Origin of the sequence: Paenibacillus harenae (assembly GCF_030812415.1) — a bacterium.
Taxonomy (GTDB): domain Bacteria; phylum Bacillota; class Bacilli; order Paenibacillales; family Paenibacillaceae; genus Pristimantibacillus; species Pristimantibacillus harenae_A.
In genome coordinates this window covers 173014-390647 of sequence record NZ_JAUSST010000007.1, presented here as the reverse complement: position 1 = coordinate 390647, position 217634 = coordinate 173014, and the positions used below count along the sequence as shown (strand labels likewise).

Annotated in this window: 206 protein-coding genes, 12 tRNA genes, 1 rRNA gene, 8 pseudogenes and 1 riboswitch (1 of these 228 running past the window's edge); of the genes and pseudogenes, 168 read left to right on the top strand and 59 right to left on the bottom strand. The window is 48.6% G+C overall.

Features of this window, described 5'->3' with window-relative positions:
• From J2T14_RS25720 to ppc, 16 genes are all read left to right on the top strand, one after another.
• Window positions 1-132: ribosomal RNA gene (locus J2T14_RS25720) — 23S ribosomal RNA — on the top strand; the annotation flags it as partial.
• 118 nt (window positions 133-250) lie between these two features.
• Window positions 251-326: transfer RNA gene (locus J2T14_RS25715), tRNA-Asn, on the top strand.
• Window positions 327-331: 5 nt separating this feature from the next.
• A tRNA-Thr gene (locus tag J2T14_RS25710) sits at window positions 332-407 on the top strand.
• A 45-nt stretch (window positions 408-452) separates the two neighbouring features.
• Window positions 453-527 (top strand) — tRNA-Glu (locus J2T14_RS25705).
• 5 nt (window positions 528-532) lie between these two features.
• Window positions 533-608 (top strand) — tRNA-Val (locus J2T14_RS25700).
• Window positions 609-617: 9 nt separating this feature from the next.
• Window positions 618-692: transfer RNA gene (locus J2T14_RS25695), tRNA-Gln, on the top strand.
• A gap of 9 nt (window positions 693-701) precedes the next feature.
• Window positions 702-777: transfer RNA gene (locus J2T14_RS25690), tRNA-Lys, on the top strand.
• Window positions 778-799: 22 nt separating this feature from the next.
• Window positions 800-882: transfer RNA gene (locus tag J2T14_RS25685), tRNA-Leu, on the top strand.
• 97 nt (window positions 883-979) lie between these two features.
• Window positions 980-2602 (top strand): alkaline phosphatase family protein, encoded by a 1623-nt coding sequence (locus tag J2T14_RS25680; protein ID WP_307475490.1) that lies wholly within the window; start codon window positions 980-982, stop codon window positions 2600-2602.
• A gap of 85 nt (window positions 2603-2687) precedes the next feature.
• On the top strand, window positions 2688-5138 hold the full coding sequence (locus tag J2T14_RS25675; RefSeq protein ID WP_307475488.1) for a phosphodiester glycosidase family protein: 2451 nt from the start codon (window positions 2688-2690) through the stop codon (window positions 5136-5138).
• A 223-nt stretch (window positions 5139-5361) separates the two neighbouring features.
• Window positions 5362-6216, top strand: coding sequence for an ABC transporter ATP-binding protein (locus J2T14_RS25670; protein ID WP_307475486.1), 855 nt, complete (start codon window positions 5362-5364; stop codon window positions 6214-6216).
• 197 nt (window positions 6217-6413) lie between these two features.
• Window positions 6414-6488, top strand: a tRNA-Gly gene (locus J2T14_RS25665).
• Window positions 6489-6495: 7 nt separating this feature from the next.
• Window positions 6496-6572, top strand: a tRNA-Arg gene (locus tag J2T14_RS25660).
• A 30-nt stretch (window positions 6573-6602) separates the two neighbouring features.
• A tRNA-Pro gene (locus J2T14_RS25655) sits at window positions 6603-6679 on the top strand.
• 8 nt (window positions 6680-6687) lie between these two features.
• Window positions 6688-6761: transfer RNA gene (locus J2T14_RS25650), tRNA-Gly, on the top strand.
• A gap of 812 nt (window positions 6762-7573) precedes the next feature.
• Window positions 7574-10378, top strand: coding sequence for a phosphoenolpyruvate carboxylase (ppc, locus tag J2T14_RS25645; protein WP_307475484.1), 2805 nt, complete (start codon window positions 7574-7576; stop codon window positions 10376-10378).
• Between the two features lie 187 nt (window positions 10379-10565).
• On the opposite strand, the gene J2T14_RS25640 is transcribed toward ppc, so the two are convergent.
• Window positions 10566-11792 (bottom strand): peptidase, encoded by a 1227-nt coding sequence (locus J2T14_RS25640; RefSeq protein ID WP_307475482.1) that lies wholly within the window; start codon window positions 11790-11792, stop codon window positions 10566-10568.
• A 232-nt stretch (window positions 11793-12024) separates the two neighbouring features.
• Here J2T14_RS25640 and J2T14_RS25635 point away from each other — a divergent pair, with 232 nt between their 5' ends.
• The 10 genes from J2T14_RS25635 to J2T14_RS25595 all read left to right on the top strand — a co-directional run bounded on the left by J2T14_RS25635 (window position 12025) and on the right by J2T14_RS25595 (window position 23093).
• Window positions 12025-13164: a S1C family serine protease gene (locus J2T14_RS25635; RefSeq protein WP_307475480.1), complete on the top strand. Its 1140-nt coding sequence runs from the start codon at window positions 12025-12027 to the stop codon at window positions 13162-13164.
• 173 nt (window positions 13165-13337) lie between these two features.
• Window positions 13338-14261 (top strand): EamA family transporter, encoded by a 924-nt coding sequence (locus J2T14_RS25630; RefSeq protein WP_307475478.1) that lies wholly within the window; start codon window positions 13338-13340, stop codon window positions 14259-14261.
• Window positions 14262-14272: 11 nt separating this feature from the next.
• Window positions 14273-14830: an RNA polymerase sigma factor SigW gene (sigW, locus tag J2T14_RS25625; RefSeq protein ID WP_373458209.1), complete on the top strand. Its 558-nt coding sequence runs from the start codon at window positions 14273-14275 to the stop codon at window positions 14828-14830.
• Window positions 14831-15064: 234 nt separating this feature from the next.
• Window positions 15065-15703, top strand: coding sequence for an anti-sigma factor family protein (locus J2T14_RS25620; RefSeq protein WP_373458208.1), 639 nt, complete (start codon window positions 15065-15067; stop codon window positions 15701-15703).
• Between the two features lie 207 nt (window positions 15704-15910).
• Window positions 15911-16759 carry a diadenylate cyclase CdaA gene (cdaA, locus tag J2T14_RS25615; protein ID WP_307204908.1) on the top strand — a complete coding sequence of 283 codons (849 nt, stop codon included), beginning with the start codon at window positions 15911-15913 and terminating at the stop codon, window positions 16757-16759.
• Window positions 16752-18152: a CdaR family protein gene (locus J2T14_RS25610; protein WP_307475473.1), complete on the top strand. Its 1401-nt coding sequence runs from the start codon at window positions 16752-16754 to the stop codon at window positions 18150-18152. The genes cdaA and J2T14_RS25610 overlap by 8 nt, the downstream gene beginning before the upstream one ends.
• A 47-nt stretch (window positions 18153-18199) precedes the next feature.
• The gene (glmM, locus tag J2T14_RS25605) at window positions 18200-19540 is read left to right on the top strand and encodes a phosphoglucosamine mutase (protein WP_307204910.1); all 1341 of its coding nucleotides are present in this window, start codon (window positions 18200-18202) and stop codon (window positions 19538-19540) included.
• Window positions 19541-20175: 635 nt separating this feature from the next.
• On the top strand, window positions 20176-22008 hold the full coding sequence (gene glmS / locus J2T14_RS25600) for a glutamine--fructose-6-phosphate transaminase (isomerizing) (protein WP_307475471.1): 1833 nt from the start codon (window positions 20176-20178) through the stop codon (window positions 22006-22008).
• Window positions 22009-22322: 314 nt separating this feature from the next.
• Window positions 22323-22457, top strand: a complete 135-nt coding sequence (locus J2T14_RS31105; RefSeq protein ID WP_444939717.1) for a tubby C-terminal domain-like protein — start codon at window positions 22323-22325, stop codon at window positions 22455-22457.
• Window positions 22458-22682: 225 nt separating this feature from the next.
• Window positions 22683-23093, top strand: a complete 411-nt coding sequence (locus J2T14_RS25595) for a hypothetical protein (protein ID WP_307475469.1) — start codon at window positions 22683-22685, stop codon at window positions 23091-23093.
• Between the two features lie 125 nt (window positions 23094-23218).
• On the opposite strand, the gene J2T14_RS25590 is transcribed toward J2T14_RS25595, so the two are convergent.
• Together J2T14_RS25590 and J2T14_RS25585 are read right to left on the bottom strand one after the other, a co-directional pair.
• Window positions 23219-24823, bottom strand: coding sequence for a helix-turn-helix domain-containing protein (locus J2T14_RS25590; protein ID WP_307475467.1), 1605 nt, complete (start codon window positions 24821-24823; stop codon window positions 23219-23221).
• Entirely contained in the window at window positions 24816-26621 is a 1806-nt protein-coding gene (locus J2T14_RS25585; protein ID WP_307475465.1) for a sensor histidine kinase, read from the bottom strand. The genes J2T14_RS25590 and J2T14_RS25585 overlap by 8 nt, the downstream gene beginning before the upstream one ends.
• Before the next feature lie 281 nt (window positions 26622-26902).
• Here J2T14_RS25585 and J2T14_RS25580 point away from each other — a divergent pair, with 281 nt between their 5' ends.
• From J2T14_RS25580 to J2T14_RS25550, 7 genes are all read left to right on the top strand, one after another.
• Window positions 26903-27763, top strand: a complete 861-nt coding sequence (locus tag J2T14_RS25580) for a carbohydrate ABC transporter permease (RefSeq protein ID WP_307475463.1) — start codon at window positions 26903-26905, stop codon at window positions 27761-27763.
• A 13-nt stretch (window positions 27764-27776) separates the two neighbouring features.
• Entirely contained in the window at window positions 27777-28607 is an 831-nt protein-coding gene (locus J2T14_RS25575) for a carbohydrate ABC transporter permease (RefSeq protein ID WP_307475461.1), read from the top strand.
• 27 nt (window positions 28608-28634) lie between these two features.
• Window positions 28635-29987, top strand: coding sequence for an ABC transporter substrate-binding protein (locus tag J2T14_RS25570; protein WP_307475459.1), 1353 nt, complete (start codon window positions 28635-28637; stop codon window positions 29985-29987).
• A 68-nt stretch (window positions 29988-30055) separates the two neighbouring features.
• On the top strand, window positions 30056-31855 hold the full coding sequence (gene uidA, locus J2T14_RS25565) for a beta-glucuronidase (protein ID WP_307475457.1): 1800 nt from the start codon (window positions 30056-30058) through the stop codon (window positions 31853-31855).
• A 701-nt stretch (window positions 31856-32556) separates the two neighbouring features.
• Window positions 32557-33120, top strand: coding sequence for an NAD(P)H-dependent oxidoreductase (locus J2T14_RS25560; RefSeq protein WP_307475455.1), 564 nt, complete (start codon window positions 32557-32559; stop codon window positions 33118-33120).
• A 22-nt stretch (window positions 33121-33142) separates the two neighbouring features.
• Window positions 33143-33988: an oxidoreductase gene (locus J2T14_RS25555; RefSeq protein ID WP_307204919.1), complete on the top strand. Its 846-nt coding sequence runs from the start codon at window positions 33143-33145 to the stop codon at window positions 33986-33988.
• Window positions 33989-34446: 458 nt separating this feature from the next.
• On the top strand, window positions 34447-35364 hold the full coding sequence (locus J2T14_RS25550; RefSeq protein WP_307475452.1) for an AraC family transcriptional regulator: 918 nt from the start codon (window positions 34447-34449) through the stop codon (window positions 35362-35364).
• A 269-nt stretch (window positions 35365-35633) separates the two neighbouring features.
• Here J2T14_RS25550 and J2T14_RS25545 read toward each other — a convergent pair whose 3' ends face one another.
• Both J2T14_RS25545 and J2T14_RS25540 read right to left on the bottom strand, forming a co-directional pair.
• Window positions 35634-36329 carry a response regulator transcription factor gene (locus J2T14_RS25545; protein ID WP_307475450.1) on the bottom strand — a complete coding sequence of 232 codons (696 nt, stop codon included), beginning with the start codon at window positions 36327-36329 and terminating at the stop codon, window positions 35634-35636.
• Window positions 36330-36359: 30 nt separating this feature from the next.
• Entirely contained in the window at window positions 36360-37508 is a 1149-nt protein-coding gene (locus tag J2T14_RS25540; RefSeq protein ID WP_307204923.1) for a low temperature requirement protein A, read from the bottom strand.
• 612 nt (window positions 37509-38120) lie between these two features.
• On the opposite strand from J2T14_RS25540, the gene J2T14_RS25535 reads away from it, so the two are divergent.
• Window positions 38121-38972, top strand: coding sequence for an AraC family transcriptional regulator (locus J2T14_RS25535; protein WP_307475448.1), 852 nt, complete (start codon window positions 38121-38123; stop codon window positions 38970-38972).
• A 132-nt stretch (window positions 38973-39104) separates the two neighbouring features.
• On the opposite strand, the gene J2T14_RS25530 is transcribed toward J2T14_RS25535, so the two are convergent.
• From J2T14_RS25530 to J2T14_RS25515, 4 genes are all read right to left on the bottom strand, one after another.
• Complete coding sequence (locus tag J2T14_RS25530; RefSeq protein ID WP_307475445.1) at window positions 39105-39995, bottom strand: SDR family oxidoreductase; 891 nt, start codon at window positions 39993-39995, stop codon at window positions 39105-39107.
• Window positions 39996-40424: 429 nt separating this feature from the next.
• Window positions 40425-41525 (bottom strand): GerAB/ArcD/ProY family transporter, encoded by a 1101-nt coding sequence (locus tag J2T14_RS25525; protein WP_307475443.1) that lies wholly within the window; start codon window positions 41523-41525, stop codon window positions 40425-40427.
• Entirely contained in the window at window positions 41525-42583 is a 1059-nt protein-coding gene (locus tag J2T14_RS25520) for a Ger(x)C family spore germination protein (protein WP_307475441.1), read from the bottom strand. Before J2T14_RS25520 ends, J2T14_RS25525 begins: the two co-directional genes overlap by 1 nt.
• A gap of 25 nt (window positions 42584-42608) precedes the next feature.
• Complete coding sequence (locus J2T14_RS25515) at window positions 42609-44081, bottom strand: spore germination protein (protein WP_307475439.1); 1473 nt, start codon at window positions 44079-44081, stop codon at window positions 42609-42611.
• Between the two features lie 294 nt (window positions 44082-44375).
• Between J2T14_RS25515 and J2T14_RS25510 the strand changes: the two genes are divergently transcribed.
• Complete coding sequence (locus tag J2T14_RS25510; protein ID WP_307475437.1) at window positions 44376-44756, top strand: hypothetical protein; 381 nt, start codon at window positions 44376-44378, stop codon at window positions 44754-44756.
• Window positions 44757-44797: 41 nt separating this feature from the next.
• Here the strand turns inward: J2T14_RS25510 and J2T14_RS31005 are convergent, their stop codons facing one another.
• Window positions 44798-44971 (bottom strand): phosphodiester glycosidase family protein, encoded by a 174-nt coding sequence (locus J2T14_RS31005; protein ID WP_373458207.1) that lies wholly within the window; start codon window positions 44969-44971, stop codon window positions 44798-44800.
• A 432-nt stretch (window positions 44972-45403) separates the two neighbouring features.
• Between J2T14_RS31005 and J2T14_RS25505 the strand changes: the two genes are divergently transcribed.
• From J2T14_RS25505 to J2T14_RS31000, 9 genes are all read left to right on the top strand, one after another.
• Window positions 45404-46417 (top strand): response regulator transcription factor, encoded by a 1014-nt coding sequence (locus J2T14_RS25505; RefSeq protein ID WP_307475432.1) that lies wholly within the window; start codon window positions 45404-45406, stop codon window positions 46415-46417.
• Window positions 46414-48255: a cache domain-containing sensor histidine kinase gene (locus J2T14_RS25500; protein WP_307475430.1), complete on the top strand. Its 1842-nt coding sequence runs from the start codon at window positions 46414-46416 to the stop codon at window positions 48253-48255. The genes J2T14_RS25505 and J2T14_RS25500 overlap by 4 nt, the downstream gene beginning before the upstream one ends.
• Before the next feature lie 77 nt (window positions 48256-48332).
• Window positions 48333-49874, top strand: coding sequence for an extracellular solute-binding protein (locus J2T14_RS25495; RefSeq protein ID WP_307475428.1), 1542 nt, complete (start codon window positions 48333-48335; stop codon window positions 49872-49874).
• A 177-nt stretch (window positions 49875-50051) separates the two neighbouring features.
• Window positions 50052-50936: an ABC transporter permease gene (locus tag J2T14_RS25490; RefSeq protein ID WP_307475426.1), complete on the top strand. Its 885-nt coding sequence runs from the start codon at window positions 50052-50054 to the stop codon at window positions 50934-50936.
• Window positions 50936-51805, top strand: coding sequence for a carbohydrate ABC transporter permease (locus J2T14_RS25485; protein ID WP_307475423.1), 870 nt, complete (start codon window positions 50936-50938; stop codon window positions 51803-51805). Before J2T14_RS25490 ends, J2T14_RS25485 begins: the two co-directional genes overlap by 1 nt.
• Before the next feature lie 25 nt (window positions 51806-51830).
• The gene (locus J2T14_RS25480; RefSeq protein WP_307475421.1) at window positions 51831-53099 is read left to right on the top strand and encodes a family 43 glycosylhydrolase; all 1269 of its coding nucleotides are present in this window, start codon (window positions 51831-51833) and stop codon (window positions 53097-53099) included.
• Window positions 53100-53196: 97 nt separating this feature from the next.
• Entirely contained in the window at window positions 53197-55260 is a 2064-nt protein-coding gene (locus J2T14_RS25475; RefSeq protein WP_307475419.1) for a glycosyl hydrolase 115 family protein, read from the top strand.
• A 73-nt stretch (window positions 55261-55333) separates the two neighbouring features.
• On the top strand, window positions 55334-56023 hold the full coding sequence (locus J2T14_RS25470; protein WP_307475417.1) for a rhamnogalacturonan acetylesterase: 690 nt from the start codon (window positions 55334-55336) through the stop codon (window positions 56021-56023).
• A 265-nt stretch (window positions 56024-56288) separates the two neighbouring features.
• Window positions 56289-56549, top strand: coding sequence for a hypothetical protein (locus J2T14_RS31000; RefSeq protein WP_373458200.1), 261 nt, complete (start codon window positions 56289-56291; stop codon window positions 56547-56549).
• A 39-nt stretch (window positions 56550-56588) separates the two neighbouring features.
• On the opposite strand, the gene J2T14_RS25465 is transcribed toward J2T14_RS31000, so the two are convergent.
• Window positions 56589-57491, bottom strand: a complete 903-nt coding sequence (locus J2T14_RS25465; protein WP_307475415.1) for an SDR family oxidoreductase — start codon at window positions 57489-57491, stop codon at window positions 56589-56591.
• Window positions 57492-57628: 137 nt separating this feature from the next.
• Here J2T14_RS25465 and J2T14_RS25460 point away from each other — a divergent pair, with 137 nt between their 5' ends.
• A complete protein-coding gene (locus J2T14_RS25460; RefSeq protein ID WP_307475413.1) occupies window positions 57629-57958 on the top strand; it encodes a winged helix-turn-helix transcriptional regulator in 330 nt (109 codons plus the stop codon).
• A gap of 516 nt (window positions 57959-58474) precedes the next feature.
• On the opposite strand, the gene glgP is transcribed toward J2T14_RS25460, so the two are convergent.
• Window positions 58475-60667: an alpha-glucan family phosphorylase gene (gene glgP, locus J2T14_RS25455; protein WP_307475411.1), complete on the bottom strand. Its 2193-nt coding sequence runs from the start codon at window positions 60665-60667 to the stop codon at window positions 58475-58477.
• 318 nt (window positions 60668-60985) lie between these two features.
• Here glgP and J2T14_RS25450 point away from each other — a divergent pair, with 318 nt between their 5' ends.
• Window positions 60986-61150 carry a LamG-like jellyroll fold domain-containing protein gene (locus J2T14_RS25450; RefSeq protein WP_307475409.1) on the top strand — a complete coding sequence of 55 codons (165 nt, stop codon included), beginning with the start codon at window positions 60986-60988 and terminating at the stop codon, window positions 61148-61150.
• A gap of 121 nt (window positions 61151-61271) precedes the next feature.
• Here J2T14_RS25450 and J2T14_RS25445 read toward each other — a convergent pair whose 3' ends face one another.
• Window positions 61272-61838 carry a helix-turn-helix domain-containing protein gene (locus J2T14_RS25445; protein WP_307475407.1) on the bottom strand — a complete coding sequence of 189 codons (567 nt, stop codon included), beginning with the start codon at window positions 61836-61838 and terminating at the stop codon, window positions 61272-61274.
• Window positions 61839-62115: 277 nt separating this feature from the next.
• On the opposite strand from J2T14_RS25445, the gene J2T14_RS25440 reads away from it, so the two are divergent.
• The 3 genes from J2T14_RS25440 (at window position 62116) to J2T14_RS25430 (ending at window position 64356) form a co-directional block, all read left to right on the top strand.
• Window positions 62116-63111, top strand: coding sequence for a Gfo/Idh/MocA family protein (locus J2T14_RS25440; RefSeq protein WP_307475406.1), 996 nt, complete (start codon window positions 62116-62118; stop codon window positions 63109-63111).
• Window positions 63108-63884, top strand: a complete 777-nt coding sequence (locus J2T14_RS25435) for a sugar phosphate isomerase/epimerase family protein (RefSeq protein WP_307475404.1) — start codon at window positions 63108-63110, stop codon at window positions 63882-63884. Before J2T14_RS25440 ends, J2T14_RS25435 begins: the two co-directional genes overlap by 4 nt.
• 109 nt (window positions 63885-63993) lie before the next feature.
• Window positions 63994-64356, top strand: a complete 363-nt coding sequence (locus J2T14_RS25430) for a cupin domain-containing protein (protein ID WP_307204984.1) — start codon at window positions 63994-63996, stop codon at window positions 64354-64356.
• 153 nt (window positions 64357-64509) lie between these two features.
• On the opposite strand, the gene J2T14_RS25425 is transcribed toward J2T14_RS25430, so the two are convergent.
• From J2T14_RS25425 to J2T14_RS25400, 6 genes are all read right to left on the bottom strand, one after another.
• Window positions 64510-66045, bottom strand: coding sequence for an ABC transporter substrate-binding protein (locus J2T14_RS25425; RefSeq protein ID WP_307475402.1), 1536 nt, complete (start codon window positions 66043-66045; stop codon window positions 64510-64512).
• Between the two features lie 32 nt (window positions 66046-66077).
• Window positions 66078-66839 carry a response regulator transcription factor gene (locus J2T14_RS25420; RefSeq protein WP_307475400.1) on the bottom strand — a complete coding sequence of 254 codons (762 nt, stop codon included), beginning with the start codon at window positions 66837-66839 and terminating at the stop codon, window positions 66078-66080.
• Window positions 66814-68577: a sensor histidine kinase gene (locus J2T14_RS25415; RefSeq protein WP_307475398.1), complete on the bottom strand. Its 1764-nt coding sequence runs from the start codon at window positions 68575-68577 to the stop codon at window positions 66814-66816. The genes J2T14_RS25420 and J2T14_RS25415 overlap by 26 nt, the downstream gene beginning before the upstream one ends.
• 146 nt (window positions 68578-68723) lie before the next feature.
• The gene (locus J2T14_RS25410) at window positions 68724-70223 is read right to left on the bottom strand and encodes an ABC transporter substrate-binding protein (RefSeq protein ID WP_307204988.1); all 1500 of its coding nucleotides are present in this window, start codon (window positions 70221-70223) and stop codon (window positions 68724-68726) included.
• An 87-nt stretch (window positions 70224-70310) separates the two neighbouring features.
• Entirely contained in the window at window positions 70311-71240 is a 930-nt protein-coding gene (locus J2T14_RS25405; protein WP_307475396.1) for a carbohydrate ABC transporter permease, read from the bottom strand.
• Between the two features lie 12 nt (window positions 71241-71252).
• Window positions 71253-72209, bottom strand: coding sequence for an ABC transporter permease (locus J2T14_RS25400; protein ID WP_307475394.1), 957 nt, complete (start codon window positions 72207-72209; stop codon window positions 71253-71255).
• A 296-nt stretch (window positions 72210-72505) separates the two neighbouring features.
• Between J2T14_RS25400 and J2T14_RS25395 the strand changes: the two genes are divergently transcribed.
• On the top strand, window positions 72506-73246 hold the full coding sequence (locus J2T14_RS25395) for an S-layer homology domain-containing protein (protein WP_307475392.1): 741 nt from the start codon (window positions 72506-72508) through the stop codon (window positions 73244-73246).
• Between the two features lie 191 nt (window positions 73247-73437).
• Complete coding sequence (locus tag J2T14_RS25390; RefSeq protein WP_307475390.1) at window positions 73438-74238, top strand: sensor domain-containing protein; 801 nt, start codon at window positions 73438-73440, stop codon at window positions 74236-74238.
• A 290-nt stretch (window positions 74239-74528) separates the two neighbouring features.
• Here the strand turns inward: J2T14_RS25390 and J2T14_RS25385 are convergent, their stop codons facing one another.
• The gene (locus tag J2T14_RS25385; RefSeq protein ID WP_307475388.1) at window positions 74529-75257 is read right to left on the bottom strand and encodes an SDR family oxidoreductase; all 729 of its coding nucleotides are present in this window, start codon (window positions 75255-75257) and stop codon (window positions 74529-74531) included.
• A 175-nt stretch (window positions 75258-75432) separates the two neighbouring features.
• Here J2T14_RS25385 and J2T14_RS25380 point away from each other — a divergent pair, with 175 nt between their 5' ends.
• Window positions 75433-76353, top strand: coding sequence for an AraC family transcriptional regulator (locus J2T14_RS25380; protein ID WP_307475386.1), 921 nt, complete (start codon window positions 75433-75435; stop codon window positions 76351-76353).
• An 89-nt stretch (window positions 76354-76442) separates the two neighbouring features.
• On the opposite strand, the gene J2T14_RS25375 is transcribed toward J2T14_RS25380, so the two are convergent.
• The 3 genes from J2T14_RS25375 to J2T14_RS25365 all read right to left on the bottom strand — a co-directional run bounded on the left by J2T14_RS25375 (window position 76443) and on the right by J2T14_RS25365 (window position 77813).
• Window positions 76443-76961 (bottom strand): hypothetical protein, encoded by a 519-nt coding sequence (locus J2T14_RS25375; RefSeq protein ID WP_307475384.1) that lies wholly within the window; start codon window positions 76959-76961, stop codon window positions 76443-76445.
• Entirely contained in the window at window positions 76958-77431 is a 474-nt protein-coding gene (locus tag J2T14_RS25370; RefSeq protein WP_307475382.1) for a hypothetical protein, read from the bottom strand. Before J2T14_RS25370 ends, J2T14_RS25375 begins: the two co-directional genes overlap by 4 nt.
• A 199-nt stretch (window positions 77432-77630) precedes the next feature.
• On the bottom strand, window positions 77631-77813 hold the full coding sequence (locus J2T14_RS25365) for a hypothetical protein (protein ID WP_307475380.1): 183 nt from the start codon (window positions 77811-77813) through the stop codon (window positions 77631-77633).
• A 228-nt stretch (window positions 77814-78041) separates the two neighbouring features.
• Here J2T14_RS25365 and J2T14_RS25360 point away from each other — a divergent pair, with 228 nt between their 5' ends.
• The 4 genes and pseudogenes from J2T14_RS25360 to J2T14_RS25345 form a co-directional block, all read left to right on the top strand.
• The gene (locus J2T14_RS25360; RefSeq protein ID WP_307204996.1) at window positions 78042-78476 is read left to right on the top strand and encodes an SRPBCC family protein; all 435 of its coding nucleotides are present in this window, start codon (window positions 78042-78044) and stop codon (window positions 78474-78476) included.
• A gap of 178 nt (window positions 78477-78654) precedes the next feature.
• Window positions 78655-80037, top strand: coding sequence for a hypothetical protein (locus J2T14_RS25355; protein ID WP_307475377.1), 1383 nt, complete (start codon window positions 78655-78657; stop codon window positions 80035-80037).
• A 668-nt stretch (window positions 80038-80705) separates the two neighbouring features.
• Complete coding sequence (locus J2T14_RS25350; RefSeq protein WP_307475375.1) at window positions 80706-81878, top strand: epoxide hydrolase family protein; 1173 nt, start codon at window positions 80706-80708, stop codon at window positions 81876-81878.
• 147 nt (window positions 81879-82025) lie between these two features.
• A pseudogene (locus J2T14_RS25345) lies at window positions 82026-82397 on the top strand (DNA glycosylase AlkZ-like family protein); the annotation flags it as partial.
• Between the two features lie 7 nt (window positions 82398-82404).
• Here the strand turns inward: J2T14_RS25345 and J2T14_RS25340 are convergent.
• Entirely contained in the window at window positions 82405-82944 is a 540-nt protein-coding gene (locus tag J2T14_RS25340; protein WP_307475373.1) for a CBO0543 family protein, read from the bottom strand.
• Window positions 82945-83062: 118 nt separating this feature from the next.
• On the opposite strand from J2T14_RS25340, the gene J2T14_RS25335 reads away from it, so the two are divergent.
• From J2T14_RS25335 to J2T14_RS25300, 8 genes are all read left to right on the top strand, one after another.
• Window positions 83063-84436 carry a hypothetical protein gene (locus J2T14_RS25335; RefSeq protein WP_307205000.1) on the top strand — a complete coding sequence of 458 codons (1374 nt, stop codon included), beginning with the start codon at window positions 83063-83065 and terminating at the stop codon, window positions 84434-84436.
• 97 nt (window positions 84437-84533) lie between these two features.
• Entirely contained in the window at window positions 84534-84716 is a 183-nt protein-coding gene (locus tag J2T14_RS25330) for a DUF2524 domain-containing protein (protein WP_307475371.1), read from the top strand.
• A 229-nt stretch (window positions 84717-84945) separates the two neighbouring features.
• Window positions 84946-85722, top strand: a complete 777-nt coding sequence (locus tag J2T14_RS25325; protein ID WP_307475369.1) for a DUF817 domain-containing protein — start codon at window positions 84946-84948, stop codon at window positions 85720-85722.
• A 33-nt stretch (window positions 85723-85755) separates the two neighbouring features.
• On the top strand, window positions 85756-86685 hold the full coding sequence (locus J2T14_RS25320; protein WP_307475366.1) for an ABC transporter ATP-binding protein: 930 nt from the start codon (window positions 85756-85758) through the stop codon (window positions 86683-86685).
• A complete protein-coding gene (locus J2T14_RS25315) occupies window positions 86678-87622 on the top strand; it encodes an ABC transporter permease (protein ID WP_307475364.1) in 945 nt (314 codons plus the stop codon). The genes J2T14_RS25320 and J2T14_RS25315 overlap by 8 nt, the downstream gene beginning before the upstream one ends.
• Window positions 87623-88429: 807 nt before the next feature.
• The gene (locus J2T14_RS25310; RefSeq protein ID WP_373458206.1) at window positions 88430-89347 is read left to right on the top strand and encodes a carbohydrate ABC transporter permease; all 918 of its coding nucleotides are present in this window, start codon (window positions 88430-88432) and stop codon (window positions 89345-89347) included.
• Window positions 89344-90171, top strand: coding sequence for a carbohydrate ABC transporter permease (locus J2T14_RS25305; RefSeq protein ID WP_307475359.1), 828 nt, complete (start codon window positions 89344-89346; stop codon window positions 90169-90171). Before J2T14_RS25310 ends, J2T14_RS25305 begins: the two co-directional genes overlap by 4 nt.
• Window positions 90172-90246: 75 nt before the next feature.
• Window positions 90247-91656 (top strand): ABC transporter substrate-binding protein, encoded by a 1410-nt coding sequence (locus J2T14_RS25300; protein WP_307475357.1) that lies wholly within the window; start codon window positions 90247-90249, stop codon window positions 91654-91656.
• 149 nt (window positions 91657-91805) lie between these two features.
• Here the strand turns inward: J2T14_RS25300 and J2T14_RS25295 are convergent, their stop codons facing one another.
• On the bottom strand, window positions 91806-92579 hold the full coding sequence (locus J2T14_RS25295) for an alpha/beta fold hydrolase (RefSeq protein ID WP_307475354.1): 774 nt from the start codon (window positions 92577-92579) through the stop codon (window positions 91806-91808).
• Between the two features lie 759 nt (window positions 92580-93338).
• Here J2T14_RS25295 and J2T14_RS25290 point away from each other — a divergent pair.
• From J2T14_RS25290 to J2T14_RS25275, 4 genes are all read left to right on the top strand, one after another.
• Window positions 93339-94568 (top strand): cation:proton antiporter, encoded by a 1230-nt coding sequence (locus J2T14_RS25290; RefSeq protein ID WP_307475352.1) that lies wholly within the window; start codon window positions 93339-93341, stop codon window positions 94566-94568.
• A 170-nt stretch (window positions 94569-94738) separates the two neighbouring features.
• Complete coding sequence (locus J2T14_RS25285; protein ID WP_307475350.1) at window positions 94739-95068, top strand: hypothetical protein; 330 nt, start codon at window positions 94739-94741, stop codon at window positions 95066-95068.
• The gene (locus tag J2T14_RS25280; protein ID WP_307475348.1) at window positions 95065-95754 is read left to right on the top strand and encodes a hypothetical protein; all 690 of its coding nucleotides are present in this window, start codon (window positions 95065-95067) and stop codon (window positions 95752-95754) included. Before J2T14_RS25285 ends, J2T14_RS25280 begins: the two co-directional genes overlap by 4 nt.
• Window positions 95755-96051: 297 nt before the next feature.
• On the top strand, window positions 96052-96762 hold the full coding sequence (locus J2T14_RS25275) for a DUF421 domain-containing protein (RefSeq protein WP_307475346.1): 711 nt from the start codon (window positions 96052-96054) through the stop codon (window positions 96760-96762).
• Between the two features lies 1 nt (window position 96763).
• Here J2T14_RS25275 and J2T14_RS25270 read toward each other — a convergent pair whose 3' ends face one another.
• The gene (locus tag J2T14_RS25270) at window positions 96764-97606 is read right to left on the bottom strand and encodes a helix-turn-helix transcriptional regulator (RefSeq protein WP_307475344.1); all 843 of its coding nucleotides are present in this window, start codon (window positions 97604-97606) and stop codon (window positions 96764-96766) included.
• Window positions 97607-97842: 236 nt separating this feature from the next.
• Here J2T14_RS25270 and J2T14_RS25265 point away from each other — a divergent pair, with 236 nt between their 5' ends.
• The 4 genes and pseudogenes from J2T14_RS25265 (at window position 97843) to J2T14_RS25250 (ending at window position 100369) form a co-directional block, all read left to right on the top strand.
• Entirely contained in the window at window positions 97843-98277 is a 435-nt protein-coding gene (locus J2T14_RS25265; protein ID WP_307475342.1) for a hypothetical protein, read from the top strand.
• A pseudogene (locus tag J2T14_RS25260) lies at window positions 98180-99358 on the top strand (pectinesterase family protein). The gene J2T14_RS25265 and the pseudogene J2T14_RS25260 overlap by 98 nt, the downstream one beginning before the upstream one ends.
• A 201-nt stretch (window positions 99359-99559) precedes the next feature.
• Complete coding sequence (locus J2T14_RS25255) at window positions 99560-99955, top strand: VOC family protein (RefSeq protein ID WP_307475340.1); 396 nt, start codon at window positions 99560-99562, stop codon at window positions 99953-99955.
• 150 nt (window positions 99956-100105) lie between these two features.
• Window positions 100106-100369 (top strand): hypothetical protein, encoded by a 264-nt coding sequence (locus J2T14_RS25250; RefSeq protein ID WP_307475338.1) that lies wholly within the window; start codon window positions 100106-100108, stop codon window positions 100367-100369.
• A 119-nt stretch (window positions 100370-100488) separates the two neighbouring features.
• Here J2T14_RS25250 and J2T14_RS25245 read toward each other — a convergent pair whose 3' ends face one another.
• Window positions 100489-101376 (bottom strand): sigma-70 family RNA polymerase sigma factor, encoded by an 888-nt coding sequence (locus J2T14_RS25245; RefSeq protein WP_307475336.1) that lies wholly within the window; start codon window positions 101374-101376, stop codon window positions 100489-100491.
• Window positions 101377-101609: 233 nt separating this feature from the next.
• Between J2T14_RS25245 and J2T14_RS25240 the strand changes: the two genes are divergently transcribed.
• The 11 genes from J2T14_RS25240 (at window position 101610) to J2T14_RS25190 (ending at window position 109474) form a co-directional block, all read left to right on the top strand.
• A complete protein-coding gene (locus tag J2T14_RS25240) occupies window positions 101610-102044 on the top strand; it encodes a VOC family protein (RefSeq protein WP_307475334.1) in 435 nt (144 codons plus the stop codon).
• Between the two features lie 216 nt (window positions 102045-102260).
• On the top strand, window positions 102261-103085 hold the full coding sequence (locus tag J2T14_RS25235) for a MerR family transcriptional regulator (protein WP_307475332.1): 825 nt from the start codon (window positions 102261-102263) through the stop codon (window positions 103083-103085).
• A 129-nt stretch (window positions 103086-103214) separates the two neighbouring features.
• Window positions 103215-103979, top strand: coding sequence for an SDR family oxidoreductase (locus J2T14_RS25230; protein WP_307475330.1), 765 nt, complete (start codon window positions 103215-103217; stop codon window positions 103977-103979).
• Between the two features lie 299 nt (window positions 103980-104278).
• Window positions 104279-104608 carry a PadR family transcriptional regulator gene (locus J2T14_RS25225; RefSeq protein ID WP_307205023.1) on the top strand — a complete coding sequence of 110 codons (330 nt, stop codon included), beginning with the start codon at window positions 104279-104281 and terminating at the stop codon, window positions 104606-104608.
• Between the two features lie 14 nt (window positions 104609-104622).
• Complete coding sequence (locus J2T14_RS25220) at window positions 104623-105486, top strand: pentapeptide repeat-containing protein (protein WP_307475328.1); 864 nt, start codon at window positions 104623-104625, stop codon at window positions 105484-105486.
• 204 nt (window positions 105487-105690) lie between these two features.
• On the top strand, window positions 105691-105999 hold the full coding sequence (locus tag J2T14_RS25215; protein ID WP_307475505.1) for a PadR family transcriptional regulator: 309 nt from the start codon (window positions 105691-105693) through the stop codon (window positions 105997-105999).
• Window positions 105996-106343: a DUF1048 domain-containing protein gene (locus J2T14_RS25210; protein ID WP_307475326.1), complete on the top strand. Its 348-nt coding sequence runs from the start codon at window positions 105996-105998 to the stop codon at window positions 106341-106343. The genes J2T14_RS25215 and J2T14_RS25210 overlap by 4 nt, the downstream gene beginning before the upstream one ends.
• A gap of 9 nt (window positions 106344-106352) precedes the next feature.
• A complete protein-coding gene (locus J2T14_RS25205; protein WP_307475324.1) occupies window positions 106353-106703 on the top strand; it encodes a DUF1048 domain-containing protein in 351 nt (116 codons plus the stop codon).
• Window positions 106704-106718: 15 nt separating this feature from the next.
• The gene (locus tag J2T14_RS25200) at window positions 106719-107477 is read left to right on the top strand and encodes an ABC transporter ATP-binding protein (RefSeq protein ID WP_307475322.1); all 759 of its coding nucleotides are present in this window, start codon (window positions 106719-106721) and stop codon (window positions 107475-107477) included.
• Window positions 107478-108245, top strand: a complete 768-nt coding sequence (locus tag J2T14_RS25195; RefSeq protein WP_307475320.1) for an ABC transporter permease — start codon at window positions 107478-107480, stop codon at window positions 108243-108245. It abuts the gene before it with no gap.
• Between the two features lie 629 nt (window positions 108246-108874).
• On the top strand, window positions 108875-109474 hold the full coding sequence (locus tag J2T14_RS25190) for a DUF2087 domain-containing protein (RefSeq protein WP_307205365.1): 600 nt from the start codon (window positions 108875-108877) through the stop codon (window positions 109472-109474).
• 15 nt (window positions 109475-109489) lie between these two features.
• Here J2T14_RS25190 and J2T14_RS25185 read toward each other — a convergent pair whose 3' ends face one another.
• The 4 genes from J2T14_RS25185 to J2T14_RS30995 all read right to left on the bottom strand — a co-directional run bounded on the left by J2T14_RS25185 (window position 109490) and on the right by J2T14_RS30995 (window position 112001).
• Window positions 109490-109927, bottom strand: coding sequence for a DUF5946 family protein (locus J2T14_RS25185; protein ID WP_307475318.1), 438 nt, complete (start codon window positions 109925-109927; stop codon window positions 109490-109492).
• Between the two features lie 69 nt (window positions 109928-109996).
• Window positions 109997-110485 (bottom strand): DUF5946 family protein, encoded by a 489-nt coding sequence (locus tag J2T14_RS25180; RefSeq protein WP_307475316.1) that lies wholly within the window; start codon window positions 110483-110485, stop codon window positions 109997-109999.
• A gap of 60 nt (window positions 110486-110545) precedes the next feature.
• Window positions 110546-111610 (bottom strand): DUF2268 domain-containing putative Zn-dependent protease, encoded by a 1065-nt coding sequence (locus tag J2T14_RS25175; protein WP_307475314.1) that lies wholly within the window; start codon window positions 111608-111610, stop codon window positions 110546-110548.
• Between the two features lie 25 nt (window positions 111611-111635).
• Window positions 111636-112001, bottom strand: coding sequence for a MerR family transcriptional regulator (locus J2T14_RS30995; RefSeq protein ID WP_373458205.1), 366 nt, complete (start codon window positions 111999-112001; stop codon window positions 111636-111638).
• 666 nt (window positions 112002-112667) lie between these two features.
• On the opposite strand from J2T14_RS30995, the gene J2T14_RS25170 reads away from it, so the two are divergent.
• The 13 genes from J2T14_RS25170 (at window position 112668) to J2T14_RS25110 (ending at window position 130009) form a co-directional block, all read left to right on the top strand.
• Window positions 112668-114878: an AraC family transcriptional regulator gene (locus tag J2T14_RS25170; protein ID WP_307475311.1), complete on the top strand. Its 2211-nt coding sequence runs from the start codon at window positions 112668-112670 to the stop codon at window positions 114876-114878.
• A 116-nt stretch (window positions 114879-114994) separates the two neighbouring features.
• On the top strand, window positions 114995-116563 hold the full coding sequence (locus J2T14_RS25165) for an extracellular solute-binding protein (RefSeq protein WP_307475309.1): 1569 nt from the start codon (window positions 114995-114997) through the stop codon (window positions 116561-116563).
• A gap of 388 nt (window positions 116564-116951) precedes the next feature.
• Window positions 116952-119255 (top strand): helix-turn-helix domain-containing protein, encoded by a 2304-nt coding sequence (locus tag J2T14_RS25160; RefSeq protein WP_307475307.1) that lies wholly within the window; start codon window positions 116952-116954, stop codon window positions 119253-119255.
• Window positions 119256-119531: 276 nt separating this feature from the next.
• On the top strand, window positions 119532-120512 hold the full coding sequence (locus J2T14_RS25155; RefSeq protein ID WP_307475304.1) for an ABC transporter permease: 981 nt from the start codon (window positions 119532-119534) through the stop codon (window positions 120510-120512).
• 16 nt (window positions 120513-120528) lie between these two features.
• Window positions 120529-121410: a carbohydrate ABC transporter permease gene (locus J2T14_RS25150; RefSeq protein WP_307475301.1), complete on the top strand. Its 882-nt coding sequence runs from the start codon at window positions 120529-120531 to the stop codon at window positions 121408-121410.
• 55 nt (window positions 121411-121465) lie between these two features.
• On the top strand, window positions 121466-123094 hold the full coding sequence (locus J2T14_RS25145; RefSeq protein WP_307475299.1) for an ABC transporter substrate-binding protein: 1629 nt from the start codon (window positions 121466-121468) through the stop codon (window positions 123092-123094).
• A 712-nt stretch (window positions 123095-123806) separates the two neighbouring features.
• Window positions 123807-124022, top strand: a complete 216-nt coding sequence (locus J2T14_RS25140; protein ID WP_307475296.1) for a hypothetical protein — start codon at window positions 123807-123809, stop codon at window positions 124020-124022.
• 18 nt (window positions 124023-124040) lie between these two features.
• Window positions 124041-125480 carry a glycosyl hydrolase family 28 protein gene (locus J2T14_RS25135; RefSeq protein ID WP_307475294.1) on the top strand — a complete coding sequence of 480 codons (1440 nt, stop codon included), beginning with the start codon at window positions 124041-124043 and terminating at the stop codon, window positions 125478-125480.
• A gap of 129 nt (window positions 125481-125609) precedes the next feature.
• Window positions 125610-127214 carry a plastocyanin/azurin family copper-binding protein gene (locus J2T14_RS25130; RefSeq protein WP_307475292.1) on the top strand — a complete coding sequence of 535 codons (1605 nt, stop codon included), beginning with the start codon at window positions 125610-125612 and terminating at the stop codon, window positions 127212-127214.
• Between the two features lie 10 nt (window positions 127215-127224).
• Window positions 127225-127851 (top strand): cupredoxin domain-containing protein, encoded by a 627-nt coding sequence (locus J2T14_RS25125; protein ID WP_307475290.1) that lies wholly within the window; start codon window positions 127225-127227, stop codon window positions 127849-127851.
• A gap of 94 nt (window positions 127852-127945) precedes the next feature.
• Complete coding sequence (locus tag J2T14_RS25120; protein ID WP_307475288.1) at window positions 127946-128515, top strand: RNA polymerase sigma factor; 570 nt, start codon at window positions 127946-127948, stop codon at window positions 128513-128515.
• On the top strand, window positions 128516-129256 hold the full coding sequence (locus J2T14_RS25115; protein ID WP_307475286.1) for an anti-sigma factor: 741 nt from the start codon (window positions 128516-128518) through the stop codon (window positions 129254-129256).
• Between the two features lie 165 nt (window positions 129257-129421).
• Entirely contained in the window at window positions 129422-130009 is a 588-nt protein-coding gene (locus J2T14_RS25110) for an LOG family protein (protein WP_307475284.1), read from the top strand.
• Between the two features lie 250 nt (window positions 130010-130259).
• Here J2T14_RS25110 and J2T14_RS25105 read toward each other — a convergent pair whose 3' ends face one another.
• The gene (locus J2T14_RS25105; RefSeq protein WP_307475282.1) at window positions 130260-131201 is read right to left on the bottom strand and encodes an aldo/keto reductase; all 942 of its coding nucleotides are present in this window, start codon (window positions 131199-131201) and stop codon (window positions 130260-130262) included.
• 128 nt (window positions 131202-131329) lie between these two features.
• Window positions 131330-131707: a MerR family transcriptional regulator gene (locus tag J2T14_RS25100; protein WP_307475280.1), complete on the bottom strand. Its 378-nt coding sequence runs from the start codon at window positions 131705-131707 to the stop codon at window positions 131330-131332.
• 173 nt (window positions 131708-131880) lie between these two features.
• Here J2T14_RS25100 and J2T14_RS25095 point away from each other — a divergent pair, with 173 nt between their 5' ends.
• Window positions 131881-133479 (top strand): glycoside hydrolase family 28 protein, encoded by a 1599-nt coding sequence (locus J2T14_RS25095; protein WP_373458204.1) that lies wholly within the window; start codon window positions 131881-131883, stop codon window positions 133477-133479.
• An 85-nt stretch (window positions 133480-133564) separates the two neighbouring features.
• Here J2T14_RS25095 and J2T14_RS25090 read toward each other — a convergent pair whose 3' ends face one another.
• The 5 genes from J2T14_RS25090 to J2T14_RS25070 all read right to left on the bottom strand — a co-directional run bounded on the left by J2T14_RS25090 (window position 133565) and on the right by J2T14_RS25070 (window position 140155).
• On the bottom strand, window positions 133565-135076 hold the full coding sequence (locus J2T14_RS25090) for an ABC transporter substrate-binding protein (RefSeq protein WP_307475276.1): 1512 nt from the start codon (window positions 135074-135076) through the stop codon (window positions 133565-133567).
• A gap of 115 nt (window positions 135077-135191) precedes the next feature.
• The gene (locus tag J2T14_RS25085; RefSeq protein WP_307475274.1) at window positions 135192-136079 is read right to left on the bottom strand and encodes a carbohydrate ABC transporter permease; all 888 of its coding nucleotides are present in this window, start codon (window positions 136077-136079) and stop codon (window positions 135192-135194) included.
• Window positions 136080-136091: 12 nt separating this feature from the next.
• Window positions 136092-137048, bottom strand: coding sequence for an ABC transporter permease subunit (locus tag J2T14_RS25080; RefSeq protein WP_307475272.1), 957 nt, complete (start codon window positions 137046-137048; stop codon window positions 136092-136094).
• A 312-nt stretch (window positions 137049-137360) separates the two neighbouring features.
• Entirely contained in the window at window positions 137361-137615 is a 255-nt protein-coding gene (locus J2T14_RS25075; protein ID WP_307475270.1) for a hypothetical protein, read from the bottom strand.
• 287 nt (window positions 137616-137902) lie between these two features.
• The gene (locus J2T14_RS25070; RefSeq protein WP_307475268.1) at window positions 137903-140155 is read right to left on the bottom strand and encodes an AraC family transcriptional regulator; all 2253 of its coding nucleotides are present in this window, start codon (window positions 140153-140155) and stop codon (window positions 137903-137905) included.
• 196 nt (window positions 140156-140351) lie between these two features.
• Here J2T14_RS25070 and J2T14_RS25065 point away from each other — a divergent pair, with 196 nt between their 5' ends.
• The 8 genes from J2T14_RS25065 (at window position 140352) to J2T14_RS25030 (ending at window position 148522) form a co-directional block, all read left to right on the top strand.
• Complete coding sequence (locus J2T14_RS25065) at window positions 140352-141923, top strand: glycoside hydrolase family 43 protein (RefSeq protein WP_307475266.1); 1572 nt, start codon at window positions 140352-140354, stop codon at window positions 141921-141923.
• A gap of 46 nt (window positions 141924-141969) precedes the next feature.
• Window positions 141970-142866 carry a pectinesterase family protein gene (locus tag J2T14_RS25060; protein WP_307475264.1) on the top strand — a complete coding sequence of 299 codons (897 nt, stop codon included), beginning with the start codon at window positions 141970-141972 and terminating at the stop codon, window positions 142864-142866.
• A gap of 38 nt (window positions 142867-142904) precedes the next feature.
• Window positions 142905-143954, top strand: coding sequence for an alpha/beta hydrolase family protein (locus J2T14_RS25055; RefSeq protein WP_307475262.1), 1050 nt, complete (start codon window positions 142905-142907; stop codon window positions 143952-143954).
• Window positions 143951-145081, top strand: a complete 1131-nt coding sequence (locus J2T14_RS25050) for a glycoside hydrolase family 88/105 protein (protein ID WP_307475260.1) — start codon at window positions 143951-143953, stop codon at window positions 145079-145081. Before J2T14_RS25055 ends, J2T14_RS25050 begins: the two co-directional genes overlap by 4 nt.
• A gap of 348 nt (window positions 145082-145429) precedes the next feature.
• Complete coding sequence (locus J2T14_RS25045; RefSeq protein ID WP_307475258.1) at window positions 145430-145951, top strand: DinB family protein; 522 nt, start codon at window positions 145430-145432, stop codon at window positions 145949-145951.
• Between the two features lie 430 nt (window positions 145952-146381).
• Complete coding sequence (locus J2T14_RS25040; protein ID WP_307475256.1) at window positions 146382-147044, top strand: SDR family NAD(P)-dependent oxidoreductase; 663 nt, start codon at window positions 146382-146384, stop codon at window positions 147042-147044.
• A gap of 209 nt (window positions 147045-147253) precedes the next feature.
• Window positions 147254-147682 (top strand): MerR family transcriptional regulator, encoded by a 429-nt coding sequence (locus J2T14_RS25035; RefSeq protein ID WP_307475254.1) that lies wholly within the window; start codon window positions 147254-147256, stop codon window positions 147680-147682.
• 18 nt (window positions 147683-147700) lie between these two features.
• The gene (locus J2T14_RS25030) at window positions 147701-148522 is read left to right on the top strand and encodes an NmrA family NAD(P)-binding protein (protein WP_307475252.1); all 822 of its coding nucleotides are present in this window, start codon (window positions 147701-147703) and stop codon (window positions 148520-148522) included.
• Between the two features lie 232 nt (window positions 148523-148754).
• Here J2T14_RS25030 and J2T14_RS25025 read toward each other — a convergent pair whose 3' ends face one another.
• Window positions 148755-149114, bottom strand: a complete 360-nt coding sequence (locus tag J2T14_RS25025) for a VOC family protein (RefSeq protein ID WP_307475250.1) — start codon at window positions 149112-149114, stop codon at window positions 148755-148757.
• A 103-nt stretch (window positions 149115-149217) separates the two neighbouring features.
• Here J2T14_RS25025 and J2T14_RS25020 point away from each other — a divergent pair, with 103 nt between their 5' ends.
• The 9 genes and pseudogenes from J2T14_RS25020 (at window position 149218) to J2T14_RS24980 (ending at window position 155822) form a co-directional block, all read left to right on the top strand.
• Entirely contained in the window at window positions 149218-149934 is a 717-nt protein-coding gene (locus tag J2T14_RS25020; RefSeq protein ID WP_307475248.1) for a TetR/AcrR family transcriptional regulator C-terminal domain-containing protein, read from the top strand.
• A gap of 590 nt (window positions 149935-150524) precedes the next feature.
• Window positions 150525-150947, top strand: coding sequence for a DoxX family protein (locus J2T14_RS25015; protein WP_307475246.1), 423 nt, complete (start codon window positions 150525-150527; stop codon window positions 150945-150947).
• A pseudogene (locus J2T14_RS25010) lies at window positions 150948-151109 on the top strand (transcriptional regulator); the annotation flags it as partial. It lies immediately after the preceding gene.
• Window positions 151106-151528: an SRPBCC family protein gene (locus tag J2T14_RS25005; protein WP_307475244.1), complete on the top strand. Its 423-nt coding sequence runs from the start codon at window positions 151106-151108 to the stop codon at window positions 151526-151528. The pseudogene J2T14_RS25010 and the gene J2T14_RS25005, both read left to right, overlap by 4 nt.
• Window positions 151529-151584: 56 nt before the next feature.
• Window positions 151585-152049 (top strand): phage tail protein, encoded by a 465-nt coding sequence (locus tag J2T14_RS25000; RefSeq protein WP_307205072.1) that lies wholly within the window; start codon window positions 151585-151587, stop codon window positions 152047-152049.
• Window positions 152050-152538: 489 nt separating this feature from the next.
• Window positions 152539-153723 carry an epoxide hydrolase family protein gene (locus J2T14_RS24995; protein WP_307475242.1) on the top strand — a complete coding sequence of 395 codons (1185 nt, stop codon included), beginning with the start codon at window positions 152539-152541 and terminating at the stop codon, window positions 153721-153723.
• 151 nt (window positions 153724-153874) lie between these two features.
• Entirely contained in the window at window positions 153875-154522 is a 648-nt protein-coding gene (locus J2T14_RS24990) for a helix-turn-helix transcriptional regulator (protein ID WP_307475239.1), read from the top strand.
• Window positions 154519-154785 (top strand): helix-turn-helix transcriptional regulator, encoded by a 267-nt coding sequence (locus J2T14_RS24985; RefSeq protein ID WP_444939716.1) that lies wholly within the window; start codon window positions 154519-154521, stop codon window positions 154783-154785. The genes J2T14_RS24990 and J2T14_RS24985 overlap by 4 nt, the downstream gene beginning before the upstream one ends.
• 43 nt (window positions 154786-154828) lie before the next feature.
• Window positions 154829-154906, top strand: a riboswitch (ZMP/ZTP riboswitch).
• Window positions 154907-154961: 55 nt separating this feature from the next.
• The gene (locus J2T14_RS24980) at window positions 154962-155822 is read left to right on the top strand and encodes a bifunctional 5,10-methylenetetrahydrofolate dehydrogenase/5,10-methenyltetrahydrofolate cyclohydrolase (protein ID WP_307475234.1); all 861 of its coding nucleotides are present in this window, start codon (window positions 154962-154964) and stop codon (window positions 155820-155822) included.
• Window positions 155823-155949: 127 nt separating this feature from the next.
• Here the strand turns inward: J2T14_RS24980 and J2T14_RS24975 are convergent, their stop codons facing one another.
• The 3 genes from J2T14_RS24975 to J2T14_RS24965 all read right to left on the bottom strand — a co-directional run bounded on the left by J2T14_RS24975 (window position 155950) and on the right by J2T14_RS24965 (window position 160053).
• Window positions 155950-156663 (bottom strand): hypothetical protein, encoded by a 714-nt coding sequence (locus J2T14_RS24975; protein ID WP_307475231.1) that lies wholly within the window; start codon window positions 156661-156663, stop codon window positions 155950-155952.
• 365 nt (window positions 156664-157028) lie between these two features.
• Window positions 157029-159389 (bottom strand): MMPL family transporter, encoded by a 2361-nt coding sequence (locus tag J2T14_RS24970; RefSeq protein ID WP_307475229.1) that lies wholly within the window; start codon window positions 159387-159389, stop codon window positions 157029-157031.
• Between the two features lie 49 nt (window positions 159390-159438).
• Complete coding sequence (locus J2T14_RS24965; protein ID WP_307475227.1) at window positions 159439-160053, bottom strand: TetR/AcrR family transcriptional regulator; 615 nt, start codon at window positions 160051-160053, stop codon at window positions 159439-159441.
• Window positions 160054-160264: 211 nt separating this feature from the next.
• Between J2T14_RS24965 and J2T14_RS24960 the strand changes: the two genes are divergently transcribed.
• The 6 genes from J2T14_RS24960 to J2T14_RS24935 all read left to right on the top strand — a co-directional run bounded on the left by J2T14_RS24960 (window position 160265) and on the right by J2T14_RS24935 (window position 166389).
• A complete protein-coding gene (locus J2T14_RS24960) occupies window positions 160265-160699 on the top strand; it encodes a MarR family winged helix-turn-helix transcriptional regulator (protein WP_307475225.1) in 435 nt (144 codons plus the stop codon).
• Between the two features lie 97 nt (window positions 160700-160796).
• On the top strand, window positions 160797-162560 hold the full coding sequence (locus J2T14_RS24955) for an ABC transporter ATP-binding protein (protein WP_307205084.1): 1764 nt from the start codon (window positions 160797-160799) through the stop codon (window positions 162558-162560).
• 43 nt (window positions 162561-162603) lie between these two features.
• On the top strand, window positions 162604-164340 hold the full coding sequence (locus tag J2T14_RS24950) for an ABC transporter ATP-binding protein (RefSeq protein WP_307475503.1): 1737 nt from the start codon (window positions 162604-162606) through the stop codon (window positions 164338-164340).
• Between the two features lie 332 nt (window positions 164341-164672).
• Window positions 164673-165059, top strand: a complete 387-nt coding sequence (locus J2T14_RS24945) for a MerR family transcriptional regulator (RefSeq protein ID WP_307205085.1) — start codon at window positions 164673-164675, stop codon at window positions 165057-165059.
• Window positions 165060-165177: 118 nt separating this feature from the next.
• The gene (locus J2T14_RS24940; protein ID WP_307475223.1) at window positions 165178-166158 is read left to right on the top strand and encodes an aldo/keto reductase; all 981 of its coding nucleotides are present in this window, start codon (window positions 165178-165180) and stop codon (window positions 166156-166158) included.
• Window positions 166159-166230: 72 nt separating this feature from the next.
• Window positions 166231-166389, top strand: a complete 159-nt coding sequence (locus J2T14_RS24935) for a hypothetical protein (RefSeq protein WP_373458199.1) — start codon at window positions 166231-166233, stop codon at window positions 166387-166389.
• Between the two features lie 215 nt (window positions 166390-166604).
• Here the strand turns inward: J2T14_RS24935 and J2T14_RS24930 are convergent, their stop codons facing one another.
• On the bottom strand, window positions 166605-167300 hold the full coding sequence (locus tag J2T14_RS24930; RefSeq protein ID WP_307475220.1) for a MerR family DNA-binding transcriptional regulator: 696 nt from the start codon (window positions 167298-167300) through the stop codon (window positions 166605-166607).
• A 166-nt stretch (window positions 167301-167466) separates the two neighbouring features.
• Between J2T14_RS24930 and J2T14_RS24925 the strand changes: the two genes are divergently transcribed.
• The 8 genes from J2T14_RS24925 to J2T14_RS24890 all read left to right on the top strand — a co-directional run bounded on the left by J2T14_RS24925 (window position 167467) and on the right by J2T14_RS24890 (window position 172239).
• On the top strand, window positions 167467-168330 hold the full coding sequence (locus J2T14_RS24925; protein WP_307475218.1) for an RCC1 domain-containing protein: 864 nt from the start codon (window positions 167467-167469) through the stop codon (window positions 168328-168330).
• A gap of 70 nt (window positions 168331-168400) precedes the next feature.
• Entirely contained in the window at window positions 168401-168889 is a 489-nt protein-coding gene (locus tag J2T14_RS24920; protein ID WP_307475216.1) for an NUDIX hydrolase, read from the top strand.
• A gap of 175 nt (window positions 168890-169064) precedes the next feature.
• Window positions 169065-169217 carry a hypothetical protein gene (locus J2T14_RS24915; RefSeq protein WP_373458198.1) on the top strand — a complete coding sequence of 51 codons (153 nt, stop codon included), beginning with the start codon at window positions 169065-169067 and terminating at the stop codon, window positions 169215-169217.
• 197 nt (window positions 169218-169414) lie between these two features.
• A complete protein-coding gene (locus tag J2T14_RS24910; protein ID WP_307475214.1) occupies window positions 169415-169702 on the top strand; it encodes a hypothetical protein in 288 nt (95 codons plus the stop codon).
• 162 nt (window positions 169703-169864) lie between these two features.
• The gene (locus J2T14_RS24905) at window positions 169865-170338 is read left to right on the top strand and encodes an HIT family protein (RefSeq protein ID WP_307475212.1); all 474 of its coding nucleotides are present in this window, start codon (window positions 169865-169867) and stop codon (window positions 170336-170338) included.
• A 215-nt stretch (window positions 170339-170553) separates the two neighbouring features.
• Complete coding sequence (locus J2T14_RS24900; RefSeq protein WP_307475210.1) at window positions 170554-171078, top strand: GNAT family N-acetyltransferase; 525 nt, start codon at window positions 170554-170556, stop codon at window positions 171076-171078.
• Window positions 171079-171193: 115 nt separating this feature from the next.
• Window positions 171194-171610 carry a hypothetical protein gene (locus J2T14_RS24895; protein WP_307475207.1) on the top strand — a complete coding sequence of 139 codons (417 nt, stop codon included), beginning with the start codon at window positions 171194-171196 and terminating at the stop codon, window positions 171608-171610.
• Between the two features lie 188 nt (window positions 171611-171798).
• Entirely contained in the window at window positions 171799-172239 is a 441-nt protein-coding gene (locus tag J2T14_RS24890; protein WP_307475205.1) for a hypothetical protein, read from the top strand.
• Window positions 172240-172438: 199 nt separating this feature from the next.
• Here the strand turns inward: J2T14_RS24890 and J2T14_RS24885 are convergent, their stop codons facing one another.
• Complete coding sequence (locus tag J2T14_RS24885; protein WP_307475203.1) at window positions 172439-172924, bottom strand: hypothetical protein; 486 nt, start codon at window positions 172922-172924, stop codon at window positions 172439-172441.
• A gap of 98 nt (window positions 172925-173022) precedes the next feature.
• Between J2T14_RS24885 and J2T14_RS24880 the strand changes: the two genes are divergently transcribed.
• The 9 genes and pseudogenes from J2T14_RS24880 (at window position 173023) to tnpC (ending at window position 179675) form a co-directional block, all read left to right on the top strand.
• Window positions 173023-173355 (top strand): hypothetical protein, encoded by a 333-nt coding sequence (locus tag J2T14_RS24880; protein ID WP_307475201.1) that lies wholly within the window; start codon window positions 173023-173025, stop codon window positions 173353-173355.
• A gap of 202 nt (window positions 173356-173557) precedes the next feature.
• Window positions 173558-174136 carry a TetR/AcrR family transcriptional regulator gene (locus J2T14_RS24875; protein ID WP_307475198.1) on the top strand — a complete coding sequence of 193 codons (579 nt, stop codon included), beginning with the start codon at window positions 173558-173560 and terminating at the stop codon, window positions 174134-174136.
• A 119-nt stretch (window positions 174137-174255) separates the two neighbouring features.
• Entirely contained in the window at window positions 174256-175017 is a 762-nt protein-coding gene (locus J2T14_RS24870) for an SDR family NAD(P)-dependent oxidoreductase (RefSeq protein ID WP_307205099.1), read from the top strand.
• Between the two features lie 376 nt (window positions 175018-175393).
• Window positions 175394-175498: pseudogene (locus J2T14_RS24865) on the top strand (GNAT family N-acetyltransferase); the annotation flags it as partial.
• Window positions 175499-175520: 22 nt separating this feature from the next.
• A pseudogene (locus J2T14_RS24860) lies at window positions 175521-176135 on the top strand (FMN-binding negative transcriptional regulator).
• Between the two features lie 255 nt (window positions 176136-176390).
• A complete protein-coding gene (locus tag J2T14_RS24855) occupies window positions 176391-177101 on the top strand; it encodes a YHYH domain-containing protein (protein ID WP_307475196.1) in 711 nt (236 codons plus the stop codon).
• A 261-nt stretch (window positions 177102-177362) separates the two neighbouring features.
• Entirely contained in the window at window positions 177363-177704 is a 342-nt protein-coding gene (gene tnpA / locus J2T14_RS24850; RefSeq protein WP_307203392.1) for an IS66 family insertion sequence element accessory protein TnpA, read from the top strand.
• Window positions 177698-178051: an IS66 family insertion sequence element accessory protein TnpB gene (gene tnpB / locus J2T14_RS24845; protein WP_204822099.1), complete on the top strand. Its 354-nt coding sequence runs from the start codon at window positions 177698-177700 to the stop codon at window positions 178049-178051. The genes tnpA and tnpB overlap by 7 nt, the downstream gene beginning before the upstream one ends.
• Window positions 178052-178121: 70 nt before the next feature.
• A complete protein-coding gene (gene tnpC, locus J2T14_RS24840; protein ID WP_307475192.1) occupies window positions 178122-179675 on the top strand; it encodes an IS66 family transposase in 1554 nt (517 codons plus the stop codon).
• Between the two features lie 101 nt (window positions 179676-179776).
• Here tnpC and J2T14_RS24835 read toward each other — a convergent pair whose 3' ends face one another.
• A complete protein-coding gene (locus J2T14_RS24835) occupies window positions 179777-180112 on the bottom strand; it encodes a response regulator transcription factor (RefSeq protein WP_307475190.1) in 336 nt (111 codons plus the stop codon).
• Between the two features lie 373 nt (window positions 180113-180485).
• Between J2T14_RS24835 and J2T14_RS24830 the strand changes: the two genes are divergently transcribed.
• From J2T14_RS24830 to J2T14_RS24795, 8 genes are all read left to right on the top strand, one after another.
• A complete protein-coding gene (locus J2T14_RS24830) occupies window positions 180486-181124 on the top strand; it encodes an HAD family hydrolase (RefSeq protein WP_307475188.1) in 639 nt (212 codons plus the stop codon).
• A 776-nt stretch (window positions 181125-181900) separates the two neighbouring features.
• Window positions 181901-182857, top strand: a complete 957-nt coding sequence (locus tag J2T14_RS24825) for an ABC transporter permease (RefSeq protein WP_307203388.1) — start codon at window positions 181901-181903, stop codon at window positions 182855-182857.
• A gap of 36 nt (window positions 182858-182893) precedes the next feature.
• Entirely contained in the window at window positions 182894-183784 is an 891-nt protein-coding gene (locus J2T14_RS24820) for a carbohydrate ABC transporter permease (protein WP_307203387.1), read from the top strand.
• A 145-nt stretch (window positions 183785-183929) separates the two neighbouring features.
• Window positions 183930-185714, top strand: a complete 1785-nt coding sequence (locus tag J2T14_RS24815; protein WP_307203386.1) for an ABC transporter substrate-binding protein — start codon at window positions 183930-183932, stop codon at window positions 185712-185714.
• A gap of 175 nt (window positions 185715-185889) precedes the next feature.
• A complete protein-coding gene (locus J2T14_RS24810; RefSeq protein WP_307203385.1) occupies window positions 185890-187662 on the top strand; it encodes a histidine kinase in 1773 nt (590 codons plus the stop codon).
• Between the two features lie 7 nt (window positions 187663-187669).
• Window positions 187670-189232, top strand: a complete 1563-nt coding sequence (locus tag J2T14_RS24805; RefSeq protein WP_307203383.1) for a response regulator — start codon at window positions 187670-187672, stop codon at window positions 189230-189232.
• Window positions 189233-190288: 1056 nt separating this feature from the next.
• Window positions 190289-190627: a hypothetical protein gene (locus tag J2T14_RS24800; RefSeq protein WP_373458197.1), complete on the top strand. Its 339-nt coding sequence runs from the start codon at window positions 190289-190291 to the stop codon at window positions 190625-190627.
• 27 nt (window positions 190628-190654) lie between these two features.
• On the top strand, window positions 190655-192472 hold the full coding sequence (locus J2T14_RS24795) for a family 43 glycosylhydrolase (RefSeq protein WP_307203382.1): 1818 nt from the start codon (window positions 190655-190657) through the stop codon (window positions 192470-192472).
• A gap of 78 nt (window positions 192473-192550) precedes the next feature.
• Here J2T14_RS24795 and J2T14_RS24790 read toward each other — a convergent pair.
• Window positions 192551-193027, bottom strand: a pseudogene (locus tag J2T14_RS24790) (transposase); the annotation flags it as partial.
• An 11-nt stretch (window positions 193028-193038) separates the two neighbouring features.
• Here J2T14_RS24790 and J2T14_RS24785 point away from each other — a divergent pair.
• Window positions 193039-193395: pseudogene (locus tag J2T14_RS24785) on the top strand (DUF4158 domain-containing protein); the annotation flags it as partial.
• Window positions 193396-193602: 207 nt separating this feature from the next.
• Here the strand turns inward: J2T14_RS24785 and J2T14_RS24780 are convergent.
• Genes J2T14_RS24780 through J2T14_RS24775 form a run of 3 tightly spaced genes read right to left on the bottom strand, consistent with a single transcriptional unit; the run spans window position 193603 to window position 194272 of the window.
• A complete protein-coding gene (locus J2T14_RS24780; protein WP_307475185.1) occupies window positions 193603-193896 on the bottom strand; it encodes a response regulator in 294 nt (97 codons plus the stop codon).
• On the bottom strand, window positions 193883-194140 hold the full coding sequence (locus tag J2T14_RS30990) for a sensor histidine kinase (RefSeq protein ID WP_307203477.1): 258 nt from the start codon (window positions 194138-194140) through the stop codon (window positions 193883-193885). Before J2T14_RS30990 ends, J2T14_RS24780 begins: the two co-directional genes overlap by 14 nt.
• A 3-nt stretch (window positions 194141-194143) precedes the next feature.
• Window positions 194144-194272: a hypothetical protein gene (locus J2T14_RS24775; RefSeq protein WP_307203380.1), complete on the bottom strand. Its 129-nt coding sequence runs from the start codon at window positions 194270-194272 to the stop codon at window positions 194144-194146.
• Between the two features lie 184 nt (window positions 194273-194456).
• Here J2T14_RS24775 and J2T14_RS24770 point away from each other — a divergent pair, with 184 nt between their 5' ends.
• The 6 genes from J2T14_RS24770 to J2T14_RS30985 all read left to right on the top strand — a co-directional run bounded on the left by J2T14_RS24770 (window position 194457) and on the right by J2T14_RS30985 (window position 198369).
• Window positions 194457-195233, top strand: a complete 777-nt coding sequence (locus J2T14_RS24770) for a DeoR/GlpR family DNA-binding transcription regulator (RefSeq protein WP_307475183.1) — start codon at window positions 194457-194459, stop codon at window positions 195231-195233.
• Window positions 195226-196038 carry a Cof-type HAD-IIB family hydrolase gene (locus tag J2T14_RS24765; RefSeq protein ID WP_307475181.1) on the top strand — a complete coding sequence of 271 codons (813 nt, stop codon included), beginning with the start codon at window positions 195226-195228 and terminating at the stop codon, window positions 196036-196038. The genes J2T14_RS24770 and J2T14_RS24765 overlap by 8 nt, the downstream gene beginning before the upstream one ends.
• A 69-nt stretch (window positions 196039-196107) precedes the next feature.
• The gene (locus J2T14_RS24760) at window positions 196108-196761 is read left to right on the top strand and encodes a M48 family metallopeptidase (RefSeq protein ID WP_307475179.1); all 654 of its coding nucleotides are present in this window, start codon (window positions 196108-196110) and stop codon (window positions 196759-196761) included.
• Between the two features lie 130 nt (window positions 196762-196891).
• Window positions 196892-197704: an alpha/beta fold hydrolase gene (locus J2T14_RS24755; RefSeq protein WP_307475177.1), complete on the top strand. Its 813-nt coding sequence runs from the start codon at window positions 196892-196894 to the stop codon at window positions 197702-197704.
• 43 nt (window positions 197705-197747) lie between these two features.
• On the top strand, window positions 197748-198191 hold the full coding sequence (locus tag J2T14_RS24750; RefSeq protein WP_307475175.1) for a YciI family protein: 444 nt from the start codon (window positions 197748-197750) through the stop codon (window positions 198189-198191).
• Between the two features lie 43 nt (window positions 198192-198234).
• Complete coding sequence (locus J2T14_RS30985; RefSeq protein ID WP_373458203.1) at window positions 198235-198369, top strand: carbohydrate-binding family 9-like protein; 135 nt, start codon at window positions 198235-198237, stop codon at window positions 198367-198369.
• 185 nt (window positions 198370-198554) lie between these two features.
• Here the strand turns inward: J2T14_RS30985 and J2T14_RS24745 are convergent, their stop codons facing one another.
• Window positions 198555-198896 carry a hypothetical protein gene (locus J2T14_RS24745; RefSeq protein ID WP_307205113.1) on the bottom strand — a complete coding sequence of 114 codons (342 nt, stop codon included), beginning with the start codon at window positions 198894-198896 and terminating at the stop codon, window positions 198555-198557.
• Between the two features lie 71 nt (window positions 198897-198967).
• On the opposite strand from J2T14_RS24745, the gene J2T14_RS24740 reads away from it, so the two are divergent.
• Complete coding sequence (locus tag J2T14_RS24740; RefSeq protein WP_307475172.1) at window positions 198968-199114, top strand: hypothetical protein; 147 nt, start codon at window positions 198968-198970, stop codon at window positions 199112-199114.
• Entirely contained in the window at window positions 199090-199221 is a 132-nt protein-coding gene (locus tag J2T14_RS24735) for a hypothetical protein (protein WP_307475170.1), read from the top strand. Before J2T14_RS24740 ends, J2T14_RS24735 begins: the two co-directional genes overlap by 25 nt.
• Window positions 199222-199305: 84 nt before the next feature.
• Here J2T14_RS24735 and J2T14_RS24730 read toward each other — a convergent pair whose 3' ends face one another.
• Window positions 199306-200313: an ABC transporter substrate-binding protein gene (locus tag J2T14_RS24730; RefSeq protein WP_307475168.1), complete on the bottom strand. Its 1008-nt coding sequence runs from the start codon at window positions 200311-200313 to the stop codon at window positions 199306-199308.
• A 220-nt stretch (window positions 200314-200533) separates the two neighbouring features.
• Here J2T14_RS24730 and J2T14_RS24725 point away from each other — a divergent pair.
• A tRNA-Asp gene (locus tag J2T14_RS24725) sits at window positions 200534-200610 on the top strand.
• A gap of 75 nt (window positions 200611-200685) precedes the next feature.
• Entirely contained in the window at window positions 200686-201642 is a 957-nt protein-coding gene (gene gluQRS, locus J2T14_RS24720; protein ID WP_307475165.1) for a tRNA glutamyl-Q(34) synthetase GluQRS, read from the top strand.
• A gap of 92 nt (window positions 201643-201734) precedes the next feature.
• Here the strand turns inward: gluQRS and J2T14_RS24715 are convergent, their stop codons facing one another.
• Window positions 201735-202244 (bottom strand): hypothetical protein, encoded by a 510-nt coding sequence (locus J2T14_RS24715; RefSeq protein ID WP_307475163.1) that lies wholly within the window; start codon window positions 202242-202244, stop codon window positions 201735-201737.
• Complete coding sequence (locus J2T14_RS24710) at window positions 202241-202717, bottom strand: hypothetical protein (RefSeq protein ID WP_307475161.1); 477 nt, start codon at window positions 202715-202717, stop codon at window positions 202241-202243. The genes J2T14_RS24715 and J2T14_RS24710 overlap by 4 nt, the downstream gene beginning before the upstream one ends.
• A 185-nt stretch (window positions 202718-202902) precedes the next feature.
• On the opposite strand from J2T14_RS24710, the gene J2T14_RS24705 reads away from it, so the two are divergent.
• Window positions 202903-203124 carry a hypothetical protein gene (locus J2T14_RS24705; protein ID WP_307475159.1) on the top strand — a complete coding sequence of 74 codons (222 nt, stop codon included), beginning with the start codon at window positions 202903-202905 and terminating at the stop codon, window positions 203122-203124.
• Between the two features lie 86 nt (window positions 203125-203210).
• Here the strand turns inward: J2T14_RS24705 and J2T14_RS24700 are convergent, their stop codons facing one another.
• Window positions 203211-204290 (bottom strand): AI-2E family transporter, encoded by a 1080-nt coding sequence (locus tag J2T14_RS24700; protein ID WP_307475157.1) that lies wholly within the window; start codon window positions 204288-204290, stop codon window positions 203211-203213.
• Window positions 204291-204459: 169 nt separating this feature from the next.
• Here J2T14_RS24700 and J2T14_RS30980 point away from each other — a divergent pair.
• Window positions 204460-204564: pseudogene (locus tag J2T14_RS30980) on the top strand (S-layer homology domain-containing protein); the annotation flags it as partial.
• A gap of 15 nt (window positions 204565-204579) precedes the next feature.
• Window positions 204580-204984, top strand: coding sequence for an S-layer homology domain-containing protein (locus tag J2T14_RS24695; RefSeq protein WP_307475155.1), 405 nt, complete (start codon window positions 204580-204582; stop codon window positions 204982-204984).
• A gap of 254 nt (window positions 204985-205238) precedes the next feature.
• Here the strand turns inward: J2T14_RS24695 and J2T14_RS24690 are convergent, their stop codons facing one another.
• On the bottom strand, window positions 205239-206123 hold the full coding sequence (locus tag J2T14_RS24690) for a pentapeptide repeat-containing protein (protein WP_307475153.1): 885 nt from the start codon (window positions 206121-206123) through the stop codon (window positions 205239-205241).
• Window positions 206124-206477: 354 nt separating this feature from the next.
• Here J2T14_RS24690 and yqeK point away from each other — a divergent pair, with 354 nt between their 5' ends.
• Window positions 206478-207107: a bis(5'-nucleosyl)-tetraphosphatase (symmetrical) YqeK gene (gene yqeK / locus J2T14_RS24685; RefSeq protein WP_307475151.1), complete on the top strand. Its 630-nt coding sequence runs from the start codon at window positions 206478-206480 to the stop codon at window positions 207105-207107.
• Window positions 207088-207384, top strand: a complete 297-nt coding sequence (locus J2T14_RS24680; RefSeq protein ID WP_307475149.1) for a hypothetical protein — start codon at window positions 207088-207090, stop codon at window positions 207382-207384. The genes yqeK and J2T14_RS24680 overlap by 20 nt, the downstream gene beginning before the upstream one ends.
• 178 nt (window positions 207385-207562) lie before the next feature.
• Here the strand turns inward: J2T14_RS24680 and J2T14_RS24675 are convergent, their stop codons facing one another.
• On the bottom strand, window positions 207563-208000 hold the full coding sequence (locus J2T14_RS24675; protein ID WP_307205128.1) for a hypothetical protein: 438 nt from the start codon (window positions 207998-208000) through the stop codon (window positions 207563-207565).
• Window positions 208001-208051: 51 nt separating this feature from the next.
• Window positions 208052-209077 (bottom strand): matrixin family metalloprotease, encoded by a 1026-nt coding sequence (locus J2T14_RS24670; RefSeq protein WP_307475146.1) that lies wholly within the window; start codon window positions 209075-209077, stop codon window positions 208052-208054.
• A 176-nt stretch (window positions 209078-209253) separates the two neighbouring features.
• Here J2T14_RS24670 and J2T14_RS24665 point away from each other — a divergent pair, with 176 nt between their 5' ends.
• A complete protein-coding gene (locus J2T14_RS24665; protein WP_307475144.1) occupies window positions 209254-209781 on the top strand; it encodes a GNAT family N-acetyltransferase in 528 nt (175 codons plus the stop codon).
• Window positions 209782-209821: 40 nt separating this feature from the next.
• Here the strand turns inward: J2T14_RS24665 and J2T14_RS24660 are convergent, their stop codons facing one another.
• Window positions 209822-210253: an Lrp/AsnC family transcriptional regulator gene (locus J2T14_RS24660; protein WP_307475143.1), complete on the bottom strand. Its 432-nt coding sequence runs from the start codon at window positions 210251-210253 to the stop codon at window positions 209822-209824.
• Window positions 210254-210376: 123 nt separating this feature from the next.
• On the opposite strand from J2T14_RS24660, the gene J2T14_RS24655 reads away from it, so the two are divergent.
• Window positions 210377-211129, top strand: a complete 753-nt coding sequence (locus tag J2T14_RS24655; protein ID WP_307475141.1) for an MBL fold metallo-hydrolase — start codon at window positions 210377-210379, stop codon at window positions 211127-211129.
• A gap of 102 nt (window positions 211130-211231) precedes the next feature.
• Here the strand turns inward: J2T14_RS24655 and J2T14_RS24650 are convergent, their stop codons facing one another.
• Window positions 211232-212332 (bottom strand): GIY-YIG nuclease family protein, encoded by a 1101-nt coding sequence (locus tag J2T14_RS24650; RefSeq protein ID WP_373458196.1) that lies wholly within the window; start codon window positions 212330-212332, stop codon window positions 211232-211234.
• Between the two features lie 165 nt (window positions 212333-212497).
• On the opposite strand from J2T14_RS24650, the gene J2T14_RS24645 reads away from it, so the two are divergent.
• The 5 genes from J2T14_RS24645 to J2T14_RS24625 all read left to right on the top strand — a co-directional run.
• A complete protein-coding gene (locus J2T14_RS24645; protein WP_307205135.1) occupies window positions 212498-213301 on the top strand; it encodes an undecaprenyl-diphosphate phosphatase in 804 nt (267 codons plus the stop codon).
• 281 nt (window positions 213302-213582) lie between these two features.
• Window positions 213583-214110 carry a TetR/AcrR family transcriptional regulator gene (locus J2T14_RS24640; RefSeq protein WP_307475136.1) on the top strand — a complete coding sequence of 176 codons (528 nt, stop codon included), beginning with the start codon at window positions 213583-213585 and terminating at the stop codon, window positions 214108-214110.
• A gap of 185 nt (window positions 214111-214295) precedes the next feature.
• The gene (locus J2T14_RS24635) at window positions 214296-215768 is read left to right on the top strand and encodes a DHA2 family efflux MFS transporter permease subunit (RefSeq protein ID WP_307475134.1); all 1473 of its coding nucleotides are present in this window, start codon (window positions 214296-214298) and stop codon (window positions 215766-215768) included.
• A gap of 358 nt (window positions 215769-216126) precedes the next feature.
• On the top strand, window positions 216127-217002 hold the full coding sequence (locus J2T14_RS24630) for an NmrA family NAD(P)-binding protein (protein WP_307475131.1): 876 nt from the start codon (window positions 216127-216129) through the stop codon (window positions 217000-217002).
• A gap of 180 nt (window positions 217003-217182) precedes the next feature.
• A protein-coding gene (locus J2T14_RS24625; RefSeq protein WP_307475501.1) for a LacI family DNA-binding transcriptional regulator crosses the window boundary here: on the top strand, window positions 217183-217634 show its start. Its footprint extends 595 nt past the window's final position; 452 of the gene's 1047 nt are visible here — the first part of the coding sequence; it begins with the start codon at window positions 217183-217185; its stop codon lies off the right edge, out of view.

The following is a 217634-nucleotide window of genomic DNA, read 5'->3' as shown; positions in this document are numbered from 1 at the left end:
CGTGAAGCCCCCCTCAAGATGAGATTTCCCAGTATGTAAGACCCCTTGAAGACGACGAGGTTGATAGGTTCGGGGTGGAAGCACAGCAATGTGTGCAGCTGACGAATACTAATCGGTCGAGGGCTTATCCTAAAACGCTTATATGGTCCATACAACCTGTAAGCAACAGCTAAAGTTCGGCAAGGCAATCTTTCGTATCCAGTTTTCAAGGCGCAATGCCTTGAGATTCAACCGCACCTCTTTGTAATGTTCCCTGATAGCTCAGTTGGTAGAGCACTCGACTGTTAATCGAGTTGTCACAGGTTCGAGTCCTGTTCGGGGAGCCATTCATGCTCTCATAGCTCAGTAGGTAGAGTGCATCCATGGTAAGGATGAGGTCACCGGTTCGATCCCGGTTGAGAGCTCCAGATCACTTTACATAAGTGAATATAAGCTTCAATCAATCACAGCACGGCCCGTTGGTCAAGGGGTTAAGACACCTCCCTTTCACGGAGGTAACAGGGGTTCGAATCCCCTACGGGTCACCATTCATGGAGGATTAGCTCAGCTGGGAGAGCATCTGCCTTACAAGCAGAGGGTCGGCGGTTCGATCCCGTCATCCTCCACCATATCGCTGCTGGGGATTAGCCAAGCGGTAAGGCAACGGACTTTGACTCCGTCATTCTCAGGTTCGATCCCTGAATCCCCAGCCATTTTAGCACGAGCCATTAGCTCAGTTGGTAGAGCACCTGACTTTTAATCAGGGTGTCGAAGGTTCGAGTCCTTCATGGCTCACCATAGTTTTAACCGCATCACCCACGCGCGTATGGCGGAATTGGCAGACGCACCAGACTTAGGATCTGGCGGGCGACCGTGGGGGTTCAAGTCCCTCTACGCGCACCATATTATGAAGAAACCCTTGGAGATCAAGGGTTTTTTGCTGTTTATTTTTAGTTATTTAGGGGATTTTATAACTAAAACATACCGGAGGATAAATCGATTGCGAATATTGAAGATTAGAATTGGCATGATCGCGCTTTTACTTCTATCGCTTCTCGTTTGCAGTTGTTCGAAACCGAATCCTAAAGAGACGGATTTGCTGCATATTGCCTCTAAGGCTCGACAGCAAGAGAAATCCGGAAAGGCAGAGCACAAAAAAGTCATTTTGCTTGTAGCTGATTCTCTTTTGTACCAATCGATCGACCACGGCTTGAAGGAGAAATCGCTGCCGGCTATTAAGAGCTTGATTGATCATGGACAATATTATAAAAACGTAGTCAGCTCGTTCCCGACAATGTCGGTTACGATAGATACCACTTTGTTAACGGGGGCTTACCCGAATGAACATGGATTGCCCGGCCTCATCTGGTACTCGGAAGATGAGAATCGCATCGTCAATTATGGAACAGGACCAATGGAGATAATCAAGCAAGGCATTAAGGAGATTGCCGACGACACGCTAGTAAACTTGAACGGAAAGCATATTAAGCAAACGGCGAAAACCATTTATGAAGAAATCGATAAGGCGGATAAGATTACAACAGGATCTATTAACGGCTTAATCTACCGAGGCCCGACCGCGCATAAGCTGTCCATACCGCAGTGGATAAAGACGCCGATCTCGCTTCCCGATCCGATTAAGGTGAAAGGTCCTGATTTCTTATCGTTCGGCGTTTTCACCAATCCGCTCGCGGATAAAGTGAAGCTTCCCGTTCAAATTACGGATCGCTTAGGATTCACGAACGAATTTGCGCTTCAGACGACGGAGTATTTGATCCGTCATCAATTATTGCCCGATTTTTTGTACGTGTATTTGCCTGATTTGGATCAGAAGCTTCATCGCCGTGGACCGGACGATATGGATGGCGTGATTAAGCTGGATAATCAGTTGCAGAGGCTATTGCAAGCCTTCGGTTCAACAGAGAAAGCGATACAGGAAGTCGTCATTATGGTAATCGGCGATAGCGGAATGAGCGATATTTTGCCGAAAGACCAGGATCCGATCGTAGACCTTACCAAGCTGCTGAAGGATTATCGGATTCAGAAGCCTGGAGCTGACATTACCGGGGATACGGAGATTGTCTTAGCGGTCAACGAGACGATGGCTTACGTATATAAACTCCATACGCAGCAGACGCTCCCAAACATAGCAGGCAAATTAATGAATGATAAAAGGATCGATCTCATCGCTTGGAGGGAAGGCGATTGGATACGGGCTCGCCAAGGGGGGACGGGACGCTCTTTGTCGTATCGCGCCGGAGGACGATGGAAGGATGAATACGGTCAAAGTTGGACCTGGGAAGGCGATGCCTCCGTTATGGGGATGGGGGTCGATCAGAAACGAAGTCGCTTGAGTTACGGCCAGTTTCCGGATGGTTTGCAACGACTATCGGGCGCACTGCATTCGCACAAAGGGCAATTTTTCGTTGTAACGACGAAGGAAGGCTATGAGTTGACGGGAGGGAGCTCCCCGGAGCATACAGGAGGCGCCGGGCATGGCGCGATGAATGCGAATGTTTCGTTAGTGCCGCTAATTGTTGCGGGCACGAATCATAAACCGGATAAACTGCGGATGGTGGATATGAAAGACTACATTTTGGACTTAATCCGGGAGCGGCAGTAAACTCTATTGTTCATTTTTCTTATATGACTGACGATATAGTTCTGTATAACTAGGAACAATATTGGAACTAAGGGAGTATGAGGAAATGTCGAGAGAGAGAAGAACGATAAGGGGAGTCGCGATTGCGCTGTCTGTTGCGATAGGATGCACGTTCGGCGGGGGAAGCGTACCGTTATTATGTAAATCCGGGAAGCCAGAAGCGGCGATTGCGGCATCGGCAACGGCGGACGTTGCTAAGCCGGAGATTGAGTATTGGCGTAAGGCAGGCGACGGTACGCTGTATGGGCCTCAACTTATAGCAGCCGGCAAGCTGGTCACGGTAGCTTCAAACGGCTGGATCAACTACTTGGACGGCAGTGGAAGGTCGCTTAAACGGTTGAATGCCTATACGGATCTTTCGGCTCCAGCCGTTAATAAACAAGGGCAAATGTACGTTGCCGGGAAGAGTGCTAGGCTGTACCTTTATGACAGCGCGGGTGTCGGTGGACAGGCGGCTCTTTATTATTTCTCGGGCAAAACGGAAAATTTGCAGCCGTCGAAGACGGTGACTGACGGCGGGGGATTGCCGTATTTTGCTTATCAGAACGCCATCTTATCGCTTGATAAGGATGGAGCGAAGAAAGCTGCGCTGCTTCCGAAGGAGGTATCGGTGACTGCGATTGTGGAGGCTGGGAAGGGCGTTTATGCGATTGGCAGCAACGGTGTGCTGTATGCGGTGCAGGGGGAAGCGATTACGTGGGAGGCGGCGCTTCAGAAGCCGCTCATGGGAGCGAAGCTAGCCGCCGATCGTAGAGGCGGCGTCGTGCTTGTTGCGCCGCAGGCGGTAGCGGCCTATGAAGCGGACGGCACAGTCCGCTTCAGTCGCGAGCTCGCCGCCGCAGCGGCAGGGGGCTGGACCGAGCCGGTAATGGCTACCGGCCCGGACAGCGCAGAGACGGCAGTTGCCGCCGAGCTTAGCGGCAATGCCATCGTGGCCTTCCGCGCGGATACCGGCGCGGAAGCATGGCGCGTGAGCGCCACCGGGGCGGGCGGCTTCGCGCCCGCCGCGTTGACGCTGGCGCCTGCGGCTGCTGCGCCGGCGTCAGCGCCTGGAGCTAGCGCCGGCGTCATCCTCGCCGGCGCCCGCTCGGGCGCGGTGTATGCGATCGACGGCTCTGCCGGTCGAGTCGCATACACCTATAAGGGCAATGCCGCGCTGCCAGTCAGCGGCATTGCAGCGCTGGGTGGCGGACGGATCGCCTACGCGTCCGCCGATAAGCTAATCGTGGCGGGCCCCTATCGGTCCGTCGCGGTGACGTACGCGGCAGCGGCGATCTCGCTGCCGCTCCATGCGCGGCTCCTGCTCACGGACAAGCTGAAGCTGTCAGCTCCCGTCGCCGTCAGCTATGCCTCGGGCAATCCGGCCGTTGCCCGCATCGACGAGAAAGGCATGATTACGACTGTCTCCGTAGGCTCGACAAACATCTCTGTCGTCGTAACGACAGAGGGCTACAAAGGCGAGCTGAAGCTGCCGATCAAAGTAACAGCGGCCACTTTGGCACACAAAACCAAGCATGAGCTGAAGATAGTGAAGGTCGGCAATCAGTCGTATTCCGTCCAAACGGTGGCCATTCCGAAAGGGATGCCCGTGACCGTCGGGTTAGCCAGCCGCAAAGTCGGGGTCGTGCAGCAGTTAAGCGGCATCGCCAAATCCTATAACGCCGAAGCAGCGATTAACGCAACTTACTTCGAAGCTTATGGCGGCATTCCTGAGCCGTACGGCACCGTGATTACCGAAGGCAAGGTCGAGCATATCGGCAATACGGGCACGGCGATCGGCTTCACCTGGGACGGTACGGTTGTGATGGATACGCTGCGGGTTAAGATTTTAGGAGGAACGAACGGCTCCTATCAGTCCCCGAGCAACTGGTACGCCTACTTCGTGAATCGGACGCCCGTCGCTGGTTCGACTTCGGCTATTATGTTCACGCCCAAGCGTGGCGCTAAGATAGGCTTCGCCTTCGGAACAGCGGTTACGCTTCGCAAAGGCATCGTTACGAAAATAACCAAAAACACGAATGCCGACATCCCGTCAGACGGCTACGTACTCGTCTATACGGGAGCGGAGGAGAAGCTGGCTAACCGCTTTAAAGTCGGTACGAAAGTCGAGTATAAAATATCGATGACGAATATGGCCGGACAGGCGATCAGTTGGAGCAGAGTTCATACGGCAGTTGCTGCCGGACCGCGCCTTGTCACGAACGGGAAGCTGACAGTCAATCCGGCTCCGGAAGGGTTCAGCAGCCCGAGGATCTTAACCGATTCGGCAACCAGAAGCGCGATTCTCGTGAAAAAGGACGGATCGATTGTTCTCGCGACGGTTGGAGCTGCAACGATCAAGCAGTGGGGCCAGATTATGGTCGCGCTCGGCGCTCAGCAAGCGATGAACTTGGACGGCGGGGCTTCCTCAGGTCTATATGCCCAAGGCGAAATCATTACCGCTCCGGGACGACTTATAAGCAATGCGCTCGTATTCGGCAATAAGCTGAAATGGTAAGTTTACGGTAAGGGGAGGATGTGGCCGTCATAGAACGGTCACATCCTTTGCTTTGTATGAAGACAGAGTGAAGGTTTGATGAAAGAAAGACATTGACATTGTCAGTGATAACCATTATCATTATTTACGTAGTGATAATCGTTATCACATTTTACCTAATAACGCTAATTATTTATATTGAGATATAGCCTGAACCAGGCAGCGGAAGGAGCGTGCATGTCTAATGATTCGTCTTACGACTTCGAATCTCGACATTGCTTATGATGATCGTCTCATCGTTCAAGATTTAAACATTGCAATTCCTCAAGGGAAAATTACGGCGCTTGTTGGAGCGAACGGCTCCGGCAAATCGACGATCCTGAAGACGATGGCCCGCATTATGATTCCATCCAAAGGCAATGTACTTCTAGACGGCAAATCCATTCATAAGCAATCGACGAAGGATGTGGCGAAACAGCTTGCCATTCTCCCGCAAAATCCTACCGCACCCGACGGCCTAACGGTATCCGAGCTTGTCTCGTACGGCCGCTTTCCTTATCAGAAGGGCTTCGGCTCGATGACAAAGCAGGATCGGGAGATCGTGCAATGGGCGGTCGAAGCGACGGGCATGTCCGAATTCGCCGATCGACCGGTCGATCATCTATCCGGCGGTCAGCGCCAGCGTGCTTGGATCGCCATGGCTTTGGCTCAAGAGACCGATATTTTGTTCCTTGACGAGCCGACGACATTCCTCGATATGGCGCATCAGCTTGAAGTGCTTCATTTGCTGCAGAAGCTCAATGAATATAACAATCGTACGGTCGTAATGGTTGTCCATGATCTGAATCATGCGTCGCGGTATGCGCATCATATGATTGCGATCAAGACGGGCAAGGTTGTAGGCGAAGGTTCGCCGATTGAAGTCATAACGCCGGAGATTATGCGCGAAGTGTTCAATATCGAGGCAGATATCGTACCGGATCCGCGTTCAGGCGTACCGCTGTGCTTGCCGTTCGCGCTTGCCGCTCAGCCGACTGCGGATAAAGTGATGATGGGCCGTTCAGAGCCGGAAGTGGTTATGGCTGCTGCTGGCGCCTAGCTCTATAATTGAAGGCCGTGCTTCCTCAGTGGAACACGGCTTTATTTACTTTTTTTGAGGGTAGAGCATCGGATTTCAGCTGTTTCAAAAAAAGTTGAAGTTTTTCTTAAAAAACACTTGCAATCTGTTTCTCTGAGTGATATATTATTACTTGTCGCCGCGATGATAACTAACAGAAACGGCTGACGAAACAACGTGCGGAAGTGGCTCAGCGGTAGAGCATCGCCTTGCCAAGGCGAGGGTCGCGGGTTCGATTCCCGTCTTCCGCTCCATAAGATTGCGGCCTTAGCTCAGCTGGATAGAGCGTTTGACTACGAATCAAAAGGTCAGGAGTTCGAATCTCTTAGGCCGCGCCATCTTTACTCAATTGCAAGTTTCACTTAATTCGGGATGTAGCTCAGCTTGGTAGAGCACCTGGTTTGGGACCAGGGGGTCGCATGTTCAAATCGTGTCATCCCGACCATTTTGTTTGCGGGTGTAGTTCAATGGTAGAACTTTAGCCTTCCAAGCTAATAGCGTGGGTTCGATTCCCATCACCCGCTCCATAACGAAACGACAAGAACCTGATAGGGTTCTTTTTTGTTATGGAGACAAAGAGGGGAGAGAATTCCCACACGCTACAGGCGTGGGTTCGACCGACCGTTAAGGCTGAGCGAAGCAAGCCGTCAAGGTCGAGCGTCAACTTTTCGACAGGACAAAGCGAATAAACGCTTTTAGACGAAAAGTTGAGTATTCCCATCACCCGCTCCATAACGAAACGACAAGAACCTGATAGGGTTCTTTTTTTGTTATGGAGACAAAGAGGGGAGAGAATTCCCACACGCTACAGGCGTGGGTTCGACCGACCGTTAAGGCTGAGTGTCAACTTTTCGACAGGACAAAGCGAATAAACGCTTTTAGACGAAAAGTTGAGTATTCCCATCACACGCTCATCATTTCCGAATGTACGAAGCCTTGATCATCAAGGCTTATTTTGCTTTTATAGATCACCAGGATAGAGAACCATCTGATGTAACAAATTAAGGGAATGCGGTAGACGGGAGGAGTAAGCCTGCTGCTCCGTTTTTAATGCTATCCCTCGGAATTATTGCCCGGATTCCTTTTCATTAGCCCCTCGGTTCCGGATTCAAACACCGAACATTGCAAATAAACAGGCATGAACCTATTCGGATAGGGGCTTCAACCCTGTTCCGTTTTGTAGTATGATAAGAGAAGTTTATATTCGAGTCAAAAGAGCATTTCTTTTTGCGTGCGCAAAACGAACATTATGCTTATGAAGTTGGTTTTGCATTCGCAAAACTGGAATTACGCTTACGAAGAAAGTTTTGCATGCGCAAAAGTTTGAGGAGGAACAAGTATGTCGGATCAATCAGCATCTACATTGACGGGCAATCGGCCGCAATCGAACAATCTGCTGCGCCGGGATGTCCGTTTTCTAGGGAATATACTTGGCGAAGTGCTTGTGCACCAGGGCGGGCGAGAGCTGCTTGAGATCGTCGAGCAAATCCGCGAGACGAGCAAGGCGCTGCGCGCGGAATTCGTGCCGGAGTTATTCGAACAATTTAAAGGAACGATCTCGTCCCTGAGCCCGGAAATCCGGCATCAGGTTATTCGGGCGTTCGCGATTTACTTCCAGCTTGTCAACATTGCCGAGCAAAATCATCGTATTAGACGGAAACGCGACTACGAGGTATCGGCAGGCGAATCGGTACAACGCGGCTCGATCGAAAGCGCGGTTCAAGAGTTGAAGGAACGCGGCATCGCGATTGAAGACGTGCAAGACATTTTAAGCGGGATTTCGCTGGAACTTGTCATGACGGCACATCCGACGGAAGCTACGCGCCGTGCGGTGCTCGATATCCATAAGCGTATCTCTAATGACGTTATGGAGCTGGACAACCCTACGCTTACGTTCCGCGAGCGCGAGAAGCTGCATGAGAAGCTGACGAACGAAGTTCTTATTTTGTGGCAAACGGACGAGCTGCGCGATCGCAAACCTACCGTTATTGATGAAGTGCGCAACGGCCTGTACTATTTTGACGAAACGTTATTCGAGGTATTGCCTAGCGTCTATGAAGAGCTGGAGCGCTGCCTGGGCAAATATTATCCGGACGAGAAGTGGCATGTGCCTGACTATCTGCGCTTCGGCTCTTGGATCGGCGGCGACCGTGACGGTAACCCGTCCGTAACCGCGAAGGTAACATGGGAGACGTTGACGCTTCATCGTCAGCTTGCGATCCGCAAGTATGAAGAGAAGCTGAACGGCCTGATGGATGTACTCAGCTTCAGCACGAACCTTGTTCAAGTGTCCGATGAGCTGGTTGAATCGATCAGACTAGACCGCGAGCATGTCGAGCTGAAATGCGTTGACCTGTGGAGAAATACGAAAGAGCCTTACCGCATCAAGCTTGGCTTCATGCTGGAGAAGCTCGCGAATACGCGCGGCGAGTCGCTGAAGGGCTCGGCGATGCGCTACAACCATCCGAACGAGCTTCGCGAGGATCTGCTTGTTATCGACCGCAGCCTTCGTCATCACTTCGCCGATTATGTAGCTGACACGAATGTCGCTACGCTTGTTCGCCAAGTGGAGCTGTTCGGTTTCCACCTGATGGCGCTTGACGTGCGTCAGCATAGCCAAGAGCACGAGAACGCGATGAGCGAGATTTTGGCCAAAATGAATATCGTTTCCGATTACGCTTCGCTTTCCGAAGATGAGAAGTCGGACCTGCTGCATCGTTTGCTTAACGATCCGCGTCCGCTTACGTCCAGCCATCTGGACTACTCGGCTTCGACGCGCGAATGCTTGGACGTATACCATACGATCTATCGCGCACAGCAAGAATTCGGCGTAAACTGTATTTCCAGCTACCTGATCAGCATGACGGAAGCGGCAAGCGATATGCTTGAGGTTATGGTGTTCGCGAAGGAAGTCGGCTTGTTCCGCCAGGAATCGGACGGCACGGTTCGCTGCACGCTGCAATCCGTTCCATTGTTCGAGACGATTGACGACCTTCATGCAGCTCCTGGCATTATGAAGCAGCTGTTCGAGATGCCGATCTATCGTCAAGCGGTTGAAGCACGAGGCAACCTGCATGAAATTATGCTTGGTTACTCCGACAGCAACAAAGACGGCGGCGTTGTCACAGCGAACTGGGAGTTGCGCGTTGCGCTGAACGACATTACGGCTGCCGGCAAGGAATACGACGTGAAGCTGAAGTTCTTCCACGGACGCGGCGGCGCACTCGGTCGCGGCGGCATGCCGCTGAACCGTAGCATCCTTGCACAGCCTCCGCATACGGTGGGCGGCGGCATTAAGATTACCGAGCAAGGCGAGGTTCTCTCCTCCCGTTACTCGATGCAAGGCATCGCTTACCGCAGCTTGGAGCAAGCGACTTGGGCGCTCATCACAGCGGCGCGTCTGGCAAAATATCCGGAGCAAGCTCAGCAATCGGAACCGGAGTGGGATGACATTGCCCGTTCGATCTCCGAGACGGCGCTTACGAAGTACCAAGATCTGATCTTCCGCGATCCGGACTTCTTGACGTACTTCAAGGAATCGACGCCGCTGCCTGAGGTTGGCGAGCTGAACATCGGTTCTCGTCCGTCGAAGCGGAAGAACAGCGATCGTTTCGAAGACTTGCGTGCGATTCCTTGGGTATTCGCATGGACGCAAAGCCGTTACTTGCTGCCGGCATGGTATGCGGCGGGTACGGCGTTGAAGCAGTACGCAGGAGATGATAAAGACAAGCTTAAGACGCTTGGCACGATGTACGAGAAGTTCCCGTTCTTCCGTACGCTGATCGACAATTTGCAAATGGCGCTGGCAAAGGCCGATCTTGTGATCGCGAAGGAATATGCGGATATGATCTCGGACAAAACGATTCGCGACCGCATCTTCGTCCAAATCGAGCAAGAGTACAAGCTGACTTCGGAGATGATTCTTGCCATTACGGGTCAAACGGAAATTTTGGATAACGTGCCAGTCATTCAAGAATCGATCCGTCTGCGCAACCCGTACGTCGATCCGCTCAGCTACATGCAAGTGCAATTGCTGACGGAGCTTCGCGCATTGCGTGCCGACGATCAAGACGATCCCGAGCTGCTCCGCGAGGTACTCCTTACAATCAACGGAATTGCGGCAGGCCTTCGTAATACGGGCTAATGCTACAAATAAGAAGAGGCGTTACAGGAATCAAATCCTGTAACGCCTCTTTGTTTGTTGTATGTCTAGAGAACGTCTATGTTGGATATTTGCCTTAACTTCAGTTCTGCAGGAATCCAACATAGCTTCAACAAAACTTCGACGGGCGCTTCCCAATAATCAAATACCGCTCTCCGCTCCGTACCAATTACTCTGCGGTACCAACAGCGTTGTCATTATTCACGATAACGATCTCTGCGTTCGTCATGCCCGGGATGGAGTCCGTCAATTCGTTTGCATGGTAAGCGACGATTTTGCTTCCGGCAACAAATCCGCTATCGAAGCCCAGCGAATAGATCACTTGCGTAGCTTCGCCGATGTTCAAAATAATGTCGTTGCTCGTGGAATCATCCGAACCGACATTCACGTACACTTGATCTTTTCCTGCGCGATCGGATGCTTCGATTGTGCCTTCCACTTTATTGCTCTGAGCAGCCTTCACCACAAGCTTATCGGCATGTGTCTGGGCTGGATAGATCATTGTCATTACCTCGCCGTAATACGCCTCTACGCGCGCATCCTGCTTCAGCGCATCGGCTGTCAGGCTCTCGCCTTTCTCGTTCACGATCTCCGTCTGCTCATCAACCGTCAGGATGACGTAATTCACGCCGCCTTGCTCCATCGGATTGCCGATGACCGTTATTTGCTTATCTGCGATGTTCGTAATGATGCCATCCGTGCCCGGAGGAACTTGCTCCTCGATGTCGGTGTTCACCACGAGGTACTTGGTCGTCGATTGCGGCGGGATGCTCTTCGTGACTGCTGGTCCGTATATAGATCTAACCGTCATGCCCGTCTTGATCACGTCAGCTTTGATCGCTTGACCGTTCTGATCGAAGATTTGGACATTATCCGCAAAATGCAGCACAACCGTTTCCTCGGAAGACGAATAAATATTCGAACCCGTTACGACAATGCCGTTATCTTGCACTTCGCCGACCGTTCCCTCGATACCGGTGAAGCTGTTGTCTTGGACGACGAGCGTCAGCGCCGTTCCGCGTGCGGGAAGACTTTTCGTAATATTAGGGCCGTAGAACGCCTTAACGACCTTTTTCTCGTCGATGATTGTTTTCAGAGCTACGGTCTTGCCTCTGGCATCAATAATCTTCGTATCTTTCGTTATGTTCAGGATCATTTCGTTCTGGTCGGTAATCGCGAGTCCGCGACCTTTGACCGTTATGAATTTACCGGAGGCGTCGTTGACGAAGTCGGTGATCTGGCCCCAAACGGCAGGCACTGCTATGGCTTGCTTAACGATCTGCCCTTGTCCGGTATGGATGGGTGCCGGCGGGATGTCCTGCGCGCCAGCAGTCAGCGGTACGGCAGCAAGTGCCATAATGGATGCGGTCGCTAAAACTTTGTACATTTTGTTCATCTGTCGTTCCTCCTGTTGATACGTCATTGTTTGGTTACCTACTCATAGACGAGGCAAATGGTGGAATGTTGCAGGAGGTTAATCGCGGTCGCTCATCCTCGAATGATTTCGATGAAGTTTTTCTTATGTTCCTTTATAAGACAGTTAAGTTTGCTTTAAGGTACATCCTGCATGATAGAAACATAGCTAATCGAACTAGTAAATAATAAATAGTCTTAGGAGGATGATCGACATGAACGAGAAGGACAAATATACGGCTCATAACGGAACTTCGCATACGAATACGCAGGATACAATGGGCACGAAGACGAGCACGACTTACGTCTATGATTCCCAACTGCAGAAGAAGCCGTCGGAGCTTCAAGCTTCCTATGAGAAAGAACTCGGCATGCACATGGATCTCATGTCCGTAGGAGGCGGCCATCGCTCCAAGCGAAGCCACAACTCGACCCGGACGATGCTGGCGTCGTTCCTTATCGGCGCCATGGTCGTAGGCGGCTTCGCGTACGCAGCAGACCGCAACAACTTATTCAGCGGCGGCAGCGCGGCTGCAGGCTCCGGAACTGCCCAGGTTGCAAACGGCTCCGCACAGCAGGATGCGGGACTTACGACCGCGTCGCTTGGCTCGGACGCGACCGTCGCGCAAATCTACGAGGCGGCAAGTCCCGCCGTCGTTAAGATCGAGACATATACCGAGGCGAGCAGACAGAGCACGATGATGGACGATCCGTTGTTCCGTCAGTTTTTCGGCGGAGAAAGAGGCGGCGAGCAAGGGCGGGAGCAGGAAGAGCAGCAACCGTCCGACCAGTCCAGCAGCAGCGAGCTTGCGCTTAGCGGCTCCGGGACAGGCTTTTTCTTCGAATCGGATGGCTACATTCTGACCAACGAGCATGTCGTGTCCGGAGCTAAGGAAGTGAAGGTAACCGTCCAAGGCTATGACGAGCCGCTTACGGCACAAGTGGTGGGATCAAGCTATGAGCTTGACCTTGCGGTGCTGAAAGTGACAAGCCCGGACGGCAAGGCGTTCCCTTCGCTTGAGCTTGGCAACTCCGACGAGACGCGAATCGGCGACTCGGTCATCGCGATCGGCAACCCTTATGGTTTCGACCAGACGATGACGATGGGCGTGCTTAGCGCGAAGGAGCGTCCGATCACGATTGCGGACGACCAGGGCGAGCATGAATACGAGCATCTGCTGCAGACGGACGCATCGATCAATCCCGGCAACTCCGGCGGTCCGCTGCTCAACGAGGAGGGACAAGTCATCGGCATTAATACGGCGGTTAATGCAGAGGCCCAAGGCATTGGCTTCGCGATCCCCACGACGACGATTTCGAAAGTTCTGGAGCAATTGAAGACGAATACGCTGTAAACGGAGAGGGCATTCATATAGGGAGCAGTAGTCAGGAACGAAATCATCCTGGCTGCTGCTTGTTTATTTTAATAGAACAAACATGAATCCCCGACCTAGGTCGATTGCCGACCCGTTGCCTTAACGATATAATAATCAGAATGGTTGGCATGGCGGTGCAGGAGGAACGAAGCGTGAAGCAGTCGAAATCGTATTGGTTTTCGGTCATTATTGTACTATTCGGCGCGGCCTGCTACGGCGTCTTGTCGCCTATCGTCAAGCTTGCTTACGATGCGGGCTTCAGCTTCGAGCAAATTACGGTGCATCAGATCGGCATTAGCGTCGTATTGCTATGGTTGCTCGTGCTGCTTCGGCCGAAGCTATGGCGGAATCCTTTTCGCCGCGGTAAATGGATCATGCTGGCGATTGTCGGCATTTTCGGCTTATGTCTCACGACAGTCTTCTATAATATGGCTTTGCAGCGGCTGGAAGCATCTTTCTCAATTGTCTTGCTTTTTCAGTTCATGTGGATTACGATTTTGCTAGAATGTTTACGAATTCGAAGGTTTCCGAGAAAGCTGGAGCTTGCGGCGATTGCCGTAGCGATGGCCGGCACGCTTCTTGCGGCAGGTTTGTTCGAGGAAGCGGGTCTTGCGCGAATGGATTGGATCGGGGTAGGCTATGGCCTGGCCTCGGCTGTTACGTATAGCTTGTTCTTGTTCCTGACGGGACTTATCGACACGGATCATGATCCGGTTATGAAATCCGCGATGATGATGTCGTTCGGCTTCATTGCTATCGCTTTGCTGTATGGATCCGGGTCATGGGCCGGCGAGGCGGAATGGGAAATGCTCGGATGGGGAACGGCACTGGCGCTGCTTGGCAGCGTGCTGCCGGCGATCTGCTTCAATGCAGGCATTCCGAAGATCGGAAGCGGGCTCGCCTCGCTGCTTGGCGCGGTGGAACTGCCGGTCGCCGTCGTGAGCGCTTGGCTTTTCATTAACGAGAAGCTAAGTTCGGGCAACATAATAGGCATCATACTTATATTGATTGGAATCGCCGTTGCAGAGCATTCTGCAAGGCGAACGACCGTACGCACGGAACGTTTGGAGGAGTAAAGGTGAATGTAATGGAGGCACGCTTGGCGCGCCTGTCGCTGAAGGGCGATCAGGGAGCGTTCGCCGAGCTTGTGAGCCTGTACCAGGATAAGCTGTTTCATATGGCATACCGAATGCTGAACAATCGCCAGGAATCCGAGGACGTTGTTCAGGATACGTTTCTTCGCGTATACAAAAACTTGGACAGGTACGATGAAAATTTAAAATTTTCGACATGGATTTATAGAATTGCTACCAACTTATGTATTGACCGATTGCGGAAGCGCAAGCCGGTATATTCGCTCGACGCGGAATCTACCGAACATGAAGGGCTCGACGGCTACTCGATGATTCCAAGCGATGACCGTACGCCGGAGACGGAGCTGTTGTTGTCGGACACGCAGCGCATTATCCATCAGGCGATCGAGACGCTGCCGCCTAAGTACAAGACGGTGATGACGCTTCGGTACATGCAGGATTTGTCCTTGCAGGAAATTGGCGATATTATGGATATGCCGGTCACAACGATTAAGACAAGGGTTCACCGGGGACGGGAGTTTCTGCGCAAGAAGCTCGAGCATAAGCTGTAGGCAGTTGCCCATGCATCCAAAATGGGAGAAAAAAGCGGCGGAAAAAAGTGAAACATCCTGTCATTCATAACGTATCCTATAGCAAGCGTAAAACGGGCCATGCTGATGCAAGACGATCGTGGCTGCTTTTTCGTGGCATTATTAGCGGCAGAGAAGCGATATTTCTGCTGTTTTAGCGTTATTCGGAACAATAAGAACTACTGCGGAAGCAATGGAAAGAAAGGACTGGCTGCCATGAATTGCAACGTCGCCATCGTTTGGATGCATGACTATTTGGACGGCGAGCTGCCGCGTGAAGATATTACGGAGCTGAAGAAGCATTTGCTTTCATGTCCTGCTTGCCGCAACCGGTTTGAACTTTTGGAGAATACGGAATCAGCAGCATTCCGCTCTCTATCGGCGGCTTCGCCGCAATCCGGTTACGACATGCAAGCCTCGGAGCAATTAACGAACAAGATCATGCAGCAGCTGCCGATGAAGAAGGTGAAGACGCGGAACGGCTTCGTTCGGTTTATTTACCGCTACCCGGGCGTGACGGCTGCCGCCGTATTTCTGCTTGTTATGCTTGGAAGCTTCTTCACGTTATGGGAGGAAGATACAAAGCTGGTCGTTGCGGGCGAAGACCTTCAGTATGTTATTATAGAAGGGAACACCGTTATCGTCCCGGAAGGCGCTCATCTAACTGGCGATCTGACCGTGGAGAACGGGCGGGCCGAGGTGCTTGGCGAAGTCGACGGCAACGTAACCGTCATCGACGGTACGCTTAATCTCGCATCGACGGGGCATATTGCAGGGCAGAGCCGCACAATCGATCAGGCGCTTGATTGGTTCTGGTTCAAGGTAACGCAGACTTTTGGCGGTCTAGCCAATTAAAGCGTCATGCCTCCCTCGTGCAGGGAGGTATTTTTGCGTACGGCTTATGCGAACGGTAAAGTTTTATCAAAATAAAGGATTTCCAATCCCAATTATAGAAAATAATAAAGTTGAATTCCGATAATAATCGATAGAAAGCCGAATAGTAAGGCAAAGTATCGGATAAGGCCTGAGAAAACTTAGGTATCGGCTGTTGGGGGTTGGCATATGAGCTATTTCTCGGATTTAACTTGGCATGATTGGTTGAAGGACATCATCGATGTTGGCATAGTCAGCTTTATTATTTATAAAATGATTTTGCTCGTTCGCGGCACGCGTGCCGTTCAATTGCTTAAAGGGATCTTCGTCCTTGTCGGTACGTGGGCGATCAGCACCTGGTTCAATCTGTACACGCTCAAGTGGCTGATGAATCAGATGTTCACGTTCGGGGTCGTTTCGGTGCTTATTATATTTCAGCCGGAATTGCGGCGGGCGCTGGAGCAGCTTGGACGGGGCAAGCTGTTCTCGAGGACGTACTCGATGGAGCGGGACGCGGTGAGCGAACAGGTCGACGGCGTCATTAGAGCGGTTCAGCATATGGCCAGCCGCAAGATCGGGGCATTAATCGTATTCGAGCGGAGCACGGGCGTGAGCGAGCTGATCGAATCCGGCATTCAGATGGAATCGCGGATTACGTCGGAGCTCCTCATTAATATTTTCACGCCGAATACGCCGCTGCATGACGGTGCGGTCATTATTCGGGGCAATCAGATCATGGCTGCGGGCTGTTATTTGCCGCTGTCGGAAAATCCGTTCATTAGCAAGGAGCTTGGAACGCGCCATCGCGCGGCCATTGGGGTTAGCGAGGTAAGCGATGCGATCTCGGTCGTCGTCTCCGAGGAGACGGGGCAGGTGTCGCTGTCGCTGAACGGCATGATCGTCCGCGATATCAACGAAGAGTCGCTTATCTCGAAGCTGTTCGAGGAGCTGACGCCGAAGACAAGCCCGAAGAGCAAGGAGAAGTCGATTATGTCGATTTCGTCGTTCTTCAAGCGGAAAGGAGGAGGCCATGGATAAGTGGCTAAGTCACCCGACTGCGCTTAAAATTATTTCGTTAGTGCTTGCGCTGTTGTTATGGGCGGTCGTGCATATCGATCCCGATTCCTCGCCGCAGACGGTTACATCGTCAATCGATACGAAGACGATTGAAGCGGCGAAGATCAACGTTGAGGGACTCGATACGGAGAAGTTCGCCCTGACGGCGATGGAGCCGACCGTTGTGCGAATCGACGTGCAAGGCAAGCTGTCCGATCTGCTGACGGCTTCCTCGATCGACGATTATAAAGTGATCGTGGATGTTAGCGACGCGAAACCAGGCATTCAGGAATTGCCCCTCGTTGTAAAATTGCCTAAAGGTATTCAGCTCGTATCGATGTCGCCGCGAACGGTAACGGTGCAGATGGAGGAAATCGTAACGAAGACGTTCGATCTGCAGGTCGTTGCGGAGGGCAAGCCGGCGGAAGGTTTTGTCGCGGGAGAACCTGCGGCGGTTACATTCTCGACGGAGACAGGCGAAGCCGGCGTTCAAGTGACTTTGCCCAAGGACGATATGGAGCGCGTCGGAAGCGTCGTGGCGTCCGTTAACATTGAGGGTGCGGACAAGACGGTCACGGAGAAGAAAGCGAAAATCGTCGTCTACGATGCAGACGGCTTGGAAATGACGAATGCGATCGTTGATCCGACCAATATTATGGTCGAGGTCAAGATTACGCTGCCTTTCAAGAAGGTGCCGGTACAGCTTCGTTATACGGGTACTTTGCCGGACGGAGTCAGCATTGAATCGATTAAACCGGGGATTGAAGAGGTTACCGTCTACGGCGATCAGAAAACAGTCGATGGGTTAACGGTCTATGACGGTGTCGTAGTCGACTTGTCGAAGGTGAAGAGCTCCGGGACATTCAATGTGAAGACGCAGCTTATTGACGGCATTAAGTCCGTCGATCCGGAAGAGATCTCGATCAGCGTATTTGTTGATCCGACGGAGACGCGCACTTTTAGCGGTATGACCATAAATATAGAAGAGCTTGCTGAAGGGTTAAAGGCTGTCGTTCGAGCGCCGGAGTCCGGCAAGTACGACTTGACGGTAAGCGGAGCGGGATCCGTCCTCTCCAAGCTGGAAGCAAGTCAGATTACGATTGCAGCGAATGTCGCCGGTCTTGGACCAGGCGTTCATACAATACCGCTGGACATAGCGCTTCCAGCCTATGTGCAGACATCGGTTGGGGACGGCCGGTCGCTATCCGTTACGATCGAGATCGTGGATGAGGGGGCGGCTGGAGCGGGTACGGAAGAGGAACCGCCGTCGGTCGAGACGGGTACGACGCCAACCGATACGCCCGCCGCCACTCCTGATCCGGGAAGCGGTAACGGCAATGCAAGCGGTAACGCAACGAATAGTGGCAATCAATGAAGCAACGGGTCGTTCTTATAACATGTGAATAAAGGAGAAAAATGAAAATGGGGAAATATTTCGGAACTGACGGCGTACGCGGCGTTGCAAATAGAGAGCTTACGCCTGAGCTGGCATACAAGATCGGCCGCTGTGGCGGTTACGTACTTACAAGAAAGGCAGAGAGCCCGGTCGTCGTAATCGGTCTCGATACGCGTATCTCCGGCCCGATGCTGGAATCCGCGCTTATTGCAGGCTTGTTGTCGATTGGCGCTAACGTCGTACGCTTAGGCGTCGTATCGACACCTGCCGTCGCTTATATTACACGCGAGCTTAACGCTGACGCTGGCGTTATGATTTCCGCTTCGCATAATCCGGTCGAGGATAACGGCATTAAGTTTTTCGGCGGCGACGGCTTCAAGCTGTCGGATGACACGGAGCTTGAGATCGAAGCGCTTATCGATGCGGCAGTCGACGAGCTGCCGCGTCCTGAGGGCGGCGAGATAGGCGCTGTATCGATCTATGACGGAGCGAAGCAGCAATACTTGGATTATTTGAAAACGACGATCAAGGGCGATTTCATCGGCCTGAAGATCGTTCTGGACTGCGCGAACGGCGCAGCTTACGAGCTCGCTCCGACCGTATTCCGCGAGCTTGGCGCGGATATCATTACGGTAGGCGCCGAGCCGGACGGCCTTAACATTAATGCGGGCGTCGGTTCGACGCATCCGGAGTATCTGCGCGAGGAAGTGTTGAAGCATGGCGCACATCTGGGCCTCTCCTTCGACGGCGACGCCGATCGCTTGATCGCGATCGACGAGAAGGGGGAAGAAGTGGACGGCGACTTCATTCTATGCATCATCGGCGATGCGATGAAGCGTGCGGGCAAGCTGAACCATGACACGGTCGTAACGACGGTCATGGCCAATATCGGCTTCTTCAAAGGCTCGGAGAAGATTGGTCTGAAGACGGCTCAGACGGCTGTCGGCGACCGTTACGTCATGGAAGAGATGCGTCGCGGCGGCTATAACCTTGGCGGCGAGCAATCCGGCCATGTCATCTTCCTCGATTACATTACGACGGGAGACGGCATTCTGACGGCTCTGCAGCTAGTCGATACGCTGGCGGCATCGGGCAAGAAGCTGAGCGAGCTCAAAGAGCTGATGCGCAAGTTCCCGCAGGTGCTCGTTAACGTTCGTGTCGAAGACAAGAGCCGGTACCAAGGCAATGCAGCAATCGAGGAAGCGGTGAAGCAAGTAGAGAACGAGCTTGGCGACAACGGCCGCGTGCTTGTTCGTCCGTCTGGCACGGAGTCGCTGATCCGCGTCATGGCGGAAGGTCCGGACAAGGATCAAGTGGAAGCTTACGTTGCCCAGATCGCTGACGTCGTTAAAAGTGAGCTTGGTTAATGGTAAAACATGTTATTCTACTTGAAGGGCGGCCTAATGGGCTGCCTTATTGTAGAATCCGATAGATAGCTCGAAGGCTGAGAAGACGGACCGGCTGGGTAGGGAACCCGGCTGGTCCTTGTTTTTGGCAGGCTAGTGCCGCTAAAGGACATGCAAATGTCATATTTGGCAGCTGGTAAGCTGTCCATTTTCAGAAAACAGGTTGCAGAAAGCACCCAGATTGAATATGATAGAGTATGATTCAAGAAGGAAAGCGAGGGTAGAGGTTAAATAAGCAACATAAGCGCCAGAGCTTGCGTGATAAATGGAGTGCGGTTAGTAAACACTTTATTTATACGGGAAGCTGACGAGGTGAAGGTGTTCGGAACATTCGGCGGGGACCTTCCGGTAAAACAAGCCAACCGAAAGCCGCAAATCAAAGAGGCCGGGCGACCAGTCTTACAAAATTGCGGCAGGCTGATATTGATCCCGTATGTCCAAGATGCTGCCTGCGGGGCGAGCACGGGCAGAAGGGTTACATTTTATCGCAACGTTTGGGATTAATTTGTGACAACTTCATAGTGCTTGTGCCGCACATTGGCAAGGCCGGCATCCGGGCGAAGGCGGGAAATACACCTTACGGAGGCTTATTAAATATGTGTGGAATAGTTGGATATATTGGTAAAAGGGATTCGCAGGACATTTTGATCGAAGGCTTGAAGAAACTGGAGTACCGCGGTTACGATTCCGCAGGTATCGCTGTTTTCACCAAGAACGGACTGGAAATTACAAAATCCAAAGGACGTTTGGCTAATCTCGAAGATAAGCTGAAAGGCGATCCGCTGGAAGGCTCCGTCGGTATCGGCCATACACGCTGGGCAACGCATGGCAAGCCGTCGGACGTGAACTCGCATCCGCATACGGACAACTCGGCGAAGTTCTCTGTCGTGCATAACGGCATTATCGAAAATTATCTGGATTTGAAGGATGAGCTTGCTGCGAAAGGCCATGTATTCGTGTCGGAGACGGATACGGAGATCATCTCTCATCTGATTGCCGAAGAATACGACGGCAATATTGTCGAAGCGGTGCAACGTGCTGTGAAGCGCATGCGCGGAGCATACGCGCTTGGCGTCTTGACAGAGTATGAGCCAGAGCGCTTGGTAGCCGTACGTTTCGCAAGCCCGCTCGTTATCGGTATCGGCGAAGGCGAGAACTTCATCGGATCCGACATTCCGGCGATCCTCGAGCATACTCGCAACGTCTATATTTTGGACGACGGCGAAATGGCCGTATTGACACGTAATGGTGTCGAACTGATGACGACAGAAGGCGAAATTATTTCCAAGGAAATATTTCATGTCGATTGGGATCTAGTAACGGCGGAGAAAGCCGGTTACGATCACTTCATGCTCAAGGAAATTTACGAGCAGCCGAAGGCGTATCGCGACACGATGCTTGGCCGCATTGCCGATGACAACAAATCGGTATTCTTGAAAGAACTTACAATGACTTCCGAATATATCAAATCGATTCGCAAGGTGCATATCGTCGCTTGCGGTACGGCGTACCACGCAGGACTTGTCGGTAAATCGGTCATCGAGTCACTTGCCCGCATACCGGCAGAAAACGATGTCGCATCCGAGTATCGCTACCGTTCGCCAATTATCACGCCTGACACGCTTGTTATCGTTGTGAGCCAATCCGGCGAGACAGCGGATACGCTGGCAGCGCTGCGCGAAGCGAAACGCAATGGGGCTCGCGTCCTCGCGATCACGAACGTAGTCGGCAGCTCGGTTGCCCGTGAAGCGGACGATGTGATCGTCACTTGGGCAGGACCTGAAATCGCGGTTGCTTCGACCAAAGCTTACACATCGCAGCTGATCGCGTTCTACCTGTTCGGCTTGCATCTGGCTGGCGTGCTTGGCACGCAAGAGCAATCCGCAGTCGAAGAGCTGATCGCAGGTCTGCACCAGTTGCCTGAGCAAGTGGAGAGCATTCTGGAGCAATCCGTTGTGCTGAAGCAAGTGGCGGAATCGATCTCGCATCACAAGAGCCTATTCTTCATCGGCCGCGGCGTAGACTACGCTGTCGCGCAAGAAGGATCGCTCAAGCTGAAAGAAATCTCGTATATTCACTCCGAAGCTTACGCGGCAGGCGAGTTGAAGCACGGTACGCTCGCGCTGATCGAGGACGGCATTCCGGTTATCGCGCTCGTTACTCAAGAAGCGCTATACGAGAAAACGCTCAGCAACATCAAAGAAGTGAAAGCACGCGGAGCACACGTCCTCGGTATCGCTAACGCCGGCTTCGAAGCCGAAGCGGCAAAATCCGTCGACGAGCTGTTCACGATTCCGAAGACGCTGCCGCTTCTAACGCCAGCCCTTTCGGTCTTGCCGCTTCAATTGATTTCGTACTACGCTTCGCTGGCTTTGGGTCATGACGTTGATAAGCCGCGGAATTTGGCGAAGAGCGTGACGGTGGAGTAAGAGGAGATTAGTAAACAGAAAAAATGTTCAGTGACATTAAAGTTGGTGTCTTGACAATATAGTTGGTGCCTTTTCAATATAGTATGTGATTTAACATTATAGTTAAGTTCTGCTGATTCACTACAATAAAGTTTTGTTCTGAGCAGAAGCAGCTAAGTGTCTGGTGATAAAAAAGTGTTGGCCCATCAAGTTAGTCCCGATGATGTGATTCATGTCATCGGGACTCTTTTTTTATCTTAAAGGGGTGTTAGAATGGCTTCGGTTGGGGAAAGGATTAAACGGATTAGAAAGTTATATGAGTATAACCAAGTTGAATTTTCAAATATGATAGGGGTCTCACAAGAACGGAATGGCTCAAGGCAGAGTTGGAGATCGAAGCTGCTTCCCCAATCCAAGAACCGGAATTTTTCGTCGCTTTGTTCCACTGTATCTTCTATATTGGCGATTAAAATAGGACTCGGATGGCGATAGTGAAGCGGATTTTCGGCATTTGTTAACGTTAACGGGACACGTTATTTCCATCCAGCAACTAAGACGAGGCTGCCGGAAAGATCGGCAGCCTCATTAAGCGCTTTTGGGCAGGATTATTCAACCACCCTTCAATTGCAAGGTCGAGGTAACATTCTCACCAGTCAGAACGTCTAATAAGCAATTTGGGAAAAGAGGAATGTAAAATGAGACTTCGAATGATTATTGTCATCATTGCTTGTATTGCTGTTATAACAGGTTGCAACGAGAAAACAATATCAATAGTTCAAATCAAAGACTTGTTTGAAAAACAAGGTATTCCCCTAGAAGAGCCAACAGAATTAAATAAAGAGAGTGTATTTTTAATGACCTTGAATGGTGTCGCACCTGAGCCTTTTATAATCAATGACGATCAGTTAATCAGCATTTATATTTATTCTTCCGGTAGTGGTGCTAAGAAGGGAATAAGAGATTTTGAAGATAAGACGGCAGCTGCTGATGTGGCAGCACATGAAAAATATCAAGTTGGCAATGTGTTGATCATTTATGACAACGAAAGCTTTAAAGATGTTCGAGTTGAACAGGTGATTAAGGAAATCCAATCTCTTGTGTCCTAGTTTAACTCGATCCTCATCTGAAGATGTCGGATTTCGTCGATTTCGCCTATTTTCTTTAAATAATCATTGGTCAGCCATCTTTCTGCTATTGCCCCTAAGTAGGGGGAGTTCACGATTCAATGAGCTCACATCGATTTACGATACTCGTTCGGAGACATGCCGGAGGCGTTGCGGAACAGTTTAATAAAGTAGCTGGTATGCTCGTAGCCTAGCTGCTCTGCGATTTCTACGATGGTCATGTCGGACTGATTTAATAGCTCCTTTGCTTTCTCCATCTTCGTTCGCGTAACGAATTCGACGAAGGTTTCCCCAGTTTCCTGCTTGAAAATACGACTGAAGTGAGACGGATTCAGATTCAACCGATGGGCCATCTCGTCCATTGCGATTTTCTCTCCGATATGGGTTTGAATGTAACGTTGGGCTTCCGCGATCTCCCTCCGTACCGAATGGTCGCGGAGCGTCTGAATATCGGTCGCTTTCTCTTCGAGAAAGATCCGAAGCCATTCCAAGAGATGCTCCAGCGTTTCGATGGAGGCGATTTGTTGCTGCTGCAGCTCGCTGTTGAAGTTGGTCACGAAGTTTTGCATCACCGTATACTTGAGCTCGAGCTCCAAAGCCATTTTCAATACCCAGCTTTTGACGGATTCGACAGGATACACACGTACTTGAATGAACGTTCCCCATCGATTGACCGTGTTATGAATGAGCGCCTTCTCTCCTCCAAGCATGCTGTCCTTCAGCTCCTGAAAGGCTTTGGCATAATGCAGGAACAAATCTTCTTTCGTCGTTTGGAGCGGCCGCAGCTCCGCATAGACGAGCTCTCCTGCATAGAAACGGAACGTCTTTACATTCATCAAATCTTGTAATTGCTTCTTCAATTGCAGGAAATCCCGAGTCACATCCCCGCGATAGAACGAGATTCCGATACTAAGATGCTGGTGCACTAATTGTTGAACGCGCTTCATCTCGGCTCGGATGTCCTCATGAAGATTACGTTTCAACGTGGCCGGGAAAGGAAACAGAAGGAAGTATTGGCGTTCGTTCAGTACAAGCAAGATAACGCCGTCGAATTGAACTAATTCCTGCAAGGCGTTATCGATGACGAATTGCATATTAATTGCTCCGCCAAACCGGATTTCCAGCTCGAAGGAACGCTCCGGCAACACTGCAACAGGCAGGTATGGAATGCCAACACGGAGATGAATGCCCATTCTCTCGGCTTCGTCGTTCCATTCCGCTTCGTTCCATATCGGCTGCTCCAGCAGCTTGCGAATAAATCGGGTATGAATGGCGGATAGATTTTGCTGCACGACGTTCTGGAGCTGGAGACGGTTGTCCTCGGCTTGTTTCTCTTCGGCTAACAAGTAAGCAAGCTGCTGAAGAACGGTAACGACATGCTCCATGCGAAGACTTTCCTTCAGAATATAATCGTTTACGTTAAGCTTAACGGCTCTCTGGGCATATTGAAAATCCTCGTGACAGGATAAAATAACGGTTTTCAAACGAGGATTCGCACCGCGTGCCTTCTCGATGAGATCAAGACCGTCCATCACGGGCATGCCGATATCCGTAATGAGAATGTCCGGCTGTTGCTTCCGGCAGGCTTCCCATGCTTCGCCTCCATTGGAGCAGACCGCGGAAAGCTCAAGTCCAAGCTTGGTCCAAGGAATGATGTTGCTTAAATAATCAAGCACGGGGTAATGGTCGTCTGCAATAACGACTTTAAACATGATGTTCACCTACTTCTACAGGTTCGGCCGGCTCGGCAGCAGGCAATATTAATACGACCGTCGTCCCTTCGCCGTACACGCTATGAATGTTCAACTCGAAACGGTCACTGTATATTAGCTTCAATCTGCTGTACACGTTAAACAATCCGATCCCGGAGGCGGTTGTACGCTCACCTGCAATCATCTGCTCTATTAAGACCTGCTTCTGGACATTGAATCGATCCTTCAGTGTCTGAAGCGTCTCCGGTGTTATGCCCAGACCATTGTCTTCGATCGTGATGCGCAACATATGAGCATTCGTTACTACCTTAATCGTGATGATACCGCCGCTCTGCGTAAAACCATGTTTATAAGCATTCTCAATGATTGGCTGCAAGATAAACCTTGGTACGGTGATGGTTAAAGGGTCCGGATGAATGTCCAAGTGGCACTCGGTCGGGAACCTCATCGTAAATTTCATTAAATCAATATACTGCATCGTCGTTTCAATCTCGGCATAAAGCGTCACGAATTCATTCTGCCTTGACAAGCTTGCCCGCAGCAACGAGGCTAAGGAGCCGACAACATGGGCGGTGTCTTCATCATGCTTCAATAATAATTTCAAGCGTATAGAACTTAGGACATTGAACAAAAAGTGCGGATGTACTTGCGCCTGCAGCATCGCCATTTCCGCTTGCCTCTTCAATTCTTGTTCGATCTCTACCTGCTGGAGCATCTGCTCAATCCGATCTAACATCATGTCGAATGAGCGTCCTAGCCGCCCAATCTCGTCACGGCCGCGAATATTGGAGCGATATTGCAATTCCCCGGATTCCACCTTCTTGGCCGCCTGCCCCAGCAATCGAACCGGTTTCGTGAACCGCCTTAATAAATAGGTTAAAGCAAGTAAGAAAAAAACGCCAAACAGCGATTGCAGCAATAAAGCGGACTGATAGAAGGTATTTAATTTACCGGTAAGCTGCTCGTAAGGAGCCAGGCTTACGAGTCTCCAGCCCGCGTAACGAAGAGGAAGCGAGAGATGAATTTGATTCTCTCCTCGCAGGTGAATGATACTTGGCGATGAGCTTGTCTCCTCGTTCATAATCGTGCCGAATGGCTGACCAATTACGTCGGCATTTCGATTGGATAGAATGCAATTGTCGTCATTTAGCAGGTAAACATCCTCTTCCATACCGGCGAAGAGATCCCGAATGGAGTCTTCCGTTCGACTGACAATCAAATAGGCGAAGGGGGCTTTGTCAATTGTCTCCGTCAATGCCCGAGCCGTCAGATAGACATATCCTTGATCATGGTCTAGCGTCGGCAAGTAGTTTCGCAATCCACCCAAAAATAACGTTTCGTATGCCGTCAGTCGGGATATCTTGGCGAACCAGTCTTGCTGAATAAATTGCTGAGGCTCGAAATCGTAAAAGGAATAATCGGAATAAGCGCGGCCATCCTTTGTAAGCAACGTAAGCCGTAAGTCAGGCTTCTCTCCCGCAATCTGCTCTAACCGGGTCGTCAGCTGTCTAGCAGCAATCGGATGATCCCGGGCTTCTTCCAGCAAGGTTTTGATCTCGGGATCGAATTGGACGAAATTCGAGATAGACACAAGCTCTTCCATAATCGCGTTGGCTTGAGATTGTACGATGGCAAGGGATTGCGTTGCTTTCTCAAGCGTGTGCTCTCGAATAATTAACTTGGAGTAGTAGCTGCTAATATACAACATAGCTACCGTAGGCAACACCAGACAAGCAATCGATGTCAGGATCAGCTTCTGCCGCAAGGATAAATGTTTGGGATTCCATATAACACTCATGATTTGTGCCACCTCTCGCAGCCATTCTTCTTTATAAAGCAATACTACAGCATGCTGAAGAACCATTCATTCAACATTTTTTGCAATACGGGAAAAAATATCGCAAAACTTTTTTGATATAGAAAAAATCGTTGCATGTTTGCCTGGAACGAGGCACCTATAATGAGGAAGACACAGAGGACAGTGAGGTGGCAAATTTGGAGCAGACAACGAGAAGTGGATTGGATCAGGGGGCGAGAAAAGGGAAGGCTCTCCGAATCCGTAAGCAAGGGTTTTACGACATGATTAATGGGTACGTATTTATTTTGCCAATGTTGTTGTTGACTATGACGCTGGTCGTTATCCCGATTATTTTGTCAGCGGTGATTAGTTTTACCGAGTGGAACTTCATCGCTGGACTCGAAGGGCTGAACTTTATCGGTTTTGAGAATTATAAGGATTTGTTGCATGATGAAGGGTTCCATCGAGCGCTTCGGAACAACGTCATCATGATCGCGGTCGTCCCGGTATCCATGCTTCTGGCGCTGGTGCTCGCGGCTTTGATTAACAAAGCGACTTACTTTAAAGATTTCTTCAAAGTCATCTACTTTATGCCTTTTATTTCGAGTTTCGTGGCGATCGCTTTACTATGGAGAGTCTTGTTCCATCCCAACAGCGGACCGATTAACGGATTTTTGCGGGGAATCGGCATTGAGAATCCTCCGCTTTGGCTGGCGGACCCGCAATTCGCGCTGATTGCAGTCATGATTATTATGGTTTGGACTTCGCTTGGTTTTAACATGGTCATTTATTTAGCCGGCTTGCAAGGGATTCCCAAGGATATTTACGAGGCGGCCGACGTGGATGGCGCTTCTCCTGTGAGACAATTTTTCAGCATCACCTTGCCAATGCTTTCGCCGACAACTTTCTTTTTGCTCATTACAGGGGTGGTTGGCTCATTCAAGGTTTTTGATCTCATTATGGTGTTGACCGGCGGCGGTCCCGCCGGCTCTACATCCGTCATCGTTTATTACCTTTACGAAGCGGCATTCGTTAACCTGCAATCCGGTTATGCGTCGGCTATGGGGATCGTGCTGCTGCTCTTGATCTTGTTCGTGACGCTTATCCAATGGGTGGGTCAGAAGAAATGGGTAAATTACTAGGGGGAATACACATATGCAATCCGTCCGCGCGAGCCGCCTGTTCGTCACGGCTTTAATGGGAATCGCCGGGATATTATTTATCCTGCCATTCATATGGATGTTATCGGCCTCGTTCAAGCCTGAATTGGAGGTCATGACATACCCGATACAATGGATTCCAAAATCATGGAACATGCTAGAAAATTACACGCAAGTCTGGTCAGGTACCGTTCCATTCACTCTTTATTATTTGAATAGCATTAAAGTGACGTTGATGGCGACCGCATTGTCGTTAGTCATCTCTGCTATGGCCGCTTACGGATTTTCCAAGGTGAACTTCAAAGGCCGGGAAGCTATGTTTATCTTAGTGCTGGCTACTTATATGATTCCTCATCAGGCGATCCTTGTTCCGCAATTTATGATGTTTCGTTGGCTTGGTCTGTTCGATAGCCACCTGGGTCTTGTATTGCTTGCGGCATCGGGAGTACTTGGCACGTTCTTGCTGCGCCAGTTCTTCATGAGCGTCCATAATGAAATTATCGAATCTGCGCGGATCGACGGCGCGAATCATTGGATTATTTTCTTCCGGATAGGGCTGCCGTTAGTCAAGCCGGCGCTTGCGACTTATATGATCCTGCGTTTCATCTGGACATGGAACGATTATCAGAATCCTCTTATTTTCCTGCGCTCGGATGCCTTGTTCACGCTTCAATTGGGGATTCGGAAGTTTGCCGATTTTAACGGCGAATTTTATTCGCTTATGATGGCGGGAGCCGTTTCCGCAATCTTGCCGCTGTTGATCATCTTCATCGTAGGCCAGAAACAAGTTATTGAAGGTGTGGCCTCGGGAAGTGTCAAAGGATAGATAACTATTGTTCAAGGGGGAATTTCTATGTTGAAGAAGAAATGGAATCAGGCGCTTGTCGTTTCAGCTTTGGTAGCGCTAGCAACAACAGCATGCTCTGGGACAGGCGGCAATAGTCCTGCAGAGGAGACGGTAGGCAATGGATCTTCAGACGGGGCAGTCACGATTAAATTGCATACTTGGTATCCGAAGAAAGCCGATAATTGGGATCTCGTAATCCAGGAGTTCGAGAAGAAACATCCCGATATCAAAGTGGAGTTCCACTCCGCGGAAGACAACAACTCGAACGAATATTATAAAAAACTGGATTTGGCCGCGGCTTCTGGCGATGACTTGGATGTTCTTATGTTTAGTAACATGGCCTTTCTCAGTCAGCGCGCCGAGCTCGGTTTGTTAGAGCCAATCGATACGTATTTAGAGAAGGATGGCGTCTCTCTGGCGGACGAGTACTCCGCGGACACACGCATTGAAGATGTGACATATGGTTTGCCAGGCAAGCTTTCTACGCCGATGGTATTCATCAACGAGAATCGTCTCCAGGAAGCGGGACTGGAGCTTCCGAAGGAATGGACCTGGGACCAGTATATGGAGTATGCCAAGGCGATGACGACGACGGCAAACGGCAAAACGCAATACGGCACCTACTTCCACAGCTGGATTCAGTTCGGTTATTTCATTCAGAATATGGGGCAATCCTCCACCGGAGCGAATCTCACGACGGACGATGGCTTGAAAGCAAATATCGATACTCCTGCTATAAGGAAGTCGCTGGAGATTCGTCTGCAAGGAGAACAAGAAGGATCGGCGACGCCTTACTCGGAAATTGTGAGCCAAAAGTTGAATTACCGTCCACAATACTTTAACCAAGATACGAGCATGATTCCGATGGCATCGTTCTTGGTGCCGGAAGCAGGGGGAACGGAGCAAGTACCTGCAACATTCAAAACCGTGTTCGCTCCATTCCCGACGATGAACGAAGGGGATCCGATCTCTGCCAACGTCGGCGGCGATGTGTTTGGCATATACAGCAAATCCAAGCATAAAGAAGCAGCTTACACCTTTATCCGCTGGTTCACAACGGAAGGGATCGTCTTGCAAGGCAAGAACTTCCCTTCGTGGAAAAAAACCGATCTGAGTGAAGTTGTAGACAACATCATTGCAGGCACGAAAACGCCTGAAATGATCGATAAGGAGTCCTTGATGTACGTTCTCGAAAACACGAAGCAGACCACCGCTGCTGTCGCTGTTCCGTACCATGCGGAGTTAGAAAAGGTGTTCTTGGAGGAGTTCGATAATCTGATGTTATCCGGCGGCGACATTGATACGACGATTCGCAACACGCAAGAAAAGGTTCAAAAAATTATTGATTCCAAGCAGTAAAAGGTTTTGTACAGCGCGGGTGGGTATTCGCGCTGTACATCTATTATTCATGATGAGGAGTGATAAGGATGTTATACCCCATCAATACGTCTTCTCGCTGCGTTATCGATTTGTCCGGCATTTGGAATTTTAAAATCGATCCCGGGATCGGATTACAGGAAGGATGGCAGCTGCAGCCGCTAAGCGGCGCGATTGCGATGGCTGTTCCATCTTCATACAACGATGTCGGCGTGAACGCCGAAATTCGAAATCATGTAGGTTGGGTTTGGTACGAAAGGGAAATTATAATTCCGAAGGCGCTTACCTCGCAGCGAATCGTTCTTCGGTTCAGCTCGGCAACCCATGAAGCGAAGGTGTATGTCAACGGAACGTTGGCGGTGGAGCATACGGGCGGTTTTACACCGTTCGAAGTGGAACTGAACGGCCATCTGCTACCGCATAAAAATAGGCTGACAGTTGCCGTCAATAATATTTTGGATGAATCGACTCTGCCCGTGGGACATTTCGTGGAGCGCGAGATTGAAGGTTTGGGCAAAGTCGCTCGGAATAATCCCAATTTCGATTTCTTTAACTATGCGGGGCTTCATCGTCCAGTGAAGATCTACACGACGCCTTGGAGCTATACACAAGATGTACAGATTATATCGAGCGTCAAGGATGACGGCTCCGCGGAAGTGAGCTACAAGGTTGACATCGTCGGCGAGTCCGACGTGCGTGTCAACATCCTGGATGAAGCGGGAGCCGTCGTTGCCCAGAGAGAAGGGATGCAAGGGAGTTTCTTGCTGGCGGAGGCTAAGCTTTGGGAGCCTATGAATGCTTATTTGTATACTTTAAAGGTCGAGCTGGTTCAAGGCGGAGAGATCATCGACGAGTATGATCAACCCTTTGGCATCCGGACTGTGGAAGTGACTGGCGGCAAGTTCCTAATCAACGGCAAACCGTTCTACTTCAAAGGCTTCGGCAAACACGAAGATTCGCCGATTCATGGACGCGGCATCAACGAGGCGGCGAATGTTATGGATTTTCGATTGATGAAGTGGATTGGCGCCAATTCGTTCCGTACGTCCCATTATCCATACTCGGAAGAAATCATGAGACTGGCCGACAAGGAAGGATTCGTAGTTATCGACGAGGTGGCGGCCGTCGGTCTGCACTTGAATTTTATTCCAACTCTATCGGGTGGGAAGAGACGGGACACGTGGAAAGAGCTGAGAACCCATGAAGCGCACCGGGAAGCAATTCGCGAACTAATTGCACGAGACAAGAACCATGCATGCGTTGTCATGTGGTCTATCGCCAACGAGCCTGCAACTTCTGAGGAAGGAGCGCGCGAGTACTTCGAGCCGTTGCTCCGATATGCGAAGGAATGCGATCCGCAAGGACGCCCCGTCACCGTGGTAACGCTTCAAGAAGGGAGCCCGGAGCATTGTAAGGTATCGGATCTGGTTGACGTTCTCTGCTTGAATCGGTATTACGGCTGGTACGTCGAAGGCGGGGAATGGGAGATCGCGAAATCGAGACTCCGCCAGGAGTTCGAAGGGTGGCGGCAACGCTGTCCAGAGAAACCAATCATCATGACGGAATATGGCGCGGATACGATCGCAGGCTTCCACGATGTTGATCCCGTCATGTTTACCGAGGAATTTCAGTCCGAATTTTTACAGGCGAATCATGAGGTATTCGACGAGTGCAGCAACTTTGTCGGCGAACATGTATGGAACTTTGCCGATTTCAGCACCAGTCAAGGCATCTTTCGCGTTCAAGGGAACAAAAAAGGGATATTTACGCGTGACCGCAAGCCGAAATTAGCGGCGCATGAGCTGAGGAAACGGTGGGAAGTCATTCCGAACTATTATTATAAGAGCTAACTCGCTTACGACATTGATTCAATTCTGATTGGAAGGTGAATGTATTGGAACGTTAAGCCAGTAGTGACCGGAAAGTTCCATACCGACAATGGCTTCGGTTAGACAGTGTGCAGCTTGGAGCGACGTCATCGACACAGCTCATCAAACTGTGTCCGAAAGATTGATGACATTATGTAAAAAATGGAATAAGGAGCGCCTCGGTATGATGGGTTTGTCGACAACACATCAAGGAGGCGCTCTTACTATGAAGTTTAAGCAATCAGACGCAGGTCCGACCTCGAGCCGCGATCGCACGGGCTGGACGTTTATATTTATAACCTCTGAATTCTCAAACTTTAAATGTGAATATCAATGAATTTCGATCGATGGGGAGGACCGCAAGGTTCTGCTTCTTTTTATTGTACGGAGATTTATCAAAGAAAAAGCGCTTACAGTGGAGATCCGTATCATTTGCAAGCGTTGTCATATGTGGACCCCTAGAATGGACATTGGAATAACCACCCTGGTTTATCCAATGGAATTCTAGCGGGTGCATTTTTCTTTTCTAAAACGGACATGAGCTAAATGAACAAATATATCGGACCTTACAGAAAAGCGAAAAGCCCAAATATACGTTAAAGTCAATACATCATCCGGAATTCATAAACAATATGTACAAGGCAAATACTGAAGAAGTAACCAGAGAATAGGAGGGGGTAATCGTGAAGACGTTGGTACTAGTCGCTCATCCTAATATGGGCAAATCTCGAGTGAACAAGGCTTGGATTGAGGAAGTAAAGAAGTATCCGGATCAGATTACCGTGCATGATTTATATGCATCCTATCCAGATTGGCGGATTGATGTTCAAACAGAACAAGAACTTGCGGAAAAGCATGATCGGATCATTTTCCAGTTTCCGTTTTATTGGTATAGTTCACCTCCGCTTCTCAAGAAGTGGTTGGATGATGTCCTGACTTACGGTTGGGGCTATACATCGAAAGGTGGAAAGCTGCGAGGGAAGGAACTTGGGTTGGCAATTTCTATAGGTGGCTCGGAAATTGATTATCGGCCTGGAGGCGGTGATCTTTATACGATTCATGAGCTCCTTAGCCCTTTCCATGCTACGAGTAATTTAATCGAAACCGACTTCTTGAGGCCTTTCACGATCTTTGATACCGATGATAAAAGCGAGGAAGAATTAATATCGAACTCTCGGCAATATGCAGAATATCTGCTTACTGATGAGATTATGAGGTTCCAAGCAGATAACGTACTGCAAAAATAAAACAATGGAAGAAGGAAGCAATATGACAAATCAAAAAGTTTGGTTTATCACCGGGGCAGCAAGAGGCATTGGTTTTGAAATCCTGAAGGCTGTGTTGGAAACCGGGGATAATGTTGTTGCAACGGTCCGGAGTTCGGCGGAGTCTTTAGCTGATAAATTAGGAAATCCGCAGAATCTTCAAGTTGTTCTTCTGGATATTAACGATGAACAACAGGCGATAGCGACTGCGAATCAAGCCGTGCAGAAATTCGGCAAAATTGATGTCCTTGTCAATAATGCAGGGTTTGGGTTGTTGAGTGCCGTTGAAGAAGCCACTGCTGAAGAGGTGACGAAAAACTTCGAAACCAACGTTTTTGGCTTGTTGAATGTGACCCGGGCGGTCCTGCCCCATATGCGTCAAAGACGTTCTGGACATATCATCAATATCTCGTCAGTTGGCGGATTGAGCGGTTATATCGGATGGGGCGTGTATGGTGCAACGAAGTTCGCTGTTGAAGGATTGACGGAGTCACTTGCATTGGAATTGGCTCCGCTTGGGATTCATGCGACCGTGGTAGCCCCGGGCTTCTTCCGTACGGAATTTCTGGATGCTGCGTCGCTAACGCGGTCAGGTAACATCATTCCGGATTATGCGGAAACGGTAGGAGAAATGAGAAAATTTGCTACCCAAGCAAATAAGAAACAACCGGGCGATCCCGTCAAGTTGGCCAAGGCAATCGTACAGGTTGCAAACGCGGAGAAGCCGCCGGTACACTTGCCGCTTGGAAAGGATTCGCTGCAAAGATACCGGGAAAAGACGGCTAATTTTGAAAAAGATATACAGGCATGGCATGACGTTATTACAGGTACAGATCATGATGATGTCTAATTTCTAAATCGAATACATTCAATTGAACCGGGGGGCGCTCGCACTCCGGTTTTTCAATTCCGATCGTTATACGCCGGGCAACTTCACCTGTGGATGGCGCTTAAGTTTGTTACCTTCATTCTGCTTTTCGCCTGGAATCGATTCAATAGGTCTTTATTCATATGATCATCCTGGTCACATTTGTTATGACTGTTTGTATTTCTTTCAAATTGTCCGGTGTGCTTGCTGTAAGCAACCAAGGGTAATCGGGGTATGCCCGTGGGCCGCAGACGAGCTGGCTGCCAAGCGACTCTGATCATTGAGTGAAGAACTCACAAGAGTTAGATTTTCCATCTGAAAATTTTCTTAACGAGTGGAATTTTATAAATGCGGAGGCGGTAGGATCATACTACTCGTAAGTATGGTCCTTGTTACCATGGATCCGTTCCTAGCAGTTGAACAATAAGGAGGAAATACAGTTGTTTTTGCGAGCCGAAAAAGTAATAAAGATTCCTCACGGTCTAGCCAGAGAACCGCTTAATCAGGGGATCTTGAAGATGAAAGGACTTACAGTCGTAGAGTCTTGTACCTTTACAAAAGGTTTAAAGGGAACCATGTTTTTGGAGGATCATCTGCTTTTGTTTGTACTAGAGGGAACCTATACGGTAAGATTCGGCAGTCAGGAATATATCATACGGAAGAATGAAATGGTTCTGCTGCAGAAATCGATCATGGTTGAATATGAGAAATCGGGAGAAGAAGGATCTGACTATGTTTTGGACTATATGATGTTCTTTCTTAAAGAAGAGCTACTCACCGGATTTATCAAAATGGCATATCTCGAAAGTAACTATCCATCAGCGTTAGTACCGGTATCTGTCAAAGCGGTCAATGAACGATTAATTAATTATATCTATTCACTGAAACCGTATTTCAAGGAACCCGATAACATTAGGGATGGATTAATTAAAGTGAAATTGTTGGAATTATTGTTTGATGTTGCGGATGCTGACGAACAGTTTATATTCCAGTTTTTACAGCTTAAGCATTCAAAGAGGAAGAGCATAACGGAGGTGGTGGAGCAGAATTTAACCAACCCTGTCTCGCTAAATGATCTTGCTTACTTATCAGGCAGAAGTTTATCAGCTTTTAAACGAGATTTCCAAGCGATCTATAATACAACATCACCTGTACGCTGGATCCGTAATCGCCGGTTGGATATCGCGAAAGAAATGCTGCTTAGCACCTCTTTATCCGTTACGGATGTTTGTTTTTCGACAGGATTCGAGAGTGTGGCTCATTTTTCCAAGGTATTTAAAGAGAGGTTTGGTGTGGCTCCATCCACATGCAAGCAACCCCTGCAAAAGCCCAATCATGGGGCTCCCCTTAAATTCTGATTCAAATCTTTTGACGAAGACGGAACGGATGGCAATCACGGACTATCCGTTCTTCCCATATTTCAAACTTTCCCACCTCTCCCACTTAAGAGCCGAGTAAAGTGTTAGTCGGAGAATTTCGATTCGAGCACTCTTGCTTTCCAATTCGTATTTAATTGGAACGTCCCGGAAGAACGCGTTGGAATCCATGCAAGAAATATCATCATCGGACTTTAATGGCGGAGTTTTGCAAGGATTGGTGGGCAATTTTAAGTTGTAATTGACACAATTTAAGGTTTTGCAAATCGATAGCCTAGACCCCATACCGTTTGGATATATTTCGGCTTTTTGGGGTCTCTCTCGATCTTCTTCCGTAGATTCGCAATATGAACGTCGATGGAACGTTCATTAACATGGTAATCAATGCCTCGAATGATCGTAATTAATTCATCGCGTGTGAATACTCGATATGGATGGTGATAAAAAACCTTCAAGAGTTCGAATTCTGAAAATGTTGTCTGAACCATATCACCATTGACCGAGATAGACCGGCGAACCGGGTCCAATTGCAATTGCGGAAAATGTTCAGTTGCTGGAATTTCCGGACCGTTTTCCGTAGAAGGTGGTTGCATTGATTTGCGGATCGCTATCATGATTCTTGCTTTCAATTCCTGCATACCAAAGGGTCTCGATAAGAAATCGTCAGCCCCTGCAGTAAAAGCCTTGATTATTTCACTTGCTCTGGAATTGATAGAAACAACTATAATAGGTGTTTGCACTTGCTGTCGCAAAGTTTTACACAACGTAATCCCGTCCACATCCGGAAGCGAGAGGGCGAGCAATACAACATCCGGTGCAAAGGAATGAAATGACATGAGTCCGTCCTGAGCCATAAAAGCGGTTTGTACAGTAAAGTCTTCTTCGGCAAGATACATTCGAACCATATCGGCAAAGACGACATCATTTTCAATGATCAAAACCTTCATGAGTTGTCTGCCCTGCTCCAATCTGAGGATTTAATTAGAAAATTTTTTATACTTGTGTTGTTCGATTACAATCATTCCTGCTAACACTAAAATCTGAATTGTCATCATTAGTAAAGTTCCCATCCAACTGAAGGCGTTGAACAAAAGAATGAATAAAGATAGAGCGGCTGCTCCAAGTCTCGTTCCAACTGGTCCAATGTGAACCAATCTTCTGAATATGGCGCTCCCGACAAGGTATAAGGCAATGCCGCCATTTAAGTACCATGAAAAAGAGTGTACCGATTCGTCGTTAAGGTGTTTAATGGCTACTTCGATACCTGAAGCAGAGATGACAATGCCAGATATCATAATTAAATGAGTATGCCAATAAGCCAGCATAGCCAAACGAGCGCGTTTCTCAAGCGATGCCTGCAACATATAATCTTCAGCCAGTATCGTATCCATGTGAAAATAACTCCACCATAAAGTGATGACGATGGCCAAACTCAAAATTATAGACACAAATAAAGTGAATTTGATTATGAAATGGCTGGAACCTAACCCTATGGACAAAATGGTTTCTCCTAACGCAATGAGCACAATCAAGCTGTGCCTTTCAACAAAATGCCGAGTGTTAATAACAAAATTATCGCCTTGATTTTTAAACGAAGCGTTCAGAATAACCAAAACAGCTGCAACCATCAACCACCAGCTCCATGTATACCAGGTATTCAATATTCCGGAGGCAAGAACCAAAAGAGCTGCTGAAAAGTTAAAAGGAGCTAAGTGTGTAATTGCTTTGATCGATGTTACATGAGGTGAATGTTTGAATAGAAGAATATGAATGATCGTAACAAGTAGAAAAGCGATGCCGAACGGAGCGCCACCCGCCCTGAAAATAGATGGAATACTAATGGCCATAATAAGAAAGCCGGCCATACCGCAAAACATCAGCATCCTATAAATAAATCGGTCTGTTCCGATATTATTTGCCAGCCAAGCATATCCTCCATACATCCACCAAATTACGGTCAGAACCAATATAGCTTTAAACACATCCAATAAGGAGTGTGCATCGATCACTAAATGGGCTACCTGAGTAATGGTGAAAACAAATACCAAGTCAAAGAAAAGTTCAAGGTAGGATACTTTGGCTTCCATATCAGCTTTTTCAGAGTCTCCGCGCCGCAATTGATGCATAGTGAGTCACCACCAGTTATTATTTTTGTTTGTTCTTGTCGATTGATAAGCTTACTATACCGAAATTTTACGAGGTTCGCTTTTCTACAAAGTTCTAACTTATTGTTCATTTAGCCCATGCCTGAAAATTAATCTTGCAAAAGTGTGACTCCTAACTAAGAATCAGATACATCATATCCTTAAGAAATAAAATGCTGAAAAGAATTTATCGAACTCTCGAATTAATCTCCGGAATAAAATAGACGATCCTGATCATCGTTCTCAGGATCGTCTTATTTTATTTTTGGTGTTGTTGACGCTTGGGCAAGCCGAATTGCCGCCTTTGGACGATCGAATGAAAATTCGATTCCTGCGGCTCGGCGGTGACGGGTAAATCCATCGCTTTAGGTTATAATAAATGTAAAAGAATAAAACCCGGATCGCTGGTAACGAATTCAGGGATGCGTCAATAATTGTCCGTTATGGGGGCAGCTATTACCGATCTACGGGTATTGATATATCGGTAAAGTATCATGTTTTAGATTTGTTAGAACATTAAATGAAAATCTTAAATAGAAAGGAGGAATCATATTGCTCATAAGGTCCAGTAAGGTTGTAAAGGTGCCTCTAGAATTGACAACTGCTCCATATCATCAGAGTATTTTAGAAATGAACGGGTTATCTGTCATAGAATCGTGTACGCATACACAAAATAACGCGGGAAGCATGTTTCTTGAGGACCACTTGCTTTTGTTTGTACTTAAAGGTAAGTATACCGTTCGCTACGGGAACCAGTCATATACGGTAAAGAAGAATGAGATGGTTCTCTTGCAGAAGTCAATCACTGTCGAGTATGAGAAGTCGGGGGAGAAGGACGAGGAATATTTGCTCGACTATATGATGTTTTTTTTAAAGGAAGATTTAATTAACGAGTTTGTCAAGATGGCCGATCTTAAGCCCTCCTATCCTGCGGCTCTTGTTGCAGTATCGGTTAAATCAGTAAATGACCGTCTTATTAGTTATATTGAATCTCTAAAACCTTATTTTAAACAACCTGACGAAATAAGCAGTGGGCTTATCAAGATTAAACTGCTTGAATTGCTATTTGATGTGGCAGACACAAATGAAAATTTTTATTTTCAGCTATTGCAATTGAAACGGAAAGAAAGAAAAAGCATTACGGAGGTTATTGAAGAAAACATATTTAATCCCGTATCTTTAAATGATCTCGCCCATTTGTCTGGAAGAAGCTTATCAACCTTTAAGCGGGAGTTTAAAGAAATTTATAATACTTCTCCTTTATACTATATACGTAAGCGTAGGATGGATAAGGCAAAAGAGCTGCTGACTCATACTTCACTCTCTGTAACTGATGTCTGCTTTTCTACGGGATTTGAAAATGTATCTCACTTTTCAAAAGTGTTTAAGGAGAGATTTGGTATTTCTCCATCGCTGCTTAAAAAACCGCTAAGATTAACAGAATAGATAAGATTATACGGATGCATAGGCTTGAGTTCCCCCCTTGGCATAATTTTTGCGATGTAAAAGCGCGGATATTTGGAGGTTTCCAAACGCCAACATTTTAACATTAAAACGTTGGCGGGAACCCCGAAGCGGTTATTGACCGAAAACCGATCCCCCGTTCACATGGATCACCTGTCCCATCACATAAGTGGAATCGCCCGATGCTAGGTAGACGTACGCCGGTGCAATCTCCCAAGGCTGGGCGTCCCGTCTCATAGGATGATCAAAACCGGCCGACATATAAAGCTGCGGAGGCAGCGATGCCGGTTGTAGAGGCGTCCACGTTCTACCCGGAGCAACTGCATTTACACGGATTCCGCGGTCGATCAGCGACACGCTCAAGGAACGCGTAAACGTGTTAATCGCGCCTTTGGTCGTTGAATAGTCGATCATCCCTTTAAATCCGATATTTGCGGTTTCTGAAGAGGTGTTGATGATCGTACTTCCCGGTTTCAAGTAAGGGAGAGCCGCTTTGGTGAGATAGAACATCGCAAAAATATTCGTTCGAAAAGTCCGTTCCAGCTGTTCGCGCGTAATGTTTTCGATGCTCTCCTGATAAAACTGCACCGCCGCGTTGTTGACCAGGCAGTCGATTCGGCCGAAAGTGCGGTTCGTCATTTCCACCACATGCCCGCAAAATGATTCTTCTCCGATATCTCCGGCGAGCGTGAGGCACCTTCGACCCAACTGATTGATCCTTGCCGACGTCTCCTGAGCATCCCCGTGTTCATTGTAATATACGACGACGATGTCCGCTCCTTCTTTGGCGAACGCGTACGCCACAGCTCTTCCAATCCCGCTGTCTCCGCCCGTTATAATCGCTACTTTATCGCGCAGCTTTCCGCTTCCGGCATATGCGGGATTTTCGGAAACGGGTCTTGGAATCATGATGGATTCGATACCGGGCTGCTGGGGTTGATACTGCGGCGGATAGTAAACCGGAATCGTTTTACACTCGTTATAACTTCCGTAAATGGGCTTCATGATATCCCGTCCTTCTTGAAAGCTGAGATATCATAACTTATGCCCATTGTGGATTGGTGATGCCCATTTTGCTTGATCGGCTTAACAGGAGTGTTTTTGTTTTTTTATTTTTACCTCCATAAACAAACTTGCAAAATATGTTTCGATTAGGGGGACCCGATAGCGGTGGGCATCGGAATAGGGAAGACTTAATGCCGGGTACGAACGCCCCAGAAGAGAAGGCCCCTTGTTCAACATCGGTAAAATAATTGTCCGGGGTTCCGATTGAGTACACTAAGTTAGCAAAGAGTTGAAGTAATGGAAGCGGGAAAAATTCTCTTGAATAAGGGAAATTTCTAATGGTTAGAAGATATGAAATGCCTAAAAGAATTAGAGGCATTTCCAACTGCAGCCGTTTCGCTCAAGTCGTTACGAATCATTTCGGATGAATCACTGTGCAAGCCGCTTACCCTTCATTTTTTTTATCGCGAAATAAAGAACAAACAGCAGAGGGATATAAGCGATAACGAAATAAAATCCAATTTGCGAAGTGAAACGGCTTAAAGCATAGATTTTAGTCTGATCGTTAAATGGTTGAGCCGCGATAAAAAGGAACGCGAGTACGACAACCAAAAATAACTGTGGCTTTAACGCAAACAATCTTTTCGTTATTCTTGTGCAACACCATAATGGAATGCAAACGGTTGGGATGATGATCATGAGCCAAATAAAAATGAACAGATATTCGAATCTCTCAAGAAATGGCACTTCGATGATTTTCATCATCTCTAAGGTAGGCCAAAGAGTTCGACTCAGATGTCCTTGGCTGAAATAAAGGAGGGTAACGATTAATAGCGCCAGATATTTGATTGTGCTAAAAAGCAGGGCGAAATGCGCCCATTTTATGTTAGTTTGCGGGGACTTTAAAAATGGAAAATACAACAGCAATGATTCAAAACCGAGAAAGACAACACTCGAAGATTGCGAGGACTTCAATAAGTCTGAGAAAGAATGGTTGAATAGAGGGAAGAAATAACTTAACTGCCCGTATTGCAATGGAAAATATAACGAGAACATGAGCCCGGTGGATAATAGTACGCTAAAAAAACAAAAACCCGTCAGGACTCTGAAACCTCCGGTTATTAAGTAGTATAAAATGATAAGCAGCGCAAGCGATAATTCCCACGTCTTTAAAGAGGGGAAAATCCATACCCGAAGGATGTTGATGTAAGCCAGCAGGACCGTAAGCGCAATAATAAAGAAGTATCCGATCAACAATAGGGATACAGCGTTCCCAAATAACCTGCCGAAGCAAAAACGGTGAATATCGATGATATCCTTGGAGGGATTATTCAGGATCTTAACCATCATCCATAATACAATATGTAAGCATAAACCTGCGATAATGACGGCAATCCAAGAATCTTGTCCGGCGCTTTCAATAATCTGACGTTGAAAGCTGAGCATGCCGATTCCCGTTTGAGTGGAATGAATGAGAAAAAATACAAGAAAGCCGGACATTTTGAAATTTTCTTTAACTGCGCTGTGCATTATGTCCCCACCCCTGATTGAGAAAAGATAACTTCAGTATGGATGATAAAATTAAGCTTTGGATAGGTGTCTCTATAAAAATCCTCTTCGTTCCATTCTTTTAATTTTCCCCTGTACAATTCTCCAAACCCGGCAGGGTCGACGTTATGAATTTGGAATTTTTCGATTACGGCAACGATCTTCCGCTGAAACTCATCTTCGACTCGATTTTTCAGATCGCTCATTTCTTTATTGTCCATCAAGTTTACGGTTGCCGGATATTCTTTGATCTGAGCATGTAAAACAAAAGAAACAACAGCCTTTTCATTCGTGAGGGATATGTTCCTTTTTCCATTTAACAAATTCATTAAAATGCGTTCGTTTTTGCCCGTTGTCAACTCCAATTGCCCTGTCAGGTTTTTATCTTTCAGAAGCTTTAGAAAAAAAGCCTCTTGACGGTTGATCTGCAGCGTGAATTTTTCTCTTTTAAAGATACCTGCCCCATCCATATGCAATAGTCCGTCCGGGTCTATATTTACAATCGGCAAGAAGATATCTTGGCCTTCGCCAAAATATTGATTCAGCAATATGTGTAAATTTGTTGTCGGCGTATTTCCGTCCTTCATATTTTGTTCAATTAAATTCGAAAAATAATAAGGCGGTTGTTTCAAAGAATGCGTGAGTATCTTGTTCGAAGTTTGATTGGTTAGAACAACGGTAGTATTGCTTCCCATCACGGAATCGCGGAGAAGCGAATTGATAAGCTCCGATAGTCTATGCTTTGCAAAGTCTTTGCTTAATACCAATGTACGGGTCTGGCCAAGCGCGATCGGGAACTGGGATTGGGCCGTGAACGACGCAGTAATGCCTTGAACCGTGTCCGATTGTCCTGCCATTAATAAAAGCGGACTGCCCCCATGCGTAGTTTTGTACAACGGGTACGATGCAAAGCCCTTTATGGCTTGTCCTTCCATGTCATATCCTAAACTTTGCACAATCTTTATTTCATCAATGATTTGTAATTTGGCGCATCCCGATAGAACGAGAGCCAGCGATAAGCTTAGACCAATCATCTTCATCGTATCTTCTCCTGGGTATAAGATTCTATTCTTCGTTAAAGTTGTCCCCTTTATCCTTTCTCGGACGGACGTTGTACCGTTTCTGCGTGAGCGGACGCAGGTACCCCGGGCGTAAATAAGAGAATTCGACGGAAGAGCGAACGAAACTGTCTCGATAATCCTTGTAACGGAAAGGGAACATAGGGACGAGATAGGGATTGCCTAACGATTTTAGTCTCAAGAGGTGTCCCAGAATAAGCACAATCCCCATCATAATGCCAAGTCCCCCCCATAGAGCGGCAAGGCCGATTAACGGAAACCGTAAAAAACGAATGGTGTTCGACATTTTATAAATAGGAGTCGTAAATGAAGCAAGAGCGGATAGAGAAACGAAAATGAGCAGAATATTGCTTGTGAGGGCGGCAGCTACCGCCGCTTGCCCGATAACAATACCGCCGACGATACCCAGCGTTTGGCCCACCTTCGTGGGGAGCCTGGCTCCTGCTTCGCGCAAAAGCTCGATCGTTATTTCTAGAAACAAGGCTTCCACGACGGGCATAAAGGGTACGTCGACTCTTGAGTTGATAATGGAACCCATGAGTTCCCTAGGGATGACCGAATAGTGGAAACTAGTTACGGCTACATAGATAGGGGTTGCCATAATGGAAAAAAGAACACCGAAATACCGGATGAGGCGAAAGAAGGAACCAATAACCCACGGGAGATAATAATCTTCAGGAGAAATGAAAAAATCGAAGATCGTTGCAGGTCCGATTAATACATACGGAGAGCCGTTGCATACGATGACAAGCTGTCCGGAGATCAGAGCATATTTGATCCGGTCGACTCGTTCGGACGTCATAAATAAAGGGAAAGGCGAATTGGAGTTATCTGTAATGACTTGGTCGATAAAAGAACTATCGAAGATGACGTCGAAATCAAAATCAGAAAGTCTTTGTCTAACGGTGTTAACGTGTTGAGGGCTTGTTATCCCGTCAATGTAACCGATAGCGACTCTAGTTTTGGATAAGGAACCGACGGTGCTTTCTTCAAATTTGAGTTTATCCGACTTGATGATTCTGCGAATCAGTTTCAGATTGGTATCGATATCTTCGACAAACCCGACTCTCGGTCCGACAACGCTGTATTCGTTTTCGGTATCGTTATTTTTGCGAATGGCGCTGTTTAAATCACCGATATTGATTAATATTCCTTCGTTATAGTTTTCGTCCAACTGTATAAAGACGGATCCGTTCATTAAATGCTCCATTATTTCATCGGCTCCAGATGATACCCGTATATCCTCAATAGGGATTAGAGCGCGCAATTCCTGCAGATGATTAATACTGCTCTCCGGAGTTTTGAGAAAGGTCAATATTTCGTGATGCAATTGTTCTCTGCTAATGAGCGTATTGTAATAGGACAAATAAAAAGAGTTCCATTTCGTATGCACGCTGGTTTGCGCAAAATCGTCGGATCCGGATATTTCTTTTAATGAGTCGTGGAAAGTTCTTTGCATGTGTATACCACCTATCGGCTTATGAAAATAGTCATGAGCGTATCATTTACCAACTATAAATTTGTTATTCATAGATGTCGGGAATTAAAATGGTTCCGAAAATGGGTATTGGAGCGATTACTCCATGGAATAAGTGATTTTCTCTATCCTCTTATCGCTGACAGGCAGTTGCATGTTCTGTTGAATAATGATTATATTGTCTCATAAGTAGCAATTCCTTTCTGATAAGTTCTTACTTAATACGAAAGTCACCCCGAAATGATAAGACGAATAATCTTAAGGAGTTGAGCTCGAATGAAAAAGTTTCTTTTGCCTACGATCTTCGTCGTCGCCCTCATCTTTGCCGTAGGTTGCAGTAATGCAGATCGGAATGCAGCAACATACAAAGTAAATGGAGATATTGATGTAGTAGAAAAGACGGGGGGAACTGTGGAAGGCGTTAAGTCGGAATACATTGTTAAATTAACGGACATGCAGCAGGAATCTGAGTCGAACAAAAGTGTAGCTGTGAACGGGACGTTCTCGATAACAAAAAATACCTCGATCTACAAACAATCAGGTGATAAAAAGGAAAAGACAGATATTTCGGCAATCGAAATAGGGAAAAGTGCAGAAATTATTTGGCGTTTTGCAAACGATCATCTTACTGAGGCAGTTGAAATTAACATTAAATAATGAGAAAAAGCCAGCGCGGTTGCAGCTGGCTTTTCTCTATTTTAGGTGGTTGAGTTGAGTCGAACCATGTTCCACGCATAACGGTCAGGATCGGAACCCCGATCTTTGATCGTAGCATTATTCGCGTAGACTTGCATCCGCGCCGAACCGGAGCCATCTAAGTGGATTGCATTAATGCAGCCAAGGTCCTTGAAGAGCTGACGCAAATCATACAGCGTAGCATTCGCTTTCGAGATGGAATTTTCGTTTTACAGGATTCTTAACGAAATGTATAGTTTGATTGACGTAATGTAAGCAGCTGTCCTATGAACAGCTGTTTTTTTATTTTATATGGACTTTCGAAATTCAGGTTAAAAAAACTTCCCATCTTGTTGCGGTTATCTTTATTGGGTATATTAATTTTTACGGTTATGATTTCGATCATGGCTGCAAATGATTACAGTGCCATCATTGTCGTATAGAAATGACAGCGGTTACATCAAAGGCGTTATTTCGCAATTGAATCAGTCCATTTCCCCGAAAAGCAATGATGTGAAAAGAATTATGGAGTTCCGCGAAATAACTTGTCCTATTATAGCCGCCATCATCATTTCGGACGGAGGCTCCTTTTGTTTCGATTATTAGAAAAGGATGCGGGAGGTTTTAAAATGCTTAAGGTATTGGTGGCGGAAGACGAGCCTTGGATCAGAGCGGCCATTGTAGAGATGGTAGAGGGTCTCGGCCATGATATTAAAGTCGTGGGCGACGCAACGAACGGCATAGAAGCATGGCACATGATTCAGCAATTGTGGCCGACAGTATTGATAACGGATATTATGATGCCGGTGATGGACGGTCTGGAACTGGTGCGGAACATTTCGGAGAATAAAATCCCGATGGCGGTCATTATCATCAGCGGATATGAAAGTTTTCAATACGCGCAAAAAGCAATCAGTTACGGGGTAAGTAAATATCTGCTTAAGCCTGTGAAACGGGAAGAACTTCAGGACGTTCTGTTCGAAGTGATGGGGAAATTGACGGAAATCGAGAAAATGAACCATTATTTGATTAAAATCCAGACGTTTTTCGATACGATCAACGATATTGACCCGGCAGGGGGCATGAAACGCCTGTACCAAATTGTTGACAATATCCACACGATCAAACATGTAAACTACGGCGCTTATTTGAGCTTGCTCCGGATTGTGGAATCAAAGATCAGCTCCCTGTTGAACAGCATCGAAGCGGAACATTCCTTGATGACTCACTTCAGCGGGGCTTCGGATCCGGAAATTCGGCAGCATCTGGGCAAGTTGGCGGAATCCTGGTTTCTTCACCCAGAACGCAATAAAAAGGAATTCAAACAAATCATTAAATCGGCATGCGATTTCATTCATGAACATTACCAGGACGATCTTACACTGACGCAAATGGCGGAGTATACGGGTTTAAGCATCTCCCATTTCAGTTCTCTCTTTAAGAGGTATACCGGAGAGTCGCTCATTGCTTATATTAACCAGGTGCGGGTTGAGAAGGCGAAGGAATGGCTGCGGAACTCAAACGATAAAATCTACCTGATCGCGGAAAAGGTCGGATTTTCAAGCCAGCCGTATTTTATACGGGTGTTCAAAAATGTGACGGGGATGTCCCCGAATGAATATAGAAAGAGCATGGGGATATGAAAATGAATATGAAGCAGCGGTTTCAACGGTTGTCCTTAAAGCAGAAAATAGTCGCCAGCTTTATCAGTATTGCATTGATCGCTGTATTGTCCATGAACTACATCTCTCACTTCTACTACAGCCGGGCGACGCAGCAGGATTTTTACAATATTGCCGAAACCACAACGGTTAGTCTGAACCATCAGTTGGAAATATATTTTCAACAGATTGCCAGATCCACATACGCCATGAACGCGGGTGTGCTGCGTTATTCGAGCATACTGCAGCAGGACAATTCGAGCTTGATTCAGGATTGGCTCAGGGACGATTCGACGATGAGTCTGGAGAATCGTTACATGATCAGAGAAATGCTTAACAAGTATATTGCGTTTAATTATCCCGAGATCGAGGACATCTATCTTATGTCGCAGGATCGAAGAGTTTTGCAAGCGTCGGGCTCTTTCACGGATGCTGAGCTGGCAAGACTTCTATGGTACCAACGGCCCCTTAATACAAAACTGGAAATATTCCCGACGTTCTACGAGGACCGTCGAACCATTCCGCTCATTGCTGTTGCCATTCCCATCTTTGACGTGAAAGATACGACTTTATCGGGTCAGCTTGTATTGCATATGAGATTGACCGAAATCAAGAACATGATTGGAAATATGCGGATAGGCGATACGGGCTACATCCTTATGGTATCCCCGGACGGAAGAATCGTATACCACCCCGACGAGGACATGCTCGCTTCCCCAATCGGGGAAACCGAGCTTTCGTGGCTTACGCTTAGCAAGCCAAACTCCCTTCAGACATGGCAGGGCAAGCAGTATCTTGTTTCCTACAGCATTTCCGAACTGACCGGTTGGAAGACGATTGCGTTGGTGCCTCTGGGGGAGATGGCCACTGGTCTGCAAATCGCGCAGATATCCGCCGTCGTCGTGATGGGTTTGCTTATTCTGCTCATCATGATTTCGGTACCGTTCGCTGCAAATCGTATTACAAGGCCGATGATTGAGCTGAAAAGAGCGATGGAAAAGCTGCAGACCGGCGATTTAACCGTACGAGCGCCCGTCACTCCGGGGAGCGACGAGATCCAGTTGCTTAGTTTAAGCTTCAATCGTATGGCCGGACGGCTGAGTGAGCTGGTAAATACGGTATACAAAATGGAGCTTAAAGAAGTCCAGACGCAGCTGCTTCAGAAAGAAGCGACGATTCATGCACTGCAGAATCAAATCAACCCGCACCTCTTGTATAACACGCTCGATATCATCAAAAGTATCGCGTATTTGGAGGAGGTCCCGAAGATCGAAAAGATGGCGGAAAATTTGGCATCGTTATACAGGTTTACGGCAAAGCTGGAGCAGTCGGAGATTAGTCTTGCAGAGGAATTGGATCATCTGAAGAGATATCTTGAGATTATCCATATTCGGTATACCCGGCATTTCGAAAGCAATGTTTATGTGGATGATAAATATAAGCACGCGCGCATTATCAAGCTTTCTATACAGCCTATCGTCGAGAATGCTGTGAAATATGCGGTTGAGCCCCGTAATGGAAAGGCTGCAGTTATGGTCAGCGCGTATCCCGAAGGAAATGACTTGATCATTGAGATTGCGGACAATGGGTCCGGAATCGATGACACTATTTTGCAAAATCTGAAAGAGCGGCTGATGATGATCACCAAACAGCCCAATCATGGAGTGAAAGCGTCTCAATCACTCGGACTAACAAATGTACACAGCCGGCTGGTACTTTATTACGGACAAAACTACGGAGTCGATATCCATTCCTTCCCGAATCAGGGGACTGTCATTTCGGTAAGGATTCCGTTCATAAAAAAGGATAACATTTCGTGAGATTGTACAATTTTAGAGGTATGAGAAGGATCTATAATTAACAATGTAAACAAAAACACCATTAGGGGAGTGTTACAATGAAGCTTTTGAAAGTGGTTACATTGTTGTTGCTGTCTCTCAGCCTGGTTGTCGGTTGTTCAGCCGGCAACAGCGGCGGAAATGCAACGACGGAAAACACGTCGACAAACACGGAGGCGGCCCCAACCGAGCAAGCGGCGAATAATGAAAAAAAGATTCCAATCACGATCGCCGTAAAATATTGGAATGGTGCGAAATGGGCGGAGGATCACCCGACCATCCAGTATTTGAACAAGAAATTCAATATCGACCTCAAGCTGCAGATCATTAACGGAGGAGAATACGGCGAAAAGTTTAAGGTCATTGCAGCCTCAGGTGATCTTCCGGACGTTTACAGCATCGGCGGATCTGATTTTCTTAATTGGCAATCCGAAGGCGCATTCGTAGATTTGATGCCATTATTGCCGAATTACCCGAACCTGAACAAGGCATATCCGGCCGACCACGAAGCGGTGAAAATGCTGAATCCGAGCGATAAGATATTCGGGTTAACTAATATCTCCTGGATCGTCCGGGACACGGTACAAATTCGTCAGGACTGGTTGGACAACCTGGGGATAACGCTTCCGACTGCCGATGAGTTTACGATCGACAAGTTTTATGAAATCGCAAAGGCATTCGCGACGCAGGATCCCGACAAGAACGGCGTTAACGGCGATACGATCGGCTTCACTGGATCTCTTCCACAGATCCGGAATGCGTTCGGCATTGCGAATGAATGGATGGAGAAAGACGGAAAGCTGATCCCGCGGCAGACGCAAGTAGAGGAGTATAAGGCTTATCTTGCCTTCATGAAGAAGGCTTATGACGAAGGTGTACTGGATAGAGACTTCGTGCTTCGCAAAGGCAATGAAGTTGAGGATATGATGAAGGGTAACAAGCTGGGAGTGTTCAACTATCACAACGGCTACCATCTGCTCCAAGGGGACATCAAGAAAAACAACCCGAATTTGAATCCGGTGGTCGCTCCGATGGCTCCGCCTATCGGTCCGAAGGGGGATCGAGGAAACAATGCATATGTGAACGGCTTGGACAAGGTAGTCATCAACGCCAAAGCGGATGCGGACAAGATTGATCGGATCCTGCAAATCTTCGATTGGTGGGTCACCGATGAAGGCACCTCGGTCATGAAGAATGGCATCGAAGGCATTCACTATAAGAAAAACGCAGAGGGCAAATACGAAGTCACCGACAAGTGGGAAAGCGGCTTTCCCCGGTTCTTGAACAGCTCATTGTTTACCCGTCCCGGCACCGATTTTATTATTTTCGCCTGGTCGACTGAGGAAGATATACAACGTCATAATGCCTATACGGAGCTCGCAAAACAATATCCGTGGACGAATGATGCCGGGGGACTCGAATTCTATTCGAATACGTACAAGGATAAATGGGCGAATTTGAACACCAAGTTCGAGGAAGCTGTTTTACAGATCATTGTTGGCAAACAACCGATCGAATATATCGAACAGGCTTCCAAGGACTGGATGGCAAACGGCGGAGAACAAATCATTAAAGAAATTAACGAAGCAGCCAACAAATAACCGATTTCAAGAGCATGGTTTAGGCAGGCCGCAACTTCACTTGCGGCCTGTCCTGCTCTTGGCGGTTGTGCCCGCGACGGAATAGGAGGGAGCTAAGAGGTTATGAGTCAATCCGCCATACAATCTCAGTCTGTTGGAGTCAAAAGGATTGCTGCGGCGAATGCAAGAGCGAGGTATATGAAACGCGCATTCCCGTTTTATTTGATGATTTTCCCCGGGGTGCTGTTATTCGTCATTTTTCGCTACCTACCGATGTTTGGTGTGTTCATCGCATTTAAAGACTACACGCCGTTCCGAGGCGTCTGGAAGAGCGAGTGGATCGGATTCCAAAATTTCGTCCGACTCTTTTCGGAACAGGACTTCTTGCTTCTGTTGAAAAACACATTGTACCTGAATCTGCTGGATACGTTCATCGGTTTCCCTTTTCCAATTCTGCTTGCGCTCCTGCTCAATGAAGTAAGAATCAAATATTTTAAAAACACCATGCAAACCATATTATACGCGCCGCATTTTTTATCCTGGGTCGTTATCGTAGGGATCACGGTGTTGTTCATGCGTTCGCAGGATGGCGGCTTGAACGTTCTCCTCGATGCTTTAGGATATGCACGCATCGATTTTATGACAAATCCGGACTATTTTCGCCCCCTCTGGTTATTCCATAATATTTGGCAAGGGGCCGGTTGGGGCGCAATTATCTATTTGGCGGCGATCGCCTCGATCGATCCGGCATTGTATGAGGCCGCAACGGTGGACGGCGCCAGCAGGCTGCGTCAGATCTGGCATATTACGTTGCCATCGTTGAAGACCATCATTGTGATTATGTTTATTTTGCGGCTCGGCAGTTTTATCGATGTTGGCTTCGAACATATTTTCTTGCTGCAAAATCCGTTGAACCTGCAAGTGTCGGACGTATTCGAAACGTACGTGTACCGCATAGGTCTCGTGCAGGGTGACTTCAGCTACTCGACTGCGGTCGGATTGTTTAAATCCGTCGTTGGACTCGTAATGATTGTCGCAGCCAATACGATCGCCAAGCGGCTCGGAGAGGAGGGAGTCTACTAATGGTGAAACTAATGTCGAAGGGCGACCGGGTTTTTACGGTCTTCGTATACGCCTTCTTGATCGCTTTCACGCTGTTGATCCTGTTTCCATTGTTCTATGTCATCTCAACTTCGTTCGCGCCGGAGCGGGACTATTACACGCGGGGATTCTTCCTCATCCCAAGCTCCTGGACGCTCGAAGCCTATCAATATTTGTTGTACAACCCCAGCTTCGTTGGCGCGTTAAAGAGCTCCGTCATCATTACCTTCTTCGGAACCATCATCAGTATGACATTAACTTCTATGATGGGATACGGGTTGTCGGAACGTTGGCTCAAGGGTCGAACGGCGATTAATTTTATGATTTTGTTTACGATGCTATTCTCCGGCGGTCTTATCCCAAGTTACCTGGTCGTGTCCGGTCTTCATCTCATCGATACGTATTGGGCGCTTTGGTTGCCGGGAGCCGTCAGTGCGTTTAGCGTAATTGTCATGCGCGGCTTCTTCGGATCGATTCCTTATGAGCTTAAGGAATCTGCAAGGATCGACGGATGCGGGGAATGGAGGCTTTTTGGAACGATCATCCTTCCTTTGGCCAAGCCTGTGATCGCTACGTTTACCTTGTTTGGTATTGTGGGAAACTGGAATACTTATTTTTCGGCCGTGATCTATTTTAACGATGCTTCGAAATGGCCGCTGCAAGTATTTCTGAGACAGATGTTAATCCTGGAAGACGAGAAAATCGGTCAGCTTGCCGAACCGATATTTACGTACACTCCGTCGGCGCGTATGGCGGCGATCCTGATTACGGCAATTCCTCTGCTGGTCATTTATCCGTTCCTGCAGAAGTATTTCAACAAAGGCATGTTCATCGGATCGCTTAAGGGATAAATCGAGCTGGGATGAGGATAAAATCATGATGAATAAAGCTTATATTTTCAATGGGGTACCGTGGTTCGATCAAAATGGGGAGACGGTCAATGCACACGGTGCTTGTATGTTAAAGGAAGGAGATAAATACTATCTTTTTGGAGAATACAAAACGAACGATGTTAATAAGTTCGTGGGTTTTTCGTGTTACTCCTCTTATAACCTATCGGATTGGCATTTTGAAGGCTTGGCATTGCCGCCGCAGGAGCAAGGGCTTCTTGGGCCTGATCGAATTGGAGAACGGGTAAAGGTATTAAAGAATCATAAAACCGACACCTTTGTCATGTTGATGCACACGGATAATTTGAAATACGCGGATCCGTGCATAGGGCTTGCGACTTGCGATACGATTGACGGTACATTCAAGTTTCAAGGATTGCTGCTTTTCGAAGGGAAGCCCATAAGAATGTGGGATATGGGCACCTTCGTTGACGAGAATGGAACAGCTTATTTATTGCTTCACGAGGGCGACATTTATCGGTTAAGCGATGACTGTCTGACCGCAGTAGAAAAGGTTGCGGAAAATATTGCGCCTGGCGGTGAATCACCGGCCATGTTCCGCCACGGGGACAACTATTTTATGATGTTTTCCAATAAAACGAGTTGGGAAAGAAATGACAACTATTATTTCGTTTCGAACAACTTACATGGACCTTGGAAAGAACAAGGATTATTTTGTCCGAAAGGCAGTTTAACCTATAACTCTCAGTGTTCCTTTGTCTTTTCGTTAGAAGCAGATGGGGAAACAGTACCGATTTATATGGGGGATCGTTGGTCATTTCCTCGTCAAGCTTCAAGCGCCACACAGGTTTGGCTGCCCATCACAGTTCGAGAAGACATTTGCTCCATCCCTGAATATTGGCCGGTATGGGCGAGTGAATCGATTTCCCAGGTTTTTCTAGAAGGCATGAATGAACCTTTGCCGTCTCGTTCAAATGGGCGAGGAGATTCAGTGAGTTATCCCTTTGAAGGATCACAAATTATGGTTTACGGGATAAGTGATTGTCATGGCGGCTATGCGGAGTTTTCCATCTATGATGACACAGGCGAACGTATTCATCACGCAATTATTGATTTTTACAGTTTGGTGCCGGATTCCAATATGAAATACGTTTCCCCGAAACTTTCACATGGAAGCTATACGCTGAAAGTCGGAGTAATGGGCGAAAATGGGGTCTGGTATAAAAAAGACGGTACGCAATTCGGCAGTGATGACTACTTCGTAACACTTGAAAGTGTTAAAGTCTGCACTTGACCTGAAACTGCTCGGCTCGTTGAAGGGCTGACGGCTTCATTAAAAGGAGAGACTTTGAGCTCCGCTCGAAGATCCCTATAATAGGAGGAAACTTAAGTTGGCGCTTATCATTGACCGTAATACGACTTACCGCATTCCGAAAAATCCGGCTTCGCCAATCCGCCATGCTTTGGAAATGGTGAAGCGGGACCATGAACAGGTTTTTGGCGCTATTCCAAGACTCATCTCGGCGGAGGATGAGCAGGCCGACGTGGTCGTCCGCTATGCTGTGCCCGAAGACCGGTGCCCGGAACGGCCGGAAGCGTTTAGCTTCCGCTTCGTGAAGGATGGTGGCAGAACACAGCTTCACATTGTTGCGGGCGACGATCTCGGACTGGTCTACGGCATGCTCGAATATAGCGGAAAGCACCTCGGCGTCGATCCGTTCTGGTTCTGGGCGGACCTTCCTCCCGTGCGGCGAAGCCGCGTCGAGCTTCCGGAGTGCGATTGCGATTCGACGGAGCCGTTCGTCCGGTTCCGCGGTTGGTTCGTCAACGACGAGGTGTGCCTGATCGGCTGGAAGGATGAGTATCCGCCGACTCGCGAGGTATGGCAGCCTGTATTTGAAGCGCTGCTGCGCTGCGGAGGGAATATGGTCATTCCCGGCACCGACCTGCCGAGGCACGGCGTGCATGCCGATCTGGCTGCGGAGATGGGATTATGGATTACCCATCACCATGCAGAGCCATTGGGCGCCGAGATGTTTCTGAGAGCGTATGAAGGAAAGAAAGCGAGCTATCAAGAGAACCCGGAGATGTTCGAAGCATTATGGGAAGAAGCGATCGAGAAGCAGAAGGACCGCAACATTGTTTGGGTACTATCTTTCCGGGGACAAGGAGATCAGCCTTTCTGGATTCAGGATCCCGCATTCGACACGCCCGAGAAGCGCGGTGAAATGATCAGCCGAGTCGTACGCAAACAATACGAGATGGTCCGCAGCAAGGTGACCGATCCGCAGTGCTGCGTCGCGTTGTATGGGGAGATCTCCGAATTGTACAAAGCAGGGTATATCTCCATTCCCGATGACATTATCAAGGTATGGGCAGATAACGGATACGGCAAGATGGTGTCCCGCCGCAACGGCAACGAAAACCTGCGAATTCCGTCCTTGCCCGGTCCAGCGGATGACGGCAAGCACGGCATTTACTACCATGTGACGTTCCACGATCTTCAGGCCTCCAATCATTTGTCGTTATTCCCGGCTCCAGCGAAGTTGATCACAGATGAGGTAATGAATTCATTTCGGGCTCGCGCGAAGGATTACGTGCTCGTGAATAGCGGCAACATCCGGCCGCATGTCTATACGCTGGACTTGATACGGGAGCTGTGGACGCGGGGGGAGGCGGATACGGATGAGCATCTTGGGTCGTTTGTCCGTCGGATGTTCCCTTCAGGTTCTTCGGAAATCGCCGAGATGTTCCGCGACTATGCACGGCGGACGATTCCTTATGGCCCGAACGATGACGACCGGGCGGGGGACGAGTTCTATCACCATCCGGCCCGTCAAATCGTCGGACACTGGTTGCAGGGAAGATCGGAACATAGGGATCGCCGCTTGTATTGGGCGACGGGAGTAGCCGATTTTCCGGAGCAAGTTGAATGGTTTCGCCGGACATGCGCGGATGCCGTCCAGGGGTGGCGCGAGCTGAAGGAACGGATCGAACGGCTGCTTCCAGAGCTTGCGGAACCGGATCGCCGCCGGCTGAAGGATCATTTGCTGCTGCACGTAGAGCTGCATTTATCCGGCTGCGAGGGCTTCGACGCACTTGGGAGATCGTACTCCGCTTACCGTGAAGGAAACTATCCGCTGGCGTTCGTGTATGCATCGCAAGCGATGTGGAACTATCGGAAGGGCCAAGTCGCGCTGCAGGAAGCCGAGCATGGAAAGTGGGCTCATTTCTTCCGGGCGGACTGGCTGACGAATATCGAGAGCACGGTGCAAAATATGGACACGCTTCGCCGCTGGCTGCGCATGCACGGCGACAGCCCCGATTTCTTCGCGTGGTACAAGCGTTTTCTGATGCCGGAAACGGAGAAATATATTTATTTGGAGAACACGCACCGCAATCCTCTCTCGGATGACGAGCTGGCTATGAGGCTGGCGGATAAGTTCGGCGTTTAAGCGTCAATTTTAAGGGTTTCTTGCTGTCATTCTTGAACATTTATTAACATTCGGTGGTCGGTGGTGAGATATTTTGGGAAAAACAACGATTTATTTGGCCGGCGATTCGACAATGGCGGATTATCCGCCTGAATCGCACCCTATGCAAGGCTGGGGGAACAAGCTCCATTTATTTATCCCCGATTCCGCTCGGGTCATGAATAAGGCCGTGTGCGGGAGAAGCTCCAAGAGCTTTATCGAGGAAGGAAGGCTCGAAGAAATTTTACAGACGATCAAGCCGGGCGACTTCTTGTTTATTCAATTCGGTCACAACGACAGTAAGGAAGATGCCGAAAGACATACAAGTCCCTGGAGCACGTACCATCGGTATCTATGGCAGTATATCGACGGAGCGAGAGCGAAGGGGGCGCATCCCGTGCTCATCTCGTCCATTTGCCGCAGACATTTTGACGTTGATGGCCTATTAATCAACACTCATGGCGACTATCCAAGATCGATGGAAGCGCTCGCCGTTCAGGAGAAAGTCCCTTTTATCGATCTGTGCGGCCGAAGCGCCGTCGCGTTCAAGGAAATGGGAGACGCCAAATCGAGAGAATGGCTGACCTGGCTGCGCCCTGGCGAACATCGGAATTACCCTGAAGGGATCGAAGACAATACGCATCTGAATGAGCAAGGTGCAGAGGCTGTCGCACGAATGGTGGCCGATGCCATCATCAAGCTGAACCTGAATGTTGGAACATTATTCGGTACGAACAACAAGTAACACAAATGTAAATCGCAATTTAATGATCTTTGCCAATCCATTGGAAGTCAATCCTCCGAGTCCTACCGACCCTGATGTCATCTATCTTGGACCGGGACTTTATCAACAGGACTATCCCGTGTCAAGCGGCAAGACGCTTTACATCGCTGGTGGAGCGGTCATCCAGGCGGGATTAATATGGATAATGCCACCAATGCCAAAGTTATAGGCCGTGGTGTGCTTGATCGTCCCGATAAAATAGGAAAATCCGCTCACTATACAAAATGTGGATGGGATAGATGTATTTGGCGGTAAAAATATTACTATCAATGACGTATTTTTCCGTACTCATGATGATTGTATCGCGATATACGGTGCGCGCGCAAATGCTGGAAAAGTCTGGTATGGAGATACCCAAAATGTTTCGAAGCAAAATGGAACACAGGTTCCACGGATTCTAGCACGATCTGGGTATTCGAGAAACAGTAAGTATGAAATGAAACCAGCAAGGACCGGAATCGCCAAAGGGCATTCCGGTCCTTGTTGAGTTAAAGGTTCTTTTCGTAAATGGATGAGCTAATTCCGTTTACTCAGTGACGGGTGCGAACAATCCATGCTGCACGGCTTGTTTCACCCACTCTATGAGCGGGGTGCCCGGTACAGCAGTACGCATTTCGTCAATGACTTGGTCTGGCTTTGGCAGTAAATGAGAATTTAATCCAATCCATTTGTACGAGTCTGCCAGGCCTGCTGCCGTTTCCTTGCCCAGCATTGGAGCTAACGCTTCTTCGAACGCTTCCACTGGGAGAGGGAAGAACTGTATCTCCCGATCCAATGCGGCACTGAATTGCTCAGCCAATTGATTGCCGGTCAGCGCCTCAGGTCCTACGATAGGCAACGCCTGCCCTGCCAGCTCCGGATGGTTTAGCGCATATACGCCGTAAGCAGCCGCATCTTCCATGCTGATCCAGGCGATTGCACGATCGGCTGGTACAGGATAAGCCAATGTTTGGTTGCCTACAACGCCGGGGATAAGGAAGTTTTCCATATAAAATACAGGTTGAAGGATGATAGACGGAATTCCGCTTTGCTTTACATAAGCAATCAATTCATTTTTACTATCATTGGCAGCGACACCTGTAACATCATCCGGAACGATACCGCTGGTATTAATAACGAGAAGCTTAACATTTGCATGTTTGGCTGCATCGACAGTATTGCGGATAAATTCGCGTATGCGCTCCAGGTTAAATTCCACAGGCAACAGCAGGAACACTTTGCTGACTCCGTCATGAGCTGGAGTGAGACTTCCTGCATCCGAAAGATCGCCAACAAAGGCTGTAATGCCTTGTTTTTGAAGCTGAGCGGCCTTTTCCGAACTTCTCACGATCGTATGAACAGCGTATCCTTCTTTCAGAAGCTTGCGTGCGACTGCGCCGCCTTGCACGCCGCCAGCTCCATAAACCAATATTTTTTCCTTCGTTTCCATTGTTCATCATCCTTTCGTTTACTAAAAGTAATTTAGTGGGTATAGTTTTATAATAAAGATATAGAATGCATTTTGTAAGTACGCACATTAGGGATATATAGTATCCTTGAGGATACCTTAAGAAGGAGGGAAGCGGAGTGGATAATCAACACTCACAATGCTCACAATGTCCGGTTGAATTTACGGTCAATATGGTTGGAGGCAAGTATAAGCTGCTCATTTTGCACAAGCTTGCGACTCATGGCGTTCGACGGTTCAATGAACTGAGAAGGGAATTTCCCGATATTACGCAGCGTACACTCACTCGCCAGCTGCGTGAGCTCGAAAGCGATGGGCTGATTAACCGGCAAGTGTATTCTGAAATCCCACCCAAGGTAGAGTATTCGCTATCAGAGACCGGGAAGAGTCTTTATCCCATCCTCCTCCAAATAGAGAAATGGGGCTTAAACTATCTCGCAAATAACTAAAAATAAAGCGATGCTTCGTACCCGTTGTTGCGGCGTTATGTAAAAAGGGTTGCGGGTCTGTGAGCGACAAAAAGTCCCCACCTGTTCACCATGATGGGGACTTTTATGATCTAGCAATGCTGGGGCCTTGATATAGATGCAGATATTTTCCAGTAACGATTTGATGCTGCAAAAGCAATACATTCAAATGTCTAATGAGATTTCCGTTGATCTCTTCAAGCAAGCGATTCACTGCTGTTATTCCGATTTCGCTTACAGCGTATCGTACGGAGCATAACCTGGGACGGTTCGATCGAAAATTTAAGCGCTGCGATTATATTTGTAGCCGTTCCGACCATAGCGATGTATTTATTCATTCTTACAGAGATACATTTTCTCGGGGGTTGTTGCAGGAGCTGTATATGAATAGGTTTACTCTGACATCACGGGATATTTAGTTTGAGTTGGCGTTATGACACAAAAGAAACAGCTAGGTGAATCCCTGGCTGTTTCTTTTGTGTCATATACAATAATGGATTAAGACGTATAAGGTACTGCCCCCCAGGCGGCCAGCTCCATCTCGAAATCGTTGGCGAAATCCGAGCTGATCGGCGTGACCCGCACGTTCGCGTTAGACTTCCAGATGTTGATCGAGTCGTTGGGAGAAACGCCCTCATAGATATATAGTCCCTTGGCCTGCTGCTGAACAGGATCCAGCTTCGCCTTCCAGATGCCACGGCTGCCGCCTGCGCCGACCGCCTCCACGCGAACGTCCTTGTGCCAGATAGCGCCGAGCCCGATTTCGGCGCGGAAGGCTATCTTGTTCAGCCCGATCCTGCTGCTATGGTCGGCCAGAATTTCCACTTTCCTGACGCTGACGGCTGACCAGTGGTCACGGATGAATTGCTTGTAGGCGGCCACCCTTGATGCGACCTCGAAATTGTCCGCGACGAACCGCCTCCCCCTTGCGATTGCGGGGACATACACCTTGTGCCAGTAATCGCTTACCATTCTGCGGGTGTTAAAGACGGGCGCGAGTGAGCTGATCGATTCCTTCATCATGTTGATCCATTCCGTCGGGACCGCGTGCTCCCCCCGCTTGTAGAACAACGGAACAATCTCTTCTTCGAACAGTCGGTAAAGCGTTTCGCTGTCCTGCTGGTCTTGCTGATCAGGGTCGGTGTCTGTCGCGCCTTCGATGGCCCAGCCGTTTCGCCCATTGTAACCTTCCACCCACCAACCGTCTAGTACGCTGCAGTTGAGTACTCCGTTCATGGCCGCCTTTTGTCCGCTTGTGCCGCTCGCTTCCATTGGCTTCACGGGCGTGTTGAGCCAAACGTCAACGCCTTGGACCAGCTTTTTCGCCTTATCCATCGCATAGTTGTCCACGATGTAAACGCGGCCTTTGAACCTTTCCTCCCGGGATATCTCCACAATTCTTCGGATCAGTTCCTTTCCCGGTCCGTCCGCGGGATGCGCCTTTCCGGCGAAAACGAGGCAGACCGGGCGCTGTGGATCGTTCAGGATGTGCGCGAGCCTCTCTAGGTCGCGGAAGATGAGCAACGCCCGCTTATAAGTCGCAAACCGCCTGGCGAAACCGACGATCAACGGCCCATCACCGGACAAGTCAAGCGGCAGGCCGAGCTCCCGGACCATCTCGGATTTCGCCCGCTGATGCTCCTCCCATAGCTGGGTGGCTGGGATATCCCGAACAGCAGCCCACACGTCCAGTTCTTCGGAGCGGACGGCCCAGTCGGACGGGAGGTACCGGTCGAACAGCATCTTCATACCGTCAGCCAGCCACGTCCCGATATGGACGCCGTTCGTGACCGAATATATTGGAATGTCCTGTCTCGGTATATGCGGCATCCAGCCGTGGAATAGGTCCCGGGTCACCTCGCCGTGCAGCTTGCTCACCCCGTTCACCTTAGAGGACGTGCTGACCGCAAGACGCGTCATGTTGAACGTGCCGTTCAAGCGGCCGAGCGACAGTACCTGCTCCCTGTCCGTCCCGAGTTGCCAGTAATAGTCGCAGAAATAACGGTCCATCATGTCGATGGAGAAGACGTCGTGCCCTGCCGGAACCGGGGTGTGCGTTGTAAAGACGGTGCTCGCCTTGACTGTCTCGAGTGCCGTCTCGAACGGCACGCCTTCTGCGGACAGCATGCGGATACGCTCGAGCGCCAGGAACGCTGAGTGTCCTTCATTCATATGCCAGACTTCCGGCTGGATGCCCAGCGCAGCAAGCAGTCTTGCACCGCCGATGCCGAGGATCATCTCCTGGCTTATGCGAACATCTTGTTCACTCGGATAGAGTGTGTCGGTCAAACGGCGGTCCTCGTCGCTATTCGATTCAACGTCGGTATTGAGCAGGTACAGCGTGACCGAGCCCACCTGCACGGACCACGCTTTCGCATAAACTTGCCTGCCGCCCACCCTAACTTCGATGATGAGAGGCCGTTCCTCGGCATCCCTCACGAGCTGAACAGGGTAGGTGCTCGCCTCCGGATCGATATAGGGATACAGATGCTGCTGCGAACCGCCCTCGTTGATGCTCTGTTGGAAATAACCTTTACTATAAAATATGCCTACGCCCGTAATCGGAATATTCATGTCTGCGGCCGCCTTGATATGATCGCCTGCTAACACGCCAAGGCCGCCCGAGTAAATTGGTAAGGACTCGTCAAGTCCGAACTCTGCCGAGAAATAAGCTACACCGCCGTTTGGCATTATCCCACCTCATTTTCGCGAAAAATTGCGCTTTGTCGTGTAAGCGCCTGATTTGATGCCTCTATACCATATGCCGGGTTGCGGTACACGTGCCTATGGCAAGCAGGAGCCATAGTATGGGCAACCCCGGCAGGCCGCGTCAACTGAGATCCTTGCCGACCTGCCACTGAGCGTTCGCATAGGTCGGATTTCATTTCGGTCCGCAGCTGGTCGTTTGGTCCGAACATCACAAAAATGGACAGTGTCATTCGAAAAATGATCCGTAGATGGGGCAGAAAAATATGAACTGCAATGACGATATGAAGGAGGAGTCGACAGATGCAAGCGGATACAACGCGTTATGGGACTCATGCGAGTTCCACCAGGCAATATTGGATTGGCCGCTCCCAGAACAACGATCCATACCTCAATGGACGAGTGGATGACTTCCGTATTTATAACAAAGCTCTTGCTGCCGCTGAGATTGCTGCCCTTGCTCAATAGATCTCGATAGAAAAAGCAATAAGCCATCCTATAGAGGTGGCTTATTGCTTTTCGGCATTTTACAGTTCTGTGCTGCAATTATTCGAAGAGCTCTTCCTCGTCAAGGAGCGCTCCCGGATGATTAGCCTCCTTCATGGGGCTTGGACTGAAGTTCGGTGAATACCGCCAAGTATTTCACTTCTTCGGAAAGCGGAACGACAGTATGCTCATGCAGCGAATTAAAATAAAGGCTGTCTCCTGCGGCGAGTTGATATTCCGTGCTTCCGACGTTGTATCTCATCTTCCCGGAAATGACGTAAATGAATTCTTCGCCATCGTGCGAGAAGGTATGTTTATTTATATCGCCCTGACGTGCAATGAATATATACGGTTGCATGATCTTGTTGTGCCTGGTGGAGGCGAAGGCGAAGAACGAGTACCCCTTGTTGGTATTCAGCCATTTGCTGACATCCTCGTACTGGCTCGCACTCACCATCACTGTATCGTTGCTGGTCTGCTCTTCAAGCAGATCGGAGACCTTGACGCCCAGGGCGTTGGCAATCTTCATTAGTGTCGATACGGCCGGCATGGCGCTGCCGCTCTCGATTTTCGAAAGCATGCTTTTGGTAATTCCGCATATTTCCGCGATTTCTTCCTGTGTACGCTTCTGTTCTCTGCGTATTAGCCGTATCCGTTTTCCCAGATCCATAAGTACCTCTTTCATCGTACGATAGTTTTCTTGTTTAATATACTTCAACTAGGTTGAACTTGCAACAAAACTACATAGTAAACTCGATTAATTACTTTATCTTAGAGATAGACATCTTAGAGATAGCGCTTGCAATGGATTAATGCATGATGTATTATGATCTAAGTTCAACTTGGTTGAATATTGATTAATTTGGTGTAATAAATATTGATCTTGTTGATTTGAATTTGGAAAGAACGACCTAATCCTATTCATCATTCAAGGAGGAGAAAGATTCATGAAAACTTACAAGGTTGGTTTGATCGGTGCAGGCGGAGTGACGGAACTTCACCTGATTGGCTACCAGGGTCACAAGGATCGGGTGGAAGTGACGGCCATCTGCGACCCGAACGAAGAAACTCTTAACCGCAAAGCGGACCAATTTGGTATCCCGCAACGGTTTTCTAATGTAGATGATTTCATCCGGAGCAGCGGAGTGGATGTGGCCATCGTGTGCACACCTACTTCTATCCGCAAGCAAGTTGTTATTCCGCTTCTGGAAGCTGGTTTCCCGCTGTTTGTCGAGAAGCCGTTCTCCGATACACTGGGGGATGCCGTTGAGATTACAAATAGGGCTGCAAAGCTGGGCGTACCGGTATCCGTCAACCAGAATTTCCGCAGACATTTTACGTTTGATGTCGTGAAAGGAATCGTGAACGAGGGCAAGATCGGGAAGGTAACCTCGATTCTGTTCAATAACCTGTTCTTCCGCCAGGATAGCGGCTGGCGTTTGCAGTGCGAGCGGCACGCGCTCTCCGTTATGGGCATTCACTGGTTTGACGGCTTCCGCCAAATCCTGGGATCGGAAGCCGTGTCGGTGACGAGCCTGATGCGTTCGTCCTCGGCGATCGAATGCGCAGGCGAAACCGACGCTACCGTTCAGGTTGACTTTGAGAACGGAGCGATCGCTACGTACGTCCAGAGTTTCTCTTCATCGTTTCCGAGAACCGAAATGATTGTAATCGGCGAAACGGGTACTCTGTTCTGCACACATGGCAAGGTGGAGTTGTACCGTGAGGAGTCGAAGTCCCCGCTACAAACCTGGGACAACAATATCTCGCGAGAAATTGCGACGTTCGAGGGACTGAATCATTTGCTGGTATCGCTGGAGACCGGAGCCGAAGCTCCGAACAGTGCGCAGGACAACCTGAACACAGTCGCCATGCTGGATGCGGCGTACCGATCCGCAGCGGAGCAGCGGACCGTTTCGCTTAGAAAGGGCTTAACGACATGAGCCTGAAATTCGCTTTCTCACGGCCTACCCAATCGGACGAAGAGACGGGCCTGCTGTTCAGGGAATACCGGACGGCGGGATATGCGGGTTTGCAGCTAAAGATGGGCCAATACGCTCCGTATCTGCAGGAGCCTGAGCGTTTCATGGAGGAGTGGGGATCGTTGCCGGGGATAACATCCGCCTTGATAGCGGGGTGCGGTCTCGACGACGATGGCCGCTCCAGTCTGGAATCGCTGTTCGCCTTCGGGAAACGCATCGGAGCCGAACGCATCATAATCTGTCATGGCATTTCCCGCAAACACGTTACGCATGACGACATACGCGGCTATGCCGATGTACTGTCGGAGCTTGGCAAAGCGGCTGAGCAGCAGGGGTTGGCGCTGTCGCTTCACCATCATTTTGACCAGCCCGTCATGTACCGAGAGGATTTCGACTTGTTTTTCGGTAGCCTGAAGGAACCAACTGTCGGTTTGACTGTCGATACGGCGCATCTTGTGAAATCGGGGATCTCGGATATCGCCGAACTTATCACGAGCTTCGCCCCATTCATCGACAACTTCCACATGAAGGACTACGCGGGCGGAAATTGGCGTGTGCTGGGAGAGGGAGAGATCGACTTCGAACCTATCTTCCGTGCAATTCGCAGTATCGGGTACGACGGCTGGATATCAGCAGACGAGGAAAGTGGCGGCGACATCCGGGAGGGAATGCGGCAGTGTCTGGATTTTCTGAAGAGCGGCCTGCAGCTGGCTGACAATCCGGACAAGAAGTGAATACAATGAAATCCCCATCGCAACGGGGGATATCGTTTCACCTATGTCAGCATGGGGGGTAACATCATCGCGTTTCAGAACTACACTAAAAAAGCAAAGGAGGACGAAGATGGCGACGATTACGAATTTAAGCAAGCAAGACGAGGGCAGAGTAGCGGACATGGGATGGGGAAAGATTCATTGGTTGTGCGGCAAGGAGATCGACCCCGATGCCGAAATGACATTCGGGATGGTATATATTGAAGCGGGCCAGGAAAACAATCGACATATCCATCCGAATTGCGAGGAGATTATCTTCGTCCTGTCCGGCGAATGTGATCATTCTCTCGGTGACGATGTGTTCCGCCTGGAGCCAGGCATGATGCTGCGCATTCCCCGCGGTGTTCCCCACAATGCCAGGGTCACGAGCTGGGAGCCCTGTCGGATGATTATCGCCTATTCATCGGCGGATCGGCAGACGATTGGCGAATAAGGGAAAGGTTACTGCGAAAAACCAACATAGCAACCAGAGTTAGCCACCCGCGCATACGAAGGGGCTGTCCCTAAGCCATTGGCTTGGGACAGCCCCTTTTCACAATACGGCGAAAGGTAAGGTAGGTGCACTTGAATGATATTGTCAGGTGAGTTAACGCCCCGTCATTGCACCCGCCTCACTACGCCGCGCATCCAACTGCTTCTGAACTTCGTTTCTTACTTCTTCAATGCCCGCTTGCTTCAGCTCCTCGTTAAACTTGGGGAGGATCGAGTCGACATCGACGGTACCCGTCATGAGGCTTGGATAATATTTCTTCCAAACCATCTCAACGTTATCGATTTGGGAGGTCAGCTTGGATAGATCGGGAGTAAAGCCGAGAACGGCGGACTTGATGGCTTGCGCGTTGTATTCGCGGAATAGCTCCCATTTATCGAGGGGTTCCGGGTTATCGCCGCCCATGGTTCTCAGGATAAACCAGTTGCCCTGCGTATATTGGACTCCCGCATAGCTTGCCGGCGCATCCGGGATCGGGTTGCCATGGCTGTCTTTGCCGGGAATGGGGATCGCTTGTCCTTGTTCATTCAGCGTGTAATGAACGCCTTCGATACCATAATTGAATAAGTTTCGTATTTCGGGGTCGGTATTGAGCAGATTCAGAAACTTAATGCTTTCAATGGGATGCTTGGTGTTGGCATTGACGGCCATGATTCCTCCACGGACCGATTCCGTCGTGACGACGCTAGGAGTTACGGGATTCGATACGACCTTGTAGCCGCGATCCTTGCTCCAAGTCGTCTCCGAGAGCGGTCCGCCGCCTGACGATTTCCAGAACACTTTATCCCCGCGCTTAAGTCCGCCAGGCTCCCGGAGCGCCGCGTCTTTGTTAATGAAGCCCTCCTTGTAATAGCGCCGCAAGGTGTCCAATACCTGCCGTGCTTCCTTTGTTTCGAAGATATTCACGACCTTGGCGTCAGGGTCCAGTGATTTCACCATCAAGGGAACCTTATGGTTCACGATATATTCGTAGCCATAGAGAGCGAAGAAATTATGCGAATCGCGATCTAGCTCCATGGGGATATAGGTCTGCTCATTCTGCTGAATCATCCGGAACAAAGGTTCAAGCGATTCCAGCGTATTGTACTTGGCAATGTCGATATTGTACTTGTTCACGATGGAAGCAGGGTACATCCAATGATCGCGCACGGCCAGTTCTTTATTGGTCGGCACGCCATATATGCCGCCATCATTCATTTGCAGTCCTTGCCAAAAGGTTGGGTCAATGGCGTCGTACATATCTTTACCCAGACTTGTCAGATAGCCGTCAAGTCTTAGCCATGCACCGCGCATCGTGGTGGTTGCATAGTTGGGAGCAAAAGCAATGTCGAAAGGAGTTCCTGCGGATATTAGCGTGTTCAGCCGGTCTTCATACTCCTGCCAACCAATCTTAATATAGGTGATGGTCACGCCGATTTTACGAGCCATGATTTCATTGATCTTATCGTTTACGAGCTTCAGATCCTTGTCTGGCTCTCCAATCGTGTAATAGATTAGATTGACCGTGTCGCCTTCGTACTTATCTTCGTTGTTTCTGCTAGGCTGCCGGGAGCAACCGGTCGTATACGCTTCGAGCAGCAGTATAATACTGATTGTGATGAAGATACATCTGTGTCTAGAGCACTTTAGCATCGATATCCTCCTCCTTTCTGCCAAGCTCGCTGTTAACCTTTTCCCCGCAGATCGGAGGGAGATTTTCCGAAAAAAGTATGAAAGTGAGTATAGAAATAATTGAGATTGTTATAGCCGACGGAAAGCGCGATAGAAGAAATCTTCTCATCCGACGATTGAATTCGTTCTTGCGCGAGGAGCATTCGGTAAGCCATGAGATATTCTGAAAATTTCATTTCGGATTCTTTAAGAAATAATTGTCCAAGATATGTGCTGTTCATCTGGAAGCGCTCGGCGACTGATTTCAAGGTGATATTCTGAGCATACTCCGTCTTGATCATCAGCAGAATGCGGTTGACCAGCTTGGATAAGCTGTCATAGCTTACGCCCAGTACGGGATCCTTGTTTAAACTCTCGCAGCTAACGTTACCTATCGTCCCATGGAGATCTTCAACAATAATCTTCTCTATCACTTGCTGCAGCTTTATGCGGTCTACAGGCTTGAGCAAATAGTCTTTGACGCCGCAACGAATGGCCTCTTGGGCATACTTGAATTCGCTATAGCCGCTCATAATGACATATTTCGTAGGGATATGGAGCTCATTGAGTTTGAAGATCGCTTCATAGCCAAGATTTTTGCCAATGCAGACATCAAAAATCGCGACATCCGGCACCAGATCGACAACCATGGACATGGCCGCCTCCGTAGATTCGCAAGTATCGATCCGACTGAAACCGTATTGTTTCCAGTCCAGAATGCGCTTCATTCCCTCCAAAATCTGAGGTTCGTCATCGATAATCAGCAGTTTGTACATGTTCAATCACCTCTTTTGAAATCCGTACGGAAATCTTGACTCCAGCTTCTTCGTTATTCGCAATCTCGATCGAAAAGCTTTTTCCATAAAAAAAGTGAAGTCTGGTGTATACGTTGCGTAAACCGATACTCTCGGAAGAAGGATCGTCATGGTTGGACAGTGTACTTCGCACTGTACGTAAACGGTCCGCATGAATACCGCGCCCGTTATCCACGAATTCCAATACATAATGTTCTTCGGCTTCCCAGCCATTTACGACATACAAGTTAAACGCATTGCTGGTGCTAAAGCCATGGACGAAAAAGTTTTCTGCCAAAGGCTGCATCCAGAATTTCACGGTAGGGATCGAGAGCAACGCTGGCTCTACATTGACTTGATAATAGAAACGTTCCGGATACTTGAATTCCATAATCTCCAAGTACTTCTGCAGCAATTCCAGCTCGCTCGCTATCGAAATAATATTTTCCTTTTTGACGATTTCGCGATAGAGCGCCCCTAGCGTAGCAATGGCATCGGCGGTGTCCCTGTCCTGATTAACAAGGGCAGTGGAGCGGATAACCTCTAACGTATTGTACAGAAAATGAGGGTTGATTTGATTTTGAAGCGCTTTCATTTCAGTCTCTTGCTGTTTGAGTTTTAGCAAATATTCATTGCGGATATGCTTATCCAATTGTTGAATCATATCGTCTAGTTCCCTTGCGATCATGCCGTATTCGTTGCGACGATAACGGGCAGGGCGATTAGGCGTGAAATTGGCTGTTTTTACGCGTCCGATCGATTGAATGATACGGTGCAGGAACCGGGAATCATCCCGCAAATTGTACACAATGAGCAGCAGTACGCTAATCATGGTCGTTAGGACGATCAGAAAGATGGTGATCAGCATGTTGGCATGCTGCCGAATGAGCATGGACAAATCAACGATGCTAACGAATTTGAAATTGAACTTGGTGGACGGGAAGGTGATATAAAAGCTATGTTCGAGAAATCCTTTCGAGCTATAACCGTGACTTCGTCCATTCGCCGCCGCTAGACGGGCTAATTCCTTCAAGTCTTGGTCCTGTTCGTTGCCGATCAGGTAGATATCACCGGAAGCGCTGACCGCCGCAGCCTTTCCCAAACGATAATTGGATATGGATTTAAAGATTTGATCGCTGCTGACCAAGAAGCGAAGCTCCCCCAATTCCTTGGAGCCCAGTGCCAGATCCGATAGTTTCTTGCGATATACGAAGCCTTTTAGAATCGTATCGCGGAAAGCTTCGTCTGTATTGGGAAGACCGAACATGAAGCTTGCAATTCCGTTATCGTTAAAGCGTACGACATTGCCGTATTGGTCGGTATGCAGACTAACCTGCGTTATTCCGCCTTGCGCCCAGCTGTACAGGTAGGTTTTAATATCCTCCGGGAAGGATACCAGCGGCTGCGAGAATTGGCTGTTTTGCAGACTATCGGTCAAGTATCCTTCGGCACTGCTGCTCAAAAAGCTGCGAGCATCATCCATCAGACTATGATTGGAGTATATGCGCTGCATGTAGGCCTCGATTCGGTCGGCATCGTACTGGAGCTCATTCTCTACGCTCGCAAAAGCATTTGCCGCCTCTAATCGGGCATCGCTAATCCATTGATTCAGCAGCATCGCGCAGGTCAGAATGCCAAGCGCGAGACCAATGGTCACGACGAAGACGACATAGGCAATAAACTTGTAACGATAAATTTTGATTTGCAGAAAAGAGCTCATCGAACACCTCAATTGCGGCAGCTCATCGAAAGCAGGTATTTACCACACTACTTTAACATGATTAAGCAAAGCTTCATAGGTAGCGGTAGCAAGAAATAAGCATCCCATACAGAGTGTCTCGATAGGGGATGCTTATTTGTTTTTGCTTACTTGAAGTAGCTGTTAATTTGCTCTTGAGCGGCTTTCATAATCGTGTCCATGCCGGCGGACTTTAATTCCGCGGTAATCTTCGGAATCATTTTCTCCGGATCGGATGCGCCCGTAATGAGTTCGTATTTGTATTTGTCCCATACCGCTTGGCAATTCGCGATTTCGGTCTGAAGATTGCCGATGTCCAGCGCGAAACCGAGTACAGTGGAAGATGTCGCTGCATCGTTCAGCTTTTTAACCTGTTCCCATTGATCCTCGGGAGCGCCTTTGGTAACCGCCAGATTAAAGAATGTGCCTTGGGAGTAAGCTGCCAGCGGCCAAGTATCGGAAATGCGCTCGATTACTTTTTCGCCATCGACATTTTTGTAGTCTACGTCCAGCTCCCCGAATGCCAGCATGTTGCGCAGCTTCGGATCCGTGTTGACCAGTTCGAGGTACTTCAATGCTTCCTTCTTGTATTTCGAATTCGCGGAAATCGCGTTCAGGGAGCCTTGGATCGTACTCGTTGTATAAATAGGTCCGAAGTGCTGAACCATATCGTACTTTTCTATGGCGTCATTGATTTGCCAGCTTATTTCTGCGCCAGGGAACGCCTGCGCGGCAAAGAACGGTCTGCCTTTGTCGTTCTCTGTTTTCGTCGGAGCATCGGGGTTGATAATGCCATCCTGATACCACCCATGCAGGAGCTTCAGATCGGCCATAATGTCGGGCTGCTCGAGAACGGAGACGACCGTGCGCGATGCATCGTCGGTTCTAACGCCGATCGGAGAGAAGCCCAGCGTTAAATCGTCATAATGGTTAAAGAAGCCGTTCAAGCCTTCGCCTTGCGTCATCGGCAACGGGTAGAAGCTCTTGCCTTCGCCGGACTTTATGCTGCGCAGAGGTTGATCAAGATCCTGCAGCGTTTTGATGTTGTTGATGTCGATATTGTACTTCTGCACGTATTTATCATCGTACACCCAATATTGCGTTAGCGATGAATCCTTATAGGTCGGAACGGAATAATATTTGCCGCCGATTTTCGTGCCGTCCCATACCTTTTCGGGGATCAATTTGTATAATTCCGGGGTTTCGCTTTGAACCAGATCCGTGATATCGGCAAAAGCTCCCATAGCTACCTGCTTGCTGTATTTGCCGCTGTTGGTGAACATAATGTCGAACGGTTCGCCCGTATTCACAATCGTGTTTATTTTGGTGTCCCACTCGCCCCAGCTGGCTACCTTGATGTCGATTTTCACGCCGATTTTCTCGGCTGTGTACGCATTCATGGCATCGATCGCTTTGCTGAAGTTATTAGGCACTTGGCCGCCGATGAGCCACCAGACCAACGTCGGAATATCCTTGCTTGGTTCTTCGTTATCCTTTGGCGCATCCGTAGCAGCTGCCTGCGGTTCGTTTGTCGCGGATGGAGAGTTCGAGCCGGAGCAGGCTGCCAAGGCAGCCGCCAGCAGCGTAAGGATACAAAGCGCAGAGATGAGCTTCCAAGATTTCTTCATTTCATTTCCCCCTTATTGAAGTTGTATCACCGTAACGGTTGCACGGTGAACTATGATAAACCAAGCTAGCTTGGTTTATTTCGTTGGTCATCCTTTGACGGCGCCGATCGTTAGTCCGGAAATGAAATATTTCTGGAAGAACGGGTAGGCGAATGCCACGGGCAGAACAATGATAATGGCTACGGCCATGCGGGCGGATTCCTTCGGCATCGTAGCGACAAGCACGGCATAGCTGACGCCCATGCTTGCGGCGTTTTTGGCAAGCGCATCCACATTGCTCATCAAGCTATTCAGCAGTGCCTGCAGAGAATAGAGGTTCTGGTTGTCGATATAGAGCATCGATTGGAACCAATCATTCCAATAAGAAAAGCAGAGGAAGAGTCCAATGGTTGCAATGACCGGCAAGGAGATCGGCAGGATGATGGAAAAGAAGATTCGCTGCTGGCTCGCGCCGTCGATTTCGGCAGATTCGATCAGCCCGTCGGGAATCGTGCTTTTAAAAAAAGTTTTGCAAATGATTACGTTGAACGACGAGACGGCCAGCGGCAGAATAAGCGCCCAGACGCTGTCTTTTAGCTCTAATAAATTGGTATTAATGAAGTAGCTGGATACGAGACCGCCATTGAATATCATCGGGATAAATACGACCCAGGTCAGAAAGCCGTTCAGCTTGTAGGTTGGGCGGGAAAGCACATAGCCCATGGAGGCGGTAAGCAATACGCCGATCGCAGTACCGGCCACGGTTACTAGAGCGGATATGCCGAGCGCCCGCAAAATCATCGTTCCTTGCTTGATGACATAGGCGTAAGCCTCTCCGGACAATGCAATCGGCAGCAAATGATATCCTGTCTCGCGTATGGAGTTCTCGCTGGAAAAGGAAATGGATAGAACAACGACTACGGGTATGACGCAGAGCAGCGCCAAGATGATAAAGATCAGGTTGAAAAAGAAGTCTACGACTTTGCTTGTACGGTTAAATTTCTCAAGCCCTGTTTCGTAAGCCGTTCTCGTTGACAATGTTTTACCTCCTTACATCATCGCGCTATCGGGATCGATTTTGCGGACAATCCAATTAGCGGCCAGAATAGTGGCGCAACCCAGAACGGACTGCACGAATGCGGCAGCGGCTGCCATCCCCAATGTAGCGGATTTCAATTGTTTATAGACCATGACATCGATTGTGGTAGACACGTTGAACAGGGAATTGGAATCTCGCGTGACCTGATAGAACAAGCCGAAATCGGTGTAGAATATACGTCCAACCGCCAAAATAAACAGCATGACGATAACGAGCTTGAGCATGGGCAATGTAATAAATCTCGTCTGCTGCCAAATGGAGGCGCCATCGATAACAGCTGCTTCATAGTAGGTGCTGTCAAGACTTGTGATGGTTGCCAGATAAATGACCATGCCATAGCCTAAGCCTTTCCATATATTCAGAAGAATCAGGAAGTACGGCCAGTAGGCCGGTTCCATATACCAATTAACGGGATCGCCGCCCGCATTGACAAGCATCTGATTGAGAATCCCTTTATCGAAGCTTAGGAACGCCCAGCCTACGGCCGATACGACAACCCAAGATAGGAAGTAGGGGAGGAACATCATCGTCTGATAGACTTTGCTTGCTTTGCGGCTGTGAAGCAGTCCGATCATAATAGCGAATAGAACGGGCAGCACGATGCCTAGAACGATAAAAATAATGTTATATCCGATGGTGTTTCGAATAATGATCCAAGCGTCGTTCGACTTGAATAAGAATTCGAAGTTTTTGAAGCCGACCCAGGGACTGTTAAACACATTGCTTAAGAAGCCGCCGCTGATTCTGAAGTTTTTGAAGGCGATAATAATCCCGAACATAGGCAAGAAACAAAACAAGATATACCAAATCGTCGTAGGCAATGCCAAGAGGGTGAGTTCCGTATCCTGCTTGTGCCAACGTATTCGTAAGCGCTTTCTTTTATTTTGTCGTTCAGCTGCCTGGCTCATGCCTGTCGCTCCTTCCGGTGTTTTCTTGCCTGTATTGCACTCGTTGCGTTCATTGTATACTGGGAGGATCCGACGCTTCTAGACAACAAACTTGATACTATAGTCAACAAACGTTAGATTAAAAAAATCGCTTACAGTCCATGTGCAATAGCTCGAAAGCAAAAAACTTTTTTACAGCGTGAAAAATAATGGGCTCCTCGATTGTATTACTAGTGAAAGGGAAACTTCTTAAGTCAGCCCGGTCTAAAAGTCGAATCTAAAAAAGCACAAACCATTAACTCTACGAGGTGAAAGAAATGAAAACAAAATTCAAAATGATTACTCTATCCACAGTTACCGCTTTAACGTTATCCTTTGCAGGACAAAGCTATGCGGCGATCACCCCTTTCTCGGATATAACGAATGTCGAGGCAAAGGATAAAATTATTGCTTTGCAAGAACAAGGCCTGGTCCACGGTATTTCGGATGACTTATTTGCCCCTAATGCTACCGTCACTGCGGCACAAGGCGTTCAGCTTATTGTTAAAGCCTTGAATCTGAATCTGGATCTCGTTCGATTCCTTGTAGAACCTAAAGCGACGGATTACTTCAAAAACGCAGACAACGATGCGTGGTATGCGAATGCCTTAATTACAGCAAGCGTTAATGGAGTCGTACTGCCGGCAGATTTGGATCCAAACAAGAAATGGACTCGTGAAGAGTTCACTCATCAGCTTATCAGCACCATTGAAACGCACAGCAATCTTCCGCAGATTAAACTTGTTCCCGCCCAGATTAACGATAACGCAGATCTAACCATTGATTATGAAGGATCCATCCAACGTGCACTTGCTTATAACGTAGTGAAGCTGGATGATCAAGGGAACTTCCATCCAAAAGCCGAAATCTCCCGTGCAGAAGCAGCGGTACAAATCTACAATGCACTAGAATACATGAAGGCGCACCCTGCACCATCGCCACAACCAGATCCGGCATCGGAAACAAGCTCCAAAAGGTCTCCATCATCAACAATTCCACAAATACCAGGAACAAAATAAGTTCGTGGGCAATAAAATCGGTTTCATTAGGCCGCCTAAGCATTTGCTGGGCGGTTTTTGTTTTCAATGGAACTTGGATCAATAATAGCCATCATCCTATAGTTAGTCACTTCTCGAATACTCACTGGACCAAGGTCCGGCACCGATTCCATCCGCCGGGAGGATGATGAGACCTAGAAGAAAGGGATACAATGAGAGCAACAAAACGAGAAAGCGTGGTTGTGATCATGAAGAAGCCAAGCGCCTTGCAGGCGTGGAAAATGCTCGTCCTCTCGCTTCCCAAAGGAGTCGCGGCATTCGTAATCATCGTAGCCGGATTGTCCGTTAGCATTCCGCTGTCGGTATTTCTGATCGGCGTACCGTTGCTGGCCGGGACGCTGGTCCTGTGCCGTACGATCATGGTCGGGGAAGCGAACATCGCGGCAGCCTGGCTCCAGGGACAGGAGAGTCCTGCCGCTTCCGCTCCGCCGAGCTCGGCTTCCGGAGAGCAGCAGGGGTGGCGGTCCTGGCTGCTGTCCGTTCTGAAGGATGGAAGATCGTACCGCGGCATCCTGTTCGGGATTATGCAGCTTCCGATCTGCATCGCGGCGTTCACCTTCGCCATCGTACTACCCGTAACGGCTTTTGCGGCGCTGCTCTCGCCTGTCGCTTACGAGGTAAGCATGCGGCTGTTCGATTTTAACTTGTTTTCGAGCGAATGGGGGCTGGACCGCTTGCTCGACTGGAGCTTGACGCCCGCCCAGCGCTCTTGGATCGCCTGCGGGGTCGGGGCGGTATTCGCGATGTTGCTTCCCCTGCTGCTTAAAGGGCTCGGCCGGTGGTACACGGCTTGGATTCTGGGCGTCGCGGGCCCCGAGCCCGTTCGGCGCCAACCAAACCCGGAAGGGGCTTATACCGGCGGAAAGTATACCTTTGAAATGGAAAACCAACAGGGCGGGGTCTTCCAATCGGAATTCGGCACGGATCCCGCTACCCGTAGAAATCGCCCTTAATCTTGCTGGAGAGGCGCTTCCGTAACCGATAAACCGGAAAGCCGGCCAGAGCGTATAATACGCACTGGTCGGCCTCCGTTTTTTTTCTGTCCGGCGAGTGCTGCTGGTCCCCTTGGTGCCGCAAAAATAAAATAAACATGTGAACCAAGCTAAACTGGCAGGTTAATTTAGTTGCAAAAAAAGGCAAATAGGCGGAAGGTTTTTTCTTCCCCTTTTTGCTATGCTGGACGGAATGAAAAGCAGCCGGCCTGATTGTACAGACCGGCTGTCTTTGTCATACTTCACGGAAGCTAAGCCGTGGGCCTGACAACGAGTTCGTTCACATCCACCCCCGCAGGCTGCTCAATGGCGTATGCGATGGCCTGGGCAATGGCGGACGCCGGGAGAGCATTGCGACGGTACGTCCTCATCAGTTCCTTGGCCTCATCATCTGTGATACTATCCGCGAGCTCGGATTCCGTTACTCCCGGTGAAACGAGCGTTACTTGTATGCCGCTGCCCGTCTCCTGCCGCAAACCCTCGGTGATCGCACGTACGGCATACTTGGTTGCGCAATATACCGCTGCTGTCGGAGAGACCTCATAGGCACCGATGGAAGCTATATTGATCATGTGGCCGAAGCCTTGCTCCTTCATGACGGGAAGCCCGGCAGCAATGCCATGAAGAACGCCGCGGATGTTCACATCGATCATCCGGTTCCATTCGTCGATCTTCAAGGCTTCAAGGGGAGAGAGCGGCATCACGCCGGCATTGTTCAATACGACATCGACGCGGCCGAACCTACTCCTGGCCAAGCGGATGATTGCTTGCATCTGGTCAAGCTCTGTCACATCCAGCTGTTGATAGACCACCGAACCGCCTTCTGCATGAATGGCGGATGCCAGCAATTCCAGTCTCTCCATGCGTCTTGCACCCATGACGACATGAGCGCCAAGGCTTGCGAGCAGCCGCGCTGCCGCTTCACCGATACCGCTGCTAGCCCCCGTAATAACAACTACTTTTCCTTTAACTCCTGACATTGGACATCTCTCCTTATTGGTTCAACCTTCTTAAGCTGCAACCGCTTGTTGCAAGATAATTATGGTTCCAATCGAGAAAGAGGCGGTAGCTGGATATTACGTTGGTCTTGCCTAATCCTCCAACAGATTTTATTGTTAAGATAAGTATGGAGAGAAAGGGAGGTGATACATACGTATGGATGAAATGTCCTTTAAGCGGAGTAGGGAATTGGTGCAGCTGATCGATCGATTCGCCGCGCATGATGGTACGCATGAGACGCTGATTCCCGCATTGCGTTTGATTCGCGCGTCGCGTATATCCGAGCCGGTCTATTCCGTCTATGAGCCGTCCCTTTGCATCGTTGCGCAGGGCTCGAAGGTTGTTATGCTGGGGAAAGAGAGCTTCCAGTACGATCCGGACAGCTACTTAACAGCTTCCGTGCATTTACCAATTGCAGGCCAAATCATCGTAGCTTCACGGGAAGCGCCGTATTTAAGCCTTCAATTGCAATTCGATATGACCCAGATTCTCGAAGTCATTCAAGCCTCCGAGCATACAGGCCGCAGCAAACGCGAATCCGGTCGGGGCATAGTGGTCAGCCGAATGAACGATACGCTCTACGATGCTGTTCTGCGTCTTGTCAAAATGCTGGAGATGCCGCAAGATATCCCGGTGATGGCGCCTTATGTCATCCGCGAAATCATATACCGGGTTCTGCGGAATGATCAAAATGCCGCCCTGAAGACGTTTGCTTTAATCGGCAGTCATGCACAGCGGATCGCGAAGGTGATTGAGCGCCTCAACCGCGACTTTGCCTTGCCGCTGCGCATCGATGAATTAGCTGAGGAGGCTCGGATGAGCGCCTCTTCCTTATATGATTACTTCAAGGATGTAACGGGAATGAGCCCGATCCAATACCAGAAACAGATTAGGCTGCAAGAGGCGCGCCGTCTGCTCTTAACCGAAACGACCGAAGCGGCCGAGGCGGCATTTCAGGTCGGCTACGAAAGTCCCTCCCATTTCAGCAGGGAATACGCCCGCATGTTTGGGCTCCCCCCGGTCAGAGACATCCGTCGCTTGCGCGCTACGCTTCTTCCTAGCGGGGGGACTTCATAGGCGAGAACGCGGAGCAGATTGCAACATATGATCAGGGCAACGGGCAAGGAAGGGAGCAAGGGCAAAACTACCTCGAGTAAAGCGCAGCATCAAGCCCAATCGGGACTTGTCTCTTTCTTCGTCCGGTTATAATTGTTCTTGACTGTGTAATAAAACCAAATCATAAAGGTTTGGGAAGCCAAATAAAACACGAAAGAATAGCCTGAATTCCAGCCTTTCTGAAAGTTATAAACGTGTAAACGAACAGCGAACGCTTCGAACGCAACCGCTGCAATGGACCAAGCCAGAACGTATAAGCTGATTTTTAACCCTTCTAACCTCCACCTGTCAAAAACATAAAGAAATAGATACGAAAAAGGGCTATATAAAACGAACGTAACCAAATCGAACCATTCATATTGTTTACTATCGTTTATATCATATAGATCCACCGGAGGGATGCCGAAGTGAAAGTCGGAATACATGGCGATCCCGGATCCAATGAGCAAAAAAACGATCGATATGATGGTTGGAAATCGGCGTGGCAGCATAAGCGTTACGGTTGTGATGACTAAGAAAGAAATAATCAAGAACCATTCGTTGGCATCAAAGCTTTCGGCTAATTTCAAATGGTTACTTCCTTTCGGGCCATGAATCGGATTCTTTTAAAAACCAACAGCGTTAGCAAAACGTTAAAAACCCAATTGGCGACCGAATACCAAACGCTCCAATTGCCGCTATGGCTAAGGACGCCAAGCCATTCGGCCAAATATTCAATTCCGACAAACCCCATGATAAAAAGAACTCCAATTAACCCTTTGATCCACTTGCGATCCAGCGATTCATGGAGTTCCAGATACAACATCATACAAATCGGGACAATGATACTGCGAATCGAATCATATACCAGGAATTGAAGCCAATGATGCGATAATTCGACAAGCTTGTAATTTAAGCCCATCATCCAGAAAAAATTATTTTGGAGCAACAATACGAATACCCATATGACGATTCTTTCGAACAGATGCAGTCGGCGTTTCGTTACGGAGTATGAAAGAAGAAGAAGCACGGAAATGCTGCAAAACACAACGAGAGCCAACGTTTTCCCACCTTAGCCAATAACTTTACATCAATTATTTCCTGGAGCTGATGCGGTTATACAGGAGGGGAACGGCAACCAGCCGTAACGCGTATGGTTTTATTTTTTATTACGAGTAGTCGTTTTGTGTTTATTTCCTTCGCTGTCATAGGTGATCCATTCGCCAACAGGCTCGCCCTTGTCAAAATACCCTGAACGCTTAATTGATCCGTCGGCACGATACCATTCCCAATAGCCGCCCTCGCGTGTCATCGGTCATTTTTCCCTTTGACCACATTGTTTTTCCGTTTGCGTGATACTTGATCGTCAAGCCATCAATCACTTCCAGTTGCTTTTCCTTCACACCGTTTGGGTGTATCAGGTCGCATTTTTCATTTTCCATGACTAGCCTCCGATAATCGGGTTTTTGTTCATTATATCGAAATCCGGCGCTTTTGTAATTCGAAAGGCCTTGTGCCTTAAGTGTTGACCTCGTGTATTATTTATCCCTTGAAATTAATATTTCGCCTTGCTAATTAATGAAGTCGCGCATCAGACATATCGACTGCCAATAGGTGTTTATGGTATTATTTGAGAGAAATAGATTCATATCGTATAAGGAGGCTATGTAATGGGAACAGGTAGTCCGGTAACGATAAAAGTAGAAACAATCGTTCATTCTTCCATAGAAAACGTGTGGGAATATTGGACGGAACCGAATCACATCAAGCAATGGAGCAAGGCTTCCGATGACTGGCACACGCCGCACGCCGAGAATGATCTGAGGGTCGGAGGCAAATTCGTCTCGAGAATGGAAGCCAAAGACGGCAGCTTTGGATTTGATTTCGGCGGCGTATACGACGAGGTGAGCATTAACGAGAGCATCTCCTATACACTCGGCGACGGTCGTAAAGTAAAGATCGCTTTTATTCCCCAAGGAAACGACACGCAAATCATCGAGTCGTTTGAAGCCGAAGAGACCAACGCCGTCGAAATGCAGCAAGCCGGATGGCAGGCTATTTTAGATAATTTCAAAAAATATGCGGAGACGGCTAACGAAGCGTAGAAACATTCGAATTATTTAGAAGCGCATGCCGACATTGGCATGCGTTTTGCTATATATGCCCGGCAAGCCTACCTTATTATTTTTTCGTTGACACTACTTACCAAGCGTTGCTATACTATGTGACATTACATACCCGATTGTTTTTATCGGATTTATTATCATGATGGAGGTCAAGCCTATGAAACGTACAGGATTCATTAGCACGAAGCTGGTTGCTGCTTTTTTGCTCTCGTTCTCTCTATTGTTTACGCAAGCGACCGCATTTGCCGCGACGCCGGAGACGGTGAAAGCCGTAACGACAGCCCCTGCCTCAGTTTCCGCTAAGGACGGCGCTGCCCAGTACAAGCAGTTTTTGCAGGAGAAATACGATATTCAGCTTTCCGGCAAAGTAACGAAGGGTCAACTCATCTCGGCTGTCGCCGACATATTTGATTACGAGCCTTCCGGCAAGGAAATTGCCTTTACGGATTTGGCTGCGGACGAGCCGGTGTTTAATGCCGCTGCCGCCCTTTATGAGAAAGGCATTTTGGCAGGACCGTCCATTCAGGCGGATGGGCAGCTTACGAATTACGTGGCGGTTGCGATCGCGCTGCGCGCCGCGGACTTGAAGGAGCTTGCGTTGACCTACCCGGCGGCAAAGGCGGATAGCGTGCTTGCAAAGCTTCAGGTGAAGAAGGACACGCTTAGCGCGAAGGCTGCGCAGGAGGTTGCAGCCGCATTCGATACCGGTTTGCTGCCGGCTTCGCTTGGTCAAGGCTTTAAGCCAAACGCCCCGGCGAGCGACGAACTGATCCACTCGCTGCTGGGCCAGGTGCTTATTACGAAAGGACTTTATAAGAAATACATCGGCTATACGAGCGACTCCGATATTTACGCGAAGCTTTCCACAGCCTACGAGACTTCGGACCTGATCGACGCACCGAAGCTGCAGAAGCTGGTCAACACGGCGCTTGAGCAGGAGCTTGTTACCGGCTACAGCATCAAGGATACCCGTTTTGAAGCCAACTTCATAGACTCCTTGTCGCTTATATACGGTCATTCGGATTTCAAACATGCGCTGCAGCTGATCGGCTTGCTGCGCAGCGAAGGAATCGACGCGAAGGTGCAATTCGAGCCCAAAACATCCGCCTTTCTATTCCTGGCCGACTGGGGAGATCCGGGACCGAATGTGGTGAAGATCGCAAACGGCAACTATATTGCGTTCGCTAAGGAATACGATCTTGCGTTCGAATTTACGACAACGGCGGACAAGGCGGCTTTCGACGGGATTATTGAGAAATACGCAAAGAAAAATGCCGAGGATCAGCAAGGGCTTATCTTCGGCTCATGGTGGCAACCGCTGTATTACTCGAACACAGAGCTTGCGGGTTACGAGCAAATTACGAACAATCTCATTTCCGATCCGGACAGCACGTACACCGTTAATTCGTTCTCGCTAAAAGAAGATTCCGCGAAAGTTGTGCAAGGTTTTAAAGCGATTGATCCCGATGCGGTGATCACGCCTTTCGCATTCTGGGTAGACAAGCCGTTCTTCCGTTATCTGCACGGAGAGGCCGCTTAATCCGGGCTTACGATAGGGCAAGTTCACTTCGGCTGCACATGCAACGAAAAAATACTTTGAAATAAATAGCGCCAAATGAAAAAGGCTCTCCCGGTCAGCTAATTCAAGCTGTTAGGGAGGGCCTTTATTGGCGTAAAGCGGAGCAGGATCATATAAGCTATATCAACATATCTGCAATTGGGCTACCGTGTTTGCGATCTCCCGCGCGGAACTCGGTGTCACTTTGAAGTATTTGCTTATATCCGGTTGTGTTGTGACTACACAACCTTTTCTGCAGGACCTCATGCACTTCCCGAAATTAACTTCTACCTGTCGACTCATACCTAGCTGCTCGATTTCATTGCGAATGGATGCAGCAACGGCTTCAATTGCTTCTTCGCCATTATTTTTAATACACATCTTCCCATTACATACCAAGATTTTATTGTTCATACCCAAGTCGTCTCCTCCAGACAATTAGTTGCTCACTTACATTCCCAATGATGAAGGAACAAGTATGACAACTGTATGTCTGTGTTCCATACCGATAAAGATAGCATTAAAAGTTTGGCTCGAAAAAAGGTGACAACGGTAATTGAAGTATGACAATCTGTTGTCATACTTTTTTTTGTATCCTGAGATCAGATCAAAGAATCCATCCAATCCAATACACAGGAGGAACAAAATTCATGAATAACATCAACGTACAAGTACAAGGAAGAAACAACGCGGGGGGCAAGGAAACGGATATTCATCCCTTTCGTATCGAGATTCCGCAGGCAGAACTAGACGACCTTCAAAACCGGCTTGCTCGTACCCGTTGGCCGGATGAGCTCCCAGGCGTAGGGTGGAGTTATGGAACGCCGATGAGTGTCGTTAAGGAAATGGCCGAATATTGGCTTAACGACTACAATTGGAACGAATATGAAGAAAAATTCAATAAATATCCACAGTTCATCACGGAGATCGACGGAACAAATATCCACTTCCTTCATGTCCGTTCCGAAGAGCCGAACGCGATGCCGCTCATCCTAACTCACGGATGGCCAAGTTCATTCGCCGAGTTCATCGACATGATCGATCTTTTGACGGATCCCCGCAAGCACGGTGCCGATGCCGCCGATGCATTTCATGTGGTTATTCCGTCTGTGCCAGGTTATACTTTCTCGGGACCGACCCGTGATACCGGTTGGAATTCTCGCCGTATTGCCGGAGCATGGGCAACACTCATGAACCGCTTAGGATATGAGCGATATGCGGCACATGGCGGTGACGGCGGCTCGTTGATTACACGCGCACTGGGTATGGTCGATCCCGACCATGTAGTCGGCGTACATGTGTTACAACTGTTCTCTTTTCCTTCGGGTGATCCGACTGAAATGACTGATCTTAGCGAGGAGGAGATGCGCCGTCTTCAAATCCTATCCAATTTTAGCGAGAAGGCAGGTTTCTCTGCAATCCAATCTACAAGACCACAGACATTATCCTATGCTTTAACCGACTCGCCGGCAGGTCAGCTTGCCTGGAATGAGCTTCTCATGGGGATGGGAATAAGCAATCTGCTTACTCGCGATCAAATCTTGACCCAGGTGATGATGTATTGGCTGACTCGGACAGCGGGGTCGTCTGCCCGGCAGTATTATGAGGACGCCCATCCCCATGCACAGCATGTAGTGAGCAATGCACCGACGGGCATAGCCGTGTTCGCTAACGATTTTCAATCCATCAGGCGCTTCGCAGAACGGGACAATACCAATATCCTTCAATGGTCTGAATATGAGCGCGGCGGACACTTTGCAGCCATGGAAGTGCCGGATATCCTTACAGAGGATTTGCGGAAGTTCTTCCGTCAGTTCCGATGAAACAGTCTATACGTCGTACATCATCGGATACCTTATGGCGTTTGGACCTGCCACCATTCAGGACATGCAAACCTGGTCCGGCATGACTAAGCTTCAAGCAACCGTAGAAAATCTTCGACCTCGTCTACTAACCTATATCGGGATGAGCACGGCAGAGAATTGTTCGATACCCGGGATGCTATGCATCCGCATCCCGACACTCCTGCTACGCCACGCTTTCTGCCTGAGTACGACAATTTGCTTGCATCCCATGCCAACCGTACTCGTGTAATCGCGGATGACTGCCGCAGACGGATCATGATGGGAAACGGCATGAGAGCCACCGTGCTTTTGGATGGTTTCGTATGCGGCGCATGGAAAATTGTCTGGCAAGGAAAAACCGCCGTCTTGGTCGTCGAGCCTTTCAGGAAGTTATCTCGGGAGGAACGATCATCTCTTTCGGAAGAAGGAATAAGGCTTCTTCGATTTTCGGCGATAAAAGCAACGGACCACGAGATCCAGTTCCTAGACGAAACGTGAAATCGATTTACCGTTCGGGTTGGATCCATTTTTGCGTAAAGGCTCTGGAAACCATTCCGGAAATAATATAAAAAATAAAGGAATGGTAAAATTTCCATCCATGATACGAAACAGCTCCAACCCAAACCGAAAAGGGTTCCCCGACAAAAGCAAATAGCAGGGCTCCCCCTAGAAGAGCCATAGAAAAAGTTCTCCATGTCTTAAAATATTGGTATATTAACATGAAAAAAACAGGAATAACCGAGAAGTCAAAAGGCATTGCAATTAGGCTTACGGGAATAAACTTTATGGGGTATGTCCATATATTCAGTTCGCTTCCAAGGTCGTCTAAAAAAGTCGTAATAAGAATCAGCATAAGCCCGAACAACCAAATAGACAGTGCTCGATTCCGGTCCAGAAGGTAAATGAATATGAACCAAGGTATGATTGTAGCGGAACAAAGAAACCACCATGTCCAAGTAAACAGCTCATCGGTAAGCCAGTTTTCAATCGCTAATCGAGCGTATTCCTTTTGAAGATCATTCATAAAACGGATAACCGCGTCCATATAATCCACCACCTGCCAGTACTTTTTCCGAATTTCCAATTATTATACTGTGAAGGTTGCAAGTCGCCTAATCAACTCCTCCTGAATACAACTGAAGTATTAGATGATTCAGGAGAGGATGTTGGCCGTGCAAGTTGTTCCTCATGACCCCGTTCAAGGATGGATTGCTTACACTTCGGACCGCGGTGGAACGTTCGACATTTGGCTGTACCGACCGCAGGACGGTCTTAATTTTCGACTCACGCAAGGGCTTGGTGCGGAATATTCCGTTCCCTATTGGTGTCCGGTCAGTAGAAGAATCGCTTTCATCGGCATTGACAACGTGGTCCATCTGCTGGATACCATCACGCTCGCCATTGCCCGAATCGACCAAATCGAACCCTATACGCTGCTGGATTGGTCCCCGGACGGCCGTTTTCTCACGTATGTCAAAACCGGGCGAATCGTCATCTACGATACTTTCTCGCATAGCAGCTATGCCATCTCGGAGCCGGGCGCCAGCGATGTCCAGTGGTTTCCTTCGGGTACGGAGCTTCTATTCGCGGCTCCGGATTCCAATGGCATCACCCAGCTCTTCCGCATCCGGACCGATGGCACAAGCCGGCGACAAATTACGCAAAATACGGACGGACCGCTTCATGACGTTCGGCTTTCCCCGGATGGAACCTTCGCGCTTTATACGTTCCCCGGTGTCAGCATCTCCATCATTTCGACGGTGGATCTAGCCACCGGCACCGTCTACACGTTGGATGGCGGACCGCTCTCCAAAAACTATTTTCCGGCATGGTCCCCGGACTCCCGGAGCATCGCCTACAGCGCAACCGCCTATAAGGAGCCGAATTATTATTCTCTTATCCAAATCGACAGCCGTACGGGCCAGAATCAAAGGACGTTGGCGGTTTCGGACTGTTTCGCCGCTCCCGTCGGCTGGTCGCCGGACGGCAGCAAAATTGCGTATTTATCGGGATGCGAAGGTGAAGGCAGCGCTAGTCAGCTCTGGATTGTCGATATCAGGAAGCAGGTGACGGTGAACGTCCTTAGCGGCGGCCGGATTACCGCCCTGCAATGGTCATCTCGCGTCAGAAGGGTTCCGGAAAATATCTACACGAGCTTCGTGTACCGGGTGTCCTTTCCGTATCCCTCAAGCTGGCGCCGGGTCAGCGAAGAGCGGTACGAAGGGCCTGGTGGTTTTTTTCAGGTATCCGCGATTTCAGCGGGCGACCGGATTGCCGATGTATGCAGCTCCGAAGCCTTTCATCCCTTGATGCCTTACGGCTCTTCTCCTCGGATTATTATGATAACGATACAAAACCGGGAAGCTTGTTTTATTTTTCCGTCGGCCGACCAACCGGCGGAGATGAACAAACAGGCCGCACTCATCGTGAGATATCCCCGCCCAGTCCAAATCGGTGAAACGTTCTACAATTATTTTATCCTGTGGGCCGACGTCAACCATATCCGCCAAATTGGCAGGCGACTGTCGTTCCATTAGCCATCCTTCGTTGATGGCTGTTTTTTTTCAATGAATAAATGAATTGAAATCCAACATAATAGTCAGGTACACCTAGCAATCGATTGGAGGATAAAACATGCTCGATAACCTCGAGAGCAACTATGATTGTGCCAATGCAGGAGATGATCTGCATCAACTCAAGCAGGAGCTCGAATCGCTTCGCGAACAGCAAGGAGAAGACAAAGAATCACAGGAAACGATCAATCGACTTGAAAATCAAATCTCATTCATATTAAACAAATGTGATATCAACCATTAGTCTGAATTCGAATAAACAACGAATCCCCTTCTTTACCGGATTAAGCGGTGAAGTAGGGGATTCTTTGTTTTCTGTACCTAATGACGAGTTCTTGTAAATGGCAATATGCAAAACAACAATAACATATCTTATAACGACTAAAATATATTGTAAAACGATAAACCTTGTGATAAACTCAACTGCAGAATAACAAAGAGAGGTGTATTTATGAAACGAGGAGATAACTCCAATGAAACCAATCATGCAACTGCTGCACTTTAGCTATCATCAGGTGATGAGCTGCCTATTTCCTGTTGCGATATTCGGAACATTATTCCTTTCCGGAGTAATAGATGTGCCCTTCATTTACCGATATGATGCCATTCTTCTTATACTGCTTGCAGTGCAGTACCTTATGTACCGCAGCGGATTGGAGACACGCGATGAAATGAAAGTGATCTGTGTATTTCACATTATAGGGTTGTTGCTGGAAATATATAAGGTAAGGATGGGATCATGGTCATACCCTGAGCCCGGGTTTACGAAGTTGCTCGGAGTACCGCTCTATAGCGGATTTATGTATGCAAGCGTAGCGAGCTTTATGTGTCAGGTTTGGCGCAGACTGAAGATGGATATGACCGGCTGGCCGGGGCTTACTTCAGCTGGATTACTGGGAGGGGCCATCTATCTGAACTTTTTCACGCATCATTTTATTCCCGATTTTCGTTGGTGGCTGACGGCGCTTGTGCTTATTGTCTTTTGGAAGACATGGATCCTATTTCGGGTTCGGACCATTACTTATCGAATGCCCCTGACACTTGCTTTTTTCATTGTAGGTTTTTTTATCTGGTTAGCCGAGAATATAGCTACATTTTTTAATGCTTGGAAATATCCTGACCAGCATCAAGGCTGGCAACTGGTCAGCTTCAGTAAAATCAGTTCGTGGTTCCTTCTGGTCATTATTAGCGTCATTATTGTGGCTCAGCTCAAACATGTTAAAGCTGGCCGCAAAATTCATGTAAAGTAAAAATTTCAAAAAGGATAAAGAGGAGGCTCGTCCATGAGCAATGAACCGATCGTAAGTTTACGCAACGTGACCAAGAGAATCGGACGCGCAACGATCATCGACAATGTTTCGTTCGACGTACCGAAGGGGGAAATCTTCGGGTTTTTGGGTCCGAATGGAGCAGGCAAGACGACGACGATCCGCATGATGGTCGGACTGATGTCGATCACTAAGGGCGAAATCAGCATTAAAGGAAAAAATGTAAAAAACGAATTCGAGCAAGCGATCCGTCATGTCGGCGCTATCGTGGAAAATCCTGAAATGTACAAGTTTTTGAGCGGGTATCATAACTTGATTCATTACGCGCGCATGATACCGGGTATTACGAAGGAAAGGATCAACGAGGTGGTCTCGTTGGTGAAGCTGGAAAACCGGATTCACGACAAAGTGAAAAAGTACTCCTTAGGCATGCGTCAGCGTCTCGGCGTGGCCCAGGCGCTGCTTCATAATCCGTCGCTGCTTATTCTCGATGAGCCGACGAACGGCCTAGACCCGGCTGGCATACGCGAGCTGCGCGATTATTTGCGCTATTTGACCAGGACGGAAGGGATCACCGTAATTGTCTCAAGCCATTTGTTATCCGAAATGGAGCTGATGTGCGACCGGGTAGCGGTTCTTAACAAAGGCAAGTTGATCGACTTGAAGCTCATTCAAGATTTCATCGGTTCGAACAACGGAGCCCAAACTTTCTTGATCGAAGCCTTGCCCGCCGAACAGGCTCTTGCGGCAATATTGGGAATCGAGGGAGTCGAGGATGCGAAAGCCGCACCGGAAGGGCTGGAGGTTATAACCGAGCGGGACCGCATACCGGAGATCGTGGCTCATCTGGTCCGGTCGAATACGCAAGTTTACGGAGTCCGCGCGCGGAATCAATCGCTTGAGGACCGGTTCCTCGAAATGACGGGAGGCGAGCAGATTGGTTAATCTGATTCTTAACGAAAACATGAAACTATACCGTCGTTGGCGTACTTGGATTATGGTAGGACTGTTGGTTACGGCTGTTCTCTTCGGCAGCATCGTGGAGTGGTATTATGACGACAAGAACGCACCGGAAGGCGCATGGGAGGAACAAATCACCAAAGAGAAGCTGGAATATGAAACGAGGCTGAACGACCCGGAATTGGACGCGGAAGACAAGGCGTACATTCAGGAACTTATCGCGATTAACGATTACCGCTTGGAGCATCGTATTCGGCCGGAATCCGGTACGATGTGGGATGGCATTAACGGTTCGGCGCAGCTGGTCATCCTAATTACGCTATTCACCGTCATCGTAGCGGGAGATAGTTTAGCCGGAGAATTTACGACCGGCACGATTAAGCTGCTGCTTATCCGGCCGGCGAGCCGGCTCAAGATTCTTTTGTCTAAATATATTTCGATGTTGTTGTTCGGCATTTTCCTGCTCGTTATCCTTTTTATCGTATCCGTCTTAGTGAACGGTTTGCTTTACCAGTTCGAGCACGTGAATTTGCCGTTAGTAAGCGTCAACGGCGACGGTCAGGTCATTGAGAGGAATATGGCCGCCAACCTATGGCAAACGTATTTGCTTAACGGAGTGTCTACGATTATTTTCGTCACGATGGCTTTCATGATTTCTTCCGCATTTCGCAGCAGCGTGATGGCGATCGGGTTTTCCATTTTTTCATTGTTTGCGGGCACGATCATCGTGGAGCTCATTCAGTCGTACGAATGGAGCAAGTACGTGCTGTTCGCCAATATAGATCTGTCGCAGTATTTAAGCGGCCAGCCTTACCAGGAGGGAATGACCCTCGAATTTTCCATCACCGTGCTGGCCGTCTACTTTATTATTTTCAATTTGGTTTCTTGGCTCGTGTTCACGCGCAGAGACGTGGCTTCATAAATAGGGAAGGGGCTGTTTCCTGAAGCTTATGAGCTTGTTTCTAGAAGGTCCAACGAAATCGTTGTTTAAGGACCGTGCGCGACCGAATTTTAATCGTAATTGAACCGGTGGTTCGAACAGCTCCTTTGTCTCTTTGACAGTTCTGCTTAATCCGGTTAAGCCATTTCGTATGGCTAATAAACAGATTTCTAGGTTTACAGGTTCGGCGGGACCGCTGTGATAAATTGGCTTGGAACCGGTAGTTGACGGATTTCGTTTTTTTATGTTGAGTCAGAAAGAAAATGATAGTGACAGGAGCCAAACCGCGGCCGAAGCATTTTTTTTTGATTCGGCATTATTCTTCGTTTGGGCCCGGGAGACGAGAGGGGAGGAGGGATCGATTCTTTGTCTAGCGATAGGTTGACGACTGCATGTTCTTGCGGCGCCAATTCGAAGGGCGGACTCTCTTTCATTAAAAAATCGTGGATTTTCTTCATGTGCGCTCACTCTTGGACTTGAACGGTAGCTTTTACCCGATAGGTGCCTGTTACAAGGTCACCGAACATGTAAAAGCCGCCGGCGTTTGTTTTGGTTATGTCCGTTACCGACTCCGTTCTGAACGATAGGATGAGGAGACTCATAAATTTTCATATAAAGACATGGGATCGTTCGACGATTTCATGTTTTTTTTGTATAGCCATTCGCGGCCCTTACAATTTCTTATCTATTCTATTACATTCGCCGTACAAAGAACCCGTATAGTTCAACTATGTTAGGAAGAGGGTTGGTGGTTGAATGAACACGACGCATCGAGAGGTGTACGGCAGCATGGGTACCCAAAAATCCATCGTTCGCAAGCATACGAAACGTTTATCGATCTTGAAGGAAAATGCCGCAGGCTATGCATTTCTCGCACCTTCATTAATCTTGTTTTCTGTATTTTTGTTTTATCCGCTTATTCAGTCGATCTACTTGAGTTTTCACCTAACGGATCCGCGAGGGAATGTAGCCTCTTTCGTCGGTCTCGATAATTTCACCCAGTTATTTGCTTCGCCCGTCTTCTGGAATAGCCTTAGCGTTACGATGAAGTTTACGTTGCTCACGGTTCCCGCAGGTATCGTCGCCGGACTTCTGTTGGCCGCTTTGACTCATACGAAGCTGAAAGGGATGAGCATATTCCGTTTTATTTTCTCCTTACCTGTCGCGCTGTCGGTAAGCACGTCGTCCGTCATTTGGATGATGCTTTATCATCCGACAACGGGCATGTTCAATTACTTTCTCTCGAAGCTGGGAGCTGCTCCTGTTCAATGGCTGATCGATCCGACCTGGGCGCTAATCTCTATCTCCATTATGACGGCTTGGATGAATTCCGGGTTTAATTACATCTTGCTGCTAAGCGGCTTGCAAGGAATCGGAGATGACATTCGGGATAGTGCGCGCATAGACGGTTCCGGCCCTTTCCGGACTTTTTTTCGAATTTTGCTGCCGCTGCTTTCGCCGACCGTTTTTTTCCTAACCGTCGTATCCGTGATGAACGCCTTTCAATCCTTCGGGCAAATTCATATTTTGACCAAAGGCGGACCGGCCGGCTCGACCGAGGTATTCGTTTATTCGATTTACAAGGAAGCCTTCGTCAATTATCAATTTGGAACAGGCAGCGCGCTGGCGCTCGTGTTGTTCGCCATGATTCTGCTTCTTACATGGATCCAATTTCGATTTATCGAAAAGAAGGTGCATTATCAATGACAGCTAACCGATTGCTGCGCGCATCGCTCATCTATTTCGTTCTTATCATTGCGGCAACCATTGTCCTTTACCCGCTTGCGTACACCTTTCTTGCATCGCTGATGACGTCGGAAGAATCATCGGTCTATCCGCCAAAACTGTTTCCTTCGGGCTTTTACTTAGGGACTTTCCGTACGGTGCTTGATCTGGTGCCGCTTCAATCTTTTATTATGAACAGTTTTGTCGTCTCCGCTGCAATTATGGCCGGACAAGTCCTGATAGCAAGCATGGCTGCCTATGCCTTCGTATATGTCGCTTTCCGCGGCAGAGCGCTTTTGTTTGCGATTTTCCTCTCTACGATGATGATTCCTTGGGAGGTCACGATTATCCCGAATTACCTGACGATCAAATCGTGGGAGTGGCTCGATAGTTACCAGGGGTTAACGGTTCCGTTCCTCGCATCCGCTTTCGGAATTTTTCTGCTTCGCCAATTTTTCATGCAGCTTCCGCGGGAATTGTTCGAAGCGGCGAAAATCGACGGCTGCGGCCATGTAAGACATTTTCTGCGAATCGTACTGCCGTTGTCCCGTCCTGCACTTGCTTCTCTGGCGGTTTATGCGTTCCTGAACGCATGGAATATGTATCTCTGGCCGCTCCTTGTGACGAGCAGCGATAAGATGCGAACCGTGCAGATCGGCATTAGCATGCTTCAATTCGAAGAAATGACCTCATGGAATCTCGTTTTGGCGGGAGTCTCGCTTGTCCTGCTGCCATCGCTTCTTCTGCTTATACTTGGTCTGAAACAGCTGGTAGGCGGTCTGACAGCCGGAGCGATAAAAGGGTAAAGTCATTTTCGAGTTAATCGTGGATATTGTCCTCGGACATTCCAAATAAAAAAAGAGATTAAGGGAGAGAGACAAATGAAAGCAAGCAGGTTTAAAATAGTCATGCTAATGGCTACGGCAATTCTGATGGTGTTTGTTGCGGCTTGCGGAAACAGCGGATCGAATGGAAACACCGAAAATACGCAGACAAACGATCCGGCAGCGGCCGAAGAAGGAAACGGTTCGGAAGAGACCCAGACAGAAGCTCCGAAGGAGCCCGTTAAAGTGATCTGGTGGCACTCCATGGGCGGAGAGCTTGGCAAAGTGGTCACGCAGCTTGCGAACGATTTTAATGCCGCGCATTCCGACATCCAGGTCGAGGAAGTGTTCCAAGGCACTTACGACGAGAGCCTGAACAAGATGAAGGCTTCCATGGATGCGAAATCGGGTCCTTCATTGATCCAAGTATACGAAATAGGCTCCAAATTCATGATCGACTCCAAGGCTGTGACGCCGGTTCAGAACTTCATCGATGCCGATAGCTATGATATTTCCAACCTGGAAGAAAACATCCTCGGATACTATAAATTCGACGACCAGCTGTATTCGATGCCGTTCAATACCTCTAATCCGGTTCTCTACTACAACAAAGATATGTTCAAGGACGCAGGCCTCGATCCGGCAAACCCGCCGAAAACATACGAGGAAGTAACGAATGCGGCCAAAGCTCTGACGAAAGACGGCAAGACCGGAGCATCCTTCGCCATCTACGGCTGGTTCATGGAGCAGCTGTTCGCGAACCAAGGCGCCGAGTATGTCAACAACGGCAATGGACGTACCGCTTCCGCAACGGAGTCGCAGCTTAACAGCGAAGCCGGCGTCCAAACCGTCACTTGGTTAAAGGAGCTGCTGGACAGCAAAACGGCTCTTAATCTCGGACGTAAAACGGACGATACGAAAAAAGCGTTCCTGGCCGAACAAATCGGCATGACGCTAGATTCGACAGGAAGCCTCCGCGGCATAGTAGACGGTGCAAAAGGCAAGTTCGAGGTCGGAACAGCCTTCCTGCCGAGGCCGGCTGGCGCATCGGACGGCGGTGTTGTGGTAGGCGGTGCTAGCCTATGGATTCTGAACAACAAGCCGGAAGCCGAGCAGCAAGCTGCCTGGGAATTCATCAAGTATCTGGCCGAGCCGAAGACGCAGGCGCAATGGCATATCAATACCGGGTACTTCCCGATCAATAAGCAAGCGTATGACGAGCAGAGCGTGAAGGACAATCTCGTTAATTATCCGCAATTCCAAACGGCCATCGACCAACTGCACGCAACAAAGCTATCCCCGGCAACGCAAGGCGCAGTCATGGGCGTATTCCCTGAAGCGCGCCAAATCGTCGAAGGGGCCATGGAAGAGGTATTCACAGGCGCCAAGGACCCTGCGAAAGCTCTGGACGACGCCTCCAAAGCCATCACCGATAAGATTGCCACTTACAATAAAACGGTTCAATAATTCACATGAGCTGTTTCGTGTAAAATTCAGAGGTTAGCTTTGTATGCAAAAAGGGGCCGTCCCTAAGCCATTGGCTTTTGGGATAGCCCCTTTTTTGTTGTAAATTTACTGATTCGCGTCTAGCCCCAATCTGTTGCTGCAGTTCCGAATCAATAATGGGTCAGTAGGAACTGTTCGATCTCCTTATTTATTTCAACCAAAAATTGTTTTGATGGAAAGTGCCCCATTCCATAAGTAGTCGCAGATGCTAAGTTTGGAATAATCTCATTCGCTCTTTCGACGATTTTTTTGGCCGGGAAGAAAATATCGTGTTCTCCAACCACGACCATAGTAGGGGACATAAACCGTAAAAGCTCGTTTTTCTCGGTTTGCTTCGGCATATTTTGTTCCAATTTAACAGAAGTGAATAATTCGCCAAGAATCTGCTTGTCGAGTTCATCCATGCTATGATGGGACATCGCATCGGCAATGTTTTGCAGTTGGTTATCGGAAGAGGTCCGATTGAATAGGATTAACGGCAGCAATATTTTTTTTATCATAGTCAATTTCGAACCTATTTCAAGGCCGGAAGGCGCAACAAGAACGGAGCAGGCGATTCTCTCAGGCATATAAGTTGCTAATCTTAGAATAATGCCGGCGCCATAAGAAGGTCCAATGAATCCGCTTTGTTTTATATTGAAATGATCCATTAGATCTGAAACCCATAACGCAAAGCTTTCATCTTTTGCTGATATTCTTGATTCCGAGCTATAACCCGGATGGCCGATTGTATCGGGCGCATAGATACGATATTTTGTTAACAGCGGGGTAAACCACGATAAGGTCATCGGATTTATGCAATTACCTCCTTGCAGAATGAATAGAGGCTTACCGTTTAAGGGTCCCGTGACCAAGGTGTGCGTTTGTCCAAATCGTGTATCCACTTGTATTCTGTCAAACTCCGCGTCGAATAATCTTAAGTAAGATTCATAATAATGCTGAATTCTCCGCTTTCCCTCTTCGCTCTTATAAATGGTATGATGTTTAATGAAAATCACCTCTTTAAACGTAATTAGATGCGGATCTTAATTAATGTGCTTAAAAAAACAAAAAGAGCCTATCAACCAATGGTCTATGCTGAGATTGGCATAGTATACCCTTGGTGACAGACTCCTCCTAAAAAATAATATTCGATTAGCACAACTGTACTATAACGGCAATTAACGTTCAACTTATAAGTTGTTAAGATGGAGTGGAGGTTGCGTCATGAGGAAGAATGCAATAAGAATTGCTATTGCAGTAATTTCGATAGCTGATATCGGTTTTCTTCTCTTTACTTTATCTAATTTTCCTGCTATTAGCTCTGAGGAACGTCCTTTAAGGATTTCGTTTTGCATCTTTTTCTTACTTGGCAATATATTTTATTTTTTTAGGTATAAAGCTTTATTCATAAATAATAAATAACTCACATCCTGAATCATGGCCTCTTTTCTTATTCCGTCAATACGGAGCCAACCGTCTTTATCGAGACGGTCAGAGGAATAATAAAATAGTGATCCCCACCTTTGACAATATAGGATTTGAGTGTATATTGAAATTGGTTTTGCTAATAACTAAATAAATGGATTTATCGGAGGAGCCTGCAACAACGGGCTCTTTTTTGCGTTCCGGTTTACAATATTTAACATGGGGGGGGTAAAACGATGCATGAATTTAACGAGACCTTTATTCAATTGTTGGTGCTTTTAGCGGTTTCCATTTTTGTTATCGGCATTTCCAAGAAGCTGAACCAGCCTTATTCGATTGCTCTGGTCATTGTGGGTCTGCTGATGGGTATCACGAATATTCCGCTTCTAGAAGAAGCCGAGTCCTTTATCACGCAGTCGCATGTATTTCAGGCTATAATCATTTCTTTATTTCTACCCATCTTATTGGGTGATGCAACCTTAAAGCTCCCGTTCTCGCACCTAAAGGAACAAAGCAAACCCGTACTGGCATTAGCTTTTGGCGGTACGCTTATGTCTTTTCTTATTATTGCTTTATCTGCGTATTACTTATTGGATCTCCCGTTAATCGTAGCTTTCACCTTTGGGGCTCTAATGAGCGCAACGGATCCCATAAGCGTCATCTCGATTTTCAAATCTTTAGGCGTACCGAAATCGGTTGTTACGATCATTGAAGGGGAATCGTTATTCAATGACGGCATTGCCGTGGTGCTGTTTCAAATCTCGTCGGTGTATCTGCTCTCCTACATGGAGTTAGGCTGGTTGGGACTAGGAAGCGGTTTGCTGCTGTTCTTGAAATTCACGTTAGGCGGTATTCTGATCGGAGCCATTTTGGGCTACTTATTCTCGCAGCTGATTCGAATTTACGATGATTATCCGCTCGAGATTGCATTTTCGATGCTCTTGTTCTTCGGAAGCTTCTTCATAGCCGAACATTTTCATGTATCGGGCGTCATTGCGGTTGTGGTTGCCGGTCTAATATTCGGGAACTATGGCGCCAAGATCGGTATGTCGGAAACAACGAAGGTGAATATTAACTCCTTTTGGGATGTCGTTACATTGATAGCCAATTCCCTCATCTTCTTGATGATCGGCATTGAAATCAAAAATATCGACTTTACGGATAAATGGTTTATGATCATTGTCGCAATTGCAATCGTGCTTGCGGGTCGAACAATAGCGCTCTACGCAAGCGTTCATTTTATTAAAGGATTCTCCCGCTCATGGAAAGCGATCCTTAACTGGGGAGGACTCAAAGGGAGTTTATCGATAGCGCTCGCCTTAAGGTTACCGCCTTCATTCGAAGGCAGAGACGATGTTCTTGTCTTGACGTTCAGCGTCGTGCTTTTCTCCTTGCTTGTACAAGGGCTAACTATAAAGCCGCTCGTTATGAAGCTTGGACTTAGCGAGAAGCAAAAAAACGTTTGAAAAAGGAGAGGCGTTTAACCGCCTGCCGGGGCTTTATCCATCTCCCGAACAGCCTCCCGGTCGACAAATCACCACATCGATCACCAGATGTGGTGATGCCGCGTCCCTGCATAATCATGTATATTCAGTTCAGGAAAGGAAAGCATGCAACGAAAGAATCGGGGTGCAGAATGAGTGAAACGCATGAATCAACGGAGGACCATCACGTTTCCGAACTGTACGAAATTCGCCTCAAGGGACATCTGGATGCCCGGTGGGCCGATCGATTCGAGGGCCTGAGCATCACCCTCTTAAGCGACGGAACAACCATCCTCTCCGGACCGGTGGTCGATCAAGCCGCATTACATGGGTTTCTGAAGAAAGTGCGCGACCTTGCGCTGCCTTTGGTCTCGGTCATTCAAGTTGTTCCCAAACAGGCGAACGGGGCGGATGTCAACGCGGGTACAGATCAGAATCGTTCCACCGCTGCCAAAATCAGAAATCAAGGAGAGAAAAAATGAAGACAACAGCCCCGAATCTCATCCGTTGGACAGGTTTAGCAGCGATGTTGGCTGGGATCCTTTTCATAGTCATTCAGCCGATTCATCCACCTGAGAATTTAGCGTCAGTCACCACCGATGCATGGGCAATCATTCACTACTTGACCATCGCCATGTCCCTCTTCGGCCTGCTCGGCATTTCGGGAATTTACTTTAGGCAAGTGAAAGAGGCCGGTTGGTTAGGTTTGGCCGGCTTTACCCTGTTTAGCCTCTTTTGGTTAGCTACGACGGCCTTTACATTCGTCGAAGCTTTTATCTTGCCGCTGCTCGCCACCGACGCACCGGAATTTGTGGAGGGCTACTTGGGGATCTTCGGCGGGTCCGCCAGCGAGGTTAACCTCGGAGCCCTCCCGGCAGCAGCTCCGTTAGCAGGGGGGCTGTATATTCTTGGCGGCTTGCTGCTTGGCATCGCTTCGTTCCGCGCCGGTATCCTGCCGCGGATGGCGGCCGGTCTGCTTGCCCTCGGTGCCGTGTCGACCCTCGCTGCTTCGCTGCTCCCGCATCCCCTCGATCGATTTTTGGCGGTGCCGATGGGTTTAGCTCTGGTTTGGCTGGGATATTCGCTTTGGTCTGAACGGCGGGAGAAGGCCTCGGAAGTGGGTAAATCCGTCCAAGGAGCTGTTAATGAAATTGGAAATATACGATAAACCTGCATCTCGGAGAACCGAAGTGCCGGCATAAGCAAGTTCGGCAGAGTGATGGGCCATCCGCAAGCGGCCAGCGATTCCAACCCGCACGGCATAGACTATAAATAAGAACGCCCCCATTTGCTCGAAAGAGCGAAGGGGGCGTTCTTTGTTTTCGGCTATGCCCGGGTTTGATTATGAATTTCGCCCCATCCGCACATTGCTTGCTCATCCTTGTTCGAGCCGGATTGGTATGGTTAGGTGAGGGGTAGGGTACCATAAATACTGGAAATTGAAGGTAACGGAGGAAAGATAAACGTGGATTTTTTCAAAAGCCAAGAGTCGCTGTCCGCAACGGGATGGATTTTGCGCAGTATCGTCGGTTTTATATTTCTGCTGATTTCCGCCAAAATGATGGGTCAGCGTTCCATATCGCAGCTTAGGTTTCTTGATTTCATTATCGCGCTGACGCTCGGCAACATTATTGCCCATCCGCTGTCGGACGAGCATCTTGGGCTGAAAGGCTCGATGATTACGACCGTTTCGCTCGTTATTCTTTATATATCCGCAATCTGGCTGAGCCTGAAAATCCCTTTTCTCAAGCAATTTTTTGATCCCCCGGCGGTTACCCTTATCCAAGATGGAAAGCTTAATTACCGGAACCTCTCGAAAGCAAAGCTGCCTATTGAATTTTTGTACGCGGAGCTGCGGAAATCGAACGTCGAGGACATCTCGAAGGTCGCCTTTGCGGCATGGGAGCCGGGCGGAACGCTATCCGTTTTTGTAAATAGCGCTTATCAACCCGTAACGCCTTCGGACTTAAAGCTGTCCACGCAGCCCTTCAACCTGACCAAGCCGATCATTAGCGACGGCCACATCGAGCACGCGCTGATGCGGGAGATCGGGAAGGACCGCGCCTGGCTGGAAAATGAAATTAAGCCACTCGAATTGAGCAAAGTTATCTTGGCAACGGTAGACAGCAAGCTAACCGTCCAGGTGCATGAGGTTCGGAAGCCAAAAACCCCCTGATTCAATACCGATGATCCTTCCTATAATGCAATGGAGAAACTCCCGTCACGCTTTTAAAGGTTTTGTTGAAATGGGAAACATGCTCGAAGCCCACCGTTTCAGCGATCGCATGTACCTTCTGACGGGAGGTTCTCAGCAGCTTTTGCGCTTCGCGGATGCGGATCACCCGAATATACTCGCTAATATGGAAGCCGGTCAGTCTTAAGAAGATGCGGCTTAAATAGGCCGGACTAATGAAATATTGTTGTGCCAGCTTCTCCAGCGTTAACGTATCGCGAAAGTTCGTTTGAATATAATTCGTGATTTCGGACACCTTTTGATGCATCGGGTGGTTTGATTGCGGCGGTATGGGAGCGACTGCATCGATACGGTGCAAGCAAATCAGTAATCCGACGAGCAAATGACGCGCATAAGAATCGTAGAAGGCTTGCTCCTCTTTGCATTCCCCGACTAATTGGATAAGGAGACGTTCGATCTCCGGTTGCTCCTTGCGTGGAATCCTTACTACAGCAGATTGCCGAAAGGGAGACAGCTTAAGCAGTTCTCTGCTCGCCTCATCGAGAAACTCCGCAGTGAAATGAATAAGTACCCGCTCGAATTGCTCCACCTGGGAGCTCGCCGTGGAATGGAGGTCATGGGGAACGACGATGACCATGTCTCCTTGCTGCGCGACATGCACGTTGCCGTTAATAAAGTACACGCGTTCGCCTTCCATTAAGTAGTAAAGCTCATAGAACGTATGCGAATGAGGCCGAGGCATGGAAGAGAAGCCGTAGCGGCGCATACGTTGGATGGAAAATGAAGAACCGTCAATGGTGAGTTTTTTTTCTACTTGATCACTCAAATCGTTTCCCCCTTTACCCGTTCAACTAACATTGGAATCTATCTTATCATATTTCATAATCGCGATCTCCTGATCATGTCGCTCAACAAGGCAAAAAGTTAACTGCTGCATATTGCGTGAAACGCTTGAAACATTAGATGATGCAAGTAGATGCGACTAGATCCGTGTAAAATAGATAAGCTTCATATATAATCATGAAAGCGGTTTATTCTGATGCGGCACGCAGGAGGATGCAAATGAGCAGATATTTATTGCGCTTATTGTCATACAGTCTTTTACTAGGAATGATCCCGGCCGTACTCATCGGAATTGTGTCCTATTTCATTGCTTCCGGGGATATCGAGGGCAAAGTGAAAGAGGAAAATATGCAATGGCTCACGCAAACGCAGATGCGCGTAGAACAGATGCTGAAGTCCATCGAGAAGTCGGCTACGCAATTCGCCAACTCTTCTATTGTGAAGACGGCCATGAACGTCTCCTACAGCCCTTCGGACTTTGAACCGATCAGGGATCTGACCGCTGAAATGTACAACCTTCAATCAAGCGCATCTGACGATACAGAACGATGCAGGCATGAATGCCGGGCAAGCGGTCGCGCTCTACGCCAATGCGGATCGGTTGATTGCCCGCGATGTAAGCCTGCTCGGACATCAGGATACGTTGTACGCTAACAACGGCCGTCACTATTACGTGGACAGTTACATCGAAGGCACGGTCGATTTCATTTTCGGCAATGCGACGGCGGTATTCGAGAACAGCGAGATTCATAGCTTGTGAGGAGGTTATGTGACAGCAGCCTCAACTGGGGCAGGCAAAACGGGTTATGTATTCATCGACAGCCGGATCACGGCGGATCCAGGGATTACGGGCGTTGCCCTTGGCAGACCTTGGCGCGGAGATGCAAACGTCATCTACGTGAACAGTTACCTTGGCGAGCATATCGCTCCCGAAGGCTGGAATAACTGGGGCAACGCAAACAATGAAAAGACGGCTCGTTACGGCGAATTCGCAAGTTACGGCCCTGGCGCCCACCCGAAGAGCAGACTCGGCTGGACGAAGCAGCTGACCTTGGAGGAAGCGGAACAATATGCGCCATCCATCGTACTCGAGGGCAACGACGGTTGGAATCCGACCGCGATGGTCACTATGGCCGATAGCAACCGCGAGCTCGCGCAGTTGACGGTGAACGGCACAGCCTTGGAGGGCTTCGACTCTTCCCATACGGAATACGAGGTCGAGTTGGATGATATCGGCGTTGTCCCGGTTGTCGCAGGACATGCGCAATCTGATGCCTCCGAAGTAACCATCATCCAGGCAGAGGCAGTTCCCGGCACGGCTGTTGTCCAAGTTACGGCGCAAGACGGTGGAGTAAGGAGCTATACGATCACGTTTGCGGCAGCCGACAATCAGGCGCCAACCTTGCAGCTTATCGTTGATAAGCCCGTCTTAAAGGCACGCGGACATCAGATGGAGACGATACAAGTAACGCCTCAAGCAACCGATGAAGGCTCTGGCATCGCTTCTGTCACGCTGCTTTCCATTACGAGCAGCGAGCCCGAAGACGGCGAAGGAGACGGCAATACCGCATCGGACATTCAAGGCGCGGAGTACGGTACGTCCGACTTCGAATTCGAGCTTCGTGCGGAGCGATCGGGTAAGGGCGATGGCCGAATCTATACGATAACCTACGAAGCGGTTGACTTCGCCGGCAATCGAACGACAGCGAATACAACTGTTCTCGTCGAGCATTAAATCATAGAGCCTCCCCCATATGCGAAGATTCAGCAGCGGCTCGAAAAGTCCCGATGAACCTTTCTCGGGGCTTTTCATTTTGTCGGGTTTAAATCTGTTGTAAGAATCGAGCACAGCCTCCATATTATCTTTGACAATGGGACGGGCAATTCATATGATCTAAATAGGATTGTAAAATTATGCAAATGGGGCCGAATGCGTATGGCGACAACTGACTGGGTGAACAAAATTACTGAAATCACATTGTTTGTGGAAGATTTGCATCGTTCGAAGGCATTCTACCAAGAGACGTTCAAACTCGCGATCATATATGAAGATGAAAGCTGCGCGGTGTTCGATTATGGCAATACAAGCATCAATCTGTTAAATCAATCGAATGCCCGCGAATTGATTGAACCGGCGCAGGTTGGTCGCTGCGGAGATGGCGCGCGGTTTCAATTCACGATCCAAGTGCCAGATGTTGACCGGGTATGCGATGAGCTGGAAGTGCGGGGCGTTAAGTTATTGAATGGACCGATAACGCGTCCCTGGGGGCGGCGGACGGCTTGTTTTGCCGATCCGGACGGGCATGTGTGGGAGATTGCGCAGGTGATGTAATGAATGGGATTCGCGGGGATAGGATCTGGATGTTGAACGATTCTTCTGCTATTATCGAGCGATACATGCGGGAATCTGGACAGATATTCGATAGCAAGACGGAAGACGGAACGAAGGCGCTCGCCGAAAAAGAGTGGCCCAATATCCGGTGTGAAACTTGAGGAACCTCCCAACGCGACAATCAACCCCGAGAGCAAGGATGAAATCATAGCTGGCCTGGAGCAGGTGCTAGAGAAGTTGGCCTACTGGACGGGGTGCGTAGATCTGGCGAATCCGGCTTGCAAGGTGCGCCATGGCTGGTTTGGCTGGCTTAACGCGCGTGATTGGTTTGAGATGGTTGGTATGCACAGCAGGCACCATTTGCGCAAGAAGGCGAAACTGGACGAGAAACTGGCGGAGGCAGGCATAAGATAGCCCGATTTTCTAAGTTAAAGCAAGAAAAAACGCATTGTCTAGGAGTCTACGACAGTGCGTTTTTTTGTGTTCTTGTGTTCTATTTTAGTGTTGTTGCAGTTCCTTAGCTCTTCATCCAATCAATCGTTCAAAGCGGCGATGTTAAGCCCGTGAAGGCGTGCCTGGTCGGCAATCATGCCGATCTCGACGATCTTGCCATCCACAAACGTGAATTCCAAAATGAATAGCGGTTGATCCAAATGACCCGCGACGATGCCTACCGATCCGTTCACGAGCACCGGCATCATGCTGCGGGCACGATTCGCGAATTGCTGGACCTGCTTGAACACAGCCTCTGAACCGCGAACAACTGGCACATTTGCGACCGGCGCGAATGCGGGGTCGTTTCGAAGTACGACATTCGGGTCCAATACCGAGAGCAGTTTCTCAAACTCTCCGTTACGCGCTGCGGCGAGGAATGCATCGACAAGCTCCCTTTTTCTCTGAAGCTCTGCAGTTTCCGAAGTCGATTCGGCACCCTGGACTCGGCGACGAGCGCGGCTCGCAAGTTGCCTTGCAGCGGCTTCGTTGCGCCCAATAATGAGAGCGATCTCCGAGAAAGACAATGCGAATACATCGTGAAGCACGAACGCAATGCGTTCAGAGGGATTCAACTTCTCGAGGACAACGAACATCGCATGACCGACGGAGTCAGCCATCAGCGCTTCATGCTCGGGATCGCTTCCGTCTTGATGACCGGTAACCAGTTCAGGTGCGCTAGCCATCACAAGCTCATCACGCCTCGATTTGCGTGTTCGCAGCATATCAAGACACACTCTCGAGACGATGGTTGTCAGCCATCCTCCTATATTTACTACTTCGCCAGTATTTGAGCGGATGAGACGGATCCATGACTCCTGCACAGCGTCATCTGCTTCGCTCCGTGATCCGAGCATCCGGTATGCCACCGTCTGCAAATGATTACGATGCGTCTCGAATTGTTCAACAAGCCAATTCTGGTCGTTCATGCCCCACAATCCCTCCCTTCGTTTCTTATTTACTTATTTGTCGTATGAAATTCTGTAAATGTGACGGAGTTGCACGAACTACAGTTTTTATTTTCGAAATTCTCATTACAGCACTTTTCGCCGTTTCTGTCACGTTTCCTTCATGACCTACGACATAGTTAGTGACAAGGGAAACCCGTCTATGTGAGAGAAGAGTCTACCGGTTGTCCGTTGTAAACAATTAAACCAAGGAGATGATTGTTGTGAGTACGAGTTTGATCCCTTTTCTTGAAATGAACGGAAGCGCGAATGAGGCCATCGATTTATACGTGAAGGCGTTGAATGCCAAGGTCACCTATATGCTTCGGTTCAGCGACATGCCGAAAAATCAGGAAGCTCCACTGCCGCCGGAAAAGAAGGACTGGGTGAATTACGCCGTCTTGAAAATTGGCGATTCCGAACTACAGATTACCGATAATTTTACCGGAAGCACCTACGAAAAGGGAACGCAAATCACCATTGTAGTTCAAACCGACGACAAAGAAAAAGCGGCCCAATATTTCGAAGCATTGAAGCAAGGCGGTCGAGTGAACGACCCGCTACAAGCAAGTTTCTTCAGCCCTGCTTACGGTAATGTAACGGATAAATTCGGTATCACGTTCCGGATCCTTACAAAAGGACGTCAGTGATCTATCGCTCCATTGAGGAGTAATTAACCTGACGTGAATCTGCTTTTTAAATACGTTGTCATTCCGTTAAAGGGAGACGATAGTTGAACACTGAAAGGGCTGCCGCATGGCAGCCCTTCGTTACGGTCAGTATATGACCTTTACGTGTTTTGGAGCATAAGGTATCATTTTAGGGTAAAGTCACGAGTTGGAATTTGGAAAGGAGCGATAGCTCAGATGTTAAAAATCGGAGAGTTTTCAAAACTGAGCCGCGTTTCGATCAAAACATTACGATATTACGATGCTATGGGGCTGCTGAGACCAGATGTCGTGGACGAGAACAATGGCTATCGCTATTATTCCGAAGCACAGCTATTGACCGTTAAGCGAATAGTAGTATTTAAGGAGCAAGGCTTTACTCTGGAGCAGATCATCCCCTTTTTGGAAGACCATATATCGCCTGAAGTCGTGAAAAGCAAGTTGACGGATAAGCAGATAGAACTCCACCGCATCATTGAAGAGTCGAAGAATCAACTGAACGAAATTAATGAAAGGATTCATCGCGTTGAAGAGTCCGCTAATCGCAATGGAGATGAGCATTCGATCTCGATCCGCGCTGTAGATCCGCTGCAGGTAGCTTCCATTCGTGATATTGTTCCCTACACGCAACGATGTCTACTGCTTGATGAGGTCGCTCAATACGTGCGCATTCACGGCGATTATCAAGAGAGTTCGCTGATTGTAATTAAGCATGACCATTACGCAGAAACGGATCAAGTTGATCTTGAAGTGGCATTGCCCATAATGAAAAACATTCCGAGTAGCAACAGAGTGAAGGTTAGTTCACTGCCCAGGATCCATGCCGCGGCTTCTCTTATACATCGTTGCGATCCCTACAGCATTACTTGTGAGGCTACCATGGAGTTGTCGTCATGGATCTCCGTCAACGGATACACCCAGGTTGAGAGGGCCCCTATCCGGGAAATTTATATAACCCCTGATCAAGATATTTACGGCAGGATGCGCCTATCGGAATTGCTCATTCCGGTAGAACCCGTCTAATAGCAAATCTTAATATCGATGCTCCATTCAGCCTTTGGCGAGTGGAGCATTTTTTTCGTTGAAAGGCTTGACTCTCCCCTTAAAGGGAGAGTGTACAGTAGGGGTACAAATAACAAGGAGTGGTGAAGCATGAAACGGTTGCACGGAAAAACGGCACTAGTAACTGGCGGAAGCAGGGGGATCGGAAAAGGTATCGCATTAAGGCTTGCGGAAGAAGGGGCTCTGGTAGCCGTACACTATGGCAATAACCGCGAGGCTGCGACGGATGTCGTTCGAGCCATTAAGGATAACGGAGGCAATGCTTTTTCAATAGAAGCGAAGCTTAATTCCGTCGCCGGCGTTGCCGAATTGATCGAATCCCTGAGGTCGGAGCTCACTCGAGCGAATGGAGACAGTAAGTTTGACATTCTCATAAATAATGCAGGGATTGGAACGTCAAATACATTTGAAGAAACAACAGAAGAATCGTTCGATGAGCTGTTTGCAGTGAATGTAAAAGCGCCTTATTTCTTAATACAACAAGCGCTGCCCTTGCTTCGTAACGAAGGACGCATTGTCAACATGTCTTCCGGGGTGACGCGCATCGCATATCCTCAACTCATGGCCTATAATCTTACGAAAGGGGCTATTAATACATTCACCCTGCACCTAGCGCAATTGCTGGGACCTCGCGGGATTACGGTGAATGCCGTTCTTCCCGGTATTGTAGATACCGACGTCAATGCCTCATGGCTGCATACACCGGAAGGACAAAAGTTCGCTAGCGAACAGTCTGCATTCGGCAGAGCCGGACAACCATCCGATATCGCGGATATCGTAGCGTTCCTCTCCTCATCGGACAGCCGCTGGGTAACGGGGCAATTAGTGGACGCAACAGGAGGTTCGCATTTGTAAGTCTGGCGGGGCACTCAAGGGTGTGATAAATGTTAGATAGCACGAATGTTGTTAAACCTAACGGAGAACATTAGTGGAAGAACCAGGGAGCAGATTGCCGCGGCAGCTGCTCCCTTTCCCATTGAACGGACAAGAACATATTTCCAAGAAGCTCCGTGATAGCGCGGCTTTTTTATTTTTGTGATTCCTCATTGAGGACGGCCCAATAGCTTTTACTTGTAGGCAAAGTAATTAATTAGAAACACTACCTTGACAGTCGTGGTAGTGTGTTGTATTATACAAACATGGAGGTTGATTACATGAGCGAGAACAAAATTACATCCGACCTGCTGCGAGGACATACCGATACGATGATTCTACGGCTCTTGTCCGAAGCTGACCGCTACGGGTACGAGATTGTCAAGCTGATTGCCGAGCGCTCGGACGGCGAATATGAATTAAAGGAGGCCACGATGTACTCGAGCGTCCGAAGGCTTGAGGCCGATGGCGATATCGAGTGGTATTGGGGCGATGAATCGCAGGGCGGTAGGCGTAAATATTTTAGGATTACCGGAAAGGGCAAAGATGCATACGCCCGCAACAAAAGCAATTGGGAGTACGCGAAGCGCGTGCTTGAAAACTTATTATAAGGAGAGATGATATTATGAATCAGAAATTGACGAATTATTTGAATGGCGTATTTACGCCATACGATGGAGTAAAAAGCGTCACCGAATTAAAGGCCGACCTGCACTCCGATTTACAGGAGCGGTTCCTTGAGCTCAAAGCTGAGGGCAAGGACGATGAAACAGCGTTTAAGATGACGATTGAGAGTATCGGCGACATCGAGCAAACGATCCTGGAGGTCGCCAACCTCTCCCGCTCGCTGGAACGTCAGGTGGTGACGAACTTCAGCGCAAGCAACCTGGCGAAAAGCGACTTTGCTGGGGTTACCGCGCATAAGGGGAAATTTACATCAAGCGCGCTGCGAGGCTCCGACTTCACGAACGCGGACTTGACCGGCAGCTCGTTTGCCAGCAGCGACGTGCGAGATGCCCGTTTCGACGGCGCAAACCTGACCGACTGCAAATTATCCACCCTTGACCTTTCAAATGCGAGCTTCAATAAATCCATCCTTGTAGGCACCAACTTCAGCAAATCGGGGATGGACGGAGCAAAATTCACAGGAGTAAAACTGACCGACGTCAACCTGACTATGACCGATCTCAGAAAAACCGTCTTTGAAAACTGTATTTTCGACGGGGTGGACTTCACAAATACCGATCTGAGCGGGCAGTGTCTTGACGGCCAAACCTTCATCGGCGTCAAGTTCGACAAAGCGGCGTTGAACGAAGTTTCGTTCAAGGGTGCGACACTCAAGAATGCGTCTTTCCAAGGGTCTTTGTTGTCCAAGAAGTACTACCGTGCCATCAAAACCGTCTGCTTTGACGGCGCGATGATGGATAAGTTGACCTATGCTGCGCTCAAAGGCATAGAGGCCGATTTGTCAAAGGTTACGGTTATATAAGGTTATAAAAAAAATCGTGATTGTGGCCACAGTCCCATTGCTTGCCGGCTAGCAACTTGCGTTTTAGTTGAAATTCATTATCGTAACAAACAACCGCAATTGACAAACCAACTACTACGTGTTACTTTATAGCAGTAGTAAGTGATACTGAATATCAGTCATACAGAATAGAATAGGGTGATTGTGCTGGAAAACCTAACGGAAATGCTCAAAGGGGCGCTTGAGGGCTGTGTCCTTGAAATTATAAGCCGCAAAGAAACCTACGGCTACGAAATTACGCGGCGGCTGAACGCCCTCGGCTTCACGGATGTTGTGGAGGGAACAGTGTACACCATCCTGATCCGGCTTGAAAAAAACAAGTTGGTGGAGATCACCAAGAAGCCCTCCGACATGGGACCGCCTCGAAAGTTTTTCGCGATCAACGACGCGGGGCGCAAGGAACTGCGGAAGTTCTGGGAAAAATGGGAGTTCGTATCATCAAAAATTAATGAGTTAAAGGAGAAAAGACAATGAATTTTTGGGAGAAAATTACCGGCAGCGACATGACTAAAGAAATGAAAAGGTTTGAATCGCGAGCCAAAAAGCTGCCGGCTGATTATCAAGCGGCATGGAAAAAAATTAATGCCAATCTTTGGTCGCACTCCGATTTCACCGGTCGCAACCTCATGCCAATTCTTGACGGTGTGCTTGGCCTGCTCGAAGAAACGGCAGCGGACGGTCAGAGTGTCCAAGAGGTTTTGGGCGACGATATCAAAGGATTCTGTTCAGCGCTGGCCGGTGAAGAAGGGGCAAAGTCTTTTCGCGACAAGTGGCGCGAGCAACTCAACAATAATATCGTTAAAAAATTAGGTAAATAGGAGGATAAAATGAGAATACGAGATATCATCGAAAGCAAAAAAGAGTGGCGAGCGCACGTGGCGCGTGTCAAAGCGCTTCCGCAAAATTATCAGATTGTTTATAAAGAGATTCAAAAATATCTCTTTAAGGTCGGCCCTGTTGAGCTGACCGAAGGGACGGGTATGCTCTCGGGGATTATCGATCTTTTCGAAGAGGGCGCGGCCTTGGGGAAAGGCGTGCTCGAAGTGACGGGCAGTGACGTAGCGGCTTTCTGCGACGATCTAATCAAAGATTCAAAAACTTACGCTGACATCTATCAAGAATCTATTGACCAAAAAGTTAACAAGGCCATGAAAAAGGGTACGGATAAAAAAAAGTAAAAGGGGGATATCGGGATGGAAAAAGCAATTGAAGTAAAAGGATTGCAAAAATCCTACAAGCAGCTTCAAGTCCTAAAAGGCGTCGATTTCGAGGTGGAAAAGGGCAGTATCTTCGCCCTGCTCGGATCCAACGGGGCGGGCAAGACAACGGTTGTCAAAATCCTCACCACGCTGCTTAACCAAGACAGCGGATCCGTTACCGTAAACGGAGTAGATGTTGCGTCAAAACCCGAGAATGTGCGGCAGGCGATCAGTCTGACCGGACAATTCGCCGCCGTGGACGAGATTTTGACCGGACGGGAAAATCTGATCATGATCGCCAAGCTGCGATACCTCAAAAATCCGCGTCAGGTTGCGGACGACTTGCTTAAACGCTTCGGCTTGACAGACGCCGCCGACCGCAGGGCGTCTACTTATTCGGGTGGTATGCGCCGCAGGCTCGACATCGCCTTGAGCCTTGTGGGTAATCCGCAGATCATTTTCCTCGACGAGCCGACGACTGGGCTTGACCCCGAGGCGCGCATCGAGGTTTGGAAGATTGTCAAGGAGCTTGCGGGCGGCGGCACGACGGTACTCCTAACTACGCAGTATTTGGAGGAGGCTGAGCAGCTTGCCGACCGAATCGCCATTCTGCATGAGGGTAAGATTATCGCTAAAGGCACGCTCTCGGATCTAAAAAAGCTGTTCCCATCCGCAAAGGTGGAGTATGTTGAAAAACAACCGACATTAGAAGAGATATTCCTCTCCATCGTCGGCAAAAAGGAGGCAAAGTAAATGGAGACGGCAAAGAATCATTTCTTCACCGATATTAGCGTTATGCTTGGTCGTTCCATGCGCCATATTTTCCGCAGCATGGACACCATCATCACGGTCTGCATCACTCCGATTGCGATGATGCTGCTGTTCGTCTATGTATTAGGCGGCGCCATTCAAACCGGAACGGATAACTATGTGAATTACCTGTTGCCAGGCATACTGCTTATGGCGATCGCAAGCGGAATAGCCTATACGGCTTACCGTCTGTTTATGGATAAGCAGCGGGGCATATTCGAGCGGTTTCACACCATGCCGATTTCACGTTCCGCCTTGCTTTGGGGGCATGTGCTGACCTCTCTGGTGTCCAACGCCATAACGGTAATCGTCATCATTCTCGTAGCGCTCGTTATGGGTTTTCGTTCGTCCGCGGGAATACTGCCGTGGCTTGCCGTAGCCGGCATACTCGTGTTGTTTACGCTGGCCTTAACTTGGGTAGCGGCGATTTCCGGACTGTCCGCAAAAACGATAGAAGGTGCAAGCGCGTTTTCCTATCCGCTTATCTTCCTGCCGTTTATCAGCTCGGCGTTTGTGCCGACCGATTCGATGCCGTCGGTCGTTCGCGCCTTTGCCGAAAACCAGCCGGTGACCTCGATCGTGAACGCCATCCGTGCGCTACTGTCGGATCAGCCGGTGGGCAATGATATATGGGTCGCTCTTGCATGGTGCGTCGGGATTTTGATCGTAGCCTATTTCTTTGCAATGAAGGTATATAAAAAGAAAGCTTGAAAGAGTAATCGAATTCTCATTGCGCTAACGGGTACGAAAGTTCAATTACAACAGGCTGCCGGCATAAAACGGCAGCCTCGTTGAGCTAACTGGCAGGGTAATATTAATGATATAATTTTTAAACACTGACAGAAAGTTGTCAGTTATCGGCCCGTAAGATAAACCTGTAAATCGTTCCAAGTTAAAAAATTATGGGTGAGGGGCCAGATTTTCATGATTGCTTTTTTGTAGCATTATTAATGGTTATACTCATTGCGAGATCATTAATCTTGGTTGGCAAATTGAGGGCTACCAGATTAGATTCAAAAAAGAAAAAATGGTGGGTAATTTTGTGGCGGGGACAGTCTGGCTGGTGAATTCACGACTGGTACGATCAAGCTGCTGATCCGTCCGGCGAGCCGGCTTAATGTTTGAAATATAAGGTTCAATCAGCCTGAGCGCTTGACGCTTAGGCTTTTTTTTCGTACGTCCAGCATAGGCGAGTCTGTAGGGGGAAGTCCCAATCGAAGCCACGTTACGATAATCAGTTGACAAATCGATCCTGTTCAAATAAAATCAAATTTAACGATCATCTAATTAGACGAATATCTAATTTAATAAATAACTAATCATGAAAGGGGGTGATCGCCATACAGCTGGATAAAGTAGTCAATTACCATAAAGCACTCGCCGACCCTACGAGAATCAAGATGCTGATCCTGCTTGCCGAGGGGGAGCTGAACGGTCAATTATTGGCAGGAAAGCTGGGCGTAACGCCTGCGACCATTACCCATCACGCTTCGAAACTGCGGGAAGCCAGCTTGATCAACGAGCGCAGGGACAAGAACACGATATATTTTTCCCTGAACGATTATTTCATCAAAAATAACGCGAATGCGGCGGTAAACCTCATTTACCGGACAGCCGAAGGAGGCATAAGCGACATGGATGACAGCCAAAAGCGGATGAAGGACTCCGTTCTCAAAAATTTCTTCGTGGCCGATGGGAAATTGAAAAGCATTCCGGCTCAGCTGAAGAAGAAGCTTATTGTATTCGAGCACATGATTTCGAAGCTGGAGCTCGGCAGAAAGTATAGCGAGAAGGAAATCAATGAGTTCATTAAGAGTTTCCACGACGATTTTGCAACGATACGCAGGGAGTTTATTATGCATCAATATATGTTCAGGGAACAGGAAATTTACGAACTGAATCCACCGGAATTATGGACCAAATGGGAAGCTCTTTCGTAACAATAAACCATCTTATCATCTTTTTAACACAAGTGGTCCCATCTCTTTCAGCGTAGTATGTCCCCATCGTTCAATAAGTTTGCAATAACTTTCCGCATCCAGCATCTGTGCGGCTATATCAACGATCGTCATGGACCAGGCCACCTTAGGAAGAGACTTCGCATCCGCCGGCCTTGAAATTCCCTTAATGCGTCCGGGGCCATGGGCGGCATCCCGGCGAATCATTTCCGTAGTATGGCCTTCCTCCAGGTATTTTCGCAGCGCGGTTTGCACCCAGACATACAACTCATCGCTGTAGCCCTCATGTTGAACCATGTAACAGGCGACAGTGAGAAAATGAACCCGTCCATAAGCGGGATCTGTGAACTCGAGTGCCATAAATTCGCCGAAAATCGATTCGCACGTCTCGCCCAAGTGTGTTACGGCACCGCACTTAGTGCAAGTATCAGACATGTATAATACCTCCTTAGCAAACTCCTTAGCACCGCATTCCACATTCATTACATACAAGCTTTTCGTAAACTAAAGTGTTTTAATTTTAGCTGCCCACTGGCGAATCAGCGGGTGATATTCATGCCACGAATCCCATAACGAACGAGCCCACTCGATAGATTTTTTATGCAATGCTTGGACATCCGTTATCGGCAGCAGGTCGGCTACCGTAATCGTACCGTTCTGTGAAGGGGGAGGTTCGAGCCAATTGAACTGGTCGGAATAACGGGTCACGGCTTGAATCATTCCGCGTCTCCATGCAGGGTCTCTAACCTCGTATTCGAACATGAGGCATAAGTTGATAAGGTGACCGGTCACCGATTGGATCGATTGTGGAGACGGGGTTCCCGGGTGCTGAACCGCGTATGCATCGACACTAATGCGATGAGCATCTGCACCAGCGTCATTACCGTAGAATCGCTGAAGAATTTCACCGAATGCCGCCCAACAGCCCGGCGAAGACGTCATATAACGATGTATCGGGCCGTTGAAAGGGGGGAAGAGGGCTCCACAACCCATACATGGTTCCTTATGAGGCTTTGGATACATAGTCGTGTTCTTGTTCGTTTTCATTTTATTCTACAACCTTTCAACATTAAAGAAGTCCCTCCAGGGGATGGATAACGCCGACGCAACCTTAATACCTGTCGCTTGTAAATACCGTTCGACAACATGATAGCCTACTTCGAAACCTGCGAGATGAGGAACTCCGAAGGATGGATGCCCTTGTGCCGCCATGAGCGGATCACCATAAAGATAAGCGGCAACTATGTGCGCTTCCGTACAGTCCGCTTGAGCTATCATAAGTTCATAAACATAATCGAGCTCTTCTCGCGTTAATGGAACAACAACCGGTGGCCGCATACGGCCTGCATGGATTTGAGAACCATAGATGTTGACCATTACGTCGTCATATCTTATTTTTCTGTAATATCCTGCAACGTTTGCAAGCGTTTCCTCCCAGTTATCCGGGGGCATAAAACCGATTAACCCTGGATGCTCTATATCAGAAAATACACTTTTTATGAAAGCAGCTGCCAGGCCCTCCAATACCATGGCTTCCCCAAGCGAGGTCGGGGAATCCGTGTTTCGAGCATTTTTCCGAATGCCATGGATGAAGCTCCTGGCGAGAATATAATCGAGACGATTCAGATTACCGGTCGTTGGCCATACGCGCAAAAACAAATAACCGGGGGAGCGTCCATAACAACTTATCCCCGATCCGTTCAACATCAGAGTTCCGTTCGCGCAATCTGCCGGTAAGATGACAACGACCAACCGCTCCGGCAAAAGAGAAGAAGGAATGGCTTTCGCCATCATTTCTAACGTTGTCTTAATTCGTTCCTGTATCATCAGTCTTTGCGATTCGTCAAAGCACCACTTAGTTGCCTCTATACTCCTTGTCGGATTGAACAATCCATATTGCTGCTGCGCTTCCAATATGTCGATGCCATCGCTTCTAGCGGCGGACAGAATATCGAAGTCCCGGTAGCGTTGTCTTACTCTAACTTCATTCAAAATGGTAATGATGCCATGTTCACTTTCTGCCCATTCCAAGTAGTTAGGTAGGAGTCCATTCGGGTTGGTCCGTTCCGTAAAGAATCGGGATAGTACAGTCAGCGTATTACGAAGATCAATTTGCATGGACTCCGGCCTCCTCGCCAAGTGATTACCTCGAATATTTTTGTAAAAAGTTGTCGGATTCTTGCAACAGCGAAAAACAAATATGTTGATCTTTTTCCGTACTGTATCGTTCCAATCCTTGGAGCAAGCTCAAGATACTATCGTTCATGTGTTCAAGATCCTTCATTAATTCAGGTAAGGAAAGGGACTCTATCTTCATGAGTTGTATGTCTTTTAAACGTTTATGTGTGATTTTCATAATAAAGATTTTCAGAATAGATACCAAATCTTCATCTGTCACCATCTTTTTCCCTTTGCTTTTCTTTAGAGAAAGAAGCCCCAAGCTATGATAATAAGAGATTGTTCTTTCGGTTATCCCTGTCACTCGTTCTAAATGGCCGGTAGTATAAATCTTTACCCCCCCTTTGTTACTATGATACGGGCTACCGTTACGTCAAAGTCAATATACTTGATTCGTTTCCCGCAAATTAATTATCGGCGGAGGACGCGTGCTGCCTTGGTTCGGCATCTGGACTACCCTGTCGTCTTCAATCATATGGCTTGTTGTATGGTCGCTTGTCAATTTCGTGCATTTGGCTTGCTATTATTACGTCTATGTTCAGAATACAAAGAAAGGCCGTTTACCTTCTGGTGGTACGACCCCTCATGTAGAAACTTGGAAGTCCTACAGCAACAAGGAATTCACCCAAAATAGTTGTTTTAGTTCCGAGAAGTAAGGACGACGAACAATACGCAATAATTTGTTTGAAAGAATGCAAATCTTGCAGTAGAATTGGATTGATTTAAGTGAGGTGACAATGATGGAGAGTAATAGTGCCATATTTTCAAAGAGGAGACCGGCTATTCGATTCATCAATATATTACTTACAAAAGGATCCTTGTCGCTTGATTTCCAACAATTGCGCATATGGACCAATAGTAAATTAATCATAAGATCGGTATACTTGTTGTGCATATGTCATTTGCTCCGGCGGATCGGTTGTACAACCATATTGCAGAAAAATTAATCCGAGTAACTTGACTTTTGTCATCAGGGTGTGTGCCAGGAGGGATCCTAATGAAAGCGTTACCTTTTTATAGAAATACTTTTTTTACCCGTCTCATCTTATCGTTTACGGCATTAGCTGTCGTGCTGCTCGGACTTACAGGAGGTTACCTGTACACGCAGGCTAATCAAATGATGGTGGACGAAATCGCCAGGGATAGTCAACGACGTCTCGTTACAGCAAAAGATTACGTAGAACAGACATTGCTGCGAAAGTACGAAGAAAATCTTCAAAATAAGGCCGTAACCACAATTCTCACTCGGAGCAGCTCGAATTTGAACTATTTGCTCAATAATAGTTGGTCAGAAAACCTCGACCGTGTATTGTCATTACAACAAGATCTGGAGATTTTTAAAACAACAATTGAAGGCGCTTCCAATATAACCGTGTTTTTTCATCAAGGAAATTATGTCGTATCCAGCGATCTTTTCTTTGAAAATCCGGAAAACTCCACAGACTTCGTTTTTATTGAGGGGCTTCCGCAAATGACTCCGAACCGATGGATGGTCCGGACGTTGCCGGACGGAAAGCAGGCAATGACGTATATCGTAAAGCTCCCGTACGGGATAAGAGGCCCATCGCCGAAAGGATACCTATATGTTGATGTCGATATGGAGTACCTGAAGCAGGCCGTCTCTAAAATCATGCACTCCTCCTTCGAGAGGTTCTATATATTCGATGCAAACGGGAATTTGATCCTGCAAACAACCGGAGCGAATCCGGAAGATGTCGGGTTGATCAGGCAAGCCATCAGATCCGGTAAGACCGTCACACAGATCAACGACAGTCTAAGTGGCACATTCGTATTATCGCATCTCGCCGGTCAAGAGTCGGAACACAGTTGGACCTATGCGATGGATCGGCCGATGAATTCATTTGTGCTGGATACAAAAAAATTGAAAACCAAGATTTTCGTAGCCTGCTGTCTTATGCTCGTGTTTGGGCTTGCGGTTTCCTACCTGATTTCCAAACGCTTCTATCTCCCGATGAAGAAGCTGATCCAGCATGTTCGCAACCTGTATCAACCGGGTCTGAACCCCGGCCATGCGAACGAATATATGATAATCGGAAATGCGCTGAATTTCATGGACCAAAAAATCGTCAGTTTGGAATCTCAGGCTAAAAAGAATGAGATGAAAAACCTGGTGATGGGCGCTAGTCTCAGTCTGGAACATGTGGATGGCCTTCTACAGGATTGCCTCTATCAAGTGGTGCATATTCAACTCATCGATGGCGATAGCGAGACGTTCAAAATGCGATACGAGCAATTCGACTTCCCCGTGCCATGCGAGATTGTTTGCTTGAATCCGCAGGAAGCGGCCATTATCTTTTTCCTGGATTCACGGGCAGAGGCGGATGACGGGGTGATCGCTGTGGGATTGGACAAATTCCAGGATGAAGTAAGAGGAGAGCTCCGGTTTGGAGCGGGAATCGGCTCTTCGGTCGAATCGGCTGAAAAAATACCTCTTTCCTATCGAGTGGCTCACCAAGCGTATCGCTACCGGTTTATGTACGGTCATGAAACCATCATTCCGCATTCGAGAATTTCCGTTTTCGATCCGAAGCCGCCGCAGATTTCACTGGGTGCATTTCAGAATACGCTTAAGGCCGGGGATGTAGAGAGCGTCAATGAATTAATCGATGAATTTGCTGCTGTTCTGATGGAGAGGAATATACAGCTTGAATCGGTGGAGCTTGCGCTTCTCCAGCTTGTATCCGCACTGTACGAAACGATCATTGAGCTGGAGCTGCAGCAAATCGTTCCTCCTTCCAATCTGTTTGACGAGTTGAAGAAAGATACGCTGGCAGACACGATCGCATCGATCCGCAACCTTTCCGAACGTATTGGGGTCCATGTACGGGATTCAGTCAAGCATAATCAAGCGGGGGTCATTTTCAAGCTGAAAGCCTATATCGATGAGCATTTGCACGAAGATCTTTCGCTTAACATTCTTTCCGAGGTGGCTTCGCTCGCTCCCTCCTACATTTCCACCTTGTTCGGCGAAGTGATGACCGAATCGTTTACCGAATACGTGACCCGAATTAGACTCGAAAAAGCCGCCCACTTGCTGCAAGAGGAAGACAAGTTGTCCGTCACGGAAATCGCGTCTCTTGTCGGGTATCGCAACCTGCAATATTTTCATGTCAAATTCAAAGCGCGATTCGGTATTACCCCGGCTCGGTACAGACAAACGAAACAAACGTCGAGCGCGGCCAATTAGCAAGATTTCTATAGACAAGCTGTTTACAGCTGAGCTTTTACTTCCATTTTTGTATTTGAATACTTTAAAAATCGGAATCCCTTGCTTTCAAAAAAAAAAAGAGGGAGGTCAAACCAATGAATCAAAGAAAGAAACAAAGAAAAAAAACTTTGCTGGGTTTGACAGGCATTGTCTTGTCGATGACGTTCGTCGCGGTCGGTTGCGGCAAGCCGGGGTCGTTTGTTGAAACTGTGAAGCCTGAGGCCGACGACAAACGGATCGAGATTACATGGGCGAACAACTTCAATGCTCCTGAAGCTGACGACAACTATGTGCAGAAACAGCTGGAGCAGAAATTCAACGTCAAAATCAAAAATGTCAAATTGGAACGGCAGGGATGGAAGGATAAATTCAATGTCCTGCTTGCTTCCGGTCAAATTCCCGATATTTTCCCAATCGATGCGAACGAGATCGATTTAGCCACATGGGCGGATCAGGGCATCATTGCCAGCATTTCCCCGGATGAAATCAGAAAAAATATGCCGAATTATTCGAAAGCACTGGAATCGTTTGACGCCGGCGCATGGAATGCCGGTTTCTATAATGGAAGGAACTGGGGAATCCCAAAGGTATGGCCTACCGGCAATTCAGGCATGATCCCCGGTTATAATGAAGCATGGTTGAAGAAAATCGGCTACAACGAGCCTCCGAAGACGCTCGCGGGGCTGGAGGATGTGCTCATCAAATTTGTGAACAACGACCCGGACGGCAACGGCAGGAAGGATACGTACGGCATGTCGGGCCGAGGCAAGCTCCCGATCCAAATGTTTACTTCCGTATTCTCGGCTTATGGCGTATCGCCGTATCAGTTCAAGTTGGGCGCAGACGGAAAGGTTGTGTATGGCGGGATCACCGAAGAAACCCGCTCGGCACTCAAGCTTCTGAATAAGTGGTTCGAAGCCGGACTTATCGATCCGGAGTTCATAACAGCAGATAACGGCCAGCTCAATGAAAAATTTGCCAACCAAAAGATCGGCATGGTCGATAACATGGGTTGGCGCAACTTCGACGCTGATTCCGTATATATTAAGAAGGACGCTTTGGACAAGGGGCAGCACGTTATCGCCGGAAAGCCGGTCATCGGACCGGCCGGCAAATCTTATGCCCTCTCATACGGCGCACGTCAAGCCCCTGTCCTGTTAGGCGTGCAGCTTGAGAAAGATGAAGCGAAACGGGTCAAGATAGAGCAAATTCTCGAATACGTTGCAACAAATCCGGAAGGCTGGCTGCTTACGGTTTACGGAGAGAAGGGCGTCAACTACGAGATGAACGGCGACTTTGTCGTCGCAAGGCCTAAACCGGAGGCCTCAAAAGCCGGCGCCGGCAGCTTCTACAACCCACTCTACAATGTTGATACTTCCATGCTGAAATATAACACGACCAGCGAATCATTGAATCTGAAGGCGAAGCTGGATAGCGGTTACGAGCCGCTCAGGGACATTATTGGCCCGACCGTATTGACCGCCAAGGCGAAATATTGGGCGAGTTTGCAGACTCTGATGGACAATTATTTGATTAAGGCCATCATCGGCAAAGAGGATACGGATAAAGGATTCGACGATTTTAAGGCGAATTGGCTGATATCCGGAGGTCAAGAATTGACGGACGAAGCCAACAAGGTATATGCGCAGCGGCAAAAGAAGTGATCGATTTTATGCCCCTAATATTTCCCGAAAAACCGAAATCGGCTTTTTTTTTCATTTCCAAAGAAATTAACATCCGATTTTGAAAGAATTCAAAAAAAAACGAATGAAATTGACATGGAAAAAGCGCTTTCAATCGTTTACATTTGGGGCATAGCGCCAGGGACACAACCTGCGACGATATCCGCGTAGAGGATTTTGAGCTGGGCCAGCTGGTCGACATCCATGTAGTGTGGAATGAGAAATATAACCCTGTTGCCGGTAATGAGCACACCCAAGGCATTCAGTTTCGTAAGTGACTAAAGAACGGTTCTGGGCGATCTGGGGGACTGAATACAAGATCAGTCTCCCCGTTCGTTCTCCCAATAGATATATCGAGGGGGATAGCCAAATGAAGGTAGAACGTGCAGGGGGAAGGCTAAAACGCCTCTATAAAAGAAATACTTTATTGATAAAAATCTTATCATCCTATTTAGTTATTGTTATCGTGCTATTATCCGTTTTTTCCTTTGTCATATTTCGTACCTACAGCAATAAAAGTATAGAGCAAGTAAGTCAAACCTCTGAAAATTTTATTTCGCAATCTTATTATATTGCAGATTTGATGCTCATAAATGTTTATTATAACTTTTATCAGTTATTTATTAATGGTCTGGATAGTGATCTTAATTATGGTTTGTATGATGATAAATCAGATGCATTCGCCGATCAAGATGTATTAAAGAAATTAAAGCAATACGTGAATTCAAATCCGCTTATTCGCTCCATTTATATTTATAATGCAAAGGCTGACAGGGTAATATTCAGTATATCTGAGTTAGGAGAAGGGATTCAGTCGACAACTGATTTTTTGGATCAAGATATCATCCATTTTCTGAGGAATACAGAACAAAGCGTTTCTGATGAATTTTTTACAAGAAAAGTGGATTATGTAATAAACAATAAAAATATAAGCGAAAATTTCTTGACCTTGGTTCTTACAAACACTTCAAATAATGGTGAAGTCGAATCGTCATTAGTTATTAATTTAAATGAAAGAATACTACAGCAGATGGTTACCAGTGGAAGTGCCGGAGATCTTAACCAAGTATTAATCATGTATAAAGACGGTAATGTGTTATCTCATGATGACACTTCTATGATCAATAAAAATCTTGCCAATGAAAGCTATGCGAAACAAATCATGTTGTCTAACAATGAAAAAGGCAGTTTTATAACGAAGATTAATGATAAGGAATCACTTGTCAGCTATGTGAAAGCAAAGCATTTAGGCTTGATATTTATAGGCATTGGCGAATATAGCAAGCTATTATCGTCGGCCTATTCTATGCAAAAGACATTATTGATTATAACGATTATTTTCATACTTGCAGGCATCATTTTAGCTGTATTTTTTACATCAAGTATCTATAATCCCTTTAGAAAATTGCTTCATAAATACAGACTGGATTCAACCAGATTGTTGAATGACAAGAAGAAGACATTTTTAGGGAAATTAATTGACGGGGAAATGGACGAAAAAATCTACGACAAAGATTATATGATGGAATGCGGGGTAAGTTTTGACGATCCATTCTTTTTGACCCTTGTGCTTAAAATGGATGCACTTGAAAATATTCTTTCAGGTAAATGGTCGAAAGACGTAAAATTAGTGAAATTTGCAATTCTTAACATTGCATTTGAATTCTTCAGGGAAAAACGATTTAAGGCAGAGGGCATTGATAACGGACACGATTATGTAAGTATTATTTTAAATGTAAATAATAGCAGTGACGAGATTGTGCGTAAACTAATCGATACGACAACGGAAATACAAGATAAAGTAGACAAATATCTGAAGATTTCGGTATCAGCGGGAATAGGTGATATTGTAGAAGGATTTGAAGGGATAAGCAAATCCTTCCAGAATGCACGGGCAGCTTCGAATTACCGAATTATATTCGGTAGAAAAGCAGTCATAGAATATGGCGATATAGCTGAACGAAATCATAATGATCTCCATGAATATCCTTATGATATTGAGAAGAAAATGATCGAAGCCATAAAAGAGCGCAATTTAAGGAAAATTGACACAAGCCTTAATGAGTTTTTTGAAAGGCTTGCTTTATATAGTGCGGATGAAATACAAATAACGGTGTTGCAGTTAGCCGTGTTGCTTACAAGGACACTAAGCGGTTTAGCCAAGACTAGTATTGAGAATGGAGAATACAGCATAAAGGTGCTTGTTTCTGAGATCCAGACTTGCGAAACGTTGGAGGAAATTAAAACGTATCTCTATTCACTCTGCTCCAAATTTGTAGAAACAAAAGGCAATGATTCTAAAGAAAATGTAAAAACCATTATTGCGAATAAAATTAAAGATTATGTCGGAAAGCATTATGATAGTGTGAATATTTCAACGGATACAGTAGCAAAGTATGTAGAGCTGTCTCCGAATTATGTCAGGTCTATATTCAAAGAGATAACGGGTATATCATTGTCGGATTATATTACCCAATGCAGGATGTCAGAAGCGCAGAGACTTCTAATTGAAACGGATGATCCTGTCAGCAGGATTGCTGAATTGGTTGGGTACCCAGAGAATAGCAAGCACTTCTTTACCGTATTTAAAAAACACTTTGGCAGTACCCCGGAGAATTATAGAATGAGTATCCATGATAGCGGGAGTCAAAGCGAGCGAACTTCGCATGGGTAAAGTGAAACAGAAAAAGAGCCGGCAGCGGACTTGACTATGTTGAAGTAGTCATCTAAGCTGTCGGTTCTTTTTTTCTTGTAAACCGCCTGAGTTCAAATAGCATCGGGATCCGTTGCAGTGCGTTTTTGAACAGGTTCAAAAACCATCAAACCGGCATTTTGACGAAACGAGAACTTGAACACTCATATGCTTGGTATTAAAGTCATAAGGGCAAGGCTTTCAGTGTTACCGACGCGAGCCAAGAGATTTATTTAGCATATGGGGAGGATGATAAATGTGAATGTAGCTTTGAGCAATAATAAAGCAGACAGCGTTGTGATGAAGAAGAGAAAGAAGAGCATCATATCAGATGTAAAACAGAATTTCTATTTGTACTTGTTAGTTTTACCAGGCGTTTTATATTTCTTGATTTTCAAGTACCTGCCAATGGTGGGGGTCGTCGTAGCTTTTCAAGACTTTAATGCGGTGAAAGGATTTTTTAAAAGTGAATTTGTTGGTCTGAAAAACTTTGAATATTTCTTCACATCAAAGGATTGGCTGATTGTAACCTGGAACACGGTGTTTTTAAATATATTGTTTCTTTTTACCGGTTTGTTTTTTGCGATCCTTATTGCCATTGTGCTATCCGAAATTAGCAACAAATATTTTAAGAAAGTGACACAATCTCTTGTCATTCTGCCGAATTTTATTTCCTGGACATTAGTTTCGATGTTTGTTTTTGCTTTACTGTCGACGGATATAGGACTTATTAATTCCGTTTTAAAAGCGTTTGGTTTCATTCAAGAAGGACAGGAAATCAGTTTTTATTCCAATCCGGATTTGTGGGTTGCAATACTGGTTGTTTTAAAAATATGGAAAGGGGCGGGCTTTGGCTCCGTGATCTATTTGGCTGCTATAGCGGGCATTGACCAGGAAATCTATGAAGCGGCCAAAATTGACGGAGCCACCCGTTTGCAATGTATAACAAAGATTACGTTGCCGCAGCTTAAAACAACAGTCGTGCTGTTGACCTTATTTGGCATCGGAGACATATTCCAAGGGGATTTAGGAATGATTTATGCGATTGTAGGCGACAACCCTAACTTGTATCAAACGACCGATGTCATTGACACTTATGTATTCCGGATGCTTAGGCAAATGAATGACATCAGCATGTCTACTGCGATCGGACTTTATCAATCCCTTGTAGGTTTAGTCATCGTATTTGTAACAAATCATCTTGCAAAAAAATATGATTCGGATTCAGCTATTTTCTAAAGGAAGGAGATTAAAAATGAAAAGCAGCTTGGAGAATAAAGCAATAGACACCTTTTCTTATCTTTTTATGATTATATTTTCTATATTTTGTATTTTGCCTTTTATCCTTATTATATCAAGCTCCGTATCAGACGAAAAATCTGTCCAATTGACCGGCTTTGCTCTTATTCCAAAACAGTTCTCGTTGCTTGCCTACGAGGTCATATTTCAGGATAACACCATATTCACCGCTTACAGGACAACGATCATTTTCACGGTTGTGGGTACGATCCTTTGCCTTATCATTACCAGCGCTATGGCTTATGCGATTTCCGTCAAAACGTTTACTCACAGAAACAAAATTGCTTTTTTCGTCTATTTTACGATGCTGTTTAGCGGAGGTTTAATACCTTCTTACCTTCTTATCTCCAAATATTTAGGATTAAGCGATAATATCCTGGTTTATATTGTACCGGCGTTGGTTAATCCGTTTAATATGTTTCTGCTCAGAAACTTCTTCAAGCAAATACCGGATTCGCTGGCGGAGTCCGCCAAAATAGATGGAGCGAATGACATCTATATTTTATTTAAAATCATCCTTCCATTGGCAAAACCCGCACTGGCAACGATCGGATTGTTTTATGGACTCGGTTTCTGGAACGAATGGTTTACAGCCACCCTTTATATTAACGATAAAGATCTGTACTCCTTGCAATATCTGATCATGAAGGTGTTGAGAGAAGTAGAATTTATGTATCAATTGGATTATATGCAAGGAGTTATAGTGGATTATGTAAAACCAAATAATACGGTCAAAATGGCTACAGCTGTAGTCACTGTAGGTCCCATTATTTTTGTTTATCCATTTCTGCAAAAGTACTTTATTAAGGGATTAGTTGTTGGAGCTGTTAAGGGCTAAACCCGCAAAAGCGGTTTAGTATATATGCATTGAAAAATAAAAGGGAGGAAGAAAAATGAACAAAAAGTTTTTAGTCACGCTGCTTGCTGTAATCATGCTCGCTACATTATTTGTTGGATGCAGCAGCAAGACGCCAAACAAGCCGGCTGAGAGCACTGCGCCTAACAGCAATGCGGCAGAAGGTACTGAACCCGCAACAAGGAAGGATCCGGTTACGCTTAATATTCGTTTCTTCGGGAATGAAAACGGGCATTATCGCGATGTCGATCCCGCCTTTAGAGAGTTCGAAAAACGGACGCAGGATACGCTTAATACGAAATTGAATGTTACATTTACACCGCCTGCCGACTATGGAACAAAGCATGAATTATGGATGACATCGGGAGAGGACATCGACCTCTTTATCCCGTGGTCATTGCCTAAATTTGCCAAAGACGGTGTATTGGCAGATTTAAGCGAATACTTTAACAACCCTAAATATCCCGGACTTCAAAAGGCTTTCTCAGAAGAGTATATCAATGATAATAAGATCTTTGGCAAAACCTATGCTATTCCGGTTACAAACTCTTTCATGGATATGGAAGGTGTATGGTACAGAAAAGATTTGTTAAAGAAGTATGGAATGAACGATATCAGCAGCTATGACGATTTGTACAACTTCCTAGAAAAAGTGAAAGAAAACGAAAAAGACATGATCCCGTTTGGAAACTACGGAAATACGGCTTTCTTCAAACTATTTACCGATATCAATGCACAACAGCTGGAGGGGAAAGTATTTCCATTTACCGGCCAAGGAAATCCGAAGAGAAACTTCGTTTACGTTCAAATCGCCGAAGATGGGAAATCCGTTGCGGGTGTGGCGGCTTATGGCGATCCGGCATCCGAATGGGCAAACTTTCATCCCCAATACGGTCTGAATTATCTGATGAACCAGTTTAATCAAGCGAAGCGATTTAACAAATTCATTCCGGCAGATACCTTGACAAACACGACTGGAACAGGTATGCGTCAAGCTGCCGGATACATGACTGTAGGCGGTTTCAAGGGGAAAGAAGCCGAGCAAAAGGCGTTAGATCCGAATGCGGAGATCGGTTTCTGGCCGATCTTCAAGAATAATCAGGAAATGGCGCCTGGAACGCAATCTACGGATGGCAAGGCATGGAATTTCATGGCAATACCTGCTTCTTCTAAAAAAATTGACAGAACCATGGAATTCCTGGATTGGGTATTCTCCAGTCAAGAGAACAATGACTTATTCACTTATGGTATCGAAGGTAAAAACTGGGAAGCTGTAGGGGATAAGGAGTGGAAGATTCCGGATGGAGTCGATCCGGCGAAAAATTACTCTTTCCCTGGTTACCAGTTGACCTGGAATCCGACATTGACCAGAATGCCTGCAGGATTGCCGGAGGAGATTCGACAATATACGGAATATCAATTTAAGCCGGACACGTATCAGAAGCATGTATTGGCAGGATTTACATTTGATCCAGAGCCTGTAAAAAATGAAATGGCCAAATGCAACACCGTTATGGATAAGTATCTTCCATTCTTATTATCCGGTTTTGGCGAAGTTGAAGAGAATTTGGCGAATATGAATAAGGATTTGAAGGATTCAGGTGTAGATAAAATTAAAGAAGAATTGAAGAATCAAATCAATGCCTTCCTCGCTCAAAAGAAGTAAAATATTCTCAGGGAAGAACCGGACTATACCTGGACGGCATAGGCCGCACAACCGACGGGTCTGACCTGGGCCAATGGGAGGAGGCAGCAGCGCCAACCAAAGATGGCAGATTGTAATCTGAGTATATTGAATACTTGAGTATATGCCGCTCATTTCCGTTCGGGGGTGAGCGATTTTTTGATGTTACACGCTAACGGGTACATGATTCTAAAGAAATCAAAATAAAGTAAATGATTTTGAAATTGATGAAATGAGCAAGAATTGCTAATCTAAGCTAGATTCAGAACCTTTGGGCTAATCCGATCTGCTCGAAACGGATATCTTCATTCGGCCATGAAGGAAGCATCATATGGTGAGTATAGTATTTGCTTGAGTTTAGATGATAGCGGGAAAATATGGTACACCGTTAAGCGTAATGGGGCTGAGGTTGCTAGGCTTGGACTGCACCTTGCCGATTGATTGACGATAGTTTCGAAGAGGCATGATCTGGGAGGGAGAATGGAAATCCGGTTGCGTGCCTATTTTGAAGGTACTGCATTGCAATACGTTATACCGGAGCAGGAAAAATTAAAAAGTTTTACCATTATCCAAGAAGATATACGGTTTTACTTTAAACGAAGATGAAGATGACAGCATATCCTCTTATGTGGAAGGGACTACGCCATTCGCAACGCCATAGCGTACTTTCATAATTAAGGTAACACATGCACATATGCTGGCAATGGGCGTTATTGTGTACAGTCCTATGCAGATGATGTTCTGGTATGATAAGCCGTCGGATTGGAATGGTGAGGAGGAAATTGAATTCTGGGAGCAAATTCCGGTAACTTGGGATGAGTCAATCGGAATATCGGGTGAGATCGGAGAGGTTGTTCAAGATGAATTAACGCCAGTAACCGAAAATTTGATACGGCGGCGATTAAACTAACTCAGTTGGAGGTACAACATGTCAAAGGAAACAAAACTGATTACGTATCCAAAACCCGCAGGGGTAGCGGAAAATCGCGATTTCACAGTCAGGGCAAGACCAGCGGGCGGCGATTGGGAGCAGCTCTTCGTCTATGATGTCAAAGTCGATATGCATCTGGTCCGGCATGCCTCTATGGCGATGTTCGATTGCTCGGGCCCGATTGAGATTGAAGTGACGAAGAACGAGGGGACAGCAAAGGACTGCGTGATTCGTCCATTGTCGCGCGGCGTTTCTTATGCGCTTAACGGCAACACGATCACGTTTACCATTGATGGTCCACAAAAGCTGTCGGTGGAAGTGAACGGTGACAGGTTCCATAATCTTCATCTGTTCGCCAATCCGCTCGAGCAGGATGCGCCGTCCCCTGACGGGCCGGGCGTCGCTTACGTGAAGCCGGGCATCCACCGGACCGAAGAACTTCTTGCGCTGCTGACGGCCGCGGGAACAGACGGCAGCGAGACGCATACGCTCTATTTTGGGCCGGGCATGCATCATTTGGAGGAAGTGATTCTGCGAATCCCGTCGGGGAAGACGGTGTATATCGCCGGGGGAGCGGCGGTCGCGGGCTCGATGGTATGCGACTCCGTCAGCGATGTCACGGTCCGCGGCAGAGGCGTTCTTTACTTGACCGAATTCGGGCGATTTTCCGCATTCCGCGGAGTACGCATCATCTTCTCCAAGCGGATTCGCGTCGAGGGAATTGCCCTTATCGATCCGCCGCATTACAGCATCTATATCGGCAAGTCCGAGCAGATCCGGATTACGAACTTCAAAGCGTTCAGCACGAAGGGCTGGTCGGACGGGATCGATATGATGGCCAGCTCGGATATCGAGATCGAGGATGTGTTTATGCGCAATTCCGACGATTGCATCGCGGTTTACGCCAGCCGTTGGGATTATCAGGGGGACACGCGGAATGTCGTCGTCCGTAATTCCGTCTTATGGGCGGACGTGGCTCATCCGATGAATCTCGGCGGGCACGGCAATCACCATAAAGGGGACGTCATCGAGAACGTCCTGTTCGAAAATATCGATGTGCTGGAGCATCATGAGCCGCAGCCCGACTACCGGGGCTGTATGTCGATTAACTGCGGCGATAACAATACGGTCCGAAATGTGACCTACCGGAACATCCGGGTTGAACCGTTCGAGCTCGGACGGCTGTTCGATATCCGCGTGCTCTTCAACCCGAAGTACAATCCGGTACCGGGCAAACGAATCGAGCATATCCGCTACGAGAATATTTCTTTCACCGGGGATAACGGCAATCCGTCGCGGATCGGTGGGTACGATGCGGACAGGACGGCGCGGCATATCGTATTCAAGAATGTCACAATCAACGGGAAACCGGTGACGGACGCCGAATCGGGCAACATCCAGGTGCTTCCGTTTGCAAATAATATCCGATTTGAATAACGCGAATATCTTAGACGGAAGGTGATCTTATTTAAGTCAATTTCCAATACATATTTTAATTTCAATCGAACCGATCCTTCCTCCACAGCGTTATCTCTACATGTAGAGACCACAAAGGAGGAGTTATTCATGTTAACACGATTTAAAAAACTGTTTTTGATTACTGCCATGTGCACGACAGTCATTGTCGCTCCGCTTGGCACTGCGTCTGCAGAGGATTCGCCGTCTACGATCAAGTCGGATGCCGATACGGCAGCTGAGCTTGGGCTGCTTATCGGGGAAGGAAATGGCGTGAATGCTGCCTATTTGGGCAAATCGTCAACGCGTTTGCAAGCTGCTATCATCTCGCTCCGTCTTAATGGAAAACTGAATGAAGCGCTGGCCTTTACAGGAAACAACAATTTTTCCGACGCAGATCAGGTTGGCAAAGCCAATCAACCCGTTCTGGCCTACTTGAAGAGCAATCCGGAGCTGGGCTGGCAGGGAGCGGGCAACAACCGTTTTGATCCTAGCGCAGCAATCAGCTCTCAGCAATTTTACAAAGTGATATTAGAGAACCTCGGTTATAAAACCGGAGCAGACTTTACATACCAACAATCGGAAACCTACGCAGCTTCGCATGGTTTGAAAGAGATTGCCGGCATGTCGTCGCTGCAGAATACGCATCTGGCAACAGCACTTGTCGAGGCACTGTCTGCCCATACGAAGAATGGCAAGCCGTTCTTTGATACGCTGCAAGCAAGCGGAGTCATCGCTTCCGGATCTGCATGGCCTCAAGGCGAGCGAATCGGTATTGGGCAGGACGACAAGCTCGGCAAATATTTTACGGATAAAAACGGGCGTGCGCTCTATTTCTTCACGAAGGATGCGGAGGACGTTAATTCCTGTCAAGGAGATTGCTTGAAGAACTGGCCGATCTATTACGATGCCAATCTTCAAATACCGGCTTGGCTGAATAAAGCCGACTTCGCCGTTATTACCCGCACGGATGGCACCAAGCAGTTAACTTACAAAAATTGGCCGCTCTATTACTTTGTAAAGGATAGCAAACCTGGCGATGTAACCGGCGAGGGCGTAGGGGGAGTTTGGTTCGCTGCGAAGTCGGATTACGCGATTATGCTTGGTACCTCGAAGGAAGCGGGCAACTATTTGACTGACGATTATGGCAGAGCGCTTTACTATTTTGATAAGGATACATCCGGAAAAAGCGTTTGCGAAGGCAATTGCCTTGTCAATTGGCCTGCCTATTCAACATCAGGCGTTAGTGTTCCATCCACGATCAAAGGAAGCGATATCGGAACGATTACCCGCTCGGATGGAAGCAAGCAAGCTTCAATCAAAGGATTCCCGCTCTATTATTTCATAAATGACAAGGCACAGGGAGACTTGAACGGGCAGGGTGTCAATGATGTCTGGTATATCGTAGATCCAGCCAAATTTAATGGAACGACTGCATCGACAACGCCAGCCGAACCGACGATTAAGACGTACAACATTGACATCAAAGAGTACTCCTTCGGAACGGAAGCTCTTACTATTGAAGCAGGCTCCAAGGTTATCTTCACGAACTACGACGAGATGAAGCATAATGCGGTTGCTCTCGATGGCTCCTTCTCGACTCCTTTACTCGCTAAAGGCGAATCCTACACGGTAACGTTTGATAAACCGGGCACTTATAATTATTTATGCGAGCCGCACATGTCATTCATGACCGGTCAGATCATCGTAAAGTGAGCGTGAAGACATGCGAAAAATAACATACGGATGTTTGACGCTGGTCCTGCTTCTCCTCTTCTTATCGGGCTGCGGGGCCCAGGAGGAAAACAAGCATGCAGCCCACAATGAAATGGGAATGACAGATGCTCCCATAAACTCAGAAGCTGCTGCGTCCGCATCCCCTAGTCCAACCGATGTTGTCACCCTAGCGCCGGAGCCGGTTGAAACCGAAAAGCCGAAAGAGACGGAAAAGCCTGAAGCTACGCAGAAGCCGGCTGCAACGGAGAAAGCGACAGAAGCGACGCCCAAGGCTACTGCTTCTCAGCCTAAGCCTACGCCTGCAACGCCGGTCAAAACGGAGAAGCCGATCAAAGAGACCGAACAGCCTTCCGATGCGGTAACCGTTCATACGGTTGAGATTACGAACTTCGCCTTCACGCCGGAAAAACTCGAAATTTCGCAGGGCGATATCGTTACCTTTATCAATAAGGACGAGGTGAAACATTCCGCAACGGCCGACAATGGGCAATTCGATACGGAGTTGCTTGCCCAGGATGAAAGCATGGAGGTTACCTTCTCGGACGCGGGCGAGTTCGGCTACTATTGTATACCTCATCCTGGCATGAAAGGGACAATCGTCGTGAAAGAAAAGTAATCTCTCTTTTGCTAAAAGATTAGGAGCAGCCGTTTCAGGCTGCTCCTGTTTCTGGTAACATAAAAAAAACGAGCCTGTTGTGGAGGCGCAAACGATGCATAATCTGACCGATCATGAACTCATGCAGCTAATTAGAAAAGGCAAAAATAAAGCGCTGTCCGTTCTTTATGACCGGTATGGCGCTTTGGTGTATTCCTTCGCCATCAAGGCGGTTCGGGATGAGCCAACCGCGAGAGATATCTCGCAGGCGGTATTTATGCGTTTATGGACGACGGAGTCGGAATACAACCCCGAGAAGGGACGTTTTACAAGCTGGCTCCTTACCATTGCCCGCAATATAACGATGGATCATATTCGAAAACAAAGAAGAGACGCTTCCGGCCTTGTACAACTAACAGACCAGCGCTTTAACGAATTGCCTGACCAAACGGGCTTATCACCCGAGGAGCATGTGGAAAGGCATTCCTTAAGGGAACAAATTCAGCAGGCATGCAAGCATTTATCCCAATCGCAGAAAACGCTGATCGAGCATTTTTATTGGCAAGGCTATAGCTTAACGGAGCTGGCACAGCTGTATGATCAGCCGCTCGGAACGGTCAAAAACAGACTTCATCAAACGTTGAAAATACTGCGAAGGCATCTTGCCGCAAAGGGGGATCTCTAGATGAATGACGAAGCATACCGCGGCAATTGCGCAGTCATACTCGATTATCTATCGGGTGCTTGCTCCGAAGAGGAAAAGGAAGCATTCGAACGTCATTTGATTTCTTGCGATTCTTGCAAGCAAGAGCTCGCCGAATTGCAAATCGTATGGGAGGAACTTCCCTTGGACATGGAACGAATCGAGCCTCCGGAGGATTTGAAGGAGCAAATAATGGCTGCTGCCAAAGCAGCGCCTAAACGCCGTAAAGCACGGACTGACAGAAAGCTATGGAAAGCGGCAATTGCCGTAGCGGCGGCAGCGCTTATTTTTGTCAGCGGGTCGTTGTTGGATTATCCTTTCGTTAAAAATCAGGATACGCGGCTAGAGACCATTGAAAAAGCTTTAATGGCTCCGGCATCCGAAATTATGCAGATTTCGATGCTAAAGGCGGAATCCACGGAGAGCGAGCATGCGTATGGCGTCGCATGTATCGTAGACAATGGAAAGAGCAAGCAGTTTGTCGTCTATGTATTCGGAGCCCGGGAAACGAAAAACGAGGAAGCTTATCAGGTCTGGCTTTTGCGGGATGGCATAAGGTCGAGCGCGGGCACGTTCCGGGTTAACGATAAAGGGGTAGGGCTGCTCGTGATGGGAATAGAGTCCGAACAATTAACCTACGATAACATCGGAATAACTCTGGAGCCCGACGAGACGGGCGATCAGCCGCGCGGTACGAAAGCTTTCGGAACGGATGCCGCTTAGTAAAAGAACATAAGCCAAACTTTTTTTAACATAAATAAAGTTTAACAGCTATTCCAGAAAGCAAGCTGATATCAGGAATTCCATGTTAGTCTAGCGACTTGCGGATTCAGTGCGATGCAGATAAAATATGCAATAGCATTTGCGCAGGAGGGAGCAGCATACAGCATGAAACGAATTTGCGTATATTCCGGATCTAATCCGGGAAACCATGCCGATTATGAAAATTCCGCCATCGCTCTGGGCAGAGCAATGGCAGCCAAGCATATCGAGCTGGTCTATGGCGGCGGCAAGCTAGGCCTGATGGGGCGAATCGCCAACTCCGTATTGGAATCGGGGGGCAAGGCGATCGGCGTTATGCCGCGGGGACTATTTAGCGGCGAAGTGATGCATACCAAGCTAACGGAGTTCTACGAGGTTTCCAATATGCATGAACGCAAGGCGAAGATGTCGGAGCTGGCGGATGCGTACATCAGTATGCCGGGCGGGCTCGGGACGTTCGAAGAGCTGTTCGAGATGGCTAGCTGGGCGCAGCTTGGCATTCACAAGAAGCCTATCGGACTCCTCAATGTAAGAGGGTTCTACAATCCATTGGTTGAGCTCCTCAAGCATGCCGTACAGGAAGGGTTCATGAGAGAATCGAACCTCGAGCTGTTCGTAGTTGAGAGTGATCCCGAAGCGTTGCTGGAGCGACTTGCCGATTACCAACCGTCTGAGCAATCGTTCAAATGGAGCGAACTCAGTTCTAAACAGTAGAAATGAACTATCATAGTGCCACCATTGACAAAAGGCTGTCTCAAACTAACATGGCGTGGAACGTGCGAAGTGGCTATACTGGATCATTGCAGTAAAACTTTAGTCTGTTTCGCGCCATATCGAGAGCTATATTGGATATTCGCAACATAGACCTCTGTTTTGTACTCAAAATGCCATCAAACGTTCATACGCACAAAGGGGATGTCCCTAAGCCAGTGGCTTCTGGGACATCCCCTTGCTTTTGTTTGGCTTAACGAAAGATAGCGTCAATCGTTTTGAGATCGTCTTCCGATAATTGCACATCCAGCGTGCGCAGATTGTCTTCGATTTGCTCGGGGCGGGACGCGCCTGGAATGATGTGATCGACTCCCGGTTGCTGCAATAACCAAGCAAGCGCGATCTGGGCTGGCTCTTGACGCTTTTGTTGCGCAAACGCCTTGAGCTGCTTCACCCGTTCAAGGCTTTCCAGATAAGCCTCTCTTTGAAAGAGGGGATGGTTCATCCTTGCCGTATCGGTGAATACATCGTCTTTGTTATATCGGCCTGCAAGCAGACCGGAGGATAACGGGAAGATCGGGATGACCGAGATGCCATGCTGGAGGCAGTAGGGAATGATTTGTTCCTCGGCCTTCCGCGCAAGCAGCGAATATTCAGTCTGCAGGATATCGAGATGTCCATCGGCGTTAAACAGCTGCAATTGATTGAAGTCCAGATTGGATGCGCCAATCGCCCGGATTTTCCCTTCGCGTTTCAGCTCTGCCAAGGCGGCGGCAGCCTCGTCAAGCGGGGTATGACTATTCGGGAAATGAAGGAAAAAGATGTCGATATAATCGGTTCCCAGACGCTGAAGGCTGTCTTCAACGGCTTGGCGCAAGGCCGCGGGGCTATTGTCGACTTCCAGGCCGCCTTCCACGAATTGCGGATTGGAGGAGGCTTTGGTAGAAAGGACAACTTGCTCACGAATGCCTCTCTGTCGAAGCGCCTCGCCGATCAGCTCTTCCGATCTGCCTAGCCCATACAGATAGGCGGTGTCAATAAAGTCGATGCCATGGTTAAGCGCCGCATGAATAATTTTTTTTCCCATGTCCTCGGTAACCTTCGGATACATCATCGTGTTGCCGACTACGCCAGCGCCAAGTCCAATATGAAAGGCTTGCAGTCCCGTCTTGCCAATTGCCGTTTTTGTGTTCATGCGTGCAAAATCTCCTTTTCGGTTGTGTATTCACCTGCCGGTGGGCGGTTGAACACATTCTACAACCTGGTGTTAACACCAGGTCAAGATTATCGATTAAAGGAAGTATGCAGCAGGGCTAGATGCCATCAATTCGTACGGATGCCAACCTTGTGTCCCGATTGCAATTTGGTTTCAATCAAATCCCATATTTGTTGAAGCTGCTGCTGCTGATCTTTAATTTTCATCTGATAATTTTGCAATTGAAGGGATACCTCCGGGCTCATCGTCGTGTCTTCAGCATTTTGCAGCTTGAGAAATAGCTTGATTTCGTCCAGCGTCATGCCGATTTTTTTGAAGCATTTGATGCTGAGCAGCGTTTCCTTATCCGCTAAGCTGTATAGGCGATGACCGTTCGGCTTGCGTTCAACCGGCGGCAAAAGCCCGATTTTCTCATAGTAGCGAACGGCATCTTCGGTGATATCGCATATCTCCAACATTTGTTTCATCGTGAAGCCCTTAGTCATCTAGGCTCGCCCGCCTCTCTAAACTCCGTTTTATTCCAAGTATATGGGATCAGGACAAATGGATGCAATTCTGCGGCAAATAGACAAGTATCTTGGAAGTAAGCAGGAATGATGTTGTTCTATAATGAAGAGGCGATCACCGGAATCAAGAGCGGAGGATGGGATGAATGGTTATGAAATCGGAAAGTACGAATCATGCAAATTATAGTTGGACGATGCCGGAGGTTCTGCTGCCGGAAATACCCGATTATGAGGTGCGGTTAACCGACTTCGGCGCGGTGGGCGACGGGAGAACCGACAATACGGAAGCGTTCAGACAAGCGATCGAAGCATGCGTTAACGCCGGGGGAGGCCGAGTTGTTATTCCGCCGGGCATCTGGTCGACCGGCCCGATTAAGCTGGCGAGCCGGCTGGAATTGCATGCCGAGGCCGGGGCGGTCGTACGGTTCAGCAAAGTGTTCGGCGATTATCCGCTAATTGTATCCCAGTTCGAAGGGAGGCCGGCGATCCGCTGCCAGTCGCCGCTCGATGCCGAAGGCACGGAACATGTGGCGATTACGGGACAAGGCGTTTTCGATGGCGGAGGAGAAGCATGGCGTCCGGTCAAACGTTGGAAAATGACGGATAAGCAATGGGACCGTCTGCTGCGCTCCGGCGGCGTTGTCGATGAAGGAGAGGACATGTGGTGGCCGTCCGCGGCAGCAATGGGAGGATCAGCCCTTGTAAAGAGGCTGATCGACGAAGGGAAGCGGGAGCCGGCGGATTACTTGCCTTGCCGCGACTTCTTGCGCCCGAACCTGCTCAGCTTTCGGAGATGCAGCCGCGTCCTGCTGGACGGGCCTACTTTCCAAAACTCGGCGGCATGGAATCTGCATCCTTGGGCGTCCCAGCATGTGACGATCCGGAATGTAACGGTGCGCAATCCGTGGTTCGGGCAGAACGGCGACGGACTGGATATCGACTCTTGCCGTTATGTCGTCGTGGAAGACAGCACATTCGACGTGGGCGACGACGCGATCTGCCTGAAGTCGGGCAAGGACGAAGCGGGCCGAGCGCTTGGCTTGCCATCCGAATACATCCGGATTAAGGACTGTACCGTTTACCACGGACACGGGGGATTCGTGATTGGCAGTGAAATGTCCGGGGGCGTCCGCCATGTCCATGTCAGCGATTGTACGTTCATGGGTACCGATATCGGTCTTCGGTTCAAGAGCGCCCGAGGACGCGGAGGCGTCGTCGAGGATATCGTCATCGAACGTATCCGCATGACGGACATCGCGGGCGAGGCGATCTCCTTTCACCTCTTCTATGAAGGCGTCGAGGGCTCGGGATCGGCACGCGACGAATCGGTTCCGGTTACGGTCGGGACGCCGGTGTTCCGCTGCATTCATATCAAGGACGTCTATTGCGATGGAGCAGAGAAAGCGTTTCTCGTGAACGGCCTCGCGGAAATGCCTCTTGAAGGGGTGACGGTGCAACGCCTCGTCGCATCGAGCCGGCAAGGCGTCGTCTGTCACCACGTCAAGCGGCTCGTGCTTGAGGATGTTGCGCTTTATACGGAAGAAGGGCCGCTCGTGAAGCTGCACCAGAGCATCGACGTGGAGATTGTCCGTCTAGGCGGCGCCGGGAGAGCTTCCGGCGAAGCCATGTTGGCTGTATCGGGCAGCCTCACTGCGCAGATTGAATGCCGCGATCCGCGAACGGCCGTCACGCAGCGGTCGGTATCGGCAGCCGCAGACGCGGACGGCAATGCGGCGGTTCGCATCGGCTAGCGCTCGCGGACGCCTTGCGTGCAGAAATAAAAAAAAGGCGAAACAGAGCTTAGAGAAGCTGCTGTTTCGCCTTTTTGTTTATTTATTATTTTGCCGCGTACCATTCCGAGAATTGCTTCTGATACTCAGCGATATAGGCGTCGAAGCCTGCCGCCTTCAGCTTCTCGAGCGCTCTCGGGAAGTTTTCCTCGTAGTCTAGGAAACCGCTGGCGATCGGCGCCAGAAATTCGGAGAAGACGCCGTTGATTTTCGTTTCCTCGTTTTTGACCGGCGTATTGTCGAAGTTGAAGCCTGCGCCTTTGGAAATAATCGCTTCGTCGTCCCAAGCTTTGTATTGCGCGATGAAATCGTCGGGCACGGATTTGTCGAAGCGGATAAAGTTTTTGTTCATGAGCAGCCAGTCGGGAATGAGCGAATCCGTTGTATTCCGCGTCAGGCGGCCGTTCTCGTCAAGCGTGTAGTCTTTATCCAGGATGCCGTAGGCGAACAGATCGTACAGCTCCTGATTTTTTTGCAGCAGGTTGAAGAACATGACGTAACGTTCCGGATCGGCGGCATTCGCCGACACGAACCAAGCGGTGCTGTACGTGCCGCGGCTGATCTTAGGCAGATCCTTGCTCAGGAAATAGTTCGTCAGCTTGGCACCCGGAACCGCCTGCGAGATCGTCGCCGCCCCTTCGAACGGGCGCGCCGCGGTTCCCGCCCAGAACATCGCCTTGCCCGAATTCCAATCCGATTGCAGCTGAGGCGTATTGGTTGCGGCGTATTTCGGAATGATTCCCTTCTCGTACCAGCCCCTCATAAGCCCGGAGTAGGCTTTGAACTCCTCGCTTTCGAACCAGCTCATAATCTGATCGTTGTCCGCAGATTCGTCGATCGCCAGGAAATCGTTTTGCCAATACAAATTTTTGTCCGTGTATTCGTACATTAGCATCCTGCGGGCATCCGTGCTTGCGTAACCTATAAGCTCGGGGTGAGCGGCATGGACTTTATCGTAAAATTGCTCAAGCTCCGCCAGCGTCGATACGCTGTTCATGCCGACCTCCTCGAGCAAATCCTGGCGGACGAGCACGCTATAGAATTCGCCGGAGTTCGGCTTGTTGCCGACCGGAACGGCAAATTGCTTGCCGCCCAGCTGGAACGCTTTGAACGAGTTTTCGTCGACCGTCTTTATCATATCCTCGGCAGCGGTTCCCATGAATGGAGTCAGGTCGGCGTACAGCCCTTTGGCTACCGACTTGACCATGTAGTTCGTATCGGTATAGGTCGCGAAATCTTCGCCTGTCGACAGCATCAGATCGGTTTTGCCGCCGCCGTATTCGGTCCATGGAATGAATTGAAACTCGATATCCGCGTTGATTTCTTTTTTGACGATATCCTTGAATTCCGCTTTGGCCAGCTCCTTCATCCGCGGCGATTCCTCTCCGTAGAGAACGATCTTCAGCTTGGCCGGCTTAAGCCCGTTGCCAGCGCTTTCATTATTGCCGCCGGCAGTAGTTCTCTCCGGCGTTTCGCCAGACTCTCCGCCATTGCTGCAGGCCGTGATGAGAAGCAGCGTTGCGAGGAACAGACTTACCCATACTCGTTTTTTTAACATGCGTGAACCCTCCTGTATTGGTCTGTTTATTATTGTTCAATGGCATGAGGGAACGGCCTCGTTAATCGTTATAGGATGGTTCCATCATACCATGTACAACCGGTTCTATCATGAGCTAGCCTTTAACGGAGCCGACGATGATGCCCCGGACGAAATAACGTTGAAGGAACGGATATAAGACGGCGATCGGCAGAACGGTCAGACAGGTCATGGCCATCTTGGCCGTTTCGAGCGGCGGAGCGATGACGGCGCCGCCGATCTGCGCGCTGTTGCCGGATGCGAGATATTGAATGTTGGCCATCATGAAGTACATCATGTATTGAATCGTATACAGCTTCTCGTCCGAGATCAGCATCAGCGACAAGTAGAAGTCGTTCCAGAACTGAAGCGCATAGAACAGCGAGATGGTGACGAGCCCGACCTGGCCGAGCGGCAGCATGATCCGGAAGAAGATGCGGAAGTGGCCTGCGCCGTCGATTTGAGCGGATTCGATAATCTCATGCGGAATGCTTTTGAAATAGTTGGCTTGCAGGTACATGAGAAACACATTGAGCAGGTAAGGAACGAACAGCCCCGCGAGCGTATCGTCCAAGTGATAATATTTGGTGCTCAAAATATACCAAGGCAGCGTGCCCCCGCTGAACAGCATCGTGAAATACGCCAGGAAGGCGAAAAAATTACGGTAGCGGAAGCCTTTGACCGTGATGACGTACGCATAGGCGGTCGTAACGAGTACGGCGCATGCGGTGCCGAGCATCGTGACGACGACGGAGGTCAGATAAGCCTGGAAGATCTGATCCGCCTTCGAGTCGAACATGAATTTGTACGTGTCAAGGCTGAAGCCTCGGGGCAGGAAGGAGTAGCCTTCCGCCGCGAGCCTCGCTTCCGTCGAAAGCGAGCCGGAGACGGCGAGCACGAACGGCGCCAGACAGACGAGGGCGAATAGGCCGATGCAAAAGTAGAAAGTAACGATAAGCGTTCGATTTTCCTGATTAGTAGCCATAGCGCATGTCTCCTAAAATAGTTTGCTTTCTTTGTCGTACCACCCGGCCAGCTTGTTCGCGACCAAGACGAGCAGAAATCCGAATACGGATTGATACAGCGTAATCGCCGAAGCGAAGCCGAACTCCCCTGAACGAATCGCCGTTCGATACACGTACACGTCGATGATATCGGTCGTCGGCAGCAGCAGCGGATTGAGGAACGTAACGCCCATAATCATGCTGAGATCGCCCTTCAGCATGCCGCCGATACTGAGCAGGCTCAGCAATATAATGGAAGGAATGAGCAGCGGCAGCGTAATGCGCGTCATCAGTTGAATTCTGGAGGCGCCATCGATTCGGGCCGCTTCGTAATAAGCGGTGTCGATGCCTTGAAGGACCGCGTAATAAATGATCGCTCCGTAGCCGGCGCTCTTCCAGATATTCGCGGCGACGAGAATGACGACGAACATCCACGGATCGGAATACCAATCGACCGGCGCCATGCCGAACGTTCCGAACAGGCGGTTGATCAGCCCCTTATCGAAGTCCAAGAGGGAGAACAGAATGGCGCCGATGACGATCCAAGAAATGAAATAAGGGAAAAACATGACGCTTTGCGTGATTTTGATGAACGACTTGCTTCTCAGCTCGTTCAATATAACGGCGATCGCTACCGAGAAGATGGTGCCGGATAGCATATACAGCACGTTCAGCATGACCGTGTTGCGCGTAGCGCGAATGGCGCTGTCCATGCTGGAGAAGAAAAAATCGAAATTATCGAAGCCCGCCCACGGGCTGCCGAATATGCCGCCGTTGTAATTGTAGTTTTTGAACACGAGGATGAGGCCGCTCATAGGCAAGTAGGCGAACAAGATAAGTACGATAACTCCGGGCAGGGCAAGCAGCAGCAGCGGGCTGTCGTTGCGCAGCGATTGGAGCCGGCTCTTGCGGCCGGCAGGTCTGGGCCGCTGTAACGCTTCGTCTGACATCGTGATTCACTCCTTCAAGATCTCTGTAAAATGGAAGCCCGTCGTCGCTTGCGGTAACGAAGAGGCGGCTTGCTTACCTGAAAACAGCATATATCCGGCGGAAATGTAAGCGCCATCACAAAGAAATGAAATCGCTTAAATATGCCCGGTTCAAGCGGCTTCAAAAAAGTGAAAACGCTTAAATAAACTGATGTAGTGCGGTTTTTGGCGACTTTTACGGCGTGCGCGGACGTACCGAGGGCGAAACGGAATGGATAAACAAAAAAATCCCTCCAAGATTTCCTTGGAGGGATTTTTGGTTTGAGGAGAAGGTTAAGGCGTCGTTGAAGAACCGTCATCCGTCGCATCGTTTGAATCGTCGTTCATCGCGGGCTCATCGCCGGCAGGCGTATCCGCCATGGCGTTGTTTGCAGCTCCATTAGCGTTGTTTGTCGTTCCGTTAGCATCGCCGTCGTTCGTCCCATTGTCGTTACCGTTGCAAGCCGCCGCTGTAAATACGAGCATGGCGCTCATGGCGGATACAAGCATGAATTTGGTGAGTTTGTTGAGTTTGCGTTCGTTGTTCATCGGTATTCCCCTCTCGGCTAATGGTGGTGTTGCTTAAAGTGTTGTTAAACCACCTGCCGAAAATTGAAACAAAATACTCGATGAGAAATCTCTCATTTGATTTCTGGCGGCGGTAACGTGAGTATGCAGGCTGCTTCAAGATATGCTCTCGTTGCACATTATGGGTTCGGAAGCCGAATCTGTTGCAGAATATGCAACGAAGCGAAGCGAATATGAGCAGTGATGCCCCGCAGCCGCTCACAAAGCGCGTCCTAACATGGAGTGCTGCGCTTCTGCTCCGCTTTGCGTTAGCCGTTTTGCTGCAGGATATGGTTCAAGCGCCATTTGGAAGGCGTAACGCCGTAACGTTTTTTGAACAAGGTGGTGAAATAGGTGCTGCTGCCGTAACCCGACTTTTCGGCGATCTCCCGTATATCGAGCTCCAGCTCGGTCATAAGCAGGGTGCGCGCATGCTCCAGCCGGATGAAGTTGACGAAGTCAGGGAAGCTGCTGCCCGTCGCCTCGCTGATGAGGCGGCTCAGATACGGCGGACTGATCGCCAGCATATCGGCCAGACCGTTGAGCGACAGCGTCTGATCGCCGTAATGCTTGCGGATATAGGCCATCGCTTCGCTCGCCACGTTTCGGGTTTGCACCGTATTAAGCTCCTTCAGCTTCGCGCAGGCGTTCAAGCAGAGCTGCTCCAGCCAGCCGCGAAGCTCTTCATAGCTCGCGATGCGCCATATGCGCTGATAATGCTCCAGAAAGTCCGAATGCCGCTCGATTCCGTCCGTAAGGCTGGCATCGCCGATTTTATTCAGCTCCGATGCGAGTCTGGACAGGGCGATCGTCGCTTGCTCCGCCCGGTAGCTGCCCGCCGCGGACAGCAGCCGCTCGATTGCTTTGGGAATCAGCTCCAGCTCCTGGTTCCGGACGACTTGAAGCACAGCTTCGAGCGTAGGGTCCGGTATCGGACTGCCGTTCAAGTGAATCGTATCGTCCGTATAGATAACGGTTGCTTGATTTTGAAACTTCATATATTGCAGGCAACTGCTCGCTTCGTCGTACAGCTGCTTCAGCTGATCCGAATCGGTAGACAATGAGCTGATGCCGATCGCGCAGGTGATGCCCGGCCATGGCCGTATTCGGCTCTCAAGCTGCTCCCAACGTTCCCGGGACAGGCCGTAATCGCCGAAGCTGCCCGCCGTCGTCTCGCTGACGATGAGGACGGCCGACTCCGGATGCGGGAAAAACCCGCGGCAGGCAGCCATGTCGCCGAACAGCTCTTCGGTCAGCTTGGGCAGACGCTTGATCTTCTCCATCCATTCTTCGTCGTTCATGCCGTTCTCTGCGCCGGAGCGATCCACTTGCAGTACCGCCACGCCAAACGCGGCGTTGCCGGAAGAATCCTTGAGCGGAGGAAGCGCGGAGGGGAGATGCTCGCCGGACCGATAGGGCGAGGTGAGCCAGCGCAGCAGGGCGCTGTCCTCGTTCTCGCGCTTCAGCTCCCCGAACCGTCCGGCGATTCGCTCCAGCTCCCGGTTCGCCTCTTCGAAGCCTCCGCCATGCGCGAAGTCGCCGGACAGATTGCGGATGTTGCCGAACAAATGGCCGATCGGCTTATACATGCGATGCGAGACGAACGCGGCAACGGCCGAAGCGGCGGCGATCAGCGCCAGGCAAAGCCCGATCATCAGTTTCAAGGCGTTCGATATGTCGCGGATGCTGTCCTTGTAGGACGTCTCCGAAAGAAACCACAGTTCTCCCTGCTGCGCCTTGCGATACGTAATCAGCTTCTTGCTCCCGTTCCCGGACTTCCATATGAGCGTACCGACCTTTCTCTCTCCGTTTACGATCGGCCGCAGCATGTCCTGGTCGAAAGTTGTTCCGGGCGGCCCGTTCTGCATGAGGAGCAGGCCCTCCGCGTCCAGTACCGCATATCGCGTGCCGCCGTCATCGCTGCTTCGAAACACGTTTTCCTGAAGCTTCCGCAAATTGATCGTCATGGCGATCGCTCCGTTGTATTCGCTGCTGCCGAAGGCGCGGTCATTGAAGAAGGTCGTCATCAGCGTCTCTTTTGCACCGCTGTTCATTGTCGCCGTCCACACATACGGGGATTGCTTAATCTCGCTGTCCTTCACGCGCTCGAACAGCTCCTCCTTGGCCGATACGCTGAGCGGGTTGTTCTCGAACATGAGAACCGGGCCGTCCTGCCCCATGATGTAGGCGTTCTCCAGAAAGGCATTGACCGTAAGCGTGCCGCGCATTTGGCTGAGCGCGCTGTACAGCTGGTCGCTCCAGCTGCTGTCTCCGCTCTGCATCACCGTATTTATGTTCGGGTTGCGATAGAAGTCCATTGTATAGTTCTGTACCATTTCCATATACTTGGCGAAGACGGTTTCCGTATTTAGGAGAACGCTTTCATTTACTTGATTGACATTGTCGATCGTTTTTTCCCGGAACCAGAAGAACAAGGCGGTAGCCAGCACAAGCACCGAACAGATCGATATTAAGGTCAGACTCATAAAAAATCTGATTTTCAGCTGCCTTTCTCCCCTCATAGCCATCGCTCCTTTACGCTATTAACTATACACATATTTGCAAGGAAACGTAATGCTTGACCGCATATTCTATTTGTCCTAATAGCATGGATATATAAAAAACGAGAAAATAAGCAAGGATGTTTGAACATTATGATGTATTCTTGAACTATACTTGAATAGGCTTACATTTTATTCCGTGCAGGGAGGTAGAAGCATGCGCAAGTTTCAAAATCCGATTCTTTCGGGCTTTTATCCCGATCCATCCGCCATACGGGTCGGCGAAGACTATTATCTGGTAACGTCCAGCTTCGAGTTTTTTCCGGGAGTGCCGATTTTCCACAGTAAGGATCTTGTGAATTGGCGCCAGCTTGGCCATGTGCTCGACCGGCCGTCCCAGCTTAATCTGGACGGCATTCAACCTTCAAGAGGCATTTGGGCGCCTACGATTCGCTATCATAACGGCGTCTATTATATGATTACAACCTTCGTAGACAACGAGAAGGAGTGCCATAACTTCTTTGTCACGGCAACCGATCCGGCCGGCAGTTGGTCCGAACCGGTATGGCTGGAGGATGCGCCGGGCATCGATCCTTCGCTGCTGTTCGACGATGACGGCAAAGTGTATTACACCGGCAACCGGGTTCCGCCGGAAGGCCAACTGTATCCGAAGCATATGGACATCTGGCTTCAGGAGCTGGATGTGGCCAGCGGGAGGCTGATCGGTCCGAGAACGAGCATTTGGCAGGGAGCCCTCAAGGTCGCGCACGCCCAAGAAGGGCCGCATCTGTACAAAATCGGCAGCTGGTATTACTTGTTGATTGCCGAGGGAGGAACCGGCCATACCCATGCCATTACGATCGCGCGCAGCGAATCGCCTGCCGGTCCGTATGAGGGCTACAAAGGCAATCCGATTCTGACCCATCGTCATCTGGGGCGAAGCTATCCGATCGTCAACGTCGGTCATGGCGAGCTGATCGAGACGCAGAAGGGAGACTGGTGGATGCTCTGTCTTGCTTCCCGTCCGTATGGCGGCTACTACCGCAACTTGGGGCGCGAGACGTTCCTTGTTCCCGTTAGTTGGGAGCGCGAATGGCCGGTTGTTAGTCCGGGGAAAGGGATCGTGGAGCAGGAAGGGGAAGCGCCGGACTTGCCGGAGGCGGCATGGCCGCAGCTTCCGGCACGCGATGATTTCGATTCGCCGGAGCTGGCGCCGATCTGGAACTTTATCCGCACGCCGCGCGGCGATTACTGGAGCTTGAGCGATCGTCCCGGCTCGCTGCGGCTGACTTTGAAGCCGGCGTCCATCGCCGCTGTCGACAATCCTTCTTTCGTGGGAAGAAGACAGCAGCATATGAGCTTCCGGGCCGAGACGGCGCTATCCTTCGCGCCGCAGGAAGCAGGCGACGCGGCAGGTATCGTACTTTTGCAGAACGCCGACTTCCAGTTCCGTGTAGAATACGGAAGTTTCGACGGCGTTACGGAGATTCGGCTTACGCAGCGGAAGCACGGAGAAGAGAACGTGCTTGCCGCAAGCTCGTACAGCGGAGAAAACCTCGTGCTGCGGGCGGAGGCGCACGGCCAGCGTTACGGCTTCTACTGGCGCGGAGTCGAATCGGAGCAATGGCAGGCGCTTGCCGAGGAAGCCGACGGCACGATACTGAGCACCGATATGGCTGGCGGCTTCACCGGCGCATACATGGGCATGTACGCAGCCTGCGCCGACGCAGGCCGCACCCATTATGCAGAATTCGATTGGTTCAGCTATGAGCCGCTTGATCAGGAGTAGGGAGCGGTAAGCGAAATAGGTTCGCCTAAGAGAAAGGAGTGCAGCTATGCTGATTACCGTATCCGCCCGTGAAAAGGATAAGGCGCAATACAGCCGGTTACAGGAGGCCATCGACGCTATTCCGGAGGGGTTGGAAGAAGCCGTCACGATTCGTATCAAGCCGGGGCTCTACGAGGAGAAGGTGACGATTCCGGCATCCGCGCCGCCGATCCTGCTGCTCGGCGAGGATCGGGACGGAACGATACTGACCTGGTCGGATAACGCCCATACGCTGGGCGCGGACGGCGAGCCGCTCGGAACGTTCCGCACGGGCACGCTGAACGTGTTGGCCGAGTCGTTCACCGCGGAGAATATAACGATCCGCAACGCCTCCGGATCGGGGACGGGACAAGCGGTGGCCGCCTTCGTCGATGCCGGGAAGGCGGTATTCCGCCGCGTCAGGCTGCTGGGCGATCAGGACACCCTGTATACGGGCAAAGGCAAACAATATTATAACGAATGCTACATCGAAGGCGACGTCGATTATATATTCGGCGCGGCTACGGCGGTATTCGACAGATGCCGGCTGCATAACAAGCGTTCGAGAGGGTATATAACGGCTGCTTCTACGCCGCAAAACGAAGCGTTCGGATACGTGTTCCTCGATTGCGCCATTACGGGCGGCGAAGGGGTGCGGGACGTTTATTTGGGCAGGCCTTGGCGGCCATACGCCCATGTGGCATTCATCCGCACGTCCATCGACGAATCGATCACGGCGGAGGGTTGGCATAACTGGGGACAGCCGGATCGCGAGACGACGAGCCGCTACGAGGAGTTCGCCAGCACGGGAGCGGGAGCTGCAGCCGATGAACGCGTATCCTGGTCCCGCCAGCTGACGGCGGAAGAGGCGGCTCGCTATCGGATTATTCAAATTTTCGACGGCTGGCATCCCGAGGGGTACTAACCCGCGGAGCGGGAGGGAGAAAGGAGAGTGCGATGACGATGAGCATTGAACGCTATTTGAACTTCCTGACGGAGCAAGCCGCCAGGAACAGGACGGCAGGGGAAACGCCGGGCAGCGAGGAGAGAAGAACCAAGCTGGCGGAGGCTTTCAGCCGGCTGCTCGGCGAATTCCCGGCGAATATGGATGAGCTTAAGCCAAGGCTGCTTGAACGGCGCGAATGCGATGGCTATGTGTGCGAGCATTTGGAGATTGCGACGCTGGAAGGGCTGAGCATGACGATGTACGTGCTGGTGCCGAACCAACCGGCGGCGGCTCCGGCGCCTGCGGTCATCGCTCTGCACGGCCATGGCTACGGGAACCGGGAGATTGCCGGAATGGGGCCGGATGGCTCGGAGCGGGCAGGCGATCCCGGGCTCCATAAGGATTTTGCCGTCTCGCTGGTGCGGGAAGGGTACATCGTAGCCGCTCCGGAGCTGATCGGCTTCGGCGAACGGAGACTCGCGGAGGATAAGGAGGAAGGGCCGGGCAAAAACTCCTGCTTCCGGCTCGCTGCGCATCTGCTTATGACCGGGCGGACGCTTGCCGGCCTTCGCATCCGCGAAACGTCGCGCGTCATCGATTATTTGGAAAGCAGGGCCGGTGTGGACCCGAACCGGATCGCGATCATGGGCATCTCCGGCGGCGGGCTTGTCGCGGGCTTCACGGCGGCGCTTGATCACCGAATCCGCTGCGCGGTCGTCAGCGGTTATGCCAGCTTGTTCGAAGAAAGCATATTGGCTCGTAATCATTGCCTGGACAATTACATTCCGGGAATTCTGCTGGAAGCGGAGATGCCTGAGCTGCTCGGGCTGATCGCGCCTAGAGGACTGTTCCTGGAATCGGGGAATACGGACCGCGTGTTCCCGCGAGGGGCGGCAGTGAAGGCATTCGGCGAGTTGCAAAGCCTGTTTGCGGCGGCGGGAACGCCGGATGCGGTGTTATGCGATTTTTTCCATGGTGGACATGAAATAAATGGGGGTCCGGCTCTTGCATGGCTGAGAAGACAGTTGACGGAGCCAACCGCGGTCAAGGGAGGAGAGGCAGGATGACGACAGAACAGAAGCAGCTTCAACTAGAGGGCTGGTCTCGCAGGATAGCCGATACGATCATGGGCCAATGCCGGGAGGACGGCTTTCACGACTATCCGCTGGAGCGCTGGGCTTATGTGCCGGGCATGCTGCTGATGGCAATGGCGCGCGCGGGCAAGCAATTGAACGAGGAGCGTTATTATTCCTTTATGCATCGCCACATGAATCATTTCGTGGCCGAGGATGGTGCCATCGGCACCTATACGCTGGAGGAATACAATCTCGACCAAATCAATCAGGGCAAAAATTTGTTCATGCAGTATGCGCGCACCAGCGATAAGCGTTATGCCAAGGCGGCGCACACGCTGGCCGCTCAGCTTATGAGCCAGCCCCGCACCTCCGAGGGCGGCTTCTGGCATAAGAAAGTATATCCGTTCCAAATGTGGCTGGACGGTCTGTACATGGCATCGCCTTTCCTCGCGGAATACGGCAAAGTATTCGAGCGGCCCGAGCTGCTGGATGAGACTGCGCATCAACTGCTGCTTATCGAGCGCAGAACGCGCGACAAGCGCACCGGCTTGCTATATCACGGCTGGGATGAATCGGGAGAACAGGATTGGGCGGACTCGCTTACCGGATTGTCCCCGAACTTCTGGAGCCGGGCGATGGGCTGGTATGCAATGGCTCTGGTCGATTGCCTGGAGCACTTCCCGGTCACGCATCGGAAGCGCGGTACGATCATCGGCATCTTCGAGCGCATGTGCCATGCGCTCGTGCGCGTGCAGGAGCCGTCGAGCGGCTTATGGTATCAGGTGCTGGATCAAGGCGAGCGGAAGGGTAATTATTTGGAGGCGACCGGCTCGATCATGTTCGTCTATGCGATGGCGAAGGGCCTGCGTCTCGGCTATCTGAGCTCGGGTTTCCGCCCTGCAATGCTGAAGGGCTATGAAGGCATTATCGGCAGGTTGGTAACGGAGGACGAGCAAGGCGTGCATCTCCATCAAATATGCTGCGGAGCGGGGCTTAGCAAGGACCGCAACGGCTCGTTCGACTATTATATTTCCGAAGCGGTCGTCTCCGATCATTATATGGGCATAGGCCCGCTGCTGCTGGCGTCGCTTGAGGTGGAGCAATTGCTTAACGCCTAGCGGATGATTTGGATGCAAGCTGCCGAGAGCAACTGAGTTAACTGGAAAACCTCCCGTTAAAATAGCCTCGATACCTGATATGCGGGTAAATGCGAGCAATTAACGGGAGAAATTCCAGCTAAGAAGCATGACGCTACCCGTCATGCTTTTTTTTACGGGATATATTCCCGTTATTTTTTGCGCAATAGACTAGGCAAGCCGTTCCGCGGAGCGCTAAACTATTAACGAAGTCGATAATCGGGAGGCGTTTGATATGAAAACAAATCGATTACAAGGGCAAACTCATGAGGGGCTTAGCGCATAACTGCCCATAAACTGCGCGATTCCCCGCCGAGAGGGGAATAACAATTGAAGACAAACGCATTGCGGCAATACGATTACCATGTATGGGCGAACAAGAAGGTGAACGCTTATTTGCAGGAGCTTACCGAAGAGGTGTATCGCAAAGAAATCCAAAGCGTGTTTCCAACGATCTACGAGGCGATGGTTCACATCCATGTCATCGATTGCAATTGGTTGACGTTTTTCGAACAAGGCGGAGTTACGGACATGACAGCGGAATACGTGAGCGAATTAATGGAGAGAACGAATCGCCTTGCGGCCCAAACCAAGGGCAAGCCAATCGAAGAGCTGGATCTGATGATGAGCGAGCTAAGCGTACGGTTGCGTAAGTTTATCGCGGAGCACGAAGAGCTTGAAGCAATGTGTCCGTCGGGTGCGTTTCAAGCCCGTTACGTCGATTTCATCCAGCATCTTGTCAATCATGGAACGTACCACCGAGGAAATGTGACGGCCATGCTCAGGCAGATCGGACATCCTGGAACGCCGACAGACTTTGGCTTCTACTTGTATACGTTAAGTCAGCATTAGTTTTAATTAGGTCGATTGAAGTTTTAGTGAATGCTGACTCGGATTTCCCGATTGCTTTGCGCGAATAAAGCTATGTTGGTTTTTCGCAGTAACTTTCCGTAGGTTGAGGAGGTTTCGGGAGCTATACCGGATATTCGCATTAACTTTTACCATTCTCTATAACACCCTGCTTCACGCGAAGTTAATGCAGAGATCCAACATAGCCCTCCAACTATGCTCATATCGAACGAAGTTACTGCAGATTTCCAACATAGCTCGTCGCACTGGATTGAAATGAAGGAGCACCACCATTACCTTCGCTTGAAGGAGCTGGATAGAGAAATAAACAATTACGCCGCTTAGATGGGGCGAAACGGTTGACGTTGCATCTTTATTTCGATATTGTTAGAAATATAGAAATAACTAATATATGAAGGAAGGCGTGGTAAGGATGAGCCATATACCTTTGTTAGTCATAGTCGGTTCTGGACCGGGAGTAAGCGCCGGTATAGCCAAGAAATTCGGAAGCAATGGCTTCCGAGTGGTTCTCATATCAAGAACCAAATCATCTCTGGAACGCAGCTTGGAAGATCTTCGAAAGATACCTATTGAATCGCACGGAATTTCTGCAGATGCATCAGAACCGGATTCATTAAAAGCTGCCTTTAAACAGATAAAAGACAACTATGGAGCCACCGATGTTTTGGTATATAATGCGGCACATATCGTGCCGGGAGACCCCCTTTCATTAACCGAGCAGCAGCTTATTGAAGATTTTAAGGTGAACACTGTCGGTGCGTTGACCAGCGCTCAACAAGTAATTCCGGATATGGTCGAACGTAAACAGGGGACGCTCTTTTTCACTGGGGGCGGTATTGCACTGACTCCAAATCCACTGTATGCCTCTTTATCCATTGGCAAGGCTGCGATCCGCTCGCTTGCGCTTTCGATTGCCGAGACATTGTCTCCTTACGGAATTTATGTAGGGCAGGTTCTAATCGATGACCATGTCCGAAAGGGGACGTATTACGATCCGGACCGGATAGCCGATGTGTATTGGGAATTATATAACAAAAAGGACCAGAAGGAATATTTGTTTAAAGAGGAACTATAGCGCAATGAACAAGGCTGCCCCATGTTTCACCTCCAGAAGGATAACTCCCCTATCCGAAGCTTAAGCTAACGGCGAACTTAGTTTTGTGCCATGGAGCAGATTCCGATCCGGCAACTGCTCCATTTTTCATCAATGGCTAAAGCGCCGTTATGCGCAGCTAAACCTTCTCCCATATCTAGGACTTGACATTAACACTAGTGTCACACTTTATGATGAAACTAATTATTGAAAAGAAGGGAGTTCGTGATTTGAAAATAAGTAAAATCGCTAAACTAACCGGGATCAGTGCCAGATCCGTCCGGTATTACGAGCAGAAAGGATTACTCACGGTTTCTCGTCATGACAATAATTATCGTGAGTTTGATGATTCTATTGTTGAACTGATAAATACGATTCAACTGTATCTTGGTTTAGGTTTAACAACGGATCAGATTAAGGATGTTTTATATTGCAAGCACTCCGAAAATTCCGGAAACGGACTACATGACAAAAAAGACGAGTACTGCGAAGAACTAATGCAAGTATATGAGACTAAACGAAATGAAGTAATCAGACAAAGGCTGGCATTGGAAGAAGCTCAAATACGTTTGGAAAAGCAAATTAACGTAATGAGAGAAAACCGGGATAAATGGGTATAAGGCTTAGGAGGATGAACAATGACCATTTTAGTAACGGGAGCAGCCGGTAATGTTGGTCGTCATGTTGTCGATCAACTTGTTCAGGCCGGCCAACGTGTGCGTGCGATGACGCGAAATCCGGCAAATGCAAACTTTCCGGAAGGAGTTGAGGTCGTTTATGGCGACCTTACTGTACCAGAATCTCTTGTACCGGCATTGAACGGCGTTACAGGGATGCATTTGATCACTTTCAGCAGTGAAGGATACGGACCACTGCAGACTGGACCCGAGATTGTTGAACTGGCTATGAATGCCGGCGTAAGGCGAGTCACGGTATTGTGGAGTGGTGCGAATGGCCCAGTGGAGCAGGCAGTGGAAGCCAGCAGCCTCGAGTGGACCTTTCTCCAACCTACCCCAGAGTTTATGTCCAATGCATTATTGTGGGCGGAGTCCATCCGCATGGAAGGTGTTGTTAGTGAGCCATTTGGCGGCTCTTTGGATGCTATGATACACCCCGCTGATATAGGCAGTGTGGCTGCATCCGCGCTGATCAACCCCGGTCACGCAGGTAAAATTTATACGCTGACCGGTCCCGAAGTGTTGACCATTCCCGAGAAAGTTCGCACGATCAGTGCAGCGATCGGAAGGGATATCCGATTCGTTGAGCTCACCGAAGAGCAAGCGCGCGAACGCATGAGGAAAAGAGGGGCTCAAGAGGACGTTATCGATTTTGTAATAGGATGGCACGCCAACCCTCCAAAATCTGCGTATACTGTGGTTCCGACTGTCGAGCAGGTCACTGGCCGTCAAGCACGCAACTTTGCCCAGTGGGTGTCTGAAAACGTTCATCACTTTGAATAGATCTTACTTTTTGTACGAAGGGTGATCGTTCAACGGGTAACGATAGCTCCGGCAGCCGGCCAATCGGCTGCCGGTTCAATTGAAGTAACCGGCAGCATTCCAACGATACCCATCATTTGTAGTTCTGTGATAATGGAACGCTATCGATGAGATAGAAAATTTGAAGCATTGTTTATCGATGATTCATGGTACTAATGCAAAACGAATATGAGATCATTCAGCTTATAGAAACTTAAAGGCTGAAGCAGGTCACCTCAAACAGGATTCCGCCAAGAGCAGTGAAGTACAGGGTGTATCCATTCCTTACTATGCCGGGCTCATTCTCCGTCGGGATATTGGCTTCTACAAGTTTCGTGTAAAATTGATCCACATCGGACTTGGTTTCAACATAAAACCCTAGATGAAAGTCTTTTGGGTAAGTGTATACCTTTTTTGAATTAGACTGCAGAACCAGAGTAAACCCAGTCCTATCAGTCATCACGGCAATGACGTCTCCTTTTTGATCTGACAATTTAAAGTCGAAAAGATTGCTAAAAAAATCTCTTGCCTCAGTCAGATTGTTTACACATAGATTCAAGTGGTTCAGATTCATTCGATTTGTCTCCTTTTATTATTTTTCTAATGGTGTTAGATAAATCTAATGGTATTAGATTACGGGTATCTGGTATAATTGTCAAGTGAAAGAGGTGAATGGCTTGGCAAGGAAACGAAAGTACCCCCTGCATATAAACTCGGCAATTGAAGAACAGCAAACCGGTTATATCCCGCTTGATCGGATTCGGATAATAGAAGCTGCCTTACAGTTATTGAATGAGATTGGCTTAAAAGAATTAAGCATGAGGAAAATAGCAGATCAATTGCATGTGAAAACAGCCTCCTTATATTATCATGTCAAAGACAAGGAACAGTTGATGCAGCTACTCACAGATAAGATAAGCGGGGAATTGCTCTGGCCGGAAACGTCTTTGCCATGGGAAGAGCAGGTATACCAATGGGCGGATCAGTTCAGAAAGGTTCTGCTCGCGCACAAAGACGCGGTAGAATTGTTTAATCAAACGATTGCCGTGGGATATGAACGGTTAACGCAAATCGAAAAACTATATCAATTACTCGTCTCGGCAGGCTTTTCTGACCCCCAGGTTCCGTGGATCGCGTCAATGCTGAAAAGTTATGTCCTTGGTTTTGCAGCCGAAGAGGTTCGCCTGAATGCTATTGCCGGGAAGGAGCATTCTTCATATGGGGAATTGGAAGATAAGTATGATAGCTTTTATCGTAAACTGCCGGAGGAACGGTTTCCGAATGTGGTTCGCCTAGCTTCTTATACCACAAAATCCAGTGTGGATAATGAATTTAAATTTGGATTGGATGTATTAATAGACGGGTTTACGGCAAAACTCGCACGTGAAAAATAATGAACTTGCCGTTATAGCCGGCGCGGAGAACCGTACCGCAAGTCATTAAGCTGACGGAGAACGCTAGTTGAATCAGCAATCTAAAACCTTCTATTAGAAGCAAGCCAGAATTAATTGCTCTAATAGGAGGTTTTATGATTTTAATCAGCGCGCTTAATTTGATTGTAACGGGAAAGCCTGCGTGGAAATTCAGGAATCTGGCATGGGGGCGGATAGAAACAGTCGGATGACAAGAACGTGTACCAATTCAATCCCGCGCAAATCGCGGTTTTTTTTATTTTATCGGAACACATTCTTGTCACTTCTCAGTGTCAAGAATGTGTTCCGAATGCGGCCAAGAATATTACCGATTCCCGGCAGCTGAAAGGCCATACGATCAGCTGCCGTTGTCGATGTAACGGACGGTTATCTAGCATTGCTAACTGACGCAGACGTTTTCATGCGGAGTTGAATATGTTGTTGACAGGACACCGAATGGTGTCTTATAATTAAAACGTCACCATATGGTGTCCAAATGGAAACTAGTCATTTTGAGAGTGTAGAGCAACGAAATCATTCACTTGAATCAACAATTATGAGGAGGAAACAAAATGAGTACGATCACTGGTGCGGAAACAACCGCGAAAGTAGAAACCCAGTCCAGAGGAAAAATGATTGCTTATTGGACAGTCACAGCATTACTGGCAATGTCTATTACGTTAAGTGGTATCGGGCAACTGATGCAATATGGGGGGAATGTCGAGTTAGTGACTAACATTGGTTTTCCATTATACGTCACGTACATTCTCGGCAGTTGGAAATTGCTTGGAGTCATTGCTATCGTCGTGCCAGGCATTCCTAGGCTTAAAGAATGGGCTTATGCCGGTATCTTCTTTTTAATGACTGGCGCGGCATTATCTCATGCGTTTGCCAACGATTATGGTGAAAACGGGTTTAATTTGATCCTACCGCTCTCGTATGCCGCACTTAATATCGCCTCGTGGGCACTGCGCCCGAGAAACCGCAAGCTTTAAGAGGCCGGACTGGTACTTGACCGAAAAGTCGGCAGGGAAACGCTATTTAGGTTAAACGCCGCTCCACTCAGGGAAATTCAAGATTGGGTGGCTTTCTACAGCAAGTTCTGGAGTGCGAATATGTTGCGTTTGAAACAACTGTTAGAGGAGGAAGAAGAATGAGTTTAACATTAACCTTGGATTTTCAGTACAAGACAACGATCGAGAAGCTTTGGTCCGCCTTAACCGATTCCAGCAAGCTTGCCAAGTGGGTGGCCAACATCCACACCGGTCAGCCGATGGAAAATGATTTTAAGCCCGTCGTAGGACACCGTTTTCAGTTTCGCACGCAGCCGAACGAATACTGGGATGGCATTATAGAAGGCGAAGTGCTTATCGTGGAAGCACCAAACCGGGTTTCCTATACCTGGGCCAGCGGTGGGGAGAAGCACACGATCACCTGGACGCTGCAGGATTTAGGGGACGGCCAGGTTAACCTTCATCTCGAACAAACCGGAATTTCGAATGAACCAGCACTCAATGGTGCTAAGTATGGTTGGAATAAATGGTGCGGCGATCTTGAGAAGGCGTTGGAACAGTAACCGCATTCGGTACCAAAACATGGAAGGGAAATAAAGAGATAAGAGGAGAGATGAAAATGTCCTATATCGTTGAATTCAAAAATGTGTCTACGGTTGGTTTAGAGTCTTCGCCTGTAGCAGAAGCGCTTGCTGGTTTGCGTGCTAATGAAGCCCGTTACTTTATGAGCAAATACAAGCATGAATTTGCGGTTGTGCCAGCTAGCGAAAGTCAGGAGACCCTAGATTATGTGAACCGGATTCTGAAAGAAGAACGTGATATTGAGTTTGCGGCCAAACCTTTAGCAACGTCGCGTTTTCAAGTGGAAAATATCAAATGGGCCTTCGTCTTTTATGAGGATGGTCTTGAGGTCAACGTCATGTATACGGTGGATGACCCTAAGAAGCGGGCCGTTGGTTTTAAGCTTTCCGAAGGGATGGAGGTGCCAAAGGAGTTGGAAGAGAAGTTTAAGTTTGCTAGACAGAAGTCTAAACTAGCCGGAACAATTCGGGGCTCGTTTTTTGTAATTAAAGGAGAATATTAAAGTAAGCAAAAGCGACTTTATGCGCAGCGTTCGAAAGAAAGCGCCAGGTAATATGACGGGTACGATAGTAAAATAACGCGCCGATCGGAATCCGATCGGCTTTGTTTTGTACGGGGGGATGAACTCGATAATCGGTACTGATTCTTGTCACTTTTCGGTAAATTTTTGATCCCTTGGTCTGGTACGTTTATATAGCCCCCACGATATAAGGTTGTAACTTACGGCTCCGCTTGAGGAAAAAGAATCCGGCAGGGGAGCCTTCCTCCGCTTTCTCTAAAAATTCGCGCATGATCTTAATGGCGTTATCTTGAAAAAGACACTTTCCGAAACCGGAAGAGAACTGGTTGCTGAGCTCCTAATCAGTTAATTGGCTTCCGATTTTTTTGAAGCACCGAATAACCCTGACATAAGGCTGTCAGGGTCGATGGCTTAAACTTATAAATGTAAGCAAGAGAGAACGACAACCCCAAATTCGAGGAGGCCATTCCCATGACAGTGAACAACCCAATGACAAGCCAAGTAAGCCAAGAAAGCAACGACATTAACGAAATTCGTCCTTTCCGTATCGAGATTCCGCAAGCCGACTTAGATGACCTGAAGCAGCGTCTGTCCCTAACGCGTTGGTTAGACGGCCAATCGGGCACGGAATGGAAGTACGGCGTATCCAAGGACTATCTAAAAGACGTGGTCAGTTACTGGCAGGACGGTTACGACTGGAGGAAGTTCGAAGCGCGTCTGAATGAATACCCGCAATTCACGACGACCATTGACGGAGCGAACATCCATTTCATGCATATCGAATCCCCGGAACCGAACGCCATTCCGCTGCTGCTGACGCATGGATTCCCCAGCTCGATCGCCGAATTTCTGGATCTCATCGGTCCACTCAGCAATCCGCGCGCCCACGGCGGAGATCCGGCGGATGCTTTCCATCTTGTCATACCGTCCGTGCCGGGCTTCGGATTCTCTGGCTCAAGTCTGGATACAGGATGGAACATATCCCGCATTGCGAAAGCGTGGGATGAATTGATGAGTCGCCTCGGTTACGATCAATACGGCTCGCATGGCAGCGATCTTGGCGCTCTCGTCTCCAGGGAGCTCGGTCTTATGAAGCCGAAAGGGCTGCTTGCGCTTCACGTGCTCCAGCTGTTCTCTTTCCCATCGGGCGACCCCGAGGAAATGGCGAAGCTGACAGAAGAGGATGGTCGAAGACTGCAATTCCTTGCTAACTTCCATGAGCGTGCCGGTTTCAATGCGATTCAATCGACTCGGCCGCAAACGCTCTCTTATGGGCTTGCAGACTCGCCTGTCGGTCAACTCGCTTGGATCGCGGAACTGTTTAATGGATTTGGCGATCATATCGACTTTATCGATCGCGATTCCTTGCTTACGAATACGATGATCTACTGGTTAACCAATACGGCAGAGTCGGCGACTCGGATCTACTACGAGAATGCGCATATTCCAAGTCCTGTCGCTCAGGAAGTGAACGCTTCTCCGACCGGGCTTGCCGTATTCGGCAACGATTTCAAGTCTATCGAGCTCTTCGCGAGAAGGGATAATTCGAACATCGTCCAGTGGTCGGAGTTCGAGCGCGGTACGCATTTCGCTGCCTTCGATGAACCCGAGCTCCTTGCATCCGACCTCCAAAGCTTCTTCCGCCGATTCCGATAAAATGAAAACCGGCTGTGCAACAACAATAGCGATCAGCCGGTTTTTCTTGTCCTAACTATAAAAGGCATTTGCAGTCCAGTGTAGAATCTTCCTAAGAGTGAACATGGCGATTCATGATTCGCATGGCCGTTACACCAAGGAGGATTCTATAATGAAGCTGGACCGCCTGCTGGCGATTACGATGACCCTGCTCAATCAGCCGAGAGTGAGTGCGACTGCGCTGGCCGAGCGTTTCGAAGTTTCTTTGCGTACGATTTACCGGGACATGGAAGCCATCAATCAATCGGGCATTCCTATTGTGTCCTACCCCGGTGCGGATGGGGGTTATGAAATCATGTCAAACTACCGTATCGATAAGCAAGTGTTGACGCTTGAAGATTTCTCGTCCATCTATGCGGCTCTTCGCGGCATCCGAACCGCGACGGACAGCTCTGACGATCACGAATTGCTAGACAAGATCGGAGCGATGATTCCTGGATCAGCCGATACCGCTAAGGCTGATATTTCGCGGATCGATCTCGATTTTAAGCCAACCCCCAACGACAAGCTGAAGTTTGGGCCGCTGCACGATGCAATCAAAGAGCTGCATCTGGTCCGTTTTGCTTATTTGAACAATAAAGGCGAGGAATCGGAACGCACAGTAGAGCCGATGGGGCTCTACCTGAAAGGTTATGTCTGTGCCTCTTGCGATCCGAGGTCCGCAACTTCCGGTTATCCCGGATCCTCCGCTTGTCGGTGCTGCCAGAGATATTCGTACGACGGAATTATACCCTTCAAGATGTGGAGAAGCAGTTCATGAGCAAAGCCGACTTCTCGAAGGTAGAGGTAGAGCTTCATTTTGCCCCGGCGGCGAGGACGAGAGTGCTGGATGAATTCGGTTTCGATCAGATCCATGACAACGAGGATGGAACATTGTCGGTTACTGCCCATTATTCCTCCACGAATCGTGCACTCCAAACGGTTCTTAGCTATGGCACTCAAGTTACCGTGATCGCGCCGCTGGACTTCATCGAGGAGTTAAAGAAACATATTCGAGGCATGACGGAGAAATATGGGGTTTAGAATTTGAAGTATCTGTAACCAGTTGTTATAATGAAGCCATAAATGGACTGCGTGTAACTGGCGAACATGGGTAACCATGAGGGAGCACGCGGATGACTAGCCGTACGCCTGGGCAAAGGTAAGGGGATACTCCCCTTGCCTTTTTATGTTTCATTCACCTGGAAAGGGATGATCGGATGACAGCAGCCAAAGTGATATTGGATGGTAATCAAGTTGCAATGGACATCAAGGAAAAATTGTCGGGCAGAGTTATGAGTCTCTTGGAGCAAGGGATTGTCCCTTGTTTGGCGACGATTTTAGTTGGCGACGATCCGTCATCGGCCACCTATGTACGTATGAAAGGAAACGCATGTAAGCGACTCGGTATCCGATCTATACGGGTTGAACTGCCCGAGAATACGTCGACAGATGAATTAATCGCGGCTATTCAAGAGCTCAATGCCGATCCTAATGTTCATGGCATATTGCTGCAACACCCCGTTCCTCATCAAATTGACGAGAGAGCGGCTTTCGAAGCCATAAGCATTGAAAAGGACGTAGACGGGGTAACGACTCTCGGGTTTGCTCAAAACGCTTTTGGTTTCGCCGATTTCCCTTCTTGTACGCCAGCAGCGATCGTTGCTATTTTGGATTATTACCATATACCGATCGAAGGGAAACACGCCGTTGTTATTGGGAGGAGCCCAATTCTGGGCAAGCCTGTGTCCTTAATGCTATTAAACAAAAATGCAACGGTAACGACATGCCATTCCAAAACGACAAATTTAGAAGATATCGTACGATTAGGGGATATTGTAGTGGCGGCGGTCGGCAGGCCAAAATTCGTTCAAGGCGACTGGATAAAACCGGGGGCTGTCGTTTTAGACGCTGGCTATAACGAGGGCAATATTGGAGATGTCGATTACGCTGATTGTTTGGAGAAGGCGTCTGCGATTACGCCTGTTCCGGCGGGGGTTGGGCCGGTGACGATAGCTACATTGCTCAAACACACGGTTGAAGCAGCTGAAAAACTGGCCGATTTCCGTAAAAATAGCTAACGGAAGACGACTGCCACTAAAAATGAAACAGCAGCGGACTGAGACTTGAAAATAAAGTCTTAGGCTGCTGCTTTTTATTATGCTGATAATGAAGTTGTTATTGAGGAATCGCTTCCTGCTCAGAACCTTAACCGCCTAATATTTGGTCATACTTCTCCGCAATCTTTCTCCAGTCTGAGTTCCCCCAATCACAACCTTCGAGCAGTTCCTTAAGCTTGACTTCGACCCTTGGATCGACGATATGATTACGTTGCAAATGAAGATCCAAAACAGCCAGCAATACCTTTGCCATATCCAACCCGCCAACGTCCATAGACGACAGGTCCTCCGGAAAAAACTTCACCCGCATATTGTTCGCCGTAGCGCTATCCTCCTTGGAGTACAACAAATCATAGAGTATCGCAAACTTTTCCGCAAACTCCGCGCTTTCGATCGTTCGGAAAAAAGCAGGCTCGTTAACTTCGGCGTTCGGGGTTCCGATAAAAAGCGTATTGCCGCCCATATTGGTCACCATGAATCTTCTGTCATCCTTTAAGTCTTTCAGCATTGATATTCTTGGAATGCCCGAACGAGGGATTTTGCCAAGGTTTTGTTTTAGTCCGTTAGAGAATGCCTCGTGTACCGCGCTGACATCATCCACTCGCAGATAGCACATGCTTGGATTTTCAGCAGGCAATGTTTTTTTGCTTCCGTAGAAGTGAATCTCTAGCGAACCGTACTGTACAACCGCATAAGGATTCGGGCGAGTATAGGTCTGAACGATTGTGAATCCGAGGTTTTCGTAAAAGGCGACCTGTTCCATTATGGACGGACACGGTAAAATAGGTATGATTTTATCCATTAGCGTTCAACTCCTGCCGGGGGATTTATAACTTACAACCTTATCGTACAACATTCATGCAAATGATAAGGTTTGACCGAACCGACATACCTAAGAAAGAGAGAGAGAGAGGTGATGGCATAAACAGAAAGACGCTTGGAAGCGTCTGCTGCACGAGCCCGTCAACATCTATTTTAAGCAAAGTGTAAGAGCATATGTGATCTTACGAGAGAGGCTTGGTTTGTGACTGCGTCTGTAAGTGCACATAGGCTCTTAAAGAGCCAATAACCATAGTACATCACGGGTCAGCCATAGAAAAAAAGCCGGAGAATGGATCCCTGCATGCGAGGGATATTCTCCGGCCTTTTTTTACGAAGTTTCTCAATCTAGTGAGCCTGACGAGGTATCGCTTTCGTCTTCTTGTTGACTGCGGCGCCTTCCTGCTCCTTCAGCTCGGCAAGCAGCTTATCGCCTTCGACGTCGAGATTCGGAAGCGACTTGTCGAGCCACTTCGGCAGCCACCAAGCTTTGTCTCCGAAGATTGCCATGACGGCAGGGACGAGCGCCATGCGAACGAAGAAGGCGTCGATCAGAATGCCGATCGCCAGCGCAAAGCCGATCTGTTTGATCATAATATCATGAGCAAAGATAAAGCCGGCGAACACGGAAACCATAATGACCGCCGCGGCTATAACGACGCGGCTGGCCTGATCGTATCCTTGAATGACGCTTTCCTTGCCATGATGCCCATGAACGTAAGATTCGCGCATCGAGCTGACGAGGAACACTTGATAATCCATCGCGAGTCCGTATAATATGCCGGTAACCATGATCGGCATGAAGCTGAGCAGCGGGCCGCCCGTGTCGAATCCGAACAGGTCGTGCACCCATCCCCATTGGAACACCGCTGTCGTGATTCCGAATGTAGCGAGTACGCTGAGGAGGAATCCGACCGTCGCTTTGACCGGCACGATGATCGAACGGAATACGAGCAGTAAAATAATGATCGAAAGAATGACGATAATGCCGACGTAGAGCGGGAATACCTCAGCCAGCTTCGACGACATGTCGATGTTGATCGCGGTAAAGCCGGTAACGCCAATCTTAACATCATGCGATTGCGCCATGCCGGAGTCGGTGGCGCGAAGCTCTTGCACCAGATCTCTCGTCTCTTTGTCCGTTGGCCCTGTTTTCGGAATGAGGCTGATGATGGCCATATCGCCGGTTTTGTTGACGCCCATCGGCGTTACGACCGAAACGTTGTCATGCTGCTGAAGTTCTTGAACCAGCCCGCCAAGCGTCTCCATTGTGATGGCGTCCGAGGAACCTTGCGGTTCGGCGACCAGAAGCAGCGGACCGTTGAAGCCCTCGCCGAAACCGTTCGAAATCGCGTCGTAGCTTTGTCTTGCAGTCGTGTCCAAGTTCGCTGTCGCGCCTGAAGGAATACCCATTTCCATCTTCGCAACAGGAATCGCGGCCGCGCCAAGAATGACAATGACGGCAACGACAATGGCCCAACGGCCCTTCACGACGGCTGTTACCCAGCGGTGCGCGAATCCATTCGGATTCGTGTTGCTTTGGCTGCTGACTTTCGCGCGTGCTTTGGCCGAACAGATGCGTTCACCGACCAGTCCGAGCAAAGCCGGCAGCAGGGTCAGAGCAACCAACACATTGGCAAGAACGGCTACGGCGGCAACAAGCGCCATGGCGGACAAGAAGCCGATACCGATGACAAGCATGCCGCAAAGTGCAATGATAACGGTCAAGCCTGCGAAGAACACGGCACTGCCTGCGGTGCCGACCGCTCTGCTGGCTGCTTCCTTAGCGCTAAGTCCCTGTTCGAGAATCATGCGGCGCTGACGGTTCACGATGAACAGCGAGTAGTCGATGCCGACGGCGAGTCCGACCATAAGCGCCAGAACAGGCGTAAGATCGGTCATATGGAACACGTTAGAGAAAGCAAATGCCCCGCCTACGCTGATGCCCACGCCCATAAGAGCGGTTAGAAGCGGCAGACCCGCGGCAACAACCGAACCTAGCGTCATGAAGAGAACGACGGCGGCGACGGCAATGCCGATCGCTTCCGTCGAGCCGATTGCCGGCTTAGTAGCAAGCGAGTCGCTTGGCAATGCGGTAATCCCTGCCTGCTCCACAGGCATTACAGCATCGATGACCAAATCGGGTACCGTTTCGGGCAGCGACATTTGCTGAACGGTGAATTGGAATTGGAAGAGGGCAACGCTGCCGTCCGATGCGATCATAACGCCAGGCACGGGAACGCCGTCCACCATCATTGGGCCGTATGGAGGCAATTCGCCTGCGGCTCCTTGAGCGGCCCCGGCTGCTGCATCGCCTTGCGCTGCTTGGCCGGCTTGCGCAGCGGCGTCGGTCATCGATGCTCCGGCTTGCGCAGCCAGTTCGATCGGATTAATGACATAGTCAAGGTTATATACTTTATTAACGGCTTCGGTAATAGAGGTCAGACGCTCTGCCGTGTCCAGACGTTCGCCCTCGGGCGCCGTAAACACGATGCTCGCTTGACCGCCGGAAGCTTCCGGCAGCTCTGCCGACAACTGGTCTAGCACCTTCTGCGATTCCGTGCCCTCGATTTTCATATCGGACGTGACATGGATGCCGTTGACGCCCAATATGGCGAGCACGATGCCGAGAATCGCGATCCAGCTGACAATGAAATACCACGGTTTGGAATAGGCGGATTTGCCCATTTTGTACAGGAAAGTTGACATGCGTTAGCGTTTCTCCTTTGCATGCATAATATTTATGTTGACCTAATGATTAAAATCCTTTGCGCAAGTAATCGAACATCGTATCCAAATAATGATCGAACGTAACGGCCTCCGGCGCTTCGGGCGCTGATTCGCCTGGAAGCAAAACGTTCATACTGCCGTCAAGCAATGGCAGCACGGCCCCGTAAACGGCGCCGACGAGCAGGTGCGTGTATCCGTCGGGATAACGTCCGCGGGACAGATCGCTTATAACGTCTTGTGCCGTTATTTGCAGGCTGCGAAGCGCGCTGAGAATGTACGGCTCAAGCGTCGGGTTCTGCTTCGAAAGCGTTAAGAGCTGACGCAATTTCCATAAATGCTCTCCCGTCAGCTGCAGTTTCATGAGCTGGTACAGGATGTCGAGCGGCGTCATGTCCTCGTTCAAGCTTCCGATCCAAGCCTCGACTTCATCCGCGCCGTTAAAGATGACGGCGGCCATCGACACCGCTTCCTCCTTGCAGGAGTAGTAGTTCGCGAACGTTCTTCTGGAGTACCCTGCGCGCTGCACGACGTCCTCGACGACGAAGCCGTCCAGTCCTTTCGCCAGCGCAAGAGCGAACGCCGCATCGGCAAGCGCATTTGCGGTTGCTTCCCTCTTGATATCGCGTAAGCTTTGTTTGTTCATCAACTGTCCGCCTAAGCGCTCACCTCATTTCATAATTATATTATTGCCCAATGGGCAAATATGCACAATGAGCAAAATGTTACGGTTTTGTGGCGAAAGCAAAAAGTCTTGAAAATGCTAATCAAAAAGTCGGAATTATGTTAGCTAACTAACAAGTAATGCAATATAATTAGGATGGAATTACATTCGTTTTAGGGTAAGGAGGTGCAGAATGGGCAAAGAAAGATCGGTTGCGCTGGAGCTTAGAACGTTGAGGAACTTGTTGAAACGACATGTGGACGGGTTCATTCATCACAAGTACGGCGATCAATTGACCGGCATGCACGGATGGGCGCTGAAGTTCTTTGTCGATAACCGGGATAAGGAGATTTTCCAACGCGACTTCGAGAATCAGTTCTGTATCAGGCGTTCGACCGCGAGCAAGATTTTGCAGCTGATGGAGAAAAACAACCTTATCACAAGACAATCCGTTTCCTACGACGCCAGGTTAAAGCAGATCATTCTAACCCCGATGGCCATCGAGTATTGTGAAGCCATTTTCGGAAAGTACGTCGAATTGGAGCGAGAATTGAAAAAGGGATTGTCGCAGGAAGAGCTGGATACATTTTTCACCGTGCTGGATAAAATCAAAAGCAATTTGGAGTAGCGGTCGTCATCGTTGTCGGGACGGCTTTCATTAAAGTAATATTGTTAGTAGGCTTACAGTTCTATTGCTAACTACAGGGAAAAGGAGCGTTCGGTAGATGCTTAAGATTTTGAAATATTTCAATCCGAAAAATGTTTGGTTTATTATCGTTAGTACCGCGTTTATCGTGTTCCAGGTATGGCTCGACCTCAAGCTTCCCGATTATTTGGCGGAAATTACGAAGCTGGTGCAGACCGAAGGCAACTCCTTGAGCGAGGTGTGGGAGCCGGGCGCTTATATGCTGATGTGCGCGATCGGAAGCTTGATCGCTTCCTTCATCGTCGTCTATCTCGTCGCGCAGAGCGCCGCATCGCTCGCTAAGCGACTAAGAGGCTTGCTCTTCGACAAGGTCGAATCGTTCTCGATGGCCGAGATGAACAAATTTTCGACAGCGAGCCTCATCACTCGCTCCACGAACGATATTACGCAAGTGCAGACGATCGTGGCGATGGGGCTGCAGGTTATGATCAAAGCGCCTATTCTGGCAGTCTGGGCCGTTGTGAAGATCTCCAGCAAGAGCTGGCAATGGACGCTCTCTTCCGGCATTTCGGTTGCGCTGCTTCTGCTCATGATTGCAATCGTCATCTTGTTCGCCATGCCGAAGTTCAGAGCGATTCAAGGATTAACGGATCAATTGAACCGTGTAACGAGAGAAAGCTTGACCGGTCTGCGGGTGATCCGCGCCTATAATGCGGCTCCGAGCCAGGAAGCGAAGTTCGAACACGCGAACAAGGAATTGACCGACGCGAATCTGTACACGAGCCGATTAATGGCGTTAATGATGCCGGTCATGAGTCTGATCATGAGCGGATTAAGCCTTGCGATCTATTGGATCGGCGCTTATCTGATCAACGGGGCGGATACGGCTGCAAGGCTCGGCTTGTTCAGTGACATGGTCATCTTCTCTTCCTATGCGATGCAAATCGTTATGGCGTTCATGATGCTGTCGATGGTATTCTTCATGCTGCCGCGGGCGTCGGTATCTGCCAAGCGCGTTATGGAAGTGTTGAATACGGAACCAAGCATCAAGGACGGCAGCTCGAAATCATCAAACCAAGCTAAAACTGGAGAGATTGAATTCCGAAATGTCAGCTTCAAGTATGCCGATTCGGATGAATATGTGCTTCAAGACATCAGCTTCGTTGCGCGCAAAGGCGAGACGGTTGCGTTCATCGGCTCGACTGGCAGCGGCAAGAGTACGCTCATGAATTTAATTCCGAGATTTTATGACGTGACGGACGGAGAGGTGCTCGTAGGGGGCGTGAACGTCAAGGATTACTCGCTTCGGGATCTGCACAACAAGCTGGGTTATGTCCCTCAGAAAGCAGTATTGTTCACCGGAACCGTGACGTCCAACGTCGCTTATGGCGATAACGGGAAAGCGGCAGGCTCGGCGGATGATGTGAAGAAAGCGGTAGCGATCGCTAAGGGCACAGAGTTCGTCGAGAAGCTCGAAGGCGGATACGAGGGCAGCGTGTCGCAAGGCGGAACGAACTTGTCAGGCGGCCAGAAGCAGCGGCTATCTATCGCTAGGGCAGTGTACCGCAGGCCTGACATTTACATTTTCGACGATTCCTTCTCTGCGCTTGATTACAAGACAGACCGTCAGCTGCGCTCCATGCTGATGCAAGAAACAGCGGACGCTACCAACCTGATTGTGGGACAGCGCATCGGAACGATCAAGGATGCCGATCTCATCCTCGTTCTCGACGAAGGCAGAATCGTAGGAAGAGGCACGCATCAAGAGCTGCTGCAGACCTGCGAGGTCTATCGTCAGATCGCTAACTCTCAGTTGTCGAAGGAGGAGCTCGAAATTGGCTAAACAGCAGACCGCAACAAAACCAAATATCGATTTCAAAGGCACAATGGGCAAGCTGGTCGCGTATTGCAGGCCGTACCTTCCTCTTATTGTCATAGCTTTACTGCTGTCCGTTGTGGGCACGATATTTACGATTATCGGACCAAGTCAGCTGGAAGCGATGACCGATCATATCACCGCGGGCTTAATGGGCGGGCTCGATATGGACGCGATTGCCCGTATCGGTATTCTGCTCTCCGTCCTGTATGGATTAAGCGTCGTCTTCTCGTACTTCCAAGGCTATATCATGGCTACGGTCACGCAGAAGGTATCGAGGGGGTTGCGTACGCGCATCTCTCAGAAGATCAATAAGCTTCCGCTCAAGTATTTCGACTCCAACAGCAACGGCGACGTGCTAAGCCGCGTGACGAACGATATCGATACGATTGGGCAAACGATGAATCAGAGCGTCGGGATGCTTGTAACATCCGTTACGATGCTGGTCGGCTCCTTGGTTATGATGTTCTACACGAATGTTTGGATGGCACTCACGGCGATCTTGTCGACCTTCTTGGGATTTGCCTTCATGACCGCGATGATCAAAAAATCGCAAACGCATTTCGTACACCAACAAGCGAACTTGGGAGCGATGAACGGCCACGTCGAGGAAATCTTCTCGGGCTACGATGTCGTTAAGGTTTATAATGGGGAGCGGAAGGCGAAGGAAACCTTTAATGAAATTAACGATAAATTATATGAAAGCTCTTGGAAGTCGCAATTTCTATCCGGCTTAACGATGCCGCTTATGATGTTCGTAGGCAACTTCAGCTATGTGGCGGTTTGTATTGTCGGGGGCGCATTAGCGATGAACGACCACATTTCGTTCGGTGTCATCGTAGCCTTTATGCTTTATGTCCGGTTGTTCTCGCAGCCCCTTGGGCAGATCGCGCAGGCAGCAACAACGTTGCAATCGACGGCAGCCGCTTCCGCGCGGGTATTCGAATTCATTGAAGAGAACGAGCTGGAGGACGAGAGCGGTAAACCGAAGGTACTTAAGGACGTTAAGGGCCAAGTCGAGTTCAGGAACGTTACGTTTGGGTATAATCCCGATAAGCTGATCATTCATGACTTCTCGGCCCGTGCTTTGCCCGGCCAGAAGATCGCCATCGTTGGCCCGACAGGTGCCGGCAAGTCGACTATCGTTAATCTGTTGATGCGATTCTACGAGTTGAACGGCGGGGAAATTGCTATCGACGGCGTTCCGATCCATGAGATCCCTCGGGAAAACGTGCATGAGCAATTCTGCATGGTGCTGCAGGATACTTGGCTGTTCGAGGGAACGATCAAAGAAAATATCGTCTTCAACAAGCAAGGCGTTACCGATGCCGATGTGAAGAACGTCTGCAAGGCGGTCGGCATTGACCATTTTATCCGAACCTTGACGCATGGCTACGACACCGTATTGAACGAGCAAGTGAACCTTTCCGCCGGGCAGAAGCAGCTCATCACGATTGCGAGAGCGCTCATTGCGAACGCCCCGCTGCTCATCCTCGACGAGGCGACGAGCTCCGTCGATACGAGAACGGAGCTTCTCATTCAGGAAGCGATGGACCGGCTGATGGCGGGACGCACTTCGTTCGTTATCGCGCACAGGCTGTCCACGATCAAGAACGCCGACATCATCCTCGTGATGAAGGACGGCGATATTATAGAGAGCGGCAATCACTTAGAGCTGCTTGCGGCGAACGGCTTCTATGCCGATTTGTACAACAGCCAGTTCGAACATGCGGAAGCGGTTATATAGCAGAGACCTACGCTCGAATAAAACTTTAAAGAGACGAGTCGGAAGCTGGATCGATTACATATCGGTTCAGCTTCTTTTTGTGTGCCACGCATGGCGACTAATTAGGAGCCTTATACTATCCGCTCAGTCAAGATCCCCACTTGTTCTGCCCTGAGACGAGGTGGATCAGGCATTTCATTCTTAACCACCATCCCCTTTGTGCATATGCAGTTAACCTCTGGCTGCGTATTGACATGGAGTGGACTCCAGACTGTAAACTTAACGGGTGGGAGTAATACGCTTAGAAATCAGCCTATTTGGTGTTTCTATAGAATAGAAGGAGGGCAAGCCCCATGAGAATGGCAGAAGTAAGCGCCAAATATGAGCTGTCGCAAGACACACTCCGCTATTATGAACGAATCGGACTGATTCCTCCTGTAAACCGAAATAATAGCGGAGTAAGGAATTACACGGAAGATAACCTAAAATGGGTCGAATTCATTAAATGCATGCGAACCGCGGGCCTTCCAATCGAAGCGTTAATCGAGTATGTAGGATTGTTTCAACTAGGCGATGAAACCCTTGAGGCTAGAAAAGAGCTCTTAAAGGAGCAGCGCGATTTGCTATTCGCAAAAATGGGAGACATGAAGAAAACGTTGGAACGTCTCGATTCCAAAATCGAAAGGTACGAACAGACCGTAGGGGAAAAAGAAAAATTACTAAACAATCTTGAGAAATAATCTTGTCTTGACTTTGAGTTAACTCCAAGTGGGATAATATAGACGGTCAAGAGGAAAACAGTCATCGGGGAGAACATCATTTGAAAGAATAATACGACTTGGAAAGCAGGGGAATCGGATGGAATATGCGAAACTAGGAAATACAGGCTTGGATGTATCTCGGATCTGTCTTGGTTGTATGAGCTTTGGTGAAGCCGAGCGGTGGACACACCCTTGGGTGCTTGATGAAGAGAAGAGTCGACCGATTATTAAAAGGGCTTTGGATCTAGGCATCAATTTTTTCGATACGGCGAATATTTATTCAATCGGATCAAGCGAAGAAATTGTAGGGCGGGCTTTGAAGGATTATGCCAATCGAGATGAAATCGTTATCGCGACGAAAGTTCATTTCAGAATGCATGAAGGGCCAAATGGTGCTGGCCTTTCCCGAAAAGCAATCATGAGCGAGATGGATAAGAGCCTTAAGAGACTAGGAACAGATTATGTGGATCTGTACCAGATTCACCGCTGGGATTACAATACGCCGATTGAAGAGACGATGGAAGCCTTGCATGACGTGGTGAAGGCAGGTAAAGCAAGATACATCGGAGCATCTGCCATGTATGCCTGGCAGTTTCTAAAGGCGTTACATGTAGCCGAACAACATGGATGGACCCGGTTTGTATCCATGCAAAATCATCTAAACCTTATATACCGTGAAGAAGAGCGGGAGATGATGCCGCTTTGCAAGGAAGAAAAAATCGGCGTTATCCCATATAGTCCTCTCGCTTCAGGTAGATTGGCGCGTGATTGGTCCGAAACAACCCATCGTTCCGAAACCGACCAAGCTCAGAAATGGAAATACGATGCAACTGCAAATGTTGACCGAGTCATTGCAGATCGGGTAGCTGAAATCGCAGAAAAACGCGGTGTTCCCCGTGTTCAAATCGCACTTGCCTGGTTGTTGCAGAAAGAGCCGGTGACAGCTCCAATAATTGGTGCTACAAAAATAGCCCAACTCGAAGAGGCGGTAGGTGCTCTTGCGATTACGTTAACGCAGGATGAAATGGCGTCGCTAGAAGAACTCTATGTGCCCCACCGAGTAGTCGGCCCGCAGTAAGACAGTAGGTTATAGAGAGAGTTGCCGAAGTCGCCGCGAAGCGGACGTTCCGCATGTGCAAGTGGCGCTTGCGTGGGTACTTCAGAAAGAATTCATTACCGCGCCGATCTTAGGCGCGACCTAGCCGCATCACTTGGAGGACGCCGCGCCGCATGGCCGATGAAACTGGATGAAGACGAAACCGCGTACCTTGAAGAGCCTTATTTACCGCACCCGGTTATCGGACACTAAGCAAAAGACGGATCTCGGTCTACATCGTGATCCGTCTTTTTTACCGTTTGTACTTTAACAAACAATAGTCCCGCATATGTAGGGGTATTTCCATATTAGACTTATGCTGAGCGTAACGGTCAATCTGTTATTCATTGTATCTACGGTTGCGGTGATGAACGATGACATGGTTTTCATGCAGATCCATGTCATGACTTCATATTACGGGACGACTGCTAATTGTCTATGTATCTCATCATTTCTGATATGCCCTTCAATTGATTTGCCAATTGTTCATTTAACTTCTGCAGAGTTACCTGGAAAGAGTGTTCGACAGCAGTTAAATCTTGTGTCTCTAAGGCTTCAAGTAACGGTTTCATTCTCTCAATGGAATAGACTGTCTTCCTTAAACTGCTGATAATAATAATTTTTTTTAATTCTCGCTGTGTAAAGACCCTGTATCCGTTTTCCGGATTCCTCTCAGAGCGTATTAGCCTCTCCTTTTCCCAATGTCGAATAGCGGATGGATTAACGCCAGCTATAGCGGCAACCTCCCCGATTCTCATGTCTTCCGTTATCAATATGTTTCTATAACTAGAGAAATCGGTTTTTCGAATCAGGCTTATGACCTCTTCGATTCGTTGCTTTTCTGTTTGAATGTTGTATTGCTGTAGATTGACTAACCATAGAGCCTGTTCTCTGTGGCCTTTCTTTATTAACCTCATGACATCGTAAACGACAGGAATATCGTATCCCTTGATTAAAGCGCGTAAGGCAACGAATGCTTGAACATGGAACGATGTGTAACATCTTCTTTTACTTGCTGTTCGCGGTACGTCGGGTACCAAGTCAAGTTCTTCATATCGTCGCAAGGTGGTCGTGCTAACGCTAAGTTTCTTGGCAATCTGCTTTGGCGCATAACTGATTCCCATTGTTGCTCACCTTTCCTTTAAGTTAAACCTTAAACTTCTACAACAATATTAAACGAAATATTAGGTTTCTGCGCAAGGGTTCAAGGAATACGAAACGAAATCTTGCATGAATGTTGTATGATCAAATATGAGCGGATGGAAAGAAAAGAATACGAGGAGGAATGACATGGTGAAACGCTGGCCTAAAGAAACCATAGCGGCGGGCCGTCGTCATACCGTCGGGCTTAAATTGGACGGCACGGTGACAGCTGTGGGCGATAATAAATATGGCCAATGTGATGTAGGAGGCTGGAGCGATATTGTGGCGGTCGCGGCTGGTAATGTTCATATGGCGACGAACACGGGTAATGCTCATACAGTCGGTCTTAAATCGGACAGTACTGTGGCGGCTGCGGGTTGGAATAAGCATGACCAATGCGATGTAAACGACTGGCGCGATATCGTAGCGGTTGCGGCGGGTTGGCGTCGTACCGTCGGGCTTAAATCGGATGGCACGGTGGTAGCGGTGGGCCGAAATAATGAAGGTGAATGCAATGTAAGCGGCTGGCGTGATATGGTGGCGGTCGCGGCGGGCGACTGGCATACCGTCGGGCTTAAATCGGACGGCACGGTGGTAGCTGTGGGTAATAATCGGTATGGCCAATGCAATGTAAGCGGCTGGCGCGACATAGTGGCGGTAGCGGCGGGTTACCTTCATACCGCCTTGCTTAAATCGGACGGCACGGTCGCGGCTGTGGGTTTGAATAAGCATGACCAATGCGATGTTAGCGGTTGGCGCGGTATTGTGGCGATTGCGGCGGGTAGTCATCATACCATCGGCCTTAAATCGGACGGCACGGTGGCGGCTGTGGGATGGAATGAATATGGCCAATGCAATGTAAGTGGCTGGCGCGATATTGTGGCGGTTGCGACGGGTTGCGCTCATACTATCGGCCTTAAATCGGACGGCACGGTGGTTGCTGTGGGTGATAATGAATATGGCCAATGCGATGTAAGAGGCTGGCGAGGCATCCAACTGCCCGGCAATTAGTTTTCAATATTAATAAACATATAATCATGTGGAATAAATAAACAATTTTACAGTACTAGGAGGTCGTGAAATGGCGTTTCCGACACATATTGTATCGGCAGGCGGAATTGTAGAAGATGGCGATGGAAATATCCTATTAGTAAAAGCCCATGACGACGGTTGGGTGTATCCTGGTGGGATAACTGAAGTTGGAGAAAACCTGATTGCTGGCGTGATTCGTGAAATCAAAGAGGAAAGTGGAATAGACGCCACTGTTAGCCATTTAATTAGTGTTGTCTCGAATACAGCGATCCATAAGTGGTATGACGGTGTGACTGATGTTCCTACGAAGGTCATGTTTGATTTCGTGTGCAAAGCTGTTGGTGGAGAGTTAGCTACTTCCGATGAAACGAGCGAGTGCAGGTGGGTTCCAAAGGAAAATGTGCTGGATTTGATTACTTTACCCGCAATCCGCATGCGTTATGAAGCTTATTTGAACTTTAACGGCTCTGTGAATTATATAGAGTACGTCACTGCGACAACGTCAGAATGTAATGTCAAGCTTCAAAGGCGTGTTTAGTTGTACGAGGGCTTCGTGTTTTAAAAATTCTTTGCACTATCGGTACGATAGCTTAAACACGACTTGAAGGCAGCCGACAATACGATCGGTTGCCTTTGTTCGTTGAAGTAACTGGCAGACTCCGTTAATGACGTAGTACCCCTAATCAAAAAACAGGAACATGGAGATATGAGATTTGAAGATCCATAGGATAGATCATGTGGGTGTAATCGTAAATGATTTCTCTGCCGCTAAAGAGTTTTTTCTCGTTATTGGTCTTGAAGTGCAAGGGGAATGGGAAATGGAACTGACAACCACGTTTATGCTGCGAAACCAAACGGAGGAATAAAGATGCAGGTTGGGAATAATCAGAATAATCATCGAAGGGTAACCGTTCAAGCGCCCTTTAATTTCGTTGTATTAGATAAACTGGAGGAAACGGCTTGAATAATCCTAATGAGTTTTTTATTACTAGGAGGGCTATAGATAGTCTTAACGACAAATTAGGGCTTCCGGAAATAGATCAGTTTTCACAGGATTGGGAACATGAAGTTGCCAATTCCATCTAGAGTTATTGAGTTTATTTCATTTTATGAAACTGCTGATCTGAACCATGATGAAAAGTTCGCTCTGATGAGCTTGATCATTTCTTCTTATGATAACTATTTAAGCGAAGGTAATTTCCAAGAGAGTACCTGGGAGAATATAAAGAAACATTTAGTTCGCGATATGGATTTACACAGAAAAACGATATTATATTGGTCATTAGTCGAAGAAGAACTTGATGATTGTTTTTGCATTACACCGAATATGAGACAAATTTTTGTACCATAATTTATCGTTGCGCTAACGGGAAACGGTAGTTCAACATCAACATACGGCAGCTGGCCATGATCGGCTGCCGTTTTTCATTGAACTAACTGGCAGAATAACGCAACGAACAGAAGTTGCCTGCGTCTAATAGCTGAGAAATATGAAAGGAGTTGAATGAGAAAGATGACAGCATCATTTTCACATAAGCCCGAAGGATACGAATGTCCATTTTGTCGTGTTTCGGGTATCGAGCGACCTAATCAGGGAACAAAACAAAGGGATATCATCTATCAGAATGAAAAGGTAACGGCATTTATAGCGAGCAAATGGTGGCCAAACAATAAAGGACATGTTCTTGTTGTCCCTAATCAACATTTCGAGAACATCTTTGAACTCCCTGCGGATTACGCTGTTGAAATTCACCGCGCGGCTCAGCTTACAGCGTTTGCAATGAAAAGTACATATGGATGTGATGGGATTTCTACGCGGCAACATAATGAGCCTGCTGGCAATCAAGACGTGTGGCATTATCATTTCCATGTTTACCCTAGATATGTGAATGATCAACTTTATCTGACAAAGGGTTCTCAGTCCGATCCAGATGAACGCTCTTTCTATGCTGATAAGTTGCGTTCTTGGATAAAGGAAAACATTTAAGGTCTAGGAGGAGCGAATGATAACCCTAGTAGGAGATGAACCTGAGATTACGTGGGCCTTACTAGAGGATTTGGAAAAAAAATAAGGTTCTCTCATTAAGCTAACGGGAGACGATAGTGGAGGAGCTTGCTATACAGCAGCTTCTCTTTTTTTATTGAAGTAATGGACAGATTAGCGTGGTAATATAAGTAAAATGGCTGTGTAGAGGTGGTTCAGTGAACATTAGAAGCGCTGTGTTGGATGACGTTAAGGGCATTGTACATGTGCATGTTGAAAGCTTAAAATCATCGCATGTTGGCATCCTTCCTCAGGATTTTCTAAACAATTTGACACATGAGTGGTCTACTCCTAGATTTACAGAAGCCTTAAGCCAGCCTCCAAAAGACGTTAGCTTATTGGTTGCGGAAGATGAACAAGGACAAATTATCGGTTTTATCTGGGGTGGACCAGAACGGAAAGGAGATAAGAAATACAAAGGAGAAATATATGCCATATACATTCTAAGCGAATATCAGGGTGTTGGGGTTGGACGGCAGCTAGTTAGAGCTTTAGTTGAAGATTTGATAAGTATTAATATCGTTTCCATGCTAGTTATGGTGTTCGAAAGAAACCTCGCATCCCGTCGCTTTTATGAAGCTATGGGGGGACGTAATATACGTGAAGGTCTCGCCATTGTGAATGGTGAACAATACAAGGACGTTGTTTACGCTTGGAACAATATCAAGGCAGTATTAAGCTAACGGGCAGGATAGCTTAACAGAACAGCAGTACCACTCTAATTTCCAAACAGGTGAACGTAACATTCATTACTAACAGAACGTCTATGAAGCATCTAAGAAAAAAGGGGAATATGAAATGAAATTAATGATTATTTTACTCCTTGCATTTGTGGTTGTTATGACAGGCTGCACTAACGAAGAAAAAGAAGATAGTAAAGTTACCCTGGAAAATGTTATTCAAGCAATTGGTGCTGAAGGTCCTGAATTAATTTCAGAGGGGCAAAGAGAAGATGGTGCTCTTGAAAATGTTAAACCATACATGTTCAGTATTGCGAATTCAAAAGAAAATGCCAAACCTGAAGCAATTTACGTTTATATTTTTGATTCGGAAAAGACTGTAAAAGATGCAAAATCAAAAGGTAAGTATTCGGTAACATCATTAACGGCTATCGAACATTATGAGCAAAAAAATGCTTTAGTCGTGTATTTTGCCAATGGCGGTAGGATTGAAAAGTTCGGGGATAAAATTCAATCGGCAATGCAAAAGTTATAACTCAATTCGCGGGCGACACACCTGCAAGATGTAGGATTGCAGTAAATCATTAAGCTAACGGGGAACGATAGTTCAATCATGACACGACGGCAGCCGGCCAGAAAGATCGGTTGCCTTTGTTGAGCTAACGGGCAGGATAGTTCCAATTATGGTAATATGAGGGTAATCCTAAAGGAGGCGAAATCACCATGAAATCTAAGTTGGGAATTATCGTTCTGATATGTATGATCGCATTAGTTGGTTGCTCTAAAGTTAAAAATGTCAAGGAGAATGAGTATAGTGTTCAAGATGTTATTAATGCTTTTGAATCACAGAATTTAAAACTTATACCATACGGGATGGCAGGTACAATACCAACATTGAATAAAGTTATCCCAGAAATGAGTTCGGTTGAAGACGTTGCAACTGTAGATCATTCTGACCCTGAATTGGTTTATTTTTATATTTTTAATACAGAAGCTGGTCGTAAATCTGGTATAAAAGAATTTAATAAGGAAATGAAAAATGCCAAATTCACAACGTATCCTTTTTTATATGAGAAAGGAAATATACTCACTATTTATTGGGCTAAATCAAAAGAAAAGCCGCTCCTAAATGAACAAATCAAATCAGCAATTGAAAAACTATAAAGGTAAGACTTACCTATTAAGCTAACGGGGAACGATAGTTGAATGAACGCAGCGCAAACCAGGCCGTTTCAGGGACTGGTTTTTTAGAATTTATAAACATCCATTTAAAATGGAGAACGTTAGTTGAACAACAAAAGGAGCAGTTTGCGACAGCTGCTCCTTTCTTCTAGCCGGTGAAAGTCTCGTTGTTGCTTTGCACTTAATCCGCCTCATGTTCACGCGCATCCTTAAACATTAATATTACCGCTGTTATGAATAAGATAGCGGTAATTACGCAGCATTCCGCGTAAGTCATGCCAAGACCGAACCACAGTTCGAGGACTGCGTAGAGTCCCGCCGCTGAGCCTGTAAAAATGCCGATGCACGCGATTAGTAATGCGATGATTACGAACATGTAGCGGCCAGTGTTTGGTTTGTGCAATGTTTTTTTCCCCGGATTTAGAATTAACGAGATCCGCTCCATAGTCGCCAGAAGCACGGGTGACTTGTTTAGTTTTTTTCTTTTATTTGGTGACAAAGTTATCTCCCCTATTATCTTGTTATATTCTATTTCGGAACTTGGACTGGCTAAGTTAAGGCCTGAAGAGATTCCAAGGGCGAAACTGGACGAGAAACTGACGGAGGCAGGCATAATATAGCTACCAAACGGTGGAGCGAATTCAATTTCCCATTCGGTATGTTTCAATCTCTCTAAGCAACCGATTTATATTAGAACGGATATACGTATTGTCCTCGTATAGTCTACTCAGCATAACTCCGCCTTCAATAACAGAGGTAATATAGATGGCCATTTCTTGGACCTCTGTCTCTTCTTTAAACTCCCTTGTTCGATACCCATCCGAAGAAGAGAACGAATTAGCTCCAAAAAATTCGCCATTGCCATTTTCGTCTTTTCCTTTAATGACGGATGGGCGTCATCGCTCTCGATCTGCCCTTTTGCATACCGGTGACACGGCTCAAATCCGAGATGGAGGAACCAAATTGAATAAAACGGCAGCTTGTCGGATGATAAAATCCCTGGTCTTTTCCCCTTTTCTCATCGTATCCTCCTCAAAAAAACCAATCGATCGTTATATTGATTATAAAACAAATAATGCGTCCGTCAAAAAATCGTAAATGTATGTAGACAGTCAATGAAAAACATGGCACATCAGATACGGTAGAGTATGATGGCTATGAAAAATCATTTAGTTAACATCCGACTAAAACACTTCCGCATATCCGAATTGGAGGAGTTAAAGGTAAGTATTGACATTTCATGTTCGATAATATACTTTTGATGTAGACCGATCTTCATAATTGGAGGAGAAATACATCAATGGATAAATCCGCACGTGAACGTTTTATTGAAGCTACAACACGTTTAATTGAAATGCATGGCTATCACGGCACAGGGCTAAATCAAATAATAAAGGAAGGTGGTGCCCCAAGAGGATCGCTTTATCATCATTTCCCTAATGGCAAAGAGGAACTTGTTTCCGAAGCAATTGATAAACTGGGTCAGGGTGTTGCCGATCAAACACGAAAAATTCTCGATAGTGCCAATTCGCTCTCTGATGGGGTTTACTCCATATTTCTTTATCTGTCAAAAAAATTTGACGATTCCGATTGTGTAATAGCCGGATCTATTGCATCTGTTGCGTTGGAAACCTCCCATATCAGTGAAAAATTACGGGAAACGTGTAAAAGGACTTATGATTCATGGAGGTCGGCTTATGAAGAAATGCTATTAGAAAGCGGATTTTCCGCATCCCGTGCAGCGCAAATCTCTACGTTTATTACAGCCTCAATCGATGGAGCGATTATTTTGTGCCGTATTAACCGAAGCTCGGAACCGCTGATGCATATTGCAAGAGAAATAAAGATTCTTCTCGAGCACACTCGAGATCTGGAATAATGTATAGCAGAGAAGTAGTGAAGATTATGATATACGAATCATTTATTATCTTTCAATTATGTAGATCGGTCTACTTATATATTGAGCAAAGAAAATAAAACGAATAGGGGATGACTGCGATGAATTTGGAATTAAAGGAAAAAGTGGTAGTGGTGACAGGAGCATCTAAGGGTATCGGTAAAGCAACTGCGAAACAATTTGCAGCGGAAGAGGCTCATGTTATCATTACTTACGCTAACGATCAGGAGACAGCATCACGGACAGCCGAAGAAATTCGGGCACAAGGACTTTCCTGTCAAGCTGTTCGTTTGAACTTGGAAAATAGTGAAAGCATCCAGAAGGCAGTCGAATTTGTAGGCAAAGAGTTTGGTGGCATCGATGTATTGGTCAATAATGCAGTTTTCTGGGGAGGAGCAGCGCCAAAATTTGAACCATTTGAGCATACTTCGACAGATAGTTGGTTCTCTGTTATCGATCAAAACTTGAAAGGCACTTACCTCGTTACCAAAGCTGTTCTTCCCTATATGAGAAAAAGGGAATGGGGCAGACTTGTCCATGTGTCTTCGAATCTTGCAGAAGATGGCATGACGGGTGGAACATCGTACACAGCAAGCAAATCTGCACTATCTGGGTTTAGTAAATCATTATCGCTAGAGCTGGCAGCGGAGGGGATTTTCTCAAATGTGGTTATGCCTGGTTTTACTCTAACAGAATCGAATGCATCGGTTTTCCCAAAGGACTTATTGAAAAAACATGCGGAATCAATTCCTGCTAAACGGTTAGGTACACCAGAGGATGTTGCCAATCTCATTGTTTACCTTGGTTCGAAAGCCAATAGCTATGTGATTGGAGAAACAATACGCGTAACCGGGGGGCGATGAGAAGGTAACGTTGGTGGGAGATATCTGTCTATTGCGTAATGATGTACTTTGTAGATGAGATCGTTTATTACGGGGTACGATAGTTGAATGAACGCAGCGTAAACATCCATTTAAAATGGAGAACGTTAGTTGAACAACAAAAGGAGCAGTTTGCGGCAGCTGCTCCTTTCTTTTAGCCGGTGAAAGTCTCGTTGTGGCTTTACTCTGATCCTTCAGCTTGTTCAAGCGGGATACGGATGCTTATATTACAGCATTTAATCCTGCTCAAATTCATGCGCATCCTTAAACATTAATATTACTGCTGTTATGAATAAGCCGGTCATTACGCAGTATTCCGCGTAAGTCGTGCCAAGACCGAACCACAGTTCGAGGACTAATTACCTTTTATAAAAAAATGGACTTTGTTCAAACAGGAGCTCACTCTTTCTATATGGGTGATGAAGAACAAATCGATTTTATAATGACCAAAACACTCATATAGAGCAAACGAGGAGGAGAAAACCATGTATATTCCTTCGCACTTTCACATTGATGAAATAAAAATCGCTTACGACCTTATCAAGGAACATAGCTTTGCAACGCTAATTTCACAACAAAACGGAATACCCGTTGCTACTCATTTACCTTTAATTTTGGATAATGAGAACAAATACTTATATGGGCATCTTGCACGTCCGAACCCTCAGTGGAAGGATATCAGCAATTAAATTGTCTTAGCCATTTTTCATGGTCCGCATTGCTATATCTCCCCTTCATGGTATGAAACAAATAAAGCAGTTCCAACATGGAATTATGTGACGGTTCATGTATACGGCGGAGTCGAACTTATTGATGATGAAAATGAGTCAGCGGATCACTTGCATGAACTGGTATTGAAGTATGAGGCTCCTGATAGTTCATATCGTTTGCAAGATGTAGACGCTGACTTTATCGCCGGGATGAGTAAAGGGATTCAAGGATTCAAAATAAGAATCAACAAAATAGAGGGAAAGGCTAAGTTAAGCCAAAACCATTCCGTACGACGGCAAGAACTTGTCATCAATCAACTGGAACGGTTTTCGAGTGGGGACGAACAGAAGATTGCCTCACTAATGAAAGCGAATCTCAAAAGAAGATAGCTTAAATGCATGTTGTTAGCCATGTCCATTACCCCCCTTTCTTTGCCCAAAAGTTGGATGCCAAATGGTTAAAATCGGACAGAGAAAGTTTTTTTGCTGATCGGAACGAACGACCTCGCCTGACATATCGAAGGGAGGCGCTGATATAAAAAGATGTATTAATTGCAATCTAACCATTTATTTCCTTCAATATTGATAGTATAATTTTACTAGATTTCATTTAGTTCTTTGTGTCTATATAATTGGAGGGATATTGTGAAGAAATTAGTAAGTATCATTTTATTGTCTGTCATGCTTGTATCTATGATAATGCCTACCATCGCTTTAGCTCATTCAGGTCGTACGGACAGTAGCGGTGGACATAACTGTTCTGATAAATCCAAGGCTAAAGGATTGTGCACCGGATATCATTACCATAATGGTGGCTCGAGTAGCTCAGAATCAAGTTCTTCAAATACAACTACCCAAATTACAAAAGTAAAAGTAATCAGCAATGAATATCCAGAAGCTTCACACTGTAAGAAGATTAAAGATGTATATGTATCTACGGATACATACTATATTTATTATGAACGGATCTGGGATTGTAATTACTATACAAATAGTGGAACAGTATATACCTATTTAGACTTAAACTTATTTGTTGATACGAAACAACAGGTTTTAAATAAACAATTAATTAGCGTTAAGTACTCAACCTATATCTCTGTCAGAGATTTTTCGAAGGCTGCTGGTTATAGTCTTGAGATTGATAAGGCAGGGGACATTGTTCTGAAAAAGGAGAAGTCGACGATTAAAATAGTTAAATCAAATAGTAATGTACTTCTTAATGGCAAGGCGACAGATGTTACTGCCGAGATCGCAGATAGCACCTATTACATTCCATTAAGATCTGCATTGAAATGGGTAAATGGAAGTATTTCCTCTTTGGATAGTTATAATCTTTATATTTCAATAGCTAACTAATTTAAAAGCCCGTAAACAAGACATTTCGAGGGAAGCGTCTTGTAATTCAAAGAAATAAACATTCAAGCCGAGCTTCAACCAGGATTCTGTCTTGGTTGAAGCTTGGCTTATTTTGATGCATAAAAGAAGATAAATGATTGTAATGACTTAAATGTTTGGCGTATAATGCCTTATATATACGTAAGCGTCAAACTCTTCCCACCTTCAACTACTACGCTCGCTATGAGATCATGAGTTTAACCTGAGTATGGAGGATATCTCATGAATGCTAATGAACAACGCAGACAAGATTGGCAAGCACGCATCGCAGCCTATCGGGCAAGTGGCCTCACAATGAAAGCTTGGTGCAACGCAAATGAGTGCTCTGTCGAACAATTGAAATATTGGCTTTACAAAATAAAACGTGGTTCATCCCAGACTACTCCAGACCCAAAGACTTCTCACGTACAGTTTGTACCTCTTGCCGCTGTTGATCCACCGGGCAGCGTTTTTTCTGCTCCTTTTCTAATCCTTCATATCGGTGAGATCAGGGTTGAGCTTCATTCCGGCTTTGACCCGAAGCTTCTGCGCGAAGTGATTTACGTGCTTACTTCATCATGCTGACCTTTTCAAGCAATCAGCGTGTGTTTCTTGCCTGTGGTTCTACCGATCTGCGCAAGTCGATCGACGGACTTGCTGCCATCGTCCAGGAAAGCTTCGGCTTGGATCCGTTCTCTTCCGGCTTGTTCGTATTCTGTAACCGGGCATGCAACAAACTCAAAATTCTTTACTGGGATTATAATGGATTCTGGCTTTACTACCGCCGCCTGGAACGGGGCAGATTTCAATGGCCTACAGGCAAGGAGGAAGTTGTGGCCATTTCAAGCAGGGAGCTCCGCTGGCTGCTGGATGGTCTTTCACTCAGCCAGCGGCAAGCTCATCCCAAGGTCAATGCCGTTTCCGTCATTTAGTCACATCTTTGTAATCATTTCGTCATAGGTCCTTACAGGGATTAGGTGTTTATTATCTAATGAGTAAAGTATGGAAAAACATGCAGATACGCCAACCATTGAATCTCTACAACAACAAATCATCGAACTATCGGCTAAGCTTAAATGGTACGAAGAGCAGTTCCGCTTAGCGCAGAAAAAGCGATTTGGTACTTCTAGTGAGCAGACGCACCCGGATCAATTAGAGCTCTCATTGTTCAATGAAGCCGAAATGCTGGCATCACCTGTTGGTGAAGAGCCGCGGGCTGAACAGATTACCTACGAGCGTCGCAAGTCATCCGGCAAGCGAACAGAGGATCTCTCCAAGCTTCCAGTAGAAACCATCACCTATTCACTGGAAGAAGGCGAGCAAGTATGTACGTGCTGCGGTGGTTCTCTTCACGAGATGAGTACGGAGACGCGCAATGAAATTGCCGTTGTACCGCCACAAGTGAAGGTCATCCGTCACGTGCGAAATGTGTATGCCTGCCGTCATTGTGAACGTGAAGATATTGAAACCCCGATCGTCACAGCTGTGATGCCAAAACCTGTTTATCCGGGAAGTTTGGCATCACCGTCGAGCATGGCTTACGTAATGAGCCAGAAATACGTCGACAGCTTGCCGTTATACCGGCAAGAGCAGCATTTCGCGCGTCTCGGATACACGTTATCTCGTCAGACGATGGCGAATTGGATGATCTATGGTGCACAGAAATGGCTCATGCCATTGGTCTCCGTGATGAAAGCTTATCTGCTAAGGCAGGATGTGCTTCATGCAGATGAGACGACGCTGCAGGTGCTGCGTGAGCCTGGGAAGTCTGCTCAATCGTCCTCGTATTTGTGGCTGTATCGCACCGGACGCGGTGTAGCACCGGCGGTCATCTACGATTACCAGAAGACACGTGGCGGCGAGCATCCACAAATCTTCTTATCCGGGTTCAAAGGTTATCTGCATGTCGATGGTTATGCGGGCTATCATAAGGTTCCTGGTGTGACTCTTGTGGGGTGCTGGGCACATGCGCGGCGTAAATACGATGAAGCGTTGAAAGCAGCCCCGCCAGCGACCAGAGGTAACAAGGATTCGGTGGCTAGTCAAGGACTGGCTTACTGCAATGCTCTCTTCGCCATTGAGCGCGAGCTGAAGGATGCTTCGCCAGAAGAACGATATGCCGAGCGAAAGAAGCGGAGCCTTCCGATCCTGGAGGCTTATTCGGTATGGCTTAAGCAGCAGCGCTCTCAAACACTGCCGAAGAGTCTGGTTGGAAAAGCGATTGCTTACAGCCTGAATCAGTGGGAGAAATTGACCACCTTCCTGAAGGATGGTCGGCTCGAGATCGATAATAACCGCAGTGAGCGCTCGATCAAGCCATTCGTGATCGGAAGAAAGAACTGGTTATTTGCGAATACGCCTCGCGGCGCGAAGGCAAGTGCGGCGATCTACAGCGTCATCGAGACGGCGAAGGAAAACGGACTTCTTCCATTTCAATATTTAAAGTACCTGTTCGAGCAGCTTCCGCAGCTTCCGGATTCACAAAATCCAGAGGCGCTCGAGCCGTATTTGCCATGGTCATCTTCGCTTCCGATTACATGTCGTTTTATGTGTTAGTCATGGGCAAGTTTGAGGTTATGTGTTACCCATATGCAAGAAAAATGAGCAGAAAATCTTTAAGTACACAGTACCCGTTAATTAATCCATAGGTATTGAATTCAACCCAATCCCGCTTCCTTCGCCCTCAATATCGCTTGAGCACGATCGGCTACCTGCAGCTTGCTGAATATATTCGTGATATGATTTCGCACGGTTTTGGGACTGAGGAAAAGCCGGTTCGCCAGATCTGAATTGGAGAAACCTTGAGCGATCAAGGTTAATACTTCCCGTTCCCGTTCCGTAAGATCCGGTAGAGGGACGGATTCGGTCGAAATCGGCTTCAATCCCGAAAAGTATTGCATGAGACGGCTGGCTATCGATGGACTAAATATGGCCTCGCCGCTGCTGACCGCGCGTATCGCGCGAAGCGTTTCCTCTTGTCCCGCTCCTTTCAAGAGATATCCGCGCGCACCCGCTCTCATGGCAGAAAAAATAGAATCATCATCATCAAACATTATCAGAACGACTATTCCAATATAGGGTAGAGACAGCAAAACGCGAAAAACGTACGCTTACAATTGTGTTGTATCGTGATCCGGCCATAATTGGTTAAATTGTGTTACGTTAAGGTCATTGAAACGGTTGTTGTTAAAGCGAGAATTACACAACCCAATTGCCTTTGTATTGCATCCTTTAGCGTATGGAAAAATAGCTATTTTACTGAGTTTTTATCCTTTAGCGTACGAAATCCGCGTTTTGTTGGCGATACCCCTACACGGAAAGTTGACGAGGTTCCTGAACAAATTCGAATTGCAGGGAGATGAAATATTGAAAGCTTTTATTTTTGATATGGATGGCGTCATCATTGATAGTGAACCAATACATTTTGATATTGATGTTAAAACAATGAATTTTTTTGGGGTTACTATTTCCCCTCATGAGCTAGATGAATTTGTAGGAATGACCAATCCAGAAATGTGGAAGATTCTGAAACAAAAATTCAATATCTCACATTCGGTATCTGAGATCATTGAATATCAACTTTCATTAAAAATTGAATTGATAAGATCAACTGAAATCGGTCCAATTAATGGCATATATGAATTAATTTTAGAACTTAAAAAGCTCAATATTTTATTAGGAATAGCTTCTTCTTCTCCGATCAAATTTATTAACGAAGTATTATTAAAGTTTAAAATACTGGAGTATTTCGATTGCATAGTTAGTGGCGAAGAAGTAGCAAAAGGCAAGCCAGAACCGGATGTCTATTTAGAAGCTGCAAAACTTTTGGGAGTCGATCCGTCTGAATGTATTGTTCTTGAAGATTCAAAAAATGGAATTCAATCCGCAAAATCTGCTGGAATGAAATGTTTTGGATTTATAAACCAAAACTCAGGGAATCAAGATCTATCAAAGGCAGACATTATTGTTAACTCAATTAGAGGTATCAAGGTAACCGATCTTTAGAAGGAATAATCAAAGTGGTCCAATTACGTCAGATAACACAGTATTCACGCTTTGTGTCTATACAAACGAAGAAGGAGCTGCCGCGGCAGCTCCCTTTTTTTACATCTTCACAAAATGAGATGTTTTGTACGGATGTCCCTCACGTACGAATACAAATTCAATTTCAAGCAGAATATGTCCCTCAGTTCATTACGACCGCTGAAACAACAGGAAGTTGAATGACCAGTGGGCCGGATTAGCTTAGAGTAAGAAAATACGCTAAGCCTTCGAATGTTATCGGCTTAGCGTATATTTTCGTTAAAATGTTGGCGGGACCCCAGTTAGAGGTGGTCAGCGGCACTTTGGTTGTGGACGCTTTAGCTGTTGTTCCATAACACATACTTAATGAACTGATTAGATATTTTCAATTTGATTATGTTGTGATGAAAAAACTTTCGTTTTTAGCGTATACAACCGGACATATTATGGTAATCTATTTGCTCATATTTATTGTTGACAGGTTATATGGACAAGAAAAAGGTATCGGTGCTAAATGATGACTTTTGGCATTTGCTTCTGTTCATAGCTGTCATCAGCCACTTTCTTTGTCGGTGAAATCGGAACCGCCATTGACGGTGGCTTTTTCCTTTCGTCGCCGCCATCATCTATAGGAGGGTGATGAATATGAAATCAAGAATTAAATTCGTGGTATTTTGACATGGAAGTGATTTATTGATATATAAAGCGTTTTCATATTTCCTTATAATTTAAGTTATCAAATAAATAGGGGGAGTAAGATGAATGCCAGCCTGACGAAAGTTACGAATTCCTCGATCGTGAGAAAACGATTCCAGTCCAGGGACAAATACAAGCTCTTTTTGATGGCGTCACCATTTCTGATTTTGGTGCTTTTGTTTTCCTACCTGCCGCTATTCGGGTGGATTTATGCCTTCTATGACTTCCGGCCGGGCATTCCGCTGTCCCAGAGTAAGTTCATGGGCTTTTATTGGTTCACCTCGATGGTTTCGAATCCTATCCAGCGCCAGGAATTGTACCGGGTTCTGACCAACACGTTCGCCTTCAGCGGATTGGGTATGCTGACGTCGGTTCTTCCGGTTATCTTTGCAATCCTCTTGACGGAGATCAGGAATTCTGCGTTCAAGCGGATCGTCCAGACGATTACTACGTTGCCGAACTTTATTAGCTGGGTGTTGGTCTATTCGTTCGCGTTCATGCTGTTTTCCGTCGATAACGGTTTCGTGAACAATCTGTTGTTCAAGTTGAATTGGATCGAACAACCGACGAACATTCTTGCCTCCAGCGAACATGTGTGGCTGCGGATGACGCTCTGGGAAGTGTGGAAAGGCCTTGGCTGGGGAGCGATCCTATACATCGCTGCGATCACCGGAATCGACCCGGAATTGTACGAAGCGGCTAGGGTGGACGGCGCCGGACGCTTCCGCCTGATCTGGCACGTGACCGTACCGGGCATCATGTCCACCTACTTCGTATTGCTCGTCCTGTCGATTGCGAGCTTTATTAATGCCGGGTTCGATCAGTTCTTCGTGTTCTCCAACGCGATGAACATGAATCATATCGAAGTGCTCGATCTGTACGTATACAATGTCGGGATGGCGAACGGTAATTACGGGTTCGCGACTGCGGTCAGCATCTTAAAGTCTTTGGTCAGTCTGATCCTCTTCTTCGCAGCCAACAGCTTATCCAAACTTGTTCGTGGAGAAGGCGTAGTCTAGAACCGGCAAGTGCAATCGAAAGGAGAATACACCTCAATGGGTAAACGAACCAAATTCACCTTATTTGACATACTGAATTACACCATCATGATCCTGTTCACATTGGCCTGCTTCTTTCCTTTTTATTATTTGTTCATCAATACGATCAGCAACAACGACCTGAGCAGCAACGGGTTGATCTTGTTCTACCCGAAAGGCATACAATTCAGCAACTATGCCAATGTATTCCAGATTCCCGGCATCGCCTTTGCTACCTTCATTTCGGTGTCGCGCACCGTACTCGGCGCGGTTTTGACCGTGTTCGCCTCGGCATTTCTCGGTTTTCTGTTCACGAAAGACATGATGTGGGGACGCCGGTTCTGGTATCGTTTCGTCGTTATTTCGATGTATTTCAGTGCCGGTCTGATTCCGTGGTTCCTTATCATGTATAATCTCCACTTGACCAATAATTTCTTGGCTTACATTTTGCCGGCGATCGTTTCACCATTTAATGTCATTCTGGTCAAAACGTTCATCGAATCCACCCCGGCGGCCTTGCAGGAATCGGCGATGATCGACGGGGCGGGACATCTGAGAATTTTCTGGCAAATTGTCATGCCGCTCATTACGCCGATTCTGGCTACGATCGCGATCTTCTCGGCGGTGGCCCAATGGAACACCTTTTTCGACAATCTGTTCCTGGTTTCCAATCCGAAGCTGTTCACGCTCCAGTTCATTCTGTATCGCTACATGAACGAGGCGACTTCACTTGCCCAATTGATGAAGCAGTCGTCCGGAATGCAGCATATGAATCTGGCGGAGATGCCGACGGCTACTTCAATCCGGACCACAGTCTCGATGGTTGTCGTCGCGCCAATCCTGCTCGTCTATCCGTTCTTCCAGCGTTATTTCGTCAAAGGCATCATGCTCGGGGCCGTGAAGGGGTGATTTCCCTTCCCGGTTCCCCATTATTCTGTTGAGGAGGTGATGCATGCTTCTGATAACGCTTTACATGAGCCGGGAAATGACTCGGCTTGAGGGCAATGCCCATGAGAAAGAAGGCTGGATAATCCAAAAGGAGGTTTCAACACACATGAACAAAGAGAAGAAAAGGACAGGCCTCGCCGTTCTGATGTCTGCGATGCTGGTCTTGTTGTCAGCATGCGGAGGCGGCGGCACCAACAATCCGACGGGCAACGGCTCGACGACCACGCCGCAGACAAGCGCGGACACAGGCAAGACGGATGCTTCCAATCTGCCGGATATCACGTTGACCGTATTCGACAACTTGGCCAACTATGCCGGGATTCAATCCGGCTGGTTCGGCAAGCTGGTCAACGACAAGTTCCACATCAAGTTAAACATCATCGCTCCCAACCTGACGGGCGGCGGGCAGAAGGTCGCCACGCAGATGGTTTCGGGAGACCTGGGGGATCTCGTCATCGGCCTCGGCGGCAAGGATTATACCGATGCTATCAAGGCGGGCTTGCTCCTCGATTGGAACAAGAACGGCTTGCTTGACAAGTACGGTCAAGACATCAAGAAATACGCGCCCGAAGCGCTGAAAGCGAACAGCGCTATGTTCGGCGGCGGCACGGCCATCTACGGCGTCGGCGGCAACGTCGGCAGCGGAACCGGTCCGAGTGAAGGCTCAGACATGGGCTTCGGACCCAATCTCCGTTGGGACTTGTACCAGCAGCTGGGCAGTCCGAAAATCAAAAATCTGGATGATCTTCTGAACGTTCTCAAGCAAATGCAACAGCTGGCACCGAAGAGCGATTCCGGCAAACCGACGTACGGCTTCTCGCTATGGTCCGATTGGGACAGCGACTACTCGATGAACGCGAAGGTTACTGCTCAATTGTTCGGCTATGCGGAAGGTGACAACTACAACAACAACAGCCTGATCCTTACGAAAGCCGACTCGAATAGCTGGCAAGGCATGCTGGACGACAACAGCTACTACATGCAAGGCTTGGATTTCTTCTATAAGGCCAACAAGATGGGATTGCTTGACCCGGACTCCTTGACGCAGAAGTTCAGCAATGTCAGTGATAAGTATAAGGATGGACAGATTCTCGCTGCCCAATTCCCGTGGGCGTCCAATGTCTACAATACGCCGGAACATCTGAATGCGGGCAAAGGTTTCAAGTATGTTCCTATCGATACCCAGAAGGTCTGGTCCGGAGGATATAATCCTTACGGCAGCAACGGTATCTGGGCGATTGGCGCAAAGACGAAGTACCCCGAGCGCGTCATGCAGTTCGTGAATTGGCTTTACACGCCGGAAGGCATTGCAGAGTCCAATTACGGGCCGAAAGGCTTGCTCTGGGATCTGAACAGCAAAGGCAAGCCTGAGCTGACCGATCTGGGTTACAAAGCGCTGCCGGCAAATAACGTTCCGATCCCGGATCAATACGGCGGCGGCAACTTTAAGGACGGCACGAACCAGCTCAATAATGCCACGCTCGCTTTGACGATGATCAATCCAGAGACGGGCGAGCCGTATGATTATACTCTGTGGACATCGTACCTGGAGCACAATCCGGATCCGGTAACCAAGAGCTGGAGCGACGCCATGGGTGTGCTCACCCAGAAGCAATACGTCGTGAAGCATGACTTGATTTCCGTTCACCCCGCGTTCTTCAATGGGAAACCGCCTGCCGAAGAGCCTGCCGACATCAAGCTGAAGCGCGGCGAAGTGGGCAAGGTCATCAAGCAATATTCCTGGCAGATGATGTTCGCGAAGAGCGACGATCAATTCAACAAGCTGAAGCAGGACATGATGACGAAAGCAAAAGGTCTAGGTTATGACGACGTCATCAAGTGGCAAGCCGATCAGTACGAGAATACCGTAGCCACGATGTACAAGAAGTAATAAAAGAAGCATATCGCTAAACACAAGCTTTCCTAATCCGTGCAATCGGATGCGGAAAGCTTGGAGTCTGTCCGACGAAAAAACAGATTCCTCGGACAGACTCCTGACTGTTTTTGCGGGCTGAATATGTTACGATGAGGACAGAACTGATACATGAGCCGCTGGAGTGGTCCCGATGCGTAATGCGATTCGATTTCCGAAACAATTGAGCGTCAAAGCGAAGTTCGTCATCACCTTCCTGTCAAGCTTGACGGCTTCCATGGGGTTTATGGGATTCATCCTGTATGATCAAGCTTCGCAGGCAGCCATCGATCAAGGGAAAATCTTGATGATGCAAGATGTCCAGCAGATGAAGGACAGTCTTTCTCAGAAAGTGACCATGGTGCAGTCTCTCTCGGAGCTCATCGCGTCCAGTCCGAGCATCCAGAATTTTCTTGGCAGCCCGTTTTTGAGCCAGCCTTATCAATCGCAAGAATACCGGGACAACATTGCCCCGATTATCGGCAGTATGTTCCTGCAAAATAAGTATCTCCATTCCATCCGGATCTACGTAAAGAACCAATCGCTTCCCGAGCTGTATGACGGGTTTTACCACCTCTCAAGGATCGAGGCGGAACCTTCTTATGCGCCGTTCATTCAAGACATGCACCGGATCACACGATGGAGGGGACTTCATAACGAGCATGTCCTTCTCCCCTCCCCGGGGTCGATCCGACATACGCAGGTATTCTCCTACGATCACAAGATCCTCTCAAGCCGTTACACCGACATGGCCGGAATACTGGAGATTGAAGTCGACCGCGATGATTTCTTTGCCTCTCTTAAAGCTTCGAAGGACCATTATCGCGGAAATGTCTTCGTCGTGGACGCTTCCGGCAGGGTGGTCTCCGGATCGTCCGGCCTGACGGATCTGACCGATTATGGATTGCAGGGCTTGCCCGGGGACGTCAAGTTCGATCAGGTCATGGACGTCAAGGGCGTCCGCTCCATCGTGATTTCGGCGCCTCTCGACTGGCTCGATCTGCGCATTGTGGGCATTTATCCGGTCAGTCCGTTCATCGACGGCATGAAGCATTCGTGGTCAAGAATGTTCTTCGTCCTGCTGGCGGTTTTGTTAGCCCTCTGCCTGATCGTATACGGCATCACCTCCCGGCTGCTTCGAAGGATGAAGGTGCTCGTACGGGCGATGAGGGAAGTGCGGGAAGGCTCGCTCGACGTCTCGGTCCCAGTTGAGTCGAACGACGAGTTCACGCTCATGGCGCAGAGCTTCAACACGATGACCAGGCGCATCCACGATCTCGTGGAGACGGTGTACAAAAGCCGGATCGTCGAGAAGGAGGCGGAACTGCGGGCGCTGGAATCGCAGATCAATCCTCATTTTCTGTACAATACGCTGGCTACGATCTCGTGGGTGGCGCGCAAGGTACAATCGCCGGAGATCACGAATATTGCCAATGCGATGGCGAAATTTTACCGGCTCGTGTTGAACAAGGGGAAATCGACGATCCTCGTATACGATGAGATCGAAATGGTGCGCGTCTATGCGCAGATCCAAAAATTCCGGTTCGAGAATATGTTCGATATCGTTTTTGACGTGGATGACAAGGTGTATCCCTATACCATTCCAAAGAACATTTTGCAGCCGCTCGTCGAGAACGCCCTGTCACACGGTATTGAACCAAAGCGAAGTCACGGCACGATCATCGTGAGAGCGTATCAGACCACGAATCATTTGGTCTTCCAGGTGATCGACGACGGCGTCGGTATTCCGCGCGAGCGCGTTCAGGCGATGTTGAGCGGCCAGATCCGCCGCTCTAGCGGAAGCGGATACGCCTTCAAGAACATTCTCGACCGTCTGCGCGGTTATTACGGCGATGAAGTCAAAGTTGCGGTCGTCAGCCGGCCGGGTGTCGGCACTTCGATCAACATCACGCTACCGAAGGAGTGAATCATCGATGTATTCTATCCTGATCGTCGAAGATGAACGCTGGGAGAGGGAAGGCCTGGTCGACTTCCTGGACTGGAACGCCATGGGCATCACCATCGCGGGTACGGCCGTCGACGGGATCGAAGGCTATGAGAAAGCGATGGAGCTTGCGCCGGACATCATCGTCGCGGATATCCGCATGCCCGGCATGAACGGACTCGAGATGGCGCAAAAAATCCGCGAAAGACTGCCGGATGTCCGGATCGTCTTCTTGACGGGATACAGCGATTTCGAATATACGCGTGAAGCAATCTCCTTGCATGCCGACGACTATGTGCTCAAGCCGGTGGAAGAAGAAGAGATGCGCACCTCCATGCTTCGTGTCTTGAAGATGTGCGAACAGATCCGTGCGCGCCGCCGGGAAGAGATGCACATTCAACGAAGGCTTCGCTCCGGTGAACGGATGGAGGTGGAGAAACTATTGCTCAATCTGTTGACGGGGCGGGGAAACCCGGAACAGGTGATCGCACAATTGTCGGTTAAGGAGGTCGAGCTTTGCTCGAAGCCGCTCGGCGTCATGGTGATTGTACCACCCACGCCGCTGCCCGACGAGGAGATCCGCCGCCTTTTTAACGAGTCGGGTTACCTGGTTCCCTGCGACTCGATTGCAGGCGCCGTGACCGCGGTCGTGCCGCTCACGGAACAAGCCGCTTCGGACGACACGAGTCGGATTGCCGAGCAGCTGCTTGGTTTATGGAAGGCATTGTCCCCGCTCCCCCTTACGATCGGAACAGGCAATTCCGCGCCCGGTCTGCTCCACTCCGGGACTGCATACCGGCAAGCGCTGAGCGCGGCACAATACGGGGTGTTCTACGGAATTGCCGGTGTCGTCACGTCCGAGATGGAGGCGGAGGCACGGGACAGCTACACAGAACGGTCGTATGCCTTCCTGACCGCTTGGCAGGAAGCTTCCCGCCAAGTGCGGCTTCATATGCTCGCGCTGCAAGGGACAGCCATTCACAAGGAATTGGATCGCATGTTCGCCTCCATCCGCAGCCACACCGGCGCCGGCAAGCATTATATCGCCACGCTGATGAACGGCTTGATCATCGACCTGTCCATGATCGAGGACGATCGCGGCGGGGACAAGGGACGCATCCAGGAGTTGTTGGGCATGAACCGGCTCGGGGAAATGTGCGGCTATGTCAGGGATTACGTCGACGGTTTGTTCGCGCGATTGGAAACCAGGCGGATTCACAAGACCGATTACATCGTCGAGAAGACGATCCGCCTGATTGAGGAAAAGATCGGTTCTAACGACCTGAGTTTGTCCATGCTGGCCGATGAGGTGTTCGTATCCCCAAACCATCTCGGGGTGCTGTTCAAGAAAACCAATGGCAAAACCGTTCATCAATATATCATGGAGACGCGCATGCGAAAATCGGAGGAACTGCTGCGCATGACCAAGTTGAAAGTGTCGGAAGTGGCGGAGCGGGTAGGCATGATCAACATTTCGTATTTCTGCAGCGTATTCAAGCAGTATTACGGCGTCAGTCCCGGTGAATTTCAGGAAACCATGCTTCGGCGTTAAAATAGCCGAAGGACTTCTGGCCTGGGAAAAGGCAGCCATCGTCTGGAACTGATCCTAACAACTCTATTACGAATATCAGAAAAGCAAGATCATATCATTATTCCATGACATTGGCCCAAAATACTATCCAAATAAGAGGAGGGGGGCACCTTTCCAAACTAGTGCAAGGTTATGCACCGCGCGAACCGCAGATTCTCATCTCGACAAAGGTTGGTACGGCGCTTGAAGCGAATAAGCACCTCATATGTGAAGCCGGCACTGGGACAGCGGAACATCTTGCTGCTGTAGATCCGCCGGATCATATGGGGGTTCACGACCACCGCGGCGAACTCCCGGACTAGAACCGTCACAGTCTCCAGATCAGTCTCTTGGTACCAGCGCCTGCCCTTATCCGTCTGACCCCGCATCTTGATGATGCCTTCCCGGTTAGGCCGCAGGATGGAGGCATCGGGTCCCTTCGGACGAGGAGGCGGAACGGGCAGGGGCCGTTTGGCTCTGATCTTGGGCACGGGAGCTGGCTCGGCAATAACCGCGTCGTCTGCAGCTTCCCACATGGCAGTTGCCTTTTTGCCCTCTTACGGCAGGTACGGCATGTTCCTCTGCGGGCGCCCTTGCCCGACCTTCTGCCGGAGCGGCGGAGAAATTGTGAGAGGGGCTTGGTTTTGCCGCAGGCAGAGCATACCTTGCCGCTGCGAACTGACGAACATTCATACTATGTGGACATCAGACAGTGCCTACCAGGCGGACTATCTTGTATACGCTGGCGAGACTCCGGCAGATGTTATGAAAACTTATTGTGACCTAACCGGTTATTCTCCGGATTTTCCGGGCTGGGCAGGAGGTTTCTGACAGTGTAAGCTACGTTATGAATCTCAGGAGGATTTGCTTGAGGTTGCACGGGAATATAAAAAAACGAGGCATTCCCATTGATGCAATTGTCATTGATTATTTCCACACCCGGGCATCATTGAACCAAGCGGAGGTGACAATGAAATATGGTGTTTTGGAGAAGATAACTATCTCGTTCTTAAAAATCTCATCGAACTTCGGGAACGCATGAAACCATATACACAGAAGTATATGGATATTGCAAGTAAAACCGGTAAGCCTATTATGAGGCCGATGTTCTTTGATTATTATCAGGATGAGAATTGTTATACTCTTGAGGATCAGTATATGTATGGTGAAGATATCCTATTTGCACCAATTGTTGAACAGGGACAGGAACAGCGTGAGGTTTACCTGCCTGAAGGCAACTGGATTCATGTATTTGATGGAAAGACTCATACAGGAGGCCAAATCATAATATGCCCTGCAAAACTGCACGAATTTATAGCATTCGTAAAAGAAGGCAGTGAGGCCATAAAAATCTTTGATATATTACTGGAAAAATAATTCCAAATTCTATCGGGAGGCAATATTATGAATAATTTGCAAGATGATGTAAAAATATTAATCTATACCCGTCAGCCGGATAATGAATATACTGAATCTTTAAGTAACAGTATTCATTTTGCTTATTGCCAGGGTGATGATGATTTTAAGCCGTTAAACGAAAATTACGGAGTATTATTCGCTTTGGGTACAATTGATGAAAAAGGTGTAATTCATGAAAAAGGACTGAAGAACCCATACCTGTTTCGGACTGCAGAGGGTTCCTTTGGAATTGTGGCCGTGAGGGTTGATGCAAGTGGAAATGATGACGCTGAAAGTAAAGGACAAATCCTGCTGTGGACCTCAGAGGATCTAATCACTTTTCATGATTGTGACTTGGTTAAACTGCATGAAGATTTGTTTGTTAAAGAAGCAGCATGTGAGTTTAATGCTGCTGATGAAGTGTATGAATTATACTGGGAGGACAATAAAGGGAATTTTTATGTAAACCGATTAAACAAATCAATGAGTATAGACAGCATATCCGCCGCTGAAGCGGCAAATGCGTATGAATTCCAGCACCCCGTTGTAAATTTATCTAATATAAGACAAGGTAATATCCTTTCCGTTGACAGCATTAGGGGAAATAAGATTAAAGCAAATTGGACCCCGATTTATAATACAGAAGTACGGGTACCGGATAGTGTGAATATAACATCTCCTGAAGAGTTGGAACTGGTAAAAGCAGAGGCGTTTTATTCAGATGGTTCAACCTCAGAAAAGCAGGTAAAATGGGACTACACAGGAATGAATTTTTCTACTCCGGGAACTTATACAGTTAAGGGGAAAGCAGTACAAGAGACGTATTCATTCCCATTAGCTCGTGGATATGCAGACCCTGTAATTCTTCCATGGAACAATAAATATTATTATATTGCAACGAATGATAATGTGAATGATATTGGTATCTATGTACGAGAAGCAGATACCATATCAGAATTGTTCGTTCCTGGATTTAAAGAAGCTGTCATTCTGGATGTAGATGAAGAAAAAGGCTTCATACAGACATTTTGGGCACCGGAATTTCATGTGATTGGAGATGATTTATTCATACTTTTTGCTGCCAGCGGAAAAGAGTGGGGACCACAATGTCATATGATGAAATTGAAAAAAGATGGAGACATCATGGAGGCCGAAGATTGGAACGCACCTGTGCGAGTGAAAAAGTCAGATGGAACATATTTGGCACAGGATGGTATAACATTGGATATGACATATTTCAAGGCTGATGGCACTTCATGCATTATCTGGTCTTATAGAAAAAATATTGGAACACCACTTGATACTGGTTCTATGCTGTATATTGCTACGATAGATGAAGAAAATCCTACCATGCTGACAAGTGAACCTGTGCTTCTTTCCAGACCACTATTTGGTTGGGAAAACATTCAAGGAACAATCAACAATGAAGGCCCATACCCTCTTGTTACTGATGATATGGTATATATAACATACTCTGGCGGGGGAGCATGTGGTTATACATATGCTTTAGGGCTTTTAAAGATACCACGGGGCAGAGATTTTCTGAATGTTAATGAGTGGGAAAAAGCAAGCACCCCTGTATTGTCCTACTATTCTATTCCTGGAGTATACGGGCCAGGGCACAATTCATTTTTCAGAGATTACAATGGTAATACTATGATTATGTATCATGGTGAAGAGGAAATCGTAAGTTTTGGTACACGATGTTCAGCTATGCACAGAGTTCATTTTAATAAAAAAGGAGTACCAGTATTTAATATGTCAAGTGAGAGAGACTTGGATCCCAAATTGTGTGACCTTACTATTAAAGTTGTTGTACAATAAGCACAACATCGAGTGAAACAGTCATGTGACATTGAGTCAAAGCTAAATAGGGCTTGCTGAACAAGTTTCCTACTGAGCCTAGGCGAAACGAAGGACGCCGAGCCCAAGAATCCTGAAAAAAAGCAAAAAGAGAGTCCGTAACCACGTCTCCAGATTCATGACGAGGAACTGGGTGGCTATCACGGTTAGACTGTTCTCCGCTTTACGGGCTCGAATGCGGCTCAGTCCTAGTTTGCGTTTACCTTCACCGAACTTGCCTTCGATCGCGTTACGTTGTGCTGCGTCTTCGCGTTCCTGCTTGCGATCGGCGGCTGTTGTTCCTTCTTTCGATGGCCTCCCGAGCTTCGGGCCGCTCATGCGAATGCCCAGTTCCTTGCAGTACTTCAGATTGTCTCTGTTGCGATAGATCTTGTCTGCGAGAATCACTGCGGGGTAGTATCCGAACCGGTCTTTGTACGCTTCTACCGATGACTGCAGCGTCGTTGCTTCATTGAAGTTGTCCCATTGCACCGTTTCGATCCAGACGTATCCATTCACGAGACTGGCCGCGATCTTGAGTAAGGGAACTGCTGACTCCGGAGGAACGGCTGCAATATTTGCAAATACCGCCCGATCTCGGCGAATGGGAATTGGGCACTTACTTCACATTTACCCAGCATGACCTTGAAATCATCCAGCAGCGGCGAAGAGAGTATAACCAACTCGGCTTTGCCGTACAGCTGTGCGTACTTCGCTATCTCGGCTGGACGCTTTCTGATGTAAAAGAAGTGCCTATTCAAGTCCTTCGTTATATTGCAAAGCAAATCAATGTCAATATGGAGTCTTTTGCATATTACGGCGAACGGGAGGCCACGAAATACGAGCATCTGGAGGAAATTCGGAAGGAGTATGGATACCAGACATTTACCTTGAGCGAGTATCGCATAAATTCACTGCTCAGAAAAACTCCTCTTATTGGGGTAGAGACAGCAAAACGCGAAAAACGTACGCTTACAATTGTGTTGTATCGTGATCCGGCCATAATTGGTTAAATTGTGTTACGTTAAGGCCATTGAAACGGTTGTTGTTAAAGCGAGAATTACACAACCCAATTGCCTTTGTATTGCATCCTTTAGCGTATGGAAAAATAGCTATTTTACTGAGTTTTTATCCTTTAGCGTACGAAATCCGCGTTTTGTTGGCGATACCCCAATATGAGGACTAGTTTCCATGATGCGCCCTATTGCTTCGATTCCATTCATATCGGGCATTTTCAAGTCCATCAAAATGACGTCAGGCTGAGTACTTATAGCAAGCGAAACGGTCTCTTCACCCGAAGATGCCTCCCCGATGATCTCCATGTCTTCCACCGATGAAAGAAACGCCCGAAGACCGGTCCTGAAAAAAGGATGGTCATCCGCAAACATTACTCTAATTCGATCCATAGCCCACACTCTCTTTCGAAATAGGTAATCGGGCAAAAACAACCGTACCTCCGCCCGATTGATCATGAATTTTGAATTTACCGCCTAATTCTTCTGCCCGTTCCTTCATGGAATAAAGACCGACGCCTTTACGCTGTGCGGTTATTCCAATCCCGTCATCCGCTACTTCAAGGTAAAAATCCCCTTCCAAACGGATATGTATGCGGCAATTTCGCGCTATTGAATGTCGAACGACATTCGTGATCGCTTATTGTATAATCCGATAGGCGGCAACCTCAACCGCTGCCGGCAGCATAGGCAGGCTATCAGGTGCTTCCAGCACGAAACGAACCTCGCCGGTTACTTGCTCGACCTGCTTACGCAGAGCAAAAATCAATCCCAACTCATCGAGAATCGGAGGGCGAAGAGCGTATACGATTTGACGTATATTTTGCTTCTAAGTTTAGCCGAAAGAGTGTAAGCGTCAAATAGCCCCACCTTGTAAAGAGGAGGGCTATTTGACGCTTACATATATACTTCGAAAATGAAACACTTACCACCATGGATAGGAGGACCTGAGCATGTTTCAAGAAGAGCGGATAAACGCTATTATGGAGCACTTGAATCAACACCAACGCATTGATATCAAAGAGATTTGCCAGCAATTCGACGTATCTCGCGACACCGCCCGCCGGGACTTATTGAAGATGGAAGAGCTTGGTCTCATCATCCGTACGCACGGCGGTGCTGTTTTGCCGAAAAAAACGAAAGAAATATACGAGTATAAAGAACGTTTGGTAAGAGAATCGGATGAGAAACGCGAGATAGGGCTTTTCGCCGCTTCGCTTGTTAATAGCGGAGATTTTATTATGATGGATGCGTCAACCACGGTCCAATTCGCTGCAGAACATATAAGTTCCGAAAATATCGTTGTCGTAACCAACTCGATCGATATCGCGGATGTGGCTTCAAGAAAAAAAGCGGTAAGAACGATTTTATTAGGCGGGGAATTGCACCCCCGGCATCGGTTTTTATTCGGGCAATCCACGCTGGATAAGTTATCCGATTATCAGGTGGACAAATTATTTCTTGGCGCCTGTGGAATTACGGCTAATGGCTTATCTTACTCTCATGAGGAAGATGGAGTCGTTAAGCGGGAGATGATCAAACGGGCAAGCCAAGTCATTGTATTGGCGGACCATACGAAGTTCGGAGATCAAATGTTTTACAAAATAGCGGATTTGGCATCCATCGATTTGTTGATCACCAACCAAAAGCCGGATAAAGAAATGATGGAAAAGCTTGTAGAGCATCAAGTGGAACTATTAGTCGTATCGGAGGCGGATAAAGATGATTAAGCTGATTGTCAGTGATCTAGATGGCACTTTATTGGACCATGCACGCCGGATTCATGATAGAGATCTAGCAGCCGTTCGAACGGCGCTCGATGAAGGATTCGAACTATGTATTGCATCCGGAAGGATGTACTCGGAAATCAAGATCGTCATGCAGGAATTCAAAGATCGTTATCATGCGATCGGTCAGAACGGAGCAACGGTTCGCTCGAACGATGGGGAGCTTTTGGCATTTTCCGTATTCGAACCCGAAGTATCTTCTCGAATCCTTCAAGCAACCCGCGGCTTCGATCAATTCGTGAATTTCATTCATTGCAGCGATGATTCCTTTTATTTGAAGGAACGTACGGACATAACACTTCCGTATGAAGCACGCATACTAACAGCTTGTACCGTGCGCGGGGACTTAGAGACAGCTTTACAAGAAGATGAATTAAGATGCAGTAAGCTTTCCTACCTAGGCGACCTTAAACAATTGTATCAATTGAAAGCTGAGCTGAGTAATCAATTTGAAGGTAAAATCGAAACGTTTATTTCCGATAAAGACTGCCTTGATGTTATGCCGGTTCATGTATCGAAAGGAATAGGACTATCGCTGTTGATCCAAAGGTTGGGACTGCATCCAAACGAAGTTGCGTGTATAGGAGATTCATTCAACGATTTATCCATGTTCGCGATAACGAAACATAGTTATGCCATGAGCGGCAGCCATGTTGATATAAGAAACCAAGCCGGCACGGTAATCCATTCTGTAGCTGACGCGATAGATCACATCATCTCCTATAACCGGTCTTTTGAACAGAGCTAGGGTTCATGACCGAGAGCCGGCGCTTTGCCGTGCTTCGTTTCCGCCATATTTCATGGTACGATGTTGTACATGAAAATCGAATTCGAAAATCAAACGATATCCTTTAACGTTCTATATGGAACGAGATCAAAGCTCTCTATTCAGATGGATTCATTAGGGCACATAACGGTTAAGGCGCCTAATGGTACAAGTGATGAACAATTAATGCGGGCAGTGGAGCGACATGGTAAAGCGATACTGGGCAAACTTAATGCTATAGCGGCGGCACAGGCTATCCCGCAGACAAGAGATTATCAGGAGCAAGGGAAGTTTCTCCATCTGGGAAAATATTATTTTCTGCATGAATTAATCGAGACGGATGGGCTTAACGAGGATGAGCTGAAGAGCAGGCTTAAGAAGTTTTATATCTCGAGCTGCAAGAAGCTGGTCGGCGAGCGAATCAAAATCTATCAAGCAAAACTGAAAGTAAAACCAAAATCGATTGATGTCGTAGAGTCTACAACCAAATGGGGAAGCTGCAGCTCGGATCGGCATTTACTATTCAATTATCGGCTGGCCATGGCTCCGATCGACGTCATTGATTATGTCATCGTCCACGAGCTGTGCCATCTGCTTCATATGAACCATGATCGTTCGTTCTGGCGACGAGTAGGAAGCATCATGCCGGATTATGAGGAAAAGGAAGCATACTTAGCGAGGCATGGGCATGCGATGACCCTTTAATAAGATGCCACTATCATCAAGGTTTGAGGATAGTGGCATTTTTTTTCATTTTTTTTGACGGAAGCGTCGATTTTGCCCTTCGTGGTTCGTCGTCTTAATAGAAGCTTGAAAGTTGGAGAGGAGATTAACGATGAATACGGTCATTTCAAAAGACGGTACGAAGATCGCGTACGACAAGGCGGGCCAAGGGCAGGCGCTTATTCTGGTAGCAGGTGCGTTCAGCTACAGGAAATTCCCGGGGCAGGTGCAGCTTGCCAGTCTGCTGTCGGAGCATTTTACGGTATACAATTACGACCGCAGAGGACGCGGCGATAGCGGAGACGCGTTGCCATACGCCATAGCGCGCGAGATTGAGGATCTTCAAGCAATGATGAACGAAGCGGGCGGTTCGGCCTACGTGTACGGCTTGTCGTCCGGGGCGGTTCTTGCCTTGCAGGCGGCAGCGAGCGGGGTGAATATGACGAAGCTAGTCTTGCATGAGCCGCCGTTCGTGGTCGATACGGCAGGTCACATGCCTCCAGCTCATTTTACGAAGCGTGTTACCGAGCTAATTGCAGACAATCGTCGGGCAGATGCGATCAACTATTTTATGACGAAGGGGATGGGTGCTCCGTCATTTGTTGTCGGCTTGATGCGATTGATGCCAGGCGTATGGCCTCGGCTCATGGCCGTCGCCCATACGCTGCCTTATGACGCCGCGCTGCTGGATGGATATAACGAAGGCAAGCCGCTTCCATCGCAATTGTGGAGCGGAGTGACGATGCCCGCATTGGTGCTTGAAGGCACGGAGAGCCCGATCTCGCTGCGTCATGGTGCTCAGTCTCTGGTCGAAGTGCTCCCCAATGCGCAACTGCTGAGCCGGAAGGGGCTCGGCCATACGAAGAAGCTTGACGCCAACCGAATTTCGAAGGAGCTTTTATCTTTTTTTATAGGTAAGCACTAGCTTTATTTACAACTCAATTCTTTCTGGAAGGAGGGACTTAAACATGCGATTTATGCTGCTCGTGAAGGCGACAGGCTACACCGAGGCCGGGGTCGATCACTCCCCGGAATACAGCGATGCAAGGATTGCGTACAAGAGGGCGCTTGACATGTCGGGCGTGCTACTTGCCAACGAAGAGCTTCAGCCCAGCTGGGCGGGAATGAGAATAGGGTATTCGTCGTACGGCAGCGAGCCAAAGGTACAAGCAGGCCCATTTCCAGCAAATCAACAGCTCATTGCGGAGTATGCCTTAATCGATGTGAGGACGGAGGGAGAGGCGCTGGGTTGGGCGCTCCGGATGCCGATTCCCGAAGGGCTCGGCGGGTTCGAGATCGAATTGCGAAGGGTGGAAGACCGTTCGGATGATTCGCAGGACCCTCGAGTGCTGGCCATGAAGGAGGATTTGCAGAACCAGCTCAGCATGCTGAGGGGAAACCCTAAGCTGTAGATATAGTGAGCCCGCCAATGGCTAACGTAACCGGGTTTCCTGTATTGCCCTGCCTCCAGAACGTACGCCGGTACCTCATTACTTAAGCTGGCTGCCGATAGATACCGAGCTTCCCAATCACCATCGAAGCGATAGCTTTGGCGCTTTGATGTTGGGGCCAGTCACAGGGAGCTTGTAGATGCGGTATGAGAGAAAGGGGATGGGCACCACCTTCTCTGTTCTGCTCGACCATTTTGCAGATGGAGAACTGCCGATTGGATTTGGTAGAAAGCTTGTCCCGTTTCGGGCTATCGCCTAACGCCCTAGGTGTATCTATACGATTGCGATTGAATCGGGGCAGGGCCAGCCGGCAGTTTGGAACCGTCACTTTTTGGTTAAGTTTTTTATTTGCAACGTTAATTCATCGATTTGTTTTTGCATATTGACCATGTTCGCTTCTTGAGCTTTTTGGTTCTGTTGATCCTGGTAGTCGCTTGCTACGCTTTCTTCCAATGCAAGGGCGGCCGCGATTGTAGCCAAAACATCACCGAACACATTAACTGCTCCGGCAATGACCGCAAGCTTGGCGGCGGCGTAATTATCGGTCCCGTTAAAATTCGGTTGTCCGGTACGATCTGGATTAGGCTTGTATTTGTTCGATGGTTTTGTTCCTTTCGCAGGAATCGAACGCAAATGAACCTTCTTCCTGTGTTTGATTGTACTCATCCCGTTCTGCTTTAGATTTCTATAAGTTATGCTCGATTGGGCTTGCATGTGCAATTCGGAGGTGGTCATTCATGTTGAACGAGCAGCAAACGTTTGCGGCGCACGAAGCATTGGAGCTCCACGAGGCCATTAATCTCAAGACGTTATACGATGGCTGTTACGAAGTCCGGTACTCCGGAGATCAAGGCGGTGCTTGCCAAGCGAATTGGACGAAATGATCGACGCGCACGAGCGAATCATGTCGTACATGATCGAGCGCGGCTGGTATCATCTATGGCATCCGATCGAACAGATCCAGCTGGACCTGCAATACAAACTGCTCTGAACGCCCCAGTGCTATAGCGGCGGAATACGATAAAGACAAAGAAAACCTTGAGAAATCAAGGTTTTCTTTGTTTCGGTCTTTATTTTATTTCGCGGATAGCAGGCTTGTCGTAATGAACTCAAGCTGCGCTTCAAGCGACACCGGATCGTTATATGTGTCGGCAGCCGGGTTCAGTTGGAATACGTTTCCTGCTTTTACGGCCGGCAAGCTGGTCCAGATGGCGTTGTCGTAGACGATCTTCGGATCGCTTGTATCGCCGGACCAAGGGCAAGTGAAGACGATGTCCCCGGCGTAGTCGGGAAGCTTCTCAAGCGAGATTGAAGCCCAGCCCGTGCCGCTGTCGATCGATTCCTTCTGCGCTTCCGGCGGTGCTTTGAGACCGAATTCGCCATAGATGATTTCGCCGCCGCGACCGAAGTTGTGTCCGAATACATATAACCCTTTGGAATACGGGTTCAAGATCGATACGGTTTTGTCGCCTACCGCGGCTTGGACCTGCGGTTTCAGCTCGTTAATCTTTTTCTCCCAATCCTCAACCCAGGCTTTAGCCTTGGCTTCCTTGCCGGTCAGCTTACCGAAATCAAGCATTTGGTCCTTGTAATGGAGCTTGCCGTATTCGACGGCGACAACCGGCGCGATCTCGGCCAGCTTGTCGAGACCTTCCGTCCCTGTGTAGGCGATGATGAGGTCGGGATTAAGCGCAAGGATCTGCTCGGGGGACGGCTCGTCGCCTAAGCTTTCGACGCCGTCGACCTTTCCTACCAAATACGGATTCGTCAGCGCACGTTCAGGCGCGCCAACAAGCGGAGCTCCAAGGGCTACGAAATAGCCCGTATAAAAAGCAGTTGTATCAACGATTCGCTGGGGGTTTTTCGGCACTTGAATGTCGCCGTTGCCTGCTTTGAATATAACGGTCTCTCCTTCGCCGGATACTCCTTCGTTGCCCGTTATAGCGGGCGCAGAAGCAGGTGAAGCGGTAGCCGTATTTTCCGCCCCGCCGGAATTGTTCGCCGTTTGCCCGCAAGCTCCGAGCACGAATGCGACTGCCAAAGTGAACGCAAGCAACGCGTAAAACTTACTGGATTTGAACAAAATAATTCCACCCTTAATTAGATGATATTGATAATCGTTATCAATATAGCATAGGTTCTAGAAGTTGGCAATTCTTTTTCAGAGTGTAGCTTTGGAGAGCTGTCCTGAGGGAGGATTCGTTATCCGTAGGACTTTCACGGCTAAACTTGCTGGACGTTTCATAAAAAAAGGTTGCATCGTATCTATTAGGCATGGTATATTACTACTTGTCTTGTTACGCGGAGCTGTGGTGTAGAGGCCTAACATGCCTGCCTGTCACGCAGGAGACCGCGGGTTCGAATCCCGTCAGCTCCGCCATTTCATTCATAAACCAGTTTGAGCAGGAGCTTGCCTCCTGCTCATTTTTGCATATGAAGGAGGCTTAAGGCCGCCATGAGAGGACGATTCGCCCCGACGCCTTCGGGGCTGATGCATATAGGAAATGCCAGAACGGCTCTGCTTGCCTGGCTTCAGATACGAAGCGCGGGCGGTGCATTCATCATGCGGATGGAGGACGTTGATACGGCCCGTTCCCGTAAGGAGCTGGCCAAGCTGGCGCTTGAGGATTTGCGCTGGCTCGGGCTGGACTGGGACGAGGGGCCGGATGTCGGCGGGCCTAGCCGTCCTTATACGCAGAGCGAGCGACTTGCCATGTACGAGGCGGCACTCGTCAAGCTGGAGCAGGCAGGGAGGCTCTATCCCTGCTTCTGCAGCCGTGCCGAGCTGGCCGCCGTTGCCAGCGCGCCGCACGGTCTTGGCAGCGAAGGGCCGGCTTACCCCGGCACATGCCGATCGCTTACGCTGGAGCAGCAGGCCGAGCGAAGCCTGCACAAGCTGCCGTCGGTTCGCTTCGCCGTCAACGCGCGGCCGACCGGCTTCGATGACGGCGTTGCCGGCCCGCAGCGCATCGCGCCGGGAGCGGGCGGCGACTTCATCGTGAAGCGGGCCGACGGCCTGTTCAGCTATCAGCTCGCGGTCGTTGTCGACGATGCCGCGATGGGCATCACCGACGTGCTGCGCGGCGCGGATCTGCTCGACTCGACTCCGAGGCAGCTTCAGCTCTATGAAGCGCTCGAATTGCAGCCGCCGCGCTTTGCTCATGTGCCTCTGCTGTTCGGCCCTGACGGCAAGCGGCTCGCCAAGCGGCACGGCGGCATCTCGCTCGCCGCGCTTCGCGAATCCGGCACGGTTCCGGAGCAGGTCGTCGGCTGGCTGGCCTTTGCCAGCGGGCTCATCGACAAGCACGAGCCGATCCGCGCCAGCGAGCTGGTCGAGCATTTCAAGCTCGATCGTATCCCGCGCATAGGCATGACGGTAACGGATGACATGTTAAAACGACTGCTAGGCTGATGAGCCAGGCAGTCGTTTTTTTCGGCAAAGGATTGATCTCCCCTTAATGATTCGAGAAGCAGTGCTATGAGGATGCAGATTACCGACTGCGATCATGCGCGTTTCTTCGTAGTTTCCCAGCTTCGCAGCCATAGACGAGAGAAGACGAGCAGCAACCCTTGCAAGCAGCCGTAAACGAAGAAGGAATAAAGCAGGTTCCAGTTCTTATGCGTATACACGCCGACCAACGTCCCGAGCCATTCGATTCCGACGCCAAGCAAGGAGCAGCAGACAATCCACGCGATAGTCGACGGTCCCCGAATCCGAAATCGCGCATAGCCATATATGAAGAAATAGGCAAAAGGGCCGTAGACCAGATGCAGGGCGACATCCATCAGCTCGAGCTTCGGGTAATCGTTGATGTCGTAAAGCTCGAACGGCGGAACGGCAAGCGTCGCATCAAACAGTTTCGGCACAGTAATGCCGAACAATACGATCAACAGGCTGACCGGGAAAGGAAACAATCTTCGGGGCAGAAACAAAGCAGCATAACCGGCGGCCAGACTGAGGATGATGGACCATTCGTTAGCGTCGAATCGTTTTGGAAGCGGCAGAGGATTCACGGCAGAAGCAACTCCTTTCGTACCAAGCGGCGAAATGCGGTCATACAGCCCGAATTGATCCCCAAGAGGACGATCCAAGCGAGGGCGGACCAATAAATGCCGTTGTTGGAGTATCGAATGATGCCCGTCCATTGAAACAACGGCTGTGCAAGGAGGAGCAACGCACCGGTTACGACGAACGCCGCAAATCCTGCAGTCCTAGATCGCTGCTTCCATTTATCATAAAGCTGCAAGTAGAGCAGGACTATTACGGGAAATATGATGAAGCGGACTGCCACGGACGCGGCTGCTTTGTCGGGGCTTTCGGGCAGGGACACGAGTTTCAGATTAGTAAGTACGCTGAACTGATAGGTATAGAAGTAAACGTGAACGATTGCGTTGAACCATAGCTCGAGCAAGTGAAGCCGTTTCGGAAGGTATGCGAAAACAAGGACGATAATCAGTGTTGCAACAAGATAAGCGCCGAGTACCATGCTGATTTTCCTCCCTCTTCCAGCGATTCGAGGTTAGTATGTTACCGATTCGGGAGATTATTCCTTTCTTATATAACGGATTTTATATTTTTTCTGGGTCGCTGCCTCACCTAAACATGCATATTATTTAACGCATTCATCCAAAATAACTTGAATTTAAAAATAGAATGGAGGCCGTATCCTTAATGAAACAAGATCAACTAAGCAACTCCAATATGGAGAAGCAGCCGGTTGCCTTTACCAATTTAAATCACTCGGGAACAAGCTATGCGCAGAATGCGATCGAGCATGTACCGGCGGAGAATACCATTAACGAAGAAGCGTCAGAAAATTTGGCCAAACAGGTTATGCAAAATAAAGATAACGACATATTAAAAAATGATAATGAAGCAAGTATACGAAAGTAACGCTCCAAGGGTACTTATGAAAACACTCCTTATCGAATCTATCCCTCCCGCTTTCTGCGGGAGGGATTTTTCGGCTAAGAGCCGGCTTACGCTTCCTCCCACTGTTTCTGCCAAAACAGCCGATATCCTTTGGTCGCGACGATCTTGATGATCATATAGACGGGGATAACGATTAGAATGCCGATGATACCGGCCAGATCGCCGCCTACAAGGACAAGGATGATCGTCGTCAGCGGATGGATGTCCAGCTGCTTGCCGTATACGTACGGCGCGATCAGATTATCCTGGATTTGCTGCGCCGCGGTGATGACGACAACCGACCAGATCGCGGTTGACGGCGATTCGATAAAGCCGATGATGACGACCGGGATCGAGGATATGAACGAACCGATAAAGGGTATGAAGTTCAAAATCACCGCCACCGCAGTCAGCAATAGCGCATAGGGCAGATCGATGACCAAAAACCCGATATACATCAGAAGACCAAGCGCAATATTAATGATGACCTTCCCTACGATAAAGCTGCTAAGCGCCTCATCGATATCGCTTACGACTTCCGCTGCATCCTTGCGAAACCGAAGAGGAACGAGGTTGACGAAGGCTAGGCCGAATCGGTTTCCTTCCTTCAACATATAGAACAGAATAATAGGGAAGATGATCAGTATAATGGCGATATTCGAAAACAAAGCAAACATGCCGTTTATGTAATTGCTCACAAACGTATATCCCTTGTTCAAATATTGGGTTAATGCGCTCAAAGGGCTTCGATCTTCGGGTATGAAACGGGACCATAGCTCATTTCGCTCCAGCACCTTTACTTGATCGTTCAACGCATCGAACAGACTCGGCGCATTGTCGGCAAGCATCGTTAGCTGTTCTCTCAGCGGGGGCCATACCAATATGCCGAATACAACGAGCATGATGGAGATTGCCGCATAAATGAGCAAAATCGCCAGCGTACGGTTTATTTTGTACCGCTCCATCTGGTCAACCAGCGGCCGCAGCAAATAATAGAAGAAAACGGACAGCATAAGCGGGATCGTAATAACCGTAAAAAGCGATACGATCGGCTTGAATATAAAGTTGACTTTGGCTCCCAAATAAACAATGACCAGAAAGAGAATGATCGAGATGCAATAGCGGTTGAAGTTGTTCAGCTTGGTCATCCTATCCCCTCCGGCTTTTTTATGTAACCGTACCCGTCAAGGAATGATTTGAAACAACTTTGCTCCCGTCTGGAAACGACGCTGGCAATGAAAGCAACCTTCACCTTCTCCGTTTCCTGAAAAGCCAACGACGCCAACCGAGCCCGAGCCTACGACAACCTTCAGCGACGTTGCCGAGCACTGGGCTGCAGCGAACATCAAGGAAGCGGTCAGTGCCGGCATTGTCGGCGGTTACCCGGACGGGACGTTCCGTCCTAACCATACGGTGACACGGGCCGAATTTGCCGTCATGATCATGAATGCGCTGAAGCCGAATAGCGAAGGCTTGCCGTTAACGTTCAGCGATACGACGAATATTGCGGCATGGGCGCAGCGAGCGGTGGCACAAGCCTTGCAAGCAGGCATTATCCATGGCTATGAAGATGGAAGCTTCCGTCCGAATGCACCGATTACCCGCTCCGAGATGGCAGCCATTATTTCAAGCGCGTTGAAGCTATCGATCGAAAAGGTCGATGTTACGGGATTCGCGGACAATGATATGATTCCGGCCTGGGCAAGAGGAGCGGTAGAAGCTCTCCACCAGCTGGGACTCATCCAAGGCAAAGGCGATAACGCATTCGATCCTAGCGGCAAGACGACGAGGGCGGAAGCGATTACGGTATTACTGAAAATGCTTGCTTTGCAGAGCGAGTGACGATAAGAGCGCGGGCGGCAACCGGGTACGTTGAACTTGTTGCCGCTTTATATTGCCCGTTCGGCCAAAACAGGAAACTCGTTTCGAAGCAATTTCTCTTTTTTGAAAATTGGCGACCCAATATTGCGAGCGGCTATATCGGTTACATATGAATCATGACGATCCGCGCGAGGTGAAAGGGTGCTTGGCGAAGCTTGGCGCAGCATGGCTCCGAAAAGAGCGGTCAAGTCGTATAACGACCAAGGAATTTCATTCTAGTTCGCGAGCCAGTGCGCAGGAGCGGTAAGCGCGGCGGGGAGCTTCGTAGAGGCATCGCCCTTCGCCGCATTCATCTGAGCCTGAGTCAGGAAGAGGCTCTCGGATAGATCGGTGCCGCGAATATCGGTATCGCGGAAGTCGGCGCCGATGAGGTCGGCCGCTCTCAGATCGGCCCTTCTAAGATCTGCCGCAATCAGATAGGCCCCCCGTAGATTAGCGGCTCTTAGGTCCGCGCCTCTCAGCTTCGCACCGATGAGATCGGCGCCGCGTCCCGCTTTCTTAGGCCACTTGGGCTGCGTCTTGATTTGCCGCAACGTTTGCTTCCGTACTCCCTCGCTTGCTTGAAGGAGCAGCACATTAACGTCTGCCCGATGCTTCGCTATATCGATCGATAGAATCTCGATTGGCTTCATGAGCGTAAGACGTTCCGTTTCTTCGAACGCGGAGAGGAGCGCGCCCTTGATCGTATCGTCATCACGCGCTAGCCGGAGCGCTTCCGCCAAATACCAGAGCAGCTCGTGAAGCTGCCATATGGTCGGAAAAACCTCGTACATTTGCCTCGCTGTGTCCGGTGCTTCGCGCCAGCTTCGCCCGCCGTAAGTGATTTGGGACACCTTCTGGCCTGCCCCGAAGCAGTCGTATACCGTGCAGCCGCGAAATCCCCGCTGACGCAAAGTATCGTGAACGCCGCAACGAAAGTCGTCTCTTAAGCTGGGACAAGGCTGCCCGGCGCTCTTGTCCATCCCGAAGTCTACCGAGGCCGAGAAGGGGAGCGATACGCAGCATAGGCCGAAGCAGCTCTCGCAATCGGCTTTAAGCTCTAGGGCGTAATCCGTAGGGTTATTATAGCTATGGTTCTTGTTCTCATGATTAGGTTGCATGGAGTATTTCCTTCCGTTTAAGTACAAGTACAATCCTATGACGAAACTTAGAAAACTCGTCGTTTTAACTATTTTAGCAGATTTACTCCCTTCATGTCCTTGTTGCTTGCTCCATTGCATAATCTGCTACGAATGGGATAGAAACGGCGGTCTAAGCGCGCTGTCGTTGCAGAATGGATAGTAGGGCCATTCACAGCCAGATTAATTTGAAGACATCAAACTAAACCCAAAATACTCGAAATCGAATTCATATTTCAAAATTTTAACAAATGATATAAAATAAAGTGGTTATAGAGAAGTGGTGTTTCATTCGACTATTCTAACCCAAAAATAAACAGAGGCGGGGGCGTTCCGATGAACGAGGTTTTACAACCATACGTGCAGGGCTTTCAGGCTACAGGCAATTTACGAATGGACATTAAGCAATTTTTCGAGGCAAACAATGATTTGGAATCGCTTGATCATACATACAAGGTAGCCGGAGTCGCGCTTCGGGTTGCAGAACGATACGAGGCCGATTCGAAGAAAGCCGTGATGGCGGCGTTCCTGCACGATATTAGCAACGTCATCCCCGTGAGCGACATGATGGTTACCGCAGAGAAGCTGGGGGTCGCGATTATGGACGAGGAGCGGACGTATGCCCGAATCGTTCATCAGAAGCTGTCGAGGGCAATGGCAGCTCCATTGTTCGGGATCGAGGACGAAGAGATCCTTAATGCCATTGAATGCCATACCACTTTAAAGGCGCAATCGACGCTGCTCGATAAGGTACTGTTCATCTCGGACAAAATGGCTTGGGAGCTTCCAGGCGAGCATCCATACCTTCAGGACATTAAGGATAAAGTGAACAACGACCAACTCATCGAAGGCATCTTGATCTATCTCGATCACCTATGGGACAACAGGGCGAACATGAAACTCGTCCATCCATGGCTGATCGCAGCTCGGGAGGAACTATCGAACGATGAGTACAAAGGGTATTAAGATGAAAAAAGCAGCGTTGATGCTTGAAGGAGAATCAAGCGGATGCAAATTCTGCCTTAAACTCGATTCCGTATCCGACGATACGGTCGATCCGTTCACGTTCATGATCCATATGGCCGACGGCACGACGGAAACGAAAACAAACGCCGACTTCGGAATCATGCCGTATATTCACTTGCTGCCTGGAGAGTACGTCGAGCTGACGAGTAAGGGCGACAAAACGATTGTATCAAAGGTTGATGCGAGCCTCGTTAAGGTTGAGCGAGTGGAACATTAGGTCATGACGAATCATCAAGGCGGTCAGAGTCCTATTTTCATACCTGGCTTTTTTGTTCGTGCTACACCTCCGTTACGGAGAGTGTAGCACGCTGCTCTTCGATCTGGAGCTTGGCCCTCGTCGGGAAACGCCGATCGTGGATGAGACGGTCCAAGCCCAAAAGATCAAGCTGGTCCGGTTATTCCGCGGAACGTTCTACAGCCTTCACAAATTTTCCGGGGGCGTATTCGACCGCGATGGCAACGCTCGTATCGACTTGCTTGATCGACCATAGCTTCGTTCCTTTCTCGTAATAATTGGAGTAATTGACGGGAGATAAGTTCGTCGCCTCTAGGGACATCAACATAATCTCACCTATTGTTTCTTCTGCCTCGGTTATTTCCTCGGTGGTTATACGATACAATCGACTATCCCATGTGACTAAAGGATAAGGGGTAGAAGCGGATGAACGCACCTCTATGTTTTCTGGATTTTCGGTAGTTTTTTGGCTGCTGCTCGTCGTAGACACATTCATAGCAGAGGAGTCGGCTTGCTCGTTCTTTCCCCTGTCGGTTGAATCGCCATTCGAGCAGGCACTGGCGAAAACGATCATTAGAACAATAAGTATTTTCCTCATCTGATTATCACCTCATCCTAATGACGTAACAAGCCGACTGTATGTTTCGGATTAATTAATCTTCTTTTTGTCCAGCTTCTTATCGGAGGCAATATTCGTAAATGCATCCGATTCGCCTACATAAATCCCTTCGTCCTCGTTGATCGGAATATAGCTCTGATCACCGATTTTGCGCAGGAATAGGACAACTTCTTGCCCTTTCTCCAAGTAGGTGGTTGCATCGGAGAAAACAGTCACGGAGCCATCGTGACCGCCCATTTGCGATACCGTAATCGTTTTGCCGGAATCATGCTCGCCTTTCAACACCTCTAAGATCTTTGCGTTAACATCAGTCGTGTAATTGGTGTAATCGCCTTTCTTGTACTTGCTCCCGATTTCTTTCGTGACTTGGGCGCGTACGACGAGGTCGGCGGCTTCTGCCATAGCTTCCTCATCTTCATAATATACGGCCCATGAAGGGTGCACGTATACGCCGTCCTCCATTTCAGCCGGATCGGTAAGGGTGGCTTCCGATGATGAGCTTGTCTCGAGCGGGTACAAGCCATTTACAACGCCAATGTCGTTTGCCGAAGGAGAGAGAGCTCTCGCCGGCGTGCCGTCGGACTTGAAAGTGTGGGGATGCATAATAGAGCTGGTCTCGGCAACGGACGTATGTTCCAAGCCAAGCGAATGTCCCACCTCATGTGCGGTAAGAGCTGCAAGAATGCTGGAGGTATATTTGCTGTTCGAAGTAAAGTAAGTATTGATGTTTAAAATAGCTTTCGTAATAATGCCGCCGGATACAGTGAACGTACAGTTGCCGTCCCAAGTGGCCATCGATGTATTTACGTTATAGGCGTAATAGGTTGAGCTTGTACCTAACGTTGTCGTTACATTGAAGTTCGTACTGTTCCTCCATTTGGCGGCTCCGGTTCCCCAAGGCGTCGAGGCGCTCGCGGAATCCACATACATGGTCTTCGTCCTGCTCGCCCATTTGCCGAATGAGGTGACGGTTGCGAATACCGGCGTGCTGTTCACAAGCAAAGCGACTCCGGTCAGAACGGCGGCGATACCAACTAACATTCTTTTTTTACCCATAAACGATTCCCCTCCTTAATGTTTCAATACGTTTAATGCTTCTTTTCTGTAAAAAAAACCAAATCTATCCTATTAACGAGCGGACGCGAATTATAGTTGCAGTAGAGAAGGTAATTTTAGTTTCATAGAGAATGGAAAGTTGAAACGTTGGATTGTATCAGCATTTAAGGGGGAGCATGATGGAGAAGCTGCGGTTAACGAAGCCGACAGAAGCTTTGAAGGACGCTTATATGGAGTACTATAGAGAGTGGCTGCAGAGCGGAGAGGATGCCGTGCCTTGGGTCGTTAGCAAAAATCCTGCCGATTTCGAAGGGATGCTCGCATGGTATGCGGAACGGGAGAAAGGAATAAACCTGCCTGAAGGCTGGGTGCCTGATTCGACCTACTGGCTCGTGACGGAACAGAATCGACTGCTAGGCGTTGCGAACCTCAGACATTCGCTGACCCCGTTTCTTATGGATAGGGGAGGGCATATCGGATATGGCATACGGACGTCGGAACGCAGGAAAGGGTACGCGGGCGAGCTGCTGCGGCTCGCGTTGATCGAGGCTAAACAACTGGGCATTAGCGAGGTGCTGGTCGTATGCGACGCAATCAATACAGCCTCTGCCAAAACGATCCTCAAAAACGGGGGCAGCCCAGACATGGATTTTATTGAGGAAGACGGCAATGTGATCAAAAGGTTCTGGATACGCAATGAATAAGCCGAGCGGTACGGAAGATGGGTTTCCGTTGACCGCTCGGCTATTTCACTTGGGTAAGGGATAGGCTCACCTTGTAATTGCCGAATGCCAGCAGCTCGTCCAAGAACGAATTGAGCTCATCATGCGATACCGTGCGAACTTTTATCCAGTAGCAACCTTCGCCGCTGACGCGATGAGCCTCGGCAATTAACCTGTTGTTTTGTACGTACGAGAGGAATGATTGATGGGCATCGCTTGATTGCAAGAAAACAATGATGAACGCTTCCACGATTTGACCGATTTTCTTCGGATTCCAGCGTACCGTATAACCTTCAATTACGCCTGCGTCCTGCAGCTTGCGTATGCGGGCTCCGACCGCCTGGCCCGTCAGATGGACAAGCTGTCCGATTTCCTTATGGGAGCGGGTAGCGTCCTCCACGAGATAGCGAAGGATATGAAGATCGACTTCGTCGAAGGATGGGTTGCTTAGCATTATCGTTTTCCTTTCATTGTGAAAGTAGAAGAAGCGCTTTCGTTTCATGAGGTTATGTGTCCGGGTACTGAATTATTTTATAATTGTAACAGAACCCATAACTTATAGAGAAGAGGAATACTCATGAAGCTTCAATTAATTCGTCACGCTACGCTGCGTTTGCAATACGCCGGAATCGAATTTCTCGTCGATCCGATGTTCAGTGATGCAGGCGTTAATCCGCCGGTAATCAACACCGCTAACACGAAACGCAATCCGCTCGTTTCATTGCCTTCATCCTACGAATCGGATTTCTTGCCGCAAGCGGTGCTGGTATCTCATTTGCACCCCGATCATTGGGACGAATCGGCAGCCGTTGCATTGCCGAAATCAACGCCGATCCTGTGCCAACCGGGTGACGAACCGGCGTTCCATAAGGCAGGCTTCTCGGAAATAGCGGCTATCGAAGAGTCGATCGTATATAAGGGCGTTGCCATTTACCGCACCGGAGGACAGCATGGTACTGGAGAAATCGGTCAAATGATGGGCAACGTATCCGGTTTCATGTTGAAGGCCGAAGGCGAGCCGACTTTATATATTGCGGGCGATACAATTTGGTGCGATGAGGTCCGTGAGGCACTGGATGCGCATCATCCGGAGATAACGGTCGTCAACGCCGGCGGCGCGCGCTTCGTTAAGGGCGATCCGATTACGATGGATGGAGACGATATCGTGAATATTTGCGGGTATGCTCCTTATACGAAGGTTGTTGCCGTGCATATGGACGCCATTAATCATTGCCTCGTCACGCGGGAAGACTTGCGCGAACGCCTTGTTGCCGATAGTCTTGTGGAGAGAGTTGCGATTCCAGAAGACGGCGAGTGGCTTATTGGGTAAAAAGCGACGCATCGCAGCGGGGGATTGGAACGACTATGAACGGTTCGACTTGAGGTTGGACGGGATGGATATATTCGAGAGAATGAATTCGGGGAAGACCGTTCAGCTTTGATCAGCCCGAGCGATTCGGTAATCATAATTGCTCTTGCACAGCTGCAACAGCTCGTACTTGATTCCTCGCTTTGGTATTGCGATCTTGATTGAGGATGCGCCGCGCCGATTGATCGCGGCGCGTACTTTCGCAAGATCGCCAATCGTGTTCACGATCAGCTCGCTTGGCCTGGAACGGCCTTCGAGCTGCGGATTATATTGCGCCATGAGGAAATCGTCATAAGCAGCTTCGCCCGGCGCGCCATCAAGCGAGAGCAGTCGAAAGTCGTTCAGCATGCCCTCCTTCACGCTCGCGATCAGCACGTAAGTCCCTTCAAAGTAGAGGATATCCTGATCGATAGCGGCTTGCCGCTCCACGATCTGCTTATCCGACGCCTGCTCCAGGTTGCGAATGTTAAGCAGCAGCCGCTGCGCTTTCTCGAACTGCATGTGCTCTGCATATTGCTCCATCTTCGCATACAATGCCTCCATTAACCCTTCTCCCTGATCCGCCAGCAGCTCCGACGCTTCGCGTACTTGGTGCAAATAATCGGCCTCCGATACGAGCCCCTCGCATACGCCGCCGCACTTTCCGATATGGTATTGCAAGCAGACGCGCTTCGGCATAGGATCGCAAGTGCGCAGCCCGTAATGTTCGGCCACGAACGCCAGCAGCGCGTCGCGATACCGCGAGCTCTTGAAAGGACCGAGCTTTTCGCCGGTCGCTTCCTTGGAAAGACGGTTTGCTTGATTGCGGTAATAGACGCCGAGACGCGGAAGCTTCTCCTTCGTAAACTGCAAGTAAGCATAGCCGCTTTCTTCTTTCATTAGCGCTCGGTTGTATGGCGGCTTATGGCGTTTGATCAGATTGTTTTCCAGAAGAAGACTTTCCGCTTCGTTATTGACGAGCACGATTTCGATAGAGGCGATTTCATCTACGAGCTGTTTGATTCGTTTGTTCTCATGCTGCTTGGTGAAGTAGGAACGCAGCCGATTCCGCAAGCTTTTGGACTTGCCGATATAGAGGATGCGGCCGTCCGCGCCTTTCATCATATAGCAGCCAGGACTTTCTGGATAATGTGCGGCATTGAACGTAAACGGCAACGAAAGCATCCTCCTTTGGCGAGCGTCCTATTTTATGGCATAATGGAATAATAGCAGCTAGCTGCTAGCTGCATACATATCTATTAAAGCGAGGTGTTACTAAACTAGTTAAGCGTTATGCTCATTATACATAATGCACAATCTGCAGGAGAAGAGAAAGGCGGTAAATGATTCATGTACGATTATATTAAAGCGATTATATTAGGCATAGTGGAAGGCCTGACGGAGTTTCTTCCCGTATCGTCTACCGGTCATATGATTCTAGCGGGCGACTTGTTGAATTTCGAGGGCGAAGCGGCGGATACGTTCAAAATCGTCATCCAGCTAGGCGCGGTCATGGCGGTGCTCGTTCTGTATTGGACAAGGTATATGGGCATATTAAAGGACATGCTGGCCTTTAAATTCAAGACGCCGGGCAAGCTGAACGCCCTGCATCTCATCGTTGCCATGATCCCTGCGCTAATCGTTTATTTGGTATTCAAGGACTTTATCAAAGAGGTGCTGTTCGGGCCTGGTCCGGTGCTCATCGGCCTTGTGATCGGCGGCATACTGATGATTATCGCCAGCCGCGTCAAGCGCAAGGTGACGGCGGAGAACACCGACGATATCACGTACAAACAGGCACTGGGAATAGGCTTGTTCCAATGCTTCGCCCTATGGCCGGGCTTCTCCCGGTCGGGCTCGACGATTTCCGGCGGCTTGCTGCTCGGGACGAGCCAGAAGGCTGCAGCGGACTTCACGTTCATCATCTCGGTGCCGGTCATGTTCGGCGCAACGATACTCGATATGTACGATAGCCGCGAGCACCTGAACTCGGACGCGCTGCTCTTGTTCCTGATCGGCTTCATTGCCGCTTTCGTCGTAGCGATGATCGCGGTCGTCACGTTCCTAAACCTGATCAAGAAACTGAAGCTGGAATGGTTCGCGCTTTACCGCTTCGTGCTTGCGGCGGTGTTTTATTTCTTGATAATGCGCTAGATATCGATATTATTCTGTATCGGGACAAGCAGGCAGCGGCATTCAAGCAAGCTGTTGTCCCAAGATTGGAAACTGCATAAAGCGGAGAACGGCCAATTTAGCAAATAGGTGGTTGGACGCCTTGAGGCGATCATGACAAGTCGATACGCGAGGGTAAGGGCATTCGTGAAATTATTATTCCGAATGCCTATTGCATTCGTTCTAACGGTGTGGTAAATTATGCGTATGGAGTTATTGATTGATCAATTACTAATCAACGAAGAAAGGAGTATGAACGGGCCATGGATAAGTCCGCAAACCGCAAAGAGCAAATTCTTGAAGCAGCCGTTCATGTATTTGCAAACAAGGGCTACTACAAGGCAACGACGGCCGACGTCGCCAAGCATGCGAACATATCGCAGCCATACGTGTACAATTTCTATAAGAGCAAGGAAGAGCTGCTGCTTGCCGGGCTGGAGCGGTCGATCGAGCGAATCGTTCATTCGTTCTCAGTTATATCAGGCAATAAGAACAACGTAGAAGAGCAAATGATCGTTGCTTACGAAGAACTAATGACGACCCGCAAGAAAGAGATCCTGCTTCAGGTTCAAGCGCTGGCGATCCGTGATACGGATGTACAACGAGTCATGACGCAGGGACTTAACCGGGTCAAGGATTTCGCACTGGGCAAGTTCCGGGAAGCGGGCTTCGAGAACAGCGAGCAGAAAGCGGCCATGTTCGTGGCAAGAGGGATGTTATGCAACGTTGCACTGGCGCTGGATTCGAAAGAATTGACGCCGCGCAGCATTGCGGGTAAGAAGAATGGCTGATGGCATTCTTTATTTGTCCGTCCGTTATTGATTAATCAATAAACAACGGGCAGACGGCGGTATAGGGGGAATGGGGAATTGAACGTATGTAACTTCTCCGCATGCGAATGTATAGGCGAGTCGAACAAGGTCTGATGCACGTAAATAATTGGTTAATCAATAATTACTATTGAGGAGGAAATTAAATGAATAAGATTAACAATAAGACCCGTCCGGATGCCGCGGGACGGAGGAGCGCGAATCGTTGGTGGGCGCTTGTCGTTCTTGCTTTGGCGCAATTTCTGGTCGTGCTCGACGCGTCGATCGTCAATATTGCGCTTCCGGCCTTAGGCGAGGATCTCGCACTGGACACGACGGCGTTAAGCTGGATCATTACCGCGTATGTATTGCCTTTCGGGGGCTTGCTGCTGCTGGGCGGGCGTCTGGCGGACCGTTACGGACATCGCCGAATATTCATGATCGGCATACTCGGCTTCGCAGCAGCTTCCGCGGCAGCAGGCCTTGCTTCATCAGGCGGGTGGCTGCTCGCTGCTAGAGCGGTGCAAGGCGCATCGGCCGCACTGCTCGCACCTGCCGCGCTTGCCCTGGTGACGAAGCTGTTCACCGAGCCTGGCGACAGGGCGAAAGCGCTTGGGATATGGGGCGCCGTAGCCGGAATCGGCAGCGCGGCGGGCGTACTGCTCGGCGGCGTGCTAACCGGCGCTTTCGGCTGGGCTGCCGTTTTCTTCGTCAACGTGCCTATCGGCTTCCTCGTGCTGATCGCGATCCCGGCTCTCGTGACGAAGGATACGCTGGGCGCTACGGCAAAAACCGACATGCCCGGAGCTATTACCGTGACTGCCGGACTTACGCTATTCGTATACGCATTATCCGAGGGCGAGCGCGCCGGTTGGGCATCGCCGGTAATCGGCATCCTGCTGGCCGCGGCAATCGTATTGCTGACGGCATTTGTAATCATCGAGAAACGCAGCGCCAATCCGCTAGTGCCATTCAGTATATTCCGCAATCGTTCGGTATTGGCCGGCAACGTCGCGACGCTGCTGATCGGCGGCGCAACGACGGGCTTGTTCTTCGCTCTCTCCGTTTACATGCAGGCCGTGCTTCATTACGATGCGCTTACCGCGGGACTTACGCAGCTGCCGCTTGCAATTGCGCTTGTCGTTGCAGCCGGCGCCGTTCCGGGCGTCATGAAGAAGATAGGTCCGCGCATGTCGCTGGCAGCTTCACTTCTTGTATTCGCCGCCGGCTTAGTCTGGTTGTCGTTAGCGCCGAGCGACGCCTCGTTCGCCGCCCATCTGCTAGCTCCGACGATTGTTCTCGGCGCAGGTCTGGGAGGAGCATTCGTTACCGGTACGCAATTGGCGGTGCACGGCGTATCTCAACAGGATGACGGCCTTGCGAGCGGACTTGTGAATACGAGCCAGCAGATTGGCGGAGCAGTCGGACTCATCCTGCTTGGAATGTTGTCTTCCTCAAGGACTGCGAGCCTGCTCGCATCAGGCAAGGAGCAAACCGTTGCTCTCTCCGGCGGCTTTTCCTGGGTATTCCTGGGTGCTGCGCTACTTGCGGTTATAGGAGCGGCGGTCGCAGTCGTCCTCCGCGGCCGCTCAGCCAATCGTGAAGCTTTGCTAGGAGGTGAGACCATTGTTGAACGGTAAGCTAGCCGTCATCGACGTGATTTTGTTGGCCGTCATCGCATTATGCATGATTAGCTGGATCGATTAATCACTTACTGATTATTTATTGTTCAATCAATAATTAAAATGGAGGTTAAACGATGAACGAATGGAAAAAGAAGCTGTTCGTATCGAGAGCAACGCCAACCCTCGCGGTGGTTGCCGTGCTCATCACGCTGTTCACGTTCTGGGATTAGTCGAAAGACGGTATGTCGATTCGACTGAGAACATGTCGATTTCCGAATGAATGAAATGCTACGGCAAGCAAGCGATTAGCACCATGTCCAATTCTTTGTCACAGCAGAAAAACCAAAATCCGATATAAAAAGGAGATGCCTTCATGAATAAAGCATTAGTAATTAGAGCTGCCAGCGGGCTCGGAAGCTCGATAGCCGAGGAGCTCGCTTCGCGAGGCATAGCAGTGACCGTCATGACAACGAAGGAGGGCAAGCCGAAGAGGCGGTTAACCCAGCTTCAGGATGCGACGATTATGCAAGGTAGCCGGTATAGCAAAGAAGATATCGTCAGGGCTGGTGAAGGCGCAGATACGATCTTCTTTCACGCCAACACCACCTATGACGAGAAAGCGAAAGTAGGCGAGAGCCTGCAGGCTGTTGCAGCAGCGGCGGGTATGTTGGGAGCAAAGCTCATCATTGCCGATGGGCGTTATCGGACGCTGCTCCCGCAGTACGAACAGCTTCTGAAGGATGTCCACGAGATAAACGCAGCGTCCACGATCGTTGTCCGGCTTTCAGAGCTGTACGGGGCAAATGCGCGAAATACGCCGCTCCATTACAGCTTTAAGCAAATCGCGAAGGGGAATGCGGGAATCGAGCTTGGGGATATGAATGTTGCCGGCGACTATATGTATTTGCCTGACGCAGCCCGGGCAATCGTCGATCTGGCTCTGCAGGAAGAGGCATACGGCAAAGGCATTCAGCGGCTCACGGGTATGCAGCCGATTAGCGGATCGGAGCTGATGGGTATCATGAGCTGCGCAAGCGGAGTTGCGCTTAAGGCGAGGCGGTTAAGCGGATGGAAGTTGTCCCTGCTTGGCATGATCGAAGGCGAAGAATGGACGGAGCGGTTAAAGATGGTTGATCAATTAGCTAAGGATGAAGCAGGCGAGGCGCGTATTGACGTGCTGCTGGCCGCGATAACGCCCCACGATGCCGCGGTCCGGGAGACGTTCGCCATGCTGGCGAAATCGAGATAGCCAAAATTGCATAATAAAACGAGAAGAAGGCTGATGTAAGAGCTTTCTTCTTTGCTGTCGAAAACGCATAAAGCAGTGGCGTATCACCGATTTTGAAAATGATGGAAAATACTCGTTTTTATTTTTGCAAAAGTCTGCTATTCTACCTAAGAACGGAGCAAGGGGAAAGGAGTGACTACATTGAAACCGGTTACGGTATACGACATTGCAAGGGAAGCCAACGTCTCGGTTGCGACGGTGTCGCGCGTGCTTAACAATACGGCGCCCGTGAAGAAATCAACGCGCGAGAAAATCGTAGAGCTCATCAACAAGTACCAATTCCAGCCCAATGCGCTGGCCAGAAGCTTATCGAAGAAAGTGACGGGCATGATCGGGGTCATTCTGCCCGACATTACGAATCCGTTTTTTCCAGAGGTGCTTGCGGGCTTGGAGCAGGAGGCGAGAAGCAAAGGGTACACTTTTTTTCTGTGCGATACCGTATCGACGAACGGGGATTCCAAAGAGCAATATGAGCGGGAATCGCAATATTTGAACATTTTGCTGGAGAAGCAGGTCGATGGGATCGTCATTATCGGCGGGCGGATCAACCTGGCTAGACCGACCAAAGAACATGTAAACGAGGTAATCGAAGT

Bases quoted from the DNA above. Each gene is read 5' to 3' on its own strand.
- J2T14_RS24810 (WP_307203385.1), top strand. From the start codon at position 185,890: ATGCGTAATGCGATTCGATTTCCGAAACAATTGAGCGTCAAAGCGAAG.
- J2T14_RS24660 (WP_307475143.1), bottom strand. From the start codon at position 210,253: ATGCTAAGCAACCCATCCTTCGACGAAGTCGATCTTCATATCCTTCGC.
- J2T14_RS25310 (WP_373458206.1), top strand. From the start codon at position 88,430: ATGGGTACCCAAAAATCCATCGTTCGCAAGCATACGAAACGTTTATCG.
- J2T14_RS25060 (WP_307475264.1), top strand. From the start codon at position 141,970: ATGCTGATTACCGTATCCGCCCGTGAAAAGGATAAGGCGCAATACAGC.
- J2T14_RS24965 (WP_307475227.1), bottom strand. From the start codon at position 160,053: ATGAACAAACAAAGCTTACGCGATATCAAGAGGGAAGCAACCGCAAAT.
- cdaA (WP_307204908.1), top strand. From the start codon at position 15,911: ATGAGCTATTTCTCGGATTTAACTTGGCATGATTGGTTGAAGGACATC.
- tnpC (WP_307475192.1), top strand. From the start codon at position 178,122: ATGGAAAAACATGCAGATACGCCAACCATTGAATCTCTACAACAACAA.
- J2T14_RS25515 (WP_307475439.1), bottom strand. From the start codon at position 44,081: ATGCAAAGAACTTTCCACGACTCATTAAAAGAAATATCCGGATCCGAC.
- J2T14_RS24905 (WP_307475212.1), top strand. From the start codon at position 169,865: ATGACAGCATCATTTTCACATAAGCCCGAAGGATACGAATGTCCATTT.
- J2T14_RS24655 (WP_307475141.1), top strand. From the start codon at position 210,377: ATGAAGCTTCAATTAATTCGTCACGCTACGCTGCGTTTGCAATACGCC.
- J2T14_RS25200 (WP_307475322.1), top strand. From the start codon at position 106,719: ATGGAAAAAGCAATTGAAGTAAAAGGATTGCAAAAATCCTACAAGCAG.
- J2T14_RS24760 (WP_307475179.1), top strand. From the start codon at position 196,108: ATGAAAATCGAATTCGAAAATCAAACGATATCCTTTAACGTTCTATAT.
- J2T14_RS24960 (WP_307475225.1), top strand. From the start codon at position 160,265: ATGGGCAAAGAAAGATCGGTTGCGCTGGAGCTTAGAACGTTGAGGAAC.
- J2T14_RS25355 (WP_307475377.1), top strand. From the start codon at position 78,655: ATGAAACGTACAGGATTCATTAGCACGAAGCTGGTTGCTGCTTTTTTG.
- J2T14_RS25145 (WP_307475299.1), top strand. From the start codon at position 121,466: ATGAACAAAAAGTTTTTAGTCACGCTGCTTGCTGTAATCATGCTCGCT.
- J2T14_RS25540 (WP_307204923.1), bottom strand. From the start codon at position 37,508: ATGCATCAATTGCGGCGCGGAGACTCTGAAAAAGCTGATATGGAAGCC.
- J2T14_RS25185 (WP_307475318.1), bottom strand. From the start codon at position 109,927: ATGTCTGATACTTGCACTAAGTGCGGTGCCGTAACACACTTGGGCGAG.
- J2T14_RS25400 (WP_307475394.1), bottom strand. From the start codon at position 72,209: ATGAGCCAGGCAGCTGAACGACAAAATAAAAGAAAGCGCTTACGAATA.
- J2T14_RS25195 (WP_307475320.1), top strand. From the start codon at position 107,478: ATGGAGACGGCAAAGAATCATTTCTTCACCGATATTAGCGTTATGCTT.
- J2T14_RS25150 (WP_307475301.1), top strand. From the start codon at position 120,529: ATGAAAAGCAGCTTGGAGAATAAAGCAATAGACACCTTTTCTTATCTT.
- J2T14_RS25175 (WP_307475314.1), bottom strand. From the start codon at position 111,610: ATGCAAATTGATCTTCGTAATACGCTGACTGTACTATCCCGATTCTTT.
- J2T14_RS24920 (WP_307475216.1), top strand. From the start codon at position 168,401: ATGGCGTTTCCGACACATATTGTATCGGCAGGCGGAATTGTAGAAGAT.
- glmS (WP_307475471.1), top strand. From the start codon at position 20,176: ATGTGTGGAATAGTTGGATATATTGGTAAAAGGGATTCGCAGGACATT.
- uidA (WP_307475457.1), top strand. From the start codon at position 30,056: ATGTTATACCCCATCAATACGTCTTCTCGCTGCGTTATCGATTTGTCC.
- J2T14_RS24710 (WP_307475161.1), bottom strand. From the start codon at position 202,717: ATGGTACTCGGCGCTTATCTTGTTGCAACACTGATTATCGTCCTTGTT.
- J2T14_RS25330 (WP_307475371.1), top strand. From the start codon at position 84,534: ATGCTCGATAACCTCGAGAGCAACTATGATTGTGCCAATGCAGGAGAT.
- J2T14_RS25235 (WP_307475332.1), top strand. From the start codon at position 102,261: ATGTTAAAAATCGGAGAGTTTTCAAAACTGAGCCGCGTTTCGATCAAA.
- J2T14_RS25425 (WP_307475402.1), bottom strand. From the start codon at position 66,045: ATGCTAAAGTGCTCTAGACACAGATGTATCTTCATCACAATCAGTATT.
- J2T14_RS25285 (WP_307475350.1), top strand. From the start codon at position 94,739: ATGAGTGAAACGCATGAATCAACGGAGGACCATCACGTTTCCGAACTG.
- J2T14_RS25320 (WP_307475366.1), top strand. From the start codon at position 85,756: ATGAGCAATGAACCGATCGTAAGTTTACGCAACGTGACCAAGAGAATC.
- J2T14_RS25230 (WP_307475330.1), top strand. From the start codon at position 103,215: ATGAAACGGTTGCACGGAAAAACGGCACTAGTAACTGGCGGAAGCAGG.
- J2T14_RS24750 (WP_307475175.1), top strand. From the start codon at position 197,748: ATGCGATTTATGCTGCTCGTGAAGGCGACAGGCTACACCGAGGCCGGG.
- glmM (WP_307204910.1), top strand. From the start codon at position 18,200: ATGGGGAAATATTTCGGAACTGACGGCGTACGCGGCGTTGCAAATAGA.
- J2T14_RS25110 (WP_307475284.1), top strand. From the start codon at position 129,422: ATGAAACGAATTTGCGTATATTCCGGATCTAATCCGGGAAACCATGCC.
- J2T14_RS25440 (WP_307475406.1), top strand. From the start codon at position 62,116: ATGAAAACTTACAAGGTTGGTTTGATCGGTGCAGGCGGAGTGACGGAA.
- J2T14_RS25675 (WP_307475488.1), top strand. From the start codon at position 2,688: ATGTCGAGAGAGAGAAGAACGATAAGGGGAGTCGCGATTGCGCTGTCT.
- J2T14_RS25640 (WP_307475482.1), bottom strand. From the start codon at position 11,792: ATGAACAAAATGTACAAAGTTTTAGCGACCGCATCCATTATGGCACTT.
- J2T14_RS24665 (WP_307475144.1), top strand. From the start codon at position 209,254: ATGATGGAGAAGCTGCGGTTAACGAAGCCGACAGAAGCTTTGAAGGAC.
- J2T14_RS24930 (WP_307475220.1), bottom strand. From the start codon at position 167,300: ATGGGAATCAGTTATGCGCCAAAGCAGATTGCCAAGAAACTTAGCGTT.
- J2T14_RS25505 (WP_307475432.1), top strand. From the start codon at position 45,404: ATGCTTAAGGTATTGGTGGCGGAAGACGAGCCTTGGATCAGAGCGGCC.
- J2T14_RS24895 (WP_307475207.1), top strand. From the start codon at position 171,194: ATGAAATTAATGATTATTTTACTCCTTGCATTTGTGGTTGTTATGACA.
- J2T14_RS25445 (WP_307475407.1), bottom strand. From the start codon at position 61,838: ATGGATCTGGGAAAACGGATACGGCTAATACGCAGAGAACAGAAGCGT.
- J2T14_RS25530 (WP_307475445.1), bottom strand. From the start codon at position 39,995: ATGAAGCCCATTTACGGAAGTTATAACGAGTGTAAAACGATTCCGGTT.
- J2T14_RS24640 (WP_307475136.1), top strand. From the start codon at position 213,583: ATGGATAAGTCCGCAAACCGCAAAGAGCAAATTCTTGAAGCAGCCGTT.
- J2T14_RS25585 (WP_307475465.1), bottom strand. From the start codon at position 26,621: ATGAGTGTTATATGGAATCCCAAACATTTATCCTTGCGGCAGAAGCTG.
- J2T14_RS25075 (WP_307475270.1), bottom strand. From the start codon at position 137,615: ATGAACAACGAACGCAAACTCAACAAACTCACCAAATTCATGCTTGTA.
- J2T14_RS24700 (WP_307475157.1), bottom strand. From the start codon at position 204,290: ATGACCAAGCTGAACAACTTCAACCGCTATTGCATCTCGATCATTCTC.
- J2T14_RS25025 (WP_307475250.1), bottom strand. From the start codon at position 149,114: ATGAATCTGAACCACTTGAATCTATGTGTAAACAATCTGACTGAGGCA.
- J2T14_RS25065 (WP_307475266.1), top strand. From the start codon at position 140,352: ATGCGCAAGTTTCAAAATCCGATTCTTTCGGGCTTTTATCCCGATCCA.
- J2T14_RS25205 (WP_307475324.1), top strand. From the start codon at position 106,353: ATGAGAATACGAGATATCATCGAAAGCAAAAAAGAGTGGCGAGCGCAC.
- J2T14_RS25590 (WP_307475467.1), bottom strand. From the start codon at position 24,823: ATGTTTAAAGTCGTTATTGCAGACGACCATTACCCCGTGCTTGATTAT.
- J2T14_RS25335 (WP_307205000.1), top strand. From the start codon at position 83,063: ATGTTGGCCGTGCAAGTTGTTCCTCATGACCCCGTTCAAGGATGGATT.
- sigW (WP_373458209.1), top strand. From the start codon at position 14,273: ATGGAGGCACGCTTGGCGCGCCTGTCGCTGAAGGGCGATCAGGGAGCG.
- J2T14_RS24805 (WP_307203383.1), top strand. From the start codon at position 187,670: ATGTATTCTATCCTGATCGTCGAAGATGAACGCTGGGAGAGGGAAGGC.
- J2T14_RS25555 (WP_307204919.1), top strand. From the start codon at position 33,143: ATGACAAATCAAAAAGTTTGGTTTATCACCGGGGCAGCAAGAGGCATT.
- J2T14_RS24975 (WP_307475231.1), bottom strand. From the start codon at position 156,663: ATGGATAAAATCATACCTATTTTACCGTGTCCGTCCATAATGGAACAG.
- J2T14_RS25100 (WP_307475280.1), bottom strand. From the start codon at position 131,707: ATGACTAAGGGCTTCACGATGAAACAAATGTTGGAGATATGCGATATC.
- J2T14_RS24950 (WP_307475503.1), top strand. From the start codon at position 162,604: ATGGGCAAGCTGGTCGCGTATTGCAGGCCGTACCTTCCTCTTATTGTC.
- J2T14_RS25350 (WP_307475375.1), top strand. From the start codon at position 80,706: ATGAATAACATCAACGTACAAGTACAAGGAAGAAACAACGCGGGGGGC.
- J2T14_RS25280 (WP_307475348.1), top strand. From the start codon at position 95,065: ATGAAGACAACAGCCCCGAATCTCATCCGTTGGACAGGTTTAGCAGCG.
- J2T14_RS25210 (WP_307475326.1), top strand. From the start codon at position 105,996: ATGAATTTTTGGGAGAAAATTACCGGCAGCGACATGACTAAAGAAATG.
- J2T14_RS25035 (WP_307475254.1), top strand. From the start codon at position 147,254: ATGATGAAACTAATTATTGAAAAGAAGGGAGTTCGTGATTTGAAAATA.
- J2T14_RS25595 (WP_307475469.1), top strand. From the start codon at position 22,683: ATGAGACTTCGAATGATTATTGTCATCATTGCTTGTATTGCTGTTATA.
- J2T14_RS25430 (WP_307204984.1), top strand. From the start codon at position 63,994: ATGGCGACGATTACGAATTTAAGCAAGCAAGACGAGGGCAGAGTAGCG.
- ppc (WP_307475484.1), top strand. From the start codon at position 7,574: ATGTCGGATCAATCAGCATCTACATTGACGGGCAATCGGCCGCAATCG.
- J2T14_RS25170 (WP_307475311.1), top strand. From the start codon at position 112,668: ATGAAAGCGTTACCTTTTTATAGAAATACTTTTTTTACCCGTCTCATC.
- tnpA (WP_307203392.1), top strand. From the start codon at position 177,363: ATGAATGCTAATGAACAACGCAGACAAGATTGGCAAGCACGCATCGCA.
- gluQRS (WP_307475165.1), top strand. From the start codon at position 200,686: ATGAGAGGACGATTCGCCCCGACGCCTTCGGGGCTGATGCATATAGGA.
- J2T14_RS25265 (WP_307475342.1), top strand. From the start codon at position 97,843: ATGAGCAGATATTTATTGCGCTTATTGTCATACAGTCTTTTACTAGGA.
- J2T14_RS25465 (WP_307475415.1), bottom strand. From the start codon at position 57,491: ATGGAAACGAAGGAAAAAATATTGGTTTATGGAGCTGGCGGCGTGCAA.
- J2T14_RS25135 (WP_307475294.1), top strand. From the start codon at position 124,041: ATGTCAAAGGAAACAAAACTGATTACGTATCCAAAACCCGCAGGGGTA.
- J2T14_RS25410 (WP_307204988.1), bottom strand. From the start codon at position 70,223: ATGAAGAAATCTTGGAAGCTCATCTCTGCGCTTTGTATCCTTACGCTG.
- J2T14_RS25220 (WP_307475328.1), top strand. From the start codon at position 104,623: ATGAATCAGAAATTGACGAATTATTTGAATGGCGTATTTACGCCATAC.
- J2T14_RS25140 (WP_307475296.1), top strand. From the start codon at position 123,807: ATGCTGGCAATGGGCGTTATTGTGTACAGTCCTATGCAGATGATGTTC.
- J2T14_RS25380 (WP_307475386.1), top strand. From the start codon at position 75,433: ATGGATGAAATGTCCTTTAAGCGGAGTAGGGAATTGGTGCAGCTGATC.
- J2T14_RS24875 (WP_307475198.1), top strand. From the start codon at position 173,558: ATGGATAAATCCGCACGTGAACGTTTTATTGAAGCTACAACACGTTTA.
- J2T14_RS25005 (WP_307475244.1), top strand. From the start codon at position 151,106: ATGAGTTTAACATTAACCTTGGATTTTCAGTACAAGACAACGATCGAG.
- glgP (WP_307475411.1), bottom strand. From the start codon at position 60,667: ATGCCAAACGGCGGTGTAGCTTATTTCTCGGCAGAGTTCGGACTTGAC.
- J2T14_RS25575 (WP_307475461.1), top strand. From the start codon at position 27,777: ATGCAATCCGTCCGCGCGAGCCGCCTGTTCGTCACGGCTTTAATGGGA.
- J2T14_RS25255 (WP_307475340.1), top strand. From the start codon at position 99,560: ATGGCGACAACTGACTGGGTGAACAAAATTACTGAAATCACATTGTTT.
- J2T14_RS25070 (WP_307475268.1), bottom strand. From the start codon at position 140,155: ATGAGGGGAGAAAGGCAGCTGAAAATCAGATTTTTTATGAGTCTGACC.
- J2T14_RS25610 (WP_307475473.1), top strand. From the start codon at position 16,752: ATGGATAAGTGGCTAAGTCACCCGACTGCGCTTAAAATTATTTCGTTA.
- J2T14_RS25090 (WP_307475276.1), bottom strand. From the start codon at position 135,076: ATGTTAAAAAAACGAGTATGGGTAAGTCTGTTCCTCGCAACGCTGCTT.
- J2T14_RS25325 (WP_307475369.1), top strand. From the start codon at position 84,946: ATGAAACCAATCATGCAACTGCTGCACTTTAGCTATCATCAGGTGATG.
- J2T14_RS24745 (WP_307205113.1), bottom strand. From the start codon at position 198,896: ATGAGTACAATCAAACACAGGAAGAAGGTTCATTTGCGTTCGATTCCT.
- J2T14_RS25490 (WP_307475426.1), top strand. From the start codon at position 50,052: ATGAAACGCGCATTCCCGTTTTATTTGATGATTTTCCCCGGGGTGCTG.
- J2T14_RS24795 (WP_307203382.1), top strand. From the start codon at position 190,655: ATGAATAATTTGCAAGATGATGTAAAAATATTAATCTATACCCGTCAG.
- J2T14_RS25095 (WP_373458204.1), top strand. From the start codon at position 131,881: ATGAAATCGGAAAGTACGAATCATGCAAATTATAGTTGGACGATGCCG.
- J2T14_RS25165 (WP_307475309.1), top strand. From the start codon at position 114,995: ATGAATCAAAGAAAGAAACAAAGAAAAAAAACTTTGCTGGGTTTGACA.
- J2T14_RS25130 (WP_307475292.1), top strand. From the start codon at position 125,610: ATGTTAACACGATTTAAAAAACTGTTTTTGATTACTGCCATGTGCACG.
- J2T14_RS25300 (WP_307475357.1), top strand. From the start codon at position 90,247: ATGAAAGCAAGCAGGTTTAAAATAGTCATGCTAATGGCTACGGCAATT.
- J2T14_RS24825 (WP_307203388.1), top strand. From the start codon at position 181,901: ATGAATGCCAGCCTGACGAAAGTTACGAATTCCTCGATCGTGAGAAAA.
- J2T14_RS24765 (WP_307475181.1), top strand. From the start codon at position 195,226: ATGATTAAGCTGATTGTCAGTGATCTAGATGGCACTTTATTGGACCAT.
- J2T14_RS25115 (WP_307475286.1), top strand. From the start codon at position 128,516: ATGAATGACGAAGCATACCGCGGCAATTGCGCAGTCATACTCGATTAT.
- J2T14_RS24705 (WP_307475159.1), top strand. From the start codon at position 202,903: ATGAAACAAGATCAACTAAGCAACTCCAATATGGAGAAGCAGCCGGTT.
- J2T14_RS25395 (WP_307475392.1), top strand. From the start codon at position 72,506: ATGAAAACAAAATTCAAAATGATTACTCTATCCACAGTTACCGCTTTA.
- J2T14_RS24680 (WP_307475149.1), top strand. From the start codon at position 207,088: ATGAGTACAAAGGGTATTAAGATGAAAAAAGCAGCGTTGATGCTTGAA.
- J2T14_RS25015 (WP_307475246.1), top strand. From the start codon at position 150,525: ATGAGTACGATCACTGGTGCGGAAACAACCGCGAAAGTAGAAACCCAG.
- J2T14_RS24675 (WP_307205128.1), bottom strand. From the start codon at position 208,000: ATGAGGAAAATACTTATTGTTCTAATGATCGTTTTCGCCAGTGCCTGC.
- J2T14_RS24690 (WP_307475153.1), bottom strand. From the start codon at position 206,123: ATGCAACCTAATCATGAGAACAAGAACCATAGCTATAATAACCCTACG.
- J2T14_RS25085 (WP_307475274.1), bottom strand. From the start codon at position 136,079: ATGGCTACTAATCAGGAAAATCGAACGCTTATCGTTACTTTCTACTTT.
- J2T14_RS25120 (WP_307475288.1), top strand. From the start codon at position 127,946: ATGCATAATCTGACCGATCATGAACTCATGCAGCTAATTAGAAAAGGC.
- J2T14_RS25245 (WP_307475336.1), bottom strand. From the start codon at position 101,376: ATGAACGACCAGAATTGGCTTGTTGAACAATTCGAGACGCATCGTAAT.
- J2T14_RS25450 (WP_307475409.1), top strand. From the start codon at position 60,986: ATGCAAGCGGATACAACGCGTTATGGGACTCATGCGAGTTCCACCAGG.
- J2T14_RS25365 (WP_307475380.1), bottom strand. From the start codon at position 77,813: ATGGAAAATGAAAAATGCGACCTGATACACCCAAACGGTGTGAAGGAA.
- J2T14_RS24650 (WP_373458196.1), bottom strand. From the start codon at position 212,332: ATGCTTTCGTTGCCGTTTACGTTCAATGCCGCACATTATCCAGAAAGT.
- J2T14_RS24635 (WP_307475134.1), top strand. From the start codon at position 214,296: ATGAATAAGATTAACAATAAGACCCGTCCGGATGCCGCGGGACGGAGG.
- J2T14_RS24940 (WP_307475223.1), top strand. From the start codon at position 165,178: ATGGAATATGCGAAACTAGGAAATACAGGCTTGGATGTATCTCGGATC.
- J2T14_RS24770 (WP_307475183.1), top strand. From the start codon at position 194,457: ATGTTTCAAGAAGAGCGGATAAACGCTATTATGGAGCACTTGAATCAA.
- J2T14_RS25620 (WP_373458208.1), top strand. From the start codon at position 15,065: ATGAATTGCAACGTCGCCATCGTTTGGATGCATGACTATTTGGACGGC.
- J2T14_RS24820 (WP_307203387.1), top strand. From the start codon at position 182,894: ATGGGTAAACGAACCAAATTCACCTTATTTGACATACTGAATTACACC.
- J2T14_RS25305 (WP_307475359.1), top strand. From the start codon at position 89,344: ATGACAGCTAACCGATTGCTGCGCGCATCGCTCATCTATTTCGTTCTT.
- J2T14_RS24985 (WP_444939716.1), top strand. From the start codon at position 154,519: ATGAGCAAAGCCGACTTCTCGAAGGTAGAGGTAGAGCTTCATTTTGCC.
- J2T14_RS25290 (WP_307475352.1), top strand. From the start codon at position 93,339: ATGCATGAATTTAACGAGACCTTTATTCAATTGTTGGTGCTTTTAGCG.
- J2T14_RS25435 (WP_307475404.1), top strand. From the start codon at position 63,108: ATGAGCCTGAAATTCGCTTTCTCACGGCCTACCCAATCGGACGAAGAG.
- J2T14_RS24800 (WP_373458197.1), top strand. From the start codon at position 190,289: ATGAAACCATATACACAGAAGTATATGGATATTGCAAGTAAAACCGGT.
- J2T14_RS24955 (WP_307205084.1), top strand. From the start codon at position 160,797: ATGCTTAAGATTTTGAAATATTTCAATCCGAAAAATGTTTGGTTTATT.
- J2T14_RS25080 (WP_307475272.1), bottom strand. From the start codon at position 137,048: ATGTCAGACGAAGCGTTACAGCGGCCCAGACCTGCCGGCCGCAAGAGC.
- J2T14_RS25495 (WP_307475428.1), top strand. From the start codon at position 48,333: ATGAAGCTTTTGAAAGTGGTTACATTGTTGTTGCTGTCTCTCAGCCTG.
- yqeK (WP_307475151.1), top strand. From the start codon at position 206,478: ATGAACGAGGTTTTACAACCATACGTGCAGGGCTTTCAGGCTACAGGC.
- J2T14_RS25105 (WP_307475282.1), bottom strand. From the start codon at position 131,201: ATGAACACAAAAACGGCAATTGGCAAGACGGGACTGCAAGCCTTTCAT.
- J2T14_RS24925 (WP_307475218.1), top strand. From the start codon at position 167,467: ATGGTGAAACGCTGGCCTAAAGAAACCATAGCGGCGGGCCGTCGTCAT.
- J2T14_RS25160 (WP_307475307.1), top strand. From the start codon at position 116,952: ATGAAGGTAGAACGTGCAGGGGGAAGGCTAAAACGCCTCTATAAAAGA.
- J2T14_RS25000 (WP_307205072.1), top strand. From the start codon at position 151,585: ATGTCCTATATCGTTGAATTCAAAAATGTGTCTACGGTTGGTTTAGAG.
- J2T14_RS25670 (WP_307475486.1), top strand. From the start codon at position 5,362: ATGATTCGTCTTACGACTTCGAATCTCGACATTGCTTATGATGATCGT.
- J2T14_RS25415 (WP_307475398.1), bottom strand. From the start codon at position 68,577: ATGAGCTCTTTTCTGCAAATCAAAATTTATCGTTACAAGTTTATTGCC.
- J2T14_RS25040 (WP_307475256.1), top strand. From the start codon at position 146,382: ATGAGCCATATACCTTTGTTAGTCATAGTCGGTTCTGGACCGGGAGTA.
- J2T14_RS25360 (WP_307204996.1), top strand. From the start codon at position 78,042: ATGGGAACAGGTAGTCCGGTAACGATAAAAGTAGAAACAATCGTTCAT.
- J2T14_RS25340 (WP_307475373.1), bottom strand. From the start codon at position 82,944: ATGGACGCGGTTATCCGTTTTATGAATGATCTTCAAAAGGAATACGCT.
- J2T14_RS24990 (WP_307475239.1), top strand. From the start codon at position 153,875: ATGAAGCTGGACCGCCTGCTGGCGATTACGATGACCCTGCTCAATCAG.
- J2T14_RS25390 (WP_307475390.1), top strand. From the start codon at position 73,438: ATGAGAGCAACAAAACGAGAAAGCGTGGTTGTGATCATGAAGAAGCCA.
- J2T14_RS24880 (WP_307475201.1), top strand. From the start codon at position 173,023: ATGGCCATTTCTTGGACCTCTGTCTCTTCTTTAAACTCCCTTGTTCGA.
- J2T14_RS25125 (WP_307475290.1), top strand. From the start codon at position 127,225: ATGCGAAAAATAACATACGGATGTTTGACGCTGGTCCTGCTTCTCCTC.
- J2T14_RS25510 (WP_307475437.1), top strand. From the start codon at position 44,376: ATGAAAAAGTTTCTTTTGCCTACGATCTTCGTCGTCGCCCTCATCTTT.
- J2T14_RS24645 (WP_307205135.1), top strand. From the start codon at position 212,498: ATGTACGATTATATTAAAGCGATTATATTAGGCATAGTGGAAGGCCTG.
- J2T14_RS25180 (WP_307475316.1), bottom strand. From the start codon at position 110,485: ATGGGTTGTGGAGCCCTCTTCCCCCCTTTCAACGGCCCGATACATCGT.
- J2T14_RS24740 (WP_307475172.1), top strand. From the start codon at position 198,968: ATGTTGAACGAGCAGCAAACGTTTGCGGCGCACGAAGCATTGGAGCTC.
- J2T14_RS24670 (WP_307475146.1), bottom strand. From the start codon at position 209,077: ATGGGTAAAAAAAGAATGTTAGTTGGTATCGCCGCCGTTCTGACCGGA.
- J2T14_RS24945 (WP_307205085.1), top strand. From the start codon at position 164,673: ATGAGAATGGCAGAAGTAAGCGCCAAATATGAGCTGTCGCAAGACACA.
- J2T14_RS25055 (WP_307475262.1), top strand. From the start codon at position 142,905: ATGAGCATTGAACGCTATTTGAACTTCCTGACGGAGCAAGCCGCCAGG.
- J2T14_RS25525 (WP_307475443.1), bottom strand. From the start codon at position 41,525: ATGCACAGCGCAGTTAAAGAAAATTTCAAAATGTCCGGCTTTCTTGTA.
- J2T14_RS25050 (WP_307475260.1), top strand. From the start codon at position 143,951: ATGACGACAGAACAGAAGCAGCTTCAACTAGAGGGCTGGTCTCGCAGG.
- J2T14_RS25580 (WP_307475463.1), top strand. From the start codon at position 26,903: ATGATTAATGGGTACGTATTTATTTTGCCAATGTTGTTGTTGACTATG.
- J2T14_RS25545 (WP_307475450.1), bottom strand. From the start codon at position 36,329: ATGAAGGTTTTGATCATTGAAAATGATGTCGTCTTTGCCGATATGGTT.
- J2T14_RS25385 (WP_307475388.1), bottom strand. From the start codon at position 75,257: ATGTCAGGAGTTAAAGGAAAAGTAGTTGTTATTACGGGGGCTAGCAGC.
- J2T14_RS24970 (WP_307475229.1), bottom strand. From the start codon at position 159,389: ATGTCAACTTTCCTGTACAAAATGGGCAAATCCGCCTATTCCAAACCG.
- tnpB (WP_204822099.1), top strand. From the start codon at position 177,698: ATGCTGACCTTTTCAAGCAATCAGCGTGTGTTTCTTGCCTGTGGTTCT.
- J2T14_RS24780 (WP_307475185.1), bottom strand. From the start codon at position 193,896: ATGGATCGAATTAGAGTAATGTTTGCGGATGACCATCCTTTTTTCAGG.
- J2T14_RS25030 (WP_307475252.1), top strand. From the start codon at position 147,701: ATGACCATTTTAGTAACGGGAGCAGCCGGTAATGTTGGTCGTCATGTT.
- J2T14_RS24980 (WP_307475234.1), top strand. From the start codon at position 154,962: ATGACAGCAGCCAAAGTGATATTGGATGGTAATCAAGTTGCAATGGAC.
- J2T14_RS24630 (WP_307475131.1), top strand. From the start codon at position 216,127: ATGAATAAAGCATTAGTAATTAGAGCTGCCAGCGGGCTCGGAAGCTCG.
- J2T14_RS25420 (WP_307475400.1), bottom strand. From the start codon at position 66,839: ATGTACAAACTGCTGATTATCGATGACGAACCTCAGATTTTGGAGGGA.
- J2T14_RS25635 (WP_307475480.1), top strand. From the start codon at position 12,025: ATGAACGAGAAGGACAAATATACGGCTCATAACGGAACTTCGCATACG.
- J2T14_RS25225 (WP_307205023.1), top strand. From the start codon at position 104,279: ATGAGCGAGAACAAAATTACATCCGACCTGCTGCGAGGACATACCGAT.
- J2T14_RS25520 (WP_307475441.1), bottom strand. From the start codon at position 42,583: ATGAAGATGATTGGTCTAAGCTTATCGCTGGCTCTCGTTCTATCGGGA.
- J2T14_RS25240 (WP_307475334.1), top strand. From the start codon at position 101,610: ATGATTGTTGTGAGTACGAGTTTGATCCCTTTTCTTGAAATGAACGGA.
- J2T14_RS25500 (WP_307475430.1), top strand. From the start codon at position 46,414: ATGAAAATGAATATGAAGCAGCGGTTTCAACGGTTGTCCTTAAAGCAG.
- J2T14_RS25215 (WP_307475505.1), top strand. From the start codon at position 105,691: ATGCTCAAAGGGGCGCTTGAGGGCTGTGTCCTTGAAATTATAAGCCGC.
- J2T14_RS24695 (WP_307475155.1), top strand. From the start codon at position 204,580: ATGATCATGAATGCGCTGAAGCCGAATAGCGAAGGCTTGCCGTTAACG.
- J2T14_RS25485 (WP_307475423.1), top strand. From the start codon at position 50,936: ATGGTGAAACTAATGTCGAAGGGCGACCGGGTTTTTACGGTCTTCGTA.
- J2T14_RS24910 (WP_307475214.1), top strand. From the start codon at position 169,415: ATGAAGTTGCCAATTCCATCTAGAGTTATTGAGTTTATTTCATTTTAT.
- J2T14_RS24890 (WP_307475205.1), top strand. From the start codon at position 171,799: ATGAAATCTAAGTTGGGAATTATCGTTCTGATATGTATGATCGCATTA.
- J2T14_RS24995 (WP_307475242.1), top strand. From the start codon at position 152,539: ATGACAGTGAACAACCCAATGACAAGCCAAGTAAGCCAAGAAAGCAAC.
- J2T14_RS25570 (WP_307475459.1), top strand. From the start codon at position 28,635: ATGTTGAAGAAGAAATGGAATCAGGCGCTTGTCGTTTCAGCTTTGGTA.
- J2T14_RS24870 (WP_307205099.1), top strand. From the start codon at position 174,256: ATGAATTTGGAATTAAAGGAAAAAGTGGTAGTGGTGACAGGAGCATCT.
- J2T14_RS24755 (WP_307475177.1), top strand. From the start codon at position 196,892: ATGAATACGGTCATTTCAAAAGACGGTACGAAGATCGCGTACGACAAG.
- J2T14_RS25480 (WP_307475421.1), top strand. From the start codon at position 51,831: ATGATGAATAAAGCTTATATTTTCAATGGGGTACCGTGGTTCGATCAA.
- J2T14_RS24815 (WP_307203386.1), top strand. From the start codon at position 183,930: ATGAACAAAGAGAAGAAAAGGACAGGCCTCGCCGTTCTGATGTCTGCG.